A 228,578-nucleotide genomic window follows, 5' to 3' on the forward strand; every position below is an offset into this window, starting at 1 on the left:
CGCGAGCATCCCGGCTGCGTCAGTGTGCTGATGCCGGAGATCGCCACGGGGCTGGAGCTCAGCCGCTATGCGGAAAAGCCCTGGATCGCGCTGCTGACGGTCACTGCCGACAAGGCCTATCTGCGCAAGCAGGCGGGCAGCAGCGCGAGCAAACGACCCTATATCGTCAAGGGCGATGTAGTGGGCGTGCTGGCGTTCAAGGACGGCTGGGCCAAAGTCGAGTTCATCAACCAGGACGACCGCTCGTTCACGGGTTGGATCAGTCAGGATCAGTACAGCCGACTCGTTGCACCCAAGGGCTGAAGCTGTGCGCGGGTGACGGGCCGAGCCCGCCGTACCTGCATTTATCGGCAAACAGGCTTATGATGCGCCTCTCGCAGCCCACCCATTTCTGAGAGAGGCCATCAGCATGGATCAGGTTGACGATCTGACCCGCCAGCGCATCCGCGACTGGCAAGCGCGCCGCCTGGAGATCAAGGACCAGATGGCCTCGCACCCCGAGCGCACCCTTGAGCTTTCGAAAGTACTCGACCAGATGGAAGAGGAACACGAGCGCATCCTTGGCGAAGCCACGCCCGCAGCCGACACCATAGCAGCAGTCGATCAGGCACCGGGGCTGGATTTTCGCCTGAGCGTTTCGGCGCGCAATGCCCAGGACCTGCGCAAGCTGCTGGAAATGGCGCTGCACGAACTCGATAGCGCGCTGGCTGCCGAAGCCCGCTGCGAGAATGACGCGCGGCGTGTCTATCCGGGCGGCATGTCCGGCTCGCTGGGTGCCTACGCCTATGAACTTGAAGCCAATCCCGACACCAGCGAATGACCTGCGCGCATGCAACCTGAACATTACGACTTCGCCGACACCGTGTATCTTCCCGTCGCCCTGGAGGTGTGCCAGGGCCTGCTCGAGGACGCCTCCGGGCTTGATGGGTTGAGCGATCCGGAGCTGGCGGCGGTGCTGGTGATCCAGAACCTGTCCCAGGCGCGCGAGCAGGTGCTCGACCCTGCGGCAGCGGAAAAGGTGCTGGCCAAGTTGCTGCAGTGGTCGGTGCAGGGTCCGCATTCGCCGGGCGTGGGGCTGGGGTCCGAGGCGCGCCGGCTGTTCGATGCGCGCAAGCTGTATTTCGGCCTGGAGGTCATCAAGGGCTCGCGCTTGCAACTGCTGGGGGCCGAGGAGGTGGCGCAGCGCGAATACTTGTTGGAAGACGGCACCTGGGACATGCGCTTCAGGTCGCTTCGCCACCCGCGCCACAATCCGTTCAGCCAGCAAGCCATCACAGGCTTCGATAAAGAGCGCTGGCTGACCCGCGAACAAGACAAGTTGCTGCGAGTGCTGCGCGCCAACCCTGACGAGGACCTGCATGTGCAGGGCTATGCGGGCATCGGCAAGAGCTACCTGCTGGGAGCGCTTATCGATTGCCTGCCCAGGGGGCGGGTGCTGGCACTGGCGCGCACGCCCGGCAAGCTCGACGCCCTGCGGCGGCGTATTGGAAAAGGCTCCAAGGCTGGCAAGACGTTCGCCGAGTTTGCCCAAGCCCTGCTGAGCGTGCCTGGGCGGCCTGCCGCACGCGCATCGGCACGCCTGCCGGGCAAGCGTGCGGTGGCCGAAACCTTGAACATCCTGGGCTTTCGCCAGTACGACGGCGAGAAGACCCTGGATATCTGCCTGGAGCTGCTGAAGAACTACTGCGAGTCACGCGATCACAGCCTCGCCGCGCGCCACCTGCCGCACTTCGCTCAGGCGCTTTCGCGGCTGGACAGCCAGGTGCTGCTCGAATACGCCAGCCGCCTGTGGGCCTACCTGCAGGACAACCCTGCCTGGGATCGCCAGACCGGCTTCCCCACGTTGCTGCTGCTCAAGCGCGCCAGCCTCGCTGGCCACAGTGTGCCGAACCGCTACAGCCATGTAATCGTCGACGAGAGCCAGGACATGCCTGGCCCGTTGTTGCAGATCATCGAGCGGGGCCGCCAGGTGTTGATCACGCTGGGTGACGAATACCAGCGTGCCGACGGGCCCGGACTGCGCCGCGCGCGTCAGGTGCGCCAGCGCGATATCGCCTTCTCGGTGCGTTGCGGGCCGAAAGTGGAGCGGCTGATCAACCCGCTGATCGGTGTGCATTCGCAAAAATCCAAGCTCGCCTTCGAAGGCGCCGGCAGCGTGGATGTCGGCATCGAGTACTACCCCCTCGATTTCGTGCCACCGCAAGGCTGTGTGGTGCTCACCGCGTCGCCCTGGGATTCGATGAAGTGGGCCATGCAACTGGCCGACAACCAGTGCCGGGTGGGCTTCTCCGATAACGTTGGGATGCAGCGTTTCATGTCCAGCGCCGTGCAGTTGTTCCGTGCCGACCTTTATGGCGCGGGCAGCGATGGCCAGGACACGCACGCCTATTTCGCCCACGCGCTGAACTGGCGACAAGTGCATGAGGACAATCGCTTCGACGAGTCATTCCTGTGGGTCGAGGCGCGGCTGCAGGACGGTTTTCGGATTGCCGAACTCAACGCCTTGTCGGCACGCTTCTCCAATCAGCCGGGCAGCCTGTTGCTGATGCCGGCGCAGGAGGCCGGAGGGCAGGAGTTCGACCACGTGCTGCTGACCCAGGAGCTGATGGCGCTGAACCCGTTCAAGGATGCCTACGCCTTCGACAACCGGGTCTGTGCGGTGTATATCGCGCTGTCGCGTGCCCGGCGCCATCTCTATCTGCCCTACGATGTGGACGAGTGGGTGGCCTACCACAAGGGCCAAAAATTCCGCGAGTCGCACGGCTACTGATCGACCGACAGCGCCTCCTGCACCCGGGTGTAGCGTTCGATGATCCGTTCGATCTCGCCGGACTGCTTGAGGCGCACCAAGGCGCGCAGCACCTGCTGAGCCGGAATGGCCGGGTCGTTGCGCACCATGCAGCCCAGGTCCTGCGCTTCCAGCAAGGCCAGCGGGCGCAGGCGCTGCTCCCGGGGTTGCTGGCGGTTGAACCATTGCAGCGACAATTGGTTGCTCACCGCATAACGATAACGGCTGGCTTGCAGTTTCTGCAGGGCCAGGTCCTGGTTGCGGCTGTCTTCGCGCTTCAGTAGACGCTGCGCGAACAGCGGGTCCAGGGCCGGGTAGGTGTAGCCCAGCACCGTACCGATGGCTTGTGTGGGCAGTTGCGCCAGGCCGCCGGGCAGGCTGTCGCCGGCACGCCCGACCAGCAGGTCGCGTTGATGGATCAGCGGTACGCTCCAGATGAACTCACCGGGCCGTTCGTTGAGCCAGTTGCTGGCCACGTAGCAGCGCACGTCGATGTCGCCATCGGCCATGGCCTGCTCCAGGCGCAGGCGTGCCATTACGTGGTATTGCGGGCGCACCCCGGCTTCACGGGCCAGGGCCTGGATCAGGTCGAAGAGAATGCCTTCCACCGGCACATCGCCCTCGGTGCGCATCAACGGCATGCTCCAGCTCTCCGCGACGGAGAAGCGCAGCACAGGCTGCTCGGCAAGGCCGGTGGAGCACCATAGCAACAGGATGGCGAGAAGTCGCCGCACGTCTATCCTCCTTGGACTTTCTATGTTCACCGGCAGCGTCCAAAGTCTAGACGAGCCTGGCAGGGTGCAATTTTGCCCCCGCTCCGCTAGCATTAGCGATCTTCCGCTCGATCAGGCTGCGATGGTTTTTTGATGAGTTATCAGGTTCTTGCACGTAAATGGCGCCCGCGCTCGTTCCGCGAGATGGTAGGCCAGACCCATGTGCTCAAGGCATTGATCAACGCCCTGGACAACCAGCGGCTGCATCACGCCTACCTGTTCACCGGCACCCGCGGGGTCGGCAAGACCACCATCGCGCGGATCATCGCCAAGTGCCTGAACTGCGAGACCGGTATCACCTCCACACCTTGCGGCACCTGTTCGGTATGCCGGGAAATCGACGAAGGCCGCTTCGTCGACCTGATCGAGATCGACGCCGCCAGCCGCACCAAGGTCGAGGACACCCGTGAACTGCTCGACAACGTGCAGTACGCGCCCAGCCGCGGACGCTTCAAGGTCTACCTGATCGACGAAGTGCACATGCTTTCCACCCACTCCTTCAACGCCTTGCTCAAGACGCTGGAAGAGCCGCCACCGTACGTCAAATTCATCCTCGCCACCACCGATCCGCAGAAGTTGCCGGCCACCATTCTTTCGCGCTGCCTGCAGTTCTCGCTGAAGAACATGAGCCCGGAGCGGGTAGTCGAGCACCTCACGCACGTGCTCGGTGCCGAGAACGTGCCATTCGAGGAAGATGCCCTGTGGCTGCTTGGCCGCGCCGCCGACGGCTCGATGCGTGATGCCATGAGCCTGACCGACCAGGCCATCGCCTTCGGCGAGGGCAAGGTACTGGCCGCCGATGTGCGGGCGATGCTCGGCACGCTCGATCATGGCCAGGTGTACGGCGTGCTGCAGGCCTTGCTCGAAGGTGATGCCCGGGCGCTGCTCGAGGCGGTGCGCGCCTTGGCCGAGCAGGGGCCTGACTGGAACGGCGTGCTGTCCGAGATGCTCAACGTGCTGCACCGGGTCGCCATCGCCCAGGCGTTGCCCGAAGCGGTGGACAACGGCCAGGGCGATCGCGACAAGGTGCTGGCCCTGGCGGGCGCGTTGCCGGCCGAGGATGTGCAGTTCTACTACCAGATGGGCCTGATCGGTCGGCGCGACCTGCCGCTGGCGCCGGATCCGCGCGGTGGCTTCGAGATGGTCTTGCTGCGTATGCTCGCGTTCCGTCCGGCCGATACCGATGACGCGCCGAAACCTGCGCTAAAGCCGGTGGGGATCAGCCAGGCCACAGCTGATCCAGCCAAACCGGTGGCAACTGCGGCCGTGGTTGCCGAGCCTTCCGTGGTTGCCGCTGCGCCTGAGCCTGTTGCGCCGCCCGCACCAGTGGTCGAGGAAGCGCCCGCCGCCGAGCCGGTCGCTGCTGTTGCGCCCGCTGTGGCGCCGGAGCCGGCCCCTGCGATCGAACCTGAACCCGAGCCCGAGCCAGCCGTTGCGCCGCCAGAGGCAGTGGTCGACCTGCCATGGGAAGAACCTTCCCCGCCCGTCGCAGCCCCGGCGCCGGTCACCCCGGCCGTTGTCGCGCAGCCTGCTGGCGAGCAACCGGACTACGACGAGCCGCCCTTCGATCCGTCGGCCTATGCGTCGGTCGGCATGGAGCGTGACGACGACGGCCCGGATGACGACTATTACGCACCGCAAGCCGATCCGGCAGGTTTCAGCTACCTGGACGAGCTCGCCGAGCATATCCAGGAAGACGCCCCTGCGGCGGCGCCCGAGCCTCTGCCCGCGGCGCAACCGGCCACGGGCCTGGCCTTGCAATGGCTGGAATTATTCCCACAGTTGCCTGTCTCCGGTATGACAGGCAACATCGCCGCGAACTGTACGCTGATCAGCGCCGATGGCGATGACTGGCTGCTGCACCTGGACCCAGGCCAGGGTGCGTTGTTCAACAGCACCCAGCAACGCCGGCTCAACGAGGCGCTCAACCAGCATCTGGGGCGTACGCTGCGCCTGCAGATCGAGCTGGTTCGCCCCGAGCAGGAAACCCCGGCCCAGGCCGCCGCGCGCAAGCGCGCCGAGCGCCAGCACGATGCGGAGCTGTCGATCGAGCAGGACCCGCTCATCCAGCAGATGATCAAGCAGTTCGGCGCCCGGGTGCGGCACGATACAATCGAACCTGTAGACGCGGCCCTGGCAAACCCTGGGCAGTGAAGCGAACCCCTTGCGCCCGGCCTCGTGCCGGCCGCACATACGACCCAATCGAGGATTCTCCCATGATGAAAGGTGGCATGGCCGGCCTGATGAAGCAGGCTCAGCAGATGCAGGAAAAAATGGCCAAGATGCAGGAAGAGCTGGCCAACGCAGAAGTCACCGGCCAGTCCGGTGCAGGTCTGGTCAGCGTGGTGATGACCGGTCGTCACGACGTCAAGCGCGTCAACATCGACGCCAGCCTGATGACCACCGATCCGGACGACAAGGAAGTCCTCGAGGACCTGATCGCCGCCGCACTCAACGACGCCGTGCGCAAGGTCGAGCAGAACAGCCAGGACAAGATGGGCAGCATGACCGCCGGCATGCAACTGCCGCCTGGTTTCAAGATGCCGTTCTGATCGACGGTTTGCAGCACATGGGGAGCACGATCGGCTGATCGCTGCTCCCTTCTTCATTCTGTACCACTGACAGGCCTGCCTACATGAGCTTCAGCCCCCTGATCCGCCAACTGATCGATGCCCTGCGTGTGCTCCCGGGTGTCGGCCAGAAAACCGCCCAGCGCATGGCCCTGCAGTTGCTCGAGCGCGACCGCAGCGGCGGCACGCGCCTGGCCCAGGCCCTGAGCCAGGCCATGGAGGGTGTTGGCCATTGCCGCCAGTGCCGCACCCTGACCGAGCAGGAATTGTGCCCGCAGTGCGCCGATCCTCGCCGCGATGACACCCAGCTGTGCGTGGTTGAGGGGCCGATGGATGTGTATGCGGTAGAGCAGACCGGCTACCGTGGTCGGTACTTCGTGCTCAAGGGGCACCTATCGCCGCTCGACGGCCTGGGCCCGGAGGCGATTGGAATTCCGCAACTGATGGCGCGGATCGAGGAGCAGGGCACCTTCAGCGAGGTGATCCTGGCGACCAACCCCACGGTGGAAGGCGAGGCGACGGCGCATTACATCGCCCAGTTGCTGGCCGAGAAGGGCCTGACTGCCTCGCGGATCGCCCATGGCGTACCGCTGGGCGGAGAGCTGGAGCTGGTGGACGGTGGCACGCTTGCGCATGCCTTTGCCGGGCGCCGTCCTATCTCGCTGTAAGTGTTGGGGCGCAGCGCGCCCCAAGCCAGTTACTTGTTGGTGTAGATCTGGTCGAACACGCCACCGTCGTTGAAGTGGGTCTTCTGTACGGTGCGCCAGTCACCAAAGGTCTTCTCCACCGAGAGGAAGTCGACTTTCGGGAAGCGGTCGGTGTATTTGGCCAGGACCGTGGCATCACGCGGGCGCAGATAGTTCTGTGCGGCGATTTCCTGGGCTGCCGGCGACCACAGGTACTTGAGGTATTCCTCGGCCACCGCGCGGGTCTGCTTCTTCTCGACGACCTTGTCGACCACGCTCACCGGCGGCTCGGCTTCCGCCGACACGCTTGGGTAGACCACCTCGAACTGATCACGACCGAACTCGCGGGCGATCATCTCGGCTTCGTTCTCGAAGGTGACCAGCACGTCGCCTATCTGGTTGGTCATGAAGGTCGTTGTGGCAGCGCGGCCGCCAGTGTCGAGCACCGGTGCCTGCTTGAACAGCTTGCCGACGAAATCGCGGGCCTTGGCTTCGTCGCCGCCTTGCTTGAGGACGTAGCCCCAGGCCGAGAGGTAGGTGTAGCGGCCGTTACCCGAGGTCTTGGGGTTGGGCACGATCACCTGTACGCCATCCTTGAGCAGGTCCGGCCAGTCTTTCAGCGCCTTCGGGTTGCCCTTGCGCACGATGAACACGGTAGCCGAGGTGAACGGCGCGCTGTTGTTCGGCAGGCGGGTAACCCAGTTGTCCGGCACCAGCTTGCCGTTGTCGACCAGGGCATTGATGTCAGTGGCCATGTTCATGGTGATGACATCGGCCGGCAGGCCGTCGATCACCGCCCGCGCCTGTTTGCTCGAACCGCCGAAGGACATCTGCACATTGACCTTCTCCTTGTGCTCTTCTTCCCAGTGCTTCTGGAACGCCGGGTTGTAGTCCTTGTAGAAGTCGCGCATCACGTCGTAGGAGACGTTCAGCAGGGTCGGCGCGGCCTGGGCCAGGTTGCCGAGAGCCAGGCCTGCGGCGAGCAGCGAGGCGCTGAAGAGTTTTTTCACAGGGGCGTTCCTTGTTGTGAGTGAAAGTTTGGCAATGTGCCAGCAACTATAACCTTTGGTTCTTGAGCCATTAAAGATCAAAACAGACTTTGCTTATGCCTGCTCGGTCACTGTCTTGGGGAACAACGCATTGCCACAGCGCGAACAGAATGCCGCCGTCGGCTCATGGGTTTTCTTGGCACAGGTCGGGCAATCGTGGCGCAGCTGTTCGCCGCGCATGGCGTTGGCCAGCTCGGCGGTGAAGATCCCGGTGGGCACTGCGATGATCGAGTAGCCGATGATCATCACCAGCGAGGACAGTACCTGGCCCAGCGGCGTCTTGGGCACGATGTCGCCGAAGCCGACCGTGGTCAGGGTGACGATGGCCCAGTAGATGCCCTTGGGAATGCTGGTAAAGCCGTGCTCGGGCCCTTCGATCACGTACATCAGCGTGCCGAACACGGTCACCAGGGTCGAAACGCTGACCAGGAACACGATGATCTTCTGTTTGCTGCCGCGCAACGCCTCGAGCAGATAGTGCGCCTGCTTGAGGTAGGGGCTGAGCTTGAGCACGCGGAAGATCCGCAGCATGCGGATCACCCGAATGATCAGCAGGTACTGGGCGTCGCTGTAGTACAGGGCGATGATCCCCGGCACGATGGCCAGCAGGTCGACCAGGCCGTAGAAGCTGAACGCGTAGCGCAGCGGCTTGGGCGAGCAGTACAGGCGGGTGAGGTACTCGGCGAGGAAGATCGCCGTGAAGCCCCACTCGATGCCGGCCAGCAGGCCGGAATAATTGCGGTGCACATCGTCGATGCTGTCGAGGATGACGGTGACCAGGCTGGCCAGGATGATCAGCAGAAGGATCTTGTCGAAGCGTCTTCCAGCGACGGTGTCGGTCTGGAAGACGATCACATAGAGCCGCTCACGCAGGCTCGCAGGGGTGTTCATGGGCTCGTTCCGTTATGCGTTGCGGGTGAGCCTAGGGCCTGCTTCTCAGCCGTGCAAGCGCTGCGCGCTGCGCCGCCGCCCCTGTTGCACAAGGCGGCTGCCCAGGTGCATCAGCCAGCAGGCGATGACGAACGGGGCGGTGAGCGCCGGCAGCGGCCACAGGCTGGACAATGCTTGCAGCAACAGCGCCAAGGCGATGGCCAGCAGGGGGATCCAGGGGCGCTCGCCCTGGCGGCTGAACGCCAGGGCGGCCAGCGCCGCATTGAAGCCATACAGCCCCATCCAGGCCACCGCAGGTTGGTCGGCCAGCAATGCCGCACCGCCGCCGATGGTCGAGCCGAGCAGGGCCCAGAGCGCCGCATAGGGGTTGGCGACCAGCATCCCTAACACGATCAGCAGGCCTGCCAGGGGCTCGTCCAGCAGGAATATCTGGCCCAGGCCGCGCAATACGCCGTGCAACGGGTCGGGCGCGGCCTGCGGGATGGCCAAGGGTTCGGCCGCCAGCAGGATGATCCAGCCGAGCAGCACGAAGGGCGCGGTGTAGGCGACCAGCAAGGTGCCGCCGCGCTTGCGCCACTGGTGGGTGAGGATGCTCGACAGGCCACCGGCGGCGAGGATCAGTGGCGGCAGGATCGCTGACCAGGGCAGCACCGCGCAGATCAGCACGCCGATCAGCACGCCGTTGTAGCAATACAATCCGGCCTGGCGGTCGGCGCGTTCATAGCCGCGCCGTTGCGCGGTCAGCAGGCCGGCCAGTGCGCCGAGCAGCGCGCCGCCGACCAGGTCGGGCGCAGTGAGGAGGATGGCCAGCAGGCAGCACAGGCCGCACAAGGGACTGCGCAGCAGCAGCACCTGGCTGAAGCCATTGAGCAGTGCCGTGGCCCAGTCGGGGCACGGGTTGACGAAATTCTTGGTGTACATGGGCAGTCGGCAAGGTGAGTGAAAGGCGCTGGGCCTCTTCGGGCCTCGGTTGTGCGCCATCGGATTGTTTTTTGTAGGAGCGGGCTCGCCCGCGAACATGGGCGCAGCCCGTGCCATTCACCGCGGTGCCCTTTTCGCGGGCAAGTCGCAGCGGCGAACCGCCGCTCCTACAAAAGTGCAGAGCCGGTCTTCAGATCAAAGTCTCGATCCGCAGGGTATTGGTGCTCCCCGGCTGGCCGAATGGCACCCCAGCGGTAATCAGCAGGGTGTCGCCGCGGCTGGCCATACCTTGCGCCTGGGCGATCTCCAGTGCAGTCGAGCAGATCTCATCGACCTGGCGCAGACGGTCGTTGACCACCGAATGCACACCCCAGGTGACGCTGAGTCGGCGCGCGGTCTTGAGGTTCGGCGTCAGGTTGAGGATAGGCGCACGCGGTCGCTCGCGGGCGGCGCGCAGGGTCGAGGCCCCTGACTCGCTGTAGTTGACCAGCACCGCCACCGGCAGGATGCCGCTGATGCGTCGAATCGCGCAGCTGATGGCATCCGAAACCGTGGCCTCGGCCTTGGGGCGGCCGACGTCGAGCTGCGCCTGGTAGTCCGGGCCGTTCTCCACCTGGCGGATGATCTTGCTCATCATCTGCACCGCTTCCAGTGGATAGTCGCCGGAGGCGGTTTCGGCCGACAGCATCACCGCGTCGGCGCCTTCGGCCACGGCATTGGCCACGTCGGTGACCTCGGCGCGGGTCGGTGCGGGCGAGAAACGCATCGATTCGAGCATCTGCGTCGCTACCACCACCGGCTTGCCCAGTTGGCGGCAGGTATTGATGATGCGCTTCTGGATCTGCGGCACGCTCTCGGCCGGCACTTCCACGCCCAGGTCGCCCCGGGCGACCATGATCGCATCGGACAGCTCGGCGATGGCCTGCAGTTGCTCGACCGCCGAGGGCTTCTCGACCTTGGCCATCAGGTAGGCACGTTCGCCGATCAACTGGCGCGCCTCGACGATGTCTTCGGGGCGCTGGACGAACGACAGCGCCACCCAGTCCACGCCCAGTTCCAGGCCGAAGGCCAGGTCGCGGCGGTCTTTCTCGGTGAGCGGCGAGAGGTCCAGCACCGCCTGGGGGACGTTGACGCCCTTGCGGTCGGACAGCTCGCCGCCAGCCAGCACTTCGGTGTCGATGGCGTCGGCGTGCTTGGCGGTGACCCGCAGGCGTAGCTTGCCATCGTCGAGCAGCAGGTCCATGCCGGGCTCCAGCGCGGCGATGATTTCCGGGTGGGGCAGATTGACCCGGCGGCTGTCGCCCGGGGCCTTGTCCAGGTCCAGGCGCAGGGCCTGGCCACGCTGCAACTGCACCTTGCCTTCGGCGAAGCGGCCGACACGCAGTTTCGGCCCCTGCAGGTCCATGAGGATGCCCAGCGGGTAGTTCAGTTGCTGCTCGACCTCGCGGATCCACTGGTAGCGCAGGGCGTGGTCGGCGTGTTCGCCGTGGCTGAAGTTGAGGCGGAAGATATTCACCCCGGCCTCGACCAGTTGGCGGATGTCATCGATGCCGTTGATCGCCGGCCCCAGGGTGGCGAGGATTTTCACTTTTTTATCGGGCGTCATGATTGCGAGGTCTCGAGGATCAGGATGGCGCGGAAGTCGTTGACGTTGGTGCGGGTCGGCTCGGTGACGATCAACGCATCGAGCGCAGCGAAGTAGCCATAGCCGTTGTTGTTGTCCAGCTCATCGCTGGCCGACAGGCCCAGGGCCTGTGCGCGGCCGAAGCTGTCCGGGGTCATCAGGGCGCCGGCGTTTTCTTCGGAGCCGTCGATGCCGTCGGTGTCGCCGGCCAGTGCGTACACGCCAGGCAGGCCCTTGAGGCTTTCGGTGAGGCTGAGCAGGAATTCGGCGTTGCGCCCGCCACGGCCATTGCCGCGCACGGTGACGGTGGTCTCGCCGCCGGACAGGATCACGCAGGGGGCCTTCAGCGGCTGGCCATGCAGGACGATCTGCCGGGTGATACCGGCGTGCACCTTGGCCACTTCGCGCGATTCACCTTCCAGATCCCCCAGGATCAGTGGGCTGAAACCGGCCTGGCGGGCTTTCACTGCGGCAGCCTCGAGTGATTGCTGGGGTTTGGCGATCAGGGTGAAGTGGCTGCGCGCCAGGGCTGGGTCATCGGCCTTGACGGTTTCCGATGCCGGGTTGTTCAGCCAGTCGATGACCGCTTTGGGCGCCTCGATGTCGTAGCGCTTGAGGATCGCCAGGGCATCGGCCGAGGTGCTGGGGTCGGCCACGGTGGGGCCGGAGGCGATGACGGTGGCCAGATCGCCCGGTACGTCGGAAATGGCGTAGGTATAGACGGTGGCGGGCCAGCAGGCCTTGGCCAGGCGTCCGCCCTTGATCGCCGAGAGGTGCTTGCGCACGCAGTTCATCTCGCCGATGGTGGCGCCGGACTTGAGCAGCGCCTTGTTGATCTGCTGCTTGTCGGCCAGCGTGAGGCCGTCGGCGGGCAGTGCCAGCAGGGCCGAGCCGCCGCCGGAGAGCAGGAAGATGACGCGGTCGTCTTCATCGAGGTTGCTGACCAGTTGCAGCACGCGCTTGGCGACCGCAAGGCCGGCGGCGTCGGGGACCGGGTGGGCGGCTTCGACCACCTCGATCTTCTGGCAATTGGCGCCATGGCCATAGCGGGTCACGACCAGGCCGGAGACTTCGCCCTGCCAGCTCTTCTCGACCACTTCAGCCATGGCGGCGGCGGCCTTGCCGGCACCGATGACGATGACCCGGCCGCTGCGGTCGGCGGGCAGGTGAGGTTCGAGGACCTGACGGGGGTGGGCGGCGGCGATGGCTGTGTCGAACAGCTCGCGCAGGAGTTTCTGTGGATCGACCGACATGGCAGGCTCCCAAAATTCTTGTTGTTCTGCGAAATCGAAAACGCCCCTGGAACTGCCTCCGTGCAGGCCGAACCAGGGGCGGGTGTTGCTCGGGGTCACCGCTGGGCCTGTGGTCGCAGGTTCAGCGGTGTTGGCTTCTTCGCTCCTAGGAGCGGGCTTGCCCGCGAAGAGGCCGGTATGGCTTACAAATTACTGGTCGTCACGAATCGAGAAGTTGGCCATGTGCTCCAGCCCCTTGATCAGCGCCGAGTGGTCCCAGTTGCTGCCACCCAGTGCTGCACAGGTGTTGAATACCTGCTGCGCATTGGAGGTGTTGGGCAGGTTGATACCCAGCTCCTTGGCGCCCTGCAGCGCCAGGTTGAGGTCTTTCTGGTGCAGGCTGATACGGAAGCCCGGGTCGAAGGTGCCCTTGATCATACGTTCGGCGTGCACTTCGAGAATCTTCGAGGAGGCGAAACCGCCCATCAGCGCCTCACGCACCTTGGCCGGGTCTGCGCCGTTCTTGGCGGCGAACAGCAGCGCTTCGCTGACGGCCTGGATGTTCAGGGCGACGATGATCTGGTTGGCCACCTTGGCGGTCTGGCCATCGCCATTGCCACCGACGCGCGTGATGTTCTTGCCCATGGCTTCGAACAGCGGCAGGGCGCGCTCGAAGGCTTTCGGGCAGCCGCCGACCATGATGCTCAGGGTTGCGGCCTTGGCGCCGACTTCACCGCCGGACACCGGGGCGTCCAGGTAGGCGGCGCCGGTGGCCTTGATTTTCTCGGCGAAGGCCTTGGTGGCGGTGGGGGAGATCGAGCTCATGTCGATCACCACCTTGTTCGGGCCGACACCTTCACCGACGCCATTCTCACCGAACAGCACGCTCTCGACCTGCGGGGTGTCGGGCACCATCACGATGATGAACTCGGCTTCCTGCGCCACCTCTTTAGGGTTGGCCAGGGCCACGGCGCCTGCGGCGATCAGGTCGGCGGGGGCGGCATCGTGGTGGGTGGAAACGAACAGGCTGTGACCTGCCTTTTGCAGGTTCTGGGCCATGGGCTTGCCCATGATGCCGGTGCCGATGAAACCGATTTTAGCCATGAGAATGTGCCTCTCTTGTTATAGGACGCGCGGATCCTGTGGGAGCGGGCTTGTCCCGCGATGGCGGTGGTGGGCTCACCGCCGCCATCGCGGGACAAGCCCTACTCCCCCAGGGAGCGACTGTGTTCGTTAGATCGCGTTATGGGTTTTCAGCCAGGCGAGCCCGGCCTCGGTGGTGGTCTTGGGCTTGTACTCCGCGCCCACCCAGCCCTGGTAGCCGATGCGGTCCAGGTGCTCGAACAGGAAGCGGTAGTTGATCTCGCCAGTGCCTGGCTCGTGACGACCAGGGTTGTCGGCGAGCTGGATGTGATTGATCTGCTTGATGTGGGTTTCCATGGTCCGGGCCAGGTCACCTTCCATGATCTGCATGTGATAGATGTCGTACTGCAGGAACAGGTTGGCACTGCCCACCTCGGCCTGGATCTCCAGGGCCTGGGCGGTGGTGTTCAGGTAGAAACCGGGGATGTCGCGAGTGTTGATCATTTCCATGACCAGGCGGATCCCGGCGGCTTCGAGCTTGTCGGCGGCGTACTTGAGATTGTCGACGAAGGTCTTGCGCACATCGGCGCACTGCAGGCCTTGCGGACGGATACCGGCCAGGGCATTGACCTGTTTGTTGCCCAGCACCTTGGCGTATTCGATGGCCTTGTCGACGCCGGCGCGGAACTCTTCGACGCGGTCGGGGTGGCAGGTGATGCCGCGTTCACCTTTGGCCCAGTCGCCTGCAGGCAGATTGAACAGCACCTGGGTGAGGCCGTGGGCATCGAGCTGCTGTTTGATGTCGCTGGCGCTGAAATCGTACGGGAAGAGGTATTCGACACCGCTGAAGCCCGCGTCGGCGGCGGCCTTGAAGCGGGCCAGGAAATCCTGTTCGGTGAACAGCATGGACAGGTTGGCAGCGAAGCGAGGCATGGTTGTCTCCTTGCAGATGAAAGCCCCCGGCAGCCTGCGCGGGGGCGTCGGCAATCAGTCGAGCAGCGAGATGGCGGTCGGCGCGTCGTTGCCGACCAGTGCGAGGTCTTCGAACTCGTTGACCGCGTTGATCTCGGTACCCATGGAAATGTTGGTGACGCGCTCGAGAATCACCTCGACCACCACTGGCACGCGGAACTCTTCGGCCATTTTCTGCGCCTTGAGCAGGGCAGGGGCGATCTCGCCCGGCTCGAACACGCGCAGCGCCTTGCAACCCAGGCCTTCGACCACGGCGACGTGATCCACGCCGTAGCTGCCGGCTTCGCTGGAGTTGATGTTCTCGAACGCCAGTTGTACACAGTAATCCATGTCGAAGCCACGCTGGGCCTGGCGGATCAGGCCGAGGTAGGCGTTGTTCACCAGCACATGGACGTAGGGCAGGTTGAACTGCGCACCGACCGCCAGTTCCTCGATCATGAACTGGAAGTCGTAGTCACCCGACAGCGCGACCACCTTGCGTTTCGGGTCGGCCTTGACCACGCCCAGCGCTGCCGGGATGGTCCAACCCAGCGGGCCGGCCTGGCCACAGTTGATCCAGTGGCGCGGCTTGTACACGTGCAGGAACTGCGCGCCGGCAATCTGCGACAGGCCGATGGTGCTGACGTAGCAGGTGTCCTTGCCGAACACCTGGTTCATCTCTTCGTACACGCGCTGCGGCTTGACCGGCACGTTGTCGAAGTGGGTCTTGCGCTGCAGGCTCGACTTGCGCTCCTGGCAGTCTTCCAGCCAGGCCTTGCGGCACTTGAGCTTGCCGGCGGCTTTCCATTCGCGGGCCACTTCCAGGAAGGCGTCCAGCGCGGCACCGGCGTCGGAGACGATGCCCAGGTCCGGGGTGAACACACGACCGATCTGGGTCGGTTCGATGTCGACGTGTACGAACTTGCGGCCTTCGGTGTAGACATCGACCGAGCCGGTGTGACGGTTGGCCCAGCGGTTGCCGATGCCGAACACCAGGTCGGACTTGAGTAGCGTGGCGTTGCCATAGCGGTGCGAAGTCTGCAGGCCGACCATGCCGACCATCAGTTCGTGGTCGTCAGGGATGGTGCCCCAGCCCATCAGGGTCGGGATCACTGGCACGCCGGTCAGTTCAGCGAACTCGACCAGCTTGTCGCTGGCGTCGGCGTTGATGATGCCGCCACCTGCGACCAGCAGCGGACGTTCGGCGTCATTGAGCAGGGCCAGGGCTTTCTCGGCCTGGATGCGCGTGGCCGAAGGCTTGTGTACCGGCAGTGGCGCGTAGGCGTCGATGTCGAATTCGATCTCGGCCATCTGTACGTCGAACGGCAGGTCGATCAGTACTGGGCCTGGGCGGCCGGTGCGCATTTCGTAGAAGGCTTTCTGGAAGGCATAGGGCACCTGGCCCGGCTCCAGCACGGTGGTGGCCCACTTGGTCACCGGCTTGACGATGCTGGTGATGTCGACGGCCTGGAAGTCTTCCTTGTGCAGACGGGCGCGGGGGGCCTGGCCGGTGATGCACAGGATCGGGATGGAGTCGGCCGAGGCGCTGTACAGGCCGGTGACCATGTCGGTGCCGGCTGGCCCGGAGGTGCCGATGCACACACCGATGTTGCCCGGGTTGGCGCGGGTGTAGCCCTCGGCCATGTGCGAGGCACCTTCGACGTGGCGAGCGAGGACGTGATCGATGCCGCCGACTTTCTTCAGGGCCGAGTACAGCGGGTTGATGGCAGCCCCGGGAATGCCGAATGCCGTCTCTACGCCTTCACGGCGCATGACCAGAACGGCTGCATCGATTGCTCTCATTTTGCTCATGATTTGTGCCTCATCGATTTTGTAATTGTATACAACCTACTTTGCTCCAAAGTGTATTCACGCTCTGAGCTTCAGGTCAATGTATTTTCATCGGGTAGATTGGCTTTCGCTGGAAACCCCACAGAAAAGGCGCTCTATCTGATTGAGTACGATCGTTCAAAAATATTGTATACAAAAAATCTTTCTGTTGTGTTCTATTTGCTTATCGGTTTTCAACTGCCCCTCAGGGCTTCTCACAACAAGAAGAGGACCTTTCCATGAACGCAATGACGCTCAACGTCGCCAACACCTTGGTCGCCGCTGCCCTTGCCGCCGGGCGCAAGATCGACGCCGCACCGCTGACGGTGGCGGTGCTGGATGCCGGCGGCCATCTGCTGGCCTTGCAACGCGAGGACGGCGCCAGTCTGTTACGTCCGCAGGTGGCCATGGGCAAGGCCTGGGGGGCTGTGGCCCTGGGCAAGGGGTCACGCCTGCTGGCGCTGGATGCGCAGCAGCGACCGGCGTTTTTCGCGGCGTTGAACGGCTTGGGCGAGCGGTCGGTGGTACCCGCGCCAGGTGGGGTGCTGATCCGGGATCAGGCGGGAAAAGTGCTGGGTGCGGTGGGGGTCAGCGGGGACACGTCGGACATCGACGAGCAGTGCGCAATCACTGCCATCGAGGCGCTGGGGCTTACGGCTGATGCTGGCGTGGCTGTCTGATACAGCGTTGGCCTGCGCTCCCGCCAGGGCCAGTCGGCCACGGGTGGGAGCGGTGTACGCCGACCGTCAGGCCGCCTCGGGCTCACACCCCTTGAGCACCAGGCGGATGATGGTTTCGGCGGCGGCGTCGTAATCGCTGTCGGCGAGCTTTGCCTTGCCGGTCACCACCGCAATCTGCCAATCGAAGTCGGCGTAGGTTTGCGTGGCCGCCCAGATGCTGAACATCAGGTGATGCGGATCGACCGGGGCGATCTGGCCGCGCTCGATCCAGCGCTGGATGCACTCGATGTTGTGTCGTGCCTGCTCGTTGAGCTGCTCGACCTGCCCAGGCGACAGGTGCGGGGCGCCGTGCATGATCTCGCTGGCGAACACCTTGGAGGCATGTGGCAGGTCGCGGGAGATGCGGATCTTCGAGCGGATGTAGCCGCTGAGCACCTCTTTGGGATCGCCGTCGGCGTTGAACGGCGTGGACGCCTGCATGATCGGCGCGATGATGCTCTCGAGCACCTCGCGGTAGAGGTTTTCCTTCGACTTGAAGTAGTAGTAGACGTTCGGCTTGGGCAGCCCAGCCTTGGCAGCGATATCGCTGGTCTTGGTGGCGGCGAAGCCTTTGTCGGCGAATTCCTCGCTGGCCGCGCGCAGGATCAGTTCCTTGTTGCGCTCGCGAATCGTGCTCATGGTGTCTGAATCTTCCTGTGACTGGCCGCCTCTAATAGCGATCGGGCATGGTAGCACCGGCCCGGAGAACGGCTCAAGGCGACGGCATTGGGCTAGAATCGGTCCTTTGCAATCATTGGAAACACAACGACATGGCAGGAAGCAGCTTACTGGTGTTGATCGACGACATCGCCACGGTGCTGGACGATGTTTCGCTGATGACCAAGGTCGCGGCGAAGAAGACCGCAGGTGTGCTGGGCGATGACCTGGCGCTCAACGCCCAGCAGGTCACCGGGGTACGGGCCGAACGGGAGATTCCGGTGGTCTGGGCGGTGGCCAAGGGTTCGCTGCTGAACAAGGCGATCCTGGTGCCGGCGGCCCTGCTCATCAGCGCTTTCATCCCCTGGGCGGTCACGCCGCTGCTGATGCTGGGGGGAGCCTACCTGTGCTTCGAGGGCTTCGAGAAGCTGGCGCACAAGTTCCTGCACAGCCAGGAGGAGGATCAGGCGCAGCACATGGCGCGCAAGGAAGCCGTGGCCGATGTGAATGTCGACCTGGTGGCCTTCGAGAAGGACAAGATCAAGGGCGCGGTGCGCACTGACTTCATCCTCTCCGCCGAAATCATCGCCATCACCCTCGGTACAGTGGCCGATGCGCCGCTGAGCCAGCAGATCATCGTGCTATCAGGCATCGCCGTGGTCATGACGCTGGGTGTGTACGGGCTGGTGGCCGGAATCGTCAAGCTCGATGACCTGGGGCTGTGGCTGACTCGCAAGGGCTCGAGCCTGGCGCAAGCGGTCGGTAATGGCATCCTGCGTGCGGCCCCCTACATGATGAAGGGCCTGTCGGTGATCGGCACTGCGGCCATGTTCCTGGTCGGTGGCGGCATTCTCGTGCACGGCATCGCGCCGTTGCACCACGCCATCGAGGCCTTTGCCGACGGCCGTGGCGGGGCACTGACCGGAGCGTTGATCAATGGCGTGCTGGGGGTAGTGGCCGGGGCAGTGGTGCTGGCGGTGGTGAGCGTGGTTGGCAAGTTGTGGCGGGTGGTGCGGCCAGCAGCGTGATCGTCGGTGGGTCTGCTTCGCGGTTTTACCCGCGAAGCAGACCCACCGCTCAGATCAGAAGTGCACCTTGACCAGGAAGCTCATGGTGTTCTGGTCGGTGGTGAAGGCATCGCTGTCCTTGATCCCGTACTTGTCGCTCCAGTAGTCATACTCGATACCGACGTACAGTTGCTTCTCGCCCAGGTGCAAGGCCTTGCCCAGGTCATATTTGACCTGCGGGTTGAAGTGCAGGTTGGCGTGGTAGCTGCCACGGCTGTTCTCGTCGTTGTCCACCACCCAGTCCATGAAACCGTCGATCAGCACATCCGATGAGCCCACGGGAATGGTGTAGGACCACACCGGAGTGATCTGCCAGACATGATCACCCGGACGGCTGCCATCGGTGGTGCGGTGGTAGAAGTTCAGCTGGAAATAGTCGAAGCCGGGAATCGCCAGGTCGAAGCCAGGGCCGATCAGGTACGCCTCGGTATCACCCTCGCCGAACTCGTAGGTCATGGCCAGCAGCACATCCTTGACCGGGCCGAACTCCAGCTTCTGGTCGAAGATCTTGCCGAACGACAGGCGTGGGCTGATCTCGCCGTAGTAGGTGTTCGGGCCGTTGTTGGCGTCCTTCTTGCCCTGGTAGAAGATCTTGTCGACGAAGATGAAGTTATCGCCGTACTTCCAGGCATCGGCGTGCTCGAAGGTGACGGTCTGCTGGGTCTCGGGGTTGACCTTGAAGTTCTTGCCCCAGAGGTAGGTCAGGCTGTTGGTCTGCCACTGCAGCAGGTCTTCGGCGAAGCTGGTGCCGCAGGCGAGCAGGCCGCCGGCGAGGATCAGGCTGTTGATGATGCGCATTGCGTGTGTCGCTCCCTTGATTGGATATTGCTGTCAGCGCTCGTGTCGGCGCCTTTCTTGTCTTTCGGGTCAGTTTTTTCGGGTTGGCCACAGCTCTCTGGCAAGTGCTGCGCCAACTTTCCGGGTTGGTCACAACCATCCTGCTCGACGTCGTTCTGAACGGATGAAAAGGGTGTTTCTGGCTGGCAAAACATCGACCAACCGCCCGAATTCATTGACTGAGCGGTCAGTAAACGCGGGCAGGATCCGGCCTGCCCTGAGCGAGGGGGCGCGCAGATTACTGGCTTGCGCGCCGGTCCTCAAGTGCTCCGTCCTGGAGCGCGGTGATACAAAATTGGGCGTTCGGTCAGGTTCTTAGAAATGCACCTTGACCAGCGCACTGGCCACGCTCTGGTTGCTCTGTAGATTGCCGCGGCTGTCGATGCCGTACTTGTCCTTCCAATAGCTGTACTCGAAGCCCACATACAACTGCTTGGCGCCCAGGTTGAGGGCCTTGCCCAGGTCGTACTTGACCTGTGGGTTGAAGTGCAGGTTGGCGTGGTAGGTGCCGCGGCGGGTCTGGTCGTTGTCGGTCACCCAGTCCATGTAGCCGTCGATCAGAAGGTCGGAGCGGCCCAGGGGAATGGTGTACGACCAGCCGGGGGTGAACTGCCAGACGTTGTCGCCGGGGCGACTGCCCTCGGTGTTGCGCAGGTAGATGTTGAGGTAGAAATAGTTGAAGCCGGGGATGTCCAGGTCGAACCCTGGGCCGATCAGGTAGGCCGCGTTCAACCCTTCGCCACGCTCGTAGGTCATGGCCAGCAGCACGTCCTTGACCGGGCCGAAGGCCAGCTTGCGGTCGAGGATCTTGCCGAACGACAGGCGCGGGCTGAATTCACCGTAGTAGGTGTTCACACCTTTGCTGGCGTCGGTCTTGCCGTTGTAGAAGATCTTGTCGATGAACAGGAAGGTGTCACCGTACTTCCACTTGTTGGCGTGCTCGAAGGTGATGGTCTGCTGGATGTCCGGGTTGACCTTGAAATCCTTGCCGTAGAGGTAGGTCAGGCTTTCGCCGTGCCATTGCAGCCAGTCGCCCGCGAACGCGGGGAGGGTGGCCAGCAGGCTGCTGCCCAGCAGCAGGGACGAGGTGGTGCGCTTCATGTGCGAATTCCCGTGTTCTTGTTGTTGTTCGAGGTGTCTTCGGCGCGCAGGCGCCCCGGACGGCCCGCTCCCGTGGGCCGCCGGTACTGCATTTCACTGCTTGGATGAGACGGGCGACCAGGGCGCCGCCCGCTGACTCAGTGCGGGTGACAGGCCTCGTTGTGGGCCGCGCGTTCGGCGCCCCCGAGGATGTTGAACAGCACGTTCAGCACCAGGGCGCTGAGCGTGGCCATGGCGATGCCGCTGTGGGTGATGGGCTCCATCCACTGGGGCATCTGCGCAAAGAACTCCGGACGCACCACGGGGATCAGACCGAAGCCCACGCTGACTGCGACCAGCAACTGATTGCGCCGATCACTGATGTCGGCCTCCTGGAGGATCTTGATGCCGGTGGCGGTGACCATGCCGAACATGGCAATGGAGGCGCCGCCCAGTACCGCAGGCGGGATCGAGGCGATCAGGAAGGCCGCCTTGGGCAGCAGGCTGAGCAGGATCAACAGTGCGCCTGCAACCACCGTGACATAGCGGCAGCGCACGCCGGTCATCTGCACCAGGCCGATGTTCTGGGCGAAGGAGGAATGGGTGAAGGTATTGAAGAAACCGGCTACGAACGAGGCGCCGGCATCGCACAGCAGGCCGCGACGCAGCATGCCGGGTGTCACTTCGCGGTCGGTCACCTTGCCCAGGGCCAGGAACATGCCGGTGGACTCGACGAAGATGATCACCACCACCAGGCACATCGACAGGATCGGCGCGAGGCTGAAGGTCGGCATGCCGAAGTGCAGCGGTGTGACCACCTGCAGCCACGGCGCTTCGTTCAGGCCCGACAGGTCGACCATGCCGATGGAACCGGCCAGCACATACCCCAGGCCCATGCCCACCAGCACCGACACGTTGACCCAGAAGCCACGCATGAAGCGATTGATCAGCAGGATCACGGCCAGCACCAGGCCTGCGACCATCAGGTAGATCGGCGAGCCGAAGGTTTCCGCCTGCTGCCCGCCGCCAGCCCAGTTGACCGCGACCGGGAACAGCGACAGACCGATGGAGGTGATCACGGTGCCTGTGACCAATGGCGGGAAGAAGCGCACCACCTTGGACATGAACGGCGCGATCAGCATGCCGAAGAACCCGGCAGCGATGGTCGCGCCGAAGATCCCCTGCAAGCCCACGCCGGGCATGCCGGCCATGGCCACCATGCTGCCGACGGCGGCGAAGCTTGCGCCCATCATCACCGGCATGCGAATGCCCACCGGGCCGATGCCGAACGACTGGATGATGGTGGCGACGCCGGCCACGAGCAGGTCGGCGTTGATCAGGAAAGCGACTTCTTCACGGGACAGCCCGGCGGCCTGGCCGATGATCAGCGGTACGGCGATGGCGCCGCCGTACATCAGCAGGACATGTTGCAGGCCCACCAGGATCAGTTGGAACAGGGGCAGGGGCTGTCGTGGCGGCGCAACGGGGATGTACGCCTTGGGTGACTCGGACATGCAGCACCTCGAGTTTTGTTTTTATTCTCGGATCCAAGCGGGCGGCCTCGGGCGGCAGGCCCTTTGTTCAAAGGGCCTGGGGTTCCCGCCAGAGGTCGAACGCTCGATGCTTGCTTGTTGCGGTGTTTCATTGGAAGCGAGGCCGGCAGCACCGGCCTCTATGCGGGCAAGCCCGCTCCCACAAACAGGAAGTGGGGTGTCAGTTGACCGGGGCGCCCTTGGCGATCCAGTCACCGACCAGCTTGCGTTCCTCGACGGTCATCTGGGTGATGTTGCCCAGCGGCATGATCTGGCTGGCCACGGCCTGCGCCTGGATGCGCGCGGCCTGGGCCTGGATCTGCTGCGGGGTGTCGAACATCACGCCGCCCGGGGCGGTGCTGAACAATGGGCTGGTCGGTTTCGACGAGTGGCACACGGTGCAGCGTTCCTGGATGACGTTGTGGATCTTCTCGAAGTTGCCGGGCGCAGCCTGGGCGGTGGCCTGGGCCGGAGCTTCGGCAGGTGCCTGGGCAGCCTTGGCCGCTTCCTCGGCGCGCAGCTCGGCAGCGGTCTTGCCGCCGACCGCGGTGGCTGGCAACGGCTGGTACTCGATCTTCGCGGCAGCCTGCTCGGGCGAGGTCGGCAGCGGCTTGGGACCGGTCACATAGGCCAGGCAGATCATCGCCAGGGCACCCACGGGCAGGGTCCAGGCGTACTTGTTGCTGTCGTGGCGAGTGTTGAAATAGTGACGGATCAGTACCGCAGCCACTGCGATCCCGGCCAGGATCAGCCAGTTGTACTGGCTGCCGTAGGTGCTCGGGAAGTGGTTGCTGATCATGATGAACAGCACCGGCAGGGTGAAGTAGTTGTTGTGTCGCGAGCGCAGCAGGCCCTTGGCCGGCAGTACCGGATCAGGGGTCTGGTTGTTCTCGATCGCCGCCACCAGCTGGCGCTGGGCCGGCATGATGATGCGGAACACGTTGCCGACCATGATGGTGCCGATGATCGCGCCGGTGTGCAGGTACGCGCCACGACCGCTGAACACCAGGCTGAAGCCCCAGCACGCGGCGATGATCAGCACGAACAGCACGGCGCCAAGCAGGGCAGGGCGCTTGCCCAGCGGTGAGTCGCAGAGGAAGTCGTAGACGAACCAGCCGACGATCAGCGAACCGATGCCGATGGCCACGCCTTCTGCGCCGCTCAGGGTGCTGCCCGGTGCCAGCAGGTACAGGGTTGGGTTCCAGTAGAACACCACGCACAGCAAGGCGATCCCGGACATCCAGGTGAAGTAGGCTTCCCATTTGAACCAGTGCAGGTTCTCGGGCATTTTCGGTGGTGCGAGCTTGTATTTCTCCAGGTGGTAGATACCACCGCCATGGATGGCCCAGAGGTCACCTGACAACCCATCGCGCGGGTTGCTTCGATTCAGGTGGTTCTCCAGCCAGACGAAGTAGAACGATGCACCGATCCAGGCCACGCCGGTGATCATGTGAACCCAGCGAATGCTCAGGTTCAGCCATTCGTGAAGGTGTGCTTCCACAGTATGTACCTCTGCCGATCACCGACGGGCCGAGACCCGGGATGACCGACCTTTTCTTATTGGTGGGGATTGAGGATCAACATCTGTTCCTCGGTGAAGTAATGCTCGTCGCAGTTGTTGCCGGAACCACTGCGATCAACCACCAGGAAGTCATCCCGCTTTTCGATCGTCAGCACCGGGTGGTGCCAGACGCCGCGATGGTAATTAACGCCCTGCCTGCCGTTGCTGCGGAAGGCTCGGACCAAACCTGATACAGGTGCATCGCCAACTGGCGCGACCACGATCAGAAAGGGGTTGCCGAGCAGCGGGATGAAAGCCTGGCTGCCCAGCGGATGGCGCTCCAGCATGCGTACGGTCAGCGGCATCTCCAGCGCGTCGGCGCGGAAGATGCTGATGATCGCCTTATCTTCCGGCTCGGCGGTCTCGACCGTGGCGAGCTTGTGGAAGCGCATGGTCGAGCCGTTGTTGATCATGAAGTGGTCGCTGCCATCGGTTTCGATCACGTCACCGAACGGGGCGAAGGCTTCTTTGGTCAGGGGCTCGATCATCAGGGTACGCATGCGGTTATCTCTTCTGTATTCGTTATCGGTATGTAGGGCGGACCTCGTTCGGGCAGGCCCTGGGTGCGGTCGCGTCACGCACTCGGGCCAGTCCCGGGGTTGGTCCTCAAAGCTGCAGCAGGCGGAACAGGGCGATCAGGTTGATCTGCGCCAGGGCTTCCTTGAACTCGGCATCGATGTCGTTGTGGATGCGCTTTTCGAAGGAGGCCAGGATCTGGTGCCGGTTGCTGCCCTTGACCGCCATGATGAACGGAAACTGGAATTTTGCCTTGTAGGCGTCGTTGAGTTCGGTGAAACGTGCGAACTCTTCGGCAGTGCACTGGTGAATGCCGGCGCCGGCCTGTTCGTTGGTGCTCGATTCGGTCAGTTCGCCCTGCACCGCCGCCTTGCCGGCCAGGTCCGGGTGAGCGTTGATCAGCGCCAGTTGCTCGGCGTGGCTGGCGCTGAGCAGGATGTCGCTCATGCGCTGGTGCAGCACCTCGATCTCGTCCAGCTCGCTCAGGTTGCCCAGTGCGTAGGCTTTTTCGGCGACCCACGGCGAGTGCTCGTAGATGTCGGCGAAGGCCGCGACGAAGGCGTCGCGGTCAAGGGCCGAGGGCTTGAGGGTATTGAAAGCGGTCATCAGGCGTTCTCTTTCTTGTACGGATGGGTGGCGTGCCAATGGCGGGCGATATCCACGCGACGGGCGAACCAGACCTGCTCGTGGCTCTTGGCGTATTCGACGAAGCGCTTGAGCGCGGCCAGGCGCGCGGGGCGACCGACCAGGCGGCAGTGCAGGCCGATGGAGAGCATCTTCGGCGCTTCGGCGCCTTCTTCGTAGAGCACGTCGAAGGCGTCCTTGAGGTACTGGAAGAACTGCTCGCCGCAGTTGAAACCCTGCACCTGGGTGAAGCGCATGTCGTTGGTGTCCAGGGTGTAGGGGATCACCAGGTGCGGCTTGTCGGTGGGGTTGTTCGGTTCCCAGTAGGGCAGGTCGTCGTCGTAGGTGTCGCTGTCATAGAGGAAGCCACCTTCCTCCATCACCAGGCGCCGGGTGTTCGGGCCGGTGCGGCCGGTGTACCAGCCCAGCGGGCGCTCGCCGGTCAGCTCGGTGAGGATGCGGATGGCTTCGAGCATGTGCTCGCGCTCCTGCGCTTCGTCCATGTACTGGTAGTCGATCCAGCGGTAGCCGTGGCTGCAGATCTCATGGCCGGCCTCGACCATGGCGCGGATCACGTCCGGGTGGCGCTGGGCGGCCATGGCCACGGCAAAGATGGTCAGCGGTACGCCAGTGTCCTTGAACAGCTTGAGCAGGCGCCACACCCCGGCGCGGCTGCCGTATTCGTAGAGCGACTCCATGCTCATGTTGCGCACGCCCTGCAGCGGCTGGGCAGCCACCATTTCAGAGAGGAAGGCTTCGGACTCCTTGTCACCGTGCAGGATGTTGCGCTCGCCACCTTCTTCGTAGTTGAGCACGAAAGACAGGGCAATGCGGGCGTTGCCCGGCCATTGCGGGTGAGGTGGGTTGTTGCCGTAACCGATCAGGTCGCGAGGGTAGTCAGCGCTCACTGCAGTCTTCCTTATGTTCGTAGGTGCGGGTGGTGGGCGGACCGCGGCGGGTTGTCGCACGCACCGGATGGGGTGATTGTATACAACTTATTTGTCCATTTGTAAGCCCGTTTTTCCGCATTTCTTCCCACTTGTCGCCTCAAACCCAGGCTGGAAAAGCACTGCAAGAAACCTGCCTGATCGGTCAGATAATATCTCGGCCTGCTGCACAGGCCCTGTATTTGCGACTGATGTCCATGCTCGGAAGGCCTGCCATGAGCGGTGCGCAGGGAAGTTCAAAAAATTGTGTACAATCTGAATCGAAAGTGTCTTAATGAGCCCATTCCGGCATTTCGCCAGCCTCGTGTTGGTGCATGCCGTGTATTTTCTGCCCATGCAAACGACAAGAGGCGACAAGCAAATGGGACGTTTGACCACACACGTACTGGATGCCGCTCACGGCTGCCCGGGCAGCTCGATCAAGGTCGAGCTGTACCGTGTCGAAGGCCAGCAACTGGAGCTGGTGAACAGTGCACTGACCAACAGCGATGGCCGCGTCGATGCGCCTTTGTTGCAGGGCGATGACTACCGTACCGGTGTCTACCAGTTGCAGTTCGGTGCCGGGGACTACTACCGGGCCAAGGGTGTTGCACTGCCTGACCAGGCGTTTCTCGATGTCGTGGTGCTGCGCTTCGGCATCGATGAAGGGCAGGAGCACTACCACGTGCCGCTGCTGATCTCGCCGTACAGTTATTCGACCTATCGCGGGAGCTAGTTGGTCGCTAGAAGAATCTTCGTAGGTCCTTGCCCGCTATCACACTGGCGGGCTTTTTTCATTCTGTAGCAATTGTCCGAAACCCCGCCCGATCCCCCAGTCCCGCATCCCTTCGCTATTCCAGGCACGAAAACGTATCAGCGTTCGTCGCAAAGCACTGAGTGGCGCATTGATGGCGTGGTTCTGCTCTTGTATCCTGCGCACCCTTTCGCAGTGATGCGATCAGTTCTCAAGTGACGGATTACTTGCATGTCCCTCTTCCTCCGTGCGCTGGCAACCGGCTTTGCGCTCCTGCCGCTGCTTGCCAGTGCCGCCCCCTTCCAGTCTCCCGGCGACCGCGACCTGATTCGTGACCGTCAGGAAAACCTTCTGCAAGAGCAGCGCAAGCGCCTTGAGGAGCTGCAGCAATTGCCCGGCAAGCAGGCCCCTCAGGCTCCTGTGGCGCCCTCGGAGCAAGGGCGCTGCTTCCAGATCCGCAGCGTCGAGCTGCAAGGTGCGACCCTGCTCAGCGAGCGGCAGCGCCAGGCACTGGTGGAGGGCTATGAAGGCAAGTGCCTGCAGGTCGGCGAGCTCAACGGCCTGCTCAAGCGCATCACCGACCACTACATCGACCGCGGCTACCTGACCACCCGTGCCTACCTGCCGCAGCAGGACCTGGGTTCGGGCATCCTGCAGATCATCATCGTCGAAGGGCGCCTGGAAGGCCTGGACAGCTCGGCGCTCGCCAGCCCACGGGAAATGGCCATGACCTTCCCCGGCCAGGTCTCCGGAGTGCTCAACCTGCGCGACATGGAGCAGATGGTCGACCAGCTTGGTCGCTTGCCGTCGCGTCAGGTCGAAGTCGAGCTGGTGCCAGGCCAGGAAGTCGGCGGTAGCCGCGTGCAGCTCAAGGGCCAGCGTGACAAGCCCTGGCGGGTCTCGGCCAGCCGCCACAACAATGGTGATGCCAGCAGCGGCGAGCAACAGATGAACCTGGGCCTGGAGTGGGACAGCCCGTTGGGCCTGGCCGATCAGCTGAGCCTCAGGGGCGGGCGTGATGTGGTCAGCGACCACTGGCGCCATTCCGACAGCCATGGCCTGAACTACAGCCTGCCGTGGGGCTGGTGGACCTTCAACTACAGCTACAACCACAACTACTACCGCACCCGCGACACCTCCAGCGGCTTTCCCTTCAAGCTCGACGGCGACAACAGCGTGCACCAGTTCCAGGCCGAACGGGTGATCCACCGCGACAGCCTGAGCAAGACGGCGGTGAACATCGGTGTGAGCCATTTGCGCGCGCGCAACTACCTTGACGACACCCTGATCGATGTCTCCAGCACCCGCATCACCGAGCGTCAGCTTGGCGTCAACCACGGCCGACGCATCGGCAACGCCTTCGTCAACCTCGATGCCGGCTGGCAGCAGGGCATCGGCGCGCTCGACGCCCAGGGCGCAGGCGACCCCCACGGCAACGAACCGGTGTCGCGCTACAACAAGTACACCCTGACCCTGAGCTACCTGCAGCCGTTCCAGCTGTGGGGCGAACAGTTCAGCTTCGACAGCCTGGCCACCGGCCAGCGCAGCGAGGACGCGCTCTACAGTGCGCAGCGCATCAGTGTCGGCGGGCTGACCTCGGTGCGTGGCTTCAAGGATCAGACTCTCACCGGCGACAGCGGCGGCTACTGGCGCAACCAGTTGCGCTGGCGTCGGCCGGTCACCTGGGCAGCGCTGCAGCCCTGGTTGCGCGAATACGGCATGGCGTTCGCCTACGATGCCGGTGTGATCAAGGGCCAGCATGGCAACGGCAAGGACCATGGGCGCCTGAGTGGCAATGCCCTGGAATTCAACGTCCGTGGCCAGTACTTCGCCGCCAGCGCAACCTTTGCCCGTTCGCTGGAGCGGCCCGATGCGGTGGCCCGCCGCGAGCACCCGATCTATTTCCGCGTCGACGCCTTCTTCTGAGCGTCGGCCCTACCCATTACCCGTGACATCGCTGCCCCTTGCGGGGCAGGCCGGCAACTGGCCTGAGCTGCGACTGGAGTTTGTTCGACATGGATATCCGCACCCCACTGAACCAGTGCATCGCCCTGATCGTCGCTGGCGTGATGTTTCTCAACCCCATCGTCAGCACGGCTGCACAGCTGACCGTCGATGCAGCGGCCAATGCCAACACCAGCATCAACCAGGCCGGCAACGGGGTGCCGATCGTCAATATCGCCACCCCCAACGGCAGCGGCCTGTCGAGCAACACCTTCCGCGACTACAACGTCGGCAGCAACGGGTTGATCCTCAACAACGCCACCGGCAAGACCCAGTCGACTCAACTGGGCGGCATCATCGTCGGCAACCCCAACCTCAGGGGGCAGGCGGCCCAGGTGATCCTCAACCAGGTCACTGGCGGCAACCGCAGTAACCTGCAGGGCTACACCGAGGTGGCCGGGCAGTCGGCACGGGTCATCGTCGCCAACCCCCACGGCATCACCTGCAATGGCTGCGGCTTCATCAACACGCCACGGGCGACCCTCACCACCGGCAAGCCGATCATGGACGGCGAGCGCCTGGACCGCTTCCAGGTCGATGGCGGCGACATCGCCATCGAGGGCGATGCCCTCAACGCCACCAATCTCGACCAGTTCGACCTGATCACCCGCAGTGCCAAGCTCAATACCGAGCTGCATGCCAAGCAACTGAACATCGTCACCGGGCGCAACGACGTCCAGGCCGACACCCTGCAAGCCACCCCGCGTGCCGACGACGGCAGCGAAAAGCCCCTGCTGGCCATCGACAGCTCGGCGCTGGGCGGCATGTACGCCAACACCATCCGCCTGGTCGGCACCGAGCAGGGCGTGGGCGTCAAGCTGGCCGGCAACATGGCCGCCACCACCGGCGATATCCAGGTGGATGCCAACGGCAAGGTGACGCTTGCGCAGACCTCCAGCGCCGGCGACCTGAAGATTGCCGCACAAAGCGCCGAGCTGACCGGCAAGACCTACACCGCCGGCAGCGCCACCGTACGTGTGCGCGACGATGTGAGCGTCGGCCAGAGCCTCGCCGCCAAGGGCAGCATCAGCGTGCAGGGCGCGCGGATCGACAACCAGGGCATCATCGAAGCCGGCGTGGAGCCAGACAACAGCCGCAGCGCCCAGGGCGACGTGACCCTCAAGGGCCAGACCCTGCACAACCGCGGTAGCGTGGTCGCCAACCGCAACCTCGAGATCGACAGCAGCGCCAAGCTCGACAACCAGGGTGGCAGCCTCAAGGGCCGCAACACCACGCTGACCGCAGGCCTGCTGGACAACCGCAAAGGCCAGGTGCTGGCCGACGACACCCTGAAAGCCAAGGGCGGTGCGATCGACAACCGTGAGCAAGGCCTGCTGCAAGGCAAGGGCCAGGCCGTGGTGGATATCACCGGCAACCTCGACAACCGTGGCGGCCGCGTGGTCGGCCAGGGGGATCTGCAGGTCAGCGCCGCCCAGGTGGACAACCGCGCCAACGGTCTGATCGGCAGTGACCAGCAGGCCAGGCTGACCACCCGCGCGCTGCTGGACAACCAGGACGGCGGCAAGCTCAAGGCCGATCGCCTCGACATCACCACCGCCGGGCTGCTCAACAGCGGCGGGCAGTTGCTGGGCGGCGACGTGCTGATCGCCGCCAGCGCCGACATCGATAACCGCCTCGGCCTGATCTCGGCCAAGCGTCTGCTCGATCTCAAAGCCGTGGGCCTGGACAACAGCGGCAAGGGCAACCTGCTCAGCGACGGCACCCTGGCCGTCAAAGTGGCCACCCTGAACAACCGCGACAACGGCATGCTGTCGAGCGTCGGCGACCTCGCCTTGCACGGCGAACGCCTCGACAACCGTGGCGGTCTGGTGCTTGCCGACCGCTCGCTGACCGTCACCGGCGGGGACTTCGACAACCGCGACAAGGGCGTAGCCACCACCAAGGGCAAGGCCCACATCGAAGTTGCCAGCCTCGCCAACAGCGATGCCGGTCACCTGCAGAGCGATGGCCGCCTCGAGCTGATCGCCGCTAAGGTCGACAATCAACGCCTGGGCAACATCACCGCCAAAGGTGACCTCGAAGCCCACCTGGGCACCTTGAACCAGCAGGGCGGCAGGCTGACCAGTCTGGGTAGCTTGCTGCTCACCGCCAATACCATCGACAACCAGAACGGCGGCGGGATCGGCGCGACCAGCCTGGTCGACATCCGCGCGGCGCGCGTGCTCAACCAGCAGGGTGAGATCTCCAGCGCAGGCAAGGTCGTGCTCGACGCCAGCGAGCTGCTGGACAACCAGGCGGGCAAGGTCATTGGCGACCGTGGCCTGACCCTGACCGTCCAGCGCCTGCTGAACCAGAACAAGGGCCTGCTCAGCGGCTACGACAGCCTGAGCCTGAAAGGCACCGAACTGCTCAACAACGGCGGCCGGTTGAGCAGCCACAAGCATATCGAGCTGGCCCTGGACGGCCAGTTGGACAACAGCGACGCCGGGCTCATCGTCAGTGACGGCACCCTCACGCTGAACGCCGGCACGTTGCGTAACCGCCAGGGCGGCAAGGTCTCGGCAATCGCTGCCATGGGCCTGACCAGCCAAGGGCTGCTGGATAACCAGGGCGGCATTCTGGTGACCGATGCCGGGCTGGTGCTTGACGCCGCCCGCCTGGACAACAGCCAGGGCGGCGCCATCAGTGCAGCTGGCCATGCCCAGTTGCGCAGCGGCGCCATCGACAACAGCGCCAAGGGCAACATCGGTGCCGGCAGCCTGCTGCTGGTCGCCACCCAGCTCGACAACAGCGCCCGTGGCCGCATCAGTGCCTCCGGCCAGATCGATGCGACGCTGACCGGCCTCGACCAGCATGACCACGGGCAACTGGTCAGCGGGACCGGCATCGATCTCGACCTGCAGCACGGCCAGTTGGTGAACCGCGACGGTGGCTTGCTGCGCTCGCCAGGCAGCCTGCTGTTGCGCCAGATCGGCGCGGTGGACAACCGCAACGGAGCAGAGATTTCCAGCGACCACGGCTTCAGCCTGATCGCCGACCGCCTCGACAACCGTGGCGGACGCATGATCAGCGCCCAGGACCTGACCCTGCGCATTGCCGGTGTTCTGGACAACAGCCTCAAGGGCGTGTTGTCGGCTAGCCACGATCTCGACGTCGAGGCTGCCAGCCTCGATAACTTCAGTGGCGGCACCCTGGCCAGCGGCAAGGCCCTCAAGGCCGTGATCGACGGCCAACTCGACAACCACGACCAGGGCATCCTTTCCGCCGCCGCAGCGCTGACCGTCACCAGTGCAGGGGTGCTCAACAGCGAGCGTGGCGTGATGTCGGGCAACACCGGCCTGACCGTCACGACCGGACAACTGGACAACCACCAGGGCGGCCAGCTCATCAGCCAGGCGGCGCTGACCGTCACCAGCGACGGCCTCGACAACCGGGGCGGAGCCTTGAGCAGCAAGCAGGCCATGACCCTGACCACGGGCGACGTGCGCAACGGCGCCGATGCCCTTCAGCGCGGCGGTCGCATCCACAGCGATGCCGAGTTGACGCTGGTGGCCGGGCAGGTCGATTCCAGCGAGGGTGGCGAGATCTCCGCCAAGGGCGATCTGCTGCTGCGGGTGAGTGCGTTGATCCAGCGCCAGGGGCGTCTGATCGGTGAGCAGAAACTCGACCTCGACCTCAACGGCGGCGACCTGACCAACCAGGGCGGCCTGATCAGTGCCAATGGCCCGCTGATCATCCAGCGCCTGGGCACGCTCGACAACAGCGCTGGCGAAGTCACCAGCCAGCAATCCTTCAGCCTGCTGGCCAAGCGCATCGACAACCAGCAGGGCCGCATCCTCAGCGACGGCCGGCTGACCGTAGAGGCGGCACAGCTGGACAACAGCACCAAAGGCCTGATGTCCGGCGTTCAAGGCTTGCAGGTCACCGGCAGCGACCTGAACAACAGCGGCGAAGGCACGTTGTCGAGCAAGGACGGCGATCTTGCCGTGACCCTGACCGGCGCTCTCGACAACCGTGACCAGGGTGCTTTGGTCAGCAAGGGCCACCAGCAGATCACGGCGGCCAGCCTGGACAACCGCAAGGGCATCGTCTCCTCGGAGCAGGCGATCACCCTCAGTGTCAGCGACCGGCTCGACAACAGCGGCGGCCTCATTTCCGCCACAGGTGACCTGACGCTCGACCAGGACAGCACCGTCATCGACAACCAGGGCGGGCAGATCAACGGCCAGGCGATCAGCGTCGCCGGCAAGCGTCTGGAAAACGCCAAGGGCCAGCTCATCAGCCGCGCGGCGCTCGACCTGACCTTGACCGATGCACTGCTCAATACCGACGGCGCGCGCCTGGTCAGTGGCGCCGACCTGCTGCTCAAGGCCGCGCGTGTCGACAACCAAGGCGGCAAGCTGATCAGCCATGGGTTGCTGCATGTCGATTCGGGCACGCTGGACAACAGCCACGGCGGCAACCTCGCCAGCCAGCAGAACCTGGTGCTGCGCCTGAGCGGCGATCTGCTCAACGGCAACGATGGCCTGCTGTTCAGTGAGCACGGCAAGCTCGATATCCATGCCGTAGCCCTCGACAACCAGGCCGGCACGCTCAAGAGCCAGGGCGATATCGACGTGCGCCTGGACAAGCGCCTGGATAACCGCGGCGGTCGCCTGGAGAGCCAGGCGGGCAACCTCGAACTGCACGCGGCGAGCCTCGACAACAGCGGCAACGGCATGCTCAGCGCGGCCAAAGGCCTGTTCAAGGGCGTCTTCAGCGACCTGTTCGACAACGCTGGCGGTACCACCCAGGCGCAGTCCGTGGACATCGCAGCCGATGCCAAGGTGAACAACCAGGGCGGCTACCTTTCGGCGCAGGGCGGTGATGGCAAGATCGTCACCGCCGATCTCGACAACCGCGACGGCGGGCTGTACGCCGCCGGATTGCTGCAGGTGCAGGGCCAGCAACTGTTCAACCAGAGCGGCAAGATCGGCGCCGGACGCATCGACTTTGGCCTGAGCGGCGCGCTCTACAACAGCCTCGGCCAGCTGGAAAGCGAGAGCGACCTGCAACTGCGCGCCAGCGAACTCGACAACCGCAGCGGCAACCTGCGCGCCCTTGGCAAGACCGGCACCAGTCGATTGATCGTCGCGGGCAACCTGCTCAACGACAACGGCGTGCTGGCCACCGCCAACCAGGACCTCGACCTGCAGATCGGTGGCCTGAGCAACAGCGGCGGGCAACTGCTGCACACCGGCCAGGGTAGCTTCGGCCTGGCCTCCGACAAGGTCACCCAGGCTGGCGGCGTGCTGCATACCGATGGCCTGCTGAGCATCGCCGCTGCCAGCTGGACCAACAGCAGCGTGCTGCAAGCCCGGCGCCTGGAACTGGACATCGGTCGCTTCGTCCAGACCGCCAGCGGCAAGCTGCTGGCGGTCGAGAGCCTCAAGGGTCGAGGCGGCGACTGGACCAACCATGGCCTGCTGGCCAGCGATGGCAGCCTGCAACTGGATCTGACCGGCAACTATGACGGCAATGGCCGCCTGAGCAGCCTTGGCGCACTGACGCTGGTCGCCAACGATATCCGCCTGTCCAGTACCGCCAGCCTGGCCGGTGGCGCCGACACCGTGGTGACCGCGCGCAACCTGCTGAGCAACGACGGTCGCCTGACCGCCCTGGGCGGCCTGACGGTGACGGCCGCCAGCCTCGAAAACCGCGGCACCCTGGGTGGCGCTGCGGCGGTGAAGCTGGCCGCCAACAGCCTGAGCAACCAGCGCGGCCTGGTGTTCAGCGGCAACGACATGACCTTGCGCGTCGGCAGCCTGAGCAACTACTACGGCGATATCTACAGCCTTGGTGGCCTCGACCTTGCCGGCAACGCCGCTGCCCGCGCGGTGCTGCTGGACAATATCTCCGGCAGCGTGGAAAGCGCCGGCAACATGACCCTGGCGGTGGACACGCTGCTCAACCGCAAGGAATTCCTGAGTTCGACCAAGAAACTGGTCGCCGGCAACGTCAACGTCTATTCCGACGACCGCTGCAAGGGCAAGGGCTGCGAGCTGTACTTCTCGGCAACGGAAAGCTGGGAAGACGTCATCGACCGCGATACCCCCACCGCCTTCATCACCACCGGCAGCAAGCTGACCTTCGCCGGTGACGCATTCCGCAACCACTACAGCAGCGTTTCGGCGGCGGGTGACATCGCCATCAACACAGCGGTGTTCGAGAACAAGGGCGCCGGTGGTGGCGAGCAGCGCAACCTCACCGCGAGCATGTATACCCGTGATCGCGGCCAGTACAACGCGTTCATCCAGGCCAAGAACCAGTTCAACCAGAACCCTGGCTCGCTGACCCTCGACCAGGTCATGGCCGCTGCGGGGTATCCGCAGTACAGCATCTACGACGTCATCGACAACAGGACGCCGATCGCTGGCGCCGTGGTTGCCCCGGCGGTCGTGCAGTCGGCTGGTGCCGTGACCATCAACGCCACCCAGCGCATCGACAACAGCGTGGTGCGCGTCAATCAGGCTGGAGCCGGTGCCATCGGGGCCCGTGGCGATGCCACGGCTGATCCGCGCCAGGTCCAGACCCAGGTGCGCGCGCTCAACCCGCAGTTGCCGCCTGACCTTGCCCAGCGCCAGGTCAATCCGGTCACGCTGCCCAGCTTCAGCCTGCCGCAAGGCAGCAACGGCCTGTTCCGCATCAGCACCCAGACCGGCCAGGCCGCGATCAGCGGCGATGCCCTGGGCGCCACCGCCGACCATACCCAAGCAGGCAGCGGCACCTTCATCTCGCCGCTGGCCAGCACCACCAATGCCGACAACCGTGCGGCGCAGACGCTGTCCGCCCAAGGCTCGGCTGCGGCACAAGGCGCCGTCAGCGGCGCCGGTGTGGCACTGGATGGCCTGGCAGCGGGTGTTCGACTGGTCCAGGGCGTACCTGAGCGCAGCGTGCCGAGTACCTCGCACAAGTACCTGGTGGAGACCAACCCGGCCCTGACCGACCTCAAGCAGTTCCTGAGCTCCGACTACCTGCTTGGCCAGCTCAACGTCAATCCGGACCAGGCCATCAAGCGCCTGGGCGACGGCCTCTACGAACAACGCCTGATCCGCGAAGCCGTGGTGGCCCGCACCGGCCAGCGCTACATCGATGGCATGAGCAGCGACGAGACGCTGTTCCGCTACCTGATGGACAACGCCATCGCCAGCAAGGACAAGCTGTCGCTGAGCGTGGGCGTGTCGCTCAGCGCCGAGCAGGTCGCCGCCCTGACCCACGACATCGTCTGGATGGAGCAGGTCGAGGTCAACGGCGAGAAGGTGCTGGCCCCGGTACTGTACCTGGCCCACGCCAACGGTCGCGTCGCCCCCAACGGCGCGCTGATCCAGGGCCGTGACGTCAACCTGATCAGCGGCGGCGACCTGGTCAACGTCGGCACCCTGCGTGCTACCAACAACCTCGCCGCCAGCGCCACCAACATCAGCAACAGCGGGCTGATCGAAGCAGGCGGACGCCTGGACATGCTCGCCACCGACTCGATCCGCAACGCCCAGGGCGGGATCATCGCCGGTCGTGAAGTGAGCCTGACCGCGCTGACCGGCGACGTGATCAACGAACGCAGCGTCACCCGCCTGGAAGGCCGGGCCGGTGGCGAGCATGTGACCAAGGACCTGGTCGACACTGCAGCACGCATCGAGGCGGCGAACGACCTGACCATCACCGCCGGGCGCGATATCGGCAACGTGGGTGGGGTGGTCAAGGCGGGTGGGAACCTTGATATGGAGGCCTCTCGCAACCTCAGTCTGACCAGCCAGCAGTCTCTCGAAAGTCACGAGTATCAGCGTCGTCGAGTCAGTGGCTACGACACAACCATCACTCAATACGGAGGCGAGGTAACTGCCGGTGGAAGCATCACCGCGACAGCAGGTCAGGATCTTTCGGTCATCGCTAGTGATATTGAAGCTCGGCGCAACCTGACATTGAGTGCAGGTAACGACATTCTCCTGAGTTCGGCGGCCAATGAGGAGCATGACTACGCCAAGGGTAAGAAAGGCCAGACCAAGACGACAACGCAGTTGGATGACGTTCGTCAAGTAGGTGCCAGTCTGAACGCCGGAGGGGACATACAGGTCGAGGCTGGAAACGATCTGAAGATGGTTGCCAGTAAAGTCAGTGCGGGTGAAGACGCCTATCTGGTCGCGGGTGACAAGCTTGAGCTATTGGCTGAGTACGATAGCCATTACTCACTCTATGACATGAGCAAGAAGGGTAACTGGGGTAGCAGCAAGACCCAGCGTGATGAAGTTACAGATGTAAAAGCAGTTGGCAGTGAGGTCAGCAGCGGTGGCAGCACCTCTCTGGTTAGTGGTGGCGATCAGCTCTATCAAGGCGCCAAAGTCGAAGCTGGAAGTGATCTTGCAATTATCAGTGGCGGTGCAGTGACCTTTGAAGCCGTCAAAGACATGCATCAGGAAAGCCATGAGAAGTCCAAGGGCGATCTTGCATGGAACAGTGCGAAAGGCCGTGGCACGACTGACGAGACTCTTCGACAGAATCAGCTGGTTGCGCAAGGTGTCTTGACAATCAAGGCTGTCGACGGATTGAAGATCGATATCAAGCATATCGATCAGGCAACTGTCAGCCAGAGTATCGACGCCATGATCGTGGCTGACCCCAAGCTTGCGTGGCTCAAGGAAGCAGAGCTTCGGGGTGATGTGGACTGGCGTCGAGTCAAGGAGGTTCACGATAGCTTCAAGTACGATCAGTCAGGTTTGGGCGCGGGAGCTTCACTCGTCATTGCAATCATCGTGACCTATCTGACTTGGGGAGCTGGAGCCTCTGCGGTCGGAGCCGCAAGTAACTCAACGCTCGGTTTTGCCGCCAACTCGGTGGTCAGTGCTGCCGCTACCAACGCTGCCACCAGTGCGGTAAACAACCGCGGGAATCTCGGTGCGGTGGTCAAGGATGTGACCTCCAGTGATGCCATGAAAGGTTATGTGATGTCGGCGCTTGCACCGGGCGGTGACAGCATCGTGTCTCGCATTGCACTCAAAGCAGCGCTGAGTACGGTGGTCTACGGTGGCAGCCTGAAGGACAACGCTGTCCAGGCCGGCCTGGAGATTGCTGCGGACGCATTGAGCGGAGCGATCTTCAATGAGGTCGGAGATCGTCTGATGGGCAGCGGGTTGCCCAAGCGCGTCGCAGTGCATGCCATCGTCGGTGGTCTGATTGCTGAGGCGGCGGGCGGTGACTTCCGCACGGCGGCTTTGGCGGCAGGCGCGAATGAGGCTTTGGTGCAACTGGTCGGGGACAAGATCTTTCCCGGTGAAGCTCACGACCGTGTATTGGGCATGACCTCACAATTGGTCGGTATGACAGTTGCTGCTGGCCTAGGTGCTGACGCCAAAGATCAACAAGTGGCTGCTTGGGTCGCACAGCAGGCTACTCAGAACAATTTCCTTCGACATAAAGAGGTCGAGGCGTTTCTCGCCGAGCTCAAGACGTGTGAGGCGAACAATTCATGCGCTGATGTACGCAAGCGGTATGGCGACCTGAATATCGAAAACCAGGAGCGACTAGAGCGGCTGTGTGCCCGTGACATGGACGCCTGCCGTAGCGAGTACAAGTTGTTCTCGGATGACTACCAGAAAACTCATGCGCTGTTGGCTGGCAGCATGAAGGAAGTCGGATGGAAAGAGCAGTACGCGCTCGGCGCAACGATACTCAGTAACTACCAGGCCATGCAGACACTCGTCGGAACCGCCATGACCAAGGCGATGACCGATGCAGCCCAAGAGGCTGCGGGGCAGGCAGGGATTGGGGTCGATGCAGAGGATGTCGGCACCTTTGGGATGTGGCTGCGAACTGTCGTCAAGGCCGTCACAAGTCGCAAGGGTGCAGTTGGCGGAACTGAGCGTGGCCCTTGCTGCTTCGCAGCAGGAACCTTGGTTGCGACTCCGGGGGGCGACCGAGCGATTGAAACCCTCAAGGTTGGGGATATAGTCTGGACCAAGCCTGAGCACGGGGGTGAACCCTTCGCCGCAGCGATCACTGCGACGCACATCCGTAACGATCAGCCGATCTATCGGTTGACCCTGGAAAGCACGCGCGCAGATGGTCAGGTCAAGACTGAGACTTTGTTCGTGACCCCCAGTCACCCATTCTATGTACCAGCCAGACATCATTTTGTGCCGATGGGGGAGTTGAGGACAGGAGACTTGCTACAGTCCTTGGCTGATGGAGCTGGAAATGACACGTCGAGTCGCGTTGCTTCGGTGACGCTGCACGAGATGGTGGGCGAGACGTTCAACCTCACGGTGGACGTTGGGCATACGTTCTATGTGGGTCAACTTAAAACGTGGGTCCATAATACAGGTCCGTGCGATGTTAAATTTATACCCAATGCAGGAAGCGTTGGCAACATGGGAGAGTTCTTCAAGTTGCCGGGGTTTGGTGGGAAGGTCTATGAAAGCTCTACGAAAACCAAACAAATATACGATGGTCAAAGCGTTTATGTGGCCACTGCACGTATTGGTGAGTATATTGACAGGGGCGACAAGTTCTACCTCGATGGGAGTCACATGAATCACATTGAAGTATTTGATAGTCGAAACAAAGCAAAGTTAGTCCTAAATCTCGATGGCTCGATTAACGAGGCGAAAACGAAAGTTGCTCTTAAACAAAAAAGGAAATTGCCGCGATGAATGATTTTTCTGAGATTGATGAGGTAAGGAAGTTGTTTGCTGCGATCGTTCGGGAAAAGTTGCCGGAGGTGGAGCTGGAAAACCTGAAGGTTAGTTATCATGAGGATCTTTCTCTGTTGCTTGAAAAAAGTATGGGTCAACTTACGAAAAATATATGCAGACTTGCGTCGAGTGGAGGAGATGCGCTAGCCACTCAGTCGGCTCTAATTCATCTTCGAGCTCATGCCATGAGTTTGTGTAGTTTTTTTGACAATATTGCCGAGGATGCCGAGTATTTGTTGCTTGAGCCTGAGTGGCCAGATATTCCTGAGGACTATATAGCGCCCTCGCAAAGTTAGGGGGTAAGGTGCGGGGCGTTGCTGAGAATGGCTTTTTAGCATCTTTTTAAAATAACGGGCGTTCCTAAGATAGAATGAACTGCTCTTTTTTGTGCGCAGGTTTCGTCCTCAGTCCACCGGCGAAGTAAACTAAGGTGTATGAAAATTTTTGAGACGAAGGTCAGGCAAGGCGAAACAGACGAGGAAGCGGAGTTTATGGGTTGTAAATGAGCATTCCAAGATTGTTTTCAACGCGGCATCACCGAGTATCAGAGCTTTTTGTACAGAGCCTAGGCTCTGTCTGAAATCCCAAGAAACTGAAATGTGGCCTCGGAACAGCCTGGGTTCTGTACAGTCGCCGGCCATCTACGGAAAGGAATTCTGTGATGGCAAAGCGTTATGAACTCTCGGATGAAGCATGGGCAGTGGTCGCCGACCTCTTTACGGCGGCCCACGTCAGGGGCAGGCCCCGCAGCAGTGATCGCTTGATGCTCGATGGTGTGCTCTGGGTGCTCTGCTCAGGAGCAGCCTGGCGAGATATGCCCGAGCGCTTCGGATCTTGGGCGACGGTCTATCACCGCTTCCGACTCTGGCGAAACCGCGGAACATTCGATCAGATGCTCAGACGATTGCACCTCAGACTCAATGACAAAGGTTTGATCGATCCCCACACCTGGATGATTGATTCGACCGCTGTTCGAGCAACCCGTGCTTCATCTGGAGCGCGGAAAAAAGGGGGGCTGACGAGCCTGCCGATCACGCTCTAGGCCGCAGTCGCGGCGGCCTGACAACCAAAATCCATATGCTCTGCGACGCCAACGGGATAGGCGTGTCGCTCAGCGCCGAGCAGGTCGCCGCGCTGACCCACGACATCGTCTGGATGGAGCAGGTCGAGGTCAACGGCGAGAAGGTGCTGGCCCCGGTGCTGTACCTGGCCCACGCCAACGGTCGCGTCGCTCCTAACGGCGCGCTGATCCAGGGCCGTGACGTCAACCTGATCAGCGGCGGCGACCTGGTCAACGTCGGCACCCTGCGTGCTACCAACAACCTCGCCGCCAGCGCCACCAACATCAGCAACACCGGGCTAATCGAAGCAGGCGGGCGCCTGGACATGCTCGCCACCGACTCGATCCGCAACGCCCAGGGCGGGATCATCGCCGGTCGTGAAGTGAGCCTGACCGCGCTGACCGGCGGTGTGATCAACGAACGCAGCGTCACCCGCCTGGAAGGCCGGGCCGGTGGCGAGCATGTGACCAAGGACCTGGTCGACAGCGCTGCGCGCATCGAGGCGGCGAACGACCTGACCATCACCGCTGGGCGGGATATCGGCAACGTGGGCGGGGTGCTCAAGGCGGGTGGCGATATCAGGCTGGATGCCGGTCGCGACCTGTCCATCGTCAGCCAGGAAGGCGTCGACAGCCACGAATATCAACGCCGCCGTGTCAGCGGCCACGACACCAGCATCACCCAGTACGGCAGCGAGATCAGCGCAGGCGGCAACCTCACCGCCACGGCAGGCCAGGACCTGAGCATCGTCGCCAGCGAAGTCGAGGCACGCCGCGACCTGGCCCTGCAGGCCGGCCGCGACGTGACCCTGGCTGCTGCGGCGAACGAGGAACACAGCTACGCCAAGGGCAAAAAGGGCAAGACCAAGTACGAGCGGCAAGAGGATGACGTCGAGCAGCAGTCTGCCGTGGTGAAGGCCGGCGGCGACCTGGCCATCGACGCCGGACGTGACCTGCGCCTGGTGGCGAGCAAAGTCAGCGCCGGCGAGGAAGCCTACCTGGTGGCGGGTGACAAGCTGGAACTGCTGGCGGCCAACGACAGCCAGTATTCGCTGTACGACATGAGCAAGAAAGGCGGCTGGGGCAGCAAGCAGACCCAGCGCGACGAAGTCACCGACGTCAAGGCGGTGGGTAGCGAAGTCAGCAGCGGTGGTGATCTGACGCTCAAGAGCGGCGGCGATCAGTTGTACCAGGGGGCGAAGCTCGCCTCGGGTAATGACCTGACCATCGACAGCGGCGGCGCGGTGACGTTCGAGGCGGTCAAGGACCTGCATCAGGAGAGTCACGAGAAGAGCAAGGGTGATCTGGCCTGGACCAGCATGAAGGGCAAGGGCAACACCGACGAGACCGTGCGCCAGAGCCAGTTGACGGCCAATGGTGACGTGCTGATCAAGGCGGTGGATGGCTTGAAGGTCGACGTCAAGCATATCGATCAGGCCAGCATCAGCCAGAGCATCGATGCCATGGTGGCGGCCGATCCGCAGTTGGCGTGGTTGAAGGAGGTCGAAAAGCGCGGAGATGTGGACTGGCGGCAAGTGAAGGAAATTCATGACTCCTTCAAGTACAGCCAGTCTGGATTAGGTGCCGCGCCATCGTTGGTGATCGCTATCGTAGCTGCAGCCTATCTGGGACCACTGACAGGAGCATTGGCCAGCAATCTTGCTGTGGGCACTATCAACAACGGCGGCGATATCGGTCAAGGCGTCAAATTTGCACTGAACAAGGACAACCTCAAAAGCTATGCGATAGCCGCTGCAGCGGCTTATGTCATTACACCTCAGCTTGACAAGGCCTTTGGTGTCTCCACTGACAATATCAACAAGATCACCAAAGGGTTCGATTTAGGAAGTATTTCGGGTATTACACAGTTCGGCCTGTATTCCACCACACAAGGGGTGCTGCTGGCGGGGGCGGAAACAGCAGTCAAAGGCGGCAGCTTCGGCGAGAACCTGAAAGGTAACCTCGTCGCGCAAGCTGGTAATTTTGGCATGGCCATCGGTTTCAACCTGATTGGGGACTGGGCGCTCGGGAAATACCCGGACGGCAGCCCTCAGAAGGTATTGGCGCATGCATTGTTAGGCGGCTTGGTAGCGAAAGCGACCGGAAGTGATTTCGCAAGCGGTGCCGTCGCAGCGGGTGCTAATGAAGCGTTGAGCAAGGCGCTTTCGAGCATGGTGGGTGGCGATGAAAACCTGGAGTTGATGGCAGCTCAGATCACTGGGCTGCTCGCCGTAGCGGCAATAGACGGTGACTTCGCTAAAGGGGCTGAGATTGCCAAATACGCGACAGCCTATAATCAACAGGTTCACCGCCAGGCCAAGGAGCGGTTGGAGCGGGGCTTGACGGAGCTTCGCGCCCAAGGGAAGTATCTTGACGTAGAGGTAGTGCTGAGCGATTTGCGCAGGATCGCAGATGGCGAGGCGACAAAGGTTGCTGACCTTGATCCCAAGGTTGCAAAATTCCTCGGTGCCGAGTTCTCACCTGCTAGCATGAGGGAGACGTTGTTCGAACCCGAGGACTGGGAACGCTACGTAGGTTTTGCGATTGATCTACTGTTCCCTTCTCCGTAAGGTAAGGCGGCAGCGGTTCAGCGAGTAGCCCCGAAGATTTCGAAGGAAGCGCTGGCAGCGCTTGAGGCGAAGTTTGGGCCGGACTTGGTTAAGGGGGCCGCCAGCTCTGGTGCAAAAGCGACAGGCCAGATTGTACCTGACGTAATTAGTTCTACTTATCGATAGCTTCAGGGATTAAATAAAGGATTTCAGGCGCATCACACCTTGCCTCAATATTTGGGGAAGATGCTGGGGTATACGAAAAATGACATGCTGGATCATCCTGCGACTTTAATTACCCAGTACTCTCATACGGGAAAGATGAATCCTGATGCTATGCATAAAGCTATTAGTAAGTATTTGCCTCCAATGGTAGGTGGTAAGCCGGCTAGGTATACTGCTGGGCAAATAAGCTCGGGGTTGCAGAAAGCCTATGGCGATATAGGGCGCCCCGAATTGTTTGACTCAATCAAGCACTTTATTAAATAGGTATGCAGGCATGAATGATAAGCAAATATATGAATTGGATGTTAATGATCTCACTTGTTTTGGTGTTTGGTACTTTCCTATGGATGAGTCTGCTGAAGATGAGCTGACAATTCGTCCTCTCCTTGATAAGGAAACTTGTGCCGACGCTCAAGTAATCGTTCGTGCTAGTTTTGTCGAGAGGGATGGTTCTAGTTACTTAGGCTATCTGTACTGGGATGGCGGCGGGGGAGTGGATTGCTTGAAGCCTGTCATTCTTCTTGGAGATGGCTCCTTTGTTACATTCTGGAATGGGGTGGTTGAGCCGTCTTGGGCAGACTACTCTGCAAGAGCTCAAGAGCTCAGGGACGGACTTCCTTTTTCATATGTTTCAGAATGTCTTCTCGAGCTGCCTGAAATTTCAGGAACGCTTGAGGGGCTATATTATTTAAATGAGGATAAAATTTCCTGGGTAAGTTGATGGTGCAGAAGGGGCTGGAGCAGCGGGGCGGCAGATGGTGCGATCAGACCTTTGCCAGGGCCAAGATAAATAGAAATATCTTGGAGTGCGAACGCTTACAGTAAAGGCGGCTTGATGATTGATATTGATTTCGTGTTCTACCGTCATGGGCCAAGCTCAGGCTTCTAAAACGTTGGTAAGTTTTCTCAGAGAACATCTATTAAGGATGTTTCCAGCTATGTAGGCTGCGCGCTGAGATATGTGGAGATTTCTCAAAATGGTCCAGGCGGTTATGTTGTCGAGTACAACGCAGGAAAGGCGGTAGGTGCCTCCGTGGCATCCCAGACGTCCGAGGTCGTAGGCGGTAGGTTAGGGGGAATGGGAGATGATGAGTGATAAGGCCTAAGTCGAGGTTTCAAGCTTATGTACTACTTTTTATATATTTAGTTGCTTTGTTTTTCTTTACAGGTGTTATGGCAAAGTTTTTAGGGGCCATAATTATTTATTATGAGCATAATGTGTGGGATTTTGGCTGGTCTGATATTTCCGGATTATTTCCTGGTTTTTTAGCTTATGCAGTACCTGTGTGGTTTGGGATATGTGTTGCCTCATATTTCAAATGGGGTGATGGGAAGTAAATTTTGAAATGATTCTCGAGCACGGATTGCTTGAGCCAAAAAGGGTCCGAGCTTGAGTGAAGCATGCCTCCCTACATCGACCCTGTGAGAGCAATTTAATGCGTCACAGAACTACATAGCCCATTGTTAACTGCACGGACTAAAGTAGGTTGATCCTAAGCCATTGCCACCTCTGCCTAAATTGTGAGGGCTCAAGTGTGGGAAATTTGTTGTCAGATTGGTGTGCTTTTTGTAAAGGGGAGAGTGGGTTTGATAAGTCCCATTTCCTTGGGTTGCTGAAAGCTCACAATTCCAATGAAGATCTTCGAACAATATTTGGATATTTTCCATTTGCAGAGAACTTGATGGGTAGGGCTGCAAGTGTCATTGAGTCGGGGAGAAGCGAGGGTTCTCTATATCTTTTACCTAAAATTGAGGCCGATCAGTACACGCTTGTTCGGTTAGGGGGGGCGAATGGCTTAAGGCTCAAGAAAAGATATGTGAAGCTTTGGGTGTTTCCGAAATCACTGAAATTTGTCGTAGTGCTGAGGTCTTATTCGTTGATCAGCAAAGGCTGGAAAGTGCGCTTGAACAAAATATTCCCCATTATTGGTTGTTTGACGAGGTTGGGGATGCTATTCGGGCTAGCAAGATTTCCGATTCGGATCAGATCTATGCCTTGTTCGAGTCTCTCTACGGGCTGGCTGCAGATTATTATCTTGCTTGGTATATTGCGCAGCCTTTGTTTGCGTTTGATATTGATTTGGAGTCGTATTATAGGTTTTGGCGCGCAGGGGGGGAAGTGTGCCCTTACTGAGAATGGATTTTTAGTGTCTACTTGAAATCGGGACTGTTTTCCCGTGGATTATACGTCCCTTGATAACGTCAAGGGAGGGTACTGGTTCACTTCCATTTCGGAAAGGGTGCTTGTGGAATCGTGTTTGGCTCTTATGGGGCGGGGCAATCAAGGCATGTGTTCAAATGAAAAAATGCAGCGCGTAGTACGGGGCTTGAATCGTAGTGGCTCTGTTCTTGAACGTGAGCTGGTCGAGATTGCTAATTCAGGGTTTTTGCTGTCGGAAGGATGCGTATTTCTAAATGCTTTGAAGGCTTCGTGTTCTAGCGCTACGGCCTCGAATTTTCAGGATTGCACGGGGTTTGAGTGCTTTGTTAACTCTCTGCATATAGATGACTATGTGTCTGGGGATTATCTGGTGCAGGCGCTTTTGTTTGTCTCTGAAGTCTTCTCGTTGTGGCGAGACTTCAAGTTTTTATCCGGTGATTTTGCCGCGATTGTTTTGCTGGATGAGCTTGGAGTGGTTGTAAAGTTTCATCTTGTAAGAGGCGGCGAGTCGTGGCTAGCAAGTGATTTGGAGAGGTATGAAGAGGCTGTGTTGTACATGTTGTCGTCTGACGCGCCAACAAAATTCGATTTTAACGCGCACGGCAGTTGAGAGGTTTCGATTTATCTTTTTGGAAAGAAGCCAGCAGGTTGACGCCAAGATGATGGCGAATTAATATTGCCGCCGCTATTCCGCCCCTACCACCCTTTCGTTAGCAAGGAAGCCGTTGTGATCAAGACCCTCCTCAAAGCCACCGCCGTACTCTCCATTGCGCTGCTTTACGGCTGCGCCTCCACCCCCTCGGCGGACAAGATGCAGGCGGAGGTCGCCAACTACTCGCTGCCCAAGGCTGCGGTAGCCGACAAGGCCCTGGTCTACGTCGTTCGCCCGAGCAACGCCGGGATGATGGTGCGTTTCAACGTCTTCCTCGATAACAAGGAAGCCGAGTCGGAAATGGGCTACAACCGTGGCAATCAATACATCTACTTCTACGTGACCCCGGGCACCCACGTGATCAGCTCCAAGGCCGAGAACTGGGCCGAGATGACCGTGAATGCGAAGGCCGGTGAGGTCATCTACCTCAAGCAGGAAGTCGAAGTCGGCGTGCTGATGGCGCGCAACAGCCTCAAGGTGCTGAGCGACCTTGAAGGCCGCTACCTGGTCAAGGATGCATCGCTGGGCACCCTCGCGAAGGAAAGCAAGTAAGCGCTGTCGATCCATGCGCTGATCGGCAAGTACACAAAGGCGACCCTTGAGTCGCCTTTGTTGTGTGCATTGTCGATGCGTCTTCGACCTCTGCGCAGGCAAGCCCGCAAAGGGGCCTCCACCTCAGATCTCGGAAACGAACGTCCCCGTTCCCTCGAGAATATTGCGCAGCGTCAGCGCCACTTCCTCCAGATCGCTACCGGCCGACGTGAGCAGGATCTCCAACGATTCATCACCCCTGAGTGCATCCCGATCCCCCGGGGAGACCTCGATCAGCAGGCGCTCGGCACTCAAGGTCACTTTCAGCCCGTCCAGCGTCGAAGGCTCGTCATCGAGCGTCAGGTCGACGGTGTCTTCGTCCGGATAGCGGGTGAGCAGGAACATCTGGCCCTTGTCGCTGTGGCAGCACAGGGTCGCCATGTTGTCTTCCTCGTCATCGCAGGGGGTGGCGAAGAGCAGGGCGGTTTTCAGTTGCATGGGCAGCTCGGTTCAAGGAAATGAAATGCGATTGTGCCAGTCTGGGCCTTGCGCATAAACGCAATGTTACCGCCCTTTGACCGAATATGTCGCAGCGCTGCAAGCCGGGATGACCGCTCAGTCGTTAAGCTGCCCAGTTGATGGACAACCGTAAAGACACAGCCACCGGCAGTCGTCTTTGCAGCTGCCCATCCCTGGAACATGGACGCGAAGGAAGCGTCCTACGCCTTGGTTTTACCGTCTTCCTGCTACGGGTTGGCTATCGTTGATCCGTACATGGCGCACGTACACGACGCTTCACCTATAACAAAGCCCAAGCGGAGTACCACAGATGGCGTTTTTCACCGCAGCCAGCAAAGCCGACTTCCAGCATCAACTGCAGGCGGCCCTGGCGCAGCACATCAGCGAGCAGTCCCTGCCACAAGTGGCGCTGTTCGCCGAACAGTTCTTCGGCATCATCTCTCTGGACGAACTCACCCAGCGTCGGCTGTCCGACCTGGCCGGCTGCACCCTCTCTGCCTGGCGCACCATCGAGCGCTTCGACCCGAGCACTGCGCAGGTGCGGGTCTACAACCCTGACTACGAACGCCACGGCTGGCAGTCCACGCACACCGTGGTCGAAGTCCTGCACCATGACCTGCCGTTCCTGGTCGACTCGGTACGCACTGAACTCAACCGCCGCGGCTACAGCATCCACACCCTGCAGACCACCGTGCTCAGCGCCCGCCGCGGGCCGAAGGGCGAGTTGCTCGAATTGCTGCCCAAGGGCACCCAGGGTGAAGGCGTCAGCCACGAGTCGCTGATGTACCTGGAGATCGACCGCTGCGCCAATGCCGCCGAGCTGACCAGCCTGACCCGCGAGCTGGAGCTGGTACTGGCCGATGTGCGCGTCGTCGTTGCCGACTTCGACCCGATGAAGGCCAAGGTCCGCGACCTGCTGGCGCTGGTTGGCGAAAACGCCTTCGGCCCGGCGCAGAACGACAAGGCCGAGGTGCAGAGCTTCCTCACCTGGCTGCTGGACAACCACTTCACCTTCCTCGGCTACGAAGAGTTCGTGGTCGAGTCCGACGCTGCCGGTGGCAGCCTGGTCTACGACGAATCGTCCTTCCTCGGCCTGCCGCGCGTGCTGCGCAGCGGCCTGAGCAATGAAGACCTGCGCATCGAGGACTACGCCGTCAGCTACCTGCGCGAGCCGCGCCTGCTGTCGTTCGCCAAGGCTTCGCAACCAAGCCGCGTGCACCGTCCGGCCTACCCGGACTACGTGTCGATCCGCCAGATCGATGCCGATGGCAAGGTCATCAAGGAATGCCGCTTCATGGGCCTGTACACCTCGACGGTGTACGGCGAAAGCGTGTACACCATCCCGTACATCCGCGGGAAAGTCGCCGAGATCGAGCGCCGCTCGCACTTCGACCCCAAGGCGCACCTGGGCAAGGAACTCACGCAGGTGCTCGAAGTGCTGCCGCGCGACGACCTGTTCCAGACCCCGATCGACGAGCTGTTCAACACCGCCATGTCGATCGTGCAGATCCAGGAACGCAACAAGATCCGTGTGTTCCTGCGCAAGGACCCGTACGGCCGCTTCTGCTACTGCCTGGCCTACGTGCCGCGTGAAATCTACTCCACCGAAGTGCGCCAGAAGATCCAGCAGGTCTTGATGGAGCGCCTGAAGGCTACCGACTGTGAGTTCTGGACCTTCTTCTCCGAGTCGGTGCTGGCACGTGTGCAGTTGATCCTGCGGGTCGACCCGAAGAACCGCATCGACATCGACCCGCAGCAGCTGGAAAACGAAGTGATCCAGGCCTGCCGTTCGTGGCAGGACGACTTCTCCGCGCTGGTGGTGGAGAACTTCGGCGAAGCCCAGGGCACCAACATCCTCGCCGACTTCCCCAAGGGCTTCCCGGCTGGTTACCGCGAGCGCTTCGCCGCGCATTCTGCGGTGGTGGACATGCAGCACGTGCTGGCGTTGTCCGAAGCCAAGCCGCTGGCCATGAGCTTCTACCAGCCACTCACCCAACTGGGCGAGCGCCAGCTGCACTGCAAGCTGTATCACGCCGACACGCCGCTGGCGCTGTCCGACGTGCTGCCTATCCTGGAGAACCTCGGTCTGCGTGTGCTGGGTGAATTCCCCTACCGCCTGCGCCATGCCAACGGCCGCGAGTTCTGGATTCACGACTTCGCCTTCACCTACAGCGAAGGCCTGAGCCTGGACCTGCAGCAGCTCAACGACACGCTGCAGGACGCCTTCATCCACATCGTCAAGGGCGACGCCGAGAACGACGCCTTCAACCGCCTGGTGCTCACCGCCGGCCTGCCATGGCGCGATGTGGCGTTGCTGCGCGCCTACGCCCGCTACATGAAGCAGATTCGCCTGGGCTTCGATCTGGGCTATATCGCCAGCACCCTGAACAACCACACCGACATCGCCCGCGAGCTGACCCGGTTGTTCAAGACCCGCTTCTACCTCGCGCGCAAGCTCGGCCAGGATGACCTGGACGACAAGCAGCAGCGCCTGGAGCAGGCAATCCTCACCGCCCTGGACGATGTCCAGGTGCTCAACGAGGACCGCATCCTGCGTCGTTACCTGGACCTGATCAAGGCCACGCTGCGTACCAACTTCTACCAGCCCGACGCCGCTGGCCAGAACAAGTCGTACTTCAGCTTCAAGTTCAACCCGCGCCTGATTCCCGAGCTGCCCAAGCCCGTACCGAAATTCGAGATCTTCGTCTATTCGCCACGGGTCGAGGGCGTGCACCTGCGCTTCGGCAACGTCGCCCGTGGCGGCCTGCGCTGGTCGGACCGCGAGGAAGACTTCCGTACCGAGGTGCTGGGCCTGGTCAAGGCGCAGCAGGTGAAGAACTCGGTAATCGTGCCGGTCGGCGCCAAGGGCGGCTTCCTGCCGCGTCGCCTGCCGCTGGGTGGCGGCCGCGACGAGATCGCCGCCGAGGGTATCGCCTGCTACCGCATCTTCATCAGTGGCCTGCTCGACATCACCGACAACCTCAAGGACGGCGGCGTGGTGCCGCCGGCCAACGTGGTGCGTCATGACGACGACGACCCCTACCTGGTGGTGGCCGCAGACAAAGGTACCGCGACCTTCTCCGACATCGCCAACGGCATCGCCAACGACTATGGCTTCTGGCTCGGCGATGCCTTCGCCTCCGGTGGTTCGGCTGGCTACGACCACAAAGGCATGGGCATCACCGCTCGTGGTGCCTGGGTGGGCGTGCAGCGCCACTTCCGTGAGCGCGGCATCAACGTGCAGGAAGACCCGATCACCGTGGTTGGCATCGGCGACATGGCCGGCGACGTGTTCGGCAACGGTCTGCTGATGTCCGACAAGCTGCAACTGGTGGCCGCGTTCAACCACCTGCACATCTTCGTCGATCCGAATCCGGACCCGGCAACCAGCTTTGCCGAACGCAAGCGCCTGTTCGAGCTGCCGCGCTCGGCCTGGACCGACTACAACAGCGCGATCATGTCCGAAGGCGGCGGGATTTTCCCGCGTAGCGCCAAGAGCATCGCCATCAGTCCGCAGATGAAGGAACGCTTCGCCATCGAAGCTGATCGCCTGACCCCGACCGAACTGCTGCACGCACTGCTGCAGGCGCCGGTCGACCTGCTGTGGAATGGCGGTATCGGCACCTACGTCAAGGCCAGCAGCGAGAGCCATGCCGACGTCGGCGACAAGGCCAACGACGCCCTGCGCGTCAACGGCAACGAGCTGCGCTGCAAGGTGGTGGGCGAGGGCGGCAACCTGGGCATGACCCAGCTCGGTCGTGTCGAGTTCGGCCTGCATGGCGGCGCCACCAACACCGACTTCATCGACAACGCCGGTGGCGTGGACTGCTCCGACCACGAGGTCAACATCAAGATCCTGCTCAACGAAGTGGTGCAGGCTGGTGACATGACCGAGAAGCAGCGCAACCAGCTGCTGGGCAGCATGACCGAGGAAGTCTCCTCGCTGGTGCTGGGTAACAACTACAAGCAGACCCAGGCCCTGTCGCTGGCGGCCCGTCGCGCCCGCGAGCGGATCGCCGAGTACAAGCGCCTGATGGCCGACCTTGAGTCGCGGGGCAAGCTGGACCGCGCCATCGAGTTCCTGCCGACCGAAGAGCAACTGGCCGAACGTCTTGCCGCCGGCCAGGGCCTGACCCGTGCCGAGCTGTCGGTGCTGATCTCGTACAGCAAGATCGATCTCAAGGAGCAACTGCTCAAGTCGCTGGTGCCGGACGACGACTACCTGACCCGTGACATGGAGACGGCGTTCCCGCCGTCGCTGGTCAGCAAGTTCGCCGAGGCCATGCGCCGTCACCGCCTCAAGCGCGAGATCGTCAGCAACCAGATCGCCAACGACCTGGTCAACAACATGGGCATCACCTTCGTGCAGCGCCTGAAGGAGTCCACCGGCATGAGCCCGGCCAACGTTGCCGGTGCCTACGTGATCGTGCGCGACATCTTCCACCTGCCGCATTGGTTCCGCCAGATCGAGGCCCTGGACTACCAGGTGCCGGCCGAGATCCAGCTGACCCTGATGGACGAGCTGATGCGCCTTGGGCGGCGTGCCACCCGCTGGTTCCTGCGCAGCCGTCGCAACGAGCAGGATGCTGGTCGTGACACCGCTCATTTCGGGCCGAAGATCGCGCAACTGGGGCTCAAGCTCGACGAACTGCTGGAAGGGCCGACCCGCGAACGCTGGCAGGTGCGCTACCAGGGCTTCGTCGAAGCCGGGGTGCCGGAGTTGCTGGCACGCATGGTGGCAGGTACCACTCACCTGTACACCCTGTTGCCGATCATCGAGGCCTCGGATGTGACCGGCCACGATCCGGCGCAGGTGGCCAAGGCGTTCTTCGCCGTGGGCAGTGCGCTGGACCTGACCTGGTACCTGCAGGAAATCAGCAACCTGCCGGTGGAGAACAACTGGCAGGCCCTGGCCCGCGAGGCGTTCCGCGACGACATCGACCTGCAGCAGCGCGCGATCACCATTTCCGTGTTGCAGATGGCTGATGCACCGGACGACATGGATGCCCGTGTGGCCCTGTGGGCCGAGCAGCACCGGGTAATGGTCGAGCGCTGGCGCGCCATGCTCGACGACCTGCGCAACGCCACGGGCACCGACTATGCGATGTACGCGGTGGCCAACCGCGAGCTGGTCGACCTGGCGCTGAGTGGGCAGTCGGTGGTGATTCCGTCCTGACCTTGGCACTGAAATGAAAAACCCCCGGCAGTGATGCCGGGGGTTTTTTGTTCGTCTTCAGCGGCCCTACTTGAACCGCCGCTCCACGCCTTTCTCCACGAGGATCTTCGCCGAAATCTCCTCCACCGAAAAATGCGTGGAGTTGATGTTGGGAATGTTTTCCCGGCGGAACAGGTTCTCCACCTCGCGCACCTCGAACTCGCACTGGGCAAAGCTCGAATAGCGGCTGTTGGGTTTGCGTTCGTGGCGAATGGCGGTCAGGCGGTCGGGGTCGATGGTCAGGCCGAACAGCTTGTTATGGTGCTTTTTCAGCACGGCCGGCAACTGCAGGCGCTCCATGTCGTCTTCGGTCAGCGGGTAGTTGGCGGCGCGGATACCGAACTGCATGGCCATGTACAGGCAGGTCGGCGTCTTGCCGCAGCGCGACACGCCCACCAGGATCAGGTCGGCCTTGTCGTAGTAATGGGTGCGCGCACCATCGTCGTTGTCCAGGGCGAAGTTGACCGCCTCGATGCGCTCCATGTAGTTGGAGTTGCCGCCGATCGAGTGCGATTTGCCCACGGAATACGACGAATGGGCAGTCAATTCCTGCTCGAGTGGGGATAAAAACGTCGAAAAGATGTCGATCATGAAGCCATTGGACGTGGCCATGACCTCGCGGATGTCCTGGTTGACGATGGTATCGAAGATAATGGGGCGCACACCGTCGCGCTCGGCCGCGGCATTGATCTGCTGGACCATGGCACGCGCCTTGTCGAGCGTATCGATGTAGGGGCGGGTGAATTTGGCGAAGGGAATGCTTTCGAACTGCGCCAGCAGGCTTTGGCCCAGTGTTTCGGCCGTGATGCCGGTACCGTCGGAGATGAAGAACGCGGATCGTTTCATTTGCACCTGAGGCCTTAAGCTGCCGAATGTTTCTGGATATGATAGGTTCGGTTTGCCGAACGCGGTCGTTCGGCATTCTCACTTATTTTCCAGGTCCAGGCCACAAGCGTCCCGGCCCAGCCGCAGAGTCGACAGGCGGGCGCCCTTGAGCTTTTCCAATACAGTTAGTGGAGAGATCACCTTGGTAGAGTACGTAGTTTCCCTCGATAAGCTCGGCGTCCATGATGTGGAGCATGTGGGGGGCAAGAACGCATCCCTGGGCGAGATGATCAGTAATCTTGCCGGTGCCGGCGTATCGGTGCCGGGCGGCTTTGCCACTACGGCTCAGGCGTATCGCGACTTTCTCGAACAAAGTGGTTTGAACGACCGCATCCACGCCGCGCTCGATGCGCTGGACGTCGATGACGTCAACGCCCTGGCCAAGACCGGCGCACAGATTCGCCAGTGGGTGATGGAGGCCGATTTCCCGGCGCGCCTGGACGCCGAAATCCGCACCGCCTTCGCCGAAATGGCTGCCGGCAACGACAACATGGCCGTGGCCGTGCGTTCTTCGGCGACCGCCGAAGACTTGCCGGATGCCTCGTTCGCCGGCCAGCAGGAAACTTTCCTCAATATCCGTGGCGTCGACAACGTGATCCGCGCGGCCAAGGAAGTGTTCGCCTCGCTGTTCAACGACCGCGCCATTTCCTACCGCGTGCACCAGGGCTTCGACCACAAGCTGGTCGCCCTGTCGGCCGGCGTGCAGCGCATGGTGCGTTCGGAAACCGGCACCGCTGGCGTCATGTTCACCCTGGACACCGAGTCGGGCTTCCGCGACGTGGTGTTCATCACCGGCGCCTACGGCCTGGGCGAAACCGTGGTGCAGGGTGCGGTCAACCCTGACGAATTCTACGTGCACAAGAACACCCTGCAGGCAGGCCGCCCGGCCATCCTGCGCCGCAACCTGGGCAGCAAGGCGATCAAGATGGTCTACGGCGACGAAGCCAAGGCCGGTCGTTCGGTCAAGACCGTCGAGGTCGACCGTGCCGAGCGTGCGCGCTTCTGCCTCAGCGACGCCGAGGTCAACGAACTGGCCAAGCAGGCGATGATCATCGAGCAGCACTATCAGCGCCCGATGGACATCGAATGGGCCAAGGACGGTGACGACGGCAAGCTGTACATCGTGCAGGCTCGCCCCGAGACCGTGAAGAGCCGCGCCAGCGCCAATGTCATGGAGCGCTATCTGCTCAAAGAGAAGGGCACCGTACTGGTCGAAGGTCGCGCCATTGGCCAGCGTATCGGCGCTGGCAAGGTCCGCGTGATCCACGATGTGTCCGAAATGGACAAGGTGCAGCCAGGCGACGTACTGGTTTCCGACATGACCGACCCGGACTGGGAACCGGTCATGAAGCGCGCCAGCGCCATCGTCACCAACCGCGGTGGCCGTACCTGCCACGCCGCGATCATCGCCCGTGAGCTGGGTATCCCGGCCGTGGTCGGTTGCGGCAACGCGACGCAAGTGCTCAAGGATGGCCAGGGCGTGACTGTTTCCTGTGCCGAAGGCGACACCGGCTTCATCTTCGAGGGCGAGCTGGGCTTCGACGTCAAGCAGAACTCGGTGGATGCCATGCCGGAGCTGCCGTTCAAGATCATGATGAACGTCGGCAACCCCGACCGCGCCTTCGACTTCGCCCAACTGCCCAACGCGGGTGTGGGCCTGGCGCGCCTTGAGTTCATCATCAACCGCATGATCGGCGTGCACCCCAAGGCACTGCTCAACTACGCGGGCCTGCCGCCTGAGCTGAAAGAGAGCGTCGACAAGCGCATCGCTGGCTACAGCGACCCGGTGGGCTTCTATGTCGAGAAGCTGGTCGAGGGCATCAGCACCCTGGCCGCAGCCTTCTACCCGAAAAAGGTGATCGTGCGCCTGTCGGACTTCAAGTCCAACGAGTACGCCAACCTGATCGGTGGCAAGCTCTACGAGCCGGAAGAAGAAAACCCGATGCTGGGCTTCCGCGGTGCCTCGCGCTATATCAGCGAGTCGTTCCGTGACTGCTTCGAGCTCGAGTGCCGCGCCCTCAAGCGCGTGCGCAACGAGATGGGCCTGACCAACGTCGAGATCATGGTGCCGTTCGTGCGCACCCTGGGCGAAGCCAGCCAGGTCGTCGACCTGCTCGCCGAGAACGGCCTGGCCCGTGGCGACAATGGCCTTCGCGTGATCATGATGTGCGAACTGCCGTCCAACGCCATCCTCGCCGAAGAGTTCCTGGAGTACTTCGATGGCTTCTCGATCGGCTCCAACGACCTGACCCAGCTCACCCTGGGCCTGGACCGCGACTCGGGGATCATCGCCCACCTGTTCGACGAGCGAAATCCTGCGGTCAAGAAGCTGCTGGCCAATGCCATCGCCGCGTGCAACAAGGCGGGCAAGTACATCGGCATCTGCGGCCAGGGCCCTTCGGACCACCCTGACCTCGCCAAGTGGTTGATGGAGCAGGGCATCGAGAGCGTGTCGCTGAACCCGGACTCGGTACTCGAAACCTGGTTCTTCCTGGCCGAAGGTCAGGGCGCAGCCTGATGCATCACGCGCGGGGCGCGTCCTGACGCGCTCCGTGCATCTGCCTCTTCGCGGGCAAACCCGCTGCCACCGAGTTCGGTGGCAGCGGGTTTGCCCGCGAATGCGCTGAAGCCCCAAATTCAGCGTGGCAGTTTCCCCATCCTGTTTCCCCTTTTCATTTTGTGAATCCATGCAAAGCAGCAGCACCCTTTTTCCCGTGGCCCTGCTCAGTGCCGAGCGCCGTGGCGACCTCAGCGAAGATGTCTACCGAATCAAGGCCGGCAACAGCCCCGACGCCAGTGTCGAGCTGGCGCTGACCCGCCTCGGGCTGGCCGATCAGCCTTCCACTCCAGGCGTGCCGGTGATCCTCCTGCATGGCAGTTTCTCCAACCGCCGCTTCTGGTATTCGCCCAAGGGCATTGGCCTGGGGGCGTTCCTGGCGCGTGCCGGTTTCGATGTGTGGATCCCGGAAATGCGTGGCCACGGGCTGTCGCCGCGCAACCGCCAGTGGCGGCAGAACACCGTGGCGGACTATGCGCGTTTCGATCTGCCGGTGATCGGGGCCTTTGTCCAGGAAATGGCAGGGCAGGCACCGCACTGGATTGGCCATTCACTGGGTGGCACCACACTGGTGGCGGCGCTCGGCGGCGGCTACCTGGACAGTGTCGGTGTGGCCAGCGTGGCCTTGTTCGGCACTCAGGTCAGTCGTGTGTACTGGCCGCTGAAAGTGCCACCGGTTGCCTGGGGCGCACGTCTGCTGGTCAAGCGCTTCGCACAGCTCTCCGGGCCGCGCCTCAAGCGTGGGCCGGAAGACGAACCGATCGGGCTGGCGCTGGAAAGCCTGCGCTGGCATGGGCTGTTCGGGCGTTTCGGGGTCAAGGGCCAGGATTGGTGGGCTGGGCTGTCGCAGGTCGAGGCGCCGCTGCTGGCAGTGGCTGGCGCGGCAGATTTCCAGGATCCGGTATGGGCCTGTCGCAAACTGTTCGAACAGTGGGGCGGCGAGTGCAAGCAGTTCCTGCGCCTGGGCCGTGAAGAAGGCTTCGAGGCCTTTGGGCATGTCGACATGCTGGTGAGCAAGGCCGCGCAGGCGCAGGTCTGGCCGCTGGTGGCGCGCTGGTTGAGCGATCCCCAGGCGCCCGTCCAAGAAGGTTGAATGAGCGACCATTCGCGGGCAAGCCCGCTCCCACATGCTGTCAGTGGCCGGTTCTCCAGGGTTGTGGGAGGCCTGTAGGAGCGGGCTTGCCCGCGAATGCCGCACCACCGAACTCGCGGATGACTGCAATGGCCTTCAGGGTGTAGCCTTGCCCGATACCCGCTTTCGTTGTGACTGACAGGAGCTTCCCATGCAGCATTACGTAACGCCCGACCTGTGCGACGCCTACCCGGACCTGGTCCAGGTGCTGGAGCCGATGTTCAGCAATTTCGGCGGCCGCGACTCTTTCGGCGGCCAGATCGTCACCATCAAGTGCTTCGAAGACAATTCCCTGGTCAAGGAGCAGGTCGAGCTCGACGGCAAGGGCAAGGTCCTGGTGGTCGATGGCGGCGGATCGCTGCGCCGTGCGCTGCTGGGCGACATGCTCGCCGAGAAAGCAGCGAAGAATGGCTGGGAAGGCCTGGTGATCTACGGCTGTGTGCGTGACGTGGATGTGCTGGTGCAGACCGATGTCGGCGTGCAGGCCCTGGCCAGTCATCCGATGAAGACCGACAAGCGCGGCATTGGCGACCTCGATGTGGTGGTCAGCTTTGCCGGCGTCACTTTCCGTCCCGGCGAATACATCTACGCCGACAACAATGGCGTGATCGTCTCGCCGAGCCCCCTGAAGATGCCGGAGTGATGCGCCGCGCGCGCTGATGGAGCATTGATGTTCGAGGAAGACAACGCGCAGTGGGGGCTGGTCCATGCCCTGGTGCTCGACGGCAAGGGCGGCGCGCGCGCCATTGCCCGTACCGAGTTGGACAACCTGCAATTGCAGGCGCAAGAGAGCCTCTGGCTGCACTGGGATCGCAGTCATCCGCAAACCCGCACCTGGCTGCTGCACGACAGCGGCCTGAGCGAGTTCGCCTGCGATCTGCTGCTCGAGGAGAACACTCGCCCACGCCTGCTGCCGCTGGCCAACGAGCAGTTGCTGCTGTTTTTGCGCGGGGTCAACCTCAACCCTGGCGCAGAGCCGGAAGACATGGTTTCGGTGCGCATCTTCGCCGAAGCGCGTCGCGTCATTTCGCTGCGCCTGAGGCCTTTGCGCGCGAGCGACGAGATCCTGCAGCAACTGGATGAGGGCAGGGGGCCGAAATCGGCCTCCGAATTGCTGTTGCTGATGGGTGAACTGTTGACCGAAAAGGTCCAGGCACTGGTCAGCGACCTGTCCGAAGCGGTCGATCTCGAGGAAGAGAAGGTAGAATCCGACGAACGGTATAGTCCGGCCCAGGGCAATCTGCAGCAGATCCGCCGTCGTGCCGCCGGGCTGCGTCGCTTCCTGGCGCCACAGCGTGATATCTATGCCCAGCTTTCGCGCAACAAGTGGAGCTGGTTCGCCGACGCCGACGCCGATTACTGGAACGAGCTGAACAACAGCCTGATCCGTTATCTCGAGGAGCTGGAACTGGCGCGAGAGCGCGCTGCGCTGGTGCTGGAAGGCGAGGACCGGCGGCGCAGCGAGCGGATGAACCGGACCATGTACCGCTTCGGCATCATCACCTGCATCTTCCTGCCGATGAGCTTCATCACCGGCCTGCTCGGCATCAATGTCGGTGGTATTCCGGGGGCCGAGAACCCCTATGGCTTCCTGTTCGCCTGCCTGGTGGTGTTGGGCCTGGCCGCAGGGCAATGGTGGTTGTTGCGCAAGTTGCGCTGGGTCTGAGCGACGATCACGTATGTATTTTGAAACATTCGTCCCATATCCCTGTGTGACCCGTCGGCCAGAGCCCTCGTCTTTGACTGACATCACGCGAGGTGCCCATGCACGATCCGTTTGAAGAATCCCTGCGCGACCTGCTCAAGGCGTCGCCGTCCGGCCATGACCGAGACGACGACGCCTGCCTGGGTCGCGTGCTCAAAACCGCCAACCGTCAGGTTGGCGCGGGCGATCTGTTCAGCCTGCTGGGCCGCTGGAGCCAGGCGCTGCTGATCGCTGTCAACAATGGCTCGGCGCATGTCGCGCCGGTGCGCCGTACCCCTGCCGCAGGCAGACAGAAAGCTGATAAGGCCGATTGAATATGGAACTCGATCTCTGGACCCAGAGCCTGGTCACCGCCATGACTGCCCTTTGGACCAAGGTGGCGAACTTCATCCCCAACCTGTTCGGCGCGCTGGTCGTGGTGCTGCTCGGTTTCGTGGTGGCCAAGCTGCTCGACACACTGCTGTCCAAGCTGCTCGCCAAGTTCGGCCTCGACCGCCTGATGAGCGGGACCGGGCTGACCAAGATGCTCGGCCGGGTCGGTATCCAGGTACCGATCTCGACGCTGATCGGCAAGATCGTCTACTGGTTCATCCTGCTGATCTTCCTGGTTTCGGCCGCAGAATCGCTGGGCCTGGAGCGGGTCTCCGCCACCCTCGACATGCTTGCCCTGTACCTGCCCAAGGTGTTTGGCGCGGCGCTGGTACTGCTGGCCGGCGTATTGCTGGCACAGCTGGTCAACGGCCTGGTGCGCGGCGCTGCCGAAGGCATCGGCCTGGAGTACGCAGCGGGCGTCGGGCGCATCGCCCAGGGGCTGGTCATCATCATCGCGATCTCGGTGGCGATCAGCCAGCTCGAGGTCAAGACCGACCTGCTCAACCATGTGATCGTCATCGGGCTGATTACCGTTGGTCTGGCCGTGGCCCTGGCAATGGGCCTGGGCAGCCGGGAAATCGCCGGGCAGATCCTTGCCGGGATCTACGTGCGCGAGTTGTATCAGGTCGGCCAGCAGGTGCGGATTGGAGAGGTCGAAGGGCATATCGAAGAGATCGGAACGGTCAAGACGACGCTGCTGACCGATGATGGCGAACTGGTATCGCTGTCTAATCGAGTGCTGCTTGAGCAGCGTGTCAATAGCCGCTAACCGCACAAAAGCTGTTAATGTATGCCGCCGCAAAAATCGGCCCCAGGGGCTGAGCGGCGACATTGACCTGACTGTCGGCCAGATCCGTTTTGAATAAAGTCTATTCGCCGCCCATGCGTTACGACCCCCGCGAGCTCACCGACGAGGAGTTGGTGGCGCGTTCGCATGAGGAGCTGTTTCATGTTACCCGCGCCTATGAGGAGCTCATGCGGCGCTACCAACGGACCCTGTTCAACGTCTGTGCACGTTATCTGGGGAACGATCGGGATGCTGACGATGTCTGTCAGGAGGTCATGCTGAAAGTGTTGTACGGCCTGAAGAATTTCGAGGGCAAATCGAAGTTCAAGACCTGGCTCTACAGCATCACCTACAACGAATGTATCACCCAGTACCGCAAGGAGCGTCGCAAGAGAAGGTTGATGGATGCCCTGAGCCTGGACCCCGTCGAAGAGGCGTCCGAGGACAAGGCTCCGAAACCGGAAGAAAAAGGCGGGCTGGATAAATGGCTGGTGTATGTGAACCCGATCGACCGGGAAATTCTGGTGCTACGTTTTGTCGCAGAGCTGGAGTTTCAGGAGATCGCCGACATCATGCACATGGGCCTGAGCGCCACGAAAATGCGTTACAAGCGTGCGCTCGACAAGCTTCGTGAGAAATTTGCGGACTCGGCTGAAACTTAGTCCTACGCAAATGGCTCAAACGAATCGGCAAGGTCTGCTAGACTTGCCGTCGAGTTGTCCCCCGGTTTTTGGTGGGGCGGCTTAACTATCACCAGATGGGGATTTAACGGATGAAATTGAAAAACACCTTGGGCTTGGCCATTGGTTCGCTCGTAGCCGCCACCTCGATTGGCGCTATGGCACAAGGCCAAGGCGCCGTCGAAACCGAGATCTTCTACAAGAAGGAGTTCTTCGACAGCCAGCGCGACTTCAAGAACGACGGCAACCTGTTCGGCGGCTCGATCGGTTACTTCCTGACCGACGACGTTGAACTGCGTCTGGGCTACGACGAAGTTCACAACGCTCGTGGCGACGACGGCAAGAACATCAAGGGCTCGAACACTGCCCTGGATGCCGTTTACCACTTCAACAACCCATACGACGCTATCCGTCCGTACGTTTCGGCTGGTTTCTCCCACCAGTCGCTGGGCCAGACCGGCCGTGGCGGTCGTGACCACTCCACCTTCGCCAACGTTGGCGCTGGCGCCAAGTGGTACATCACCGACATGTTCTACGCCCGTGCCGGCGTTGAAGCCCAGTACAACATCGACAAAGGTGACACCGAGTGGGCACCGAGCGTCGGCGTTGGCCTGAACTTCGGCGGTAGCCCGAAGCAGTCCGCAGCTCCTGCTCCTGCTCCGGTTGCCGAAGTCTGCACCGACAGCGACAACGACGGCGTCTGCGACAACGTCGACAAGTGCCCTGACACCCCGGCCAACGTCACCGTTGACGCCGACGGCTGCCCGGCTGCCGCTGAAAACGTCCGCGTTGAGCTGGACGTGAAGTTCGACTTCGACAAGTCGGTCGTCAAGCCTAACAGCTACGGCGACATCAAGAACCTGGCTGACTTCATGAAGCAGTACCCACAAACCACCACCGTGGTTGAAGGTCACACTGACTCCGTAGGTCCAGACGCTTACAACCAGAAGCTGTCCGAGCGTCGTGCCAATGCTGTCAAGCAGGTTCTGACCCAGCAGTACGGCATCGAATCCAACCGTGTTGACTCGGTTGGCTACGGTGAGACCCGTCCAGTTGCTGACAACGCCACCGAAGCTGGCCGCGCCGTTAACCGTCGCGTAGAAGCTCAGGTAGAAGCCCAGGCCAAGTAATTGGTTTGATGCTTCACGAAAAACCCGGCCTCGGCCGGGTTTTTCTTTGCCTGGAATTTGGGTATGCCAAACGGGCCTGCATCTCGGTGCCCTGCATTTGCAGGAGCGGGCTTGCCCGCGAAGAATCCCGCCCAGGCTTACCCTTTAAGCACGATGTACAGCAGCACCAGGTTCAACACCATCGACAGCAGCGCCAAGGTTCGCCAGACTTTCAGCGGCTCGCGCTCCAGCAGGGGGCGAGGGCGCATGGCCAACTCCTGGCGGTCACCGCGTTCGAGCAGCAGCAACCATTGTTCGGCGGTCTCGAAACGTTGTGCAGGGTCCACCGAGACAGCCTTTTCCAGGCTACGCTGCAACCATTCAGGCAGGTCGGGGCGATAGCGCGCAGCATTGACCGGCGTACTGAAGCGTGGGCGCTGGAACGCCTCGATTTCACCGTAGGGGTAGTGCCCGGTCAGCAGGTAGTACAACGTCACGCCAGCGGCGTAGAGATCCTGGCGGGCTGTCGGCGGCTCGCCATCGAAGGCTTCCGGGGCAATGAACGAGGGGGTGCCGGGCAGATCGTGCGGCTGATCCTCTGACAGGCCCGGGCAGTACGCCAGGCCGAAATCCAGCACGCGTAGTTGGCCATCCGCCCCTAGATGCAGGTTTTCCGGCTTGATGTCGCGGTGCAGCAGGTTGCGCCGGTGCAGCACGCCCACTGCCTGCAGCAGTTGGCGTGTCAGCTCCAGCCATTGGGGCAGTGGCAAGGGCCCATGTTCGGCGAACAGGCTGGCAAGCGTCTGGCCCGGATACTGGCGCATGAGGTAGTACAGGTGCTGGCGCTGGCTGGCGGCATGCACCTCAGGGAAGTGTCGGCCAGCGACCCGGCGCAGAAACCACTCTTCGAGCAGCAGCCGCTGAGCAGCGCCCTGATCGGTTTCGCGCGCCGGTGGAAGGGTCTTGAGCAGCCATGCCTGGCCCTGGGTATCCTTGACCCGGTAGAGCAGTGATTGCCGGCTCTGGGCGAGCAGCCCTTCGACACACCAGCCATCGATGCGCTGGCCCGTACGCAGGGCGTTCGGTATCGGCCATTCCTGCAACTGCGCAAGGGTATCGCCCAGATTCGCCGAGCCCGGCTGTTCGACCCTGACCAGCAACGCGCTGGCGTTGTCCTGGCTGCCGCAAAGGTGCGCGCTGGCGACCAGGGTATCGGCGGCCACCTGCAGGTCAGGCTGCTCGCGCAGGATCGACTGGATCTGCTGATCGCTCAGGCTCGACCAGACACCATCGCTGAGCAGCACGAAGCACTCGCCCGGCTGCAGTTCGCCTTCCCGGTAATCGACCAACAGGTGCTGGTCCAGACCCAAGGCGCGCTTGAGCACATGATGCATTCCTGGCTGGTCCCAGACATGGTCATCGCTCAGGCACGACAGGCGACCGTCGTGCCAGCGGTAGGCGCGGCAGTCGCCGACATGGGCGAGGGTGAACCGCTTGCCGCGCAGCACCAGGGCGGTCAGCGTGGTCATCAGCGGCTGGCCGTTGCCCTGGGCGCGCAGCCAGCGGTTCTGCGCCAGCAGCAGGCGATCCAGGGCCTGGGCCACACCCCAGGTGGCGGGAGTGGAATAGTAGTCCAGTGCCAAGGCCTGCAGGCTGGCCCTGGCCGCCAGGCCACCATCGGCGCACTGGCTGACGCCGTCGGCGAGGGCGAACAGGTAGCCCTTGCTGGCGGCCAGCTCTGCAGCCGGGGTGACCAGGCGCAGAGCGTCCTGGTTTTCCGGGCGCGGGCCGGTGGCGCTGGCCTGGGCGAACGCCAGTTGCAAGCTCATGGGGTCAGACCCGCGCGGCCGTCACGGCAGCCGAACCCCAGGTGGTGCGCCAGCGACGCTTGACCCCATACAGGCCGAACCAGGCCAGCAACCCCAGGCTGGCGAACAGCCACAGGCCAAGTTGATAGTCGCCGGTGTGCTGCTTGATTGCACCCAGGCCTGCCGCCAGCAGGAAGCCGCCGATGCCACCGGCCATGCCGATCAGGCCGGTCATGACACCGATTTCCTGGCGGAAGCGTTGCGGCACCAACTGGAACACCGCGCCATTGCCAGCGCCCAGGCCAAGCATGGCGCTGACGAACAGGGCCAGGGCTGCTGCGGCGCTGGGCAGGTTGAAGCCGACTGCAGCGATGCACACCGCTGCCACACTGTACATCCCGAGCAAGGTGCGGATGCCACCGAAACGGTCGGCGAGGGCACCACCCAGCGGACGCATGAGGCTGCCGGCGAACACGCAGGCTGCCGTGTAGTAGCCTGCGGTGATCGGGCTCAGGCCATACTGGTCGCTGAAGTAGCCCGGCAGGGCGCTGGCCAGGCCGATGAATCCACCGAAGGTGACACTGTAGAAAAACATGAACCACCAGCTGTCACGGTCGCCCAAGGCCTTGAAATAGTCGGCCATGGCCTTGGGCTTGGGGCGCTGCGGGGCATTGCGTGCCAGCAGTGCAAAGGCCACGAGGGTGATCACCAGCGGGATGACGGCGAAACCGAACACGTTGTTCCAGCCAAAGCTTGCGGCCAGCACCGGGGCGAGCAGGGCGGCGAACACCGTCCCGGAGTTGCCCGCACCGGCGATGCCCATGGCCTTGCCTTGGTGCTGGGGCGGGTACCACTGCGACGCCAACGGCAGCGACACGGCGAACGAGGCGCCTGCAACGCCGAGGAACACGCCCAGCAGCAACGCTTGTTCGTAACTGTGAACGCCCATGAACCAGGCACAGGCCAGGGCGACGATCACGACCACCTGCCCAATCAGGCCGGCAGTCTTGGGTGACAGGCGGTCGACCAGCATGCCCATGATAAAGCGCAATACGGCACCGGCCAGAATGGGCGTTGCGACCATCAGGCCCCGTTGCTGCGCACTCAGTTGCAGGTCGGCGGAGATCTGCACCGCCAAGGGACCCAGCAGGTACCAGACCATGAAGCTCAGGTCGAAGTAGAGGAAGGCGGCAAACAGCGTAGGCACATGCCCGGATTTCCAGAAGCTCGTATTCATTGAACACCTCGCGCAGCTTGCAACGGTTGTCATGCCCTGCCTGCGCAGGGCGGAAACGAAAAAGACGTCGCTACCCGATCCACCAGGGTGGAGGGGAGAGCGACGTCTTTGTCGGGATGATGTGGCAACCGCCGTTGGCTACCTGTGGTATTGGCTGAGCAAGAGCCGGGCCAACATCGACTCAGCCAAGCATTTCGGACATGGCGATGATCTGCTCTGCCACCTGAATCAACTTCTGCTGGCGGCTCATGGCCTGGCGACGCATCAGGGTGTAGGCCTGCTCTTCATTGCAGTCTTTCATCTTCATCAGCAGGCCCTTGGCCTGTTCGATGCGCTTGCGTTCGGCCAGTTGCTGGTCGCGAGCCAGCAGTTGCGCCTTGAGCGCCTGGTCGCTCTCGAAGCGAGCCATGGCCACGTCGAGAATCGGCTGCAGGCGCGCCGCATGGATGCCTTCGACGATGTAGGCGCTGACGCCGGCCTGGATCGCCTGGCGCATCACCCCCGGATCATGCTCGTCGGTAAACAGTACGATTGGCCGTGGCTGATCCCGGCTGACCAGCACCACCTGCTCCATCACATCGCGACCCGGTGACTCGGTATCGATCAGCACAACATCCGGACGCACCGTTTCGACGCAGCTGGGCAGGTCGATGGTCAGCCCCGGCGCCTCGATCACATCGAAGCCAGATTCGATCAAGGCAGCCTTGAGGCGGCCAACCTTCTTCTCGGTATCATCGATCAGCAGAACACGCAGCATGGTGGCCACCTTCACGAACCAACCCGCACGTGCGGGGCATCATCCAGAGCGTGCAGGCGGAAACTGCGGGCATAGGCATGGGGATCGCTGCCGTCCCAGCGGATGCCGTCGATCAGCAGGCTGCTGCGCATCGGTGCGTCGGCGCAGGACACGCCCACGGCCTGGGCTGCTTCGCGGTACAGCGTCAGTTGCTGTACGCGAGAGGCCACTGCCAGGTAGTCCGGGTCCTCGCGCAGCAGGCCCCAGCGGCGGAATTGGGTCATGAACCACATGCCGTCGGACAGATAGGGCAGGTTCGCCCGACCTTGGTCATGCACGCGCAGGGCGTGACGATCCTGCCATCGATTGCCCAGCCCGTCGTGGTAGTCGCCGAGCAGGCGTGGCTCGATGTTGCTGGCTGGCGTATCCAGGTAGGCCCTGCCGCTGAGCAGTTGCGCCGTGCCCCGGCGATTTTCCGGGCTTTGCTCGATGAAGCGGCTGGCGGCGAGTATCGCCTTGACCAGCGCGCGGGCGCTGTTGGGGTAGTGCTCGACGAAGGCGCGGGTGCTGGCCAGGACCTTTTCCGGATGGTCCGGCCAGATCGATTGACTGGTGGCCAGGGTGAAGCCCTGGTCCTGTGCCACGGCGTCTGCCGACCAGGGTTCGCCAGCACAGAAGCCGTCAATGCGCCCGGCCTGCAGGTGCGCGACCATCTGTGCCGGTGGCACCACCACGCTGTCGACATCGTGCAGCGGGTGGATGCCCTGGCTGGCCAGCCAGTAGTACAGCCACATGGCATGGGTGCCAGTGGGAAACGTCTGGGCGAAGGTCAGGCGTGCGCCATGCTGGTGCACCAGTCGCGCCAGTGCTTCAGGGCTGGTCACGCCCTTGCGCTGCAACGCGGGGGAAAGGTTGATCGCCTGGGCATTCTGGTTCAGGCCCATGAGCACCGCCATATCGTTGGCCGCGACACCGCCCATGCCCAGGTGCATGGCGTAGACCAGCCCATACAGGCAGTGGGCAGCATCCAGTTCGCCGCTGGCGAGTTTGTCTCGGGTGCCGGCCCAGGAAGCCTGACGCTGCAGATTGAGGGTCAGACCCTGGAGTTGTGCGAAGCCCTGCGTGGCCGCGACCACCACCGAGGCGCAGTCGGTCAGGGCCATGAAACCGATGTTCAGGCTGGGTTTCTCGGGTGCATCGCTGCCGTTGACCCAGGCCAAGGGTGTTGTCGGAGGGGCTGTGTTCACGAAATATCCTCACCCGTACCGATCGGGTTGCCAGCGCTTCGAAGCAACCCATGTGCCAAGGCCCTGTCGCGCGGACGGCGCGCTGGCTATAATCGCATCCCTCACTCACCCCCGAGTCCTGCCTGCCCATGTATACCCTGGCCCGCCAGCTGCTGTTCAAGCTCTCCCCGGAAACCTCCCACGACCTGTCGCTCGACCTCATCGGCGCCGGTGGCCGCCTTGGTCTCAATGGCCTGCTGTGCAAGCGTCCGGCCTCGGTGCCGGTGACCGTCATGGGCTTGAACTTTGCCAACCCCGTGGGCCTTGCCGCAGGCCTGGACAAGAACGGCGCGGCCATCGATGGCTTCGCCCAGCTGGGCTTCGGCTTCGTCGAGATCGGCACTGTCACCCCGCGACCACAGCCTGGCAATCCGAAGCCACGGTTGTTCCGCCTGCCGGAAGCGACTGCGATCATCAACCGCATGGGCTTCAACAACCTGGGTGTGGATCACCTGCTGGAACGGGTGCGCGCGGCGCGTTATGGCGGGGTGCTGGGCATCAACATCGGTAAGAATTTCGACACGCCGGTCGAGCGTGCCCAGGACGACTACCTGATCTGCCTGGAAAAAGTCTACACCCAGGCCAGCTACATCACGGTCAACGTCAGCTCGCCCAACACTCCCGGCCTGCGCAGCCTGCAATTTGGTGATTCGCTCAAGCAACTGCTCGACGCGTTGGCCGAGCGTCGCGAACAGCTGGCGAGCGAGCACGGCAAACGCGTGCCGCTGGCGATCAAGATTGCACCGGACATGAGCGATGAGGAAACCGCGCTGGTGGCGGCAGCCCTGGTCGAGTCGGGCATGGATGCGGTAATCGCGACCAATACCACTTTGGGGCGCGAAGGGGTCGAGGGGCTGCCGTTCGGGGGCGAGGCGGGTGGGCTTTCCGGAGCGCCGGTGCTGGAGAAGAGCACTCACATCGTCAAGGTGCTGGCTGCTGAACTGGGCGGCAAGTTGCCGATCATCGCGGCGGGCGGGATCACCGAAGGGCGCCATGCTGCGGAGAAGATCGCAGCCGGTGCGAGCCTGGTGCAGATCTATTCGGGCTTCATCTACAAAGGCCCGGCACTGATCCGCGAGGCAGTCGATGCGATTGCCGCGCTGCCCCGCTAACAAAGACGCGGCCCAATAAAAAGGGCCCCTTGAAGGGGCCCCTGGGCCTTAGCCCGCCGCCCGGATGGGGCGTGCATGGTGACTCGAATTCAGTGTCCTCGTTCAGCCAACGGCGTGATTTTCGTTGAGTCTCTGGATGCCAGCGGTGCCGGTCATGCCGTCCCAGTTGTCGCCGCGACCTTCACGCCAACCGTTGATCCATGCCTGGCGAACGGATGGCAGATTGAAGGGGCAAAGTTCGCGGGATTTGCCGGTTACCCCGTATTGGTAGCCACGTGAATATGCTCTTTCCAACGGATCACGCTTAAGTCTTCTCATAGGGTGTTGCCCTCACTTGTTGACTGTAATGTCCCGTCGGCCTCTCCGAGGCCGGGCAGAATCTTTCTGCCGGTTTGCGCTCGCTGCCGGCGTGGCGAGCTGAAAGTGCCGTCCCGTTGCGAGGCGGCCTGAGGTCAGTTCTAACCAATGCGAGTCACAGTGTGAATGATCAATTTGTCATAAGGACGTAACCTTTCCAGGGGTGAGGGGATAAGTAAATAAATGCGACTCAACCTTGTTTAGGTTTTGTCCCGCTATGATGAGGGTTTGCTGGTGGTTGAAATCATTTGGCCATTGGCGCCATCGAACTGACGCAACATCTGGTAATGCGACGAAGGGTCACACCGATGCCTTCGTTAGACGAAATTTTCACACTGCCCGACGATCAAACCCTTTTGCGCCACCCGGCGTCGGTTGTCGATCGGGTGGCCGGGTTTGCCGAATGATCGGCACGCCACCCGGATACCTGCTGGAAGGGTATCCGGCAAACTCAGGCAACAGCGATGCGTCGCGTTGCCAGCACACAGCCCAGAGGCTCTGGAATCTACATGTCGGACTCATTCGAACTCTATCTCACCTGCCCCAAAGGCCTGGAAGGGCTGCTGGCGGAAGAAGCCCGCGGCCTGGGCCTGGCCGATGTGCGCGAGCATACCTCGGCAATCCGCGGCGCGGCCGACATGGAAACCGCCTACCGGCTGTGTCTCTGGTCACGCTTGGCCAACCGCGTGCTGTTGGTGGTCAAGCGCTTTGCCATGAAGAACGCCGATGATCTCTATGATGGCGTGCACGGTGTCGACTGGCAGGACCACCTGGCCGCCGACGGCACCCTGGCGGTCGAGTTCAGTGGCCATGGATCGGGTATCGACAACACTCACTTTGGCGCGCTCAAGGTCAAGGACGCGATTGTCGACAAGCTGCGCAACCGTGAAGGCCAGCGCCCGTCGGTGGACAAGATCGACCCCGACCTGCGTGTGCACCTGCGCCTGGACCGTGGCGAGGCCATCCTGTCCATCGACCTTTCCGGCCACAGCCTGCACCAGCGCGGCTATCGCCTGCAGCAAGGTGCTGCGCCGCTCAAGGAAAACCTGGCTGCTGCGGTGCTGATTCGCGCCGGTTGGCCGCGTATTGCCGCCGAGGGCGGCGCGTTGGCAGACCCTATGTGCGGTGTCGGGACCTTCCTCGTCGAAGCTGCAATGATTGCCGCCGATATTGCACCGAATCTCAAGCGCGAGCGTTGGGGCTTCAGTGCCTGGCAGGGCCATGTCCCGGCGCTGTGGCGCAAGGTGCACGGCGAGGCCCAGGCCCGTGCTCAGGCGGGCCTGGCCAAGCCGCCGTTGTGGATTCGCGGCTATGAGGCTGACCCGCGGTTGATTCAGCCCGGACGCAACAACGTCGAGCGCGCAGGCCTGGGGGACTGGGTGAAGATCTACCAGGGCGAAGTCGCCAGCTTCGAGCCGCGCCCGGACCAGAACCAGAAAGGCCTGGTCATCAGCAACCCGCCCTATGGCGAGCGCCTGGGAGACGAGGCGAGCCTGCTGTACCTCTACCAGAACCTCGGCGAACGCCTGCGCCAGGCCTGCATGGGCTGGGAGGCGGCGGTGTTCACCGGCGCACCCGAGCTGGGCAAGCGCATGGGCATCCGCAGCCACAAGCAATATGCGTTCTGGAACGGCGCGCTGCCGTGCAAGCTGTTGCTGTTCAAGGTCCAGCCCGACCAGTTCGTGACCGGCGAGCGTCGCCCGGCCGATGATCAAGCCGGCGACTCGCGTGCGGCACCGGCCGTGGCCCATGAACCGGCACGTCTTTCCGAAGGCGCGCAGATGTTCGCCAACCGGCTGCAGAAGAACCTCAAGCAACTGGGCAAGTGGGCTCGCCGCGAGCAGATTGACTGCTACCGTCTGTATGATGCCGACATGCCCGAGTATGCCCTGGCGGTCGACCTCTATCAGGATTGGGTACATGTCCAGGAGTATGCGGCGCCGCGTTCGGTCGATCCGGACAAGGCCCAGGCCCGCCTGCTCGACGCTCTGGCGGCGATTCCCCAGGCCCTGGGTGTCGATCCTCAGCGCGTGGTGCTCAAGCGCCGCGAGCGCCAGGGCGGTACGCGCCAGTATGAGCGTCAGGCCACGGAAGGGCGCTTCCAGGAAGTCAGTGAAGGTGGCGTCAAGCTGCTGGTCAACCTGACTGACTACCTGGACACCGGCCTGTTCCTCGATCACCGCCCGATTCGCCTGCGTATCCAGCGCGAAGCGGCCGGCAAGCGCTTCCTCAACCTGTTCTGCTACACCGCAACCGCCACCGTGCATGCGGCCAAGGGCGGCGCGCGCAGTACCACCAGCGTCGACCTGTCGAAAACCTACCTGGACTGGGCGCGGCGCAACCTGTCGCTCAATGGCTTCTCCGAGCGCAACCGCCTGGAGCAGAGCGATGTGATGGCCTGGCTGGAAAATGCCCAGGACAGCTACGACCTGATCTTCATCGACCCACCGACTTTCTCCAACTCCAAACGCATGGAGGGGGTGTTCGACGTGCAGCGTGACCATGTGCGTCTTCTCGATCTGGCCATGGCGCGTCTGGCACCGGGGGGCGTGCTGTACTTCTCCAACAACTTCCGCAAGTTCCAGCTCGACGAGCACTTGGTCGAGCGCTATGCGGTGGAAGAGATCAGCGCACAGACCCTGGATCCGGATTTCGCCCGCAACAACCGTATCCACCGGGCCTGGCGCCTGCAGCTACGCTGAAGAGACGAAGTGCATTGCAGTGCTGATGGCTAATGGCTATAAATCAGCTCAGGGCCGAACAATTCGCAGGACGCTGACGTGATGAGAATGCTCTATGTCGAGGGTGCGTGCGAAGATGTTCGGCCTGATCAGCGAGGCGCTCTCGGCCTGGGCTGTCGCGCTGTTCGCGCTGGTGGCCGGCGGGTTGCTCACTGCTGCACTGGCCTTCGCCGCCCACGCCTTCTACAAGCAGCAGTTGCGTCAGCGCTTCGAACTACTGGCCAGTGAGCGCTACAGCCGTATCGCCGAACGTTTCGAGGATCAGGAGCAGCGCCTGGATGGTCTGAGGCGCTTCTTCAGCTACTCCAGTGAAATTCTTCCCGAGGAGTTCGACGGATACGCCCGCCCCTTGTTGCACCGTACCCAGGCATACTCCTGGGCTCCGCGGGTCGAGGCCGGTGAGCGCGATGTCTTCGAGCGCCGCGCCAGTGCCTGGCTGGGGCGCCCCTACCAGATCCGTGATCACGATGCCCAAGGCCTCTGGCACCCATCGCCGCCACGGGCGTTCTACTACCCGGTGCTGTACACCCAGGCCACTCACCAGCACGACCAACCTTACGGGCTCGACCTGCGTAGCCAGCCCCAGCGCCAGGATGCGCTGAACCGCGCTACCACGCCCGGCAGCCTGGCGGTTTCCTCTCCACTGGACATGATCAACGTGGATCCGGCCTACACCCGCGGCCTGTTGATCGTCGCACCGGTGTTCGCCGAGTCGGCGCCGAGCGGGCCACCTGCTGGCTATGTCATGGCTTTGTTGAGCATGCGCCAGTTGATCAGCGAGGGGCTGCCGACCGCCACGGACGACAATCTGGTGGTGCGCATCCTCGATCTGTCGGGCAGCCAGGGCCATGAGACGTTGTACGATTCGGGCAACCACAGCGCGCCGTTGCCGTTGACCAGCAGTCAACTGCTGCACCTGGCCGACCATCACTATCAGCTCGATATCCGCCCCAGCGAAGCCTTCCTCCGGGCCAACCGCTCGTCAGCGGTGTTCACCGTGACCCTGCTCGGTGGCCTGTTGAGCCTTTTGCTCAGCGCCTTGCTCTACAGCCTGTTCAGCCAGCGTCAGCGCGCCCTGATCCTGGTCGAGCAGCGCACGGCGGCATTGCGCGTGAGCGAGCAGTCGCTGCGCGAAACTCACAACCAGCTACGCAGCGTGCTGGATGCCGCGACCCAGGTGGCGATCATTGCCACCAGCCTGCGGGGCGTGATCAGCACCTTCAATGCGGGGGCGCAGCGCATGCTTGGGTATTCGGCCGACGAAGCGCTGGGGCACCTGGCGCTGGAGAATCTGGTCCAACCCGACGAACTGCGCCAGCGTGCCCATGCCTTGAGCCTGCGCTATGGGCGGGAGATCACGGCAGGCCAGGCGATGTTTGCCGAGACGGTGCAGGAGGGCACAGGGGAGCCCGGAGAGTGGACGTTGGTGCGCAAGGACGGCAGCCATTTGCTGGCCAACATGCTCGTCACTGCGGTGCTCGACGAGCAAGGCTTGTGGGTGGGTTACCTGGCCATCTGCATCGATGTCACCGAGCGTCGTCGTGTTCACGAAGCGTTGGCCGCCCGTGACCGGCTGCTGGAGAAGCTCAGTGCCGAGGTCCCGGGCGGCATCTACCAGTATCGTCTGGATGCCGACGGCCATTCGTGTTTTCCCTACGCCAGCGCCGGGCTGCTGGATATCTATGAAGTGGACCTGCAGTTGCTGCGCCATGACGCATCGACGGTGTTCGAGCGCATTCATCCGGACGACCTCGAGCGAGTGCGTCGCTCGGTGCGCGAGTCGGCCGAGCGCATGACGCCCTGGCGCGAGGAGTATCGCGTCTGCCTGCCCCGCGCCGGCCTGCGCTGGGTGCGTGGGGAGGCAACGCCGGAAATCGGGGAGGAGGGCTGCACCCTTTGGCATGGCTATCTGACGGACATCTCCGATCTCAAGCGGGTAGAGGAGGAGTTGCGTGCGCTGTCGGTCACCGATGTCCTTACCGGCATCCACAACCGGCGTTACTTCCAGGAGCGGCTCAAGGTCGAACTGGAGCGGGCCCAGCGAGATGAACTGGACCTGGCGGTGATCATGCTCGATATCGACCACTTCAAGTGCATCAACGATCAGTTTGGCCATGCCGTTGGCGATCACGTGTTGCGTAGCCTCTGCCAGCGCATTGGTCATCGGCTGCGGCGTACCGATGTGTTCTGTCGGCTGGGAGGCGAGGAGTTCATGGTGCTGTGCCCGGGCAGCAATGCCGAGCAGGCCCACAAGCTTGCGCTGGAGTTGTGGCAGGGCGTGCGCGGTGTGCCGGTCGAGGGGGTAGGCAGGGTGACGGCCAGTTTCGGCGTGGCGGGATGGCGTGTCGGTGAAGGGGCCGATGCCTTGTTGTTGCGAGCGGATGCGGGGGTCTATGTGGCCAAGCAGGCCGGGCGCGATCGCGTGGAGGCAGAGTTGCCCTGAGGTGGCCGGGGCTGCGTCACAGCCCCGGTTTGTCCGTTTCTGTCAGGGCACCACGCCGACAGTCCCGGTGCCGACCTTGGGTTGGCGGTAGAGCTCCAGCAACACCTGATCCAGCACCTGGGAGGCGCCCCAAGGTTTCGGATCATTGAGAATCGCCGACACGGCCCAGGTATGGCCGTTGCTGTCGCGACTGAAGCCTGCGATCGCGCGCACGGTGTTGAGGGTGCCGGTCTTGATGTGCGCCTCGCCGGTCATGGCGGTGCGCTTCAGGCGCTTGCGCATGGTGCCATCCATGCCCACCAATGGCATCGAACTGATGAACTCGGCCGCATAGGGGCTCTTCCAGGCGGCTTGCAGCAAGGCCGCCATTTCACGTGTGCTGACACGCTCGGCGCGTGACAGGCCAGAGCCGTTCTCCATCACCAGGTGCGGTGCGGTGATACCTTTCTTGGCCAGCCACTGGCGCACTACACGCTGTGCCGCGCGGGCATCGTCACCGTCGGCATCGGTGCGAAATTGCGCGCCCAGGCTGAGGAACAGTTGCTGGGCCATGGTGTTGTTGCTGTATTTGTTGATATCGCGAATCACCTCGACCAGGTCGGGCGAGAAGGCCCGGGCCAACAGGCGCGCGCTCTTGGGTACGTTTTCGATGCGGTCACGGCCCTGGATGCTGCCGCCGAGCTCGTTCCAGATCGCCCTGACCGCACCGGCCGCATAGGCGGGGTGATCGAGCAGGGCCAGATAGGTTTGCGAGTTGCAGCCGTCGCCGAGCTGGCCACTGACCGTGACGCTCACGCCATCGGGTTGCACCACGGGGTTGTAGCGCACATCGCCGGTACATTGCTTCGAGGCCACGGCCTTGACCTGATTGTCGATGCGGATGCTGGCGATGGGCGGCTCGACCGAAACCACGACTTTGCCACCATCGTTGCGGGCGACGAAACGCAGGGCTTTGAGGTTGACCAGCAGCGAGTCCGGCTTGACCAGGAAGGGCTTGTTGACATCGCCGCCATCATCGTCGAAGTGTGGCAGGGTGGGTTGAACGAAATGACTGCGGTCCAGCACCAGGTCGCCGGTGACGGTGCGCACACCGTTGGCACGTAGATCACGCATCAGCAACCAGAGCTTTTCCATGTTCAGTTTCGGATCACCGCCACCCTTGAGGTAGAGGTTGCCGTTGAGCACGCCGTTGTTCAGGGTGCCATCGGTGTAGAACTCGGTCTTCCACTGAAAGGTCGGGCCAAGCAATTCGAGGGCGGCGTAGGTGGTCACCAGCTTCATGGTCGAGGCCGGGTTGACCGAGACGTCGGCATTGAAGATCGTCGGCGTGCCTGGTCCATCGAGTGGCAGCATCACCAGCGACAGGGCGTTGTCCTGCAGCTTGTTGGTCTTGAGGGCCTGCTGCACCTTCGGTGGCAGGCTGGTGTTGACGGCGGCAGCCTGGCTGGGCAAGGCGATGGGAAGGAGCAGGCCGGCGAAAAGCAGTGGGCGAAGCGTCTTGATCATGAGTGCTGTAACCCTGCGGGCGAGGGAAAAGGACGATGGGGCTGTAAGAGATGATGGCCCCTTGGCGAAATATAGTGCGCATTATGCCCCAAGCGTGCTGTTTGTGGGCAGGTTCGACACAAAAGCGCCGCTCTGGCGCGGAAACTGGTAAAGTGCCGCGCGTAATTACTCAAGAGGATTGTTTCAATGGCTACCAACCGTTCCCGTCGTCTGCGCAAGAAGCTGTGCGTGGATGAATTCCAGGAATTGGGTTTCGAACTGAACCTGGACTTCAAGGAAGACCTGTCCGACGAAGCCATCGATGCCTTCCTCGACGCCTTCCTGGCAGAGGCCATGGACGCCAACGGCCTGGACTATGTCGGTGGTGATGACTTCGGACTGGTCTGCCTGGCCAAGCGTGGTTCGGTCAGCGAAGAGCAGCGCGCCACTGTCGAAGCGTGGCTCAAGGGCCGCAGCGAGCTCACCAAGATCGAGGTCAGCCCGCTGCTGGATGCCTGGTATCCGGACAAGCCGATCAACTCGGCTTCCTGATCCCGCGTCACTGTGTCTTGGCTGGTTGGCAACGCTGACCGGCCAAGGCCTTCTCTACGCGGCGCATCTGCCGCGCCAGCGCCTGGCGGCGCAATTTCAGTTGCGTCGACGACATCCCCTCTGTTTCCAGCGCCTGACAAGCCTCCATCAATCCCTTTGCATCCAGCATGCGCGCCACGCCAAGAATCTTGTGCGCCTGCTCGGCGATGGCTTGTGCGTCCTGCTCGGGGTCCAGGGTCATCAGCAGGGTCAGGTCCTGTTCCAGGCTCAGTTGCAGCGTGGTCAGCATTCGTGCGTGGTCTTCACGGCGGTCACCGATGATGTTCGTCAGCCCGTCGAGGTCGAAGGGCCCTTGTGAGCGCCGCCGACACGAGGGGCTCACACTGGCCAGATGTAATCCGAGGGTTTGCAGGCTGATGGGTTTGAGTAGGCAGTCGTCCATGCCGGCGTTCAGGCAGCGCTGGCGTACTTCCGGTTGGGCGTTGGCGGTGTAGCCGAGGATGGTGCAAGCTGCCTTGCCCCGTTGGCGTTCTTCGCTGCGCAGGACTTCTGCCAGTTGGTAGCCATTCATGCGTGGCATGTTGCAGTCGAGGATCAGTACGTCGAAGTCTCCGTGCCGCCATTTTTCCAGCCCTTCCTGACCGTCGCGGGCACTGTCGTGCCAGAGCCCCAGATACGTCAGCTGCTGGGCCATCAATAGCAGGTTGGCGGGATGGTCGTCGATCACCAGAACCCTGAGTCGCGTGTCGGGTGCCTCTATGTGTGGCGGCTGCACGACGCTGTCCGGGGGTGGTGCCACGCGCTGCAGCGGCATCAGCAGGCGCACCTGGGTGCCCACGCCCTGCAGGCTCTTGAGCGCCAGTTGGCCACCCATCATCTCGCACAGGGTACGACAGATCGCCAGGCCCAGCCCGGTACCGGCGCGGGCGCTTTCACTCTGTGGATTGATCTGTACGAAGGGGTTGAACAACCGTCGCAGGTCGTCATCGTGAATGCCGATTCCGCTGTCGCGCACTTCCAGTTCGAGCATGTCGCGTTCGTTGCCCTGTACCGAGGCTTTGATGCGTACATGGCCCTCGTCGGTGAATTTGATCGAGTTGCTGACCAGGTTGGAGAGCACCTGCTTGAAACGCAGTGGATCGAGCAGAGCGTAGCAGCGCGCCGAGGGTTCTATGAGCACCTCCAGCAGTAGGCCTTTTTCCCGGGCCTGGCCTTCGAACACCCGTCGCACCGATTCGATCAGGGCCGCCAGATCGATCGGCTCAGGGGTCAGGGACAAATGCCCGGACTCTATTCTGACGATGTCGAGAATATCGCCGATCAGTCCGAGCAGGTCCCTGGCCGAATGATAGGCGACCTCGATCGACGCGTTGTCCAACTGCCCCTGATCGGCGCGCCTGACAGCGAGTTCGAGCATGCCTATCACGGCGTTCATCGGTGTGCGGATCTCATGGCTGATGGTCGCCAGGAAGGAGCTCTTGGCCCGGTTGGCATCGTCGGCCTGCTGTTTGGCGAGGCGTAGGTCCTGGATTAGCTTGCGGCGATCACTGATGTCGATCCAGCCACCGATGATGCCCTGTACTTCGCCCAGCGAGTCGCGGTAGGGAAGGATCCAGTGGTAGATGGTCAACTCGCGGTCTTTCAGGCGCAGCGGGCGGTCGATGATCAGCGGTGTGCCTGCTTCCATCACCTGCAGATAGTCGGTGTGGATCTGCCGGGTGTAATCGCAGTTGCTGAACAGACTTTCCTGGAGCAGTTTGCCCATGACGGCATCGGCACTTGCATCGACAGCCTCCAGGTAGCTGTCGTTACAACTTTGCAGCCGTCCTTCGCGGTCGCGTACGTACATCGGGTGAGGGGTCCCGTTGAGCAGGGCGCGCATGAATTCGAGCTGATCGTTCAGGGCGCGTTCTGCCTGGCGACGGTGCCTTATCTGGCGTCGCAGGTAGGCGTTCCAGGCCAGCGCCAGCAACAGCAGAACGCCGATCCCCAAGACGACCTGCAGCACCAGGCGCTGGTACTCGCGCCATTGGCCACCATCGTGCAACGCATAGCCGCGCCAGCGACTGTTTATGACTCCCAGCTCTTCTGGCGTGATGCTCAGCAAGGCCTTGTCGAGAATCGAAGCCAGGAGGCTGGCATCCTTGGCGCTGGCCATGGAGAAGGAGGCCGGGTCGTTGCCGATCGTGGTGCGGATCACCAGATCGTTGTTGGCGGCGGTGGCATGGTTGGCGTCCAGCAGCGTGGTGATGGTCGCATCCACCGCACCGCTGCTGAGCAGGGCCATGGAGTAGAAGGTGCTTTCGGTCTCGATCAGACGGATCTGCGGGTGCGTAGTCGCCAGCAGCATCGCAGGCGGGGTGTGCCGTGTGATGGCGACTCGGCGGCCATTCAGTTGCTCCAGTGACGTGAAGGGGCGGCCGCTGCGGGTAACCAGTACATAGGGGCTTTCGAGGTAGGGGCGACTGAGTTGCAGGGCTGCCTGGGCGGGTGCTGCGACGCTCAGCGCGGCAATCAGGTCGGCACTGCCCTGCGCGATCGACTGGATCATCTCTTCGATTCCGTTGGCGCGTTGGATTTCGAACTGCAAGCCGGTGCGCAAGCGGATCAGTTCCAGCAGGTCGGCGGTGATGCCGCGGAAATGGCCGTTGCCGTCGAAGAATGACAGGGGGGCGGAGGTATCGCTCACCACCACGCGCATGCTGGGGTGCTCGCGCAACCATTGCTGTTCGCGCGAGGTCAGTTGCAGGCGGCGATCGGTGAGCAGCAGGTCGCTGCCTGCACTCCAGCGCTTGAAGATCGCACTCGACACGTTGGCTGGCTGGCTGTCGAGGATGGTGTTGATCAGGCTCATCAACAAGTGATCCTGGGCGCGCACAGCGAAGCTGAAGCCCACGGCTTCGTGCTTGCCAAAATTGGCCATGCGCAGGCGCGGCAGATGACCGCGGGTAAGCTGGAAGTGAGTCGAAATGGTATCGCCAAGAAATACGTCGGCTTGGCCAAACGCGACAGCGTTCAACGCTTCGGAGGTGGAACTGAAGGTTTTCAGCTGAGCTTGCGGGTAAAGCGTATGCACATCCTCGATTGGCAGGTAATGGTAGAGCGTGCTCAGGCGCAGGTCGGCGAGCCCCACGTCGAGGGGGCGTGTCTCGTCCTCGCGGGTGACCAGAACGGGGCGGTCTACCGCGTAGGGTCTTGACAGTGCCAAGCCCTCGACCGCGGCTTCATAGCTGTTTGCACTGCCAAGTAGATCGATGCGTCCGGCCTTGAGTGCCTCCACCGCGTCCTGGCGATGAGTAAATCGCAGGACTTTTATTTCGAGCCCCAGTGCGCTGCCGATCAGGGCGGCATACTCTGCTGTCAGGCCTTGGTACTCGTTGCCACTGGTGACGTCGAAGGGGGGGTTGTTGGGCGCGGAGGTTCCCAGTGTCAGGCTGGTACGGTCGTGCAGCCACTGCCGCTGAGCGGCCGAGAAGGCTGGCACGGTTGCTTCGGCGGTGGAGCGGACCAGCAGTTCCAGCTTCTGGGGGGCGACCTCCTGCTTCGTTTGAGCATGGCAACCCAGACTGAGCAGGGTCAGCAGCACGCAGACGATGTACCTCGGCATGATTCACCTCAGACCAGCGCGTTGCGCTTGGCCACTTCGATCAGGTCGACCAAGGTATCGACCCTTAGCTTTTGCATCAGGCGCTTTTTGTAGGTGCTGACAGTCTTGTTGCTGAGGAACATGCCTTTGGCGATTTCCTTGTTGCTGCGCCCCTGTGCGAAGAGTTGAAGGACCATCAACTCTCTGTCGTTAACTTGTCGGAAAAGCTCTATGTCGTGATCGGATATTTCTTGATTGGGGTTTATTGCCTGGCTGGGGAAGTAGTTGTAACCGGAAAGTACTGCCTTGACTGCGCTGAGCAACTCGCTCAGGTCTTCCTGCTTGCACACAAAACCCGCAGCGCCCGAGTGCATGCAGCGGATCGCGAACAGCGTTGGCGACTGTGCCGTCAGCACCAGCACTTTCAGGGGCAGTCCCATGGTCTGGAAGCGCGCCAGGACCTCCAGGCCATCGAGCTTGGGGATGCTGATGTCGAGGATGACCAGGTCGGGAGGGGTTTCACGGATCATCTGCATGGCATCGACGCCATTGTCAGACTCGCCAATGACCTTGTAATTCTGATTTTCCAGCAACATGCGAATGGCCAGGCGAATCACAGGGTGGTCATCAACAATAAATATGGAGCTCATATCAACTTCCCAGTCGGCGAGTGTCAGATGCAAACAAAACCTTATCGCAGTTGACCGTCTTCGGGCATGAGAGGTTAGACGTAATGCCATATATGGGAAAAGACCTACATCCAAGTACTACGTGTGCCCTGGGTTTGTGTAGGCTCTGTAAGGAGTCAAGACGAGGGTGTGCTAATTCCAGAATTATTTTTTCTGGGTATTTAATGTTTCTGTGAGCATGTAGGAAGTTTCTCTCAAGAGGGACGGCAAGCTGCGGCTGACCGTCCCTCGTTGTCTGTCAGTGAGGGCTGGAGCGTCCTGTCATTTCTCCCGCCATTTCACTGGCGTAGCTGTCGGTCATGCCAGCGATGAAGTCGATCATGCGCAGGAAAGCGTTGTGCAGGGAGCCGTGTGGATCGGGGGCGTGGTTGCCGATCAGGTCCAGCACACGCCGACTCTTGAAGGATGGCGTGCGCCCACCGTGTTGTTCCAGCGCTGCCCCGCAGAACGCGTTGAGAAGAATCTCCAGCGTGGTATAGGCGCCGATTTCATGCAGCGTCTTGCGCTTGTCCTGGAAGATCTTCTTGCGCGCGATATCCTTGGCCTGCAGCACACAATGCTGGGCTGGGCCATGCATGTGTTCGACCAGGTCGCCTGCCAGATGCCCGGCCAGCAGCGCCTGTTGCTGCTCGACGAAGGCCTGGGCGGCGGCGTTGGTCAGATGCTCGATGGCCTTGCCGCGCAGAATGGCCAGCTTGCGCCGACGAGAGTCCGACGGACCCAGTTGTCGATAGGTGTCGGGCAGGTCGTCACCGACCAGGTCCAGCAGCAGCGCCTCGACCTCGGCATACTGCAGCAGCTCCATCTCCAGTCCGTCCTCCAGGTCGATCAGCGCGTAGCAGATGTCGTCCGCGGCCTCCATCAGGTACACCAGCGGGTGACGAGCCCAACGTTGTTCCTCGAGCTGCGGCAGGCCCAGTTTGTGGGCGATCTGCTGCAGCAGTGGCAGCTCGCTCTGGTAGCAGCCGAACTTGTGTTTCTTGTACCCCAGCGCGTCGGCATGACGGGCGCTCCATGGGTACTTGAGATAGGTGCCGAGGGTGGCGTAGGTCAGGCGGGTGCCGCCGTCGAACTGGTGGTATTCGAGCTGGGTGAGCACGCGAAAACCCTGGGCGTTACCTTCGAAGTTGAGGAAGTCGGCACGTTGGTCGTCGTTCATGTCGTCGAGCCAACCGCGTCCCGCTGCCTGCTGAAACCAGTGGCGGATGGCGTCTTCGCCGGAGTGGCCGAACGGCGGGTTGCCGATGTCGTGGGCCAGGCAGGCCGACTGCACGATCATGCCCAGGTCGCTTGGTGCACACCAGTCGGGCAGGCTGGCGCGTAGGGTCTCGCCAACCCTCATGCCCAGCGAGCGGCCCACGCAACTGACTTCGAGGGAGTGGGTGAGGCGGGTATGGATGTGGTCGTTGCTCGAAACCGGATGGACCTGGGTCTTGCGCCCCAGGCGGCGGAAGGCGCCGGAGAAGATGATGCGGTCATGGTCCTTGTGGAAGGGGCTGCGCCCCAGTTCTTCAGGGCTGTACAAGGCTTTGCCGAGGCGTTCGCGGTTGAGCAGGGTATGCCAGTCCAAGGCTCGATCTCCGTCAGATGATGGCCATAGCTTCCCGTGTCATGGGCACCCGCGCAAGCCACGGGCGCTTCGTTTCAGCGATGACGGCCATTCTGCAGGAACAGGCGCACCAGGGGCGCCAGGCTGCCACCCAGGCGCAGCAGGCGCGCCAGGTTGCCGCTGCGCACCCCCTTGCCGGTCAGGAAACCCAGGGCGACCACGACGCCCAGGCCCCACAGCGGAGCGTGCTTGATGCCAAGGCCGTCCTGGACCGATGCACCCATGCCGCGCAGGCGCTGAACCGGCTGGAGCAGTTGACCGGACTCGTGGCGAATTTCCTGGCGATGCATTTCCAGGCGCAGGCGCAGCAGTGCCTTGCGCAGCTCGCGGGGGTTACGGGTATTAGGCAGTTCAGGCAGGCTCATGGCAACAGGCGCTCCCGGTCCTTGGCGAGTTCTTCGAGGGTACTGCTGAACGGTGAGGATTCATCGAACACGGCGGCCTTCAGGCGCAGGCCGCAAAAGAGTGCGGCGACGCTGTAGAACACGCAAAGGCCGACGATGCCGGCCAATCGGTAGCTGTCCCACAGCAACACCAGGATCAACCCGGACAGCGCGGTCAACAGGAGCAGGGCAAAAACCAGTGCCAACCCTGCGAATAGCAGCAGGCGCAGGGTACGGCCTTTCTGCTCCTGCAATTCGATGCCGAACAGCTCGATGTGACTGTGCAGCAGCCCCAGGATGGCCGCGCCGAGGCGTTTGCCGGAAGCGCCGGCGCCGATGGCGTCGTTGTCCATGCGTCCTCCTCAGCGGCGGCTGGCGAGCAGGCCGACCAGTAGCCCGACACCGGCTGCGATGCCGATGGCCTGCCATGGGTTTTCCTGGACGTATTCTTCGGCACTGCCCAGCGCAGCCTGGCCACGCTCGCGTACGGACTCCTGGGTCAGTTGCAGGCTTTCGCGGGCTTGCTGCAGGCGGTCGTGGATCTGGCCACGCAGTTCGTCGGCCTGATCGCCCGCCAGATTGGCGGTGTCGGCGAGCAGTTTCTCGGTGTCGCGTACCAGTGCCTGGAAGTCAGCCATCAAGATCTCTTGTGCAGTCTTTGCCGATTTGCTGGCCATGGAGTCTCTCCCTGTCGATGTGTGTGGCTATTTCGAGTAATGAGTGTGGCGGAAGGTTCACCGCTTGTCGCTGGTACGGCGTTTGCTTTGTTCTGCCGTGTCACGGGGCGTCGATGCCAGGCGCTGCCCCGAATGCGTGCGAGACCCTGGCGGACACCGATAAACCTTAACCCAATCCACGACAAACCCAAGAAAAAACCACGCCCTGCGTAGTCGGCCTCCCAAAATGGGGCGCACGGCAGGCACCGATCAGGTGCGCGAGCAAGGTTTATGAACTGTCCTGGTGCATTTTTCAGCAGGTCTGCCCACTCCATGGAAAACATGCATAGCGCGATGGACTCCCTCGTCCATGGCTCCAACACCCTGTTCATCCTCATGGGGGCCATTCTGGTCCTGGCCATGCACGCCGGTTTTGCCTTTCTCGAGGTCGGAACCGTGCGGCACAAGAACCAAGTCAATGCCCTGTGCAAGATTCTCAGCGACTTCGCCGTCTCGGCGCTGGTGTATTTCTTCATCGGCTACTGGATCGCCTACGGCGTCAGCTTCTTCCAGCCGGCGGCGGAGCTGGCCAGCGATCATGGCTATGCCTTGGTCAAGTGCTTCTTCCTGCTGACCTTTGCCGCGGCGATCCCGGCAATCATCTCCGGGGGTATCGCCGAGCGCGCGCGCTTTGCCCCGCAGTTGTGCGCCACCGCGCTGATCGTGGCGTTCGTCTACCCGTTTTTCGAAGGGATTGTGTGGAACGGCAACCTGGGCATCCAGGCCTGGTTACAAGCTCGGTTCGGCGCACCCTTCCATGACTTTGCCGGTTCGGTGGTGGTGCATGCCATGGGCGGCTGGCTGGCGCTGGCGGCCGTCATCCTGCTCGGTGCCCGTCGCGGGCGGTACCGTGATGGACGGCTGGTGGCTTTCGCACCTTCCAGTATCCCGTTCCTGGCGTTGGGCTCTTGGATCCTGATCATCGGCTGGTTCGGCTTCAACGTCATGAGCGCACAGACCCTGGAGGGTGTCAGCGGGCTGGTGGCGATCAATTCGCTGATGGCGATGGTGGGCGGCACGCTGTCGGCCTTGCTGGTCGGGCGCAATGACCCAGGCTTCCTGCACAATGGCCCGCTGGCCGGATTGGTGGCGGTGTGTGCCGGTTCCGATCTCATGCACCCGGTTGGCGCGCTGATGACCGGGTTGGTGGCGGGAGCGCTGTTCGTGTGGTGCTTCACTGCCTCGCAGAATCGCTGGAAAGTCGACGATGTGCTGGGCGTGTGGCCGTTGCACGGTGTGTGTGGCGTATGGGGCGGTCTGGCGTGCGGCATCTTCGGGCAGACGACGCTCGGGGGGCTGGGCGGTATCAGCCTGCTGAGCCAGTTGCTCGGCAGCCTGGCCGGCTTGCTAGTGGCCTTGGCCGGTGGCTTTGCCGTGTACGGCTTGGTCAGGGCGGTACACGGGTTGCGCTTGAGCCATGAGCAGGAGTTCCAGGGCGCGGACCTTTCTGTGCACCGTATCGGCGCCACCAGCCAGGATTGAGCGGCAGATGCAGGCTGTTCCCGGCGAGCCTAGAATGAGCGTTTATTCAGTGGACCCGGGAACTGACCATGCTGCCTGAATGCCAACTGTTCGGCACCTTGGGGTGTCATTTGTGTGAAGTGGCGGAAGCCGTGCTGATGCCGTTCGTCGAGCACGGTTTGTTGGTCGAACTGGTGGATATCGCCGACGACGAAGCCACGGTCGAGCGTTACGGCTTGATCATTCCTGTCTTGCGTCGCTGCGACAGTGGCACTGAACTGCCCTGGCCGTTCGATGCGCAGCAGGTGGTGGCCTTCCTCAAGTGACAGTGCGCAGGGGAGTGCTTCCTTCATCCCGTTCCTGTGGCCCTGGTCGATGATGTCGGCTCGACAAAGCCGAGCACCAGGGAGGCATCATGTTCCTTACGCCGCACTTCACGCTCAAAGAGATGACGTTTTCGCAGGCCGCTGTCCGCAACGCCGTACCCAACGATCCCGATCCCGAGGCCTTGGCCAATCTGCGCTTGTTGTGCGAGGTGCTTGAACAAGTGCGGGCCTTGGTAGGCTCCCCGATCCTGATCACCAGCGCCTTTCGCAATGAAGCCGTGAACCAGCTTGTGGGCGGCGTGCATAACAGTGCGCACCGCACGGGCCTTGCTGCCGACATCTGTGCGAAAGCGATGACCGCCCGGCAACTGGCCGAATGCATCCGCGACAGCTCCATTGCGTTCGATCAACTGATCCTGGAGTTCGACAGCTGGGTTCACCTGGCCATTTCACTCGACAACCCAAGGCGCCAGGTAATGACCGTTCGCAAGGGAACCGGCTACCTGCCGGGTTTGCAATGAGTCGTTGCGCATTGACGGCAGGGATATCACATTCGTATGCTGTATAAAGATACAGTAAATGGGGTGAGGCGATGCACAATGTCGAGCAACTGAAGTACAGCGTCAACCGCATGCCCCCGGAAGCGGTGTGCGATGCGGTGCTCGAGCTGCGCATGGAGGGCTTGGTGACCGACGACCGTACCCCGTTCGGCAAGGTCCATTTCAATACCTGCTTTGCCGAGATCGAGGCGCTGTTCCAGCGTGCAGGTTTTCATCGCCCGCTGGATGTCGTCGGTTACGAGGGGGTGGTCTACGCCCTCTATGATGCCGGACGCTGGGAGGCGGTACAGGTGTTGCGTTGGCTCAAGTCACGCTGTGAGCAAGTTGGCGAGGCTGGTTGAGTGAGCGGGCATTGGCGATAATGCCCGCTCATTGATTACCGAGCCTGCCATGTCCACGCCGTTTGACCCTGCTCACCAGCAAGCCAGTACCGTTTGTCTGCCACCTGGCCATTGGGCCACGGTACTCGATTGCCTGTGCGATCACTTCAAGGGCATTGGCCGTGACCAATGGCTCGATCGCTTCAGTCGAGGGCGAGTGCTCGACGCCGAGGGCAGGGCAGTGGCAGCCGATCTGCCGTATCGGCGTGGCATGCGTCTGCACTACTTTCGTGAAGTCCCCAATGAAAAGCCCATTCCGTTCCAGGAAACGATCCTGCATTGCGATGAGCACCTGGTGGTGGCGGACAAACCGCATTTCCTGCCGGTCACGCCCACGGGCGAATATGTCGAGCATACCCTTCTGCGGCGCCTGATCCGTCGTCTGGACAATCCCCACCTGGTGCCGTTGCACCGCATCGACCGCCATACAGCGGGGCTGGTGCTGTTCTCGTCCAACCCGCAGTCGCGCAGCGCCTATCAGCGGCTGTTTCCCGAGCGGCGCATCGACAAACGCTACCAGGCCATCGCTGCACCGCTGCCGACGCAGGCATTTCCGTTGGTGCACCGTAGTCGGCTGGAGCATGGTGAGCCGTTCTTTCGCATGCGTGAGGTCGAAGGGATGGCCAACAGCGAGACCCTGGCCGAGGTCCTGGAGAAGAACGGTAACCTGTGGCGCTACGGACTCTCGCCCGTGACCGGCAAGACCCATCAGTTGAGGGTGCACATGGCGGCGCTGGGGGCCGGGATCAGCAACGACCCGTTCTACCCGACATTGCTCGAGGGTGAGGACGATTACGAGCGGCCGTTGAAGCTGCTGGCGCAAAGTCTGCGCTTCGAGGACCCGCTGACGGGTGAAATGCGGTATTTCCAGAGCCGATTGAGCCTGGACTGGTAAAAAAAGGGCTGCCCGAGGCAGCCCTTTTTTTGTCGCTTAGCGGTTGAACCGCTCCACCAGCGAGTATTGCGTTCCCGCCGTACTGGTCAGCTCTTCACTGAGCAGTGCCGAATGCTGCGCCTGCTCTGCGGTCTGGTCGGCCAGGTCGGCAATGGTGCTGATGTTGCGGCTGATCTCGTCCGCCACTGCGGTCTGCTCCTCGGTGGCAGCAGCGATCTGGGTCGCCATGTCGGTGATGTTGGCCACCGCTTCGCTGATCCCCACCAGCGCCTGGTCGGCCTGCATCACCCGCTCCACGCCTTCCTCGGCCTGACGGTGGCCGGTCTCCATGGTTTGCACAGCGTTGCTGGCTGTCTGCTGGAGCTTGGCGATCAGGCCGTGGATCTGGCCGGTGGATTCGGCGGTACGTTGCGCCAACTGGCGCACTTCGTCGGCAACCACGGCGAAGCCCCGGCCCATTTCACCCGCGCGAGCCGCTTCGATGGCGGCATTGAGCGCCAGCAGGTTGGTCTGGTCGGCGATGCCCTTGATCACATCGACCACACCACCGATCTCGTCGCTGTCCTTGGCCAGCTGGGTGACGGTCTGGCCGGTTTCACCCACTGCTGCCGAGAGGCGTTCGATGGCTTCGCGGGTTTCCCCGGCGATCTGGCGCCCCTGGCTGGTCAGCCGATTGGCTTCCTGGGTGGCATCGGCGGTGCGCTGCACGTGGTTGGCCACTTCTTGCGTCGTGGCGGCCATCTGGTTGACGGCAGCGGCGACCTGCTCGGTCTCCACACGCTGGCGCTCCAGCCCCGACGAACTCTTGTGCGCCAGCACATCGGATTGGCGCGCCTGGTCGCTCAGGTGCTCGGCGCTGTCCTGCAGGCGGGTGAGGCAGGTCTTGAGGCGCGACTCCTGGCTGAGCATGGCCATTTCCAGGCGCGCCTGCACGCCACGGCTGTCGGTGAACATCTGCGCGATCAGCGGGTCGGAGGTGGTCTGTTCGGCCAGGCGCAACAGGCGCTTGAGGCCGCGCTGCTGCCAGGTCAGGCCAAGCAGGCCGAGAGGGACGGAAACGGCCGCGGCCAGGGCAAAGCCCCAGGAGTGGCCGAGCCAGTTGCCGATGAGGAAGCCGATCTGGCTGATGAGAATGAACGGCAGCCAGTCCTGCAGCACCGGCAACCACTTGTCACGGCGCGGCACCGCCGACTTGCCCTGGTTCAGGCGTTGGTACAGTGCTTCGGCACGGCGGATCTGCTCGGCGGTCGGCTTGATCCGAACGGATTCGAAGCCGACCACCTGGTTGTTCTCGAAGATCGGTGTGACGTAGGCGTTGACCCAGTAATGGTCGCCTGACTTGCAGCGGTTCTTGACGATCCCCATCCACGGCAGGCCCTGCTTGAGGGTCTGCCACATGTGGGCGAACACCGCCGAGGGCACGTCAGGGTGGCGTACCAGATTGTGTGGCGCACCCGTGAGTTCTTCGCGTGAGAAACCGCTGATTTCGATGAAGGCATCGTTGCAGTAGGTGATCACGCCTTTGGCGTTGGTGGTGGAAATCAACCGCTGCTGGGCAGGGAAAGTCCGTTCTCTCTGGGTAATCGGCTGGTTGTTACGCATTGGCTGTTCAATCCGCAAGGCTTTCCACAGGTATCGGCAAGCCCATGGTTTTATTGAATGATTATTTAACTTACTTGACCTGGGACAGTGGGTGGCTACGAGCCATCAGCTAGGGAGTCGGCTTGTTGCTTGCAGTTGCACCCAAGATGTCAGCATTTTTAACGATTTATGACGTTATGGTCCGATCATGACCCATTGCTCAGGCCGGGGCCAGCATCGGATAGGTAAACAGTGCGAAGTGGGTCAGGTTGACGGCGAAATGGCACAGCACCGCAGCGGGCAAGCCGCCGAGTCGATACGCCAGGCCGTAGCCGACGCCTGCAAGGCTTGCCAGGTAGAACCACTGCCAGCCGCTGGCCAGATGCGCCAGGCCGAACAACAGTGCGGCCGCGATCAGTGCAAGCCCCTGATGCCTGAACAGGCGTTGCAGCCCACCCTGGATATAGCCGCGGAACAGCAGCTCTTCGGTCAGGCTGACCAGCAACAGGTTGTTCAGGGCCCATATCCAGGTTTGTTCCGGCCATTTCGGCGCCCACCCCACCATTCCAAGCGACCAGGCGCCACCCAGGCAGGCCATCAGGGTCAGCGGCAGTACCAGCCCGACACTGGAAAGCACGCCGCGTCCGCGCAGGGTCAGGACCCATGGGCAGGCCAGCAGAAGCCAGAAGCCGATCAGTGGCTTGTCCAGGTTCAGGTACATGGAAAACGGTAGCGCGCCTTCGCTGAATACCACCCTGTCGATGACCTTCGCACTTGCGAAACCGGGCAACCAGTGCGACGCCAGGGCGCCGACCAGAATGATGAACAAGGTGTGCCCAAGGGCCCGCTGCCAGCCCGAGCGCTGTCGCACCAGCAGTGCGGTGCAACACAGGGCGAGCAAGGCGGGCAGGGCGGCCAGGCCCAAATGACCATGGAGCAGGGCCACGGCATAACCGAGACCAAGCAGGGCGAGGGCGATCCAGTGGGCAGGCGACATCTGTAATCCGGTTAGCGGCAAATCGATATGATGGTTTGACTCACCCCGAGGACGCCAGGACACGTCGCAGAGGCATCGCGAGCGAACCCGCGATGCCTTCCCTTCAACCGGCGATCAGTTGCCGCAGCACGTAGTGCAGAATCCCGCCCGACTTGAAGTACTCGACTTCATTGAGCGTGTCGATCCGGCACAGCACCTCGATCTCCTGCGGCTGGCCATCCTCGCGCAGGATGCGCAACTGCAGGGTCATGCCCGGGCGGATCTGCGCGCCGGTCAGCCCTAGTACGTCGATGCGCTCCTTGCCGGTCAGGCCCAGGCGCTTGCGATCATCCCCGGCCTTGAACTGCAAGGGCAGTACACCCATGCCCACCAGGTTGGAGCGGTGGATGCGCTCGAAGCTTTCGGCCAGCACGGCCTTGACCCCCAGCAGGTTAGTGCCCTTGGCAGCCCAGTCGCGGCTGGAGCCGGTGCCGTATTCCTGCCCGGCGATCACCACCAGCGGCGTGCCTTCTGCCTGGTAGCGCATGGCTGCATCGTAGATCGACAGTTTTTCGCCGCTGGGCACATGCAGTGTATTGCCGCCTTCCTCGCCGCCGAGCATTTCGTTGCGGATGCGGATGTTGGCAAAGGTGCCGCGCATCATCACTTCGTGGTTGCCGCGACGTGAGCCGTAGGAGTTGAAGTCACGCGGCTCTACGCCCTTGTCGCGCAGGTAGCGGCCGGCCGGGCTGTCGGCCTTGATGTTGCCTGCCGGGGAAATATGGTCGGTGGTCACCGAATCGCCGAGCAGCGCGAGGATGCGCGCCCCGTGCACGTCGCCGATGTCCGGCAGCGGGCCGCCGATATCGTCGAAGAAGGGCGGGTGCTGGATGTAGGTGGAGTCGTCCTGCCAGACGTAGGTGGCGGCCTGGGGCACTTCGATGGCCTGCCACTGGGCGTCACCGGCGAACACCTCGGCATACTCCTTGTGGAACATGGCGGTATCGACCTTGGCCACCGCGTCGGCAATTTCCTGCTGGCTGGGCCAGATATCGCGCAGGTACACCGGCTGGCCGTCCTTGCCAGTGCCCAGGGCATCCTGAGTGAGATCCACGCGCACGCTGCCGGCCAGGGCATAGGCGACCACCAGCGGTGGTGAGGCCAGCCAGTTGGTCTTGACCAGTGGGTGCACCCGGCCTTCGAAGTTACGGTTGCCCGACAGCACCGAGGCCACGGTCAGGTCAGCGCTGCCGATGGCTTTCTCGATGGCGTCGTCCAGTGGACCGGAGTTGCCGATGCAGGTGGTGCAGCCATAGCCGACCAGGTCGAAGCCCAACTGGTCCAGGTAGGGGGTAAGGCCGGCCGCCTTGAAGTAGTCGGTGACCACTTTCGAGCCTGGCGCCAGCGAACTCTTGACCCAGGGTTTGCGTGCCAGGCCTTTCTCGATGGCTTTCTTGGCGACCAGCCCGGCGGCCATCATCACGCTGGGGTTGGAGGTGTTGGTACAGGAGGTGATGGCTGCGATTACCACCGCGCCGTCGCGCAGTTTGTGGGTCTGGCCATTGTGCGTGTAGTCGATCTCGCCGGCTTGGTCGGCATTGCCCACGGCAACACCGCCACCTCCTTCGCTTTCCAGGCGTCCGACCTCTTTGGCCAGGGGTTTGGGTTGCAGTTCGATGAAGCCGTCGAAGGCCTGGCTGACCTTGGACAGCGCCACTCGGTCCTGCGGGCGCTTGGGCCCGGCGAGGCTGGCTTCGACCTCGTGCATGTCCAGCGCCAGGCTGTCGCTGAACAGCGGTTCCTGGCCCGGCTGGCGCCATAGGCCCTGGGCTTTGCAGTAGGCTTCGACCAGTTGCACGGTCTCGTCAGGGCGACCGGACAGGCGCAGGTAGTCGAGGGTGACGTCATCGACCGGGAAGAAGCCGCAGGTGGCGCCGTATTCCGGCGCCATGTTGGCGATGGTGGCGCGGTCGGCCAGGGGCAGGTCGGCCAGGCCGTCGCCATAGAATTCGACGAACTTTCCGACCACGCCCTTCTTGCGCAGCATCTGCGTGACCGTCAGCACCAGGTCGGTGGCGGTGATGCCTTCGCGCAGTTTGCCGGTGAGCTTGAAACCGATCACCTCGGGTATCAGCATCGACACCGGCTGGCCGAGCATCGCCGCCTCCGCCTCGATGCCGCCGACACCCCAGCCGAGCACGCCCAGGCCGTTGATCATGGTGGTGTGCGAGTCGGTGCCGACCAGGGTGTCGGGGAAGGCGTAGGTGCGCCCGTCTTCCTCGCGGGTCCACACGGTGCGGCCGAGGTACTCCAGGTTGACCTGATGGCAGATACCCGTGCCCGGCGGCACCACGCGGAAGTTATCGAAGGCACTCTGGCCCCAGCGCAGGAAGGCGTAGCGTTCGCCGTTGCGCTGCATCTCGATGTCGACGTTTTGTTCGAAAGCTTCGGCGGTGGCGTAGCGGTCGACCATCACCGAGTGGTCGATCACCAGGTCCACCGGCGACAGCGGGTTGATCCGCTGCGGATCGCCGCCAGCCTTGGCCATGGCCGCACGCATGGCGGCCAGGTCGACCACGGCGGGCACGCCGGTGAAGTCCTGCATCAGTACCCGCGCGGGGCGATACTGGATCTCGCGGTCGGAGCGCCGCTCTTTCAGCCAGCCGGCCAGCGCTCGCAAGTCGTCGCCGGTGACGGTTTTACCGTCTTCCCAGCGCAGCAGGTTTTCCAGCAGGACCTTGAGCGACATGGGCAGGCGTTGCAGGTCGCCCAACTGGCTGGCGGCCTCGGTGAGGCTGAAATAGTGGTAGGCGCGGTCGGCCACCTGGAGGGTCTTGAGGGTTTTCAGGCTATCGAGCGAGGGCATTGCCAACTCCTTGTGCTCCGGTGCCCGGCAGTCGTGGTTGCCGGTGTCACCGCTCTGTATCGGCCCGCACGGCACGGGCCAGGCTGAACAATCAGGTTAGACCGCTTTGGCGGGCCTGACGTTGTTCTGGACCTGCGGGGCGTGTCGCAGGTTCCGAACTTCCTTTATCATTCGCCGCCCTGACGCTGTCTGCGCCAGAGATGTGGAGTAAGAGATGAATACCCTGTTCATGCATTGCCGGCCCGGCTTCGAGGGCGAGGTCTGCGCCGAAATCAGCGAACACGCCGCGCACCTGGGTGTGGCCGGCTATGCCAAGGGCAAGCCGCAGAGCGCCAGCGCCGAGTTCGTTTGCCTCGACGAGGGCGGCGCCGAACGTCTGATGCGTGAGCTGCGCTTCGACCGGCTGATCTTTCCGCGCCAATGGGCGCGCGGCGACTTCGTCGAACTGCCGGAAACCGACCGGATCAGCGTGCTGCTCGAACACCTGGCGGGCCTGCCGGTGTGTGGCAGCCTGTGGCTGGAGGTGCTCGACAGCAACGATGGCAAGGAGCTGTCGACCTTCTGCCGCAAGTTCGAAGTGCCGCTGCGCAAGGCGCTGGAGAAAGCCGGGCGCCTGGTCGATGACGCCAGCAAACCACGTCTGCTGCTGACCTTCATCAGCGGTCGGCGGGTGTTTCTCGGCTTGGCCGAGGCGGGCAATTCGGCGCTTTGGCCGATGGGCATCCCACGCCTGAAGTTCCCGCGCGAGGCGCCGAGCCGCTCGACCCTCAAGCTTGAAGAAGCCTGGCATCAGTTCATTCCGCGCGATCAATGGGACCAACGCCTGAACGACGACATGACCGGCGTCGACCTGGGCGCCTCGCCGGGCGGTTGGACCTACCAACTGGTCAAGCGCGGCATGCTGGTCACCGCCATCGACAACGGTCCGATGGCCGAAAGCCTGATGGACACCGGGCTGGTGCAGCACCTGATGGCCGACGGCTTTACCTGGAAGCCCAAGCAGACCGTTGACTGGATGGTCTGCGACATCGTCGAAAAGCCCGCACGCACGGCCTCGCTGATCGAAACCTGGCTGGGCGAGGGGTTGTGCCGCGAGGCCGTGGTCAACCTCAAACTGCCAATGAAGCAGCGTCACGCCGAAGTGCGCAAGTTGCTCGATCGCATCGAGGCGTCGTTCAAGGCGCGCAAGGTCAAGGTGTCGATCGCCTGCAAGCAGCTGTACCACGACCGTGAAGAGGTCACTTGCCACCTTCGCCGGCTCGACCTCAAGCCGCGCTGAAGCGATCGGGGCCGTGCTGCGGCCCCTGTTTGACCTGCACGCGGTTTGCGCGACAATACCCCTCAATTTGCGGAGCCCACCATGACCGACTTCACCCCAGACGCGACCCTCGACGCCACCGGCCTGAACTGTCCGGAGCCGGTGATGATGCTGCATCAGCACGTGCGCAACCTCGCTGCCGGCGGCCTGCTCAAGGTCATCGCCACCGACCCCTCGACCCGCCGCGACATCCCCAAGTTCTGCACCTTCCTCGGCCATGAACTGGTGCAACAGCAGGAAGACGCCGGCACCTACCTGTACTGGATACGCAAGAAGGCCGACTGAGCTGGATCGCGTCGGCCACAGCGCCTACACTGCGCTCCCCTGACAGGAGAGCACCCATGCTGATCGTTGCCGACGAAAATATCCCGCTGCTCGATGCCTTCTTCGCTGGATTCGGCGAAATCCGCCGTTACCCCGGCCGGGCCATCGATGCCGCCTGCGTCAGGGATGCCGATCTGCTGCTGGTGCGCTCGGTCACCCGCGTCGACCGGCAACTGCTCGAAGGCAGCAAGGTGCGCTTCGTCGGCACTTGCACCATCGGCACCGACCACCTCGATCTCGACTACTTCGCCCTGGCCGGTATCCACTGGAGCAGCGCGCCTGGCTGCAACGCCCGCGGCGTGGTGGACTACGTGCTGGGCAGCCTGCTGACCCTGGCCGAGCTCGATGGCGTGGAGCTGCCCAAGCGGGTGTATGGCGTGGTCGGAGCCGGTGAGGTGGGCGGGCGTCTGGTCCGTGTACTGCGGGGCCTGGGCTGGCGGGTGCTGGTGTGCGATCCCCTGCGCGCAGCCAGCGAAGAGGGCGATTTCGTCAGCCTGGACACGTTGCTTGAGCAGTGTGACACCATCAGCCTGCATACCCCGCTGCAACGCTGCGGCGAACATCCGACCTGGCATCTGCTCGGTGCGCAGCAACTGGCCCGCCTGCGCCCAGGGGCCTGGCTGATCAATGCCAGCCGCGGGCCGGTGGTGGACAACGACGCCCTGCGCGAGCTGCTGCTGCACCGCGAGGATGTCCACGCGGTGCTGGATGTTTGGGAGGGCGAGCCACAGGTCGACCTGGCGCTGGCCGACCTGTGCACCCTGGCCACGCCGCATATCGCTGGCTACAGCCTCGATGGCAAGCAACGCGGGACCGCGCAGATCTACCAGGCTTTCTGCCGTTCGCAAGGTTTGCCGGAGCAGGTGCAACTGGCCGACCTGCTGCCGTCGCCAGCTCTGGCACGCCTGGACTTCGATGCCAGCGCCGACCCGGCCTGGGCGCTGGCAACCCTGTGCCGTGCGGTCTACGACCCGCGTCGCGACGATGCGGATTTTCGTCGCAGCCTGAGCGAGGATCCCACCGAGCAACGTGCGGCATTCGACCTGCTGCGCAAGCAGTATCCGGTCCGTCGCGAGATCGAAGGGCTGGCGGTACGGGTACAGGGTGACGCGCCACAGCTGGTGCAGGCCATCAATGCTTTGGGCGCGGTGCTGGTCTAGCCCGCCTCGGGTACGGGTGTCTGCCAGGCGGGTTTACGGGCAATCTGTAAATTTCGTAAATAAGATTTAAACCTATTTGAGAATCGTTATATTCACCATCCCTGACGGACCCGCCTTTTGCCGGGCCGGTGGGCGAGGGGCCCGCCGACCGGGGCGTGGCTTGCTTCTCGCACACGATTTCAGGAGATGTACCGATGCACACCCGATCTTCCCCGCACCGCCTGGCCCTGGCCATCGTCGCCCTGGCCGCGCCTGTGGCAGCGACTTCAGCATTCGCCGAGCAGGCGCTGGTAATCGAGGATACGCTGGTGACCGCCGAGCGCGAAGCGCGCCAGGCGCTGGGATCGTCGGTCATCACCGAAGAGGACATCAAGCGCCGCCCGCCGGCCAATGACCTGTCCGACATCATCCGCCGCGAACCGGGGGTCAACCTCACCGGTAACAGTGCCAGTGGCGCCCGTGGCAACAACCGGCAGATCGACCTGCGCGGCATGGGCCCGGAAAACACCCTGATCCTGATCGATGGCAAGCCATCGAGTGCACGCAACTCGGTGCGCTATGGCTGGAACGGCGACCGCGATACCCGCGGCGAAACCAACTGGGTGCCAGCCGAAGCGGTCGAGCGCATCGAGATCTTGCGTGGCCCTGCGGCGGCTCGCTATGGCTCGGGTGCGATGGGCGGGGTGGTCAACATCATCACCAAGCGCCCCAGCGAAGCACTCAAGGGCAATGTCAGCCTGTACACCCTGATGCCGGAGGACAGCGCCGAGGGCGCCAGCCGCCGGGCCAACTTCAACCTCGGTGGCGGCCTGACCGACACGCTTGGTTTTCGTCTCTACGGCGGCCTGGCCAAGACCGACGCCGACGATCTGGACATCAACGCCGCACACGCCGGCAGCTCGACCGTGGCGGGGCGCGAGGGTGTGCGCAACAAGGATATCAACGGCCTGCTGAGCTGGAAGCTCAACGACGAGCATCGCCTGGAAATGAGCGCAGGCTACAGCCGCCAGGGCAATATCTACGCTGGCGACACCATGAACAGCAACGGCGGTGGCAACCCGGAACTGATCTCCAGCCTGTATGGCCACGAGACCAACGTGATGCAGCGCAACACCTACGACCTGACGCATCTGGGTGATTTCACCTGGGGCACCAGCAAGACCGTGCTGGCCTATGAATACGTGCGCAACTGGCGCTTGAATGAGGGCATGGCCGGGCGTACCGAAGGGGCGATCAACGGCAACGATGCGGCATTCTCGCGCTTGCGCAACACGCGCCTGTCGAGCGAGGTCAACCTGCCGTTCGCAATGGGTGCCACGGAGCACGTGCTGACCGTCGGCGGCGAGTACCTCTATGAAACCCTCAACGACCAGGGCTCGCTCCGTCCGCAAAGCTCCGACCCAACAGGTACTGGCAACAACGCGATCGAAGGCTTCGACCGCAGCGATTCGAAGATGCAGGCACGCAGCCATGCCTTGTTCGTCGAGGACAACATCATCATCGGCGCAACCACCGTCACTCCTGGCCTGCGTTTCGATCACCACGAGACGTTCGGCGACAACTTCAGCCCCAGCTTGAACCTGTCGCACAAGATCACCGACGAACTGACCTTCAAGGGCGGCATCGCCCGTGCCTACAAGACGCCGAACCTGTACCAGTCCAACCCCAACTACCTGCTCTACAGCCGCGGCAATGGCTGCAGCGTGCGGCAGACCAACTCCGGCGGCTGTTACCTGCAGGGCAACGCCGACCTCAAGCCTGAGATCAGCGTCAACAAGGAGATCGGCCTGCTGTATGACCGCGGCACCTGGCGCACCAGCGCGACCTATTTCCGCAACGACTACCAGAACAAGATCATCGGCGGCACCGATGTGGTCTACGCGATCAATGGCGGCAGTCGTGTGACCCAGTGGGAAAACGCCGGCAAGGCGCGGGTGGAAGGTCTCGAGGGCAACCTGTTCATCGAGCTGACCCCGAGCCTGGACTGGAACACCAACCTGACCTGGATGCTCGACAACGACAACCGTGAAACTGGCGAGCCGCTGTCGGTGATCCCCGAGTACACGCTCAACTCCACCCTGGACTGGCGCGCGACCGACAAGCTGTCGCTGCAGTTGGCGGGCACCTGGTTCGGCAAGCAGAAGTCGCCGACCTGGAACTATCGCACCCAGGAGCGCTATGACGATGCGGCGCAGAAGGACGTCGAGGCCTATGGGCTGGTGGATGTCAGTGCCGGGTACAGGTTCAACGCCAACTACGATGTACGGGTGGGGGTGAACAACCTGTTCGACAAGCAGATCCTGCGCGGCGGCAATGCCAGCAGCGCAGGTGCCAACACCTACAACCAGCCGGGCAGGGCGCTGTTTGCGGCGTTGAATATTTCGTTCTGATATGTGTAGGAGCGGGCTCGTCCCGCGATCGGGCGCGTAGCGGCCGTAAAGCCGGGCTTCGAGGTGTTTCAGGAATACCCCGGTTGCCTGATCTACGCCCGCTTCGCGCCCGATCGCTGGACGAGCCCGCTCCTACAGGGTATGTGACGTTTTTCAGGTCGATCAACGGTGGCGCTTAGCATTCAATTGCCTGCAACAACACCGCGCGCTGCTCCAGCCAGCGCTCGAAGCAGGTGAAGGTAGCGACTGCCGCAGCCACGGTGCGGGCCTGATTTTCGGGTGGCAGGGGGTGCCGATCCAGGCGTTCGAGAAAGCCGCGCCACTGGCTGGCGGTGGCGCTGCCATACACATCGAGAAAACCACCGCCGCTGTCGGCGTCGATACCCAGGCGCTGCGCCATGGCACGCTTGAGCACCTGGCCACCGAGGGTGGAGCCCTCCAGTACGTACATCACACCCAGCGCGCTGGCCTCATCGGTGATGGCGGGCAAGTGCCGGCACAGCGGCAGCGTGTCGATCTGCTCGGCACTCAGGTTGAGTGCCTGCAGGTCGCGGCACAGTGCCGGCGCCTTGTTTCGCCCACTGTCCTGGTGCGTCGCCAACAATGCTTCGAGCGGTGCGTGAAAGCCGTAGTACGCCTCGATCAGGCGGCGATAGGCATCGTGGTCGAAACCTTCGCTGAAAAATGGCAGGCGTGCCTCCAGTGTCTTGTGGCAGGCCTGCGTACCTTCACGCAGCGCGAGCAGAACAGGACCGGGAGGAGGGCGGGAGGTGATGGTCATCGAATCGACTCTGATGGCTAATTGCCTGGGTTAGACTGGCGATCCTAGCGCAGCGTTCCTCAATGCCCTAATCCTCATTGCCAGAGAGCTCCAAGGTGAAAGCCGTCCGTCTGACCCTGATCAGCCATGCCCTGACCCGCGCCCAGAAAACCGGGCGATTTCCGTTGAGCGACGATCCCGTGCTGGGTGATGCCCCGTTGTTGAAGGCTGTGCCCGAAGGCGTGCAGGTGCTCAGCGCGCCCGAACTGCGCGCCCGTGAAACCGCCGCCTGGCTCGCTCCCGAAGTGCGTATCGAGACGGCGCTGGCCGACTGTGACATGGGGCATTGGCAGGGCGTTGCGCTCAAGCAGTTGCAGCGCGAGCAGCGCGAAGCCCTGGCGTGGTGGCAGGTCGATGTGGACGCGGCGCCCCATGGTGGAGAGTCCTTCGCCGCGCTGCACAAGCGCGTGGCGCACTGGCTGGAGGCGTTCGACACGCCCGGTGACTGGTGGGCCGTCACGCATCCGATGGTGATGCGTGCCGCGATGGTCGAAGTGCTCGGCAGTTCGCTCGGGGCCTACCAGTGTATCGACGTCCCGCCGTGCTCACGGCTCGAACTCAGCCGCACACAGATCTGGCGCCTGCGTCTTGCGCCGGCCTGAGGCGCCGGAGTATCAGAAGGCCAGCTTGTAGCCGATCAACAGCAGCATGCCCGCCAGGCAGGGACGCAACACACGATCGGAGATGCGGCCGGTGAGGTGGCTGCCGAGGTAGATGCCCGGCAGCGAGCCGAGCAGCAGGTAGCCGAGCAGCGACCAGTCCATGTTGCCCATACCCGCGTGGCCCAGGCCTGCGACCAGGGTCAGGGGGACGGCATGGGCGATCTCGGTGCCGACCAGGCGCCGGGTCACCAGGAAGGGGTAGAGCAGGAACAGCGCCACGGTGCCCAGGGCGCCGGCACCGATCGAGGTCAGGGTGACCATGACCCCGAGCACCACACCGGTGATCACGGTGAGGAGGTTCAGGCTGCGGTCGCTGAGGTGGTAGTGATCGCCTGCATGCTTGCTGGCGAAGGCCTGCAGGCGCGACTTGAACAGGATCGCCAGGGCGGTAAGGATCAGCACCACCGCCAGGCCCTGCTTGATGATGGCGTTGAGTGCCGAGGTGTCGGCATGCAGGGTGCTGAGGAACCACAGGGTCAGCGCTGCCGCGGGCACGCTGCCCAGGCTCAGCCAGCCGGTGATCTTCCAGTCGATGTTCTTGTTGCGCGCATGCACCCAGACGCCACTGGCCTTGGTGATTGCCGCGTAGAGCAGGTCGGTGCCCACGGCGGTGGCAGGGTTGATACCGAACCACAGCAGGATCGGGGTCATCAGCGAGCCGCCGCCGACGCCGGTCATGCCGACGATGAAACCCACGACCAGCCCGGCAATGGTGAAACCGAAAGAACCTACATCCATACGTTACTCAATCTGCCCGCTAGCCCGTTGTCGGATGGGAGCAGGATATAGATTGTTCTTTATAGCCAAATAGAATTGTTCGTTATTAGGTTATAACGCGGCAGCTTCACTGTTCCCCTGTAGGAGCGGGCTTGCCCGCGAACACGGGCGTAGCCCGTGCCAGGCACCGCGCTGTCTTTTTCGCGGGCAAGCCCGCTCCTACAGGGGGAACAGTGAAGCCGTTTCAGATCCTGAAACTGCCTACCAACTGCTTCAAGCGTCCCGCCTGCTGGCTCAGGGCATCGCAGTGGCGCAGGGTTTCGTTGAGATTCTGCACCCCTTGCTGGTTGAGGGCGTTGATCTGGGTGATATCCAGGTTCAGGCTCTCGACCACTGCGCTCTGTTCCTCGGTCGCCGTGGCCACCGACTGGTTCATGCCATCGATCTCGCCGATGCGCAGGGTCACGCTGGCCAGTCGCTCACCTGCCTGGTTGGCCACCTGCACGGTCTGCTCGCTGGAGACCTGGCTGGCGTTCATGGTGTGCACCGCCTCGCGCGAGCCAACCTGCAGGCTGGTGATCATGCGGTGGATCTCTTCGGCCGACTCCTGGGTGCGGTGTGCCAGGTTGCGCACCTCATCGGCGACCACGGCAAAGCCTCGCCCGGCTTCCCCGGCGCGAGCGGCTTCGATGGCGGCGTTGAGCGCCAGCAGGTTGGTCTGCTGGGAGATGCCCTTGATCACGTCGAGGATCTTGCCGATCTCGTCGGTGCTGGCGTTGAGGGTTTCGATCTGCTCGCACGACTCGCTGATCTTGTGCGACAGCGCGGTCATGGCGCTGATCGCATCCTCCACCACCTGGCGCCCGTCGTTGGCTTGATCGCTGGCGCCGCTGGCGTGCTGCGAGGCATCGGCGGCGTTGCGCGCAATCTCCTGGGTGGCGGCGCCGAGCTGATTGATCGCCGCTGCCACGCTGTTGGTGCGCAGGCTCTGTTCCTCGGACCCGTTGATCGAGGCGTTGGAAGCGCTCATCACCTGTTCGGACAGGTCGTGCACCTGTCGGGTGGCCGAGGCCACTTCGCTGATCGAGGCGTGGATACGCTCGACGAAGCGGTTGAAGGCTGCGGCCAGTTCGCCGAACTCGTCCTTGTGCTGCACCTGCAGGCGACGGGTGAGGTCGCCTTCGCCTTCGGCGATATCGTGCATGGCGCGGCCCATGGTGGTCAGCGGGCGCATCAGCAGTGGGATCAGCAGGCCGAGCACGGCTGCGATGGCGGCCACCGCGATGATCATGGCAATGATGGCCGAACTGCGGAACTGGCCGAGGGCGGCGTAGGCTTTGTCCTTGTCGATGGACAGGCCGATGTACCACTGCGCCGAAGGCAGCCCCTTGACCTGGGTGAAGGAGACGATCCGCTCTTCGCCGCCGAGGGTCACGTCCTGCATGCCCGGCTCGACCCGCAGGGAGCTGCCGGGGTAGATGTCCTTGAGGTTCTTCATCAGCTGGTCCTTGTCGGGGCTGACGATCACCTGGCCTTCGCGGTCGACCAGGAAGGCGTGGCCGATACCGCCGAAATCCACGGCGTTGATGATGTCGACCAGGCTGTCCAGGCTCAGGTCACCCCCGACCACTCCGAGCAGCTCGCCATTGCTGCGGGCCTTGACCGGAATGGCGATGGTCACCACCAGCCCGCCGACCGATGCCTGGTAGGGCGGTGTCAGCAGGGTCTGGTTGGCGCTCGCGGCGGCGGTGTACCAAGGGCGTTTGCGCGGGTCGTAGCCTTCGGGCATCTGTGCGTCGGGGCGCTGGGTGAAGAGTCCGGTGTTCTGGCCGAAGTAGGTGAACTGGAAGTTGCTGGTGTAGGAGGGTTGGTCGACCAGCCCGGCGACCTGACTGCCGGTGCCTTGCTGGGCGATATCCTGGGCGAGGTTCTCCAGGATCAGGATGCGTCCGCTCATCCAGTTCTGCACGCTGCTGGCCGTCAGTGCGCCGGCCTGCTGCACAGAGGATTCGATGTTCTGGCGGATGGTGTTGCGTTGCAGGTAGTCGTTGTAGAGGGTGAACAATGCGAATGCCAATACCACGACACCGCAGGCGCTGAGGAGAATCTTGTGGCGGAACTTCAGGTTCATGTTTCGAGACCTTGAGCCGATGCTGGGGAGGCCGCCGTGCACTCGTGGCGCGTGGCGGTGCCTGTCGGAATCGGTATCGGCCTGCGGGCCAAATGGTTGAGTTAGACGTCGTTCTGGCCGACGGGTGGTCATGGACGGATCAGCCGGCAGCCAGCAACTCCACCAGCGCCCGAGCAGCCTGCCCCAGTGGCTGCTCCTTGAGCCACAGCACATGCACGGGTAGCTGCAGCTCGTTGCGGGTGTTGCGAAACGCCAGGCGCACCAGCCGGCCGGCCTCTACCCGTGGCATGACCCTGGCCACAGGCAGGTCGCCCCAACCCAGCCCTGCTTCGACCATCTGCAGGGCCAGGTCGACGCTGTCGGTGCGCCAGTGCGCGGTGCCGATCAGTGAGCGGGTGTCGCGCAGTGGCAGGTCACGGCTATGCACCAGGATCTGGCGGATGTTCACCAGGTCTTCCAGGTCGCGGATACGCCCTTGGCGCAGGGCTGGATGGTGAGGCGACAAGGTGGCCACCAGCGACTCGGTGCCCAGGTGCTGGAAACTGCGGCGCGGATCGACCTGCAACCCGGCAAAGGCCAGGCACAACCCGACGCGGCCGCTGTCGAGCAGTTGCAGGGCGTCCTCCTGCGGGGCACTGAGCAGTTCGATGTCGAGCAGCGGGTAGCGCTCGCCCAGCCGGGCGATGGCTGTCAGCAGTGGACGGGGGTCGATGTCCGGCACCACGGCGATGGCCAGGCTGCTTTCCAGCCCTCGCGACAGTTCGAGCGCATGCACTTGCAGCAACCCCAGTTGCTCGGCGATCAGCCGCGCGTGCGGCTCCAGGGCGCGGGCGCGGTCGGTGGCGCGCACCTCGCGGGCACCGCGCTCGAACAGGGCGTAGCCCAGTTCTGCCTCCAGATTGCCGATTGCCATGCTGACCGCCGACGGCACCCGCCCCAGTACCCGTGCGGCGGCAGAGAACGAGCCGCGGTCGAGCACGGCGAGGAACAGTTGGATGTTGTCGCTGGAAAAGTTCATGCAAGTCTCCTTTCAGTCAATCTGAAAGGTGCTGACTTTTTCTGTCAAGATTATTGATTCATTCTCCGCGCCTTCATTCACTGTATCCCGAGGTCGTCACGGTGCAAGGCGTCAAACGCAAACTGGTCTACGTGACCTTCTATGAACTCATTGGCTTGTGCATGTCCACGCTGGGCCTGGCCTACCTGTCCGAAACCCCGGCCTCGCACACCGGGCCACTGGCGGTGATGATCACCACCATCGCCATGCTCTGGAACCTGGTCTACAACAGCCTGTTCGAGCGCTGGGAAAGCCGCCAGGCCAAGCGCGGTCGCAGCGTGGCGCGGCGTGTGGCGCACGCGGTGGGCTTCCAGCTGACGCTGGTGCTGTACCTGATTCCGCTGATTGCCTGGTGGCTGGACATGAGCCTGGTCGAGGCGTTCGTGGTGGACCTGGCGTTCATCGTGCTGGTGCCGGTCTACACCTTCGTCTACAACTGGGCGTTCGACCGCATCTTCGGCCTGCCGACCTCGGCCATGGCCGTGGCCTGAGGCGTCAGGGCCGGCCTGCGCCCGACAGCAGGCCATCCTCGACCTGCCCCGACAGGTAGTACACCCCCGAGAGGGCGCCACTCTGGCGGTTCTCCATGAGCTCGCGCCATTCCTCGTTCAGCGCCACGTTGAGGATCACTCGCAGTTGCTCGACCATCTGTGGATGATCGCGATCGTGGGTCATCATGCCGAAACCGGCCACCGCCACCGAGATCATCGCCCCGGCGGCCTTGCCTACTGCCGCCGCCACCGCGCTGGCGATGCCGCGCGGGGCGAGGGTGGCGCCGAGTTTTTCGCTGGCCCGGGTGGCCACCGACGACAGCCCCACCTCGGTTTGCCCGGGTGCCTTGGCGGCCTGGTCGTGCAGGTGCTGGCGCAGCGCCTGCCAGGCGGGCTGCTGGTCCAGTGACTGGGCGCGCAGCAGTTGGTAGAGCGTCGCGTCCCTGGCCGCAGGTGGGCCCAGGGCGATGGCTGCAAGGTGATTCAGGCGTTGGCTGACCTGATCAGGCGGGGCGTTGTAGCGCTGGATGATCGTCGGCAACTGCTGGGCGAACAGTTGCAGGTACAGCTCGCTGGCACGGTCGCGGATGCCTTCGGGGTTGATCTGCTCGGCGACCGGTTCGATCACCCGCTCGTGGTACTGCTCCTGCAGGTAGAGCGCCAAACGTTTTTCGGGCGGGTCGCTGCCGTTGCCGCTGTTCATCTTGAACCAGGCAACCTTGAGGGTCAGCCATTGCTGGGTCCAGTAGCCGGTGAACCAGGGGATGAAGTCGCTTTCGGTACGTTGCTGCACCTGTTCGCGCCAGACCCTCATCGAGCGACGGGCATAGTCGCTGGCCGAGCCGGTGGCGGCAACCGAGGCGCCAATCAGGTCCTGGTCGATCTGTTGCCAGAGGGCGGGGGTGAGCGTGGCCGGGGGCGGGGCTGGTGGGGAGCGTTTGCCGGCGCAGCCAGCCAGGGTCAGCAGCAGGCACAGCAGCAACAGGGGGATGCGCGGGTTCACGCTGGTAGCCTCCCTGGGTAGAGGCTGGATGAGGTCTTCTGATTATAGAAGCGGGAAGGGCCGCAGAGCGGCCCCCTTTTGCAGTTCGAAAGCCATGTTCAGCCCTCGCGTTTCAGATGCAGCAGCGGATACGGATCGCCCTGCCCATCGACTTCGCTGCGTCCGGTCTGGACGAAGCCCTGGTTGAGGTAGAAGCCCACGGCCTGCGGGTTCTGTTCGTTGACATCGACCTCGCGCACGCCCATTTCGGCGACGACCTGGGCCAACAGGGCCTTGCCGATGCCCTGGCCGCGGTAGGTCGGGTCGACGAAAAGCATCTCTAACTTGCCCTCGTGTACCCCGGCAAAGCCACGGATCCGGCCCTGTTGATCGTACTCGGCGCGCAGTTGGACGAAGCCCAGGTACTGGTCGCGCACCAGCGGGCGCAAGCGTTCGATGTAGCCTTCGGTAAGAAAATCGTGCGTCGCCCGCACCGACGCTTCCCACAGTTCGGTCAGGCGCTCGAACTGTTCTGCGCCGACTGGCGCGATGGTGTGTTGCATAAGGCCTCCTGGCGTGTGATTTGCCGGGCGCATGGTAAGGCGCCCGGCAAGCCTTGGCCAGCGAGGCCTCAGCTTGGCCAGCAGGACTGGCGGATCACGCTGCAGAAGTTGCCGGGATGAAAGCCCGGTTCCTTGTCGGCGATGACATCGCCCTTGACGTTGCCGAAGGTGGTCTGCGGCTTGTGGCGGATGCCATCGTAGAAGGCCTGGATGATCGCTTCCTTGAACTGCTCGCCACGGGGATGGGCCTGGACTACGGCGTCGCGCTCGGCGGTGCTCAGCCCTTCATGGTGCAGGCCAAGGACGTCGGTTTCGACGCCGGCGGTAACCAGCGCGATCAGCGGGTGCATGAACTCGGGAATACCCGGTGTGGTGTGCAGGGCGATGGCGGTCCAGACCCGCTCGATGTCGCGTTCGGCGATGCCGTGGCCCTTGAGGAAGTCGCGGGCGGCGTTGGCGCCGTCGACCTCGAAGCGGCAGCAGTCGCTGCTGTGCTGATGGGTCAGGCCCATGTCGTGGAACATGCAGCCGCAGTACAGCAGTTCGCTGTCGAACTTCAGGCCCAGGCGCTTGCCGGCCAGGGCGGCGAAGTAGAACACCCGGCTGGAATGGTGGAACAGCAATGGCGAGGCGGTGTCGCGGACCAGTTCGGTGATCTCGCGGGCCATGGCGCTGTCGGGTACCTGGATACCGGCGATGGAGGTGGACATGGGTGACTCCTTGGGGGGGTTGGTGGTGGAGTCAGTGTGGCGGTGAGGGGGTATGTCCTCAATTGACGTTATGCGCCAGATCCTGCCATTGTCGGTTTGCGACGGACATGGCCTGCGCGGTGGGCAGGCTGGGGTCTTATGCTGTCGCTGTCAGCCTTTTCGCGCTCCTACAGGATCTCCAGATGCCCTCACTGACCCTCGCCATCCTGGCCATGCCCGGTGTCCAGTTGCTCGACGCCAGCGGCCCGCTCGATGTCTTCGCCGAGGCCAACCGCCAGGCCGGTCGCGAGGTCTATCGCCTGCGCCTGCTGGCCTGCGAGCCCGGCCCGCTGGTCAGTTCGTCCGGCGCGCGCCTGCTGCCCGATGGCTGGATCGGCGACACCATTGAGCCCATCGACACCCTGCTGATCGCCGGTACGCCACAGGCGGCCAGCCAGCACCTGCGCAGCGGCATCCTCGACTGGTTGCGTGGGCGTGCCGCCAGTTGCCGGCGCTACGGATCGGTCTGCACCGGGGCCTTCGCCCTGGCTGCTGCCGGCCTGCTCGATGGCCGACGCATCACCACGCACTGGGCGGTCGCCGAGGCCTTGGCCGAGCGCTATCCCGAGGTGCAGGTGGAGGCCGATGCGATCCAGGTCCATGACGGCAAGGTGCGCACTGCGGCGGGTGTGACGTCCGGGCTGGACCTGGCGTTGAGCCTGGTGGAGGAAGACCTGGGGCGAGAACTCGCCAAGCAGGTGGCAGGGCAGTTGGTGATGTACTTCAAGCGTCCGGGTGGGCAATTGCAGTTCAGTCGCCAGGGTGGCTCTTCGCCGGTCGGTCGCTCGGTGCTTCAGGGGTTGCAGCGCTATGTGGCGGCCAATCCGGCCGAGGATCACAGCATCGCCAGCCTGGCGCAGCGGGCGGGCCTCAGCCCGCGGCACTTCGCCCGGCTGTTCCAGGCCGATGTCGGCATGACCCCTGCGGCCTGGGTGGAACTGGCACGGGTCAATGCCGCGCGCGAACGCCTTGAGGGCGGACGCGAGCCGCCCAAGCAGGTGGCGGCCTTGTGTGGCTTCGCCAATGTCGACACCCTGCGCCGCGCTTTCGTGCGGCATGTCGGAGTTACCCCGGCGGACTACCGCAAACGTTACGCGCGCACGCTCTGATCGAGGTCGAGCTTGGCTTCGAGGCGGTCCAGGTGCTGGTGCATCAGCTCAAGCGCCGCGGTGCTGTCGCCGTCTTCCACCGCGTCGATGATTGCCGCGTGCTCTTCCCAGGCGCAGTGCTCGCAGCAGGGCGACTCGTAGCGGGCGATGATCAGCGAGGTCATCGGCACCAGGCCGTTGAGAAAGCGCGCCAGCGGCGCGTTGTTGGCCATCTGCGCAAGCTTGAGGTGGAATTCGCCGCCCAGGCGGATGGCCGTGCAGCGCTCGCCACGCTCGTAGTGCAGGCGTTCGCGCTCCACCAATTGGCGCAGTTGACGGATCTGCCCCGGGCGCGCGCGCTGGGTGGCCAGGCCGATCAGCGTGGTTTCGGCCAGGCGCCGGGCACTGAGCACCTGGCGCGCCTGCTGTGGATCGGGTGCGGCCAGGTGTGCGGTGTGGCTGGGGCGCTGCACCACCACCTGCTGGTCGGCCAGACGCCCGAGCACCCGGCGGATCACGGTGCGGCTGACGCCGAAAGCATTGCCCAGCGCCTGCTCGGGCAGGGCGCTGCCAGGGGGCAGGCGCTGTTCGAGGATGGCGTCGAACAGGCGTGGGTAGATCTGTTCGGCGCCCAGGCGGCCTTCGCCGGTCTTGATCAGCTGGGGCAGGCGCGGGTCGGCGTGGGCGAAGGCGGTCATGGTCGCTCTCCTGACGTCAAAGATGCGGGTCCGGTTGGTCGTCCGGGATGTTCAGTTCGATGCCCATGCGCTGGCCTTCGGCGAGGATGTGCCGGCGCATCTGGGCGCTGGCCTGGGCGCTGTTGCGTGCACGGATGGCGCGCACCACGGCCTCGTTCTCTTCGAGCCGTGCGGCCAGGTGTTCGGGGGAGTCGCGCAGCATCGCCGCGCTCTGCTTGAGCGCGTTGCTGGTCTGCTGCACCACGCTCTGGAAGATCGGGTTGGTGGTCAGCGCGAACAGCGCTTCGTGGAAGGCGATGTAGGCGGCCACGCCTGCCTCGCTGTCGTTGGCGTCAACGGCTTCGCGCAGGTCCATCAGGGTCAGGCGCAACTGGCCGATGTCCTGGTTGCCCGCCGATTGCGCGACCAGCCCGGCGATGAAGGGCTCGAGGGTGTAGCGCAGCTCCAGCACATCGGCCAGGCTGGCGGCGCCGACACCCTCGGTGCCTGGTGTCAGGGCGGCGTCGGCCTCCAGCACCAGCACACCTTTGCCGGGCATCGAGCGTACCAGCCCGAGGGTTTCCAGAACGGTCACCGCTTCGCGCAGGCTGGGGCGGCTGATGCCCAGTTGTTCGGCCAGCTCGCGCTGGCCGGGCAGCATTTCGCCGCTGCGCCACTGGCCGCGGGCCAGGGCCTTGCGCAGCTTTTCCACCACGGAGTTGACGACGGTCGATGAGCTGATCACGGTTCGCTCCCTGATTGAAACCTGAGTCTTGTCGCCTGTGGGCCGGCGCTGAACGTCGGCCCTGGCACGGTCAGAATTCCTGCTGATGGGCCTGGCCCTGCTTGCGCGCTACCGGTTCGAAGCCAGGCTTGCCGGCCAGCACGTTGTTGGCGCGCTCCATGTCGATATCCTTCTCCCAGCGGGCGATGGCCACGGTGGCGACACAGTTGCCGATCAGGTTGGTCAGTGCCCGGCCGATGCCCATGAACCAGTCCACGGCCAGCACCAGCACCAGGCCGACCACCGGGATCGCCGGAACCGCGGTCAGGGTGGCGGCCAGGATCACCAGCGCCGAGCCCGGGATGCCGTGGGCGCCCTTGGAGGTGACCAGCGACACCAGCAGGATGGTCAGCAGGTCGGTCATGGCCAGTGGCGTGCCGGTGGCGTTGGCGATGAACACGATGGCCAGGGTGAGGTAGATCGAGAAACCGTCCAGGTTGAACGAATAGCCGGTCGGAATCACCAGCCCCACGGTGGAACTGCCGATCCCCAGGTGTTCGAGCTTGCGCATCACCTGTGGCAGTACGGCGTCGGAGGAGGCGGTGCCGAGGACGATGGTCAGTTCCTCGCGCAGGTACTTGATGAACGGGATCAATTTCAGCCCCGACACCCGCATCACCGTGCCCAGGATCAGCAGCACGAAGCCTGCACAGGTGATGTAGAACAGCGCCACCAGCCCGCCCAGGTGCTGCAGCGACTCCAGGCCGTACTTGCTGGTGGTGAAGGCGATGGCGCCGAACACGCCGATCGGCGCCAGGCGCACGATCATGCCCATGATGCGGAAGATCACATGGCTCAGTTCGTTGATCAGGCGCGAGATGCCCGAGGCCGACTCGCCGACCAGGTTCAGCGCACTGCCGAACAGCACGGCGAACAGCAGGACCTGGAGGATGTTGTTGTCGGCGAAGGCACCGATCACCGAGGTCGGGATCAGATCCATGAAGAACGCCGTGGCGCCGTGGATGTGCGCACCGCGATCGGCCAGGGCACCGGCGTCGGCGCTGGAGAGCTGGTCGAGGTGGATGTTGGCACCTTGGCCGATGCCGGTAGAGAAGGCCAGCACCAGGCCGATGATCAGGGCGATGGTGGTGAGGATTTCGAAGTAGATCACCGACTTCAGGCCAATGCGCCCGACCTTCTTCAGGTCGCCCGCGCCGGAGATGCCACTGACCACCACGCAGAACACGATGATGCCGATGAGCATCTTGATCAGCTTGATGAAGCCGTCACCGAGGGGTTTGAGCTGCAGGGATACTTCAGGAAAGCTGAGACCGCAGATAACGCCCAGGGCAAGGCCCAGGACAACTTGGAGGAAGATCGAACGCGAGCACCATTTGAGCATGGGAGGGATCTCTGATTCGGTGTCCCTGCTTCGATGCACGCCAGGGGCTGGCGGGCGAAAGAGCGCAGGACTTAATTATTGTGGTCTTACCGGTTTGTCCAGTGCGGGGTAAATGTAAGCGCGAATTTCGGCGCTTGGCAAGGCTTTTTGGACTTACCGGTCTGACCAGTTGGCGATCAGTCGAGCTCGGAGGCTCTGGTGTGCCGGTTAGCGCAGGGAAGGGGTGTGAAGCGCGGGTGGGTGAGGTGAAGGGGGCGCCAGGCGGCCCCCAAGGATGTTTCAGGCTTGTGGTGCGAGGCTCTTGACCGCCGCCAGCTCCGGGTGGGCGACCAGCTTGTCGATGTGCAGTTCGTCGTCGTTCATCCAGGCCTCGGTCAGCACCCGGTAGTGCTCCATGTCGCGGCAGCGCATGCGCAGGCTGTAGTCGAAATGGCCGCTGATCAGCTGGCATTCAAAGACCTGCGGGCAGGCCCGCACGGTGGCCTCGAAGGCACGCTGGGCGGAACGCCCGCTCTGGTTGGACAAGGCCACCAGCACCAACAGCGACAGGCCGGGCGACACCTGCTGCAGGTCGATGATCGCACCGTAGCCGCGGATCACACCTCGTCGCTCCAGCTTGCGCACCCGCTCAAGACAAGGCCTGGGCGTCAGGTGCACGAGGGTCGAGAGCTTCTCGTAGGTGATCCTGCCGTGGTGGCGCAGCACATCGATGATCGCTTCATCGATGCGGTCCAGCGGCGGGTTGGCAGGGGAACGGGTGGCCTTGCTATCCATACGGCGTGACTTCACTTCAAGCGGTTTGAGAGAAACTGTTGCAGGCGTGGGCTCTGCGGGTGGTCGAGGATGTCGGCACTGCCGTGTTCCTCCACCAGTCCCTGGTGCAGGAACAGCACCTGGCTGGACACCTGACGGGCAAAGCCCATCTCGTGGGTGACCATGAGCATGGTACGTCCTTCCTCGGCGAGCGTCTGTATCACCTTGAGCACCTCGCCGACCAGCTCGGGGTCGAGCGCCGAGGTCGGTTCGTCGAACAGGATGATCTCCGGTTCCATGGCCAGTGCGCGGGCGATCGCCACCCGCTGCTGCTGGCCGCCGGAGAGGAAGGCAGGGTACTGCTCGGCGGCGCGCGCGGGCAGGCCGACCTTGTCCAGGTAGGTGCGTGCCCGTGCCTGGGCTTCGGCGGCACTGATGCCCAGCACCTTGCGCGGTGCCAGGCAAATGTTTTCCAGCACGGTCAGGTGGCTCCACAGGTTGAAATGCTGGAACACCATCGCCAGGCGCGTGCGCAGGTTCTGCAGTTGCGCAGGTGGCGGCGTGCGGGTGCCGGGGCGGATCTGCAGGGTCTGGCCGTCGAGGGTGATGCTGCCGGCATCGGGCTGTTCGAGGAAGTTGATGCAGCGCAGGAAGGTGCTCTTGCCCGAGCCACTGGCGCCGATCAGGCTGATCACGTCGCCCTTGCGGGCCTGCAGCGATACGCCCTTGAGCACCTGGTGCTCGCCGTAGTGCTTGTGCAGGGCGTCGACGCTGAGCTTGATCGCGCTCGCATGGGCCTGGGTGGAGGGCGCGTGTTCGAAGTTCAAAGGCAGTGCGGTGGCGGTCATGGGATCAGCCTCGTACGGGATCAAGGAAGCGCATCCAGCGGCGCTCGGCGAGTCGGAACAGGCCGACCAGGGCGAAGGACAGCAACATGTACAGCAGCGCGGCCACACCGAAGGCCTGGAAGGTCAGGAAGGTCGCAGCGTTGGCATCGCGCGCCACCTTGAGGATGTCGGCGACGGTGGCGGTGAAGGCCAGCGAGGTGGCATGCAGCATGAGGATCAGCTCGTTGCTGTAGGCCGGCAGCGAGCGGCGCAGGGCCGCGGGCAGTACCAGGAAAAGGTTCAGCTTCCAGCCGCGCAAGCCATAGGCCTGGGCCGCCTCCAGCTCACCGGCAGGCAGGTTGCGAATCGCCCCGGCGAAGATCTCCACGGTGTAGGCGCAGGTGTTGAGCACGAACGCCAGCAGGGTGCAGTTGAGTGCGTTGCGCAAGAACTGGTCGAGTAGCGCGTGTTCGCGCACCACCTCCAGGCTGTAGAGGCCTGTGTAGCAGATCAGCAACTGGATATAGAGCGGTGTGCCGCGGAACACGAAGGTGTACACCTGCACCGGCACGCGCAGCCAGCTGTGGCGCGATACCCGCGCCAGCGCCAGGGGTAGCGAAAGGACGAAACCCAGGACCATGCTTGCCAGGAACAACCACAGCGTCATGGCCAGGCCCGACAGACCACTGCCATCGTTGTACAGATAGGCGATGCCGTATTGCTGAAGGAGTTCGATCATCGTGCCAGTCCCCGCACGCCGGTGTTGTAGCGCCGCTCAAGGTGCTTGAACAGGCGGTTGGAAAGGGTGGTGATCAGCAGGTAGACCAACCCGGCCAGGCACAGGAAGGACAGCATGTCGTTGGTGGTCTTGCCGGCGTTCTGCGCGGCCTTGACCAGGTCGGCCAGGCCGATGATCGACACCAGTGCGGTGGACTTGAGCAACACCAGCCAGTTGTTGCCAAGCCCTGGCAGGGCGAAACGCATCAGTTGCGGGAACAGCACCAGGCGAAAGCGCTGGGCACGGCTCAGGCCGTAGGCGGTGGCTGCCTCCAGTTGGCCGACGGGCACGCTGAGGATGGCGCCGCGGAAGTTCTCGGTGAAGTAGGCGCCGTAGATGAAGCCCAGGGTCAGCACGCCGGCGCCGAAGGGGTCGATTTCAACGTAGTCCCAACCCAGTGCTTCGGTGAGGTCGTTGAGCCAGATCTGCATGCTGTAGAACAACAGCAGGATCAGCACCAGGTCCGGGACGCTGCGGATCAGTGTGGTGTAGAGGGTGGCCGGGATACGCAGCAGCTTGGAGTGCGACAGCTTGGCGCTGGCGCCGACCAGGCCGAGCAGCAGGCTGAGCAGCAACGACAGGAATGCCAGCTTCAGGGTCATCCAGGTGCCTTGGGCCAGCAACGGGCCGAAGCCTTGCAGAGAAAGCAAGTCGTTCATGAGAGGGTCTCGTGCGACGGGATGGCTTGGGGATCGACGATGTCGGCAGCTGGCTGCGTCGCGGGCAGGTCGGGGCCAGCGCCGGCAGCGACGATCACTCGTTGTAGATGTCCAGGTCGCCCACGTACCTCTTCTGGATTTCGGCATAGGTGCCATCGGCGTGGATCGCCGCGATGCCCTTGTCGAGCAGCGCCTTGAGCTCCGGGTCGGTCTTGCGCAGGCCCATGGCAATGTCCAGTGGCAGGCTTGGGTCCTTGATCGCCGGGCCGCTCTTGAAGTCGGCGCCTTCGGGTTTGGAGAGGAAGTTCAGTTGCGCCTCGAGGCGGTCGGTCACGGTGGCGTCGAGGCGGCCGTTCTGCAGGTCGGCATAGTTCTGGTCCTGGGACTGGTAGGCCCTGACCTGCACGCCCAGCGGGGTCAGCACGGCGCGGGCATAGGCTTCCTGCAGCGAGCCCTGCAGTACGCCGACCTGCTTGCCCTTGAGCGATTCGGGGGTATCACCGAAGTCGGCGGACGCGCGCACCACCACCGAGGTGGGGCTGAGGAACAGGCGGTCGGTGAAGTCGATCTGCCTCAGGCGCGCTGGGGTGACGGCCATCGACGACATGATGGCGTCGAACTTGCGCGCACGTAGCGCCGGGATCATGCCGTCGAATTCGTTATGCACCCAGGTGCACTTGACCTGCAGCTTGGCGCAGATGGCGTTGCCCAGCTCGATGTCGAAGCCTTGCAGGCTGCCATCGGCGGCGACGGATTCGAAGGGTGGGTATTCGGGGAAGACGCCGAAGCGGATTTCGGTCCATTCCTTGGCCTGGACGGCAGTGGCACACAGCGAGAACAGCAGGACGCCGAAGCGTTTTCGCATGGAGAGCATAGGTGTGGTCCCTGGGTGTTGTTATTGGTTGTAGGGCGGTGTAGTGCGTAGGTCTGTCCGTGACTCGGGAGTCGGGCTCAGGATGCGCGAGGCAGAGGGTTTTTTTGTGTCGTTTGTACAGGTGCAGGGGACCGGATTCGGTCGTTAACGGCGGGGTGGCGGCGGAATCGGCTGTCATGACATCGATTTACAGATGTGCGACAGCGTTTTTGGTGTGTGAGCCCGGGAATACAGCGGGTGCGATAGCGGTCGATGCTACTCCAGGGTGCGTCCGGCCCGCCAATAGCCCATCAGCGTCAGGCTGTCGCGCGCCAGGCCACGCTCCTTGATCAGGTAGCGACGGATCTCCATCACCGTCGCCGACTCCCCGGCGATCCAGGCATGAAAGGCCGCGGCCTTGTCGCTGGCCAGTTCCCAGAGGATGCGCTGGTCGATGTCGACCTCCTCGAGTTCGGCGTTGCGGGTCGCTGTCGGGTTCGGCAGCGTGGCCAGTTCGCGCACCGCGTGCAGCATGCCTTGGCCGTGATCGCAGGCCAGCACGTCGCGGGGCAGCCAGTGCACCCGGGTGGCCGGGCCGTGGCGCAGGTCAAGGCAGTCCAGCTCCAGGGGAACCTCGATGAAGGCTTCGACCGCCAGGTGCGGGCGGGTGTCGGCCAACTGTTCGAGCGCCCCGGCAATCGCCGGCAGTGCGGTCTCGTCGCCCACCAGCAGAATCTGCCGTGCCTCGCTTGGGGGCTTCCACTCATAACCGCCGGGGTCGCCGTCATAGGCAAGGTTCGGTGCAACCATCTGCAGCCGATCACCGGGGCGCGCATGGGTCGCCCAGGCCGAGGCGGGGCCATTGACCCCATGCAGGACGAAATCCACCTCCACCTCATGCTGCGCGCGCCGCAGGGCGCGCAACGTGTAGGTGCGCATGGGGGGCGTCTGCGCCGCCGGGAGGTCGCGCCGTGCCTGCTGCCATTTCTCGTGCAGGGGGAGTCGTGGTGGCTGGCCGTCGGGGGAGGGGAAGAACAGCTTGATGCGCTGGTCCGGCGCCAGGGTGGTCATTTGCCCGATGTCTTCGCCGGTGAAGACGAAACGACACAGCGAAGGGCTCAGGGGCACGATGGTCTTGAGCTCGACATCGAAGATCCGGTAAGCGCTGGCCCGGTTCGGGCGAATCAGGCGCGAGAGGAAGGAGGTCATCGGCAGCCTCTGCTGGCAAGGAGTCTTCTGAAGGAACGAGCGCCAGCCGTGGTGAATTAGCCCCGGTAAATTTTGCCCGCCAGCGTACGTTCTAGCTTGGATAGAAGCCGCAGCATGGCTGGAACGGATAGAGGCGCAATGACCATTTCCCGACGAGGATTCATCGCAGGCCTGGCAGTGGCGGGGGCCGCGGGTACCGCCGCCTACTATGCGCACAAGGAGCTGACCCACGACCCTGAAGACGACATCGTCACCCCGGGTGAGGCCAGCGTCGAGCTTGCCGACCTTGCCGGGCAACTGCTGGCCGATCACTTGCGGGGTGTCTGGGATATCCGTTTCGATGGCGCCGATGGCGGCCTCGAGGGCTTGCCGCGCGAGGGCGTCGAGGTGTTCTTCGACGTCGCCACCAAAGGCCGTGGGCTGCGTGGTTTCGTTGATACCGGCGAGCGCCTGCGAGCTGATGGTCCGGCCGCCTACCGGGTGCTGGGCGATCTGGTCGGAGCCTCGTCTGCCCAGGTGCGCTGGCGCCTGCTCAGTCAGGACGGTGGGCCGAGCTATGAGTGCGTGGCCAGCCTCGACGAGGTGTGGGGCGAGTTCGCCAACGCCGGCAGCGGCACCCTCAGCGGCCGCTTGCAGCGCCTTGATCGGCCCCTTACCTTGCCGGTGGCGGACAGCCGCTTCGTTGCCGTCAAGCGCCTGTTCCCAGAGGCGCGTGAGCGCCTGCCCTATACCCCGGCCATGCAGGCCTGGGTCATCAGCCCCGAGCATCGTTTGTTCCACCAGCTCTGGCATGCGACCCGCGATCAGTGGCACAAGATTCCCGAAGACAAGCGTAATGCGTTGCGCGGCCTGGGCTGGCAGCCAGGGCCGCGCGACCACGAGCGCGACGCCCGTGGGCCGCGCAAGCACCGCAATGGTTCGGGCGTGGACTTTCTGTTCATGCACCGGCACATGCTCGATACCGCACGCGCCCTGCAGGACCTGCCCTCCTGGCAGCGCTTTCCGCTGCCACAGCCCAATGTCGAGTTCGACCGGCAGGGTTTTGCCCGCTATTACGACAACCACGACGGCTGCTGCGTGCCGCCGCCCTGGCAAGCGCCGGGCGACGACGAGTATGGCCAGTGGGTGTCGGCGATCAAGGCCGGGGAGACGTTCTGCAGCAACTTCCAGGTCTGGGAATCGCAATACCAGGATCCGCAGTACCTGTCGAAGCTGAGCCTGGGCACCTTTGGTTCGGAAGTGGAGATGAACCTGCACGACTGGCTGCACATGTGCTGGGCCTCGGTGCCCCGGGACCCGTCCAACAGTGCGCCGGTGCCCTTTGCGCGCGACCCGTCGGATTTCGCCGGGCGCTGGTTCGGCCGTGAGAACGACTTCCTGGGCGATCCGTTTTCTTCCCATGTACACCCGGTGTTCTGGGGGTTCCATGGTTGGATCGACGACCGGATCGAAGACTGGTATCGCGCCCATGAACGCTATCACCCCGGCCAGGTGCGGCGCCTGGAGGTCAATGGCGTGAAGTGGTTCGCGCCGGGTCCTTGGGTGGAAGTCGGCGACCCCTGGCTGGGGCCGGACACTCATGGGTGCAGTACCACACCGGGTATTCGTCCGGGCAAGACAGTGGAGATGGATGTGGAGGTGATGAAGCTTGCGCTGCGTATCACCTTCGGCGAAGAGGACGGCATCGCCGACCTGCTGCGGCGGGTGCCGCGTCGGCCTTGGTACGCGCGTAACCTGTCGATGAAGAACATTCTTTCGTGATTAACGCCGAGTCGTGCTTTTCGCGGGCAAGTCGCAGCGGCGAACCGCCGCTCCCACAGGTCAGGCGCAGCCTTCAGGGTTGGCGGGGATCCTGTGGGAGCGGCGGTTCGCCGCTGCGACTTGCCCGCGAAAAAGACACCCCGCGCTGACGGACTTTCCTCAGAGCCTCCATCCCCCGCCCAGCGCCTTGTACAGCGCCACGCTCCCCTGCAACCTGGCCAGGCGCAACTGCGCCTGCTGGTCTTCGGCCAGGTACAGGGTGCGCTGCGTTTCCAGTACCGTCAGCAGCGTCTCTGCCCCTGATGCATAGCGCTGTTCGGCCAGGCTGAAGGCGATGCGCGCCTGTTCCACTTCCTGATCCTGCCACTGGCGTTGCCGGTCGACGCCGTTGATCGCATTGAGCGCCTTTTCCACGTCGGCGAAGCCCGCGATGATCTGCGCGCGGTAATCCTCCAGCAACTCTTCCTGGCGCGCCTTGGCCTGGTCACGCTCGGCGCTGCGTCGGCCGCGGTCGAAGATGGGGGCGGTGAGGGCGGTGGTGAGGGTGTAGAAGGGGCTGTCGAGCACGTTGGCGAAGGTCCTGGCGCCACTGCCCAGGTCGGCACCGAGCACCACTCGTGGCAGCATGGCGGCCCTGGCTACCTGCACGTCGGCGCTGGCTGCCGCCAGGCGTGCCTCGGCGGCGGCGATGTCCGGGCGGCGACTGAGCAGTGCACTGGGGACGCCGCTGCCGATGCCTGGCCAGTTCAAGGCGCTGATCGACTCCTGGCCGGTATTCAGGCTCTGCACCGGATCACCGAGCAGGGTGGCAAGGGTGACGCGATTGTCCTGCCACTGTTGCTCCAGCAACGGCACCTGGCGCTCCTGGGCGGCGACCAGGCTGCGTTGCTGGGCCAGCTCCAGGCGGGTCGCCGAGCCCGAGCGTTCGCGGGCTTCGACCAGGCGCAGGACATCGTGCGCGTTATCGAGGTTGAGCCGGGCGATACGCAGTTGTTCCTCCAGTGTCAGCCCTTGCAGATAGCTGTCGGCAACGGCGCTGAACAGCGTGAGCTCGACCGTCTGGCGGTCGAAGCGGCTGGCGTCGAGTTTGCGCAATGCACTGTCACGGGCAGCGCGCCGGCCGCCCCAGAAATCGATTTCGTAGCTGGCGCTCAGGCGCGTGGCGAAGGCGGTGCTGGTGCGCTCGCTGCTGGTGGCGTCGAGCTGGTCGTTGCCGTCGCCGCGCAGCAGGCGCTGGCGGCTGCCATCCACCCCCAGTTGCAGTTCGGGTAGCAATGGCGCCCCGGCGATCACGGCGCGGGCCTGTGCCTGGCGCACCCGTGCTGCAGCGGCCGCCAGGTCGTGGCTGTTGCTGCGGGCGCGTTCGATCAGGCGATCCAGTTCGCGGCTGGAGAATGCCTGCCACCATGTGCTGTCCGGCAGCGCCTGGTGGGAGTCGGTGGCGCCTTGCCAGGTGGGCGGTGGCGTGATGTCGGCCTGCGGCGCTGGTGTGCTGTTGCAGGCGGCGAGGCAGAGGCTCAGGGTCAGCAGGCTGATGCGGCTTGGCAATGTCATGGGCTACACGCTGGTAAGGGCTTTGACCGGGTCGAGTCGGGCGGCTTTGCGCGCCGGCATGAAGCCGAACACGACACCGGTGATCACGGCGCAGGCAAAGGCGCCGAGGATGGCAGGCAGGGCGAAGGCCACGGCGATATCGGCCAGCAGCAGGGCGCCTCCGATGGTCAGGGCCAGGGCGATACCGGTCACGCCGCCGACCATCGACAGCATCACCGCCTCGGTGAGGAACTGGCGCAGGATGTCGCGCTGACGAGCACCCGTGGCCATGCGGATACCGATCTCGCGGGTACGTTCACGCACGGTCATGAGCATGATGTTCATCACCCCGATACCGCCGACCAGCAGCGAGATGGCGGCAATCGCGCCGAGCATCAGCGACAGGCTGTTCTGCGTGCGCGCCTCGGCCTGGATCAGCGCTGCGTCGTTGGTCAGGTCGAAATCCTGCTTGCCCTGGTGACGCTTGCGCATCAGGTGGGCGATGGCCGCTTCGGTCTCCGACACTCGGCTTGAGTCGGCGGCGGTGATGATCACGTATTCGGGATCGTGCTTGCCGAACAGGCGCATGGAGGCTGCCGAGTAGGGCACCACGATGCGCTCGTCGCTGTCCTGGTTGCCGGAGCTTGCGCCTTTGGCGGCGAGCACGCCGACGATCTGGAAGGGCACGTTCTCGATCAGCAGGTACTGGCCCAGCGGGTTGCTGCCGGGAGGCAGGAGCTTTTCCTTGACCTTCTGGCCAATCACCGCCACGGCGGCACCGCTGCGCTCGTCGGCGTCGGTGAACAGGCTGCCTTCGACCACCGGCCAGTTGAGGATGTGCGGGAATTCGGTGTTGTTGCCCCCCACGTAGAACGACTGGTTGTTGTTGCCGTGGCGAACCATCAGCTCGCCGCCGATCACCGGCATGATGCGCTGCACCTGGGGCAGGCCGGCGATGGCGGCGACGTCGTCGAGGGAAACAAGGCCCGCCGCTTCGCGGGAGGTGGCGTGCTTGCCGCTCAGATAGAGGATGTTGGAGCCGAAGGCGGCCATCTGCGCCATCACCTGGCGCTTGCTGCCTTCGCCGACGGCGAGCATCACCACCACCGAGGCCACGCCGATGACGATGCCGAGCAGGGTCAGGGCGGTGCGGAAGCGGTTGATCCACATGACCCGCCAGGCCGCCTGCAGCGATTCGACCAGCTCGCCTTTCCAGGCGCCGCGCAGGCTGGCGCCGCGGTCCAGGCGCTGGCGCAGATCATCGGCCTGCAAGCCGGGAGTGGGCGCAGCGGGCGGGCGTTCGGCGGCCGAGTCGCTGATGATCGCACCGTCGCGGATCTCGATGATCCGCCGCGCCCGCGCCGCCACCTCACGGTCGTGGGTGATGAGGATGATCACATGACCTTGGCTGGCCAGTTCGTCCAGCAGGGTCATGACCTCGGCGCCGCTGTGGCTGTCGAGGGCGCCGGTGGGCTCGTCGGCGAGAATGATGTGGCCGCCATTCATCAGGGCGCGGGCGATCGACACCCGTTGCTGCTGGCCTCCGGACAGCTGGTGGGGGCGGTTGCCGGTGCGGCTGGCCAGGCCCAGGCGTTCGAGCAGCGCGGCGGCGCGGGCATGGCGTTCGGTTGCAGGTGTACCGGCGTAGATCGCCGGCATCTCGACGTTCTCCTGGGCCGAGCCTGAGGGTATCAGGTGATAGCCCTGGAACACGAAGCCGAAGGCCTCGCGGCGCAGCCAGGCCAGTTCGTCGCTGTCGAGTTCGGCGACGTCACGGCCAGCGAAGCGATAGCTGCCACGGGAGGGGCGGTCGAGGCAGCCCAGGATATTCATCAGGGTGGATTTGCCGGAGCCGGAGGCACCCACGATGGCGACGAACTCGCCCGGCTGGATGCTCAGGCTGATGCCACGCAGCACCTGGACCTCGGGCGAGTCGATGCCGCCGTAGACCTTGTGGATGTCATCGAGCTCGATCAGCGGTGCGTTCATTCAGCCTCCGCTGGCGCGTGGTGCGCCGATGACCAGTTGCTCGCCTTCACTGAGGCCGTCGAGGATCTGCACCCGCAGGCGATCGCTCAAGCCGGTGCGTACCTGGCGCTGTACGACCTTGCCGTTACGGGTCAGGACCTGTGCCAGGCGCATGCCCTCGGTGGGTGCATCGTCCAGCGCCGCCAGCGGTGCGGTGAGCACCTGGCTGGCCTGGCCTGCGACGAAGAACACCTGGGTGGTCATCTCGGCCATCAGGGCGCCGTCAGGGTTGTCCACGTCCAGCAGTACGGTGTACTGCACCACCTTGCTGCCGGTGGTGCCACTGCTGGCGCTGGCCGGGCTGCCGCCGCCCTGGCTGGTCTGGTCGAGCGGCTTGGGCGGGATCGGCAGGATCTGGCGCACGGTGCTGGTCCAGCGGCGTTTGCCACCGGCCAGTGTCGTGAAGTAGGCCGTCATGCCAGGCTTGACCTGGCCGATGTCGGCCTCCGAAACCTGGGCCCAGACGGTCATCGGCGACAGCCGGGCAATGCGCAGGATCAGCGGGGTCTGCTGCTGGGCGTTGAGGGTCTGGCCCTCGCGTGCGTCCACCGCCACCACGGTGCCGTCCATCGGTGCGTAGATCCGTGTGTAGCCCAGTTCAGCCTCGTCGCTGCGCAGGCTGGCCTGGGCCTGGCGGATCTGCGCCTGGTACATGTCGATGCGTGCCTGGGTCACCTTGAGCTGCGCCTGGGCCTGCTGGACATCCTCCTGACGCGTGGCGCCGGCACTGGCCAGCTCGTGCTGGCGCTGAAACTGCTGCTGGGCCAGCAGGTATTGGGCGCGCTGTTCGGCAAGCTGGGCCTTGAGGTTCTCGATCGAGTAGCGCCCGGCGTCCAGGCGTGCCTGTTGAGTGGAGGGGTCGATCTCCACCAGCAGTTGGCCCTTGCGCACTTCATCGCCAACTTCCACGTGCAGTTTGCGGATCTGCCCGGACGCCTGGGCGCCGACATCCACGTAGCGACGGGGTTGCAGGGTGCCAAGGGCGGTGACGCTGCTTTCGATGTCGCCGCGGGTGACCTGTACGGTGCTGACCGGCAGAGTGCCCAAGGGCAGGGCTTTCCAGGCCAGCAGACTGCCCAGCGCGATCAGGCCCAGGCCGCCGAGAACGAGGCGGCGACGGAGTGTGGATGTACGTCTCATGCAGACTTCCAGCCAGGGATGAGGGGCGTGTCGCGCCTTTCAGGGCACGCACGGAGGTCACAGTTAGACGAACGCTGGGGAAATGGATTTAGCCGCAGGCGAGGGGTGTGTTGCTGAGAATGGTTGTAATTTGTAAGATGACACGCTGATATCACTGATGCGTATTTTCAATCGCATTGACGTTGCCCAACGGGAGAGGCAAGGGCCGTGGTGGAACATTACTATCGCGAACTGGTGAGTTTCCTCTCCTCGCGTCTGGGCAGCCGGCACGCGGCAGAGGATGTCGCCCATGACGCCTGCCTGCGCCTGCTCGAGCGCGGCGGTCACCCGCCGATCGAGCGACCCCGTTCCTTCCTCTACCGCACGGCGCTGAACCTGGTGATCGACCGGCACCGGCGTCAGACGGTGCGCCAGTCCGAGCCGCTGGAAGTGCTGGACAACGACGAGCGCTGGCATAGCCCGGCACCGCCCCATCTGCTGCACCTCGATGAGCGCCTGGAGCTGGTTCAGCGTGCACTGGACGAGTTGAGCGCACCGTGCCGCGAGAGTTTCCTGCTGCGCAAGCTCGAGTGCCTGTCGCATCCGCAGATCGCCGAGCGCCTCGGGGTTTCGCAGAGCGTGGTGGAAAAGCACATCGTCAATGCCATGAAGCACTGTCGATTGCGCATGCGTCAGTGGGAGCAGTGAAAAGCCCGTGGAACAGGGGTGAAAAATCCCTGTGCAGCGCCTTGATTTATCGTCTGTTCCCGACAACTATCTAGAGAGAGACCCGTCATTGCCCGCACAGGCGCAGCAAGGCCTGGCAGTGTCTCTGACCACCTTGCCGCCAGGGTCCGGACCATGCCGAACAAGTCCATGCGCATCCTCATCGCCGACGAGCATCCCGGCCAGCGCTTGCAACTGGAGCGCATGCTCAATGGCCTGGGCTACTACCGGATCGCCCCGGTGGAAAGCTTCGAAGACCTGCAGCGCCTGGTGCAGAGTGCATTGCACCCGTTCCAGCTATTGGTGGGCAACATCGAGCTGGGCAGCCATGCAGGCGTCGACCTGGCCCGTTTCTGCCGCGTCAGCCCGCAGATCCAGCATGTGCTGCTGTACCACTCCCAGCATCTGAAAGTGCCGAGCATCGCGCAGAGCGAACGCCGGGCGGTCAGTGTCAGCCTGCCCAAGGTGCCCGATAGCGAGGCACTGGAATCGTTCATGGCGATCATCGATACCCCGCAGGTGCTGGGGCAGGTTGCACTGCCGTCCGGGCTTGCCGGCGGCGCGGGCTATTCCTGGCGGCGGATGAACTTCTCGCACAACGCTTTCAGCCGTTCCAGCTGAGACGCATCGGCATTTGCTATCCTCTTGCCCTTTGCCGATCTGTGGAACCCAGAAATGACTGCCATCGATACCGCCCGCGCGCCTCGCTTCAGCCGCGGCGATCACCGTACCCTGGGCTTGGCCGCCCTCGGCGGCGCGCTGGAAATCTACGATTTCATCATCTTCGTGTTCTTCGCCCTGACCCTGAGCCAGCTGTTCTTCCCGCCACAGATGCCGGAATGGCTGCGCCTGCTGCAGAGCTTCGGGATCTTCGTCACCGGTTACCTGGCACGCCCTCTGGGCGGCATCCTCATGGCGCACTTCGCCGACCATCTCGGGCGCAAGCGCGTATTCAGCCTGAGCATCCTGATGATGGCCCTGCCGTGCCTGTTGATCGGGGTGATGCCGACCTACGCCGACATCGGCTACGCCGCGCCTCTGCTGCTGCTGGCCCTGCGCATCCTGCAGGGCGCCGCGGTCGGCGGTGAGGTCCCCAGCGCCTGGACCTTCGTTGCCGAGCACGCGCCTCCGGGGCGTCGCGGCTACGCCCTGGGCTTCCTGCAGGCGGGGCTGACCTTCGGTTACCTGCTTGGAGCGCTGGTCGCCACCTTGCTGGCGCGGCTCTACACCCCGCAGGAAGTTCTCGACTTCGCCTGGCGTTATCCCTTCCTGCTGGGTGGGGTGTTCGGCGTGTTCGGTGTCTGGCTGCGCCGTTGGCTGAGCGAGACGCCGGTGTTTCTTGCCCTGCGTGAGCGCCAGACGCCGCCCGTGGCATTTCCGCTGCGCACTGTTCTCACTGGCCACCGCGCTTCGCTGATCCCGGCTGCGCTGTTGACGTGCGTGCTGACCTCTGCGGTGGTGGTGCTGGTGGTGATCACCCCGACGGTCATGCAGCAGCGTTTCGGGATCGATGCCGGGCATACCTTTGCGCTCAGCAGCGTAGGCATCGTCTTTCTCAATATCGGCTGTGTACTGGCGGGGCTTCTGGTCGATCGCATCGGTGCCTGGCGTGCGGTGATGATCTACAGCCTGTTGCTGCCGCTGGGGATCGGCGTGTTGTACGCCAGCCTGGTGGGGCAGTGGGGCTTGACCTGGGCGGCCTATGCGCTGGCCGGGTTGTCCTGTGGCGTGGTGGGGGTGGTGCCTTCGGTGATGGTCGGGCTGTTCCCGGCACAGATCCGCGTGTCAGGCATCTCCTTCACTTACAACCTGGCCTATGCGCTGTGGGCCAGTACAACGCCCCTGGCGCTGATTGCCCTGATGCCGTGGAGCCCCTGGGTGTGCGTGGGGTTCTGTCTGATCATGGGCGTGGTCGGGGCCTTGACCAGCGTCTTCTACGCCCAGACCACGCCCCTGTGTGCCGAGGAGCGAGCGGTCGGTTGCTGAGTGTGCAGGAGCGGGGCAAGTCGGGGCGCCGAACCGACGCCCCACAAGGAGGGTCAGGACTTGAAGCGTCCGACCAGCCCGTTCAACTCTTCCGATAGCTGCGACAGTCTGCCCGAGTCCGACTGCGCCGAGCTGGCCAGGCCTTCCACCAGCCTTGCCTCGTCGTAGATCTGCTGGATGTGCCGGTTGATCTCTTCGGCCACGCTGTGCTGCTCTTCGGCAGCTGCCGAGATCTGCAGGTTCTGATCGCGGATCTCGTTCACCGACAGCTGGATACCCTCGAAGCTGTCCCGCGCGCGTGCGATCGACGACACGCTGGCCCGCGACAAGTCCAGGCAGCTTTCCATCTTCTGCGACACTTCCTGGGTCTTGTTGCCCAGGGTGTTGAGCAGTTGGTCGATCTCGCCGGTGGAGTCGGCGGTACGCTTGGCCAGGGCCCGTACTTCGTCGGCGACCACGGCGAAACCGCGGCCTTGATCGCCCGCGCGGGCGGCCTCGATCGCTGCGTTCAGTGCCAGCAGGTTGGTCTGCTCGGCGATGGCGCGGATGGTGCCGAGGATCTGGTTGATGTTGCGGCTGCCTTCCTCGAGCTCGACCATCGCCTGCGACGATTCGCTCAGGCGGCTACCCAGGCGATTGACGTTGTCGGTGGTCAGCTCGATCTGCTGCTTGCCCTCGGCGACGCGGTGATGGCCGTTTTCTGCGGCGTCGGCCGCGCTGCTGCAGGAGCGTGCGACTTCGTTGGCGGTGGCGACCATCTCGTTGAAGGCAGTGGACACCAGTTCCACGGCTTCACGCTGGCGCCCTGCGGCTTCGTTCATGTTGCCGGCCAGTTCGCTGTTGGCCCGCGATGCTTCGTGCAGGTTGCCCGAAGCGGCACCGATGCGCTGGATGAGTTGGCGGATCGCCGCGAGGAACTTGTTGAACCAGCCGGCCAGCTCGGCGGTTTCATCCTTGCCCTGGATCACCAGGTCCTGGCGCAGGTCGCCTTCGCCCTGGGCGATCTGCTGCAAGCCGGCGCTGACTTGGCCGATGGGCTTGACGATGACCCGCGAGAACGCGGCTGCAACCAGGGCGAAGACCAGTGCCAGCACCAGTACGATGATGGCGGTGAGGTAGGTCATGTGGGTGGCGGCGCCCATCACTTCGCTGTACTCGATCAGGCCGACGAAGCGCCAGCCCAGGTCAGGCGAGGTCCAGACATTGGCCATGTAGCGCACCCCCTCGATCACCACCTCGGTGGATCCTTGTTCGGTGGCTGCCAGTTGTGCATACGGCTCGCCAAGGTCCTTCAGTTGCTTGAAGCCATGGCTGGCATCGCGTGGATCAACCAGCACGGTGCCGTTCTCGATCAGCATCACATATCCGCTCTTGCCCAGCTTGATGCTCTTGACCAGTTCGGTGAGGTTCTTCAGCGACACGCTGACCACAAACACGCCCTTGGGCTTGCCGCTGGCATCGTTGAGCGTGCGCGCGGTGCCGACCAGGGCGACGTCGTCCTTGTCGTAGTAGTAGGCGGCGGTGCGCACGGTCTTGCCCGGAGTAGCCATGGCGGCCTTGTACCAAGGGCGCGCGCGTGGATCGTAGCTGGCCAATTTCGGGTCATCCGGCCACTTGGCGTAGGTGCCGTCCTCAAGGCCGATGGAGATGATGGCTGCCGCCGGATGGGTAGCGCCATAGCGGGCAAAGGCGTCGATGACCTGCTGGGTGGCTGCAGGCAGGGGGTGGCTGGCCGCGTCGGCGGAGGTGTAATCCTTGAGTGTACTCACTGATGTGTATACAGGATCTGTCGCCATTTGTTCTACGTTTTGTAGCGTGCCATCGAAGAACTGACGCATGTTGCCGTCGATCTGGCGAATTTCACGGGTGCTGCCGTCGAGGAACTGATCCACCGCCTCGGCGCGGATGTTAACCACAGAAATCACGCCGACCAGGGCTACCGGGATGAAAGCCACCAATACGAACGCAAGCACCAGCTTGTTTTTTATCTTCATCGGGACGAACCATTCGTGGGAGTGAAAAGCAGGAGGGCCATTTCGCATGCGTAGTGGCTATCTGCTATTTATCCTGTTTCGGCGCGTCACGGGAAAATCTTTAGTGCATATTTCGTGTACAAAAAAATAAATGATTGTTCTGGTTCTGCGAGGCGGCCCAGGGCGCAGAAACGAAAAACCCGGCGCAAGCGCCGGGTTGTAAGGGATTCATTGGCTTTCAAGCCTTGCGGACTTTCTCCACCCGGCTGTCCTCGAGCTCCTTGCAGGCCTTCTGGATCATCTGCTCGGTGATCGGGACCTCACGGCCCTGGGCATCGATGATCGAGCCACACACCTGGGGCTTCGGGGGCTGGGCGCTTTTTACGGTGTCGCTGCTATGTTGCAAGCTCATTTCCTGTCTCCTCATCAGGTTGCAAGCTCAGGGTAACCACTCGCCGTGACTGACCTGTGACAGCTCCTTCGGCATCACGACAGGCACAGTGCAACAGAAAGTGCGGTAAAGCTCCAGTGACAGGTTAGACCGATAAGCTATAGCCACTGGCCCTACCGAACTGCGACCCCTCGGCAGCTGCAGGCGTTCCACCCAGGCAGATGAATGGTAGTCTGCAGGTTTCCCGCTCACCGGTCCGTGCCATGTCCGATCCGCTTTCCTCCCGCCAGCGCCGCGCCTGGGGCCTGGCCTGGCAATTCGTGCGTCCCTACCGCCGGCAGGCCATGCTTGCCTTGCTTGCACTGATCGTCACGGCAGCCATCACCCTGTCCATGGGCCAGGGCATTCGCCTGCTGGTGGACCAGGGGTTCATGACCGGTTCTGCGCACCAGCTCAACCAGACGATTGCGCTGTTCATGGTGCTGGTGCTGGCCCTGGCGGTTGGAACCTTCAGCCGCTTCTACCTGGTGTCGTGGATTGGCGAGCGCTGCGTCGCCGACATTCGCCGTGCCGTGTTCGATCACTTGATCGGGCTGCATCCGGGGTTTTTCGAGGATAACCGCAGCTCGGAGATCCAGTCGCGCCTGACCGCCGACACGACGTTGCTGCAATCGGTGATCGGCTCGTCGCTGTCGATGTTCCTGCGTAATGCGCTGATGGTGCTGGGCGGGGTGGTGTTGCTGTTCGTCACCAATCCCAAGTTGACCAGTATCGTGGTGCTGGCCTTGCCGCTGGTGCTGTCGCCGATCCTGCTGTTCGGCCGGCGGGTGCGCAGCCTGTCACGCCAGAGCCAGGACAGGGTCGCTGACGTCGGCAGCTACGTCGCCGAAACACTGGGGCAGATCAAGACGGTGCAGGCCTACAACCATCAGGCTCACGATCGCCAGTTGTTCACCGACACCGTCGAGGCGGCTTTCGATGTGGCGCGCCAGCGCATTGCCCAGCGGGCCTGGTTGATCACCGTGGTGATCGTTCTGGTCCTGGGCGCCGTGGCAGTGATGCTCTGGGTGGGCGGCATGGATGTGATTGCCGGGCGCATCTCCGGGGGCGAGCTGGCCGCGTTCGTGTTCTACAGCCTGATCGTCGGCAGTGCCGTGGGCACCTTGAGCGAAGTGATTGGCGAGTTGCAGCGGGCTGCCGGGGCCGCCGAGCGTATTGCCGAATTGCTCGCGGCAAGCAGCGCGATCGTACCGCCGTCGCAGCCTTCGACACTGCCGGGCGCGCGGGCCAACGGGCAGATCGAGTTGCGCGATGTGCACTTCGCCTATCCATCACGTCCGTCGGTGGCGGCCATCGATGGCCTTAGCCTGGTCATCGCACCTGGGCAGACAGTGGCGTTGGTGGGGCCGTCTGGGGCGGGCAAGTCGACGCTGTTCGACCTGCTACTGCGTTTTCACGACCCGCAGACGGGCAGTATTCTGCTCGACGGACAGCCGATAGCAGCGCTCGACCCCGACGACCTGCGTCGCCAGTTCGCCCTTGTGGCGCAGAATCCTGCGCTGTTTCGCGGCACGGTCGAGGCGAATATCCGCTACGGAAGGCCGCAGGCGAGTGCCGCCCAGGTCGAGGCCGCGGCGCGCAGTGCCCATGCTCACGAATTCATCCAGCAATTGCCCCAGGGCTACCAGACGCTGCTGGGCGAGGGTGGCATCGGTCTGTCGGGTGGGCAGCGCCAGCGCCTGGCGATTGCCCGGGCGCTGCTGGTGGATGCACCGGTGCTGTTGCTCGATGAGGCCACCAGCGCGCTCGACGCGCAGAGCGAGCACCTGATCCAGCAGGCCTTGCCGCAGTTGATGGCCGGGCGTACCACCTTGGTGATCGCCCACAGGTTGGCGACCGTGCAGCATGCCGATCGCATTGCGGTGATCGACAAGGGCAAGGTGGTTGCTGTCGGCAGTCATCGCCAGCTGGTCGAGGAGAACCCGCTCTATGCCAGGTTGGCGGCGCTGCAGTTCGCTGCAGGCAGCGCCTGAATCGCGATCAGGCAGGCACGAAAAAGCCCGCACTGAGGCGGGCTTTTTCGAAGGATCTGGTCGGAGAGACAGGATTCGAACCTGCGGCCTTCTCGTCCCGAACGAGACGCGCTACCTGGCTGCGCTACACTCCGATTTCGAAAATCCTACTGCATCGTATTTTTGAACGCAAGCCCTTGTTGTTAAAAGGCCGTTAGCTCAAAACGAGGTGCAGATCAGAGCTCCTTGACGGTGCGAATCTGATCCTTGTTGATGCGTGTACGCTTGCCATCGAGTTGTTCGAATTCGTAGAAGCCGGAGTCTTCGTCGTAGGAAGGTTTGTCCACGGCCTGAATCTCGCGGCCGTCGTTCAAGGTGATGACGGTTGGCGAAGCGCAACCGGCGAGGGTGGCCAGGCCCAGGGCGAGCAGGAAGGCGGGAATTGTCCGTTGGATCATCGTGTTTCTCCAGTGCGATGGTGCTTGATGACGTTATGACGCGAGGCGTCCTTGCAAAGTTCCTCGCACAGTCGAGCATAGCGGCAATCAGTGGGCATTGACCAAGAACAAGGCTGCCTTGTGATATAACTGGCGCATTCTTTCCCCCTGCGACGGACCCCCATGAAAGCCAAGGCAGATACCCCCTTCGTGCCGTTGAACATTGCCGTGCTGACGGTCAGCGACACCCGTACCTTCGACACCGACACTTCCGGGCAGATGTTCGTCGATCGCCTCAGCGCCGCAGGCCACCGCCTGGCCGAACGGGTGCTGCTCAAGGATGACCTCTACAAGATCCGCGCCCAGGTCGCCACCTGGATCGCCGACGACCTGGTACAGGTGGTGCTGATCACCGGCGGCACTGGCTTCACTGGCCGCGACAGCACCCCCGAGGCCGTCGCTTGCCTGTTGGACAAGCAGGTCGATGGCTTCGGCGAGCTGTTCCGGCAGATCTCGGTGCCGGACATCGGCACCTCCACCGTGCAGTCGCGTGCCCTTGCGGGCCTGGCCAACGGCACCCTGGTGTGCTGCCTGCCCGGCTCGACCAATGCGGTGCGCACTGGCTGGGACGGCATCCTCGCCGAGCAGCTCGATGCCCGCCATCGCCCCTGCAATTTCGTCGCGCACCTGAAGCAGTCGCAGGCCTGTGAAAGCCGTGGCTGAGGCGGCGCCGAGCCGGCCGTTGATGCCGGTGGAAGAGGCCCTCGAGCGCCTGTTGGCACTGGCCGAGGCGGCGCCGATCGACGAAGTCGAGGTGGTCGCGCTGGCCGATGCCGAAGGGCGGGTGCTGGCCAACGATCTGTTCGCCACGCTCGACCTGCCGCCTTGGCCCAACAGTGCCATGGACGGCTACGCCCTGCGCCTGGCTGACTGGCAGGGCGAGCCCCTGGCGGTCAGCCAGCGCATCTTCGCAGGGCATGCGCCGCAGCGGTTGCAGCCAGGCACCTGTGCACGCATCTTTACCGGCGCCCCCCTGCCCGAAGGCGCCGACTGTGTCGAAATGCAGGAAAACGCCGAAGTGCTGGACGATGGCCGCGTACGTTTTCTCGAGGCGCTGGCGCCGCAACAGAACGTGCGCCCCAAGGGCCAGGAAACCCGCGCTGGCGAGCAGGTGATGGCTGCCGGCACATTGTTGGGCCCGATCGAACTGGGCCTTGCCGCCACCTTGGGCCACGGCCAGCTTCAGGTGCGGCGCCGGGTGCGGGTCGCGGTGTTGTCGACCGGTGACGAGTTGGTCGAGCCGGGGTTGCCGCTGGGCCCCGGGCAGATCTACAACAGCAACCGCCGACTGCTGGTCAGTTGGCTGCAGCGTATGGGCTGCGAAGTCATCGATGCGGGCATCCTCGCCGATGACCTGGTGTTGACCCGCCAGTGCCTGGCCAACCTGGGCGATGTCGACCTGATCCTGTCTACCGGCGGTGTGTCGGTGGGGGAAGCCGACTATCTGGGAATGGCTCTGCGCGAAGCTGGCGAGCTGGCACTGTGGAAGCTGGCGATCAAGCCGGGCAAGCCGCTGACCTTCGGCCACTTCCGCGGCGTGCCGGTGATCGGCCTGCCGGGTAACCCGGCGTCCACCTTGGTCACCTTCGCCTTGCTGACACGTCCCTACTTGCTGCGTCGCCTGGGTGTCCAGCAGGTCACGCCGCTGCGCTTCGATGTGCCGGCTGGTTTCGACTGGCCCAAGCCAGGCAATCGCCGCGAGTACCTGCGCGCGCGGATCGAGGGTGGGCAGGTACGCATCTACTCGAACCAGAGCTCGGGCGTACTGCGCAGCGCAGCCTGGGCAGAAGGGCTGGTCGAGGTGCGCGAGGGCAGTACGGTGAGCCCGGGCGATAGCGTGGCATTCATCCCGTTCAGCGAGCTACTTGGCTAGCATCCCGCCGAGCGGCGTGGTCTGCGCCGGGGCCAGTTGAGTCAGGCGCATGTGCACGTTCTCCAGTTGCTGGGCGGCAACGCTCCAGTCATGGCGCTGCCGGGCGAACTGTCGCCCGGCTTCCCCCAGTTGGGTCATGCGCCACGGCTGGTTGAGCAATTGGGTCAGCAGCAGCGCCAGCTGGCTGCCGTCGTCACTGCCCAGGTAGTGTTCGCCATTGTTCACCGCCAGGCCCGAAGCGCCCTTGCCGGTGGTGATCACCGGCAGCCCGGCAGCCATCGCTTCGAGAATCTTCACCTTCGACCCTCCGGCATAGCGCAGCGGCGCGAAGAACAGTGCCGAGCGCCGTTGCACTTCGCGAAGGTCGGGGCGGTAGCCAAGCCATTCGATGCGTGGGTCGTTCCAGTGCAGTTTCCAGTGCGCGGGCAGGGCATGCCCGGCGATGGCCAGGCGCACTGCAGGATTGCTCTGCCAGACCTGGGGCAGGATGTCTTCCAGTGCCCACTCGATGGCTTCCAGGTTCGCGCCGTATTCGAAATTGCCCACGAACAACAGGCGCTGACTGTGCAGGGCCGGTTGCACATGCTGGTAGTGATCGCAATCGACGCCGTTGACCACCACGTTCACCGCCCGCCCGCTGATCTGCCCGATCAGCTCGGCGTCGTGCGGGCTGACCGCCACGACTTCGTTGGGCTGGCGCAGCACGCGCTGCTCCCAGCGCCGGTAGCGCCAGCGATCGAACGCGTTGAGCGGGCGTAACCACAAGGGCAGGCGATCGTGGCAGGCTGCGCCCATCACTGACTCGAGGGTGTGTTCGCTGAGCAGGTAGGGCAAGCCGCGCCGTTGCAGGGCCTTCTCGAAGGGCTGAAAGGCATAGCTGTGTTCGATCTGGATGACATCCCACGGCTCGTCCAGCAATTGCTCGAAGCGGTGCCGAAGGCAGGGCGCCAGGCCATTGATGATGGCGCGCATGGGGTAGTCGATGATGGGCGAGGCGAGCAGGTTGAGCGGGCTCTGCACGGGGCGCCGGGGCAACACGATCAGGCGTTCGAGCAGTGGTTCGAGGGCCTGTCGCGCAGGATCGGACAGTGGCACCTTGGACTGCACCAGCAAGGTGATGCGATGGCCGTGATGTGCCAGTTCGCGCAGCAGGTGGTACTGGCGGGTCTTGCTGCCGCTGGTAGTGGGCCAGGGCAGATAGGGCAATGTCCAGAGAATACGCATGACCGCTCCTGTCAGGTGAGGGCTGCACAAGGGTCAATAATCTGACTGTGTGGCGGGGCTCTCTTAAGCGTAGCCAAGTATTTGTCGAATGATGGCCTGGGTTGAATTTTGCGCCGCCGTGCAGCAATTGCCGGTTGCCTGTGGTCGAGATTGGAGTTGGCGTCTTATACGGAGAATCTCGGATGCGCGGGCACAAGGCGATGTTGATCCTGCATGGCAAGCAGGCCATGAACGAAGAGGTGCGCAGCGCCGTGGGCGTGCGACGCGAGCGTGGGCAGGTACTGGATGTGCGTCTGACCTGGGAAGCAGGGGATGCCCGGCGCCTGGTCGAAGAAGCCCTGGCGGCCGGTTACACGCAGGTGGTGGCCGGCGGTGGCGACGGCACCCTGCGCGATATCGCCGAGGCCATGGCCCAGGCGCAGGCCAACGCCAGCCTGGCCCTGTTGCCGCTGGGCACTGCCAACGATTTTGCCCGCGCCGCCGGGGTGCCATTGGAGCCGGCCGCCGCCTTGGCCTTGCTGGATGTGCCGGCCCGGCCCATCGACCTGGGGCGGGTAGGTGAGCAGATGTTCCTCAACATGGCCACCGGTGGCTTTGGCAGCCAGGTGACGGCCCATACGTCCGAAGACTTGAAGAAGGTACTGGGTGGGGCGGCCTACCTGTTCACCGGGCTGTCGCGCTTCAGTGAGTTGCAGGCCGCATCGGCGGCCCTGCACGGGCCGGATTTCCACTGGCAGGGGCAGTTGCTGGCGTTGGCCATCGGCAACGGTCGCCAGGCGGGCGGCGGCCACGTGCTGTGCCCCGAGGCGCTGGCCGATGACGGCTTGCTGGAGGTCGCGATTCTGCCTGCACCCGAGGCGATGGTGGGCGCATTGCGCGACTTGCTGACGGGCGAAGAACTGTTCGTGCGGGCGCGCCTGCCGTGGGTCGAGATCGGCCAGGCCGAGGGCTTGGATATCAACCTGGACGGAGAGCCGTTGCAGGCCGGTAGCCTGCGTTTCGAGGCGGCGCCGGGTGCCCTGCGCGTGCACCTGCCCGCAGACTCGCCGCTGCTCAGTCGTCCAGGCTGATGATCTTCTCGCGTACGGCGAACAGCACCAGGCCTGCGACATCGTAGATCTGCAGGCGCTTCATGATCTGCGAGCGATGGGTTTCAACGGTCTTGATCGACAGCCCCAAGCCTGCGGCGATCTCGCGGGTGGATTTGCCACGCACGATCAGGCGCAGGATTTCCAGTTGCCGGGCGGTGAGATTGTGGCGATCGCTGCTTGGCTGTTTGTTCGCCTGAGCGCGCAGCAGGGCCTGGTTGATCACCGTGTGGGCGATGGCCGGGCTGAGGTAGCGCTCGCCGTTGCGCAAGGCGGCCAGGGCGTGCTCCAGCTCGTTGGCGGTGGTGTCCTTGAGCAGGTAGCCGTGGGCGCCGCTTTCGAGGGCTCGCATGATCAGGTCGGGGTCGGTGTGCATCGACAGGATCAGCACCTTGCAGGTGCAACCGTTTGCGCGCAACTGCGTCAGGGCGTCGAGGCCGTTGGTCGAGCGCATCGAGATGTCCAGCAGGACGATGTCGGGGGCCAGGCGCTGGACCATCTCCAGCAGGTGCTGGCCGTCATCGGCTTCACCGACCACGGTGTAGCCGGGAATATCCGACACCAGCGCGCGGACGCCGGCACGAATCAGCGAATGGTCGTCGATCAGCAGCAGTCTAATCATCGGTGGCGGGTGTCCTGGCACGTTCCTGGCTGCGTGCAGGCCAGGGGAACAGTGCTTCTATCCGGGTGCCGGCACCGGGCTGGCTGGTCACGCTCAGGGTGCCTTGCAGGGCGGTGGCCCGTTCCTGCATGCCGGCCATGCCGCGTTGCCCGGCCTCGCCCGGTTTGCTGTTCGGCACGAAGCCTTGGCCGTCATCGATGATCGACAGCAGCAACCCGGCTGGGGTGCGTTGCAGGCTGATCAGCAAATTGCGCGCCTGGGCATGGCGCAGCACGTTAGTGACCGCTTCCTGGGTGATGCGAAAGGCAGCCATGGTCACTTCGTCGGAGATGCCGCCCAGGCGCTGGTTGCACTCCAGGCTCCAGTGCACCTCGCTGTTCTCGAGGGCGCGCAGCAGGTGCGCGCGCAGGCTGGCTTCCAGGCCCAGGCTGGCGAGCTGCCGTGGGTTGAGCAACGCCGAGACGTCACGCACGTTGCCCAGGGTGTCGTCGAGGGTCTTGCGCAGGGTATCGCACTGCGCCTGCAGCGGTGCAGGCACCCGACGTTGCAACCAGTCGAGCTGAAGCTTGGCGGCGGTGAGCAATTGGCCGATGTCATCGTGCAGCTCGCGGCTCAGGTGCTGACGCTCGCTTTCCTGGACCTTGAGCATGCGGTCGGCCAGCTCTGCCGGCAGCAGGTTGATCGACCTGGCACGACGGCGCAGGTGCCAGCCGGCCCCGAGCAGGGCAGCCAGCTGCAGCGCCAGGGCACCGGCCGACAAAGGTTGCCCGTTGCTGTAGAGCACCAGGTTGGTGACCAGCGATGCCACGCACAACACGGCGGTCGCCCCACGCAGCAAGGCGGTGCGAGAGCGACAACACAGGGAAATCTTCAAGCGTGGGAGCATAGATAGGAAAGCCACTGAATTATTGCCGGCGCAGGTCGCCAATCTCTCTGGAGAATCGTGAGTGTCCTGCCTTTCAACCAAAAACGAGCCCTGTTGTAATCGTTGAAGAGCCGTTGGGCGTTCGTTCATTTGCGCGCATGGTATCACTTCGAGTTGGTTTGGTCCCGGCTGGTTAGTTGCCTGGAATCAAGGTAATTCCGAGGCATGACAGTGGGGGGCAGCGCTCGGTAAGTGGCAATAAGCCATTATCGTTTGAAAAGGCAGGAACTTCCAAATTCAACTAACGGGGCGAGGCTGCAGGAACTAGACAGAACTTGTACAACTTGCCAGCTAGTTGTGTGTTTGAGGCTGGCCAGTTAGACGAGTTACGCAGGGCCACATCGCTAATCTTTGCGAGTTGATGTGGCGTAGGTGTGCTTGGGCTCGATGTGAATGTTGAGCAGTTGGGCATGCACGCAGTGGCGCTCGTTCTCCTCGCACAGGGCACAGGCGTGGGGGAGTGGTTGATCCAGCACGTCGGCCAGGGTGACCAGCAGCAGGTGCTGCTCGCTGCTGTCCAGGTTCAGGTGTCCGGTGCGGGCATCGACCAGTTCCAGTTGCCAGGCCAGCAGTGTCAGGCAGTCGGCCAGTGCCGGTAGCGCGCCCAGCGGCAGGTTGCGACTGGTGCAGCCAGGCGCCAGCAAGCGGTGCAGGGTTGAGGCGTAATGGGCGATCTCGAGCACGCCCGAGGCGTCGGCTCGACGGGCGAGGGTGTCGAGGGCTTCGCTCAGGCAATGGCAGGCGTCAGCGTCGTTGCTGATCAGCTCCAGGTGTTGCAGGCACTCCTGGGACTCGTTCAGCAGGACCTGCGCATCCAGCAGGAAATCCTGAAGGATCGCGGTATTCAAGAGCGCCCGTTCCATCATGAAACTCCAACACGCTGGGTTGGAGCAGGGGTTGGCCACACCGAGATGTTCGCTGACAAGAGCCTGACTCCGTTCATGCAGTGAGAATGGCGTCACATTAATGGCTAATGGATATTGCGAATATCAGGTTGCTCCCGATTGCTCCTAGGGGTTTCCCTGATGATGTCTCAGTGGCGGTGATACGTCCGCAGCGCGGCGGATGGGGAGGGATGTGGCAGCAGTAAAGCATGATGGTAAAGTGATATCAATCGCCGCCCGGGCATTTTTCTGCAGGGGTCAAGCTCCGGCAGATTGTGCCGATACAGGGCGGATGTATCCACTTTTTCCGGCTCAGAGCCAGGGGGTTGCGCAATGGCTGGCATTCTCGACACGGTAGATCAACGCACGCAATTGGTAGGCGAGAACCGCCTGGAAATCCTCATGTTCCGCCTGGCGGGGCGACAGCTGTTCGCGATCAACGTGTTCAAGGTGCAGGAGGTGCTGCAACTGCCCAAGCTGACCCTGATGCCGCAGCGCCACACCTTCGTCTGTGGCGTGGTCAACCTGCGCGGCCAGACCCTGCCGGTGATTGACCTGTCCCAGGCGATCGGCATGCGGCCGCTGCAGCCAGGGCCGGACAGCACCATCATCGTCACCGAGTACAATCGCTCGGTACAGGCTTTCCTGGTCGGCGGGGTCGATCGCATCGTCAACATGAACTGGGAAGCTATCATGCCGCCGCCCACCAGCGCCGGCCGCCAGCATTACCTGACCGCGATCACCAAGGTCGACGAGAAACTGGTGGAGATCATCGACGTGGAGAAGGTGCTGGCCGAGATCGTGCCCTACAGCGCCAAGGTCTCCCGCGACAAGCTCGAAGACCCGGTACTGGCCCGTGCCCGCGGTCGTGAAGTGCTGCTGGTGGACGACTCCAGCGTGGCCCTGGCCCAGCTGCGTGACACCTTGTCGCAGCTGGGTGTGAAGCTGCACATCGCCAGTGATGGCCTGAAGGCGCTGCGCATGCTCAAGGGCTGGGCCGATGCCGGCGAAGACGTCTGCGAAAAGCTGCTGATGATCTTCACCGATGCCGAAATGCCAGAGATGGACGGTTACCGCCTGACCACCGAGATCCGCAACGACCCACGTCTGCGCGGGCTGTACGTAGTGCTGCACACGTCGCTGTCGGGCAGCTTCAACGAGTCGATGGTGAAGAAGGTCGGCTGCGACAACTTCCTCTCCAAGTTCCAGCCGGACCGCCTGGTGGATGTGGTGCGCGAGCGCCTGTCGCTCGATCACGTGGCAGTCTGATACCTGCACACGCCGCGTGGTGGGTATAAGCTTGGCTTTTCGACTGGCACGAGGCGGGCGGGGATGTTTCTGAGTGCGTTGTACCGGTATCCGGTGAAGTCTTGTCAGGCGCAGAGCCTGGGCGAGTCGAAGGTGGATGCCATGGGGCTGTCGGGCGACCGGCGCTGGATGGTGGTCGAGCAGGACACCGGGCGCTTCCTTACCCAGCGCGCCTGGCCGCAATTGGGGCGGCTCACGGCCACCTGTGGCGATGGGGAGAGCCTGCTGCTGGAAACCCCCGGGCAGGCGCCGCTGAGGGTCAAGGTGCCGGGTGCCGATGACGACCTGCGCGGCGTGACCATCTGGCGCGACACCTTGCGCGTGCCCGACGCCGGCGACGAGGCCGCGGCGTGGCTCAGCCAGATGCTCGGCAAGGCGGTACGTCTGGTGCACTGCCCGCAGCAGCGGGCACGCTATCTGCCCAGCGGCTATGGGCTCAACAGTGACCGCGCGGCCTTCCCCGACGGCTTTCCTTTATTGCTGATCGGCCAGGGCTCGCTCGATGAGCTCAATCGGCGCATCGGCCGGCCAATGCAGATGCTGCGTTTTCGCCCCAACCTGGTGGTCGAGGGTGCCGAGGCGTTTGCCGAAGATGGCTGGAAGCGCATCCGTATCGGCGACATGACCCTGCGGGTGCTCAAGCCCAGCGTACGCTGCATCCTCACCACCCTCGATCCGCAGACGGGTGAGCGCAGTGGCGACCGGGAGCCGTTGACCACCCTCAAGACCTTCCGCGAGCGGGAAGGGGATGTGCTGTTCGGGCAGAACCTGGCGGTCGATGGCAGCGGGCGACTTGAAGTCGGCATGCCGGTCGAGGTACTCGAGTAACCGACGGCTGGCGCAGGCGACGAAACGCGGGGTGAGGTTCATAATCGGCGCTTAATCCCGTTTTGTTGCACTGCGCATCCACTTACCCGGAGATTTCCCATGCACGTACTGCTCTGCGAGGACGACGACCTGATCGCCAGCGGCATCTGCGCCGGCCTCACGGCCCAGGGCCTGACAGTCGATCGGGTCGCCAGCGCCTCGGCGGCACGTGCACTGCTCCAGGCAGCCCAGTTCGATGTGATGATCCTCGACCTGGGGTTGCCCGACGAAGACGGCCTCAAGCTGCTGCGTCGCCTGCGCCAGCAAGGCGAGGTGCTGCCCGTGCTGGTGCTCACGGCCCGTGATGCGGTCACCGACCGGGTCGATGGCCTGCAGGCCGGCGCCGACGACTACCTGCTAAAACCTTTCGACCTGCGTGAGCTGGCGGCGCGCCTGCACACGCTCCTGCGCCGGGTGGCCGGGCGCGCGGTGAATGTCATCGAGCACGGCCCCTTGGTCTATAACCCCAGCAGTTGCGAGGCGACCCTGGCCGGTCGTCCGGTCGATCTGTCCCGGCGCGAACAGGCCTTGCTTCAGGCCTTGCTGCAGAACCCCGGGCGCGTGCTGTCCAGCGAACAGCTCAAGGATTGCGTGTATGGCTTCAGCGATGAAGTCGAGAGCAATGCCCTCAACGTTCATATCCACCACCTGCGGCGCAAGCTTGGCAACAGTATCGTCGAGACGGTGCGCGGGCTGGGTTATCGCCTGGGTGCGGCGCAGGCCCCGCAGGAGACCGCACCATGAGCCTGCGGGTTCGTCTGTCGCTGATCCTGGGCAGTGCCTTCATCCTGATCTGGATCCTGGCGGCGGCCTGGATGTTGCGCGACCTGCGCCAGCAGATGATGTTCTCCCTCGACCAGCGCCTGGTGGCCTCGGCGCGGATGGTCGCGGGCCTGGTCGACCAGTTGCCGCAGCCGCTGGGGGCCAAGGGCCGGGATGCGCACTTCGCCGCCGACCAGTTCAGCGTGCCGGACGGTATGGCCTGCCAGGTCAGCTCCCTGCGCGGCGAGATCCTCGCCAGCAACCACAAGCATGATGGCAGCATGGACGATCAGCGCAGCGGCTTCCGTGACCAGACGATCGACGGCAGTTCATGGCGCACCTTCACCTACAACCATGGCGATGTGCGGATCACCACGGCCGATCGCCATCAGGAACGCGAGGCGCTCAACCAGTCGATCCTGCTGGCCGCTTCGGCACCGGTGCTGATGGCCTTGCTCGGCAGCCTGGGGTTGCTGTGGATTGGTCTGGGCAAGGGGCTGGAGCCGCTCAACCGCATGCGTGACGCCCTGCGCAAGCGTCGCGCCGACAGCGTCGAACCCTTGCAGGTGGCGGGCATGCCCAGCGAACTGCAACCCTTGCTGGAAACCCAGAACCAGCTGTTCCTGCGTATCGCCCAGACCATCGAGCGCGAGCGACGCCTGACCGATGATGCCGCTCACGAACTGCGCAGTCCGCTGACGGCCATCAAGACCCACCTGCAAGTGGCGCGCATGACCGACGGTAGTGTGCGCGAGCAGGCCCTGGAGCACGCCGAGCAGGGCGCCGACCGCATGCACCGGACCTTGGAGCAGTTGCTGATGCTGGCGAGGGTCGAGGGCAGCCTGTCGTTCGAAGATGGCGTGCTGTGCAGTGCCGAACAAGTCGCGCGCCAGGCGGTGCAGGATGCCGGTGGCGGTGACAACCGGCGAATCGTCGTGCGTCTGCCTGAAGAGGCCACCCGCATCTATCTGGGTATGCCCGCACCCTTGGCGGTGGCGGCGCTGCGCAACCTGCTGGACAACGCCCTGCGCCATGGCGGCAACGAGGCGGTGGAGCTGGAGGTGCAGATGGCCGATGGGCAGGTGGGCTTCCTGGTTCGCGATCATGGCCCGGGTATCGCCGACGAGGACCTCAAGCACCTGACCGAGCGTTTCTGGCGCAACAGCAAGAGTGTCGGCAGCGGGCTGGGCTTGGCGATTGTCCAGGCGATCGTCCAGCGCTGCGCGGGCAGCTTGCGTTTCGACAGCCGCAGTGACGGGCTGCGGGTCTGGCTGCAGGTGCCGACGCGGGAGGCTCGGGCCTGATCATCGGCCAATGTGGCATTTCGCGGGTGCGCCTGTGAAATGCCACATTGGCCCCCGAATCTGCTAAATCCACACCCCACTCAAGCGTCTCCCAAGCGATGACTTCCCGACACACATCCGGTTACAGGGACGTGGCGGGCATTCCTACTTGCTTGCGAGGGTTCGCCGATGTCTACCGCTTCCAGCCTTGCCCAGGCACTGCCGGCCGTTGCGCCGGAATCTCTGTACCACTTCGAGGATTCAGCCTTGCTGTTGCGTCAGCAGCAACAGGAATCCAATGCCCGCAGCTACCCGCGTCGCATTCCGCTGGCGCTCAAGCGTGCCCGTGGTATCCATGTCGAGGACGTCGAAGGCCGCCAGTTCATCGACTGCCTCGCCGGTGCCGGCACCCTGGCGCTGGGGCACAACCACCCGGTTGTGGTCGAAGCGATCCAGCGCGTACTGGCCGATGAGCTGCCGCTGCACACCCTCGACCTGACCACGCCGGTCAAGGATCGATTCGTTCAGGACCTGTTCGCGGTGCTGCCCGAGGCACTGCGTCGCGAGGCGAAGATCCAGTTCTGTGGGCCAACCGGCACCGACGCGGTGGAAGCCGCATTGAAGCTGGTGCGTACCGCCACCGGACGCAGCACGGTGCTGGCCTTCCAGGGGGCCTACCACGGCATGACTCAGGGTGCGCTGAGCCTGATGGGCAGCCTGGGGCCGAAACAGCCCTTGGGCGCGCTGCTCAACAGCGGCGTGCAGTTCATGCCCTATCCCTACGACTACCGCTGCCCGTTCGGCCTGGGCGGCGAGGCGGGGGTACGTGCCAACCTGCATTACCTGGAAAACCTGCTGCTCGACCCGGAGGCCGGGGTGCAGCTGCCAGCGGCAGTGATTCTTGAGGTGGTCCAGGGCGAGGGCGGTGTGATTCCGGCCGATATCGAGTGGCTGCGCGGCGTGCGCCGTATCACCGAGCAGGCTGGGGTAGCGCTGATCGTCGACGAGATCCAGAGCGGCTTCGCCCGCACCGGGCGCATGTTCGCTTTCGAGCACGCGGGTATCGTGCCGGACGTGGTGACCCTGTCCAAAGCCATTGGTGGCAGCCTGCCGCTGGCGGTAGTGGTCTACCGCGACTGGCTCGACACCTGGGCGCCTGGCGCTCACGCCGGGACCTTCCGTGGCAACCAGATGGCCATGGCCGCCGGGTCCGCAGTGATCAATTACCTGGTGGAGCATCGCCTGGACGAACACGCCGCCGCCATGGGCCAGCGCCTGCGCGGCCACCTGCAACACCTGCAGCGTGACTATCCGCACCTGGGTGATATTCGCGGCCGAGGCTTGATGCTGGGGGTCGAGTTGATCGATCCGGACGGTGCGCTGGATGCCCTCGGTCACCCAGCCGCGTCACGCACCCTGGCACCGAAGGTTCAGCGCGAGTGCCTCAAGCGTGGCCTGATTCTCGAGCTGGGCGGCCGGCATGGCGCAGTGGTGCGTTTCCTGCCGCCACTGATCATCAGCGCCGAACAGGTCGATGAAGTGGCTGACCGCTTCGCCCGTGCCGTCCAGGCGGCAGTGGCAAGCGACTGATCGAAGCCTGCGGGGGCTGTGCACCACAGCCCCCGCAGTGTTCATGCTGCGCTGGCCTTGCGCGCCGCGGTTTGTGGTTGCAGCAGAGCGAACAGGTCCTTCGGGTTCTCAAGCTCGGGGACCAGCGCAATGTCCTGGCCGATATCCAGCGCCTTGGCCACATCCAGCACATAGCGCAGCGCCGAATAATCCTCCAGGGCAAAGCCTACCGAGTCGAACAGGGTCACCTGCGCGGCGTTCTCGCGACCGGCAGCTATCCCTTCGACCACTTGCCAGAATTCGGTGGTCGGCGAATCCGCCGGCATCTGCTGGATTTCACCCTCGATGCGGCTCTGCGGTTCGTACTCGACGATCACCCGTGCGCGCTCGACGATCTCGCGGTGCAGTTCGGTCTTGCCTGGGCAGTCGCCGCCCACGGCGTTGAGATGCATGCCCGGCTCGATCATTTCGGGGGTGAGAATGGTGGCATAGGCCTTGTCGGCGGTGACCGTGGTGACGATGTCTGCACCGCGTACCGCATCGGCCACGGACGCTGCGATGATCAGCTTGAGCTTGGGGTAGCCGGCCAGGTTAGCCGCCAGTTTCTGCGAGGCGGCGCGGTCGATGTCGAACAGGCGAATCTCTTCGATGCCGAGCAGGGTGTGGAAGGCGATGGCCTGAAACTCGCTTTGCGAACCGTTGCCGATCAGCGCCATGCTGCGGCTGTCCTTGCGTGCCAGGTAGCCTGCGGCCAGGGCCGAGGTGGCGGCGGTGCGAATAGCGGTGGTCAGGGTCATTTCGCTGAGCAGCACCGGGGCGCCGGTGTCGACATCGCCCAGCGCACCGAACGCCATCACGGTGAGCAAGCCATTGTGGGTGTTCTTGGGGTGACCGTTGACGTACTTGAAGGCGTACAGGCTGGCGTCGGACACCGGCATCAGCTCGATCACGCCATCGGGCGAGTGGTTGGCCAGGCGCGGGCACTTCTCGAAATCGTGCCAGCGCAGGTAGTCGTCACGAATGTATTCGGCCATTTCGGCCAGGCAGGTGGGCAGGCCCTTGCGGTTGACCAGGCGGGCGAGGTCTTGCACGTCGATATAGCGGGTCATGGAGTGCTCCTTTGGGGCTCAGTGGCGCGAGGGAAGGTGGACTTCGGCGAGCATGCAGCGTGCGCTGCCACCGCCAATGCGTTCGATGTGGTCGATGTCGACCACCAGCGGATGACTGTGACGCTCGACCTGGCGGCGTTGGCCGGCGTCCAGCGAGCGCCAGGCGTTGCGCGACATCACCAGCAGCGAGCGGCCGCTGCGGTCGTGCACTTCGAGCATGTTGCCGGCGAAGCCCTCCAACTGGTCGAAACCTAGTGCCAGCACCTCCTTGCCGGTGTCGCGCAGGGAATGTTCGAGGGTGCGGCGTTCGTCGGCGTGGGGCAGGGCGTCTAAGCAGGCGACGGCCAGGGTGCGACCGACGTTCATCATCACGTTGCTGTGATAGATCGGTGCCTGCTGGCGATCGAGGGCGTGGAACAGGCACAGGCGGTAGCCGAGGCGTTCGGCGAACTGGCGCAGCGCCTGTTCGTGGGTGCGACCGGAATGGCAGGCGTAGCTGATACGGTGTTCGCGATCCAGCACCATGCTGCCGGTGCCTTCGAGGAACAGATTCTGCTGCTCCAGTGGGCTCAGGTCGATGGTGCGCTCGATGGCGAAACGCTCTTCGATCACCTGCAGCACACCCTTCTCACGCTCCAGGCGACGGTTGTGACCTTCCATCGGGTAGAGCACCAGGCTGCCATCGGCATGGCTGCTCCACCAGTTGTTGGGGAAGATCGAGTCTGGGGTGTGCGGTTCGGGCGTGTCCTGCACCACCAGCACCTCGACGCCGTGCTGGCGCAAGGTCTGCACGTAGCCGTCGAACTCTTCGAGGGCTTTGCTGCTGGCCGCGTCAGGGTCCAGGGGGGCATTCTGGAAACGGTTGTTCAGGGCGGTGTCGGGGTTGAAGGCGAACCGCGCCGGGCGAATCATGAGGACGGTATTTGTTGTTTGCATTGGGCACGCATCCACAGGTGGGCTGTGTGTCCATTTTCCGGTGCGGCAGTGGGAAAAGCCTGCTGAACGGCAGGTAGTCGGCAGCGGCTCCAGCTGAAATGGTGGATGTGGCAGCGGAATCGGCTGTGGAGCCCTAGCTCAGGCCCGCTCAGCCTGCGGCCGTCGAGCGCAGCCGCTTGTACAGCGTCGTGCGGCTGATCCCCAGCGCCCGCGCCACCGATGAAAGATTACCGTTGGCTTCGTGCAGCAGGGCGTTGAGGTCTTGCCCGGTGTCGGACCGTTCAGGTGTGGGCAGGGGCGTCGCAGCTTCCGCCAGGAACGCCGCTGGCAGGTGCTCCTCGCCGATGGCATCAGGCCCGGCCAACGCCAGGGCAACCTGCATCACGGTCACCAGCTCGCGCAGGTTTCCCGGCCAGGGATGCTGTTCGAGCAGCGCCAGTATCCGCGGCGACAAGCGTTGTACCTGCCCGGGTTCGCGGTAACGCGCATGCACCTGCTCGATCAGCGCCCGCCGATCGCTGCGCTCGCGTAGCGGGGGCAGTGCCAGTGCCAGCCCGGCGATGCGGTAGTAGAGGTCTTGGCGAAAACGCCCGGCCCGGACTTCGGCAGCCAGGTCCAGGTTGCTCGCCGAGACCACGCGAATGTCCACCGCCACCGGCTCACCGCTGCCCAGCGGCTGGATGCAGCGCGACTGCAGTACGCGCAACAGGCGGGCTTGGGTTGGCAGGGGCATGTCGCCAATTTCGTCGAGAAACAGAATGCCGCCGTCAGCCTTGCGGATCAGCCCGGTGTTGCCTTTGTGGTGGGCACCGGTGAAGGCGCCTTTCTCGTAGCCGAACAATTCCGACTCCACCAGTTCTGCCGGGATCGCCGCGCAGTTCACCGCGATCAGTGGCTGGTCGGCGCGGCTGCTGGCCTGGTGCAGGGCATTGACGAAGACTTCCTTGCCAACGCCTGTCTCGCCCTGGATCAGCACTGGAATATCCTTTTCCAGCAGCAGGCCGGCCTGGGCCAGCGCCTTGCTCACGCGAGGGTCGCTGCTCGGGGGTGTGCTGCGCACAGGTTGATGCGGTGCGCGCCACTGGCAGTGGAAACGGTGGCGACCGGCGACCTGCAGGGCGAAGGCGCTTTCCTGAGGGTGGGCGAGAATCTGTTTCAGCGAGGTCTGGAACAGCTGTTCGAGCGTGCACTGCCGCGGATCCTGGCCCAGCAGGCTGTCGGCGCGATGATTGGCGGCCAGCACTCGCCCATGCTCGTCGAACAGCAGCAAGCCGGCCCAGGGGCTGTCGAGGTTGTCGGGTGCGGTATTGAACAGCAGTTGCCCGTGCCGGTCGCTGTGGGCGGCGAGAATCAGGCGATTCTCCAGGCTCTGGCCCATCATGCGCACCAGGCCGAGGGTCTGGGCGACGGGCAGGTAGCCATCGCTTGAGACATCCAGTACGCCCACCAGCCGACGCTCGGCATCGAACAAGGGCGCGGCGGCGCTGGCCATGTAGCGGTTCTGGCGCAGGAAATGTTCGTCCTGGCCGACGTGGATGGCCTCACCGCAGGCCAATGCCGTGCCCAGCGCATTGGTGCCCACGCCGCGTTCCTGCCAGTGCGCGCCTGGGGTGAAACCGTGCTGCTGGCGCGGCTCGACGAAGCGCCGCGTCCCCCAGGCATCGAGCAGGCAGCCGCCGGCATCGGCGAGCATCACCAGGTAGCTGGAGTTGCCCAGCAGGTGTGTGTACTGCGGCAGTACTGCGTCGCGGGTCAGTTGCAGCAGGGCCTGACGATGCTCGAGCAGTTCGTTCAGTTGTGCGCCGGTCAGGCAGTCGAAATCCGGCGCGCTGTGCGGTTGCAGGCCGTATTCGCGGCAGCGGGCCCAGGAGGCCTGGATCAGGTGGGCGTGGGTCGGGGTGTCAGCGGCCATGGGCCTGTCCCTGTGTGATTGTTGTTGTCGGCGACCGCCCTTGAGTGTCGTTCACAACTGTTCATTGTCAATGCCGTGATTGTTCAACTGTCCAGCGAAACTGTTCATTTGTGTTCGCAGGCGAACAGGGTGCTGCTGCGTAGAGCCGGTGCCAGAGCGTTCGGCGGTTTCTGGCACGGTTCTGGCTCCGTTCGGCGGACAACAATCACAAGAAGGCTACGCCATGACCCTGGTGCTGGAGCAGGTCAGCCGCCACGTCGATAACCAGGCCTGGATCGCCGAGGCCAGTCTGCGTTTCGAGCCGGGCTCGTTCAACGTGCTGCTTGGCCGTACCCTGTCTGGCAAGACCAGCCTGATGCGTCTGATGGCCGGCCTGGATCGCCCGGACAGCGGGCGGGTGCTGATGGATGGCGAGGACGTCACCGGGCGCCCGGTGCGTGAACGCAATGTGTCGATGGTCTATCAGCAGTTCATCAATTACCCCACCCTCAGCGTGTTCGAAAACATCGCCTCACCGCTGCGCCAGGCGCGCCTGCCGGAAGCGCAGATTCGCCAGCGGGTGCACCAGACGGCCGAGATGCTGCGCATCGAAGCCTATCTGCAGCGCTTGCCGCTGGAGCTTTCCGGGGGACAGCAGCAGCGCACGGCGATGGCCCGCGCGTTGGTCAAGGACGCTTCGCTGATCCTCTTCGACGAGCCGCTGGTCAACCTCGACTACAAGCTGCGTGAAGGGCTGCGCCAGGAGCTGCGCGCGCTGTTCGCCGAGCGCAACTGCATCGCTGTGTATGCCACCACCGAGCCGAACGAAGCCTTGGCCCTGGGCGGCACCACCACCATCCTTCATGAAGGGCGGCTGCTGCAAAGCGGCCCCACCGCCGAGGTCTACCACAAGCCTTGCAACGTGCTGGCCGCCGAGTTGTTCTCGGAGCCGCCGATCAACCTGGTCAGCGGGCGGGTCGCGGGCAACGAGGTGAGCTTGGCCGGCGCTGTGCACTTCGCCCGTACCGACGATCTGCGCGCCCTGGCCGATGGCGACTACCGCTTCGGTGTGCGCCCCAGCCACATCACCCTGGTGCCGTCCCATGACGACGACCTCGAGCTGACCGTGCTGGTCGAGTTGGCTGAGATCAGCGGCTCGGAGACCTTCCTGCATGTGCGCAACGAGCACTGGCGGATGATCCTGCACCTGCCGGGTGTGCACGAATATCAGGTGGACACCCAGGTCCCGGTGTTCATCCCCACCCACAAGCTGTTCGTCTTCGACAGCACCGGTCAATTGGTACAGGCCCCTGGCCTGCGCCAGGGGAGGCGCCGCTGATGGCCGAGATCCGCTTGCATCGCCTGGCCCATAGCTACAGCCGCCAGCCCGCCAGCGCTGCCGACTATGCCTTGCACGAGCTCGAGCACGTCTGGGAGCAGGGCGGGGCCTACGCCTTGCTCGGGCCTTCCGGCTGCGGCAAGTCGACCTTGCTCAACATCATTTCCGGCCTGCTCAGTCCGTCCCAGGGAGAGGTGCAGTTCGACGGTCAGCCGGTCAATGCGCTGTCGCCGCAGCAGCGCAACATTGCCCAGGTGTTCCAGTTCCCGGTGGTGTACGACACCATGAGCGTGTTCGACAACCTGGCCTTCCCCCTGCGTAACCAGGGCCTGGACGAGCTGCGGGTGAAGGCGCGTGTCGAAGAGATCGCCGAGGTGCTCGACCTGGGGGCGGTGCTGAAGAAAAAGGCGCGCAACCTGAGCGCCGACGAAAAGCAGAAGGTCTCGATGGGCCGCGGCCTGGTGCGCGACGATGTGTCGGCGATCCTTTTCGACGAGCCGCTGACGGTGATCGATCCGCACTTGAAATGGAAGCTGCGGCGCAAGCTCAAGCAGATTCACGAGCAGTTCAACATCACCATGATCTATGTCACCCACGATCAGCTGGAGGCCTCGACCTTCGCCGACAAGATCGCGGTGATGCACGGTGGGCGCATTGTCCAGTTCGGCACCCCGCGCGAATTGTTCGAGCGCCCGCGCCACACCTTCGTGGGCTACTTCATCGGCAGCCCCGGGATGAACCTGATCGATGTGCGTGCCGAAGCCGATGGCGTGAGTTTCGGCGGCCTGCACCTACCATTGCCGGATGGCCTGCGCGAGCGCCTGGCCGAGCAAGCGGGCGAGCGCTTGCAGGTGGGGATTCGTCCAGAGTTCGTGCAGGTCTGGGACCGCCCGATCGATGATGCCTTCGAGGCCCAGGTCCTGGATGTAGAAGACCTGGGCACCTACCGCATCCTCACCCTGGAGTTGGCGGGCGTCACCCTCAAGGCTCGCATGGGTGAGGACCGTCCCCTGCCTGAAGGGCGCGCATGGGTCAGCCTGCCGGCGCAGTGGCTGATGCTCTACGTCGATGACCTGCTGCTGGAGGCCGCGCCATGAACAAGGTGCCGAACAACAAGGCATGGTGGCTGGTGCTGCCGGTGTTCCTGCTGGTGGCCTTCAGCGCCGTGGTGCCGATGATGACGGTGGTCAACTATTCGGTGCAGGACATCTTCGACGCCTCCAACCGCTACTTCGTCGGTGCCGACTGGTACCGCCAGGTGTTGCGAGACCCCGCATTGCACGATGCGCTGTTGCGTCAGTTCATCTATTCGGGCTGCGTGCTGCTGATCGAGATCCCGCTGGGCATCGCTATCGCCCTGACCATGCCGACCAAGGGGCGCATGGCCTCGGTGTGCCTGATCATCATGGCCATTCCACTGCTGATCCCGTGGAACGTGGTCGGCACCATCTGGCAGATCTTCGGCCGCGCCGATATCGGGCTGCTTGGGGCTACCTTGGCCAAGCTTGGGGTCAGCTACAACTATGCGGGCGATCCGCTGGATGCCTGGGTCACGGTGCTGGTGATGGATGTCTGGCACTGGACCTCGCTGGTAGCGCTGCTGTGCTACTCGGGGTTGCGCGCCATTCCCGACGTGTACTACCAGGCTGCGCGCATCGACCGCGCCTCGGGTTGGGCGGTGTTTCGCCATATCCAGCTGCCGAAGCTCAAGAGCGTGCTGCTGATCGCGGTGATGCTGCGCTTCATGGACAGCTTCATGATCTATACCGAGCCTTTCGTGCTCACGGGCGGCGGGCCGGGCAATGCCACCACGTTCCTCAGCCAGACCCTCACGCGCATGGCGGTCGGGCAGTTCGACCTGGGGCCGGCGGCGGCGTTCTCGCTGGTGTACTTCCTGATCATCCTGCTGGTGTCGTGGCTGTTCTATACCGCCATGACCCACGCCGACAAGGAGTAGGCCATGACCTTGCGCAAAGCGGTGCCTTTGCTGCTGTACTTCTTCTTCCTGCTGGTGCCGATCTACTGGCTGTTGAACATGTCGTTCAAGAGCAATACCGAGATCCTTGGCGGGCTGACCCTGTGGCCGCAGGCGTTCACCTTCGACAACTATCGGGTCATTTTCACCGACCCGAGCTGGTACAGCGGCTACCTCAACTCGTTGTACTACGTGTGCCTGAACACGGTGATCTCTCTGGCGGTGGCCTTGCCGGCGGCGTATGCGTTCTCGCGTTATCGTTTTCTCGGTGATCGCCACCTGTTCTTCTGGCTGCTGACCAACCGCATGGCGCCACCGGCGGTGTTCCTGCTGCCGTTCTTCCAGCTGTATTCGTCCATCGGCCTGTTCGACACGCACATTGCCGTGGCCCTGGCCCACTGCTTGTTCAATGTGCCGCTGGCGGTGTGGATCCTGGAGGGGTTCATGTCGGGGGTGCCAAAAGAGATCGACGAAACCGCCTACATCGATGGTTACAGCTTCCCGCGTTTCTTCGTGAAGATCTTCGTGCCGCTGATCGGCTCCGGGATCGGCGTGACAGCCTTCTTCTGCTTCATGTTCTCGTGGGTCGAGTTGCTGCTGGCGCGAACCTTGACCTCGGTGAGCGCCAAGCCGATTGCGGCGGTGATGACCCGCACCGTGTCGGCCTCGGGTATCGACTGGGGAGTGCTGGCGGCCGCCGGGGTGCTGACCATCCTGCCTGGCATGCTGGTGATCTGGTTTGTCCGCAACCATGTGGCCAAGGGCTTTGCCCTGGGCCGGGTATAGGAGGGCGCAACGATGGAGTGGATGGCCTGGACCTTGCCCACGGCGCTGTTCTTTGTCGCCGTCGGCGTGCTGCTGTCGTGCATGACTGTGTTCGAGCTGCGTCGCCCCTGTGTGGAGCGGCGCGGTTTTCTGCCGCTCGTCACCAGTCGTGGCGACCGGTTGTTCATCGGCCTGCTGGCCAGTGCCTACCTGCACCTTGCGGTGATCGGCGCCAGCGACTGGCCGCTGTGGATGGCCTCGCTGCTGTCGCTGGCCTGGCTCGTGGTGGTGCTGCGCTGGGGTTAGCCCGGGGCGGCGGATCATTTCAATCGGGAGATCACAATGTTCGATAACGACAACAAGCGGCGACATTTGACTCTGGCCGCGGCGCTGCTGCTCGGCGGCCTGCAGGGCACGGCGTGGGCCGATCAGTACGAGGACGCGGCGAAAAAATGGATCGGCAGCGAGTTCAAGCCTTCCACCCTGAGTGCCGAGCAGCAGATGGCGGAACTCAAGTGGTTCATCAAGGCCGCCGAGCCGTTTCGTGGGATGAAGATCAACGTGGTGTCGGAAACCCTCACCACTCATGAGTATGAGTCCAAGGTACTGGCCAAGGCATTCAGCGAGATCACAGGCATCCAGCTCACCCACGACCTGTTGCAGGAAGGCGATGTGGTGGAGAAGCTGCAGACGCAGATGCAGTCGGACAAGAACATCTACGACGGCTGGGTCAACGACTCCGACCTGATCGGCACGCACTTTCGCTATGGCAAGGTGCAGTCGATCACTGACCTGATGGCCAACGAAGGCAAGGACTACACCTCGCCTACGCTCGACCTGAAAGACTTTATCGGTATTTCCTTCACCACCGCGCCAGACGGCAAGGTCTACCAGTTGCCTGACCAGCAGTTCGCCAACCTTTATTGGTTCCGCGCCGACTGGTTCGAGCGCCCTGATCTGAAGGCCAAGTTCAAGGAAAAGTACGGCTACGAGCTGGGTGTGCCAGTGAACTGGTCGGCCTATGAAGACATTGCCAAGTTCTTCACCGAAGACGTCAAGGAGATCGATGGCAAGCGTGTCTACGGCCATATGGACTACGGCAAGAAGGACCCTTCGCTCGGCTGGCGTTTCACCGATGCCTGGTTCTCCATGGCCGGTGGCGGCGACAAAGGCCTGCCCAATGGCTTGCCGGTGGACGAGTGGGGCATTCGCGTTGAGGACTGCCACCCGGTTGGCTCCAGTGTCACCCGTGGTGGCGACACCAACGGCCCGGCAGCGGTGTTCGCGACTCAGAAGTACGTGGACTGGCTGCGCGCCTATGCGCCGAAGGAAGCGCAGGGCATGACCTTCTCCGAGTCCGGCCCGGTGCCGGCCCAGGGCAATATCGCCCAGCAGATCTTCTGGTACACCGCCTTCACCGCCGATATGGTCAAGCCCGGGCTGCCAGTGGTCAACGCCGATGGCACGCCGAAGTGGCGCATGGCGCCGTCGCCGAAAGGGCCGTATTGGGAAGAGGGCATGAAACTGGGTTACCAGGACACCGGTTCCTGGACCTTCTTCAAGTCCACCCCCGAAAAGCAACGCCTCGCGGCATGGCTGTACGCACAGTTCGTGACCTCGAAAACCGTGTCGTTGAAGAAGACCATCGTCGGCCTTACGCCGATCCGCGAGTCGGACATCAACTCCCAGGCCATGACCGAGATGGCGCCCAAGCTGGGTGGGCTGGTGGAGTTCTATCGCAGCCCGGCCCGGGTGCAGTGGACCCCGACCGGCACCAACGTGCCTGACTACCCGCGCCTGGCGCAGCTGTGGTGGAGTCATATCGCCGAGGTGGCAAGTGGCGAGAAGACCCCGCAGGAAGCCCTCGACGGCCTGGCCCGTGACCAGGACCGCATGATGGAGCGGTTGCAGCGTTCCAACGCCCAGGCCACCTGTGCACCCAAGCTCAACCCAGAGCGTGATGCGCAGTACTGGTTCGACCAGCCGGGCGCGCCGAAACCCAAGCTGGCCAACGAGAAGCCGAAGGGCGAGACAGTCAGCTACAACGAGCTGCTCAAGTCGTGGGAAGAGGCGCGCAAGTGATCAGTTGCCGAACCGCTTAATGAAAAACGGCACCCTTGGGGTGCCGTTTTTCATTGCTGCGCCGCTGGAAACTAAATCCAGTGTGCCGAGAACGATTACTTGTGCAGCTCTTCAGCCGCGTACAAGGTGTTCTCCAGCAGGCACGCGCGGGTCATCGGCCCGACACCACCCGGTACCGGCGTGATCCAGCCGGCGCGGGGCAGGGCGGTCTCGTAGACCACATCGCCCACCAGCTTGCCGTCGTCCTGGCGGTTGATGCCCACGTCGATGACGATGGCGCCTTCCTTGACCCACTCGCCCTTGACCAGCCCCGGCTTGCCGGCCGCTACCACCAGCAGGTCGGCGCGACCGACGTGGCCGGCCAGGTCCTTGGTGAAGCGATGGCAGACGGTGACGGTACAGCCGGCCAGCAGCAGTTCCATGGCCATCGGGCGACCGACGATGTTGGAGGCGCCGACGATAACGGCGTTCATGCCGTACAGGTCTTGCCCGGTGCTTTCCAGCAGGGTGACGATGCCCTTCGGGGTGCATGGGCGCAGCAGCGGGATACGCTGGGCCAGGCGACCGATGTTGTAGGGGTGGAAACCATCGACGTCCTTGTCCGGACGAATGCGCTCGAGCAGCAGCGAAGCGTCCAGATGCGCTGGCAGCGGCAATTGCAGCAGGATGCCATCGACGGCCGGGTCGTCGTTGAGACGGTCGATCAGATCGGTCAGGGCTTGCTGCGTGGTGTCGCTGGGCAGGTCGAACGCCTGGGAGATGAAGCCGACTTCCTCACAGTCCTTGCGCTTGTGCGAAACGTAGACTTGGGAGGCCGGGTCGGTGCCGACCAGGATCACCGCCAGGCCTGGCGTGCGCAGGCCTTGCTGGCGGCGCTCGGCGACACGTTGGGCGATCTGCTTGCGCAGGTTGGCGGCGATCGCCTTGCCATCTATAAGGTGTGCAGTCATAGACGCGTGATTAACCATCGAGAAGGGAACAATAAAGAGGGCGCATTCTCGCACGAGCCGGGCCGAGGGCAAAGGCGCGTGGTCGGGCAAATCCCCTAACCCCTTAAATAATTTAAATTTTTTTGAAAAAAGTGTTGACGACCTTTCGGCTCGTCTATAACATTCGTCGCACTTGTCGGGCACAACCTAGCACTGGTTAGCAAAGTCAGGCAGAATGAGTGGATTTGCTAGCTCGTTCGGTAAGGCTGAAAATTGATTTGCAATCGTAACGGAAAGCAGATTGAATATGCGCCCGTAGCTCAGCTGGATAGAGCATCCGCCTTCTAAGCGGATGGTCGCAGGTTCGAGTCCTGCCGGGTGCGCCATAAGGCAGCTTAGGCAAGCAAGTAGGTAACGTAACACCGCAATATGGTGGGCGTAGCTCAGTTGGTAGAGCGCTGGATTGTGATTCCAGTTGTCGTGGGTTCGATTCCCATCGTCCACCCCATATTCTTCAAAGGCGCCTTGATTGTATAATCAGGCGCCTTTGTTTTAAGTGCATCACGCGGACGTGGTGAAATTGGTAGACACACTGGATTTAGGTTCCAGCGGCGCAAGCTGTAAGAGTTCGAGTCTCTTCGTCCGCACCATCTAAGCTACTGTTTTTAAAGGGTTTCACCATGTCGCGCCCTCTTTTCGGGAGCGCGGTGGGAACAAACTGGGAACAGCGGCACAAAAAAGGCAGCCTTTCAGGCTGCCTTTTTTCGTTGGTGCGTGTCGAGCATCCAGAGCACTGGCCGGAACAGGCCACTGCCGGGATGGACGCCGAGAATGGCCAGCCGCTTGGTGGTCAGCCCTTCGAATTCAGCGACCGCCAGTTCAGCAATGCGCGACACGAGCTGGACGGTACCTCCAGCGACTGGGGCAGGTAACGGGTGTAGTTGTTGAGCACCTGGTCATCACCGGTCAGATGTTCGCCGCGGTGGCGCAACAGGAAGGCCACCGCCGCTTGCTGCATCGCCGCGCGATAGTCAGTTTCGGGGTTGCTGTGCAGGGCTGTGACGTTCATGCGGTGACGGCCTCATCCAGTTGGTCGAGCAGATCGGGTTGATCGGTGTTGCACTTCATGGTCTGGCGGCGCATGGCTACAGGCGCGACGGGTAGTTGCACTGCGGGGGCCGGCGCCGCCGCCACCGCAGAAGAAGTCGACCACGATTTCGTCGTCTTGCGGATCGAAGCCAAGGCCGTACTGGGTTTTGAAGTGGAGCGGGTTCTTTTTCTGAAACGCAGACATGGGCGGTCCCCGCCTGGGCGGCGTGATTCTGAGAATTAGGGGGGGCGGGATGGATCGAGGCCCCGCTGAGCAGGGCCTCTGATTGCATTACTTCGCGTCGAAGGTGCCCAGAGCCAGCTTGGCCGAGGCCTGGATGCTCTTTGCCAGGTAGTCCTTGAACTCCTGGGCGATCGCCTCTCGCTGTGTTTCCTCGCCGACCCAGCGCAGTTTCAGCACCGGTGCCGACCCGCCGGTGATCACCGAGACGCGCAGCTTGATTTCGTGGGTGCTCAGGCCTTCATACGGGGTGAGCTGAACCAGCAGCCAGGCCGGCAGGGTTTCCTTGCTGCTGGCCTCGATCGCGTCGAAGGCGCTGCGGCTGGCGCTGGTCTCGGAGGCCGAGTGATCGCTTTCCGAGCGCGCCTTGACGGTGATGGTGCGCACCGCTGCGATGGCCTTGGCCAGCGACATGTTTTCGCCTTCATCGCTCACTGCGGCCAGGTGTTGGCTCCAGTCCTCGATCCAGTTGCTGAGCTGCTCCTGGCTGAGGTTGGTGTCGGTCACCATCTGGAGCGCTCTGTAGGCTGCGGTCGCCTTCAGAGCGAGTACCGCGCGGTCGTCGGCATGGCCAGGGGTTGCCGGTGTGCCGATGTTGAACAGCACAACGCAGCGCATGGCGTCTTGCTCGATGAAGCCGCGGGCGTCCGGCGCTGCGCGCTCGACAACATAGGCGCCGAAGTCGGCCAGGGAGCGGGTGGCGTAGGTGCCACGGAAGCGGCTGCGACCGGCTTGGTACTTCTCCAGGTCGATGAGGGTGGAACTGTCCGGTGCCAGGGCGACCGGGGTATTGGTTGCGAGGCTCTTGCCAGCGCCAGCCAGGGCCAGGTCACCGATGTACTGCAGGGCTTCTTTGCTGATGGTCATGCGTTATTTCCTTGTCGATCGCTGGGGTTGCGGGGTGGGATAGGGGATCAGGAGCGCGGGTGCACCGGCGCTTCATCGCAAGTAAAGAGTTGGCGTGCTTTTCGGGGAACAGGGAGAGCTTGCCATCGGCGTTGACGTGCATCGGCGTGTCAAGGCTGGTGTTCTCGCTGCGGTCGCCGCGCTTGGTCGGCGCCTTGAAGGCCAGCTTGTGCTTGATCTTGGCCTGAGTCGACTCGCCGATCTGGCTGTAGTCGAGGGTGATGGCTTTCTGGTAGTTGGTCATGGCCGCACTCGAATGGCGATGCGACGACCTTTCATGGTCACGCCGAGGCTGCGCGTCAGGCGGTCAAACGCATGAAAATCTCCTGAAAATGCCGCCTTGTGCGGCACTTTTCATTTCTGCGGCAAATTCCCAGGGCAGCGGAATTCTGGCGCATCCCTGTCATTTCGCTGGCGGGATTTTTTGTGTTCATCATTCGGCATCACCTCCCAGTCCAGTGTTAATGCGGGTTGGGCCTCGGTGTTGGCGGCTGGTCGGATTCTTGCTTGGCGTTTGGCGTTGATGCGATTCCGCGAATAAAAGGAACGAACATGAAAGTCTGCAGCACGCATAGGGATAGTCTGTATTACGTGGTTGGCGCGGTTTTCAATGCGCTGGAAAAGCGCCCGGTGGTTGTCGAGCTCGGTGTGCTGCGTGGCGAGAACGCCCTCAAGCTGCGCGCAGCACTGACGCCAGAGCGCATGGTGCTGGCCGACAGTTGGAGCAAGGAGGCGAACAAGGCTTACAGTCCATTCGATCAGTTGCCGCCTTGGGTCTCTCCGGTGGACGACTACGAGTACTACTATGGTGGCTCGCTGCACGACGATGCGACCTGGGACCGCTTGTACCAGGAGTGTGTATCAAAGTTCGTCGACATGCCCGAGGTCACGGTGATTCGCTCCGAAACCATCGGTGCGATCGACAAGATCCGCGAGCAGACCGGCATCGAGCAGTTCGATTTCGTCTACGTGGATGCCAACCACCAGTACGAGTACGTCCTGCGCGACATGATGTACTACCAGGAGCTGCTCGGCCCGGACGGCATCATGATGCTCAACGACTGCTGCTTCAGTGCCAATGGCACCAAGCAGAACCTGGGCGTGCTGGAGGCGCTGGGCAGCTTCATGAAGCGTTCGGACTTCATTCCGGTGGCCATGACCAACACCGATTGGTCTGATGTGATCCTGGTGCGCCGCAATTCCGTGCTGGTGCAATTGTTCGACATGGCGCTGAGCAACTCCGACGTCCCTTACGTCGAGATCCCTCACCAGCTGATTACCGCCGCGCGCGTGGTATATGGTGCCCAGCGTCACAACCTCAGCTTCGTCTGATTTCGATGTGGGGAAGGGGTGTACTGGCTGTTGTGGGTGCTCTTGTGCTCGCAGCATGCCAGTCGCCGCGCGAAGCGCTGGAGCACAGGGCTGCCGAGTACGGTCGTGAGGTACAGGTGCTGGCGCTGGAAAGCTTTCCGTTGCTGGTCGTGGCGCCCGCGCGGATGCCCGCAGCCAACGTGCTACGGCTTTATCTGGAGGGTGACGGCCATGCCTGGGTCACGCCCTCGCAGCCGAGTCTGGACCCTACGCCGCGGCAGACTCTGGTGGTCGACCTGGCCATGCAGGATCCGACACCTTCCTTATATATAGCGCGGCCTTGCCAGTTCGTTCAGGCGTCCGGTTGCACGCCGACGCTGTGGGCGGGGCGGCGGTTTTCCCCCGAAGTGCTGGACAGTCTTGGTCAGGCGCTCGACCAACTGAGGGCACGTTATGGCAATCAAGGCTTCGAGTTGGTGGGCTATTCCGGTGGTGGCGCGCTTGCCTTGTTGCTGGCGGGGCGGCGTGAGGATGTGTGGCAGGTCCAGACTCTGGCCGGCAATCTGAGTCCGGCTGAATGGGTGCGAATGCGTGAGCTGACGCCGCTGGAAGGGTCGCTCGAACCTTTGCAGTATCGGGAGCGTCTGGCGCGTATTCCCCAGCGCCATCTGCTGGGTGCAGAGGATCGTCAGGTGCCTGCTGGCGTTGCAGCGTTTTATGCGCGGCAATTGGGAGTGGCACGTTGTCTTGAGCTGGTTTCCCTGCCAGGCGTGACCCATGAGCAGGGCTGGCAGCAGGCCTGGTCGAGCTGGCGGCAGCGGCCGCTGGCGTGTGCGCCTGTCGGCCTGAAGGATTGAGGGGCTTGCCCTCTGGTGGCAACGCTATAAAAGCTGATAGATTTCAGCCGGTTGAAACACCGGTCGGTGACCGGCAGGGGAAATACCGATGATTGCCAAAGAAGCGCGCCAGGCGTTGGCGCTGCAGCGATTTCGCGAGGCCAACCCGCAATTGCTCGAGGAGATCCACGAGCTTGACGCGCGCGAGCAGGCTCAGCAAGTCGAGTGGGCGTTCGAGGATGCGGCGCAAGAGCAGGGTGTCGAGCCCTGGGAACTGGCCCTGCAGTTGATCGCCGAAAGCCCGGAGCAATTGCAGGCCATGCGCCTGGAGACTCACCGCGAGGTGGCCGAGGCGCTGGGCATGTCGTGGGAAGAGTATTGCCAGTTCAATGAAATCGACCCGCAGTAACGGGCCGGCTCTGCAGCTGTAACTGTTTGACAAGTTTTTTCGGCGTGCGCCCTCCAAAGTGGTGCGCAGCCCTTGAGTAACGAGGCCTGACGCATTTTTGCGCCGGCCTGTAAACGAAATCGACCGGCGTGGTTGTCCGTCGTCCCGAGTGGGGTGACTTCTGGTGCGTGAGTCACTAGAATATTCGCCCTTGATTCTGGAGTCGGGCTATCGCCGGCTAACGTCTGTGCAACGAGGAATATCCATGCAAGTTTCTGTTGAAAACACTTCCGCTCTCGAGCGCCGCATGACCATCGCCGTTCCGGCCGAGCGCGTCGAGAACGAAGTCAACAAGCGTCTGCAACAGACTGCCCGTCGCGCCAAGGTCCCGGGCTTCCGTCCAGGCAAGGTGCCAATGAGCGTTATTCGTCAGCGTTACGAAGACGCTGCCCGCCAGGAAGCCTTCGGTGACCTGGTCCAGGCCTCCTTCTATGAAGCTGTGGTCGAGCAGAAGCTGAACCCGGCTGGCGCCCCGGCTGTGGAGCCCAAGTCGTTCGAGAAAGGCAAGGACCTCGAGTTCGTCGCCATCTTCGAAGTCTTCCCTGAATTCACCGTTGCCGGCTTCGAGTCGATCAACGTCGAGCGCCTGAGCGCCGACGTCGCTGACGCCGACCTGGACAACATGCTGGAAGTGCTGCGCAAGCAGAACGTCCGTTTCGAAGCCGTCGAGCGTGCCGCCGAGAAAGACGACCAGGTCAACATCGACTTCGTCGGCAAGATCGACGGTGAGGCCTTCGCCGGTGGTTCGGCCAAGGGCACCCAGCTGGTGCTGGGTTCCGGCCGCATGATCCCAGGCTTCGAAGATGGCCTGGTTGGCGCCAAGGCCGGCGAAGAGCGCGTTGTCAACGTGACCTTCCCCGAGGACTACCAGAACCTGGACCTGGCCAACAAGGCCGCCGAGTTCACCATCACCGTCAACAGCGTTTCCGCACCTGTGCTGCCAGAACTGAACGAAGCCTTCTTCGCCCAGTTCGGCATCAAGGAAACCACCCTGGAAGGCTTCCGCACCGAAGTTCGCAAGAACATGGAGCGTGAACTGCGCCAGGCCATCAAGGCCAAGGTCAAGAACCAGGTCATGGACGGTCTGCTGGCCGCCAACCCGGTCGACGTGCCGAAAGCCCTGCTGGAAAACGAGGTCAACCGTCTGCGCGTGCAGGCTGTCCAGCAGTTCGGTGGCAACATCAAGCCTGAGCAACTGCCGGCCGAGCTGTTCGAAGAGCAAGCCAAGCGCCGCGTGGTTCTGGGCCTGATCGTCGCCGAGGTGGTCAAGCAGTTCGAACTGAAGCCGGACGACGCCAAGGTTCGCGAGATGATCGAGGAAATGGCTTCCGCTTACCAGGAGCCTGAGCAGGTCATCAACTGGTACTACAAGAACGACCAGCAACTGAACGAAGTCCGTTCGGTTGTGCTGGAAGAGCAAGTTGTAGATACTGTCCTGCAGAAAGCGACTGTGACCGACAAGTCGGTCTCGTACGAAGAGGCTGTCAAGCCAGCACAGGCTCCTGCCGAAGCTGAGTGATTTGCTACTCTCGTAGGAAACCCCACAAGCCAGCCTTCGGGCTGGCTTGTGCGTTATTAAAGCCATGACTATTTGGGAGTGAGTGCAGGACATGTCCCGCAATTCTTATATTCAGCAGAGCTCTGACATCCAGGCCGCAGGCGGTCTGGTCCCGATGGTTATCGAGCAGTCCGCCCGTGGCGAACGTGCCTACGACATCTACTCGCGCCTGTTGAAGGAGCGTGTGATCTTCCTGGTGGGTCCTGTAGAGGACTACATGGCCAACCTGGTTGTGGCGCAGCTGCTGTTCCTTGAAGCGGAAAACCCGGACAAGGATATCCATCTGTACATCAACTCGCCGGGTGGCTCGGTCACCGCAGGCATGTCGATCTACGACACCATGCAGTTCATCAAGCCGGACGTCTCCACGATCTGCATCGGCCAGGCCTGCAGCATGGGCGCCTTCCTGCTGGCCGCTGGTGCGGCAGGCAAGCGTCACTGCCTGCCGAACTCGCGCGTGATGATTCACCAGCCGCTGGGCGGCTTCCAGGGCCAGGCGACCGACATCGAGATCCACGCCCAGGAAATCCTCAGCATCAAGGCGCGCCTGAACGAGCTGCTGGCCTTCCACACCGGCCAGGACCTCGAGACCATCAAGCGCGACACCGAGCGTGACAACTTCATGAGCGCCTCGCGCGCGGCCGAGTACGGCCTGGTCGACTCGGTCTACGACAAGCGGCAACTGGTATCCTGAGCCCAGGCGCCAGAGCGGGCGGGCGCCGAAAGGGCCCGCCTGCGGACTTGAAAAAGCCCGCAATTGCCTTCATCTTGTGTTGCAAGCCTACCGGATTGGATCGATCGAATGACTGACACCCGTAACGGCGAGGACAACGGCAAATTGCTCTATTGCTCCTTCTGCGGCAAAAGCCAGCACGAAGTGCGCAAATTGATTGCCGGGCCCTCGGTATTTATCTGCGACGAGTGCGTCGACCTGTGCAACGACATCATCCGAGAGGAGGTGCAGGAAGCCCAGGCCGAGAGCAACGCGCACAAACTACCTTCGCCGAAAGAAATCAGCGGCATCCTGGACCAGTACGTCATTGGTCAGGAGCGCGCCAAGAAGGTGCTTGCCGTAGCGGTGTACAACCACTACAAGCGCCTGAACCAGCGTGACAAGAAGGGCGACGAGGTCGAACTCGGCAAGAGCAACATCCTCCTGATCGGGCCTACCGGCTCGGGCAAGACCCTGCTCGCCGAAACCCTTGCGCGCCTGTTGAACGTGCCGTTCACCATTGCCGACGCCACCACCCTGACCGAAGCCGGTTATGTGGGTGAGGACGTAGAGAACATCATCCAGAAGCTGTTGCAGAAGTGCGACTACGATGTGGAAAAGGCCCAGATGGGCATCGTCTACATCGACGAGATCGACAAGATCTCGCGCAAGTCGGACAACCCGTCCATCACCCGTGACGTTTCGGGCGAAGGCGTGCAGCAGGCATTGCTGAAGCTGATCGAGGGCACCGTGGCCTCCGTGCCGCCCCAGGGTGGCCGCAAGCACCCGCAGCAGGAGTTCCTGCAGGTCGACACGCGTAACATCCTGTTCATCTGCGGTGGCGCATTCTCGGGTCTCGAGAAGGTCATCCAGAACCGCTCCACCAAAGGTGGTATCGGATTCGGCGCGCAAGTGCGCAGCAAGCAGGAAGGCAAGAAGGTGGGTGAGTCGCTGCGCGAAGTCGAGCCGGACGATCTGGTCAAGTTTGGCCTGATTCCGGAATTCGTCGGTCGCTTGCCGGTTCTGGCCACGCTCGACGAGCTGGACGAAGCTGCCTTGATGCAGATTCTCACCGAGCCGAAGAACGCCCTGACCAAGCAATACGCCAAGCTGTTCGAGATGGAAAGCGTGGACCTCGAGTTCCGCAGCGACGCCCTCAAGGCCGTTGCTCGCAAGGCTCTGGAGCGCAAGACCGGCGCCCGTGGCCTGCGTTCGATCCTCGAAGGCGTGCTGCTCGACACCATGTACGAGATTCCTTCGCAGAAGGATGTCAGCAAGGTGGTGATCGACGAGAGCGTTATCGACGGTACTTCGCAGCCGCTGCTGATCTACGAGAACAGCGAGCCGCAAGCCAAGGCCGTGCCTGACGCCTGAGTCGCACGCCTGACACGCTGAAACAGAAAGGGGCCCATGGGCCCCTTTCTGCTTTTCTGGCGCCAGCGGCTTGTATTTTTGCGGACCTGCCCCCACATTAGCTCCAAGCACTATTTCCACCGGTTTCCGGCCCCAAGGCCGCTGTAGAGGCGAAATCATGAAGACCACCCTCGACTTGCCTCTTTTGCCATTGCGCGATGTCGTCGTTTATCCGCACATGGTTATCCCGCTGTTCGTGGGACGCGAGAAGTCCATCGAAGCCCTAGAGGCCGCGATGACGGGCGAAAAGCAGATCCTCCTGCTGGCCCAGAAGAACCCGGCCGACGACGATCCGGGCGAAGATGCCCTGTATCGCGTCGGCACCATTGCTACCGTCCTGCAACTGCTCAAGCTGCCTGATGGCACCGTCAAGGTGCTGGTCGAAGGCGAGCAGCGCGGTGCGGTCGAGCGCTTCACCGAGGTCGAAGGCCACGTTCGCGCCGAAGTCAGCCTGATCGACGAGGTCGAGGCGGCTGAGCGCGAGTCCGAAGTGTTCGTGCGCAGCCTGCTGTCGCAGTTCGAACAGTACGTTCAGCTGGGCAAGAAAGTGCCTGCCGAAGTGCTGTCCTCGCTCAACAGCATCGAAGAGCCGGGGCGCCTGGTCGATACCATGGCCGCGCACATGGCGCTGAAGATCGAACAGAAGCAGGAAATCCTCGAGATCATCGACCTGTCGGCCCGTGTCGAGCACGTGCTGGCGCTGCTGGACGCCGAAATCGACCTGCTGCAGGTCGAGAAACGCATCCGTGGCCGGGTCAAGAAGCAGATGGAGCGCAGCCAGCGCGAGTACTACCTGAATGAGCAGATGAAGGCCATTCAGAAGGAGCTCGGTGATGGTGATGAAGGCCACAACGAAGTCGAAGAGCTGAAAAAGCGTATCGATGCCGCTGGCCTGCCCAAGGATGCCCTCACCAAGGCCCAGGCCGAGCTGAACAAGCTCAAGCAGATGTCGCCGATGTCCGCCGAGGCCACGGTGGTACGCTCTTACCTCGACTGGCTGGTGCAGGTGCCCTGGAAAGCCCAGAGCAAGGTGCGTCTGGACCTGGCCAAGGCCGAGGAGATCCTCGATTCCGACCACTACGGCCTGGAAGAGGTGAAGGAGCGTATCCTCGAGTACCTCGCAGTCCAGAAGCGCGTGAAGAAGATCCGCGGCCCCGTGCTGTGCCTGGTCGGTCCGCCCGGCGTGGGCAAGACGTCGCTGGCCGAGTCGATCGCCTCCGCCACCAACCGCAAGTTCGTGCGCATGGCATTGGGCGGTGTGCGTGACGAGGCCGAGATCCGTGGCCACCGCCGTACCTACATCGGCTCGATGCCGGGGCGTCTGATCCAGAAGATGACCAAGGTCGGGGTGCGCAACCCGCTGTTCCTGCTCGACGAAATCGACAAGATGGGCAGTGACATGCGCGGCGATCCCGCCTCGGCACTGCTGGAAGTGCTCGACCCCGAGCAGAACCACAACTTCAACGATCACTACCTGGAAGTCGACTACGACCTCTCGGACGTGATGTTCCTGTGCACCTCCAACTCGATGAACATCCCGCCAGCGTTGCTGGACCGGATGGAGATCATTCGTCTGCCAGGCTACACCGAGGACGAGAAGGTCAACATTGCGGTCAAGTACCTGGTGCCCAAGCAGGTCAAGGCCAACGGCCTTAAGAAGGAAGAGCTGGAAGTCGATGTCGCCGCGATCCGCGACATCATCCGCTATTACACTCGAGAGGCCGGTGTGCGTGGCCTGGAGCGCCAGATTGCCAAGGTCTGCCGCAAGGTGGTCAAGGAGCATGCCGGCAACAAGCAGGTGAAGGTCAAGGTCACCGGCGAGCAGCTCGAACACCTGCTGGGTGTGCGCAAGTTCCGTTATGGTCTGGCCGAAACCCAGGACCAGATCGGCCAGGTCACAGGCCTTGCCTGGACCCAGGTCGGCGGTGAGCTGCTGACCATCGAGGCGGTGGTGATTCCGGGCAAGGGGCAGTTGATCAAGACCGGCTCGCTCGGCGATGTCATGGTCGAATCGATCACCGCCGCGCAGACCGTGGTACGCAGCCGCGCCCGCAGCCTGGGCATCGCTGCCGATTTCCACGAGAAGCACGACGTGCACATCCACATGCCTGAGGGCGCTACGCCCAAGGATGGCCCGAGTGCCGGTATCGGCATGTGCACTGCACTGGTCTCGGCGCTGACCCAGATTCCGGTGCGTGCCGACGTGGCGATGACCGGTGAAATCACCCTGCGCGGCCAGGTGCTTGCCATCGGTGGGCTGAAGGAAAAACTGCTTGCGGCGCACCGCGGCGGGATCAAGACAGTCATCATTCCCGAGGAAAATGTGCGTGATCTGAAGGAGATTCCTGAAAATATAAAACAGGATCTGCAAATCAAACCGGTTAAATGGATTGACGAGGTCCTGCAAATTGCGCTGCAATACGCCCCGGAGCCCTTGCCAGATGTGGCTCCGGAGATTGTCGCGAAAGAAGAGAAGCGCGACAGCGATGCTAAGGAAAGAATTAGCACGCACTAGTTCGTATCTCATTGGGGCCTTTGGTTGACAGCTTTTTCGGGGCCTTGCTATAAAGCGGCACGCCAGTGTCAACAGGCCACCCAATGATCGTTTCATAAGCTTTTCATTACATACTTAGAAACAAACTCAATAGAGAAATAAGGGGACTTAGAGTGAACAAGTCGGAACTGATTGACGCTATCGCCGCTTCTGCTGACATCCCGAAAGCTGTAGCCGGCCGCGCGCTGGACGCAGTAATTGACTCCGTAACCGGTGCCCTGAAAGCAGGCGACGACGTCGTTCTGGTTGGCTTTGGTACCTTCTCCGTCAAGGAGCGCGCTGAGCGCACCGGCCGTAACCCACAAACCGGCAAGGCGATCAAGATCGCTGCTGCCAAGGTTCCAGGCTTCAAAGCTGGCAAAGGCCTGAAAGACGCCGTCAACTAAGTCGTCTCTTTCAGCCGGACCCGGCCTGGCCAGGTCCGAGCACGTAGCGGCGGGGGCCGCAAACGTTCCCGCCTGCCACGTTTGCTAAGAAAAGGCGCATCCTCGGATGCGCCTTTCTTTTATCAGGATTCTACCCACTCTCCGCGGTTGTCGATGCAGTGGTACGACCGTTTCTGGGGGACGCATGCTGCAGAATATCAGGGACAATTCACAGGGTTGGATTGCCAAGACCATCATTGGCCTCATCGTCGTGCTGATGGCACTGACCGGTTTCGAGGCCATCTTCCAGGCCGCCAGCCACAGCCAGGATGCCGCCAAGGTCAATGGCCAGACCATCAGCCAGAACGAGCTGAGCCAGGCCGTCGACATGCAGCGCCGCCAGCTGATGCAACAGTTGGGCAAGGATTTCGATCCGGCGATGCTGGACGAGAAGATGCTGCGTGAAGCCGCGCTCAAGGGGCTGATCGATCGCAAGCTGCTGTTGCAGGGCGCCGAAGACGCCAAGTTCGCTTTCTCCGAAGCTGCACTGGATCAGTTGATCCTGCAGACGCCTGAGTTCCAGGTCGATGGCAAGTTCAGCGCCGAGCGCTTTGACGCCGTCATCCGCCAGATGGGCTACGGTCGCATGCAGTTCCGTGAAATGCTCGCCCAGGAAATGCTCATCGGCCAGCTGCGTACCGGCCTGGCAGGCAGCAGCTTCGTTACCGACAAGCAAGTCGACGCCTTCGCCCGTCTGGAGAACCAGACCCGCGATTTCGCTTCGCTGACCTTCAAGGCCAACCCGGCTGCGGTCAAGGTGAGCGATGAAGAGGTCAAGGCCCATTACGACCAGCACGCCAAGGAATTCATGACCCCTGATCAGGTGGTCATCGATTACATCGAGCTGAAGAAGGCTGCGTTCTTCGACCAGGTTTCGGTCAACGAAGACGAGCTCAAGGCGCTGTACGAAAAGGAAATCGCCAACCTCGCGGAGCAGCGCCGCGCTGCGCACATCCTGATCGAAGTCAACGGCAAGACCGACGACGCCCAGGCCAAGGCCCGCATCGAAGAAATTCAGCAGCGCCTGTCCAAGGGCGAGGACTTCGCCAAGTTGGCCAAGGAGTTCTCCCAAGACCCGGGCTCGGCGGCCAATGGCGGTGACCTCGGCTTTGCAGGTCCGGGTGTCTATGACCCGGCCTTCGAGGATGCCCTGTACAAGTTGAACAAGGACCAGGTGTCGGCACCGGTTCGCACCGAGTACGGCTACCACCTGATCAAGCTGCTGGGTGTCGAGGCACCTGAAGTACCGACCTTCGCCAGCCTGAAGGACAAGCTGACCCACGAGCTGAAAACCCAGCAGGTCGAGCAGAAGTTCGTCGAAGTCACCAAGCAACTGGAAGACTCGGCCTTCGAAGCCTCCGACCTGGCGCAACCTGCGCAGGAGCTGGGCTTGAAGGTACAGACTTCGGCACCGTTCGGCCGTGAAGGCGGCGAGGGCATCACCGCCAACCGTTCGGTGATCCAGGCGGCGTTCAGTGAAGAGGTGATGGACGAAGGCGCCAACAGCACTGCCCTGGAGCTGGACCCTGAAACCGTGGTGGTACTGCGTGTGAAAGAGCACCGCAAGCCGGAGCAACTGGCCCTGGAAGCCGTGTCGAAGAACATCAGCGAACACTTGGCCAAGGAGAAGGCGACCGCCGAGCTCAAGGCCAAGGCGGACAAGCTGATTGCCGGCCTGCGTGATGGGTCGATCGCCAAGGGCGCCGACTACGAAGGGCAGAAGTGGAAGGTGCAGGAGGCGGTGACCCGCAGCCAGGAAGGCATCGACCCGGCCGAACTGCAGGCCGCGTTCCGCATGGCCAAGCCTGAGTCCAAGGACAAGCCGGTCTACGGCAGTGTCGTCCTGGGTGACGGCAGCCTGGTCGTACTGCAGCTCAAGGGTGTCAACGAAGGTGCTGCCGCCTCTGACGAGGAGAAGGTGCAGATTCGTCGCTACCTCGCTTCGCGCGCCGGCCAGCAGGACTTTGCAGCCTTCCGCAAGCAACTGGAAGCCAGCGCCGACATCACCCGTTACTGAGTGCTGTCGTCGTAACGAAACAGGCCGCTTATGCGGCCTGTTTCGTTTCCGGCATCTACTCTGCAGGAGCAACTGTCTTGTTCAAAATCTAGAGGCCAGCCCACCCCCTGTGGGAGCGGGCTTGCCCGCGAACACGAGCGTAGCCCGTGCCAGGCAGCGCGGTGTCTTTTTCGCGGGCAAGTCGCAGCGGCAGTTCGGCGCCCCGACTTGCCCGCGAAAAGATTACCGCCTACAGGAGCGCTATCGCCGCTCCCCCTCATGACTGTCCAGCGTATCCCGGGCAATCTCACGCCCCAGTGCGATCAGCTCCGGCGCCTTGTAGAACTCGAAGAACCGGCACACCCGCTTCGGTACATTGATCAGTACATCCGGTGGATACCCTGCGATCTTGTACTGTGCCAGCGAAGTCTGCATCACCTCGAAGCTTTGGTTGATCAGGTCGAGTAGCGAGGCAGGCCCGACGTTATCGATGATGAACGAACCGGTCGCCGACTTCGGGGCGCCTTCGCGCTCCGGTGCCGCTGCCGGTTGCTGGCTTTCCGGGTCGGCGGATTCACTCAGCCACGGGTTTGTCTGGCTCATGCGTTCGGCGACGATTTCCTGTTCGATACGCATCAGCTGCTCGGCCGGCTTGCGGCGAAACGGCATGCGTGCCCCCAGCGAACTGATCACCGATTCGAAACGCATCCTGAACGCCGCCGGGCGTTCGATCACCGGCAACTGGTACTGTTTCTGATTGGTGGCGTTGAGGTTGACCGCGATGATCAGGTCGCAGTGGCTGGACACCACTGGGACGATCGGCAGTGGATTGAGAATGCCGCCATCGACCAGCATGCGGTTGCCCTGCATGACGGGCGTGAACAGGCTGGGGATCGCCGCCGAGGCGCGCATGGCCTGGTGCAGGCAGCCTTCCTGGAACCAGATCTCCTGCTGGTTGGTCAGGTCGGTGGCAACGGCGGTATAGGGGATTCGCAATTGTTCGATGTTGATCTCGCCGACGATCTTGCGGATTTGCCCAAATACCTTGTCGCCGCGGATGGCGCCCAGGCGAAAGCTCACATCCACCAGGCGCAGCACGTCGAGATAATCCAGGCTTTCGATCCAGCGGCGATACTCGTCGAGCTTGCCGGCGGCATAGATGCCACCAATCACAGCACCCATCGAGCAGCCAGCGATGCAGGCGATTTCGTAGCCGCGACGCTCGATCTCCTCGATCACGCCGATGTGCGCATATCCCCGGGCACCGCCCGAACCGAGCACCAGTGCGACACGCTTGCTCATACTTTTTCCCCCAAGGCATTTCGCGCGTGTTCCCACAATGCACCCATTGCTGCCCGTGCTTCAATGTCGTTGCGCGCTGGGCTACGCTGAGCATGGCACTTTTCACGTTGCCGGCCGTCGAACAGCGACTGTTTTGTCCTTCCTGAGGTAATACTTGATGAAAGCCTGGATCTGCCTTCCCCTGATTGCCCTGGCCCTTGCTGGCTGTGCGGGCAAGACGGCCTATCGCGACAGTTGCGCGACCCAGTTGGATGCCGCCTGGAAGGAGCTCGACCTCGCCAAGGCCGAAGGGTTTGCGGGTACCGTGAGTTACTCCAAGGCGTTGTCGCTGCTGACCGGCGCCAAGACCCAGCAGCAGTTCGAGGCGTTCGAGGGGTGCAGCAGCAAAGCCGAGCGAGCGCGGTTCTATATCCGTGAGTCCCGTGCAGGCCGTTGACGGAGGAGGCTGACATGCCCGCCATGCTCGACCATGTAGTCGTTCAGATCCTGGCCCTGCAGGTGCGCCTGTTGGCCTGCCGGGAACGCCTGGCCGCCGATACCGACAGCGAAGCCTTGCACGACCTGCGCACTACCGTCAGGCGCCTGCGCAGCCTGCTGCGACCCTTGCGCGAGCTGCCGGGTGTCGAGCAGTTGGAGGATGCCGCGAAATCGCTGGGCACGCTCACCACGCCCTTGCGCGACCGCGAGGTGCTGGCCGCGCAGTTGATCTCTGCGGGGTATGCGCAGGCCGGGCAGCGGCGCCTGCAGGGCAGGGCGGCGACGTTCGCCAGTGTGGCTGCCAGCCCGCAGTTGACCCGGCTGCTGGCGATACTGGATTCGTTCCCGCTGTTCCTGCGTGCTTCGCAACGCGAAGGCCTTGCGAATGACTTGGGCACGCGCATCGACAAACGCCTGCGCAAGCAATGGCGCAAGCTGGAAGCGGCCATCGACGATCCGGCCCACGACCGGCATCGCTTGCGTCTGTTGATCAAGCGGGTGCGCTACGGCGATGAAGCCTACCCGCAGTTGCGCCACGCGGCGAAGAAGCTTCAGAAGCTGCTCAAGCAGGCGCAAGGGGACCTGGGCGATTGGCATGATCGTGTTCAATGGTTGCTGCAGTTGCGCGAGCATCCCGACCTGGCGCCGTGCAAGGCGGCCTGGGAAACCGAGTTGCAGGAGGTCGAGCGCACCTGCGATGCCACCTTGGAGTCGTTGCGCAAGGCTCTGTCGCGTCGATAACCCCAGTAAATGACCGATATGCGGGCTGCCCTGCGCCAGCCCGCTGGTTACCATGCGCCTTGACCCCCGTTGTCGATAGAGGCCAAGGACTTCCATGAATTTCGATGAACTGCTAAAGGCTGTGCGCCGCAATCCTGCGGCGGTCAGTATCCCTGCAGACTGGGCCCAGGGCCGCGCTTCGTTTGGCGGGTTGATGGCGGCGCTGGTCTATGAGGCGATGTGCCAGAAGATCAGCGACGGACGTCCGGTGCGTTCGTTGGCCATCAGTTTCGTCGGCCCGGCGGCACCGGACGTGCCGATTCGTTTCGAAGCCGAGGTGCTGCGTGAGGGCAAGGCAGTGAGCACGCTGCTGGGGCGCGCGATTCAGGATGGGCAGGTGGTGACGCTGGTGCAGGGCAACTTCGGTGCTGGGCGCTCGTCGGTGGTTGAGGTGCCGGCTGAGCCAGCGCCACCGTTCAAGGCTCTGGAGGACTCGGCGCCGGAGCTGCCCTACATCAAGGGCGTCATGCCTGAGTTCATGCGCAAGGTAGCACTGCGCTGGGCGATTGGGGGGCTACCGTTCTCCGGCAACGCATCGCGCCAGATGGGTGGCTGGGTGCGCCTGCGCGACCTGCCGAAGGCGCCGCTCGAAGTGTCGCACCTGCTGGCGCTGGTCGATGCCTGGCCGCCGAGCCTGATGCCTTATCTAAAGCAGCCTGCCGCAGGCAGCACCCTGACCTGGACCATCGAGTTCGTCCAGCCATTGCCTGAGCTGACCACACAGGACTGGTACCAGTACTGTGTAGAGACCGAGCACGCCCGTGATGGTTATGGGCATGCCGCAGCCCGCTTGTGGTCGGCGGACGGCCGCTTGTTGGCCTTGAGCCGGCAGACGGTGACGGTGTTCGCCTGAGCCCTGTCGCGTGTTCAGGGCCGATGCTTGTGGCGCTCGCGCCAGGCACGCCACCAGCCACCGCTCAGGACGAAACGTGGGAAGGTGATGAACTGTTCGGTTAGCAGACGTTTCAAGGCGTCCTGCCGATCGCTGAACGGCTCGGGGTGCTCGGCCTCCAGGCGATGGCCCTGGCGCTGCATGCCAAGCCCTGCGATCAGGGCGATCACGCCTACGGCAAGCTGGGTGATGTCGAGCGAGAACAGGCCTGAAAGCACCAGCAAGGCACCAAGGATGAAGAGCGGTACGGCAATCAGGTGCAGCACCAGGTTGGTCGGGTGCCGGTGATTATGGTGGTAGCCGCGCCATTGCCAGGCGGGCAGATTCGGCAGACGTTTGCTCATGGACGATTCCCCTTGGTCATGTCCAAAGCTTAGTGCGGCCCCCCGCAGGGGGCCAATCGAGGCTGTTTATTGGGACTATAGCTTGAGCTGGCCAATGGCTTTGTTCAGCTCGCCGGCGAGGGTCGCCAGCGCGTTGCTGGTAGTGGCCGATCCGACGGTCTGCTGTACGGTTTCTTCGGTGACGTCGCGGATGCTCACCACTGCCCGATTCATCTCCTCGGCGACCTGGCTCTGCTGCTCGGCGGCCACGGCGATCTGTGTATTGCTCTCGCGCATCTGCGCCACCGCGCGGGTGATCTCGGCCAGTGCGTCCCCGGCTTCGCGGGCCTGTTTGACGCAATCGTCGGCTTTATAGGAGCTCTCCTGCATGTACTCCACGGCATCACGGGTGCCTGCCTGAAGTGCGGACACCATGGTGGTGATTTCGTTGGTGGAGTTCTGCACGCGCTTGGCCAGGTTGCGTACTTCGTCGGCCACCACCGCGAAGCCGCGGCCCAGGTCGCCGGCGCGTGCCGCCTCGATGGCGGCATTGAGGGCCAGCAGGTTGGTCTGTTCGGCGATGCTGTGGATCACGCTGACCACGCTGTTGATCTTCTGGCTGTCGTCCGCCAGTTGGCGAATCATTTCGGCCGTCTGCTGCACGCCGCTGGACAGCCCGGCGATCGAGTCCTGTACCCGGCTGACCACCTCCTGGCCGCTGCCGGCGAGGCTGTCGGCGCTTTGCGACAGGTCGCGGGTAGCGCCGGCATGCTGGGCGATATGGTGCACGGTGGCGGACATTTCGTTGATCGCCGTCGCCGCCTGGTCGGTTTCGCTCTGCTGGCCGATCATGCCGTGGCGCACATCATCCATGCTCGCCGCCAGGCGCGCCGCGCCCGAGTCCAGTTGGGCAGCAGTGTCGGCCACGGTGCTGACCACGCGGTGGTAGGTCGTCTGCATGGCGTTGAAGGCCCCGGCCATCTGGCCCACTTCGTCGCCGCAGGCCAGCGGCACGCGAGCCGACAGGTCGCCGGTTCTTTCCACGTGCAGCATCACGTCCTTGAGGGTGTTGAGCTGGCTGAGCAGGAAACGGATCAGCAGCTGCGAAGCGCAAAGCATCGCCAGCATGAGAATCAGCACGCACACCGCGTAGTTGCTGAAGCGGTCGATGAATACCTGACGCAGGCTTGGCGATGCTGCCAGCACGGCAATGTGCTGACTGCTCTGGCGCAGCACCTGGGCACCGCGCAACGGATTGTCGCCAAGCAGCCACGCGGCGGGCAACGCGACCCAGCCTTGGCCGTCACGCAGGGCCTCGAGGGGCTCGCCGGCAAAGCTCGGGGTCTGGCCATCCTGCCAACGGATCATTTGTGGCAGTTGGGGAAGGGGTTGTGCAGCTGGCCAGGCGGCCAGCAGTTCGGCCTGGGCGACGGCTTGCGCCTGGGCCGACTCGGCGCGAGCCTGCTGCTCCAGGTACACCGCGTAGAGCACCAGCAGCAAGGTGGTTACGAAGGCCACTGCATTGACGGCCCAGAACTTGTACTTCAGGGAAATATTGCTAAGCCAGGCACCCATGGTAGGTCTTCTCTGAGTTGAGCGGAAACATTATTGGCAAGGTGCCATCATTGTGTCCGCTCGCGCGCGAAGCCTTCATGACATGCGTCAAGGGAGCTTGAAGAAATCCTTGGCTGTCGCCGTGGTGTGCCGGGCACAGTGTTCGAGGCTTTCGCCCCGATGCAAGGCGACTTCACGCAGTACTTCAGGCAGGAACGCCGGTTCGTTGCGTCCGCTCTTCGGTTTTGGCCGCAGGCTGCGCGGCAGCAGGTAGGGCGCATCGCTTTCGAGCATCAGCCGGCCTTCGGGAATATTGCCTACCAGCGGATGCAGGTGCGTCCCACGTCGCTCGTCGCAGATCCAGCCGGTGATGCCGATGTGCAGGTCCAGGTCGAGGTAGGCGAACAGCGCCTGGCGCTCGCCGGTGAAGCAGTGCACCACGGCCGCTGGCAACTGGTCGCGGTAGTGCTTGAGGATTGCCAATAACCGCTCGCTGGCATCGCGCTCATGCAGGAAGACCGGCAACTGCAGTTCGACAGCCAGGGCCAGTTGCGCCTCCAGGGCTTGTTCCTGCTGTGGGCGCGGGGAGAAGTCTCGGTTGAAGTCCAGCCCGCATTCACCTACGGCGAGCACCCGCGGCTGGGCCAGCAGATCGCGCAGTGTGCGTTCGCTGGCACTTTCCCAATGGCTGGCATCGTGAGGGTGGACACCGGCTGTGCTGAACAGGTGTTTGCCGGCCTCATCCAGGCGCTGGCACAGCGCCAGGGCCTCTTCGCTGACGGCTAGGCTGGTGCCGGTCACCACCATCTGCGCCACGCCGGCGGCCAGGGCGCGTTCGACGATCGCCGCCTGCTGGTCGTGAAAGCTGCTGTTGGTCAGGTTGACGCCGATATCGATCAGTTGCATGGTGCTACCTCGTGCCGCGGGGCGGCCAGCATAGCAAAATCTGCAAGTTCGCAAAAAATCCAAGAACTTCAAACGTTTGCCATGGTCTCTTGCCGTCATTTGTCATGCGCAGCGCTCGGCGCATGGTTTCCGCCAACCGCTCCTGGACCCTTTTCATGCTGCGAACCCTGCTGACGACCTTGCTGTTGCTCGGGCTGATCGCCGCTGAGCCTGCCATCGCCCGCGAAGCCGGCCCATTGCAGCATGTGCCGAGCAGCCAGAGTCGTGACCTTGCGCAGATTCGTGCGAGCAAGGTGTTGCGGGTGCTGGTCAACCAGAGTCGCAACAGCTCAGGCGAGGTCAAGGGCGAACCGGTAGGTATCGAATACTATCGCCTGCGCGCGCTGGAGCATTTTCTCAATGCGCGGGTCGCGGATGGTCAGGAAATCACGCTGCAGATCATCCCGCGCGCCAAGGAACAACTGATAGGTGCCCTGCAGCGCGGTGAAGGCGACCTTGCCGCGCCCGGCGAATTGCTTGATGCGGGGCTGGTGCAGGGTGTCGGTGTCAGTGCACCGGTGCTTGACCAGGTGCCGTTGCTGCTGGTCGGGCGCAAGGGCGAACGGGCCTTCAGCCGGGTCGAGCAACTGTCCGGGCGCACCATCGCGCTGACTACCGCCAGCGCTGCCGGTGCGGTGATCGAGCAGATCAACCAGCAGCTGGCCCTGCGCAAGCGCCCGCTGGTGAAGATCGAGTGGGTCGACCCCACCCTGGCCGTCGAGGATGTACTGGAGATGGTCCAGGCCGGCATCTATCACCTGACCGTGGTGGAGCGCCCCATCGCCCAACGCTGGGCGCGGGTGATGCCCAAGCTGCGCCTGGACACCCAGTTGCGCCTGAGCCAGCCTCAGGCCATGCGCTGGTATGTGCGCAGGGATGCCGAGCAGTTGCTGGCCAGCGTGGACCGCTTCCTCGCCGTTTACCGTGCGCCGGACAACCAGGATGCAGCCTTCGAGCGCATCTATCGACGCCAGTACCGCGTGCACAATCCGTTGGCTCGCCAGGACCGCCAGCGCCTGGAGTCGCTGCGCGCGGTGTTGCAGAAGCACGGCGCCGACCAGCAGATCGACTGGCTCAATCTGGCGGCCTTGGCGTTCAAGGAGTCGACGTTCGATCCCAAGGCTCGCGGCACAGGGGGCGCCCATGGGCTGATGCAGATCACCCCGGCCGCCGCGCAACGGGTGGGCGTGAGCAATACCGCCACGGTCGATGGCAATGTTCAGGCCAGCGCGCGCTACCTCGCGTTGATCCGGCGCAAGTTCTTTTCCAGCCCGCAGCTCAATGAGCGTGAGCGCATGGCCTTCATTCTCGCCGCCTACAACCTCGGTCCGGAGCGTGTCCAGGCCATGCGCGCCGAGGCCCGTCGCCGCGGCCTCAACGGCAACCAGTGGTTTTTCCAGACCGAGCGCATCGCCATGGAGCAGGTGGGGATGGGGCCGGTGAACTTCGTCAACAGCGTCAACAAGTACTTCCTGGCATTCAACCGTGAGCGCAGCGCCTTGGAGCGGGTTGCGAAACGCTGATAAATCGACTTTTTCGATTTGTTTGTTGGGTTTTTTGCGGTTTTCTTATTCGTTGGTTTGATTAAGATGGCGGCCATTCCAACCTGACATTTCAAGGAAGCTCACCCGATGAATCCCTCCCTCAACGCCCTGTTCGTCACCCGCGCCGGTTTCGGCCTCAGCATCATCCGCATCCTGGTCGGCATCATCTTCATGGCGCATGGCTCACAGAAGCTGTTCGGCCTGTTCGGTGGCCATGGCCTGGAAGGCACCGGTCAATGGATGGAAAGCATTGGCCTGGCCCCTGGCTATCTGATGGCCCTGCTTTCGGGCAGCGCGGAGTTCTTCGGCGGCCTGGCACTGCTGCTCGGCCTGCTGGCCCGCCCGGCGGCGCTGGCGCTGAGCGTGACGCTGGTGGTGGCGATCTTCTCGGTGCACATCGGCAATGGTCTGTTCATGTCCAACAACGGCTACGAGTTCGCCCTGGCACTGTTGGGCGGCACGCTGGCGGTGCTGGTCGAAGGGGCGGGGCGCCTGTCTCTGGATCGTCTGATCGCCCGCTGACATCTCGTTGCAACCACCCTGCGGCAAGCTGCAAGTGAATGCCCTCTTGCAGCTTGCCGTCCGACGCTCTACGATACCGCTTGCGCCGATTTAAACAGCTACTTGCGGGGCGCAGGAGAGGCCCCCGGGCGATCCGAAATACCGCTAAAGCGCTGGTTCGGTGACGCCTCCCACCGCTGCCCAGCGGGATTTGCGAGGCGAAGAGATACCACCATGAGTTGCCCACGTACCAGTGTCTGCCTGACCCCACTGCCTGTTGACCAGGCCTCCCGCACTCCGCGCATCCTGCTCGGTGGCCAGCATCAACCCACGCTCCTGCGTAACCTCGACGGCTTCTCGCGCCGCAAGGGCCAGGCCCGCGCCTTCCTCATCCAGTTCGCCGAAGCGGCTTGCAACCTTGCCCATTACGCCAACGATCGCTTTGACCTGGCCGTAATCCAGGCCCCGATCGGCGAGGATGCCGGCGAGATCATCGGCCAGTTGACCCGCATCGCGCGCCAGGGCCTGATCACCCGTCGCTGAGCGGGGTGTGGCGGCTTCTGTTTTTGGTTAAGCTCGGTAACCCGGCAGGCCCAAGGCGCCTGCTGTGGCTGTGCCGAGGAGAGCAAGCGGTTTGAGTACCAACATCATCACCACCGAAGGTCATGACGCCCTCAAGAAGGAGCTGGACCACCTGTGGCGCGTCTACCGCCCCGAGATCACCCAGAAGGTGACCTGGGCCGCGTCGCTGGGGGATCGCAGCGAGAACGCCGATTACCAGTACAACAAGAAATTGCTGCGCGAGATCGATCGGCGGGTCCGCTACCTGCGCAAGCGCCTCGAGGATGTGAAAGTCGTCGCCTATTCCCCGGAGCAGGAAGGCAAGGTGTTCTTCGGTGCCTGGGTCGAGATCGAGAACGACGACGGCGAAACCCTGACGTTTCGCATCGTCGGTTACGACGAAATCTACGGTCGCAACGACTACATCTCCATCGACTCACCCATGGCCCGCGCGTTGCTGAAGAAAGAAGAGGGCGACGAAGTGCTGGTGCATACGCCCACGGGCGAAGCGACCTGGTACATCAATCGCATCCACTACGGCGCCCAGTGAGCGCATCCCGGTACAGCCGCCCCAGCGAGTCCCCGGCCAGCGCAATCTGCGCCTCGGTCAACGAGGCGTAGCCCACCAGTACGCCTGGAGGCCAGGCATGTTCACGGGTGAACAGTCCGAGCGGCTGAAGCATCAGGCCCTGCTCGCGGGCCTGTTGGCAGAATTGCTGTTCGTTGCAGCCTTCGGGCAACCAGAGGATGAAATGCAGCCCTGACTGCTCGCCGGCAATTCGCACGTCAGTGTGCCGGCGCAGCCTGTCGATGAGCAGGTCGCGGCGTTGCTGGTAGGTCTGCCGGGCAATGCGCAGGTGGCGCGCGTACTGGCCGTTGCCGAGCATCTGCTCCAGGGCTCGCTGGCCGAGGGCGCCAGGCGCTTGCCCGGAGATCGTCAGAGTGTCCAGCATTTCGGCGTGCAGGCGGCGGGGCACCACGGCGAAGCCCAGGCGCAGGTTGCTGAACAAGGTCTTGTTGAAACTGCCGCAGAACAGCACTCGGTCATGGTGGTCGATCGCCTTGATCGCCGGCAGCGGTGCACTCGCATAGTTGTACTCGCTGTCGTAATCGTCCTCGATGACTATCGCGTCCTGTGCCTGCGCCCAGTCGAGCAAGGCCTGGCGGCGTTCGACGCTCATGCAGATGCCCAATGGCGCTTGATGGGCGGGCGTCACGTGCACCGCCCCGAGCGTTTCATGGTCGGCAAGGGTATCGACGCGCAGGCCCTGTTCGTCGAGTGGCGTGCTGAACAGCCTGTGCCCCGAGCGTTCGAAAATCCGCCTGGCCCAGGCATAGCCTGGGTCCTCGAGGGCGAGCGCCCGGTGCCTGGGCAGCACGCGGCTGAACAGGTCGAGGGTGTGGCGAATACCGTGGGTGACCAGGATGTCATCCGCCTCGCAGTCGATACCTCGATAGAGTCTCAGATGGGCTGCAATGGCCTGGCGCAGGCGTGGGTCACCCTGCGCAGGCAAGCGTTCAAGCAGGCCGGGGGCCTCCAGGCGTGCCGGGAAAAGATTCTGCTCCAGCAAGTTCGGGTCGGGCAGGCGCGCGACGAAGGGGACGCGCGCCTGGACCTGCGCTTGCAACAACTGTGGATCGGGCATCGGCCGCGCTGGTGGCGCGTGGCCGGTCGGGTTGCCGGATGCGATCAGGGCATCGGGCAGTTGCAGGGTGACCTGCGAGCCCGCGCCCTGGCGACGCTCGATGAAGCCTTCCAGCTTGAGTTGCTCGAACACCGCCTCCAGCGTGCCGCGCGCTACGCCCCAGCGCTGTGCCAGCGTGCGTGTTGAGGGCAGCAGGGTGCCGGGTGGCAGATGGCCGCTGACCATCAGTTCCTGGAGAAAGCCATGCAGCAGCCGGTGCTTGCCGGTGGCGCTGCCGGCAGACAGTTCGAACGGCAGGGCGAGGTCGAGGGCAATGGCTTGCTTGCCTCTGGCCATAGTGGTCCATACCCGGGAAGGCCTAATGGGCCTTCATCTTATGCAGCGCCGCCCCTAACCTCAATCGCCTGACGCAGAGCCTTTGCGTCGTGCCCTTCAGGCGTCCCGAACCTTCATTCAAGGAACATCGAATCATGTGTAGAGCGGTGGGGCTGCGTTCGCCCGTCCGATTGTCTTTTGCGTTGCGGGTGCGGCCATGAACCGGCCCGGATTGTCAGTGGCCTTGCTGAGTGCGGTGGTGGTACCGCAGGTCGGCCTCGGCATCATGGTGCCAGCCTCGGTACAACTGGCCGAGCAGCTGCAGTCTGGCCTTGGTCAGGTACAGAGCACTTTGGTGATGTATATGGTCGGCTATGCGCTGTCGATGATGCTGGCCGGGCTTTTGAGCGATCGCTACGGGCCGCGCGCAGTGCAGTTGGGCGGGCTGTTGCTGGCTGTGCTCGGCACAGGGCTTGCGGCCAGTGCGACGTCTTTCGTTCCGTTCATGATTGGCCGTCTGCTGCAGGCCCTGGGCGGCTGCGTTGGCACGGTAACGACACGCATGGTGGTGCGCGAGGTGTTCGCCGAGCACGAGCGCATGGGCATTCTCACTACGCTGGCTTCGGCCATCGCTATCACGCCGTGCCTTGCGCCGCTGCTGGGCGGGGCGCTGCTGCCGCAAGTGGGGTGGCGCGGGATACTGGGGCTAGTGGGGGTGTTCAACCTGCTGGTGCTGCTCGTGTTCTGGCGCCTTGTGCCTCGCCTGCCGGGCACGGGGCAGGGTGTTGCGGTGGGCACGATCCTGCGCGTGTACAGGCGCAATCTGGGCACGGGAGCGTTCGTCTTTCACGCGTGTTGTATCAGCCTGGTCTGGATGAGCTACTTTGCGTTCCTGTCCTCGTCGTCCTACGCCTTCCAGAGATTGCTGGGGTTCAGTGCGTTCGAGTACGGCACCCTCATTGCGATCTGTGCACTGGGTTATGTCACCGGCAGTTTCCTGGCCCGGCGCCTGAGTCGCAGGCATGACCTGACGCAGATCCTGGCTGTGGGGGCCGGCATCGGCACTGTCGGCTGGGGCGGCCTGTGGCTGGCGGTCCATTGGATCGGGCCGACGGCGGGCGCCTTCGTCGTGCCGATGATGGCGATCCTGCTGAGTACTGGCATGGTGATCCCGGCCACCCAGGCTGGGTTGCTGCGCTGTGTGCAGCAGGACATCGGGCTGTCCACCGGGCAGTTCTTTTTCCTGCAGATGGCCAGCGGTGCGGCCTATGGGCTGGTTGCCAGCCACTGGCCGGATCTGGACGTGAGGCAACTGGCCTTGCTGGTGGGGACGCCAATGGTGCTGCTCACCGTGCTGGTGGGCACGGCGAGCTGGCGCCATCGGCTCAAGTCTCGCGCAGTACGCTCAGTGGTGTCGCATTGAGTGCGCGGCGGGTGCCGAACACACCGGCACCGCCTACCAGGATCGCGCCCAACAGTGGCAGCACCAACAGCCAGGGGTGGGGCGCCCAGTGCAGGTCGAAGGCGTAGCGATACAGGGCCCAGGTGATCAGTTCGCAGCCCAGGGCTGCGAGCAGGCCGCTGGCGGCGCCAAGCAGGCCGAACTCGATGCGCCGGGCCTTGACCAGTAGTGCACGACCGGCGCCCAGGGCGCGCAGTAGCGCGCCTTGGCGGATACGCTCGTCCAGGGTGGCCTGCAGGCCGGCGAACAACACCGCAAGGCCTGCCGCGAGCACGAACAGCAGTACGTACTCCACCGCCAACGTGACCTGGGCGAGGATGCTGCGCAGTTGCCCCAGCAGCGCATCGACCTGGAGGATGGTCACCGCCGGAAACGCCCGCGACAGGGCGACCACGTCGGTATCGTGCCCCGGTGCGAGGTAGAAGCTGGTCAGGTAGGTGGCGGGCAGGCCTTGCAAGGTGCCTGGCTGGAAGATCATGTAGAAGTTCGGCTGGAAGCTGTCCCAGTGCACCGTACGCAGGCTGCTGACCCGTGCCTGGCGGTGCTCGCCGCCAATGTCGAAGGTCAGCAGATCGCCCAGCTTGAGCTTGAGGCTTGCGGCCAGCTCCGCCTCGACCGATACCGCGGGTGGTCCGTCGGCCGGCGGTGGTGTCTGCCACCAGTCGCCTTCGCTCAAGGCATTACCCTGGGGCAGTTCGGCAGCCCAGGTCAGGCTCAGGTCACGCTGCACGGCACGGTCGCCGGTGGACTCCTTGCTCACCAACTGTTGTACCGGCTGATCGTTGATATGGGTGAGACGGCCGGGGATCACCGGGTACAGCGGCGCCGAGGTGGCATTGACCTCGCGCAGGCGCTGGGCAAAGGGTTCGCGCTCGTCTGGCAGGATGTTCAGGGCGAAGTGGTTGGGGGCATCCTTGGGTAGCTGCGCCTGCCAGTTGTCCAGCAACTCGGCGCGCAATAGCGCGACCAGGGCCATGGCCAGCAGGATCAGGCCGAAGGCCAGCGCCTGGCCGGCGGCTGCCAGCGGATGGCGCAGCAACTGGCCCAGCCCCAGGCGCCAGGGCAGCGGCGAACCGATCAGCAACCGGCGCAGGCTGCGCAAGCCGAGCAGTAGCAGGCCGCCGAGCAGCAGCGCAGCGATCATGCCGCCGCCGAGCAGGGCGAAGGTCAGCAGCAGGTCGAGGCTCAGACGCCACATGATCAGGCCCAGGGCGAACAATGCGGCGCCATAGACCAGCCAACTGCTGGGCGGAACTGGCAGCAGGTCGCGGCGCAGCACACGCAGAGGCGGCACTCGGCCCAGTGCGGCGAGCGGTGGCAGGGCGAAGCCGGCCAGCGCCACCAGGCCGGTGCCGATGCCGGCCAGTGCCGGGGCGATGCCGCCCGGTGGCACGGTGCTGGGCAGCAGCCCCTGCAGGAGGGCGAACAGCCCCAGTTGCGCGAGCCAGCCAAGCAGGGCGCCGGCCAGTGCCGCCACCAGCCCCAGCATTGCCAGTTGCAGCGAGTACAGGCCCAACGCCTGGTGTCGTGACAGCCCCAGGCAGCGCAGCAGGGCGCTGGCGTCCAGGCGGCGGGCGGCGTAGCGGCTGGCCGAAAGCGCCACGGCCACGCCGGCCAGCAGTACCGCCACCAGGCTGGCCATGTTCAGGTAGCGTTCGGCGCGACCCAGCGCGCCGCCAATCTGGCGGTTGCCATCACGGGTGTCGAGCAGCCGCTGGTTGGCAGCAAGATCCTTCTCCACCGCCTGGCGATACTGCACGAGGATGTCCGGCTCGCCGCGCCACAGGTCGCGATAGGTGACCCGGCTTCCTGGCTGGATTACGCCGGTGGCGTCCAGGTCGGCGATGTTCATCAGCACTCGCGGGGTGAGGCTGTAGAAGTTGCCGGCGCGATCTGGTTCGTAGGTCAGCACCCGGGTCATGCGCAGGGTCTTCATGCCCACGTCGATGCTGTCGCCCAGTGACAGCCCCAGTGCCGCCAGCAGGCGTGCCTCGACCCAGGCTTCGCCGGGCGCCGGCCCGCCGCCGGGCGTTTCGCTGCCATAGGGCGTGGCGGCGCTGCGCAGTTGGCCGCGCAGCGGGTAGGACGGGTCGATGGCCTTGATGCTCGACAACTGGATGCCAGCATCGGCGGCTACCACGCTGGTGAACTCCACTACGCGAGCGTGGGTCAGGCCGCGCGAAGTGCCGGCGTCGATCTGCGCCGCCTGGGCAGCGGAGGAACCCTGCAGTACCAGGTCGGCAGCGAGGAATTCGCTGGCCCGCAATTGCATGGCACCGTTGAGGCGGGCGCCGAAGTAACCGATGGCGGTGCTGGCGGCGACGGCCACCAGGAGTGCGAAGAACAGTACCCGTACTTCACTGGCGCGAGCGTCACGCAGCAGTTGGCGCAGGGCCAGGGCGCACAGGCGCATGAACGGCAGGCGGGTCATCATGGCTCCAGGGGCGCCACCAGGCGTCCGGCGTCCAGGCGGATCAGGCGACGGCAGCGCTTGGCCAGCCGTTCGTCATGGGTCACCAGCACCAAGGTAGTGCCGCGTTCCTTGTTGAGCTCGAACAGCAGGTCGCTGATGCGCTCGCCGGTATGGCTGTCGAGATTGCCGGTGGGTTCGTCGGCGAACAGCACTGCCGGGTGCGCCGCGAAGGCGCGGGCGATCGCCACCCGTTGCTGCTCGCCGCCGGACAGTTGGCGTGGGGTGTGGCTCAGGCGCTGGCCCAGGCCGACCCGTTCGAGCAGGGTGCGGGCCTGTTCGCGGGCGTCGCGGCGACCGTCCAGCTCCAGGGGCAACATGACGTTTTCCAGGGCATTGAGGCTGTCGAGCAACTGGAACGACTGGAACACGAAACCGACGTGTTCGGCACGCACCCGTGCCCGCTGGTCTTCGTCGAGGGGGCCGAGGTCGTGACCGGCGAGCACGACACTGCCATCGCTGGGGCGGTCAAGGCCTGCGAGCAGGCCGAGCAGGGTCGACTTGCCGGAGCCGGATGCACCGACGATGGCCAGGCTGTCGCCTTGGTCAAGGTCGAGGGAAAGCGGGTGAAGGATGGTGAGGTCGCCTTCCGCGCTGGGGACCACTTTGCTAAGGTTCTGCGCAACGAGAATGCTGGGGCCCATGGAGAATCCGATGCGAATGTGGTGGTTGAGTGCCGGTCTGGCCCTGTGTTGCCTGGCCCAGGGCGCGACGGCGGGAACGGTGCTGGTTGTCGGCGATAGTATCAGCGCCGGTTTTGGCCTGGATACCCGCCAGGGATGGGTCACGCTCCTGGAAAAGCGCCTGAAGGACGAGGGTTTTACCGACCGCGTGGTCAATGCCTCGATCAGTGGCGACACCAGCGCAGGTGGCCAGGCGCGGCTGCCGGCGCTGCTTGCAGCGCACAAGCCTGATCTGGTGGTGCTGGAGCTGGGCGGGAACGACGGGCTGCGTGGGCAACCTCCACAACAATTGCAACAAAATCTTGCCTCGATGATCGATCGCTCCCGTGAGGCCGGCGCCAAGGTGGTGTTGCTCGGGATGCGGCTGCCGCCGAATTATGGCGCGCGCTATACCACCGCGTTCGCCCAGGTCTATGAGCAGTTGGCGAACGAAAAGAAGGTGGCCTTGGTGCCGTTCTTTCTGGAGGGCATAGGTGGGGTAGCGGAGATGATGCAGGCCGACGGCATCCATCCGGCCCAAGGCGCCCAGCAGCGCCTGCTGGAGAATGCCTGGCCGACGATAAAACCCTTGCTCTGACGCTTTTATCGGGGGCCGCTTTCGGCTAATGTTGCGCCCCCCGTTTCGAGTGCCCCCGATGCCACGCCCCGCCTGGTCCCTGTATGCCTATCAACTGATCGAGCCCGACGAGCAGCTCGACCTGTTCGCCTGCCAGGAAGTCCGTGTCCATCTCGCCGCTCGCCAGCTCGAACTGGGTGCTCCGGTCGACCGCACCTTGTGTGGCGGCTTGCTGCCGGCGCAGCCGCGCTGGTCGTCGGTCGAGCGCGTGGTCTATCGCGACGAACGCCTGTGCCCGCTGTGCCGGGCCATCCTCGATGCCCAGCGCCGGGGTACACGCCCGGTGTGGCCGGAGCTCTGAGCTCACCTTTCATCATTTGTAACCCTTGCAACGCCTGCCGATGCCTCCCGCTTGAATCCGGGCGGGTGTACAATCGAATGTCTTGAACCCTCTTTCGAAGGATTTACCGGATGTTGCCGCGCTTTCCCGCCGTCACCCGTTGCCTGTCCCTGGCCGCCTTGCTGCTGACCGGTCCTGCCGTCGCGCTGGAGCTGCCATTGCCACCGCCCGGCGAAGACGTCGTCGGCCAGGTCCGGACGATCAAGGCCAAGTACGAAGACACCTTCGCCGACATCGGTACGGCCAACGACCTGGGCTACCTGGAGATGATCGCCGCGAACCCGGGCGTCGATCCCTGGTTGCCGGGGGCTGGCACCGAGATCATCCTGCCGACCCGTTACGTCCTGCCACCCGGGCCGCGCGAGGGGATCGTCATCAACCTGGCCGAGTACCGCCTGTACTACTACCCGAAAGGCGAGAACGTGGTGCACACCTTCCCGCTGGGGATCGGCCGTGAAGGCTGGGGCTCACCGATCGCGATCACCAAGATCACCGCCAAGACACCGAACCCGACCTGGACGCCGCCGGCCTCGATTCGCGCTGAACACGCCGCTGACGGCGATATCCTGCCTGCTGTCGTGCCGGCCGGCCCGGACAACCCGCTGGGTCCGTTCAAGTTCACCCTGGGCCTGCCGGGCTACCTGATCCACGGTTCGAACAAGAAGTTCGGCATCGGCATGCGCACCAGCCACGGCTGCTTCCGCATGCTCAACAACAACGTGGTGGCGCTCTCCAAGATGGTGCCGGTGGGCACCCCGGTGCGGATCATCAACGAGCCTTACAAGTTCGGCGTGAGTGGTGGCAAGGTCTATCTCGAGGCACACACGCCGTTGGACGACCATGGCAACCCGTCGGTGGTCGACAAGCACACGGCCGTCATCAATGCACTGCTCAAGCGTGAAGACTTGACCAACAACCTGCGTATGAACTGGGACATGGTTCGTGACGTGGTGGCCGCCGAGGACGGCATGCCGGTCGAGATCGCCGTGCCTGTCAATGGGCAAGGCGCTGCGCCGATGGTATCGAGCATCCCGCCAGAGCTGCAGTAAGCCCTTGCCTGCTTGAACCGAAAGGCCTGCCATCGTGCAGGCCTTTTCGTTTTTTGGGAGGCGGGAGGCGAGGTGAGAGAGGTCTTTTTTCGGGCAATAAAAAAGCCGGCCCACAAGTGGGCCGGCTCCATAACAATCCGTGAGGATTATTACTTGCGGCTGGCTTTGTCCAGCATACGCAGAGCGCGCTCGTTGGCTTCGTCAGCGGTCTGCTGAGCCTTCTGAGCGGCTGCCAGAGCGTCGTCAGCCTTACGGTAGGCTTCGTCGGCACGGGCTTGAGCGCGAGCTGCTGCGTCTTCAGTCGCAGTCAGACGAGCTTCGGTTTCTTTGGATACGCTGCTGCAACCGGTAGCCAGAACTGCGGCCAGAGCCAGAGCAGAGAATTTCAGAACGTTGTTCATCGTGTTCCCCTTCAAGGACTTTCTATTAAATAGCCATCTCTCGGAAAAGAGAAACTGGCCGGCGTACATAGTACCCATTACTTGTAGTAAGTAAACTGACAGAGCGCAAGAACTGCAAAAAAAATGTTGCCACGGGCCGCGTGTGACGGGGTTTGTAAAGAAAGTGTGAAGACCCCGCAAATCGGACGCAAGCGGTTGTACCAAGGAAACTTTTTGTTGAACTAAGGGTGACTTTCACGGTCCTCAAACGTCTTACCCCGTAGAACATCCGGCTGGCTGTTTGGTGTCGACCGGCACCGGCGGCCCAACCCGCTTGCATGGAATTTTTAGCCATGTGCACCTTGAGCAATCCCGCGTTGCACGCCTACTATTTGGGTGTCCCGGGCGTCGAACGATTGCTGATGGACCACGGTCCAAGGGGCATGAGTGGCGTTGAGGTTCCTCCGCCGGATAAACCATCGGTCAAGGCAAAGGTCTGCCAAAAGACCTGCGAGGAGTAGTGATGAGTGACGCGCTGACCATCCACCATGACCAGGCCGGTCATCAGTTCGAGACCAACGTGGACGGTCATCGTGCCTACCTGACATACATGGATCTGGGCAAGCAGACGCTGGACATCTATCGCACCTTCGTCCCCAACGCCCTGCGTGGTCGTGGCATCGCCGCCGCCTTGACTGAAAAGGCCCTGGAGTACGCCGAACAAATGGGTTACACCGTGATTCCATCATGCTCTTACGTCGAGCGTTACATGGAGCGCCAGCAGCGCCACTCGACCAAGGCCTGAATCGACACCGCACCAACGAAAACGCCGGGCAATTGCCCGGCGTTTTCGTTTGCGTGCGTATCAGCCGCGCTGGCGCTTGGGCAGCACATCCTTGAGCTTGGCGTGCATGCTGCGCAGGCTCTTCTCGGTGGCGGCCCAATCGATGCAGGCGTCGGTCACCGAAACACCGTATTGCAGGTCTTCAAGGTTTTTCGGAATGGCCTGGCAGCCCCAGTTCAGGTGGCTTTCGACCATCAGGCCGATAATCGACTGGTTGCCTTCCAGAATCTGGTTGGCGACGTTCTCCATCACCAGCGGCTGCAACGCCGGGTCCTTGTTGGAGTTGGCGTGGCTGCAGTCGACCATGATGTTGGCCTTGATCTTGGCCTTGGCCAGGTCCTGTTCGCACAGGGCAACGCTGACCGAATCGTAGTTGGGTTTGCCGTTGCCGCCACGCAGCACCACGTGGCCGTAGGCGTTGCCTTTGGTGGTGACGATCGACACGCCGCCTTCCTGGTTGATACCCAGGAAGCGGTGGGGCTTGGACACCGACTGCAGGGCGTTGATCGCCACGGTCAGGCCGCCGTCGGTGCCGTTCTTGAAGCCGACCGCCGAAGACAGGCCCGAGGCCATTTCACGGTGGGTTTGGGATTCGGTGGTACGGGCACCGATGGCCGACCAGCTGATCAGGTCCTGCAGGTATTGCGGGGAGATCGGGTCGAGGGCTTCGGTCGCGGTCGGCAGGCCCTTCTCGGCCAGGTCCAGCAGCAATTGGCGACCAATGTGCAGGCCGTCCTGGATCTTGAACGAGTCATCCAGGTAGGGGTCGTTGATCAAGCCTTTCCAGCCTACGGTGGTACGAGGCTTCTCGAAATACACGCGCATGACCAGATAGAGAGTGTCGGAGACTTCTTCGGCCAGTACCTTGAGACGGTCGGCGTACTCGTGGGCAGCCTTGATGTCGTGGATCGAGCAGGGGCCGATCACGACGAACAGGCGATGGTCCTTGCCGTCGAGGATGTTGCGCACCACTTCACGGCCGGCAGTCACGGTCTGCAGGGCCTTGGCGCTGAGGGGAATCTCTTTCTTCAGCTGATCGGGGGTGATCAGGGTCTCGTTGGAGGCAACGTTGAGGTCATCGATCGGTAAATCAGCCATCGTGTTACTCGTCAGGTCACGGGTGCCGGCCGCCAGCAAACCCCGTGCGGCCCAGCAGCAGATTGTTCGCAGCGGGGAGCCGAACCTTAGCGCGTTACATCGGGCGCGACAATGGGCAGGGGGCTGTCAGCGCTGAAAAGGTGACTTGCCCGTGCGCGAGCTGCCTTGCAGGCCGATCGCGATACAAGGATCGCGCAGTGGGCTCGCCGAGGGCGGCGACATCAGGGGGTGTTCGCCCAGCAGCGCTGCTTCGGAGAATTCGGCGCCGTGCTGGGCGATCCACTGCTGTGCCAACGCCTGCGCCTGTTCGCCCTGCAGGTCATGTTGCTGGTGCAGTTGGCAGTAATGATGAATATGGCAAACCTGCTCACCCATGCGTGCGCCGAACAGCGCCTGGTCGTCGGTGAAGGCGATGCCCACGCGGTAGCCAGCATCCAGCCGCTGGCACCAGGCAACATAGCCGGCATAGCGTGCCTGTGCGCCCAATGAAGGAATGACCACTTCCACTGCAGTGCCGCGACGGTAGGCACGCGGATGGTTGCAAGCGATGCCGCCAAGCCCCAGGGTATGCAGGTGCCGACGGAACAGGCTGGGAGACGGGCGAAGATTCAGCTCGACCGGAATCCCGTCAGGGTGAGGCAGAAATCCACACATCGTCGACTCCGTGTCGATTATTTGACCTTCATGGCCTGAGTATAGTGAAGGATCGCAAACAGGCTGATTCACTGTAAGAAAATCGGACAGACAGTCATCGCTTCGACAGGAGAGCGGTATGGATCCTCGTAACAAACGCATCGGCATCATCGGTAGCGGTGCCATCGGTGGCTTCTATGGGCTGATGCTGGCGCGTGCCGGTTTTGACGTGCACTTTCTGCTGCGCAGCGAATATGGCGTGGTGCATGAGCAGGGGCTGACCCTGAACAGCGCCGTGCACGGAGAGCTGCAGATGAAGGTCCAGGCCTATGCCTCGGCCAGTGACATGCCGCAGTGCGACTGGTTGCTGATCGGCACCAAGGCCACCAGTAACGCCGAGTTGGCGCCGCTGATCGTCCAGGCGGGAGCGCCCGGTGCCAAGGTGGTGTTGCTGCAGAATGGCCTGGGCGTCGAGGAGCAGTTGCGTGGCGCGTTGCGCGACGACATGCACCTGCTCGGGGGGCTGTGCTTTATCTGTGTGAACCGCGTAGCGCCCGGGGTGATCCGCCACCAGGCACTGGGCGCGGTCAACCTGGGTTACCACAGCGGTCCCAGCGACGACCGCGGTGCAGCCATTGTCGCCGAGGGCGCCGAATTGTTCCGCGCTGCGGGGGTCGACTCGCAGCCGATGGACAACCTCGTTCAGGCGCGCTGGCAGAAGCTGGTGTGGAACGTGCCGTACAACGGCCTGTCGGTGTTGCTGCAGGCCAGCACGACGCCTCTGATGGGCGACCCCGACAGCCGCGCGCTGATTCGCGGGCTGATGGCCGAAGTGGTCGAGGGCGCACGGGCCTGCGGGCATCCACTGCCGGAAGGCTATGCCGAGCACCTGTTCCGGGTCACCGAGCAGATGCCTGACTACTGGCCGAGCATGTACCACGATCATGCTCAGCAGCGGCCGCTGGAGTTGCAGGTGATCTACGGTGAACCCCTGGCCCGTGCCCGCGAGGCCGGTTGCCACTTGCCGAAGATGGAAGCGCTGTACCAGGCGCTGGCGTTCATCGACCGGCGCAACTGCGCGGGCTGAAGCGTATGGCTGGCCGCTGCGCCGGACGGCGAAGCGGCTCTCCACGGCACTGCTAAGCTGTAGCTTGCTCTGCCCCCGTGGCAGTGGAGGAGGCCGAATGATCCGTTCCATGCTGTACGCCACCGATCTCGGCGTCTACGCGCCCTTCGTCATGCAACACGCCTTGGCCCTGGCGCGGACCTTCAACGCAGAGTTGTACGTGATCCACGCCGTCGAACCCATGGGCCAGTTCGCCGAGTCGTTACTGCAAAGTTATCTCGATGAGCAGACCCTCGACCGCCTGCACTCCCAGGGGGTCAACACGGTGATGGCCAACATCGAGCAGCGGGTGCTGGAAAATTTTCGCGAGGAATTGGGCGAGGCGGCCGATCTGGCGGTGATCAAGGCCGTGCGGGTGCGCCAGGGGGATCCTGCGCAAGTGATTCTGGAGCAGGCCCAGCGTCTGGCGGTCGACCTGTTGATCTTCGGCAGCCATGCCGAGGGCGCGGGTGTCGATGTGCCGATTGGCCGCACAGCGGTACGGCTGCTGCAACTGTCACCGGTGCCGGTGTACATGGTGCCGTTGGCACAGCATTTGGGGCGTAGGAAAGTCTGAAGCTGGCGGTAGGTCTTTTCCTTGGGGTGTAACAAAATAGTTCTAGATTTATTTCTCTTACCACTAATATAGTTATAAATCGTCGCTGCCAGCAGCCGGTGACCTACCGCTGATTCGAGGGGAATCTATGAAGCTTCAACAACTGCGCTATATCTGGGAAGTAGCGCACCATGACCTCAACGTCTCCGCGACCGCGCAGAGCCTGTACACGTCTCAGCCCGGGATCAGCAAGCAGATCCGTCTCCTCGAGGACGAACTGGGCGTCGAAGTCTTCGCCCGCAGCGGCAAGCACCTGACCCGCGTCACCCCGGCGGGCGAGCGCATCATCACCACTGCTGGCGAGATCCTGCGCAAGGTCGAAAGCATCAAGCAGATCGCCCAGGAGTTCTCCAACGAGAAGAAGGGCACGCTGTCCATCGCGACCACCCACACCCAGGCCCGCTATGCCCTGCCTCCTGTGATCAGCAACTTCATCAAGCAGTACCCTGAAGTATCCCTGCACATGCACCAGGGCTCGCCGATGCAGATCGCCGAGATGGCCGCTGACGGTACTGTCGATTTCGCCATCGCCACCGAGGCGCTGGAGCTGTTCGGTGATCTGATCATGATGCCGTGCTACAAATGGAATCGTTGCGTGGTGGTGCCCCAGGGGCACCCGCTGACCAAGTTGCCGAAGCTGACCCTCGAAGCGGTGGCCGAGTACCCCATCGTCACCTACGTGTTCGGTTTCACGGGCCGTTCCAAGCTCGACGAAGCGTTCAACCATCGCGGCCTGACCCCGAAGGTGGTGTTCACCGCCGCAGACGCCGATGTGATCAAGACTTATGTACGCCTGGGCCTGGGTGTGGGCATCGTCGCGAAGATGGCGGTCGATCCGAAGCTCGACAGCGACCTGGTGTGCCTGGATGCGAGCGAGCTGTTCGAAGCCAGTATCACCAAGATCGGCTTCCGCCGTGGCACTTTCCTGCGTGGCTTCATGTGCGATTTCATCGAGAAGTTCGCGCCGCACCTGACCCGCGAAGTGATGGCCAAGGCGATCCAGTGCCACAACAAGCAGGAGCTGGAAGAACTGTTCGAAGGGGTTGAGCTGCCCGTGCACTGAGTTGGCATGAGGCAGGGGCCGCGTCGCGGCCCATCGCGGGGCAAGCCCGCTCCTACAGGTTTTGTGTAGGTGCGGGCTTGCCCCGTTTGTTTTCAGGCCTTGCTGATCAGGTTGCCGGCGTGCAGCCCGCATTCCTTTTGAGTCGACTCTTCCCACCACCAGCGTCCTTCACGCTCGTGCTGGTTCGGCAGCACCGGGCGGGTGCAGGGTTCGCAGCCGATGCTGATGAAGCCGCGTTCGTGCAGGCTGTTGTACGGCAGCTCGAGCATGCGGATATAACCCCAGACTTCCGCGCTGCTCATCTGCGCCAGGGGGTTGAACTTGTACAGGGTGCGTTCGGGCGTGGAGAACGCCGAATCGATCTCCAGTGCCGCGACCTGGCTGCGGGTGCCAGGGCTCTGATCGCGGCGCTGGCCGGTGGCCCAGGCGCTGACGGTGGCCAGCTTGCGACGCAGCGGCTCGATCTTGCGGATGCCACAGCATTCGCCATGGCCATCCTTGTAGAAGCTGAACAGGCCCTTTTCCTTGACGAAAGGATCGAGCTTGGTGCGATCCGGGCTGAGGATTTCGATCGGCAGGTTGTACTGCTCGCGAACCTGGTCGATGAAGCGATAGGTTTCCGGGTGCAGGCGACCGGTGTCGAGGCTGAACACCTTGACTTGCTTGTTCAGCTTCCAGGCCATGTCTACCAGCACCACGTCCTCGGCACCGCTGAAAGAGATCCACAGGTCGTCGCCGAAGTGTTCGAAGGCGAGCTTGAGAATGTCCTGCGGGGACTTGCTGGCATAGGTTGCGGCCAGGGCGGCGACGTCGAAGGGTTGGCTCATCAGGCGGTTTCCATCGTGTGTATGGCGCTGTGCGCTCGTAATGGGGCGATGGTAACAAAAAATGGCGGGGTAGACGGGCTCGAATAGAGGGTGCCTGCTTCGCGGGCAAGTCGGGGCGCCGAACCGCCGCTCCTACAGGCGAATCATCGGCTATAGGCCCTGCAAGGTCTCCATCAACACCCGCACCTTGGCGATCGACTCCTCGTATTCGGCCTCCCACGCCGAATCAGCCACCACGGCGCCACCGCCCCAGCAACTGACCTGGCCATCCTTGATCAGCAGGCTGCGGATGGCGATCGAGCTGTCCATCTCGCCGCGCACGTCAATGTATAGCAGCGACCCGCAGTACAGCGCCCGGCGTGTCGGCTCCAGTTCATCGATGATCTGCATGGCGCGGATCTTCGGAGCCCCGGTGATCGAGCCGCCGGGGAAACTGCCGGCGATCAGGTCCAATGCATCCTTGCCGACGGCCAGGCGTCCGGTGACGCTGCTGACCAGGTGGTGGACGTTGGGGTAGCTCTCCAGGCTGAACAATTCCGGCACCTTCACCGAACCGATCTCGCAGGTACGGCCGATGTCGTTGCGCAGCAGGTCGACGATCATCAGGTTCTCCGAGCGATCCTTGGTGCTGGCTTGCAACTCGCGAGCGTTGCGCAGGTCTTGCTCCGGGTCTGGCGAGCGTGGGCGGGTGCCTTTGATTGGGCGAGTCTCGACGTCGCCCTGATTGACTCGGATGAAGCGCTCTGGCGAAAAACTCAGCAGTGCGCTGTCTGGGCTCAACTGCTGGAAGCCGGAGAAGGGCGTCGGGCAGGCGCTGCGCAGCGCTTGGTACGCCTGCCACGGGTCGCCCTGGCAGGGGGCGCGAAAGCGCTGCGTGAGGTTGATCTGGTAGCAGTCTCCGGCGTGGATGTAGCGTTGTACCTGATCGAAGGCCGCGTGGTACTGCTCGGCACGAAGGTCGCCCTGCATGGGCGCGAGCAGCTTGAAGGTTCCGTTGGGTGACCTGTCATCGCCCTCGAACAGGCGGATCAGGCGCTCGCGTTCGCTGCTGGGCAAGGCGGGATGGAACACCAGTTGGCTGGTGCGCAGCTGGTGGTCGGTGATGGCAGCCCAGGCGTACAGGCCCAGTTGCGCATCGGGCAGGCCGAGGTCGTCTGTCGCCAGGTGCGGTAGATGCTCCAGGCGCCGGCCGAAGTCATAGCTCAGGTAGCCGATCAGTCCGCCGGCGAACGGCAGTTTGCTGCCCTCGGGCAGCGTAGCCTCGCCAAGCCCCGCCAGCGCCTGGCGCAACCGCTGCAGATAGCTTTCGCCGCTTTCGCCGTTCTGTGCTTGCAGTTGTTGCAGCGGCCAGGCACTGAACAGGTCGAAGCGCCCGCGCTCGGCGACCGGACGGGCGCTGTCGAGCAGGATGGCGCCGGGGGCCAGGCGCAAGCGGCTGAAGTAATGCGCAGGATCGGGCTGGTAGGGCAGGGGGTGCAGCGTACAGGTCGGCATCGGAATGGACGGCGATGAAAATCAAGGAGGGGGATTGTAGGCCGCTGTAGGAAAAGTGCCTAGCACCAGTTGGAGCAGGCCGCCCCTGCAGGGACGGCCTGTGCTGGAGTCATTGCTGGACGACGTGGCCGAACAGCCCCTGTGCCACCCGCACGCGAGTCTCGGCATCTTCGCTGATGCCGTCCTTGGCCAGCGCCTCGATATGCGCCTCGATGGCGTGGGTGCGCTGGGTCAGGCCGCAGTCGTTGGCGATCTGGATGTTCAGGCCGGGGCGGGCGTTGAGCTCCAGGATCAGCGGGCCCTTGTCCTGGTCCAGCACCATGTCCACGCCGATGTAGCCCAGCCCGCACAGCTCGTAGCAACTGGCAGCCAGCTTCATGAAGCCGTCCCAGTTCGGCAGCTGCACGCCGTCCACTGCGTTGGTGGTGTCCGGGTGTTTGCTGATGATCCGGTTCAGCCAGGTGCCGCGCAGGGTGACGCCAGTGGCGAGGTCCACGCCGACGCCGATCGCACCCTGGTGCAGGTTGGCCTTGCCGCCGGACTGGCGGGTCGGCAGGCGCAGCATGGCCATCACGGGGTAGCCCATCAGCACGATGATGCGGATGTCAGGCACGCCTTCGTAGCTGATGCTCTTGAAGATCTGGTCGGGGGTGACGCGGTACTCGATCAGGGCTCGGTCGCGGTGTCCACCCAGCGAATACAGCCCGGTGAGAATGCTCGAGATCTGGTGCTCGATTTCCTCATGGCTGATGATCTTGCCAGAGACCGTGCGATAACGGTCCTCGAAGCGGTCGGCGACTACCAGGATGCCATCGCCGCCAGCGCCCTGCGCTGGCTTGATCACGAAGTCGCTACGCCCGCCGATGATCTCGTCGAGCTTTTCGATCTCTTTTTCGGTTTCGATGATGCCGTACATCTCCGGCACATGGATACCGGCCGCCAGTGCGCGCTCCTTGGTGATGATCTTGTCGTCGACGATCGGGTACAGGTGGCGTTTGTTGTACTTCAGAACATAGTCCGCGTTGCGCCGGTTGATACCCATGATGCCCCGGGCCTCCAGGGCTTTCCACGTCTTGATCAGTCCGAACATCAGGCGTCAGCCTTCTTCAGGAATGCCTTGAAGCGAACGAGCTCGGTCAGGCGGTAGCCGCGATAGCGACCCATCGCCAGCATGAAGCCCACCAGGATCAGCAGCACGGCCGGGAAGGTGAAGACGAAGTACACGGCTTCCGGCACGGTCATCAGCAGGTGCGCCAGCGAGGCTGCGAACAGGGTGCCGACGGCGACTTTCATCGCATGGCCGCCGCCACGTTCTTCCCAGGTGATCGACAGGCGCTCGATGGTCATGGTCAGGATCACCATCGGGAACAGCGCCACCGACAGCCCGCGCTCCAGGCCCAGCTTGTGGCTGAACAGGCTGATCGCAGCGATCAGCACCACGACGAAGGTCAGCACCACCGACAGGCGGGGCAGCATCTGCAGCTTCAGGTGTTCAAGATAGGAGCGCAGCGAAAGGCCCAGGGCGGTGATCACCGTGAACAGCACGATGCCGAAGCCTAGCTGCGTTTCGCGGAAGGCCAGGGCAATCAGCACCGGGGTGAAGGTGCCAAGGGTCTGAATGCCGATCAGGTTGCGCAGTACGAGGATGACCAGCACGCCGATCGGGATCATCACCATGATCATGAAGGTCTGCTGGGTTTGCAGCGGCAGGCCGTACAGGGAGTATTCGAGGAAGTCGGCGTCGGTGTTCTCGTCGGTCAGCTTGGCCAGGCGGATGGCGTTCATCTCGCTGTTGTTCATGCTGAAGGTGACGGTGGCCTTCTTGCCGCCATCGACGGTAATCAGGTTTTCATCGCCGGTCCACCACAGCAGGCGGTCACTGGGCAGGCCTTGCTCGCCGGTTTCCGGGTTGAAGTACAGCCAGGCGTTGCCGTTGAAGCTGCGCAGCCACAGCTCAGGGCTCTGCGGGGTGTCGGCAACCAGGCGGATGGTATGGACCTTTTCCATCGGCACGTGGGCGATCGACAGCAGCAGGTCGATGACCTGGGCTTTCTTCATGGGGGAGTTGTCGCCGGCCAGCAGCAGCTTGGCGTTGTCGTCGTTGGCGTTGTTGACACGCTTGATGGTTTCGCTGACGAAGGTCTCGACGTCGGCAGAGTGTTGGCGAATCGGTGCCATCAGTGCTTCGGCGGCGATCTTTTCGGGGCCTTCGACCGCCAGGCTGTCACGGAAGGTCGGACCCTTGATCTTGGCTTTCTCGGTGCTGTAGCGCTTGGTCAGGACCAGGCGGTAGTACAGGGTCTGGTTGCCACTGGCGCGGCGAGCCGACCAGGTGACCTTGCGATTGCCGTCGGTGCGATTGACGCTGACCCCGTAGTTGTTGGAGATGAAGCTCTCGTTGAGGCTCACGTAGTCGCGGTTCAGTGGCGGCACGAACATCTGGATCTTCACCGGGTCCTTGGGACTGGCGACGAACTCGACCTTGGCGTCGATGTTCCACAGATCGTCGGTCTCGTCTTCGGTCACCGGGATGCCCAGGATGAAGATCTGGTAGCAGGTGACCGTCACGCCCAGCAGCACCAGGATGGTGATCAGGACTTTCAGGTGCAGGGTAAGAGAGCGCATCGGAATTACTCTACTTTGGGAGCTTCGGTGGCACAGGCAGGTTTGCCGGCGGCGTATTTGAGGCTGGGGTCGACCAGCGCGTCGAAGTGCTTGAGTGCCTCGGAGCCAATCAGCAGCGGGAACTGGAAGGCGCTGCGGTCGGTGAGGTTGACTTCGATGGTGCGCAGGGCCTGGCCCATGCAGATGTTCAGTTCGATCACCGGGCGGGCGGTGTAGGCCTTGCCTTCGTCCGGGTCGTAGTCACCGGCACGCCGCTTGATCTTGCTGACGCGGGCCAGTGGGCGTTCGATGGGGTGCTTGTGGGCGGCGTCGATGGCCAGGTAGAAGCGCACCCAGCTTTCGCCATCGCGCTTGAAGCGCTTGATGTCGCGTGCGCTGAGCGAGGCGGTCTTGGCGCCGGTGTCGAGCTTGGCGGCCACTTCAAGGTCAAGATCGCCCAGGCGGGCGTATTCGTTCAGGCCGTACACGGTCTTTTCGGCCGCATGGCCAAGCGCCGGCAGCAAGGCGAGGCTGAACAACAGTGAATAAAACGTGGGTCTCATAGTCCTGGCGCGGTGCTGTCTGTGTTCGGGGCAGGGCGCAAGCGCCTCGTTCATCTGTCAACAGCATGAAATGATGACAGGCACACTATCCGTAATCCTTGGGAAGCGCGGCATTCTATCACGCCGACGTCTTGACGCCAGCGCGCTGCGATGAGACCGCGACAGTGCGCGGTAAGTTCGTTATTAGACAATTGTCGACAATGTTGTTTTTGTCTTTGACTATGCGCCTTCATTTGGCTAGTTTTGGCGCTATCAATTTACAAGGTGTCGACAATCATGCTTGAAGCCCCTCAGGCCCTCGCACCGGTTGCAGATGAGTCCGAAACGCTTTCAGAGAATGTCTTTCGGCGCATCCAGGCGGCCATCGTGAAGGGGGATATCGCCCCGGGCAGCAAGATTTCCGAGCCGGAGCTGGCCCGCACCTACGGTATCAGCCGCGGCCCGCTGCGCGAGGCCATTCATCGCCTCGAGGGTCAGCGCCTGCTGGTGCGTGTGCCGCATGTCGGTGCGCGGGTGGTATCGCTCAACCATGCCGAGCTGATAGAGCTGTACGAAATCCGCGAATCGCTCGAAGGCATGGCCTGCAGGCTGGCCGCTGAGCGCATGACAGTGGCCCAGATCGACGAACTGCGCCAGGTGCTCGACACCCACGAGCGCGATGCGGCATTCCAGGCTGGGCTTGGCTACTACCAGCAGGAAGGCGATTTCGACTTCCACTATCGAATCATCCAGGGCAGCGGCAACCAGACCCTGGTCAAGATGCTCTGCGGCGAGCTGTACCAGTTGGTGCGCATGTATCGCATCCAGTTCTCGGCCACCCCCAACCGTCCGCGCCAGGCTTTCGCCGAACACCACCGCATACTCGATGCCATCGCCGACCGTGACGGCGAGCTGGCCGAACTCCTGATGCGCCGCCATATCGGTGCGTCCAAGCGCAATATCGAGCGTCACTACCAGGACGCCCACAACAACAGCCCACGAGGTGAGTCATGACTGTGAAGAGCACCCCCGGTCAGCGTTTTCGCGACGCCGTAGCCGCCGAGCATCCGCTGCAGGTAGTCGGAGCCATCAACGCCAACCATGCGCTGCTGGCCAAGCGCGCCGGGTTCAAGGCCATCTACCTGTCCGGTGGCGGTGTCGCTGCCGGCTCCCTGGGCCTGCCGGACCTGGGCATCAGTGGGCTGGACGACGTGCTGACCGATGTCCGCCGGATCACCGATGTGTGCGATCTGCCGCTGCTGGTGGATGTCGACACCGGCTTTGGTGCCTCGGCGTTCAACGTCGCCCGCACGGTGCGCTCGATGAGCAAGTTCGGCGCTGCGGCCATTCACATCGAGGATCAGGTCGGTGCCAAGCGCTGTGGTCATCGGCCGAACAAAGAGATCGTCTCGCAGCAGGAGATGGTCGACCGTATCAAGGCGGCAGTGGATGCGCGTACTGACGACAGCTTCGTGATCATGGCGCGTACCGACGCCCTGGCGGTGGAAGGCTTGAATGCGGCATTGGACCGTGCCCAGGCGTGCGTCGAGGCCGGCGCCGACATGATCTTCCCCGAAGCCATCACCGAGCTGCAGATGTACAAGACCTTCGCCGACCGGGTGAAGGCGCCGATCCTGGCCAATATCACCGAGTTCGGTGCCACGCCGCTGTACACCACCGACGAGCTGGCGTCGGTCGATGTATCGCTGGTGCTGTATCCACTGTCGGCGTTCCGCGCCATGAACAAGGCTGCCGAGAACGTCTACGCCGCCCTGCGCCGCGACGGTACTCAAAAGAATGTGATCGACACCATGCAGACTCGCATGGAGCTCTACGATGCCATTGGTTATCACGCGTTCGAGCAGAGCCTCGATGCGCTGTTTGCGCAGAAGAAAGGGTAAGCCATGCCGGCGGTGTCGGCCCCATCGCGGGGCAAGCCCGCTCCCACAAGGATCACGCAGTCCTCTGTAGGAGCGGGCTTGTCCCGCGATAGGGCCGATGCGATCGCTGCAGATTAGCCAGAACGACTTCATAACAAATTCAAGAAAGGAGAAACACCATGGCCGAAGCAAAAGTACTCAGTGGTGCCGGCCTGCGTGGCCAGGTGGCCGGGCAGACCGCGCTGTCGACCGTCGGCCAGGCCGGTGCCGGCCTGACCTATCGTGGCTACGATGTGCGCGACCTGGCCGCTGGCGCCGAGTTCGAGGAAGTCGCCTACCTGCTGCTCTATGGTGAACTGCCGAGCAAGTCCGAGCTGGCCGACTACAAGCACAAGCTCAAGGGCCTGCGCGACCTGCCACAAGCGCTCAAGGAAGTGCTCGAGCGTATTCCGCGCGACGCCCATCCAATGGATGTGATGCGCACCGGTTGCTCGGTGCTCGGTACCCTGGAGCCGGAGCTGACCTTCGACGCCCAGCGCGACAAGACCGATCGCCTGCTGGCGCTGTTCCCGGCGGTGATGTGCTACTGGTACCGCTTCACCCACCACGGTGTGCGCATCGACTGCAGCAGTGACGAGGACACCCTCGGTGGCCACTTCCTGCACCTGCTGCATGGCAAGAAGCCCAGCGACCTGCACGTGAAGGTGATGAACGTCTCGCTGATCCTCTACGCCGAGCACGAATTCAACGCCTCGACCTTCACCGCACGGGTCTGTGCCTCGACCCTGTCGGACCTGTACTCCTGCGTCACGGCAGCCATCGGCTCGCTGCGCGGCCCGCTGCACGGCGGCGCCAACGAGGCGGCGATGGAGCTGATCGAGCGCTTCCAGAGCCCGCAGGAGGCCGCTGCCGAACTGCTGCGCATGCTTGAGCGCAAGGACAAGATCATGGGCTTCGGCCACGCCATCTACAAAGAGTCCGACCCGCGCAACGAGGTGATCAAGGGTTGGTCGAAGCAGTTGGCCGACGAAGTGGGCGACAAGGTGCTGTACCCGGTGTCCGAGGCCATCGACAAGACCATGTGGGAGCAGAAGCGCTTGTTCCCCAACGCCGATTTCTACCATGCCTCGGCATATCACTTCATGGGCATCCCGACCAAGCTGTTCACCCCGATCTTCGTCTGCTCGCGCCTGGCCGGCTGGGCGGCGCACGTGTTCGAACAGCGTGCCAACAACCGCATTATCCGCCCGAGCGCCGAGTACACCGGCGTCGAGCAGCGCCAGTTCGTGCCGATCGACAAGCGCTGAATAGATATAGAGAGGCAACCCGTTTCCCCTGTGGGTGCGGGCTTGCCTGCGAATGCGTCCGTTCGGGCAACCGCTTCGCACCTGCTGACGCATTCGCGGGCAAGCCCGCTCCCACAGGGGCGGTGAAACCTTCCGAATCCTGTGAACGAGCCTGATTCCATGATGAACACCGCATACCGCAAGAACCTGCCAGGCACCACCCTGGACTATTTCGACACCCGCGCGGCGGTCGAGGCGATCAAGCCCGGCGCCTACGACGGGCTTCCCTATACTTCCCGCGTGCTCGCCGAAAACCTTGTGCGCCGCTGCGATCCGGCCACCCTCGACGCCTCGCTCGGGCAATTGATCGAACGCAAGCGCGACCTCGACTTCCCCTGGTTCCCGGCGCGCGTGGTGTGTCACGACATTCTCGGCCAGACCGCCCTGGTCGACCTGGCCGGCCTGCGCGATGCCATCGCCGACAAGGGCGGCGATCCGGCCCAGGTCAATCCGGTGGTGCCGGTGCAATTGATCGTCGACCACTCGCTGGCCGTGGAGTGCGGCGGTTTCGATCCGCAGGCATTCGAGAAGAACCGCGCCATCGAAGACCGACGCAACGAAGACCGTTTCCACTTCATCAACTGGACCAAGCAGGCGTTCAAGAACGTTGATGTGATCCAGCCGGGCAACGGCATCATGCACCAGATCAACCTGGAGAAGATGTCGCCGGTGATCCACAGCGATCGCGGCGTGGCCTACCCGGACACCTGCGTCGGCACCGACAGCCACACACCGCATGTGGACGCCCTGGGCGTGATCGCCATCGGCGTGGGTGGCCTTGAGGCCGAGAACGTCATGCTGGGTCGCGCCTCGTGGATGCGTCTGCCGGAAATCGTTGGCGTCGAGCTGACCGGCCGACTGGCACCGAACATCACCGCCACCGACCTGGTGTTGGCCCTGACCGAGTTCCTGCGCAAGCAGAAAGTGGTTGGCGCCTACCTCGAATTCCATGGCGAGGGTGCCCGGGCGCTGACCCTGGGCGACCGCGCCACCATTTCCAACATGGCACCTGAATACGGCGCCACCGCGGCGATGTTCGCCATCGACCAGCAGACCATCGACTACCTGCGCCTGACCGGTCGTGACGACCAGCAGGTGCAACTGGTCGAGACCTACGCCAAGGTCGCAGGCCTCTGGGCCGACAGCCTGGCCAAGGCCGAGTACGAGCGCACGCTGACTTTCGACCTGTCGAGTGTAGTGCGCAACATGGCCGGCCCGTCCAACCCCCACGCCCGCGTGGCCACCAGCGATCTGGCGGCAAAGGGCATTGCAGGGGCTTGGGAAGAAGTGCCAGGACAGATGCCTGACGGTGCAGTGATCATCGCCGCCATCACCAGTTGCACCAACACCAGCAACCCGCGCAACGTCATCGCCGCCGGCCTGCTGGCGCGCAACGCCAACCGGCTCGGCCTGGTGCGCAAGCCCTGGGTCAAGTCGTCGCTGGCGCCGGGCTCGAAGGCTGTGCAGCTGTATCTGAAAGAGGCGGGCCTGGAGCAGGAGCTCGAGCAGTTGGGCTTCGGTATCGTTGCCTTCGCCTGCACCACCTGCAACGGTATGTCTGGCGCACTGGACCCGGTGATCCAGCAGGAGATCATCGACCGTGATCTCTATGCCACTGCAGTGCTCTCGGGCAACCGTAACTTCGACGGGCGCATTCATCCCTACGCCAAGCAGGCGTTCCTGGCGTCGCCGCCGCTGGTGGTGGCTTACGCCATCGCCGGCACCATCCGCTTCGATATCGAGAAGGATGTGCTCGGTGTGGTCGACGGCAAGGAAATCCGCCTGAAGGATATCTGGCCAAGCGACGAAGAGATCGACGCAGTGGTGCGTGCCTCGGTCAAGCCCGAGCAGTTCCGCCAGGTGTATATCCCGATGTTCACCATCGAGGAAGACAAGGGGCCGAAGGTTGCGCCGCTGTACGAATGGCGCCCGATGAGCACCTACATCCGTCGCCCCCCTTACTGGGAAGGCGCCCTGGCCGGTGAGCGCACCCTGCGCGGCATGCGTCCGCTGGCGGTATTGCCGGACAACATCACCACCGACCACCTGTCGCCGTCGAACGCCATCATGCTCGACAGCGCTGCTGGCGAGTACCTGGCGAAGATGGGCCTGCCGGAGGAGGACTTCAACTCCTACGCCACCCACCGCGGCGACCACCTCACCGCGCAGCGGGCGACCTTCGCCAACCCCAAGCTGTTCAACGAAATGGTGCGCAAGGAAGACGGCAGCGTGAAGCAGGGGTCGCTGGCGCGCATCGAGCCGGAAGGCAAGGTGACGCGCATGTGGGAAGCGATCGAGACCTACATGGCGCGTAAGCAGCCGCTGATCATCGTCGCCGGTGCCGACTACGGGCAGGGCTCGTCGCGGGACTGGGCGGCCAAGGGCGTGCGTTTGGCGGGCGTCGAGGCGATCGTCGCCGAAGGCTTCGAGCGCATCCACCGTACCAACCTGATCGGCATGGGCGTGTTGCCGCTGGAGTTTCAGCCGGGCACCACGCGCGTGACCCTGGGCCTGGACGGCAGCGAGACCTACGATGTGGTCGGTGCGCGCACGCCGCGCGCAACCCTGACGCTGGTGGTGACCCGCCGCGATGGCGAGCGTGTCGAAGTGCCGGTGACCTGCCGTCTGGACACCGCTGAAGAAGTGTCGATCTACGAGGCGGGCGGGGTGCTGCAGCGCTTTGCCCAGGACTTCCTCGAAGCGACGGCCTAATGACCTGAACCCCGCCTTCACCCTGTAGGAGCGGGCTTGTCCCGCGATTGCGTCAGCAGGAGCAATATCGCTGTCTGTTCTTACGCCATCGCGGGGCAAGCCCGCTCCCACAGGGGACGTGTGGGGCCTTGAAGGATGAGTGCTCATGGCATCTGTAGCGCAAGTGAAAATCCCCGCCACCTACATCCGTGGTGGCACCAGCAAGGGCGTGTTCTTCCGCCTGCAAGACCTCCCCGAGCGTGCCCAGGTGCCAGGCCCTGCGCGCGATGCCCTGCTGTTGCGGGTGATCGGCAGCCCCGACCCCTATGGCAAGCAGATCGACGGCATGGGCGGTGCGACTTCCAGCACCAGCAAGACCGTGATTCTTTCGCCAAGCATCAAGGCCGATCACGATGTCGACTATCTGTTCGGCCAGGTCGCCATCGACAAGGCCTTCGTCGACTGGAGCGGCAACTGCGGCAACCTGTCGGCGGCCGTCGGTTCGTTCGCCATCGCCAGTGGCCTGGTGGATCCGGCACGCATTCCGCGTAACGGCATGGCGACCGTGCGCATCTGGCAGGCCAATATCGGCAAGACCATCGTTGCCCACGTGCCGATCACCGAGGGTGAGGTGCAGGAAACCGGCGACTTCGAGCTCGATGGCGTGACCTTCCCGGCAGCGGAAGTGCAACTGGAGTTCCTCGACCCTGCAGCCGATGAAGACGGCGAGGGCGGTGGGGCGATGTTCCCTACCGGCAACCTGGTTGACGACCTCGAGGTGCCGGGTGTCGGCACGTTCAAGGCGACGCTGATCAATGCCGGCATCCCGACCATCTTCGTCAATGCCGCCGACATCGGTTACACCGGTACCGAGCTTCAGGATGCGATCAATGGCGATGCCGCCGCGCTGGCGCGTTTCGAGACCATTCGCGCCCATGGTGCGGTGCGCATGGGGCTGATCGAGCACATCGATCAGGCCGCTGGCCGCCAGCACACGCCAAAGGTCGCTTTCGTCGCGCCCGCTACGTCTTACACCGCTTCCAGCGGCAAGGCGGTGGCGGCTGGCGATATCGACCTGGTGGTGCGGGCGCTGTCGATGGGCAAGCTGCATCACGCCATGATGGGGACGGCGGCGGTGGCTATCGGCACGGCTGCAGCGATTCCGGGTACGTTGGTCAATCTTGCCGCAGGTGGCGGCGAACGCAGTGCGGTGCGTTTCGGTCACCCGTCCGGCACCCTGCGGGTGGGCGCCGAGGCGCAGCAGATAGACGGACAGTGGACGGTGACCAAGGCCATCATGAGCCGCAGTGCGCGGGTGTTGATGGAAGGGTGGGTGAGGGTGCCTGGCGACGCCTTCTAACCCTGGGTTTGGCGATAGGGCCTCCACTCACTCCACAATCGCCCAGCCACGAAAAAGCCCCGGTATTTCTACCGGGGCTTTTCATTTACAACCGACTGCTCGGCTTACGCCTGAACCACCGGGATCTTGGCGTTGGCCGCCGCTTCACGGAACTCGGCGATCTGGTCGAAGCTCAGGTAGCGGTAGACGTCGGCAGCCATGCTGTCGATATCCTTGGCGTACTGCAGGTACTCTTCGACGGTCGGCAGCTTGCCGAGGATCGATGCGACTGCAGCCAGCTCCGCCGACGCCAGGTAGACGTTGGTGGCATCGCCCAGACGGTTCGGGAAGTTACGGGTCGAGGTGGAGACCACGGTCGAACCGGTCTGCACACGTGCCTGGTTACCCATGCACAGCGAACAGCCTGGCATTTCCATGCGCGCGCCAGCCTTGCCGTAGATGCCGTAGTAGCCTTCCTCGGTCAGCTGGTGGGCGTCCATCTTGGTTGGCGGCGCCAGCCACAGACGGGTCGGGATACCGCCCTTGACCTTGTCCAGCAGCTTGCCGGCAGCGCGGAAGTGACCGATGTTGGTCATGCACGAACCGATGAACACTTCGTCGATCTTCTCGCCTTGTACCTGCGACAGCAGGCGGGCGTCGTCCGGGTCGTTCGGCGCGCAGAGCACAGGCTCCTTGACGTCGGCCAGGTCGATTTCGATGATCTCGGCGTATTCGGCATCGGCGTCGGCCGACAGCAGCTCAGGGTTGGCCAGCCAGGCTTCCATCGCTTGTGCACGGCGCTCCATGGTGCGAGCGTCGCCGTAGCCTTCGCTGATCATCCAGCGCAGCAGGGTGATGTTCGACTGCAGGTACTCGGCGATGGCCTTTTCCGGCAGCTTGATGGTGCAACCGGCAGCCGAACGCTCGGCCGAGGCGTCGGACAGCTCGAACGCCTGCTCGACGGTCAGCTCGTCCAGGCCTTCGATTTCCAGGATGCGGCCGGAGAAGGCGTTCTTCTTGCCTTTCTTCTCGACGGTCAGCAGGCCCTTCTGGATGGCGTAGTAAGGGATGGCGTGGACCAGGTCACGCAGGGTGATGCCCGGTTGCAGCTTGCCCTTGAAGCGCACCAGTACCGACTCCGGCATGTCCAGCGGCATGACGCCGGTGGCAGCGGCGAAGGCGACCAGGCCGGAACCGGCCGGGAACGAGATGCCGATCGGGAAGCGGGTGTGCGAGTCGCCGCCGGTGCCGACGGTGTCAGGCAGCAGCATGCGGTTCAGCCAGCTGTGGATGATGCCGTCGCCTGGACGCAGGGACACGCCGCCACGGGTGCGGATGAAATCCGGCAGGGTGTGGTGGGTGTTGACGTCGATCGGTTTCGGGTAGGCCGCGGTGTGGCAGAACGACTGCATGACCAGGTCGGCGGAGAAGCCCAGGCATGCCAGGTCCTTCAGCTCGTCACGGGTCATCGGGCCGGTGGTGTCCTGGGAACCGACGGTGGTCATCTTCGGTTCACAGTAGGCACCCGGGCGTACGCCTTGGCCTTCCGGCAGGCCGCAAGCGCGACCGACCATCTTCTGTGCCAGGGTGAAGCCCTTGCCGGTGTCGGCAGGCTGTTCTGGCTTCTTGAACAGGTCCGAAGCACCCAGGCCCAGTTCGGCACGGGCTTTTTCGGTCAGGCCACGGCCGACGATCAGTGGGATACGGCCGCCAGCGCGGACTTCGTCCAGCAGCACTTCGGTTTTCAGTTCGAAGGTGGTGACCAGCTCGCCGCTGTCGTGACGCTTGACTTCACCTTTGAACGGGTAGACGTCGATGACATCGCCCATGGCCAGGTTGGTGCAGTCGAATTCGATCGGCAAGGCGCCGGCGTCTTCCATGGTGTTGTAGAAGATCGGGGCGATCTTGGTGCCGAAGCAGAAACCACCGGCGCGCTTGTTCGGCACGTACGGGATGTCGTCGCCGAAGAACCACAGCACCGAGTTGGTGGCGGATTTACGCGAGGAGCCGGTGCCGACCACGTCACCGACGTAGGCAACCGGGAAGCCCTTGGCCTTGACCGCTTCGATCTGGGCCAGTGGGCCGACCGAACCTGGCTGCGAAGGCTCGATGCCGTCGCGGGCCATCTTCAGCATGGCCAGGGCGTGCAGTGGGATGTCAGGGCGCGACCAGGCGTCCGGGGCAGGGGACAGGTCATCGGTGTTGGTTTCGCCTGGCACCTTGAATACGGTCAGGGTGTACTTGTCGGCGATGGCTGGGCGCGAGGTGAACCACTCGCCGGCAGCCCAGGACTCCAGGACGGCCTTGGCGTGTACGTTGCCGGCCTTGGCTTTTTCGGCCACGTCGTGGAAGGCATCGAACATCAGCAGGGTGTGCTTGAGCTGTTCGCCCGCGACGGCGCCCAGTTCGGCGTCGTCCAGCAGCGCGACCAGCGTCTCGATGTTGTAGCCGCCCTGCATGGTGCCCAGCAGTTCAACGGCGTGCTTGCGGTCGATCAGTGGCGACTTGGCTTCGCCCTTGGCGACAGCGGAGAGGAACGCGGCCTTGACGTAGGCAGCTTCGTCTACTCCTGGCGGAACGCGGTTGGTGATCAGGTCTACGAGGAAGGCTTCTTCGCCGGCCGGCGGGTTTTTCAGCAGCTCGACCAGGCCTGCAGTTTGTTCGGCGTTCAGCGGCTGGGGCACGATACCCAGGGCGGCACGCTCTTCGATGTGTTTGCGGTAGGCTTCAAGCACAGTTATTACCCTCATCAGTGGTCCCTAAAGGGAGTCCGGGACGCTCATCCAGCATTCCCTGCACCCATGCGCGGATCACGGCTTTTTGAGCCGTCCAGCCAGGGTCGCAGAGAATCCTTACAGAAGCTGCTTTCAAAGTTTTACGCCTGTAGAACGGAGCGTTGATGAGGGGTTGGCGCGGGTCATGCGAGGGGGCATGACCTGGGCCAACACCGTTCTACCGGATGAACTGTGCTCGTGACGCTTTGAAAACAGCTTCCAACGGACATTGTTGCCTTGAAAAGGCGGGGTGATTCTACGGCAAAAAAGCACGGAAGGTAAGTTGCCGACGATGACTTTAACGAGTGACCCCGGTTAGACAAAGGGCTAACATGAAGCCGTGTTCCACCGCCAAGCCGTTGTTTTTCCATGTCCAATCAGTCCATCAAGACCCCTTGCGTCGGCCTTTGCTCAACTGTCTACGGAGACACCGTCTGCCGTGGCTGCAAGCGCTTTCACCATGAAGTGATCAATTGGAACGGTTATGACGAGGAGCAGAAGCGAGCAGTCTGGCTGCGCCTGGAGCAGTTGCTGGTGCAGGTGATGATGGCCAAGCTTGAAGTGTTCGACAAAGACCGTTTGCGCGAGCAGCTCGAACAGCGCTCGATCCGCTTTCTTGCACACCAGTCCGAATACTGCTGGGCCTACCAGTTGATCGCCCGCGGTGCCCGTATGATCCGTGACCTGGAAGCCTACGGCATGGCCCTGCTGCCGGAGTTCCGCGATTGGGAGCTGCCGCAGTTGCGCGATGCCATCGACCGGGAGTTCTTCCTGTTGTCGGAGGCGCACTACCAGCGCTACATCGCCCCGAGCTTTCTACGCGATGCCATCGGTTAGCACCTGTGCGGGAGCAGCACAAGGCTGCTCTCGCACGGGCAGACGCTGGCAGGTTCAGTCGCCGGTGTATTCGCAACCGCTGGTGCAGGTCTCGTGGATACGCACTTTCGACAGCTCCGGCAGCAGCGGCTTGACCTGTTCCCAGATCCACTTGGCGATGACTTCGCTGGTGGGGTTTTCCAGGCCGGGAATGTCGTTCAGGTAGTTGTGGTCGAGCCGTTCGTAGATCGGCTTGAAGATCGCCTTGACCTCGGCGAAGTCACGGATCCAGCCGGTGTGCGGGTCGAGCGGGCCGGTCAGGTGCAGGGCGACCTTGAACGAATGGCCGTGCAGGCGACCGCATTTGTGTCCTTCGGGGACGTGGGGCAGGCGGTGAGCGGACTCGAAGGTGAACTCTTTGAAAATTTCCACTAGTGGACCTGTAAAGCTTGTGGGGTAAGGGCTTGAGCTTGATCTTGCGTCTGGGTGTACTGATCAGTGTACTGATTGGTCGCTGCTGGGGTTCAGCGAGGCCATCCATTCGTTGATTCAGACTGGCGCCAAGCAACGGATTTCGGCCCTATCTTAACCTGTTTTGGGAAGGTGCCTTCCTTTATTCGTGTGTACACCGTGTTGCGGCCCATGCCAGTGATCCGGAGTACGTCCGGCAGGCGAAGCAGACGATCAATTCCTTCTGTGTGTGCCATTTGAGCCTCCTCAGGCCAAAAAATGATGCCGGACCTAGCTTCTTCGGTGCGAGCCATGAGCCGGGCCTTTTTGGCTTTTCCATATGCCTGGTACTCAGCTTCGACCCGCCAGCCGCCAGTTGGTAGCGCTGCGCAGGGTCGATATGCCCACGGCATCCGCAGCAGGCGTAGCGCTGCCTGACCACCGGTTCGGTCGTGGTCTGAATATCAGACATGCAAGCAGACATGCTTCGTCATCGCGCCCTGGGCAGCGCTGGCGGTTAGCTCAGGGGCATCGAAGCCTTTACTCTCAACGTGCCATCCGTGCATCACGGCAATGAATCGGCTCACCTAGGTGCCTAACAGATCAGGTAGACCATGTACATCAGGGGCAGGATCTTGGCGCCACCTGCTTGCGGTAGCCTGCATCGTGAAGCTTTAAACCCATACTGTTCAGATTCATGCCTGGCATCCAGGCACATTTGTCGCGCAGCCCGCGACGCTCTTCAGCTGCTGCTCTTGGCTCAAAGCATGATCTGGACGCCGTCGCAGAACCGGTGCGCAAAGCTGCTGTCTTACGATGCTTAAACGTTTCTTCGCGTGATTGACAGCGCTATCTCGTGGAATTCTCGTTTTTTTGGAGTTTAAGATCCTTCTTATGTTGCCTAAGGGCCATCTTGCTTAGGCTATCCACTAGCCATTCAGTTTTGCCGCGCGCTCCTCATTTTCAGGCCTCCAGCCAGGTAAAGCGTCAGTCACGCTTTCCTTGCCGCTTACCCCGCACAAGCATGGTCCTGCTTCCCTCGGTGCAGGGCAGGTTTCCACTCAGGACAACAGGCATCGCGACTTTCTGATGGATGTCTTGAACTACTGGATGACGTGCTCGGACACTTGAGAGTTACCAATGAACGCTAAAGATGACCTCGCTCCACGAATTCTTATCGCAGAAGGCGATCCTTCGGTGCGAGATATGCTGCGGCAAATGCTGCTTAGCATTCGCGGCGATGCTCATCTGGAGATTTGTGAGGATGGCGCTCAAGCCCTTGCGGCATTTTCGACGGATCCAGATGTGATCATCGCAGGGCGAGAGCTGGCGGGTATCAGCGGCCTGGATCTGCTGCGGAATGTGCGCGGTAATAGTGACAAACCGCAGTTGCCGTTCATTCTCATGAGCGAGCATGTTGATGTTGCCAGCGTGCGCGAAGCGCTGCCGTACAGTCCCACCGCTTACCTGGGTAAACCCCTTAACCTGGACAGCTTGCGCATACGCCTCGAGGGGCTTTTGCTTGAAGTCGGCCGGCAGATTGGCTGCTCGACACCTGCGGTGCAGCCCGGCGTCAGCCTATCGGTCTTTCTGGACCAGCGCCGCGCAAGTACCGATGGTGGTCCGCTGTTTGCCGATGTGAGTAGGCTCGTGCTCAATACGTCAGATGCCCAGGAGCTGGACTTGGGCAGGCTCGAGCAGCAGTTGTGCCAGGACCCGCAGCTAACTGCAGTGCTCATCGCCGCCGCCAACAGTGCGGAAGCACACTGTGATGGCTCTGTGCAGACCTTGCCGCAGGCATTGAACAGACTGGGCAGTGCCCAGAGTCTGAGCCTGATCATGGGGCTGGAACTGAAACGTAGCGCGCGCCTGAGCGATCCGCTGTTGGCGCGGCACGCTGAGCATTTTCTGAACCTGTCGCTGCAGGTTGCCGAGTTCGCCCACACCCTGGCGGGCATGTTGAACGTAGACCAAGCGCGTTGCTATTACGCAGGTCTGCTGCATTGCTTGGGTGATCTTGCGGTGATTCGAAGCTTGCAGCAATGGCGCACACTGGGTGGCGAACTGGACGACGACATGGTGCAGGTGTCGCTAAACCGTTATGGCGCGCCATTCGGCTCGGCCTTGCGCGCTCGCTGGCGCCTGCCTTTTCGACTGCGGGGGCTGGTTGCTGCAATTTATCATTTGTGGGGGGGCGTATACGCTCGCGACTGTCTGGTGATGAACCTGGCGGGCCAACTCGCATACGCTTCACCCACCCAGACCAACGCGACGATCGCCGGCAGTACCGCTGCGCGCCTGCTCAAAGTGGATCTGCCGACGCTCGACATGCTGCGAGAACCTTCAGCAGTACCCATCCAGAAGCGCACAGGCGTCGCGCGCAAAGAAAGCCCAGCCAGTCATCCGGCGGCAGCGATGTGCGGGCCGTGGGCGGACAGTCGTGTTCGACAAGCCAGAACGGCGTGACTTCGTCATGGATGGTCACAGGGAGGGCGCGCGAGCGCCCTCTAAAAGCCTTTTCACACACCATCATGAAGCCAGCTTTTGGAAATGTTCTCGCTGTGCTGGGGGTACTGTATGTTGATGGATGCTAGTTCTGATGTGATGTATCGGCTGCTGGTGCAAAGTGTGGTGGACTACGCGATCTATTTGCTCTTGCCCAACGGAGTGGTCGCTAACTGGAACCCCGGCGCGCAGCGTGCAAAGGGTTATGAAGCCAGTGAGGTGGTCGGAAAGCATTATTCGATGTTCTTCACCGAGGCGGATCGCACTGATGGCGTGCCGGCAGCCAATCTTGAACATGCCCGTCTTTTTGGCAGATTCGAGGATAATTGCTGGCGTTTACGCAAAGATGGCAGCTTTCTGCGCGCACATGTCGTGATCGAAGCAGTACGGGACGATGATGGGGTACTGGTGGGGTTTGCGAAGATCACCCGGGATATCTCCGAGCGCTATCGTAGTGAGTTGGAAGTGCTGCAGGCCAAGCAGTTAGCCGAGCAGTACAGTCAAGAAATGGGCAACCTCTCGCAGTTTCTCGACTCTGTGATCGCTAATATCCCCGCCTGCGTCATCGTCCAGGACCTCGCTAGCCGACGTGTGCTGTTGGCCAACAAGCATGCAGATCGGCTTTTCAGCGGGGTAAATGCGCAACTTGTGGGTCGGTTGCCACAGGAGTGTGCATTGCCGGGCGCGGCTGAGTTTCTAGAAGAGCAATTGACGCGGGGGGCCTGCACGGTCAAGGGCTACGCCGCCGAGACCCGCGTACAGACGGCCATCGGTTGGCGCACATTGAGAAGCCGCGCGCTCCTGAGTCAGAACATGGGCAAGCAGGCAGACTACGTCCTTTTCATTGCCGAGGATGCAACCGACGAGCTTGCCGCGCACGCGCAGATACACCACATGGCTCACCATGATGCGCTCACTGGACTGCCCAACCGCACATTGTTCAACGAGCGCCTCGAGAAGGCGCTCGCTCAGGGGGCAGGGAGCGGCAGGCTCACAGCGATACTGTGCCTGGACCTCGATAACTTCAAGAATATCAACGACTCGTTTGGTCATGGCTTCGGCGACAAGCTGCTGCGAGCCTTGGGCAAGCGCTTGCGCGATGAGCTGCGCGATGCGGACACGCTGGCCCGGCTGGGCGGAGATGAGTTTGCGGTGGTCCTTGCGGAACTGGATTCCTCAGAGTCAGCCCGCGCTGCGGCACAGCGTCTGATCGAAGTGATCGAGCCGCCTTTCCATATCGAAGGTCATCAGTTCTCTGTCGGCATGAGCATTGGTATTGCTTGCGCGCCTGAGGATCATGGTAGCGCTGAGCAGCTGCTCAGTTACGCTGACATGGCCCTCTACGAAGCCAAACGAAATGGCCGTAACCGCTATGAATGCTTCAACGTTGGACTTTATGACGCCGCGCACAAGCGCCGCCTGGTCGAAACCGACCTGCGTAAGGCGTTGCACCAGGGGCAGTTGCAGTTGCACTACCAACCGATCATGGATCTGCAGAGCAACACAATTTCTGGCTATGAGGCGCTGATGCGCTGGGAACACCCGAGCCGCGGCATGATCATGCCAATGGATTTCATTCCGGTAGCCGAGGAGACCGGGCTCATCCACGAGCTTGGTGCCCGGGCCTTGAACCTTGCCTGTCAGGAGGCTGTTACCTGGGAGGGGCAGGAGAGTGTCTCGGTTAACTTGTCCCCTGTGCAATTCAAGAATGCCGGGCTTATACGCACTGTAGCTCTGGCACTGTCGGACTCCGGGCTGGCCCCGCAGCGGCTGGAACTGGAAATTACCGAGTCGGTACTGCTGGGCCAGACTGACGAAAATGCGCGGGTTCTGCGCGAGCTGAAAGACCTTGGGGTAGGGATTGCCCTCGACGATTTTGGCACTGGCTACTCGTCGCTGGGTTACCTGCGTGCTTTCCCGTTCGACCGGATCAAGATTGACAAGTCGTTCGTTAACGATATGTGTGAAAGTGCCGAGGCCCTGTCGATCATCCGCGCGATCACCGAGCTTGCCAGAAGCCTGATGATCAATATCACTGCCGAGGGGGTAGAGTCTGCAGAGCAACTGGAAAGGCTGGTGGCCGAAGGGTGTTCGCATGTGCAGGGGTACTTCTGTGGGCGCCCGGCACCGGCCAGCGAGCGCATGAAGCAGGTGACGGGAGTGGCGAAAGGCTAATCAGGGCAGTCCTGAATACGCTGAGCTTGGCGGCGTAAAGCGTTGCCAGCGGAGGCTCCTGAGCGTCGTGCTTGGGATCGACGTTGTTGGAGGCGTGGATCATGTTCTCGTCTTCGAAGCAGCGCACTACGTGGGCGATGGCGTCGTTCTCGCGAATGTTGGCGAGGAACTTGTGCCATGGGGGGGGCAGCGCCGGCCGCAGAGTGCAGCGCAGCGGCCCTGGCTACCTCACGTTGTCGCGGTCATGGGGTTTTACTCCTGGATCGTGTCCTGGGAGAGATCGGTGCTTACTCCCAGGCGATTGGCCTCCATTTTCAATATGAGTTTTCCAGCGGCGCGATCGCCGCCATGAAGACGATCAAAGAGGAATGCGAAAATAACGAGCATCAAGTATTCGGCATTGGCGGGCGAGTGATGATCGAATCGTATATTCTCGGCTTTGAATTTGGCATTGGCGGCTGACTCAGCGTCATGGATTGATGTCATGACGCGCTTGATTAATTCTTGCTCAGCATCGTGAAGTGTTTTAACGATAAACGCATGTTGTGATTTAGTGTGCGTGCCACTCATAAAGGTGCCTTTTCAAGGAAGGGAATCGATCGTCGCTAGTGGAGGGTGGAGAACGTGTGCCCGTTAAGTCATAGGCTGAGGGCGGGCCGGGCGCTATAAGACGCATCTTAAATGTGGAGGTTTTTGGATGTCGCTCCAGGGTTGATGGGGGCAAGCAGTTGCTAGGCGCAGTAAGAAAACCGTGATACTCGGTGATGCTGCGTTGAAAACAGCCTGGTGTGCCAGCCCGGTCGGAATGCTCTTTTCAACCCGTAAAGTCGAGCGCGAATACGACCGTTCCTCGGCAGTTTTCGCCTTGCCTGACCTTCGTCTCAAGGCTTTTCATACAGACCCTAGCCTCGCCGATTTCTGGAGGAGGGTATGTGCGCAAAGATTGTTTCCGCATCTCTCGCGCTAGCGTCCTGAGCGCTTAATTCATTAGCTTATTTTTGATCACGCTCAGCTTTGGCATATGTACCGAGCTGATGGTGGTCGCTGCGTTTTTTGTCCATTTGAACGACTTGGCTGAATGTTCGTTATGAGCAGTGATGAACTGGCGGATCGCGACTTTCAGATCAGTGCACTGGTGAAGACACCTCGATACAGCGCGCGTCTCTCCAGCCGTGAAAACCAGCCTTCCACCGCGTTCAGCCAGGACGCACTGGTCGGCGTGAAGTGCAGCTTGAAACGTGGATGTTTTTCCAGCCAGGCCCTGTTCGCTGCGGTTTTGTGGGTTGAACCGTTGTCCTGGATCACATGGAGATCCAACTCGGCAGGCTCGCCGTGCCATGGCGCTTGTAATCATGGGGTCGTCGCTCGGCCTGCCCAGCCCGAAGTTGCAGCATTGGCTGGGTAGAATCCAGTGCTTGGAACTAAGTTTTTTCGTCAACACACAGCACCATGGCGTTGTCCGGAGGGCTCAGGTAGAGCCCGTCCACATCAATCACCTTCTCAGCGCCCAGCTTCAAAGGCTGGCCGCTGCGCGGCAGGTCGCTCAGGCTCTCCGTGCCCGTCTCCAGATAGCGCTTTGGCCACTGAACACGGTCGGTGTCGTGATCTGCAACTGCCCCCAGATGGCAATGGACGTCCCCCATCATTGAGCAAAAGCAATATCTGCAGCCCGCTGCGCAAGGCTCTGCGCCAGCGTATTCATTCGCAGCCAACCTTGAAGCGTAACAACGTCGGCGGGTTGCAGTGCGAAGGGCGCGATCGGACGAGGCATGCCGGAACCATCTCTGGGCGAGGGGCGCACAACCCCGGCGAGGTGTAGTGCGCTGGGTGACCTGGTCCTGCTGAGCATCGACCAGTGGCCGGAAGGGGCTGGTGGCGGCCCAGGTGCCGACGGCGATACCCAGCTGGATCAGCAGAACGGCGCCGGCGAGGCGGCCAGGTGTTCATGCCAGCACGCGCAGCCAGGTCATAACACGTTTTGTGCTCAGTTGCGCCATGCGGGCGCCTAACTGCTGTCGTGACTTGTCGGTTTTTGGCGGGAGCCCATCGTGGAATCTTTGAAAATTTCCACGCTGGCAGAACTCTGTGTGAATCAAGAATGCGCGCAGTCTACCAGCATGCTTGCTACAAGGCTTGCAACCGTTCATGCAGCCGCCCGGTGGCGACCAGTTCCAGCAGTTCGTCGCCCAGGCGCTGGCTTTCGGCGATGGCCTTGTACCAATAGCGCTTGCGTGTCGGCGCATCCCCCATGAAACGCTTGAAGTCGTTGCGGTCCGGCAGCTTGCCATAGGGCAGGGCGGCCAGGTAATGCGGCGATGGGGTCATCAGCAGCACATTGTGCAGGCGTGTGGCATCGCCGCGACGCCAGGGCAGGGCCTTGTCGAACCAGCCGGGCACGACCTTGTCGGTGAAGTGCGGATAGAGCACCAGGTCGTCGCCTCGATAGGGCAGGTCGAGGTGGTAGTCCAGCAGGCCGCCGTCACGGTAGGTGCCGTTGCCAGCGCCGGGAATATCGCGCACGCCCTCCATCACCATCGGGATCGAGCCCGACGCGAGCAGCGCCTGGCGCAGGTTGCCCAGGTCCAGGGGCAGGCAGCGCGAGGGAAAGTCGGTCAGTGCGTCCAGCGGGGGTGCGCTACGGCTGTCATGCAGGATGATGCGTTCGAAGTGGCGGCCCAGCCGCGAGCGCCCGAGCAGATTGCTGGCAATCACCGAGGACAGGCCCATGCCCAGCCGCGCGGGGTGATCATGGGCAAGCTGGCCATGGCTCTTCACCACCAGGATATTCAGGCGATAGTGCGCATTGGCCAGGATCTGGTCGTCACGGCCCTGCAGCAGATCGTCGAGCATGCGCTGGCAGCTCTGGCTGATCTGCGCAGGGGTCACGCCCTTGGCGAAATCCTGCTCGGTGTACAGTTCGCCCAGGCGCCGCAGACCGGCCACGGGGTCGTCCAGGCAGGCGCTGGCAAAGCGCCAGGAGCCGATCGAGGCGCCGATCAGCGAGCGCTGCCGCGGTGCCGACGGCAGCAACTGGCCGAACAATGCCAGGTCCAGGCCCTGTATACCCAGCGGCTTGGGGCCGCCGGCCGCGCCCGGCAGCACCCCGACATCGACAGCCCGCAGGCCGCGCTCGCGGATCTGTGCCAGGGCGCGTCGGCCGGCCTTGAAGGTCAGGGTGGGGTACTTGATGTGGATGGCGCTCATGGCTGTCTCTTGAAGGGCAGGTGCGCATTATAGGCAAATGGGGTTCGACAGGCGCTCGGAGGCTGCGAACGGCGCTATCATGTCGCCAGCTGTTTTCAGGTTGAGTTAAGGACCGGTGGTTAATCTTAACCCCGTAGACAACATACGCACCTCGATGGAGAGACACTATGAAAACGTTGACTGCCCTGTTCACCGCCGCCGCCCTGACCTTCGGTGCCACTGCCGCCTTCGCCAAGGACGTGCAGCCCGACGAAGTGGTCAAACTGGTGAATGCCAAGACCATCAAGTCGCTGGATGAACTCAAGGCCGCCGCCGTGGCCAAGCATCCCGGCTCGACCGTCACCGACTCGGAGCTTGAAGACGAATACGGCCGCTACATCTACAAGGTCGAACTGCGCGATGCGCAGAACGTCGAATGGGACGTGGCCCTGGATGCCAAGACCGGTGAAGTGCTGAAGGACGAACGAGACAACTGATGAACACGCTGCCGCGAGCGGTGCCCTGCCTGGCACTGGCATTATGGGTCGCCTGCTCGCCGGCGACCGCCCGCGATTTGGACCAGGACGAAGCTCTGGAACTGCGTCAGCAGGGCATCATCCTCCCGCTTGAGCAACTGCTCGAGGCAGCCCTGGGGCGTTACCCCGGGGCCCGCCTGCTGGAGGCCGAGCTGGAAGAGAAGCACGGCCGTTACGAGTACGAGGTCGAGCTGCTGACCCCGGCCGGTGTGGTGCGTGAAATCAAGTACGACGCCCGTAGCGGCGTTTTGATCAAGGACGAGGAAGACGACTGAATGCGCCTGTTGCTTGTCGAGGACAATGTGCCTCTGGCCGACGAATTGATCGCCAGCCTGCAACGCCAGGGCTATGCCGTGGACTGGCTGACCGACGGTCGTGATGCTGTCTACCAGGGGCAGAGTGAGCCCTATGACCTGATCATCCTCGACCTCGGTCTGCCCGGTCTGCCGGGGTTGGAGGTACTGACGCAATGGCGTGCCGCTGCGTTGTCCATCCCCGTGCTCATCCTCACCGCTCGCGGTTCCTGGGCCGAGCGCATCGAAGGACTGAAGGCCGGAGCCGACGACTATCTCACCAAACCCTTCCACCCCGAAGAACTGCAACTGCGCATCCAGGCCCTGCTGCGCCGTGCCCGTGGCCTGGCCAACCAGCCGCGCCTGGAGGCGGCGGGCCTGCACCTGGACGAAGGGCGCCAGTGCGTCGTGCGCGAGGGGGTGGATGTGCAGCTGACCGCCGCCGAGTTTCGCCTGCTGCGCTATTTCATGCTGCACCCGCAGCAGGTCCTGTCCAAGAGCCACCTGGCCGAGCATCTTTACGACGGGGAAACCGAGCGCGACTCCAACGTGCTCGAGGTGCACGTCAATCACCTGCGGCGCAAGCTGGGGCGCAGCGTGATCGAGACCCGTCGCGGCCAGGGCTATGTCTACGCCGGGAGCAGCAACGGGTGAAGTCGATCCAGGCACGCCTGAGCCTCGGCCTGGTGGCCGTGCTGGTGGTGGTCGGCGTGGCGGTGGCGCAGGTGACCCTGTGGTTGTTCGAGGCCGGGTTGCAGCGCTATCTCGAAGCCGGGTTGCGCAAGGAGAGCGAGAACCTGCTGGTGGCGCTGGTCCGGGGCCCCAGCGGTCTGCAACTGGACGAGCGGCGTATCTCGGCGGCCTATCAACGGCCGTTTTCAGGGTATTACTTTCGCATCGATTTCGACCAGGGCACCTGGCGCTCCCGCTCGCTGTGGGACCTGGACATGCCCAAGCTCGCGCGCCCGGGGCTTGAAGATGGCCATGAGCTGGGCCCGGAAGGCCAGCAACTGTTGGCCTATCGGGGTGATTACCGGCGCCTTGGCCAGGATATCTCGATCAGCGTCGCTCAGGATTACTCGCCCGTGCGCGAGGGCTTCAGGCGCTTGCAGCAGATCGGTCTGGGCATGGGTGTGCTGGCGCTGCTGTTGATCCTGATCCTGCAGCGCATCACCGTGACCCGCTCTCTGCGGCCGCTGGAGCGCGCTCGCCAGCAGATCGCCCAGTTGCAACAGGGGCAGCGCTCCCAGCTCGATGCCCAAGTGCCCAGCGAACTGCAACCGCTGGTGGATCAGGTCAACCACCTGCTGGTGCACACTGAAGACAGCCTGCGTCGTTCACGCAATGCGCTGGGTAACCTCGGCCACGCCCTGAAGACCCCGCTGGCGGTGCTGCTGAGCCTGGCGTCGAGCGAACGCCTGCGCGATCTGCCCGAGGTGCAGGCGCAACTGCGCGAGCAACTGGAGCAGATCCAGCAGCGCCTGGCCCGCGAATTGAACCGTGCGCGGCTGGCGGGTGATGCCTTGCCGGGCGCGCAGTTCGACTGCGACGCGGAGCTCCCCGGGCTGCTCTGCACACTTGGCATGATCCATGGCGAGGGGCTGCTGCTGGCGCGTGATGTACCACCGGGGTTGCTGTTGCCCTGGGATCGCGAGGACTTGCTGGAGCTGCTGGGCAACCTGCTGGACAACGCCTGCAAATGGGCTGACAGCGAAGTGCGCCTGGGTATCGAGGCAACTGCCGAGGGTTACTGGCTATGGGTCGACGACGACGGGCCAGGGATTCCCGGTGAGGCACGGGAGCAGGTACTGGAGCGCGGGTTGCGGCTCGACGAGCAGGTGGACGGGCATGGCCTGGGGTTGGGGATCGTGCGGGATATCGTCGAGGCCTGGGAGGGGCGGATCACCTTGCTCGAGAGCCCGCTGGGCGGGCTGCGCGTCAGCATCGAGTTACCACGCAAGGGGCGCTGACAGGTTTCGCGGCCCCTTGAGTGATCGATCAAGGAGCAGATCCTGCAAAAAAATTGCAGTCCAGGCGCATTTTTTTGAATTGGCACCAAAACGGTGCGCTCGGCACAATCCCCACCACGGAACCCTCCGGTTTCCATCTCTCCACGGACGGAGCCAATTGTCATTGCCTTGGTAATGCAGGGCCCAGACCCTCTCGGCTGGGCTTTCTTTTTAAATCACCCAGTACGATTGCACCTGATTCGATGCCTGCCTCGCGTCCTGAAAACCGTCTGCAGCGCCTGTTGCCGGCGCCTTTGAATACTTCTCCACGGGAATGGCTGCGTGCCGCTGTCGGCGCGCTGCTGGGCTTGTTCCTCGCCGGATGGCTGTGCAGCATGGCCTACGGCCCCTCCATCGCCTTGCACCTGCTTGGCCCGCTGGCCGCCTCGGCGGTACTGGTGTTCGCCGTGCATTCCGGCCCACTGGCGCAGCCCTGGCCGGTACTCGGCAGCTATGCCCTGGCCGGGATCCTCGGGCTGGCGATGCGCCAGGGCCTGGGCAGCGAGCTCTGGGTAGCCGCAGCGGCCCTGGGGGGCTCGCTGCTGTTGATGTGCTGGTTGCGTTGCCTGCATCCTCCGGGCGGCGGCGTGGCGGCCAGCGTGGTGCTGGCTGACCCTGGGCTGGTAGCAATGGGCGACCATTTGCTCGAGCCGGTGCTGCTCAACGCGTTGATCCTGGTGGCGGTGGCGGTGCTCTACAATCGCCTGACCGGCGTGCGTTACCCCAAGGGCGCAGTACCGCGCAAAGACCCGCATCACACCCATGATCCACTGCCCAGTGCACGCGTCGGCATCAGTGGAGAAGACCTGGATCTGGCACTGGAGGAGCTGGGCGAGTTCGTCGACGTCACCCGCGATGAGCTCGAACGTATCATCCTGGCCACCGAGCAGCACGCCCTGCAGCGCAGCCTGGGCGGGATCACGGCGGCTGCGGTGATGTCCCGCGACGTACAGTTCGCATCGCCGGACACCACCCTGGAACAGGCCTGGAAGATGCTCGCCAGCCATCACCTGAAGACGCTTCCGGTGCTGGAGCACGGGCGTCTGGTCGGTATCGTCAGCCTCAGCGACCTGGTCGGCCCGGCGATGGCACAGGGGCGCTTCAGTTGGCGAGCCCCGTTCCATCGCCCGTCGACACGCATGGCACAGGTCATGAGCCGCCAAGTGGTCAGCGTAGGTAGCGAACATCCATTGGAGCGACTGCTGCCGCTGCTCAGCGAGCACGGGTTGCATTGCTTGCCGGTGCTGGACGGCGAGCAACTGGTAGGAGTGATCACCCAGACCGACCTTATCGCCGGCCTGAAACGTCATCTGCTCAACGCGGCAACGCAGCGCTCAGACCAGCGGGTCCCAGCGTTGTGACCAGTCGCTGGCGCCGTCGGCCACCTGACGGCGCAGCACCGCGAGCGCCTGCTGCAGCGCTTCGCTGTCACGCTCGCGGGCATAGACCAGGAATGTCGGGTAGGTGAACTCCGGCGCCTGTGGCACGCGCTCCAGCACGCCACTATCCAGATAGGCCTGCACCACACGGGTACGGAAATAGCCGCTGCCGCCCTGGTCGAGGATGAACTGCAGCGCCAGGGGGCCTAGGTTGAAGCTCAGCGCCGGCCGCGCGCAGTGGGGCAGGGCCGCGTCGTGCTGGCGTCGGAAGGCTTCGCCCCAGTCGATATAGATGTACGGCTCGGGCAGATCGACGCGACGGATGCGAATCAGCTTTTCTTCCATCAACTGTTCGATCTGCAACCCTGGGCCGTAGGTCGGTTGATAGACCAGCGCCGCATCCAGCAAGCCCATCTCTACCTTGCGCAACAACGCCTCGCCCTCGCTCACTTCGCTGCGGATCGCCTGGTCGGGCAGGGCCCGATGCAGTGCGCTGACCCAATCGAGCATCAGTGGATTGCCCAGGCTCACCTCGCCCCCCAGGTGCAGCACCTTCTGGCAGCCTTGTGGCAGCGGCAGGCCACGGCGTGCCGCTTCCCAGGTCTGTACCAGTTGGTTGGCGTAGGTGACGAAGGCCTCGCCGTCGCCGGTCAAGCTGGCGCCGTTGCGGCTGCGCACGAACAGCTGACAGCCGAGTTGTTGTTCCAGGCGCTGCACCCGCGCCGAAATGGCGGTCTGTGAGACGAACAGGCGCTCGGCGGCGGCCACCAGGCTGCCGCAGCGCACGATTTCCAGGAAAGTACGGGCCTGATCGATGTCCATTGAGTGCTCGGCTGTGGGGGTAGTGAGCCATTCTAGGGGCTGTGCACTGGATTGGGGCGGGTAAATGGTCCAGGGGGGTTGGGCGCCCCAGCGTACCCTCAATGCCTGTGCAGCGCCTCGAGCACCTGTGCGAACGCCGGGCGTCGCTGTACATCCGCTTGCTGGCAGTGCTCGGCCAGGGCGCGCAGTCGAGCCTCGTCTTCTTCGCAGCGGTCCAGCAGTTCGTCGATGAGAATGCCGAAGGCGCGAACCTCCAGGCGCTCGATGGCCTCGCCAGCCGCGCCTGCAGCCAGCGAGTGGAACGACGCCGCGCCGAAGTCCCCGAGCAGGCAGTCACCGTCCGCTGCGCAGAGGATGTTGTGGGCATACAGGTCGCCGTGGTTCAGGCCCCGTGCATGCAGGTGCGCGGCCACCGAAGCGATACCGGCCAGCAGATGCTGCACGGCGTTCAGGCTGAAATGGCGCTCTGCCGGGTAGCGGTCACGGGTGCAACTGTCCAGGCTCGGTGGGCCGGCAAGGTTGAACCAGCTTGGGTCTATCCGTTGCATCACCAGTGCAGGGCGTTGCTGAGGGTGGTTGTCGATGCGCCCGAGCAGCCGCACCAGTTGCGGGTGGTCCCCGGCTGCCAGGCAGGCGCTCATCTCTGCCAGGGGCGAGCCATCGCTGGTGATCTCGCCTTTGTACAGCTTGACCGCTACCGACGCCTGCTGGGCGGGCCAATGCGCCAGGTGAATCACGCCCGAGGCGCCACGCCCGAGTTCTTCACCCAGTGTGAGGTCCGCCCAGTCGATACGCTGGCCGCTGGATTCTGCCATGGGCGTGCGCAGCGCCTGGGGCAGCGGGTTGTCGGCATAGGCCAGCCACGCCAACCGCGGCATGCGCAGCAGCCAGTCGGGCAGGGCCGTCAGGCGGTTGCTGGCGACGCGCAGCAGTTCCAGGCGTTCGCAGCGGGCGAGGCTGGCAGGCAGATCGGTCAGGCGATTGCCTGCGAGCATCAGCTTCTGCAGGTGGGGGCAGTCGCCAATCTGCTGCGGCAGGGTTTCGAGCAGGTTGTCGGTCAGTACCAGCGAGCGCAGGCTGGCGGGTAGCGCCTGCGCATCGACCTGGCTGATGCGGTTGCTCTTGAATCCCACGGTTTCCAGGCGCGCGCAGCGGCCGATGCCGTGGGGCAGGTGGGTGAAGCGGTTTTCCGAGCAGAACAGCACTTTCAGCCGGGTCAGTCGGTGCAGGTCATCGGGCAAAGCGCTTAGGGCGTTGCCGGTCAGGTTGAGCACCTCGAGTGTGTCGGCGAGGGTGAAGATCTCTGGCGGGAAGTTGGTCAGGCCTTCGCACAGGTCAAGGCGGGTGATGCCTTGGAGTCGGCCGGCTTTGAGGTCTTCGAGGCTGTGCATGGTGCGCGCTTATGGCTTGGAAAGACCGCCATTCTAGAGGTGCGCCAGGCCATTGCAAATCTGCACAAGGGTTGCGACTTAAGTCCGATGGCAGGGCTGCAATGCCGGTCCATACTCAAGGCTCGCCCTTCAATAACAACAAGTACTGGGTTGCGAACCAATGACCTATCAGCACAGCTATGCGCATTCCATCACCGACCCCGCCAGCTTCTGGCAAGCCCAGGCCGAGCAGCTTGCCTGGCACCGCAAACCCACCCTCACCCTGCAGGAAAACCAGGACGGCACCCACCGCTGGTTCGCTGACGGGCGCCTGAACAGCAGCTACCTGGCCCTGGACCATCAGATCGAGCAAGGCCGCGGCGAGCAGTTGGCGCTGATCTATGATTCGCCCGTGACCGGCGCCGCGCAGACCTTCACCTACCTTCAGTTGCGCGACGAAGTCGCGCGCCTGGCCGGTCTGCTGCGCGCGCTCGGCGTGGGCAAGGGCGATGGGGTGATCATCTACATGCCCATGGTGCCGCAGGCCGCCATGGCCATGCTGGCCTGCGCGCGGATCGGCGCGGTGCACTCGGTGGTGTTCGGCGGTTTTGCCGCCAACGAATTGGCCCTGCGTATCGACGATGCGCGTCCGACCCTGCTGCTCACCGCGTCCTGTGGCCTGGAGTTCGACCGGGTGATCGAATACAAACCGCTGGTCGATCGCGCCCTGCAGTTGGCCCGGCACCAACCCCGGCATGTGCTGGTGCTGCAACGTCCCCAGGCCCGCGCGCAGTTGCAGCCTGGGCGCGACCTGGATTGGCAGAAGGCGGTGGCCGACGCCGAGCCGGTGGCACCGGTCGAGCTGGACGCAGGCGACCCGCTGTACATCATGTACACCTCCGGCACCACCGGAAAACCCAAGGGTATCGTGCGTGAGAATGGCGGCAATGCGGTCGCGCTGTGCTACGCCATGCGTCACGTCTATGGCATGCAGGCGGGCGATGTGTGGTGGGGGATTTCCGACGTGGGCTGGGTGGTCGGCCATTCGCTGATCGTCTACGGGCCGCTGATGAGCGGCTGCACCACGGTGTTCTACGAAGGCAAGCCGATTCGCACCCCGGATGCCTCGGCGTACTGGCGGGTGGTCGAACAGTACAAGGTCAATGCACTGTTCTGCGCACCGACCGCCATGCGTGCGATCCGCAAGGAAGATCCGGAGGGCGAGCTGATCCGCCGTCATGACCTGGGCTCGCTGCGACAGTTGTTCCTTGCCGGCGAGAAACTCGACTCCAGCACCCACCAGTGGCTGGAGCGGGTCAGTGGCAAACCTGTGCACGATCACTGGTGGCAGACCGAGACCGGTTGGCCGGTGACCGCGCCGTGCGTGGGGCTCGAGGGCAGCGCTGCACGCCCGGGATCGAGCAATCGCGCAGTGCCGGGCTATCACGTGCAGGTGCTGGACGATGAGGGGCGACCCCTGGGGCCGAACCAGCAGGGCGCCATCGTGATCGCCTTGCCGTTACCGCCAGGTTGCAGCCAGACGCTCTGGGGCGACCACCCACGCTACCTGCAGGCCTACCTGCACAGCTATCCGGGCTATTACCACACCGGTGACGGCGGCTACCTGGACGATGATGGCTTCGTCTACATCATGGGGCGCACCGATGATGTGATCAACGTCTCCGGGCATCGGCTGTCTACCGGTGAAATGGAGGACCTGGTGGCGCAGCATCCGGCGGTGGCCGAATGCGCGGTGATCGGCGTGCACGACGAGATCAAGGGCCAGGTGCCGCTGGCGCTGGTGGTACTCAAGGACGGGCAGGGCATTGCCGAGCAGCAGTTGCAGGCCGAACTGGTGGCCAGGGTACGCGAGCAGATCGGGGCGCTGGCCTGTTTCAATCGAGTGCGTCTGGTCAAGCGCCTGCCCAAGACGCGGTCGGGCAAGATCCTGCGCGCGGTGCTGCGCAAGATTGCCGATGGCGTGGACTACGTGGCACCGTCCACGCTGGATGACCCGGCGGTCCTGGGTGAGATAGAGGGCGTGCTGGCGGACTTGCCGCGGGTGGGCTAAGGCTGTGCTGTCAACGGCAGGCGCGCGCCCTCAGGCCGCAGGCCCCATCTGCTGCAGTTGCCCTAGCCGGCTGCGGGTGCGCATCAGGTCGTTGATCGCCCCGCCCAGGCTTTGCTCCAGGCTGCGCCTGCCCAGCACCAGCAGCGACTTGTCCTGGTCGTACAGCACATCGATCAGGTTGACGAAGCGCTGCTGCGCGGCCAGTGAACAGGCTGACAGGTCATCCAGGCCATCGATGATCCATTGGTCGAAACGTTCGGCCAGGGCCAGATAGTCGATGACCGCAGTGGGCTGCTCGCACAGGTCGTCGAAGGCGAACATCACCTGTCGCCCATGGCTGTGCAGCGCACGCAGCGGGCGGCGATTGACCTCCAGCGTGATGGCCTGGGCGGCAGGCACGGCAAGGATCTGGCGCTGCGTGGTGTCGGCCGGCCAGACATAGTGCCCTTGGGTAAAGCGCTGCTGCTCGCGATTGGCCGGCAGGCTGCGAAAATCGGTTTCACCGCCCACTTCCAGCACCTGCATGCGGTCATTGATCAGGCGGATCACCGGCAGGAAGCGCTCGTGATACAGCGGGTTGGGCAGCAGCCCTTCAGGAGCGTAGTTGGACGTTACCAGCAAGAACACACCACGCTCGAACAGTGCACCGAACAAGCGGGTGAGCAGCATTGCATCGCCAATGTCATGGACGTGGAATTCGTCGAAGCACAACACCTGGCAATCGCCTAGCAATGCATCCAGGGTGGCCCCCAGTGCATCGTCCAGGGCGCGGTGGCGGTGCATGCCTTCGTGCAGGCGGGCGAAGAAATCATGGAAGTGCAGGCGGCGTTTTGCGGTGGTCGGCACGGCCTGGAAGAACCCGTCGAGCAGCCAGCTCTTGCCTCGACCGACCGAGCCATGGAGGTACAGGCTGCGCGCCTGCCCCTGGTCGAGGGCGGCGAGTTGCGTGGCCATGGCCTCGATCACCCGGTGTTGGCCTTCGCTCAGGGTATAACCGCGTTCGTGGGCCTTGCCCTGGAAGTGCGTCAGCAGCGTGGCGTCGGCCGGAGTCGAGGCACGCAGGCGCTGGCCGAGGTGGCGCAGAGAGTTTTGAATCCAGGCGGACAAGGCGACAGCTCCGAATGACGAGGGCAGACGCAGCTTGCGCGAGCCTGCGTCGTTTGACCAGTCGAGAATGTGCGCCGCCGTTATCGCATGACGCGATAGGTCGTGCCGATCAGGCTTTGCGCTCCAACTGCCGTTCGATCATGAACTTGACGGCCAGGCGCTTTTCCTTGAGATGGCGCAGGTCTTCATCCATGAAGTTGCCCGCCGAAATCGATTCGGCCGCCAGCACCTGGTTGTCGAGGTCCATGTAGTCGTCCAGCAGGCGGTCCAGCGTCTTGTCCTGCTGACGCCGTTGTTGAACGATTTCGCGTGGGTAGTGCAGGTCCTGATACAGGTCGTGTGAGACTGGCATGGCGCCCTCCTTGTGATGCGCAAGCGGTGGTTAATTGCTTGGAATGGGCAAAGGCGCATGTGTTGAAGCGAGGCGGAAAAAAACCGACGGATGGTTATCGGTGCCGAGGCTTTCAGGGGCGAGCAGTGTCCCTGGCAACGGGTGTGAAGGCATCATCTCGTGGGCGTGGGCACTAACTTGCTGTTTTCCGGCAATTTTTTTCAACTCGGGGGTTCCCAGTCGAAAAGAATGTTGGTAAAGTGCGGCCCATTCCAGCACAGCAACACACGTAGCTGTCAGTGAATTCGATACAGGGGCGTCGCCAAGCGGTAAGGCAGCAGGTTTTGATCCTGCCATGCGTTGGTTCGAATCCAGCCGCCCCTGCCATTACTTCCAAGCATTCTCAAGCGTCCAGCCTGCAAGCCAGCCTGGCGATTTCTTGTGTCTGCTGGTTAGATGAAGCGCGCACGGCGCGCCATCCTGGCTTATCCCGCGTCCCCCAGCAAATCGTTCAGTGCCCGGGTCAGATCCTCGGCTTGCACGGGCTTCTGTATGACCAGGCTGCCAGGCAAATCCAGCCCTTCCAGTTCGGCGTAGCCCGTGAGAAACACCACGGGCAGGCGAGGGTAGCGCTCGCGCGCGGCGTGGGCCAACTGGGCGCCGTTGAACTCGGGCATGGCAAAGTCGGAGAGCAGCAGATCGATGCGCTCGTCGAGCAAGGCCAGGGCCTGTTCGCCACTGTGGGCCTGGCGTACCTGGTAGCCATGCAGGCGCAGCACGTCTCCGATCATGTCACGGACCAGGTGATCGTCATCCACCAGCAGCACCACTCGGTCATGGCCGTTGAGCGATGTACCCTGCGACTGTGCGAGATTCTGCGGTTCGTCGAGGTCGGTTCGCTTGACCGCCGGCAGGTAGACGCTGACTTGGGTGCCGAGCCCGGGCGCCGTGTCGATGCGTACGCCCCCGCCTGACTGCTTGGCGAAGCCGAACACCTGGGCCAGGCCCAGGCCCGAGCCCTTGCCGATATCCTTGGTGGTGAAGAAGGGTTCGAAGACCCGGGCCACCACCTCTTCGCTCATGCCGCAACCGGTGTCGCGAATCGACAGCATCACGTACTCGCCAGGCTCGGGGTCTTCCGGGCGCTGGGCGAGGGTATCGATTTGCATGTTGCGAGTCGACAGGGTCAACTGGCCGCCGGCCGGCATGGCGTCGCGGGCGTTGATCGCCAGGTTGAGGATGATCATCTCGGTCTGGGTCGGGTCGGTCAGTGCCTGCCAGAGGCTGCTGTCCAGATCCAGGCGCACCGAGATATTGCCGCCCAGGGTGCGACTCAGCAGTTCCTCGAGGCCGCCCAGGGTGCGGTTGAGGTTCAATGGCACCGGCTCCAGGCGCTGGCGGCGCGAGAAGGCCAATAACTGCGAGGTAAGCTTGGCCCCGCGTTCACCGGCTTCGCGCACATGCTTCAGGCGGCTGCGCGCCCTGACCAGGTCGCCTTTGTCGAGGTCTCGCTCGACGAAGCTGGCGCCGGTGAGGATCACGGTCAGCAGGTTGTTGAAGTCGTGGGCCACGCCTGCGGTGAGTTGGCCCACCGCTTCCAGGCGTTGCATCTGTTGCAGGGCTGCCTCGATGCGCTCGCGCTCGACGATCTGGTCACGCAGGCGGCTGTTGGCCTCGGCCAGCCCCAGCGCCGCTTCGCGCTCGCTGGTGATATCGCGGGCGACCACGTACAACAGCGTATCTTCCGGGACCACCGCCCAGGACAGCCAGCGCTGCTGCCCGCCGGCATGCTGGATACGGCCGATGAAACGGGCGCTGGTGCGCCCGTGGGCGAGGGCGGCCAGCTCTTCGAGAAAGGCTTCCTGCTCGACTTCGGGTAGCAGGTGCAGCAGCGACGTCTGGCTCAGGCGTTCGCGGCTGATGCCCAGTACCGCTTCCCAGGCCGGGTTCAGCGCTACTGGCGTGAGGTCTTTGTTCAACACCGCGAGCAGGTCTTGCGACAGCTCCCAGGCCCGGTCGCGCTCGCGGGTGCGGCGCTCGACCCGTTCGCCGAGCATTTCATTGAGCTGCTTGAGCGCCTGGGTGGCCAGGCGTTGCTGGTGGATGTCCTGCAGCACGCCGGAAAAGCGCACGCAGCGGCCATCGACAAACTGCGTCTGTCCGGTGGACAGCAGCCAGTGCGGTTCCAGGTTGCCGGGTGCGGTAATGCGGAATTCGGCGCGGTAGTGGCCGTCGCTGTCCGGCCGCATCGCCAGCTCCACGGCCTGGCTGACATGGGGCTGGTCCTCGGGATGGATGCCGGCGTAGAACACCTCCAGGCTCATCTCGGTGTCGACCGGCAGGCCGAACAGGGTCTTGCAGCGGTCGTCCCAGAGCAGCAGGTCTTCCTGCGGGCGGTAGTCCCAGGTGCCCATGCCGGCGGCGTCGATGGCAATGCGTGCACGTGCTTCGACATCGGCCAGCGCCTCTTCGGCACGGCGCCGCCGCTGGCGCTCCTGCACCTCGGTCAGTGCCCGGCGCACGGCCTTGGGCAGCAGCGGCAGGTTTTTCTTCAACACATAGTCGGTGGCGCCCAGGCGGATCATCTCCACGGCGTGCTCTTCGCCGTAGATGCCGGAAAGGAAGATGAAGGGCACGTCTGGTGCCAGGCGCTGGGCGATGGCCAGCACTTCGGTGCCGGAGGAGCCGGGCAGGACGCAGTCGCACAGGATCAGGTCGTAGCGGCCCTCGAGCAGAGCGTGTTCGACTCCGGCATGGTCGAACACCAGGCGCGACTGGACTTGAAAACCACTGCGCTCAAGGCGCAACAGACTCAGCTCGGCGTCCATCGAACTGTCTTCGACCATCAGCAGTTTCAGCGCGGTAGTTTGCATCGTCGACGCCTTCAGTTGCCGCCACGCCGGTTCAGGCGCAGCGAGCCGGGCGGAGGTTCGTTGAGCACGGCCCAGAACACCCCGAGGTCGGAAATGGCGGCAACGAACTCCTTGAACTCCACCGGCTTGACCACGTAGGCGTTGACGCCCAGCTCATAGGCGCGCAGCAGGTCGGGTTCCTCGCGCGACGAGGTCAGCATGACGGTGGGGATGCTGCGCAGCTCTGGCGTGGAGCGTACTTCCTTGAGCACTTCCAGGCCGTCTACCTTGGGCAGCTTGAGGTCGAGCAGCAGCACCGCCGGGTTGCCGTCGTCGCGTTCGGCGTAGGCGTTGCGCCGCAGCAGGTAGTCGAGGGCATCGGCGCCATCGCGCAGGACAATGACTTCGTTGGCCAACTGGCTGCGTTCCAGGGCCAGGAGCGTCAGTTCCAGGTCCCGGGGGTTGTCTTCGACCAGCAGGATCGGTTTGAGCATGATGTGTACGGTTACCTCAGGTATTCAACGGATGACAGGCAGGGCGAAATGGAAGGTGGCGCCCTTGTCGACTTCCCCCTCGGCCCAGACTTCGCCGTCGTGCCGCTCGATGATGCGGCGCACGCTGGCCAGCCCGATGCCGGTGCCTTCGAAGTCTTCCATCCGGTGCAGGCGCTGGAAGACGCCGAACAGCTTGCTGGCGTAGGTCATGTCGAAGCCCACGCCATTGTCGCGCACGAAGACCTCGATCCGGTCTGCGTGCTCGTGTGCACCGATCTCGATGCGTGCAGGCTCGCGCCCGCGGGTGTATTTGATCGCATTGGCGATCAGGTTCTGCAGCACCAGGTTGATGAAGGCAGGATCGGCGATCACCTTGGGCAGGCGCGCGATCTCCCAGACAATCTCGCGGCCGCTGTAATCCGGGGCGAATTCCAGGCGGATGTTGTCGACCAGCGCATTGAGGTCGACATCCGAAAGACGCAGGGCCGAGCGGCCCATCTGCGAGAAATTGAGCAGGTTGTCCACCAGTGTGCCGGCGAAATGCGCGGCCTCGCCGATGTGCTTGAGGAAACGCTGGCCGCGTTCGGACAGACCTTCGCCCTCGACCTCGCTGAGCAGTTCGGAGTAGCCGGCAATGTGCCGCAGTGGGGCGCGCAGATCGTGGGAGACGCTGTAGGAGAAGGCCTCGAGTTCCTTGTTCGAGCGCTGCAGTTCACCGCTCAGTTGCGCCAGCTCCTCGGCTTTGCGCAACACGATAACCAGCACGGCGGAGCGCAGCTCGGCCACGCCATCGATGACCAACGGGTTCCAGGCGGCGCAGAAGCCGCGGACCTCTTCCTGCCAACTGTCGAAACTGTGTCGTGGGCTGAGGCTGCCCTGGGCGCTGACCTCCTTGAGCGGTTGGCCAGCCCAGTTGACCGTGCGCACCTGCTCGGGACGGAACCACAGCAAATAGTGCGAATGGATCTGGGAGATGGCCACCGCCAACAGCCCCCCCGCATGTTCGGCCAATGCCGGCAGCTCAGGGATGTCGCGGCCCAGGTTGTCGCTGCTGAACACGCCATCGTCCCCGCGGCTGGACAGCCATTGCACCAGTTCATTGACCAGTGTTTCGGGCGGTGCGTTGCCGATCAGGTCGCAACGTTCGGCGCTGATGATCGCGGCACCGCTGGCGCCGACGAAATCCAGCAGCACGTCGGGCAGGCTGAGCAGCCCTTCGCTGACGCTGTCGTAGTCGGCCATGGCTGACAGCATGTGGACGATACGCTGGCGCAAGTCGAGCAGGGTGCGGGTTGCGCTGTGTGCCTCGTGGGACTCGATCTGCAGCGACAGCACGCTGCCCAGCAGTTCGCAGGCGGCGCGGGTGCGAAAATCCAGGGCACGCGGCTGTTGGTGGTGGCATGACACCAGGCCCCAGAGCTGGCCATCGACCATGATCGACAACGACATCGACGCCAGCGTGCCCATGTTACGCATGTATTGCAGGTGCACGGGCGAGACGCTGCGCAGCGCCGCGAAGCTCATGTCCAGCGGCTTGCCGGTGCGAGGGTTGTGGCTGGGAATCAAGGGTGAGGCCTGGTAGTTGGCATCCTCGATCAGGCGGATACGGTTGATCCTGTACAGCTCGCGAGCCTGGCGCGGAATGTCCGAGGCCGGGAAGCACAGCCCCAGGTAGCTTGGATAGCCGGGGTCGGCAGCTTCGGCGAGTACCTGGCCGTTGCCCTCGGCATCGAAGCGATACGCCTTGACCCGACCGAAACCGGTGATGCGCTTGATCTGCAGCACCGACTGCTGGAGCAGTTCCTCGATGCTCGTGGCCTGGTGCAGGCTGCTGACGAAGGCGCGCACCAGGGGATAGTAGTCGTCGTGTTCACTCAGGGAGTCGGCCGGGCCACAGGGCTCGAATTCGGCGATCAATACCTGGTCGTGGCGGTGTACCAGCAGGCGCAGATGCTCGGCGCAGGGCGCACCTTCACGCAGTTTCACGTCGCCGATGTGGAAGGGAAAGATTTCGTCCTGGGGCAGGCGCGCAAACTGGCGACGGGCATCGAAGCCTTGATCCATCAGCTCGGGCAGGGTGCAGCCGATCAGTGCCGGGGTGGGGATGCCAAGCCAGCGCTCGGCGTTCTCGCTGCCCTGCAGGATGCGCAGATCCTGTTCGTCGAGTACCAGCAGAAAGCCGTGGGGCCGGATGCTGCCTGGAATCTGGATGGGCTCCTGGGCGCAGCGTTCCACGGCTTGATCGAAGGCGTTCTGGGCGGTGGTCAAGAAAAGCTCTCCCGTCGTGGCCGCAAGCGGTGGCCATAGGCGTCTGGCACAAAGTGTGTACTGTGCAAGGTATCAGAAAGTCAGCATGTTCGCCGGGGTCATGGCCATTTGAGGGCTATTGCTCGGGGAGGTTCTATGTGACGCTGAAATTTGTATAAGTTTCCCGTTGCAGGCCCTAGGGCAAGGCTTAGCCGAGGGCTGCCAATCCTGGAAAATTCCCGCGCGCTAGCAGGATCCAATCCTACTGCTAAGCTCAAGACAGCACAGGGAACACTGGAAGGGAGATTCGGTGACGGAGCGCTTGCTGGCCTCGCTGTTGGGCCTGTTGTTGAGTGGTGGTGCCGTAGCGGCGGATTTTCTCGTCGAAGTGCGGGTCCAGGTGCAGCGAGGCTGCATGCTGGTGAACCAACCGCGCGACGCGGGTGCACAGGCCCTGGGTCGAATCGACCTGGGCAGTGCCGCGCGCCTGGACGGCCCTGATGCGCCACTGAGTGGCATACTGCTTGCCCAACGCCCGCCTCGCCTGGAGTGTAATCCCGATACGCCGTATCAAGTCAAGGTCGATGGCGGCCAGCATGGCGGCGTGGGCGAGTTGCGTTATCTGGGCGACGCTGATCGGCAGGCGCGCCCCATTCCCTATCGCCTCTATCGCGACGC

Annotated in this window: 191 protein-coding genes, 5 tRNA genes and 7 pseudogenes (2 of these 203 cut by a window edge); 105 read left to right on the forward strand and 98 right to left on the reverse strand. The window is 63.2% G+C overall.

Annotated elements, in window-relative coordinates; all coding sequences use genetic code 11:
- The 3 genes from AC2CGW_RS14850 to AC2CGW_RS14860 form a co-directional block, all read left to right on the forward strand.
- Window positions 1–303: the end of an SH3 domain-containing protein gene (locus tag AC2CGW_RS14850; protein ID WP_484574233.1), read on the forward strand. The gene continues 318 nt to the left of window position 1, outside the view; only the last 303 of its 621 coding nucleotides appear in the window; its start codon lies beyond the left edge, outside the window; the stop codon is at window positions 301–303.
- A 106-nt stretch (window positions 304–409) separates the two neighbouring features.
- Complete coding sequence (locus tag AC2CGW_RS14855) at window positions 410–820, forward strand: hypothetical protein (RefSeq protein WP_186666740.1); 411 nt, start codon at window positions 410–412, stop codon at window positions 818–820.
- A gap of 9 nt (window positions 821–829) precedes the next feature.
- Window positions 830–2,770: a hypothetical protein gene (locus AC2CGW_RS14860; RefSeq protein ID WP_186719770.1), complete on the forward strand. Its 1,941-nt coding sequence runs from the start codon at window positions 830–832 to the stop codon at window positions 2,768–2,770.
- On the opposite strand, the gene AC2CGW_RS14865 is transcribed toward AC2CGW_RS14860, so the two are convergent.
- Window positions 2,764–3,522, reverse strand: coding sequence for a substrate-binding periplasmic protein (locus AC2CGW_RS14865; RefSeq protein ID WP_186666738.1), 759 nt, complete (start codon window positions 3,520–3,522; stop codon window positions 2,764–2,766). The genes AC2CGW_RS14860 and AC2CGW_RS14865 overlap by 7 nt on opposite strands.
- A gap of 132 nt (window positions 3,523–3,654) precedes the next feature.
- On the opposite strand from AC2CGW_RS14865, the gene dnaX reads away from it, so the two are divergent.
- From dnaX to recR, 3 genes are all read left to right on the forward strand, one after another.
- Window positions 3,655–5,715, forward strand: coding sequence for a DNA polymerase III subunit gamma/tau (gene dnaX, locus AC2CGW_RS14870; RefSeq protein WP_484574234.1), 2,061 nt, complete (start codon window positions 3,655–3,657; stop codon window positions 5,713–5,715).
- Window positions 5,716–5,777: 62 nt separating this feature from the next.
- A complete protein-coding gene (locus AC2CGW_RS14875) occupies window positions 5,778–6,113 on the forward strand; it encodes a YbaB/EbfC family nucleoid-associated protein (RefSeq protein WP_186666736.1) in 336 nt (111 codons plus the stop codon).
- Between the two features lie 83 nt (window positions 6,114–6,196).
- Complete coding sequence (gene recR, locus AC2CGW_RS14880; protein ID WP_054893641.1) at window positions 6,197–6,799, forward strand: recombination mediator RecR; 603 nt, start codon at window positions 6,197–6,199, stop codon at window positions 6,797–6,799.
- 29 nt (window positions 6,800–6,828) lie between these two features.
- Here the strand turns inward: recR and AC2CGW_RS14885 are convergent, their stop codons facing one another.
- The 8 genes from AC2CGW_RS14885 to gcl all read right to left on the reverse strand — a co-directional run bounded on the left by AC2CGW_RS14885 (window position 6,829) and on the right by gcl (window position 16,380).
- Window positions 6,829–7,827 carry a sulfate ABC transporter substrate-binding protein gene (locus AC2CGW_RS14885; protein ID WP_054893642.1) on the reverse strand — a complete coding sequence of 333 codons (999 nt, stop codon included), beginning with the start codon at window positions 7,825–7,827 and terminating at the stop codon, window positions 6,829–6,831.
- A gap of 93 nt (window positions 7,828–7,920) precedes the next feature.
- On the reverse strand, window positions 7,921–8,757 hold the full coding sequence (locus AC2CGW_RS14890) for an ion transporter (protein WP_186666735.1): 837 nt from the start codon (window positions 8,755–8,757) through the stop codon (window positions 7,921–7,923).
- A 45-nt stretch (window positions 8,758–8,802) separates the two neighbouring features.
- Complete coding sequence (locus tag AC2CGW_RS14895; protein ID WP_484574235.1) at window positions 8,803–9,678, reverse strand: urea transporter; 876 nt, start codon at window positions 9,676–9,678, stop codon at window positions 8,803–8,805.
- A 190-nt stretch (window positions 9,679–9,868) separates the two neighbouring features.
- Entirely contained in the window at window positions 9,869–11,284 is a 1,416-nt protein-coding gene (gene pyk, locus AC2CGW_RS14900; protein ID WP_186666733.1) for a pyruvate kinase, read from the reverse strand.
- The gene (locus AC2CGW_RS14905; RefSeq protein ID WP_186666732.1) at window positions 11,281–12,555 is read right to left on the reverse strand and encodes a glycerate kinase type-2 family protein; all 1,275 of its coding nucleotides are present in this window, start codon (window positions 12,553–12,555) and stop codon (window positions 11,281–11,283) included. The genes pyk and AC2CGW_RS14905 overlap by 4 nt, the downstream gene beginning before the upstream one ends.
- 189 nt (window positions 12,556–12,744) lie before the next feature.
- Window positions 12,745–13,638 (reverse strand): 2-hydroxy-3-oxopropionate reductase, encoded by an 894-nt coding sequence (locus AC2CGW_RS14910; protein ID WP_186666731.1) that lies wholly within the window; start codon window positions 13,636–13,638, stop codon window positions 12,745–12,747.
- 129 nt (window positions 13,639–13,767) lie between these two features.
- Window positions 13,768–14,550, reverse strand: a complete 783-nt coding sequence (gene hyi / locus AC2CGW_RS14915; RefSeq protein ID WP_484574236.1) for a hydroxypyruvate isomerase — start codon at window positions 14,548–14,550, stop codon at window positions 13,768–13,770.
- 54 nt (window positions 14,551–14,604) lie between these two features.
- Entirely contained in the window at window positions 14,605–16,380 is a 1,776-nt protein-coding gene (gcl, locus tag AC2CGW_RS14920; RefSeq protein WP_151924134.1) for a glyoxylate carboligase, read from the reverse strand.
- 257 nt (window positions 16,381–16,637) lie between these two features.
- Here gcl and AC2CGW_RS14925 point away from each other — a divergent pair, with 257 nt between their 5' ends.
- Window positions 16,638–17,078 (forward strand): GlcG/HbpS family heme-binding protein, encoded by a 441-nt coding sequence (locus AC2CGW_RS14925; protein WP_186666729.1) that lies wholly within the window; start codon window positions 16,638–16,640, stop codon window positions 17,076–17,078.
- Window positions 17,079–17,144: 66 nt separating this feature from the next.
- On the opposite strand, the gene AC2CGW_RS14930 is transcribed toward AC2CGW_RS14925, so the two are convergent.
- Window positions 17,145–17,756: a TetR/AcrR family transcriptional regulator gene (locus AC2CGW_RS14930; protein ID WP_054893651.1), complete on the reverse strand. Its 612-nt coding sequence runs from the start codon at window positions 17,754–17,756 to the stop codon at window positions 17,145–17,147.
- Between the two features lie 131 nt (window positions 17,757–17,887).
- On the opposite strand from AC2CGW_RS14930, the gene AC2CGW_RS14935 reads away from it, so the two are divergent.
- Window positions 17,888–18,802 carry a DUF808 domain-containing protein gene (locus tag AC2CGW_RS14935; RefSeq protein WP_186666728.1) on the forward strand — a complete coding sequence of 305 codons (915 nt, stop codon included), beginning with the start codon at window positions 17,888–17,890 and terminating at the stop codon, window positions 18,800–18,802.
- A gap of 54 nt (window positions 18,803–18,856) precedes the next feature.
- Here the strand turns inward: AC2CGW_RS14935 and AC2CGW_RS14940 are convergent, their stop codons facing one another.
- From AC2CGW_RS14940 to puuE, 7 genes are all read right to left on the reverse strand, one after another.
- Entirely contained in the window at window positions 18,857–19,639 is a 783-nt protein-coding gene (locus tag AC2CGW_RS14940) for an outer membrane protein OmpK (protein WP_288375290.1), read from the reverse strand.
- A gap of 354 nt (window positions 19,640–19,993) precedes the next feature.
- Window positions 19,994–20,779, reverse strand: a complete 786-nt coding sequence (locus AC2CGW_RS14945; RefSeq protein ID WP_063543971.1) for an outer membrane protein OmpK — start codon at window positions 20,777–20,779, stop codon at window positions 19,994–19,996.
- 137 nt (window positions 20,780–20,916) lie between these two features.
- The gene (locus tag AC2CGW_RS14950; RefSeq protein ID WP_065861332.1) at window positions 20,917–22,272 is read right to left on the reverse strand and encodes a nucleobase:cation symporter-2 family protein; all 1,356 of its coding nucleotides are present in this window, start codon (window positions 22,270–22,272) and stop codon (window positions 20,917–20,919) included.
- 199 nt (window positions 22,273–22,471) lie between these two features.
- On the reverse strand, window positions 22,472–23,791 hold the full coding sequence (locus AC2CGW_RS14955; protein ID WP_186666725.1) for a urate hydroxylase PuuD: 1,320 nt from the start codon (window positions 23,789–23,791) through the stop codon (window positions 22,472–22,474).
- Between the two features lie 56 nt (window positions 23,792–23,847).
- Entirely contained in the window at window positions 23,848–24,351 is a 504-nt protein-coding gene (locus AC2CGW_RS14960) for an ureidoglycolate lyase (protein ID WP_133331566.1), read from the reverse strand.
- Between the two features lie 106 nt (window positions 24,352–24,457).
- On the reverse strand, window positions 24,458–24,973 hold the full coding sequence (uraD, locus tag AC2CGW_RS14965; RefSeq protein ID WP_186709333.1) for a 2-oxo-4-hydroxy-4-carboxy-5-ureidoimidazoline decarboxylase: 516 nt from the start codon (window positions 24,971–24,973) through the stop codon (window positions 24,458–24,460).
- On the reverse strand, window positions 24,973–25,899 hold the full coding sequence (gene puuE / locus AC2CGW_RS14970; protein ID WP_484574237.1) for an allantoinase PuuE: 927 nt from the start codon (window positions 25,897–25,899) through the stop codon (window positions 24,973–24,975). The genes uraD and puuE overlap by 1 nt, the downstream gene beginning before the upstream one ends.
- Window positions 25,900–26,299: 400 nt before the next feature.
- On the opposite strand from puuE, the gene uraH reads away from it, so the two are divergent.
- From uraH to AC2CGW_RS15020, 10 genes and pseudogenes are all read left to right on the forward strand, one after another.
- Window positions 26,300–26,653: a hydroxyisourate hydrolase gene (gene uraH / locus AC2CGW_RS14975; protein ID WP_186666722.1), complete on the forward strand. Its 354-nt coding sequence runs from the start codon at window positions 26,300–26,302 to the stop codon at window positions 26,651–26,653.
- Window positions 26,654–26,902: 249 nt separating this feature from the next.
- Window positions 26,903–28,597, forward strand: a complete 1,695-nt coding sequence (locus AC2CGW_RS14980; protein ID WP_484574238.1) for a ShlB/FhaC/HecB family hemolysin secretion/activation protein — start codon at window positions 26,903–26,905, stop codon at window positions 28,595–28,597.
- 89 nt (window positions 28,598–28,686) lie between these two features.
- Window positions 28,687–39,318 (forward strand): two-partner secretion domain-containing protein, encoded by a 10,632-nt coding sequence (locus AC2CGW_RS14985; RefSeq protein ID WP_484574239.1) that lies wholly within the window; start codon window positions 28,687–28,689, stop codon window positions 39,316–39,318.
- Window positions 39,315–39,656, forward strand: coding sequence for a hypothetical protein (locus tag AC2CGW_RS14990; RefSeq protein ID WP_484574240.1), 342 nt, complete (start codon window positions 39,315–39,317; stop codon window positions 39,654–39,656). The genes AC2CGW_RS14985 and AC2CGW_RS14990 overlap by 4 nt, the downstream gene beginning before the upstream one ends.
- Before the next feature lie 365 nt (window positions 39,657–40,021).
- A pseudogene (locus AC2CGW_RS14995) lies at window positions 40,022–40,465 on the forward strand (IS5 family transposase); the annotation flags it as partial.
- Window positions 40,459–43,458 (forward strand): annotated as a pseudogene (locus AC2CGW_RS15000) (DUF637 domain-containing protein); the annotation flags it as partial. The pseudogenes AC2CGW_RS14995 and AC2CGW_RS15000, both read left to right, overlap by 7 nt.
- Window positions 43,459–43,468: 10 nt before the next feature.
- The gene (locus AC2CGW_RS15005; protein ID WP_484574241.1) at window positions 43,469–43,915 is read left to right on the forward strand and encodes a hypothetical protein; all 447 of its coding nucleotides are present in this window, start codon (window positions 43,469–43,471) and stop codon (window positions 43,913–43,915) included.
- 1,104 nt (window positions 43,916–45,019) lie between these two features.
- Window positions 45,020–45,328: a hypothetical protein gene (locus AC2CGW_RS15010; RefSeq protein ID WP_484574242.1), complete on the forward strand. Its 309-nt coding sequence runs from the start codon at window positions 45,020–45,022 to the stop codon at window positions 45,326–45,328.
- A 43-nt stretch (window positions 45,329–45,371) separates the two neighbouring features.
- Entirely contained in the window at window positions 45,372–45,965 is a 594-nt protein-coding gene (locus AC2CGW_RS15015; protein ID WP_484574243.1) for a hypothetical protein, read from the forward strand.
- Window positions 45,966–46,166: 201 nt separating this feature from the next.
- Window positions 46,167–46,559 carry a DUF2846 domain-containing protein gene (locus AC2CGW_RS15020; protein WP_186667000.1) on the forward strand — a complete coding sequence of 131 codons (393 nt, stop codon included), beginning with the start codon at window positions 46,167–46,169 and terminating at the stop codon, window positions 46,557–46,559.
- A 123-nt stretch (window positions 46,560–46,682) separates the two neighbouring features.
- On the opposite strand, the gene AC2CGW_RS15025 is transcribed toward AC2CGW_RS15020, so the two are convergent.
- Complete coding sequence (locus tag AC2CGW_RS15025; RefSeq protein ID WP_063543983.1) at window positions 46,683–47,036, reverse strand: hypothetical protein; 354 nt, start codon at window positions 47,034–47,036, stop codon at window positions 46,683–46,685.
- Window positions 47,037–47,367: 331 nt separating this feature from the next.
- On the opposite strand from AC2CGW_RS15025, the gene AC2CGW_RS15030 reads away from it, so the two are divergent.
- The gene (locus AC2CGW_RS15030; protein WP_186666715.1) at window positions 47,368–52,233 is read left to right on the forward strand and encodes an NAD-glutamate dehydrogenase; all 4,866 of its coding nucleotides are present in this window, start codon (window positions 47,368–47,370) and stop codon (window positions 52,231–52,233) included.
- A gap of 66 nt (window positions 52,234–52,299) precedes the next feature.
- Here AC2CGW_RS15030 and ppsR read toward each other — a convergent pair whose 3' ends face one another.
- The gene (gene ppsR / locus AC2CGW_RS15035) at window positions 52,300–53,118 is read right to left on the reverse strand and encodes a posphoenolpyruvate synthetase regulatory kinase/phosphorylase PpsR (RefSeq protein WP_054892475.1); all 819 of its coding nucleotides are present in this window, start codon (window positions 53,116–53,118) and stop codon (window positions 52,300–52,302) included.
- A gap of 181 nt (window positions 53,119–53,299) precedes the next feature.
- Here ppsR and ppsA point away from each other — a divergent pair, with 181 nt between their 5' ends.
- The 8 genes from ppsA (at window position 53,300) to AC2CGW_RS15075 (ending at window position 61,520) form a co-directional block, all read left to right on the forward strand.
- Complete coding sequence (gene ppsA, locus AC2CGW_RS15040; protein ID WP_054892474.1) at window positions 53,300–55,675, forward strand: phosphoenolpyruvate synthase; 2,376 nt, start codon at window positions 53,300–53,302, stop codon at window positions 55,673–55,675.
- A 169-nt stretch (window positions 55,676–55,844) separates the two neighbouring features.
- Window positions 55,845–56,807 carry an alpha/beta fold hydrolase gene (locus AC2CGW_RS15045; protein WP_186709920.1) on the forward strand — a complete coding sequence of 321 codons (963 nt, stop codon included), beginning with the start codon at window positions 55,845–55,847 and terminating at the stop codon, window positions 56,805–56,807.
- 190 nt (window positions 56,808–56,997) lie between these two features.
- Complete coding sequence (rraA, locus tag AC2CGW_RS15050) at window positions 56,998–57,489, forward strand: ribonuclease E activity regulator RraA (protein WP_054892472.1); 492 nt, start codon at window positions 56,998–57,000, stop codon at window positions 57,487–57,489.
- A gap of 27 nt (window positions 57,490–57,516) precedes the next feature.
- Window positions 57,517–58,512 (forward strand): zinc transporter ZntB, encoded by a 996-nt coding sequence (locus AC2CGW_RS15055; protein ID WP_186666713.1) that lies wholly within the window; start codon window positions 57,517–57,519, stop codon window positions 58,510–58,512.
- Window positions 58,513–58,610: 98 nt separating this feature from the next.
- On the forward strand, window positions 58,611–58,865 hold the full coding sequence (locus AC2CGW_RS15060) for a hypothetical protein (protein WP_054892470.1): 255 nt from the start codon (window positions 58,611–58,613) through the stop codon (window positions 58,863–58,865).
- 2 nt (window positions 58,866–58,867) lie between these two features.
- Window positions 58,868–59,692: a mechanosensitive ion channel family protein gene (locus AC2CGW_RS15065; protein WP_054892469.1), complete on the forward strand. Its 825-nt coding sequence runs from the start codon at window positions 58,868–58,870 to the stop codon at window positions 59,690–59,692.
- 113 nt (window positions 59,693–59,805) lie between these two features.
- Window positions 59,806–60,372, forward strand: coding sequence for an RNA polymerase sigma factor SigX (gene sigX / locus AC2CGW_RS15070; RefSeq protein WP_054892468.1), 567 nt, complete (start codon window positions 59,806–59,808; stop codon window positions 60,370–60,372).
- A gap of 110 nt (window positions 60,373–60,482) precedes the next feature.
- Window positions 60,483–61,520 carry an OmpA family protein gene (locus tag AC2CGW_RS15075; RefSeq protein ID WP_186666711.1) on the forward strand — a complete coding sequence of 346 codons (1,038 nt, stop codon included), beginning with the start codon at window positions 60,483–60,485 and terminating at the stop codon, window positions 61,518–61,520.
- 137 nt (window positions 61,521–61,657) lie between these two features.
- Here AC2CGW_RS15075 and AC2CGW_RS15080 read toward each other — a convergent pair whose 3' ends face one another.
- From AC2CGW_RS15080 to AC2CGW_RS15095, 4 genes are all read right to left on the reverse strand, one after another.
- Window positions 61,658–63,328, reverse strand: coding sequence for a bifunctional protein-serine/threonine kinase/phosphatase (locus AC2CGW_RS15080; RefSeq protein WP_411384117.1), 1,671 nt, complete (start codon window positions 63,326–63,328; stop codon window positions 61,658–61,660).
- A 4-nt stretch (window positions 63,329–63,332) separates the two neighbouring features.
- The gene (locus AC2CGW_RS15085; RefSeq protein WP_186666709.1) at window positions 63,333–64,544 is read right to left on the reverse strand and encodes a nitrate/nitrite transporter; all 1,212 of its coding nucleotides are present in this window, start codon (window positions 64,542–64,544) and stop codon (window positions 63,333–63,335) included.
- Between the two features lie 181 nt (window positions 64,545–64,725).
- Entirely contained in the window at window positions 64,726–65,301 is a 576-nt protein-coding gene (locus tag AC2CGW_RS15090; RefSeq protein WP_186666708.1) for an ANTAR domain-containing response regulator, read from the reverse strand.
- Between the two features lie 11 nt (window positions 65,302–65,312).
- Entirely contained in the window at window positions 65,313–66,527 is a 1,215-nt protein-coding gene (locus AC2CGW_RS15095) for a CmpA/NrtA family ABC transporter substrate-binding protein (RefSeq protein ID WP_186666707.1), read from the reverse strand.
- A gap of 128 nt (window positions 66,528–66,655) precedes the next feature.
- Between AC2CGW_RS15095 and AC2CGW_RS15100 the strand changes: the two genes are divergently transcribed.
- Window positions 66,656–67,678 carry a quinone-dependent dihydroorotate dehydrogenase gene (locus AC2CGW_RS15100; protein WP_484574244.1) on the forward strand — a complete coding sequence of 341 codons (1,023 nt, stop codon included), beginning with the start codon at window positions 66,656–66,658 and terminating at the stop codon, window positions 67,676–67,678.
- A 102-nt stretch (window positions 67,679–67,780) separates the two neighbouring features.
- Here AC2CGW_RS15100 and rmf read toward each other — a convergent pair whose 3' ends face one another.
- The gene (gene rmf / locus AC2CGW_RS15105; protein WP_080642046.1) at window positions 67,781–67,996 is read right to left on the reverse strand and encodes a ribosome modulation factor; all 216 of its coding nucleotides are present in this window, start codon (window positions 67,994–67,996) and stop codon (window positions 67,781–67,783) included.
- A 548-nt stretch (window positions 67,997–68,544) separates the two neighbouring features.
- On the opposite strand from rmf, the gene rlmKL reads away from it, so the two are divergent.
- Both rlmKL and AC2CGW_RS15115 read left to right on the forward strand, forming a co-directional pair.
- Complete coding sequence (gene rlmKL / locus AC2CGW_RS15110) at window positions 68,545–70,737, forward strand: bifunctional 23S rRNA (guanine(2069)-N(7))-methyltransferase RlmK/23S rRNA (guanine(2445)-N(2))-methyltransferase RlmL (protein ID WP_484574245.1); 2,193 nt, start codon at window positions 68,545–68,547, stop codon at window positions 70,735–70,737.
- A gap of 94 nt (window positions 70,738–70,831) precedes the next feature.
- Window positions 70,832–73,219, forward strand: a complete 2,388-nt coding sequence (locus AC2CGW_RS15115; protein ID WP_484574246.1) for a sensor domain-containing diguanylate cyclase — start codon at window positions 70,832–70,834, stop codon at window positions 73,217–73,219.
- Window positions 73,220–73,261: 42 nt separating this feature from the next.
- Here the strand turns inward: AC2CGW_RS15115 and dacB are convergent, their stop codons facing one another.
- On the reverse strand, window positions 73,262–74,725 hold the full coding sequence (dacB, locus tag AC2CGW_RS15120; protein ID WP_054892460.1) for a D-alanyl-D-alanine carboxypeptidase/D-alanyl-D-alanine endopeptidase: 1,464 nt from the start codon (window positions 74,723–74,725) through the stop codon (window positions 73,262–73,264).
- A 186-nt stretch (window positions 74,726–74,911) separates the two neighbouring features.
- On the opposite strand from dacB, the gene AC2CGW_RS15125 reads away from it, so the two are divergent.
- Window positions 74,912–75,256 (forward strand): YggL family protein, encoded by a 345-nt coding sequence (locus tag AC2CGW_RS15125; protein WP_054892459.1) that lies wholly within the window; start codon window positions 74,912–74,914, stop codon window positions 75,254–75,256.
- 7 nt (window positions 75,257–75,263) lie between these two features.
- On the opposite strand, the gene AC2CGW_RS15130 is transcribed toward AC2CGW_RS15125, so the two are convergent.
- The 6 genes from AC2CGW_RS15130 to AC2CGW_RS15155 all read right to left on the reverse strand — a co-directional run bounded on the left by AC2CGW_RS15130 (window position 75,264) and on the right by AC2CGW_RS15155 (window position 82,200).
- Window positions 75,264–78,863, reverse strand: coding sequence for a transporter substrate-binding domain-containing protein (locus AC2CGW_RS15130; protein ID WP_484574247.1), 3,600 nt, complete (start codon window positions 78,861–78,863; stop codon window positions 75,264–75,266).
- Between the two features lie 8 nt (window positions 78,864–78,871).
- On the reverse strand, window positions 78,872–79,492 hold the full coding sequence (locus AC2CGW_RS15135) for a response regulator transcription factor (protein WP_288374875.1): 621 nt from the start codon (window positions 79,490–79,492) through the stop codon (window positions 78,872–78,874).
- Between the two features lie 277 nt (window positions 79,493–79,769).
- Window positions 79,770–81,101, reverse strand: coding sequence for a deoxyguanosinetriphosphate triphosphohydrolase (locus AC2CGW_RS15140; RefSeq protein ID WP_186666703.1), 1,332 nt, complete (start codon window positions 81,099–81,101; stop codon window positions 79,770–79,772).
- A 74-nt stretch (window positions 81,102–81,175) separates the two neighbouring features.
- Complete coding sequence (locus AC2CGW_RS15145; protein ID WP_186666702.1) at window positions 81,176–81,505, reverse strand: hypothetical protein; 330 nt, start codon at window positions 81,503–81,505, stop codon at window positions 81,176–81,178.
- Window positions 81,502–81,876 carry a phage holin family protein gene (locus AC2CGW_RS15150; protein ID WP_186719739.1) on the reverse strand — a complete coding sequence of 125 codons (375 nt, stop codon included), beginning with the start codon at window positions 81,874–81,876 and terminating at the stop codon, window positions 81,502–81,504. Before AC2CGW_RS15150 ends, AC2CGW_RS15145 begins: the two co-directional genes overlap by 4 nt.
- 9 nt (window positions 81,877–81,885) lie before the next feature.
- Window positions 81,886–82,200, reverse strand: coding sequence for an ElaB/YgaM/YqjD family protein (locus AC2CGW_RS15155; RefSeq protein WP_186666700.1), 315 nt, complete (start codon window positions 82,198–82,200; stop codon window positions 81,886–81,888).
- A gap of 312 nt (window positions 82,201–82,512) precedes the next feature.
- Here AC2CGW_RS15155 and AC2CGW_RS15160 point away from each other — a divergent pair, with 312 nt between their 5' ends.
- From AC2CGW_RS15160 to AC2CGW_RS15180, 5 genes are all read left to right on the forward strand, one after another.
- The gene (locus AC2CGW_RS15160; RefSeq protein WP_186666699.1) at window positions 82,513–83,721 is read left to right on the forward strand and encodes an ammonium transporter; all 1,209 of its coding nucleotides are present in this window, start codon (window positions 82,513–82,515) and stop codon (window positions 83,719–83,721) included.
- 68 nt (window positions 83,722–83,789) lie between these two features.
- Window positions 83,790–84,026, forward strand: coding sequence for a glutaredoxin family protein (locus AC2CGW_RS15165; protein WP_186666698.1), 237 nt, complete (start codon window positions 83,790–83,792; stop codon window positions 84,024–84,026).
- A gap of 89 nt (window positions 84,027–84,115) precedes the next feature.
- Complete coding sequence (locus AC2CGW_RS15170; RefSeq protein WP_186666697.1) at window positions 84,116–84,547, forward strand: D-Ala-D-Ala carboxypeptidase family metallohydrolase; 432 nt, start codon at window positions 84,116–84,118, stop codon at window positions 84,545–84,547.
- A 71-nt stretch (window positions 84,548–84,618) separates the two neighbouring features.
- On the forward strand, window positions 84,619–84,927 hold the full coding sequence (locus AC2CGW_RS15175; RefSeq protein WP_054892451.1) for a hypothetical protein: 309 nt from the start codon (window positions 84,619–84,621) through the stop codon (window positions 84,925–84,927).
- Between the two features lie 49 nt (window positions 84,928–84,976).
- Window positions 84,977–85,861, forward strand: coding sequence for a pseudouridine synthase (locus tag AC2CGW_RS15180; protein ID WP_186666696.1), 885 nt, complete (start codon window positions 84,977–84,979; stop codon window positions 85,859–85,861).
- A gap of 36 nt (window positions 85,862–85,897) precedes the next feature.
- On the opposite strand, the gene AC2CGW_RS15185 is transcribed toward AC2CGW_RS15180, so the two are convergent.
- The 3 genes from AC2CGW_RS15185 to acnA form a co-directional block, all read right to left on the reverse strand.
- A complete protein-coding gene (locus AC2CGW_RS15185) occupies window positions 85,898–87,463 on the reverse strand; it encodes a methyl-accepting chemotaxis protein (protein WP_186666695.1) in 1,566 nt (521 codons plus the stop codon).
- Between the two features lie 199 nt (window positions 87,464–87,662).
- The gene (locus tag AC2CGW_RS15190) at window positions 87,663–88,439 is read right to left on the reverse strand and encodes a CPBP family intramembrane glutamic endopeptidase (RefSeq protein ID WP_186709936.1); all 777 of its coding nucleotides are present in this window, start codon (window positions 88,437–88,439) and stop codon (window positions 87,663–87,665) included.
- 103 nt (window positions 88,440–88,542) lie between these two features.
- Complete coding sequence (gene acnA / locus AC2CGW_RS15195) at window positions 88,543–91,284, reverse strand: aconitate hydratase AcnA (RefSeq protein ID WP_186709937.1); 2,742 nt, start codon at window positions 91,282–91,284, stop codon at window positions 88,543–88,545.
- 214 nt (window positions 91,285–91,498) lie between these two features.
- Here acnA and rlmM point away from each other — a divergent pair, with 214 nt between their 5' ends.
- From rlmM to AC2CGW_RS15215, 4 genes are all read left to right on the forward strand, one after another.
- Complete coding sequence (gene rlmM, locus AC2CGW_RS15200; protein WP_186709939.1) at window positions 91,499–92,563, forward strand: 23S rRNA (cytidine(2498)-2'-O)-methyltransferase RlmM; 1,065 nt, start codon at window positions 91,499–91,501, stop codon at window positions 92,561–92,563.
- 81 nt (window positions 92,564–92,644) lie between these two features.
- Window positions 92,645–92,887 (forward strand): sulfurtransferase TusA, encoded by a 243-nt coding sequence (tusA, locus tag AC2CGW_RS15205; protein ID WP_054892445.1) that lies wholly within the window; start codon window positions 92,645–92,647, stop codon window positions 92,885–92,887.
- 56 nt (window positions 92,888–92,943) lie between these two features.
- The gene (gene pdxB / locus AC2CGW_RS15210; RefSeq protein ID WP_484574248.1) at window positions 92,944–94,086 is read left to right on the forward strand and encodes a 4-phosphoerythronate dehydrogenase PdxB; all 1,143 of its coding nucleotides are present in this window, start codon (window positions 92,944–92,946) and stop codon (window positions 94,084–94,086) included.
- A gap of 194 nt (window positions 94,087–94,280) precedes the next feature.
- Window positions 94,281–96,476, forward strand: coding sequence for a TonB-dependent siderophore receptor (locus AC2CGW_RS15215; protein ID WP_484574249.1), 2,196 nt, complete (start codon window positions 94,281–94,283; stop codon window positions 96,474–96,476).
- Between the two features lie 175 nt (window positions 96,477–96,651).
- Here the strand turns inward: AC2CGW_RS15215 and AC2CGW_RS15220 are convergent, their stop codons facing one another.
- The gene (locus AC2CGW_RS15220) at window positions 96,652–97,257 is read right to left on the reverse strand and encodes a biliverdin-producing heme oxygenase (protein ID WP_288375555.1); all 606 of its coding nucleotides are present in this window, start codon (window positions 97,255–97,257) and stop codon (window positions 96,652–96,654) included.
- A 95-nt stretch (window positions 97,258–97,352) separates the two neighbouring features.
- Between AC2CGW_RS15220 and AC2CGW_RS15225 the strand changes: the two genes are divergently transcribed.
- Complete coding sequence (locus tag AC2CGW_RS15225) at window positions 97,353–97,898, forward strand: histidine phosphatase family protein (RefSeq protein WP_186711802.1); 546 nt, start codon at window positions 97,353–97,355, stop codon at window positions 97,896–97,898.
- A gap of 12 nt (window positions 97,899–97,910) precedes the next feature.
- Here the strand turns inward: AC2CGW_RS15225 and AC2CGW_RS15230 are convergent, their stop codons facing one another.
- From AC2CGW_RS15230 to AC2CGW_RS15245, 4 genes and pseudogenes are all read right to left on the reverse strand, one after another.
- Window positions 97,911–98,696 (reverse strand): sulfite exporter TauE/SafE family protein, encoded by a 786-nt coding sequence (locus AC2CGW_RS15230; protein WP_054892440.1) that lies wholly within the window; start codon window positions 98,694–98,696, stop codon window positions 97,911–97,913.
- Window positions 98,697–98,919: 223 nt separating this feature from the next.
- Complete coding sequence (locus AC2CGW_RS15235) at window positions 98,920–99,705, reverse strand: methyl-accepting chemotaxis protein (protein ID WP_411384458.1); 786 nt, start codon at window positions 99,703–99,705, stop codon at window positions 98,920–98,922.
- 69 nt (window positions 99,706–99,774) lie between these two features.
- A pseudogene (locus tag AC2CGW_RS15240) lies at window positions 99,775–101,019 on the reverse strand (HAMP domain-containing protein); the annotation flags it as partial.
- Window positions 100,946–101,824, reverse strand: coding sequence for a LysR family transcriptional regulator (locus AC2CGW_RS15245; RefSeq protein WP_484574250.1), 879 nt, complete (start codon window positions 101,822–101,824; stop codon window positions 100,946–100,948). The gene AC2CGW_RS15245 and the pseudogene AC2CGW_RS15240, both read right to left, overlap by 74 nt.
- A gap of 101 nt (window positions 101,825–101,925) precedes the next feature.
- Here AC2CGW_RS15245 and AC2CGW_RS15250 point away from each other — a divergent pair, with 101 nt between their 5' ends.
- Entirely contained in the window at window positions 101,926–102,354 is a 429-nt protein-coding gene (locus AC2CGW_RS15250; RefSeq protein WP_186666685.1) for a PACE efflux transporter, read from the forward strand.
- Window positions 102,355–102,358: 4 nt separating this feature from the next.
- On the opposite strand, the gene AC2CGW_RS15255 is transcribed toward AC2CGW_RS15250, so the two are convergent.
- The 3 genes from AC2CGW_RS15255 to AC2CGW_RS15265 form a co-directional block, all read right to left on the reverse strand.
- Window positions 102,359–103,357, reverse strand: a complete 999-nt coding sequence (locus AC2CGW_RS15255; protein WP_411384123.1) for a hypothetical protein — start codon at window positions 103,355–103,357, stop codon at window positions 102,359–102,361.
- A 98-nt stretch (window positions 103,358–103,455) separates the two neighbouring features.
- Window positions 103,456–103,899: a GNAT family N-acetyltransferase gene (locus AC2CGW_RS15260; RefSeq protein WP_426351531.1), complete on the reverse strand. Its 444-nt coding sequence runs from the start codon at window positions 103,897–103,899 to the stop codon at window positions 103,456–103,458.
- Between the two features lie 68 nt (window positions 103,900–103,967).
- Window positions 103,968–104,609: an HD domain-containing protein gene (locus AC2CGW_RS15265; protein WP_186669653.1), complete on the reverse strand. Its 642-nt coding sequence runs from the start codon at window positions 104,607–104,609 to the stop codon at window positions 103,968–103,970.
- A gap of 182 nt (window positions 104,610–104,791) precedes the next feature.
- On the opposite strand from AC2CGW_RS15265, the gene AC2CGW_RS15270 reads away from it, so the two are divergent.
- Window positions 104,792–105,757, forward strand: a complete 966-nt coding sequence (locus AC2CGW_RS15270; RefSeq protein ID WP_186719720.1) for a GlxA family transcriptional regulator — start codon at window positions 104,792–104,794, stop codon at window positions 105,755–105,757.
- Here AC2CGW_RS15270 and AC2CGW_RS15275 read toward each other — a convergent pair.
- The 9 genes from AC2CGW_RS15275 to AC2CGW_RS15315 all read right to left on the reverse strand — a co-directional run bounded on the left by AC2CGW_RS15275 (window position 105,739) and on the right by AC2CGW_RS15315 (window position 113,618).
- Window positions 105,739–106,434, reverse strand: a complete 696-nt coding sequence (locus AC2CGW_RS15275) for a GntR family transcriptional regulator (RefSeq protein ID WP_186711658.1) — start codon at window positions 106,432–106,434, stop codon at window positions 105,739–105,741. The two genes, AC2CGW_RS15270 and AC2CGW_RS15275, sit on opposite strands and share 19 nt — an antisense overlap.
- 16 nt (window positions 106,435–106,450) lie before the next feature.
- Complete coding sequence (locus tag AC2CGW_RS15280) at window positions 106,451–107,158, reverse strand: FadR/GntR family transcriptional regulator (protein ID WP_426351532.1); 708 nt, start codon at window positions 107,156–107,158, stop codon at window positions 106,451–106,453.
- Window positions 107,159–107,228: 70 nt separating this feature from the next.
- Window positions 107,229–108,539, reverse strand: coding sequence for a C4-dicarboxylate transporter DctA (locus AC2CGW_RS15285; protein ID WP_186669645.1), 1,311 nt, complete (start codon window positions 108,537–108,539; stop codon window positions 107,229–107,231).
- A gap of 279 nt (window positions 108,540–108,818) precedes the next feature.
- A complete protein-coding gene (locus AC2CGW_RS15290) occupies window positions 108,819–109,313 on the reverse strand; it encodes an Lrp/AsnC family transcriptional regulator (protein ID WP_186711661.1) in 495 nt (164 codons plus the stop codon).
- 11 nt (window positions 109,314–109,324) lie between these two features.
- The gene (locus AC2CGW_RS15295) at window positions 109,325–110,140 is read right to left on the reverse strand and encodes an ABC transporter ATP-binding protein (protein WP_238343293.1); all 816 of its coding nucleotides are present in this window, start codon (window positions 110,138–110,140) and stop codon (window positions 109,325–109,327) included.
- A gap of 4 nt (window positions 110,141–110,144) precedes the next feature.
- Window positions 110,145–110,858 (reverse strand): ABC transporter permease, encoded by a 714-nt coding sequence (locus AC2CGW_RS15300; RefSeq protein WP_054892428.1) that lies wholly within the window; start codon window positions 110,856–110,858, stop codon window positions 110,145–110,147.
- Window positions 110,855–111,556, reverse strand: coding sequence for an ABC transporter permease (locus AC2CGW_RS15305; protein WP_426351533.1), 702 nt, complete (start codon window positions 111,554–111,556; stop codon window positions 110,855–110,857). The genes AC2CGW_RS15300 and AC2CGW_RS15305 overlap by 4 nt, the downstream gene beginning before the upstream one ends.
- Before the next feature lie 94 nt (window positions 111,557–111,650).
- Entirely contained in the window at window positions 111,651–112,430 is a 780-nt protein-coding gene (locus AC2CGW_RS15310; protein WP_484574251.1) for an ABC transporter substrate-binding protein, read from the reverse strand.
- A 255-nt stretch (window positions 112,431–112,685) separates the two neighbouring features.
- Window positions 112,686–113,618: a siderophore-interacting protein gene (locus AC2CGW_RS15315; protein WP_484574252.1), complete on the reverse strand. Its 933-nt coding sequence runs from the start codon at window positions 113,616–113,618 to the stop codon at window positions 112,686–112,688.
- Window positions 113,619–113,756: 138 nt separating this feature from the next.
- Here AC2CGW_RS15315 and pvdP point away from each other — a divergent pair, with 138 nt between their 5' ends.
- Window positions 113,757–115,379, forward strand: coding sequence for a pyoverdine maturation tyrosinase PvdP (gene pvdP, locus AC2CGW_RS15320; protein WP_484574253.1), 1,623 nt, complete (start codon window positions 113,757–113,759; stop codon window positions 115,377–115,379).
- Between the two features lie 159 nt (window positions 115,380–115,538).
- Here the strand turns inward: pvdP and AC2CGW_RS15325 are convergent, their stop codons facing one another.
- From AC2CGW_RS15325 to AC2CGW_RS15335, 3 genes are read right to left on the reverse strand one after another with little or no spacing between them, the layout of a single operon-like run.
- Entirely contained in the window at window positions 115,539–116,933 is a 1,395-nt protein-coding gene (locus tag AC2CGW_RS15325; protein WP_186710480.1) for an efflux transporter outer membrane subunit, read from the reverse strand.
- 3 nt (window positions 116,934–116,936) lie between these two features.
- Window positions 116,937–118,901 (reverse strand): MacB family efflux pump subunit, encoded by a 1,965-nt coding sequence (locus tag AC2CGW_RS15330; protein WP_186710479.1) that lies wholly within the window; start codon window positions 118,899–118,901, stop codon window positions 116,937–116,939.
- A complete protein-coding gene (locus tag AC2CGW_RS15335) occupies window positions 118,902–120,080 on the reverse strand; it encodes an efflux RND transporter periplasmic adaptor subunit (protein WP_186669636.1) in 1,179 nt (392 codons plus the stop codon).
- A 210-nt stretch (window positions 120,081–120,290) separates the two neighbouring features.
- On the opposite strand from AC2CGW_RS15335, the gene AC2CGW_RS15340 reads away from it, so the two are divergent.
- The 3 genes from AC2CGW_RS15340 (at window position 120,291) to AC2CGW_RS15350 (ending at window position 122,771) form a co-directional block, all read left to right on the forward strand.
- Window positions 120,291–120,767, forward strand: a complete 477-nt coding sequence (locus AC2CGW_RS15340; RefSeq protein WP_484574308.1) for a sigma-70 family RNA polymerase sigma factor — start codon at window positions 120,291–120,293, stop codon at window positions 120,765–120,767.
- Window positions 120,768–120,920: 153 nt separating this feature from the next.
- Window positions 120,921–121,406 (forward strand): ANTAR domain-containing protein, encoded by a 486-nt coding sequence (locus AC2CGW_RS15345; protein ID WP_186669635.1) that lies wholly within the window; start codon window positions 120,921–120,923, stop codon window positions 121,404–121,406.
- 54 nt (window positions 121,407–121,460) lie between these two features.
- Complete coding sequence (locus AC2CGW_RS15350) at window positions 121,461–122,771, forward strand: MFS transporter (protein ID WP_484574254.1); 1,311 nt, start codon at window positions 121,461–121,463, stop codon at window positions 122,769–122,771.
- Between the two features lie 53 nt (window positions 122,772–122,824).
- Here AC2CGW_RS15350 and AC2CGW_RS15355 read toward each other — a convergent pair whose 3' ends face one another.
- Both AC2CGW_RS15355 and AC2CGW_RS15360 read right to left on the reverse strand, forming a co-directional pair.
- Window positions 122,825–124,765: a methyl-accepting chemotaxis protein gene (locus AC2CGW_RS15355; RefSeq protein WP_411384133.1), complete on the reverse strand. Its 1,941-nt coding sequence runs from the start codon at window positions 124,763–124,765 to the stop codon at window positions 122,825–122,827.
- Between the two features lie 217 nt (window positions 124,766–124,982).
- Window positions 124,983–125,156, reverse strand: a complete 174-nt coding sequence (locus tag AC2CGW_RS15360) for a PA1571 family protein (protein ID WP_484574255.1) — start codon at window positions 125,154–125,156, stop codon at window positions 124,983–124,985.
- Window positions 125,157–125,398: 242 nt separating this feature from the next.
- Between AC2CGW_RS15360 and AC2CGW_RS15365 the strand changes: the two genes are divergently transcribed.
- Window positions 125,399–127,168: an ABC transporter transmembrane domain-containing protein gene (locus AC2CGW_RS15365; protein WP_484574256.1), complete on the forward strand. Its 1,770-nt coding sequence runs from the start codon at window positions 125,399–125,401 to the stop codon at window positions 127,166–127,168.
- Between the two features lie 57 nt (window positions 127,169–127,225).
- Here AC2CGW_RS15365 and AC2CGW_RS15370 read toward each other — a convergent pair.
- Both AC2CGW_RS15370 and AC2CGW_RS15375 read right to left on the reverse strand, forming a co-directional pair.
- Window positions 127,226–127,302: transfer RNA gene (locus tag AC2CGW_RS15370), tRNA-Pro, on the reverse strand.
- Window positions 127,303–127,383: 81 nt separating this feature from the next.
- Window positions 127,384–127,605 carry a YgdI/YgdR family lipoprotein gene (locus AC2CGW_RS15375; protein WP_186669630.1) on the reverse strand — a complete coding sequence of 74 codons (222 nt, stop codon included), beginning with the start codon at window positions 127,603–127,605 and terminating at the stop codon, window positions 127,384–127,386.
- A 162-nt stretch (window positions 127,606–127,767) separates the two neighbouring features.
- Here AC2CGW_RS15375 and moaB point away from each other — a divergent pair, with 162 nt between their 5' ends.
- The gene (gene moaB / locus AC2CGW_RS15380) at window positions 127,768–128,307 is read left to right on the forward strand and encodes a molybdenum cofactor biosynthesis protein B (protein WP_484574257.1); all 540 of its coding nucleotides are present in this window, start codon (window positions 127,768–127,770) and stop codon (window positions 128,305–128,307) included.
- A 22-nt stretch (window positions 128,308–128,329) separates the two neighbouring features.
- Complete coding sequence (locus AC2CGW_RS15385; protein WP_186669662.1) at window positions 128,330–129,517, forward strand: molybdopterin molybdotransferase MoeA; 1,188 nt, start codon at window positions 128,330–128,332, stop codon at window positions 129,515–129,517.
- Here AC2CGW_RS15385 and AC2CGW_RS15390 read toward each other — a convergent pair.
- Window positions 129,506–130,741: a glycosyltransferase family 4 protein gene (locus AC2CGW_RS15390; RefSeq protein ID WP_186710469.1), complete on the reverse strand. Its 1,236-nt coding sequence runs from the start codon at window positions 130,739–130,741 to the stop codon at window positions 129,506–129,508. The two genes, AC2CGW_RS15385 and AC2CGW_RS15390, sit on opposite strands and share 12 nt — an antisense overlap.
- Before the next feature lie 182 nt (window positions 130,742–130,923).
- Here AC2CGW_RS15390 and yegS point away from each other — a divergent pair, with 182 nt between their 5' ends.
- Entirely contained in the window at window positions 130,924–131,811 is an 888-nt protein-coding gene (gene yegS / locus AC2CGW_RS15395) for a lipid kinase YegS (RefSeq protein WP_288375526.1), read from the forward strand.
- On the opposite strand, the gene AC2CGW_RS15400 is transcribed toward yegS, so the two are convergent.
- The 3 genes from AC2CGW_RS15400 to AC2CGW_RS15410 form a co-directional block, all read right to left on the reverse strand.
- Entirely contained in the window at window positions 131,795–132,451 is a 657-nt protein-coding gene (locus tag AC2CGW_RS15400) for a response regulator (RefSeq protein ID WP_411384135.1), read from the reverse strand. The two genes, yegS and AC2CGW_RS15400, sit on opposite strands and share 17 nt — an antisense overlap.
- Window positions 132,444–133,337: a sensor histidine kinase gene (locus AC2CGW_RS15405; protein ID WP_186710456.1), complete on the reverse strand. Its 894-nt coding sequence runs from the start codon at window positions 133,335–133,337 to the stop codon at window positions 132,444–132,446. The genes AC2CGW_RS15400 and AC2CGW_RS15405 overlap by 8 nt, the downstream gene beginning before the upstream one ends.
- 383 nt (window positions 133,338–133,720) lie before the next feature.
- On the reverse strand, window positions 133,721–134,242 hold the full coding sequence (locus AC2CGW_RS15410; protein ID WP_238343292.1) for a histidine kinase: 522 nt from the start codon (window positions 134,240–134,242) through the stop codon (window positions 133,721–133,723).
- Between the two features lie 351 nt (window positions 134,243–134,593).
- On the opposite strand from AC2CGW_RS15410, the gene AC2CGW_RS15415 reads away from it, so the two are divergent.
- The 5 genes from AC2CGW_RS15415 to AC2CGW_RS15435 all read left to right on the forward strand — a co-directional run bounded on the left by AC2CGW_RS15415 (window position 134,594) and on the right by AC2CGW_RS15435 (window position 140,070).
- The gene (locus AC2CGW_RS15415; RefSeq protein ID WP_186669622.1) at window positions 134,594–135,529 is read left to right on the forward strand and encodes a chemotaxis protein CheV; all 936 of its coding nucleotides are present in this window, start codon (window positions 134,594–134,596) and stop codon (window positions 135,527–135,529) included.
- A gap of 63 nt (window positions 135,530–135,592) precedes the next feature.
- Entirely contained in the window at window positions 135,593–136,396 is an 804-nt protein-coding gene (locus tag AC2CGW_RS15420) for an MOSC domain-containing protein (protein WP_186669621.1), read from the forward strand.
- A 99-nt stretch (window positions 136,397–136,495) separates the two neighbouring features.
- Window positions 136,496–137,179, forward strand: a complete 684-nt coding sequence (locus tag AC2CGW_RS15425; protein WP_186669619.1) for a response regulator — start codon at window positions 136,496–136,498, stop codon at window positions 137,177–137,179.
- Window positions 137,176–138,501, forward strand: a complete 1,326-nt coding sequence (locus AC2CGW_RS15430) for an ATP-binding protein (protein WP_186669617.1) — start codon at window positions 137,176–137,178, stop codon at window positions 138,499–138,501. Before AC2CGW_RS15425 ends, AC2CGW_RS15430 begins: the two co-directional genes overlap by 4 nt.
- 168 nt (window positions 138,502–138,669) lie before the next feature.
- The gene (locus tag AC2CGW_RS15435; protein ID WP_484574258.1) at window positions 138,670–140,070 is read left to right on the forward strand and encodes a diaminobutyrate--2-oxoglutarate transaminase; all 1,401 of its coding nucleotides are present in this window, start codon (window positions 138,670–138,672) and stop codon (window positions 140,068–140,070) included.
- A gap of 41 nt (window positions 140,071–140,111) precedes the next feature.
- On the opposite strand, the gene AC2CGW_RS15440 is transcribed toward AC2CGW_RS15435, so the two are convergent.
- From AC2CGW_RS15440 to AC2CGW_RS15450, 3 genes are all read right to left on the reverse strand, one after another.
- A complete protein-coding gene (locus AC2CGW_RS15440) occupies window positions 140,112–141,158 on the reverse strand; it encodes an ornithine cyclodeaminase (RefSeq protein WP_484574259.1) in 1,047 nt (348 codons plus the stop codon).
- An 18-nt stretch (window positions 141,159–141,176) separates the two neighbouring features.
- A complete protein-coding gene (gene ctlX / locus AC2CGW_RS15445; RefSeq protein ID WP_186669611.1) occupies window positions 141,177–142,094 on the reverse strand; it encodes a citrulline utilization hydrolase CtlX in 918 nt (305 codons plus the stop codon).
- A 148-nt stretch (window positions 142,095–142,242) separates the two neighbouring features.
- The gene (locus tag AC2CGW_RS15450; RefSeq protein WP_186710445.1) at window positions 142,243–144,006 is read right to left on the reverse strand and encodes a sigma-54-dependent Fis family transcriptional regulator; all 1,764 of its coding nucleotides are present in this window, start codon (window positions 144,004–144,006) and stop codon (window positions 142,243–142,245) included.
- A gap of 223 nt (window positions 144,007–144,229) precedes the next feature.
- Here AC2CGW_RS15450 and AC2CGW_RS15455 point away from each other — a divergent pair, with 223 nt between their 5' ends.
- From AC2CGW_RS15455 to AC2CGW_RS15480, 6 genes are read left to right on the forward strand one after another with little or no spacing between them, the layout of a single operon-like run.
- Window positions 144,230–145,324: an ABC transporter ATP-binding protein gene (locus AC2CGW_RS15455; protein ID WP_186669607.1), complete on the forward strand. Its 1,095-nt coding sequence runs from the start codon at window positions 144,230–144,232 to the stop codon at window positions 145,322–145,324.
- Entirely contained in the window at window positions 145,324–146,421 is a 1,098-nt protein-coding gene (locus AC2CGW_RS15460; RefSeq protein WP_484574260.1) for an ABC transporter ATP-binding protein, read from the forward strand. Before AC2CGW_RS15455 ends, AC2CGW_RS15460 begins: the two co-directional genes overlap by 1 nt.
- On the forward strand, window positions 146,418–147,281 hold the full coding sequence (locus AC2CGW_RS15465; protein WP_186669603.1) for a carbohydrate ABC transporter permease: 864 nt from the start codon (window positions 146,418–146,420) through the stop codon (window positions 147,279–147,281). The genes AC2CGW_RS15460 and AC2CGW_RS15465 overlap by 4 nt, the downstream gene beginning before the upstream one ends.
- A 3-nt stretch (window positions 147,282–147,284) precedes the next feature.
- The gene (locus AC2CGW_RS15470; protein ID WP_186710442.1) at window positions 147,285–148,085 is read left to right on the forward strand and encodes a carbohydrate ABC transporter permease; all 801 of its coding nucleotides are present in this window, start codon (window positions 147,285–147,287) and stop codon (window positions 148,083–148,085) included.
- A 12-nt stretch (window positions 148,086–148,097) separates the two neighbouring features.
- Complete coding sequence (locus AC2CGW_RS15475) at window positions 148,098–148,370, forward strand: DUF2160 domain-containing protein (protein WP_186719687.1); 273 nt, start codon at window positions 148,098–148,100, stop codon at window positions 148,368–148,370.
- A gap of 36 nt (window positions 148,371–148,406) precedes the next feature.
- Window positions 148,407–150,146, forward strand: coding sequence for an ABC transporter substrate-binding protein (locus AC2CGW_RS15480; RefSeq protein ID WP_186669598.1), 1,740 nt, complete (start codon window positions 148,407–148,409; stop codon window positions 150,144–150,146).
- A 95-nt stretch (window positions 150,147–150,241) separates the two neighbouring features.
- Here the strand turns inward: AC2CGW_RS15480 and folD are convergent, their stop codons facing one another.
- Window positions 150,242–151,096 carry a bifunctional methylenetetrahydrofolate dehydrogenase/methenyltetrahydrofolate cyclohydrolase FolD gene (folD, locus tag AC2CGW_RS15485; protein WP_186669596.1) on the reverse strand — a complete coding sequence of 285 codons (855 nt, stop codon included), beginning with the start codon at window positions 151,094–151,096 and terminating at the stop codon, window positions 150,242–150,244.
- Window positions 151,097–151,384: 288 nt separating this feature from the next.
- Between folD and AC2CGW_RS15490 the strand changes: the two genes are divergently transcribed.
- From AC2CGW_RS15490 to AC2CGW_RS15500, 3 genes are all read left to right on the forward strand, one after another.
- Window positions 151,385–151,461, forward strand: a tRNA-Arg gene (locus AC2CGW_RS15490).
- 46 nt (window positions 151,462–151,507) lie between these two features.
- A tRNA-His gene (locus AC2CGW_RS15495) sits at window positions 151,508–151,583 on the forward strand.
- A 57-nt stretch (window positions 151,584–151,640) separates the two neighbouring features.
- Window positions 151,641–151,725: transfer RNA gene (locus AC2CGW_RS15500), tRNA-Leu, on the forward strand.
- 200 nt (window positions 151,726–151,925) lie between these two features.
- Here AC2CGW_RS15500 and AC2CGW_RS15505 read toward each other — a convergent pair.
- The 3 genes and pseudogenes from AC2CGW_RS15505 to AC2CGW_RS15515 form a co-directional block, all read right to left on the reverse strand.
- Window positions 151,926–152,144 carry a hypothetical protein gene (locus tag AC2CGW_RS15505; RefSeq protein WP_484574261.1) on the reverse strand — a complete coding sequence of 73 codons (219 nt, stop codon included), beginning with the start codon at window positions 152,142–152,144 and terminating at the stop codon, window positions 151,926–151,928.
- 312 nt (window positions 152,145–152,456) lie between these two features.
- Window positions 152,457–153,272 carry a DUF2303 family protein gene (locus tag AC2CGW_RS15510; protein WP_426353157.1) on the reverse strand — a complete coding sequence of 272 codons (816 nt, stop codon included), beginning with the start codon at window positions 153,270–153,272 and terminating at the stop codon, window positions 152,457–152,459.
- 47 nt (window positions 153,273–153,319) lie between these two features.
- Window positions 153,320–153,534: pseudogene (locus AC2CGW_RS15515) on the reverse strand (hypothetical protein); the annotation flags it as partial.
- Between the two features lie 329 nt (window positions 153,535–153,863).
- Here AC2CGW_RS15515 and AC2CGW_RS15520 point away from each other — a divergent pair.
- From AC2CGW_RS15520 to AC2CGW_RS15560, 9 genes are all read left to right on the forward strand, one after another.
- Complete coding sequence (locus AC2CGW_RS15520; protein ID WP_484574262.1) at window positions 153,864–154,643, forward strand: class I SAM-dependent methyltransferase; 780 nt, start codon at window positions 153,864–153,866, stop codon at window positions 154,641–154,643.
- A 44-nt stretch (window positions 154,644–154,687) separates the two neighbouring features.
- Window positions 154,688–155,479: an alpha/beta hydrolase gene (locus tag AC2CGW_RS15525; protein WP_346655315.1), complete on the forward strand. Its 792-nt coding sequence runs from the start codon at window positions 154,688–154,690 to the stop codon at window positions 155,477–155,479.
- An 88-nt stretch (window positions 155,480–155,567) separates the two neighbouring features.
- Entirely contained in the window at window positions 155,568–155,867 is a 300-nt protein-coding gene (locus tag AC2CGW_RS15530; protein WP_186669590.1) for a DUF6388 family protein, read from the forward strand.
- Window positions 155,868–156,111: 244 nt separating this feature from the next.
- On the forward strand, window positions 156,112–157,425 hold the full coding sequence (gene tig / locus AC2CGW_RS15535; protein ID WP_186669588.1) for a trigger factor: 1,314 nt from the start codon (window positions 156,112–156,114) through the stop codon (window positions 157,423–157,425).
- Between the two features lie 91 nt (window positions 157,426–157,516).
- The gene (gene clpP / locus AC2CGW_RS15540) at window positions 157,517–158,158 is read left to right on the forward strand and encodes an ATP-dependent Clp endopeptidase proteolytic subunit ClpP (protein ID WP_029613529.1); all 642 of its coding nucleotides are present in this window, start codon (window positions 157,517–157,519) and stop codon (window positions 158,156–158,158) included.
- 108 nt (window positions 158,159–158,266) lie between these two features.
- Window positions 158,267–159,550, forward strand: coding sequence for an ATP-dependent Clp protease ATP-binding subunit ClpX (gene clpX, locus AC2CGW_RS15545; protein WP_186669587.1), 1,284 nt, complete (start codon window positions 158,267–158,269; stop codon window positions 159,548–159,550).
- Window positions 159,551–159,707: 157 nt separating this feature from the next.
- Window positions 159,708–162,104 carry an endopeptidase La gene (lon, locus tag AC2CGW_RS15550; protein ID WP_426353159.1) on the forward strand — a complete coding sequence of 799 codons (2,397 nt, stop codon included), beginning with the start codon at window positions 159,708–159,710 and terminating at the stop codon, window positions 162,102–162,104.
- 152 nt (window positions 162,105–162,256) lie between these two features.
- Complete coding sequence (hupB, locus tag AC2CGW_RS15555) at window positions 162,257–162,529, forward strand: nucleoid-associated protein HU-beta (RefSeq protein WP_054892387.1); 273 nt, start codon at window positions 162,257–162,259, stop codon at window positions 162,527–162,529.
- A 184-nt stretch (window positions 162,530–162,713) separates the two neighbouring features.
- Window positions 162,714–164,585, forward strand: a complete 1,872-nt coding sequence (locus tag AC2CGW_RS15560; protein ID WP_186669585.1) for a SurA N-terminal domain-containing protein — start codon at window positions 162,714–162,716, stop codon at window positions 164,583–164,585.
- Between the two features lie 240 nt (window positions 164,586–164,825).
- Here AC2CGW_RS15560 and AC2CGW_RS15565 read toward each other — a convergent pair whose 3' ends face one another.
- A complete protein-coding gene (locus AC2CGW_RS15565) occupies window positions 164,826–165,866 on the reverse strand; it encodes a patatin-like phospholipase family protein (protein ID WP_411384151.1) in 1,041 nt (346 codons plus the stop codon).
- A 157-nt stretch (window positions 165,867–166,023) separates the two neighbouring features.
- Here AC2CGW_RS15565 and AC2CGW_RS15570 point away from each other — a divergent pair, with 157 nt between their 5' ends.
- The 3 genes from AC2CGW_RS15570 (at window position 166,024) to AC2CGW_RS15580 (ending at window position 167,976) form a co-directional block, all read left to right on the forward strand.
- Entirely contained in the window at window positions 166,024–166,302 is a 279-nt protein-coding gene (locus tag AC2CGW_RS15570) for a hypothetical protein (protein ID WP_054892384.1), read from the forward strand.
- A 14-nt stretch (window positions 166,303–166,316) separates the two neighbouring features.
- A complete protein-coding gene (locus tag AC2CGW_RS15575; protein WP_186669583.1) occupies window positions 166,317–167,084 on the forward strand; it encodes a CHAD domain-containing protein in 768 nt (255 codons plus the stop codon).
- 94 nt (window positions 167,085–167,178) lie between these two features.
- Window positions 167,179–167,976, forward strand: a complete 798-nt coding sequence (locus AC2CGW_RS15580; protein ID WP_411384153.1) for an acyl-CoA thioesterase — start codon at window positions 167,179–167,181, stop codon at window positions 167,974–167,976.
- Window positions 167,977–167,990: 14 nt separating this feature from the next.
- Here AC2CGW_RS15580 and AC2CGW_RS15585 read toward each other — a convergent pair whose 3' ends face one another.
- The 3 genes from AC2CGW_RS15585 to AC2CGW_RS15595 all read right to left on the reverse strand — a co-directional run bounded on the left by AC2CGW_RS15585 (window position 167,991) and on the right by AC2CGW_RS15595 (window position 170,798).
- Window positions 167,991–168,359, reverse strand: coding sequence for an Mpo1-like protein (locus AC2CGW_RS15585; RefSeq protein WP_484574263.1), 369 nt, complete (start codon window positions 168,357–168,359; stop codon window positions 167,991–167,993).
- Between the two features lie 75 nt (window positions 168,360–168,434).
- Window positions 168,435–169,913: a methyl-accepting chemotaxis protein gene (locus AC2CGW_RS15590; RefSeq protein ID WP_426353163.1), complete on the reverse strand. Its 1,479-nt coding sequence runs from the start codon at window positions 169,911–169,913 to the stop codon at window positions 168,435–168,437.
- A gap of 87 nt (window positions 169,914–170,000) precedes the next feature.
- The gene (locus AC2CGW_RS15595; protein ID WP_186669578.1) at window positions 170,001–170,798 is read right to left on the reverse strand and encodes a TatD family hydrolase; all 798 of its coding nucleotides are present in this window, start codon (window positions 170,796–170,798) and stop codon (window positions 170,001–170,003) included.
- 155 nt (window positions 170,799–170,953) lie between these two features.
- Here AC2CGW_RS15595 and AC2CGW_RS15600 point away from each other — a divergent pair, with 155 nt between their 5' ends.
- From AC2CGW_RS15600 to greB, 4 genes are all read left to right on the forward strand, one after another.
- Window positions 170,954–172,360 (forward strand): MltF family protein, encoded by a 1,407-nt coding sequence (locus AC2CGW_RS15600; protein ID WP_484574264.1) that lies wholly within the window; start codon window positions 170,954–170,956, stop codon window positions 172,358–172,360.
- 108 nt (window positions 172,361–172,468) lie between these two features.
- Window positions 172,469–172,903, forward strand: a complete 435-nt coding sequence (locus AC2CGW_RS15605; RefSeq protein ID WP_186669576.1) for a DoxX family protein — start codon at window positions 172,469–172,471, stop codon at window positions 172,901–172,903.
- Window positions 172,904–173,116: 213 nt separating this feature from the next.
- Window positions 173,117–173,425, forward strand: coding sequence for a hypothetical protein (locus tag AC2CGW_RS15610; RefSeq protein ID WP_186669575.1), 309 nt, complete (start codon window positions 173,117–173,119; stop codon window positions 173,423–173,425).
- 91 nt (window positions 173,426–173,516) lie between these two features.
- On the forward strand, window positions 173,517–173,993 hold the full coding sequence (gene greB / locus AC2CGW_RS15615; protein ID WP_186669574.1) for a transcription elongation factor GreB: 477 nt from the start codon (window positions 173,517–173,519) through the stop codon (window positions 173,991–173,993).
- Here greB and pdxR read toward each other — a convergent pair.
- On the reverse strand, window positions 173,965–175,425 hold the full coding sequence (gene pdxR / locus AC2CGW_RS15620; protein ID WP_484574265.1) for a MocR-like pyridoxine biosynthesis transcription factor PdxR: 1,461 nt from the start codon (window positions 175,423–175,425) through the stop codon (window positions 173,965–173,967). The genes greB and pdxR overlap by 29 nt on opposite strands.
- Before the next feature lie 196 nt (window positions 175,426–175,621).
- Between pdxR and AC2CGW_RS15625 the strand changes: the two genes are divergently transcribed.
- Entirely contained in the window at window positions 175,622–176,827 is a 1,206-nt protein-coding gene (locus tag AC2CGW_RS15625; RefSeq protein WP_484574266.1) for an MFS transporter, read from the forward strand.
- On the opposite strand, the gene AC2CGW_RS15630 is transcribed toward AC2CGW_RS15625, so the two are convergent.
- Together AC2CGW_RS15630 and AC2CGW_RS15635 are read right to left on the reverse strand one after the other, a co-directional pair.
- A complete protein-coding gene (locus AC2CGW_RS15630; protein WP_186719669.1) occupies window positions 176,790–179,297 on the reverse strand; it encodes an ABC transporter permease in 2,508 nt (835 codons plus the stop codon). The genes AC2CGW_RS15625 and AC2CGW_RS15630 overlap by 38 nt on opposite strands.
- Window positions 179,297–179,980 (reverse strand): ABC transporter ATP-binding protein, encoded by a 684-nt coding sequence (locus AC2CGW_RS15635; protein ID WP_063544135.1) that lies wholly within the window; start codon window positions 179,978–179,980, stop codon window positions 179,297–179,299. The genes AC2CGW_RS15630 and AC2CGW_RS15635 overlap by 1 nt, the downstream gene beginning before the upstream one ends.
- A 10-nt stretch (window positions 179,981–179,990) precedes the next feature.
- On the opposite strand from AC2CGW_RS15635, the gene AC2CGW_RS15640 reads away from it, so the two are divergent.
- The 3 genes from AC2CGW_RS15640 to AC2CGW_RS15650 all read left to right on the forward strand — a co-directional run bounded on the left by AC2CGW_RS15640 (window position 179,991) and on the right by AC2CGW_RS15650 (window position 182,024).
- Window positions 179,991–180,596: an arylesterase gene (locus AC2CGW_RS15640; RefSeq protein ID WP_484574267.1), complete on the forward strand. Its 606-nt coding sequence runs from the start codon at window positions 179,991–179,993 to the stop codon at window positions 180,594–180,596.
- A gap of 58 nt (window positions 180,597–180,654) precedes the next feature.
- Window positions 180,655–180,936 (forward strand): hypothetical protein, encoded by a 282-nt coding sequence (locus AC2CGW_RS15645; protein WP_186711412.1) that lies wholly within the window; start codon window positions 180,655–180,657, stop codon window positions 180,934–180,936.
- Between the two features lie 110 nt (window positions 180,937–181,046).
- A complete protein-coding gene (locus tag AC2CGW_RS15650) occupies window positions 181,047–182,024 on the forward strand; it encodes a L,D-transpeptidase family protein (protein WP_186669565.1) in 978 nt (325 codons plus the stop codon).
- 149 nt (window positions 182,025–182,173) lie between these two features.
- On the opposite strand, the gene oprI is transcribed toward AC2CGW_RS15650, so the two are convergent.
- On the reverse strand, window positions 182,174–182,425 hold the full coding sequence (gene oprI, locus AC2CGW_RS15655; RefSeq protein WP_003259780.1) for an outer membrane lipoprotei OprI: 252 nt from the start codon (window positions 182,423–182,425) through the stop codon (window positions 182,174–182,176).
- A 502-nt stretch (window positions 182,426–182,927) separates the two neighbouring features.
- Between oprI and AC2CGW_RS15660 the strand changes: the two genes are divergently transcribed.
- The gene (locus AC2CGW_RS15660) at window positions 182,928–183,209 is read left to right on the forward strand and encodes a GNAT family N-acetyltransferase (protein ID WP_186669564.1); all 282 of its coding nucleotides are present in this window, start codon (window positions 182,928–182,930) and stop codon (window positions 183,207–183,209) included.
- Between the two features lie 60 nt (window positions 183,210–183,269).
- On the opposite strand, the gene AC2CGW_RS15665 is transcribed toward AC2CGW_RS15660, so the two are convergent.
- Together AC2CGW_RS15665 and AC2CGW_RS15670 are read right to left on the reverse strand one after the other, a co-directional pair.
- Window positions 183,270–184,346, reverse strand: a complete 1,077-nt coding sequence (locus tag AC2CGW_RS15665; protein WP_054895443.1) for a 3-deoxy-7-phosphoheptulonate synthase — start codon at window positions 184,344–184,346, stop codon at window positions 183,270–183,272.
- 243 nt (window positions 184,347–184,589) lie between these two features.
- A pseudogene (locus tag AC2CGW_RS15670) lies at window positions 184,590–185,000 on the reverse strand (PilZ domain-containing protein); the annotation flags it as partial.
- 118 nt (window positions 185,001–185,118) lie between these two features.
- On the opposite strand from AC2CGW_RS15670, the gene AC2CGW_RS15675 reads away from it, so the two are divergent.
- The 3 genes from AC2CGW_RS15675 to cysB all read left to right on the forward strand — a co-directional run bounded on the left by AC2CGW_RS15675 (window position 185,119) and on the right by cysB (window position 187,763).
- Window positions 185,119–186,066, forward strand: coding sequence for a putative 2-dehydropantoate 2-reductase (locus AC2CGW_RS15675; protein WP_484574268.1), 948 nt, complete (start codon window positions 185,119–185,121; stop codon window positions 186,064–186,066).
- A 97-nt stretch (window positions 186,067–186,163) separates the two neighbouring features.
- Window positions 186,164–186,661, forward strand: coding sequence for a universal stress protein (locus tag AC2CGW_RS15680; protein WP_151924055.1), 498 nt, complete (start codon window positions 186,164–186,166; stop codon window positions 186,659–186,661).
- A gap of 127 nt (window positions 186,662–186,788) precedes the next feature.
- The gene (cysB, locus tag AC2CGW_RS15685) at window positions 186,789–187,763 is read left to right on the forward strand and encodes an HTH-type transcriptional regulator CysB (RefSeq protein WP_054895446.1); all 975 of its coding nucleotides are present in this window, start codon (window positions 186,789–186,791) and stop codon (window positions 187,761–187,763) included.
- 92 nt (window positions 187,764–187,855) lie between these two features.
- Here cysB and AC2CGW_RS15690 read toward each other — a convergent pair whose 3' ends face one another.
- The 5 genes from AC2CGW_RS15690 to rloA form a co-directional block, all read right to left on the reverse strand.
- Entirely contained in the window at window positions 187,856–188,590 is a 735-nt protein-coding gene (locus AC2CGW_RS15690) for a phosphoadenylyl-sulfate reductase (RefSeq protein WP_186669561.1), read from the reverse strand.
- A gap of 150 nt (window positions 188,591–188,740) precedes the next feature.
- Window positions 188,741–190,084 carry an aminodeoxychorismate synthase component I gene (gene pabB / locus AC2CGW_RS15695; protein ID WP_288375489.1) on the reverse strand — a complete coding sequence of 448 codons (1,344 nt, stop codon included), beginning with the start codon at window positions 190,082–190,084 and terminating at the stop codon, window positions 188,741–188,743.
- Between the two features lie 109 nt (window positions 190,085–190,193).
- Window positions 190,194–191,174 carry an alpha-L-glutamate ligase-like protein gene (locus AC2CGW_RS15700; RefSeq protein ID WP_063544141.1) on the reverse strand — a complete coding sequence of 327 codons (981 nt, stop codon included), beginning with the start codon at window positions 191,172–191,174 and terminating at the stop codon, window positions 190,194–190,196.
- Window positions 191,174–192,709 carry an osmotic stress tolerance membrane protein RloB gene (gene rloB / locus AC2CGW_RS15705; RefSeq protein WP_186669555.1) on the reverse strand — a complete coding sequence of 512 codons (1,536 nt, stop codon included), beginning with the start codon at window positions 192,707–192,709 and terminating at the stop codon, window positions 191,174–191,176. The genes AC2CGW_RS15700 and rloB overlap by 1 nt, the downstream gene beginning before the upstream one ends.
- 5 nt (window positions 192,710–192,714) lie before the next feature.
- Window positions 192,715–193,251 carry a retropepsin-like aspartic peptidase RloA gene (gene rloA, locus AC2CGW_RS15710; protein WP_186669553.1) on the reverse strand — a complete coding sequence of 179 codons (537 nt, stop codon included), beginning with the start codon at window positions 193,249–193,251 and terminating at the stop codon, window positions 192,715–192,717.
- A 276-nt stretch (window positions 193,252–193,527) separates the two neighbouring features.
- On the opposite strand from rloA, the gene AC2CGW_RS15715 reads away from it, so the two are divergent.
- From AC2CGW_RS15715 to prpF, 5 genes are all read left to right on the forward strand, one after another.
- Window positions 193,528–194,244, forward strand: a complete 717-nt coding sequence (locus tag AC2CGW_RS15715; RefSeq protein WP_186669550.1) for a GntR family transcriptional regulator — start codon at window positions 193,528–193,530, stop codon at window positions 194,242–194,244.
- Entirely contained in the window at window positions 194,241–195,131 is an 891-nt protein-coding gene (prpB, locus tag AC2CGW_RS15720) for a methylisocitrate lyase (RefSeq protein WP_186669548.1), read from the forward strand. The genes AC2CGW_RS15715 and prpB overlap by 4 nt, the downstream gene beginning before the upstream one ends.
- Before the next feature lie 158 nt (window positions 195,132–195,289).
- Entirely contained in the window at window positions 195,290–196,417 is a 1,128-nt protein-coding gene (gene prpC / locus AC2CGW_RS15725) for a bifunctional 2-methylcitrate synthase/citrate synthase (RefSeq protein WP_484574269.1), read from the forward strand.
- A gap of 162 nt (window positions 196,418–196,579) precedes the next feature.
- Window positions 196,580–199,168: a Fe/S-dependent 2-methylisocitrate dehydratase AcnD gene (gene acnD, locus AC2CGW_RS15730; protein WP_288375581.1), complete on the forward strand. Its 2,589-nt coding sequence runs from the start codon at window positions 196,580–196,582 to the stop codon at window positions 199,166–199,168.
- Window positions 199,169–199,313: 145 nt separating this feature from the next.
- Window positions 199,314–200,507 carry a 2-methylaconitate cis-trans isomerase PrpF gene (gene prpF, locus AC2CGW_RS15735; RefSeq protein ID WP_426353168.1) on the forward strand — a complete coding sequence of 398 codons (1,194 nt, stop codon included), beginning with the start codon at window positions 199,314–199,316 and terminating at the stop codon, window positions 200,505–200,507.
- 104 nt (window positions 200,508–200,611) lie between these two features.
- Here prpF and acnB read toward each other — a convergent pair whose 3' ends face one another.
- Window positions 200,612–203,221, reverse strand: coding sequence for a bifunctional aconitate hydratase 2/2-methylisocitrate dehydratase (gene acnB / locus AC2CGW_RS15740; protein WP_186719815.1), 2,610 nt, complete (start codon window positions 203,219–203,221; stop codon window positions 200,612–200,614).
- A 408-nt stretch (window positions 203,222–203,629) separates the two neighbouring features.
- On the opposite strand from acnB, the gene AC2CGW_RS15745 reads away from it, so the two are divergent.
- Entirely contained in the window at window positions 203,630–204,097 is a 468-nt protein-coding gene (locus AC2CGW_RS15745) for a DUF1289 domain-containing protein (RefSeq protein ID WP_186669542.1), read from the forward strand.
- A 54-nt stretch (window positions 204,098–204,151) separates the two neighbouring features.
- Here the strand turns inward: AC2CGW_RS15745 and queD are convergent, their stop codons facing one another.
- Together queD and AC2CGW_RS15755 are read right to left on the reverse strand one after the other, a co-directional pair.
- Window positions 204,152–204,508 carry a 6-carboxytetrahydropterin synthase QueD gene (queD, locus tag AC2CGW_RS15750; protein WP_065864423.1) on the reverse strand — a complete coding sequence of 119 codons (357 nt, stop codon included), beginning with the start codon at window positions 204,506–204,508 and terminating at the stop codon, window positions 204,152–204,154.
- 92 nt (window positions 204,509–204,600) lie between these two features.
- On the reverse strand, window positions 204,601–204,939 hold the full coding sequence (locus AC2CGW_RS15755; protein ID WP_484574270.1) for a helix-turn-helix transcriptional regulator: 339 nt from the start codon (window positions 204,937–204,939) through the stop codon (window positions 204,601–204,603).
- Window positions 204,940–205,666: 727 nt separating this feature from the next.
- Between AC2CGW_RS15755 and AC2CGW_RS15760 the strand changes: the two genes are divergently transcribed.
- The gene (locus AC2CGW_RS15760; RefSeq protein ID WP_484574271.1) at window positions 205,667–206,992 is read left to right on the forward strand and encodes an HDOD domain-containing protein; all 1,326 of its coding nucleotides are present in this window, start codon (window positions 205,667–205,669) and stop codon (window positions 206,990–206,992) included.
- A 111-nt stretch (window positions 206,993–207,103) separates the two neighbouring features.
- On the forward strand, window positions 207,104–209,206 hold the full coding sequence (locus AC2CGW_RS15765; RefSeq protein ID WP_186669536.1) for a putative bifunctional diguanylate cyclase/phosphodiesterase: 2,103 nt from the start codon (window positions 207,104–207,106) through the stop codon (window positions 209,204–209,206).
- Window positions 209,207–209,237: 31 nt separating this feature from the next.
- Here AC2CGW_RS15765 and ychF read toward each other — a convergent pair.
- The 4 genes and pseudogenes from ychF to AC2CGW_RS15785 form a co-directional block, all read right to left on the reverse strand.
- Window positions 209,238–209,381 (reverse strand): annotated as a pseudogene (gene ychF / locus AC2CGW_RS15770) (redox-regulated ATPase YchF); the annotation flags it as partial.
- Between the two features lie 77 nt (window positions 209,382–209,458).
- Window positions 209,459–209,776, reverse strand: coding sequence for a hypothetical protein (locus tag AC2CGW_RS15775; RefSeq protein WP_186709259.1), 318 nt, complete (start codon window positions 209,774–209,776; stop codon window positions 209,459–209,461).
- Between the two features lie 409 nt (window positions 209,777–210,185).
- Window positions 210,186–210,977 (reverse strand): annotated as a pseudogene (locus AC2CGW_RS15780) (transposase).
- 353 nt (window positions 210,978–211,330) lie between these two features.
- The gene (locus AC2CGW_RS15785; RefSeq protein ID WP_484574272.1) at window positions 211,331–212,410 is read right to left on the reverse strand and encodes a patatin-like phospholipase domain-containing protein; all 1,080 of its coding nucleotides are present in this window, start codon (window positions 212,408–212,410) and stop codon (window positions 211,331–211,333) included.
- Between the two features lie 167 nt (window positions 212,411–212,577).
- On the opposite strand from AC2CGW_RS15785, the gene AC2CGW_RS15790 reads away from it, so the two are divergent.
- The 5 genes from AC2CGW_RS15790 (at window position 212,578) to AC2CGW_RS15810 (ending at window position 216,588) form a co-directional block, all read left to right on the forward strand.
- Window positions 212,578–212,886, forward strand: a complete 309-nt coding sequence (locus AC2CGW_RS15790) for a PepSY domain-containing protein (protein ID WP_186709248.1) — start codon at window positions 212,578–212,580, stop codon at window positions 212,884–212,886.
- Window positions 212,886–213,200 carry a PepSY domain-containing protein gene (locus AC2CGW_RS15795; protein ID WP_186669530.1) on the forward strand — a complete coding sequence of 105 codons (315 nt, stop codon included), beginning with the start codon at window positions 212,886–212,888 and terminating at the stop codon, window positions 213,198–213,200. Before AC2CGW_RS15790 ends, AC2CGW_RS15795 begins: the two co-directional genes overlap by 1 nt.
- Complete coding sequence (locus AC2CGW_RS15800) at window positions 213,201–213,872, forward strand: response regulator transcription factor (RefSeq protein ID WP_186669528.1); 672 nt, start codon at window positions 213,201–213,203, stop codon at window positions 213,870–213,872.
- Window positions 213,869–215,188, forward strand: a complete 1,320-nt coding sequence (locus tag AC2CGW_RS15805) for a sensor histidine kinase (protein ID WP_484574273.1) — start codon at window positions 213,869–213,871, stop codon at window positions 215,186–215,188. Before AC2CGW_RS15800 ends, AC2CGW_RS15805 begins: the two co-directional genes overlap by 4 nt.
- A 242-nt stretch (window positions 215,189–215,430) precedes the next feature.
- Window positions 215,431–216,588, forward strand: a complete 1,158-nt coding sequence (locus AC2CGW_RS15810) for an HPP family protein (RefSeq protein ID WP_484574274.1) — start codon at window positions 215,431–215,433, stop codon at window positions 216,586–216,588.
- On the opposite strand, the gene AC2CGW_RS15815 is transcribed toward AC2CGW_RS15810, so the two are convergent.
- Together AC2CGW_RS15815 and AC2CGW_RS15820 are read right to left on the reverse strand one after the other, a co-directional pair.
- Window positions 216,562–217,428, reverse strand: coding sequence for a LysR family transcriptional regulator (locus AC2CGW_RS15815; RefSeq protein WP_288375476.1), 867 nt, complete (start codon window positions 217,426–217,428; stop codon window positions 216,562–216,564). The genes AC2CGW_RS15810 and AC2CGW_RS15815 overlap by 27 nt on opposite strands.
- 98 nt (window positions 217,429–217,526) lie before the next feature.
- Window positions 217,527–218,819 (reverse strand): leucine-rich repeat-containing protein kinase family protein, encoded by a 1,293-nt coding sequence (locus AC2CGW_RS15820; RefSeq protein ID WP_484574275.1) that lies wholly within the window; start codon window positions 218,817–218,819, stop codon window positions 217,527–217,529.
- A gap of 160 nt (window positions 218,820–218,979) precedes the next feature.
- Here AC2CGW_RS15820 and AC2CGW_RS15825 point away from each other — a divergent pair, with 160 nt between their 5' ends.
- Window positions 218,980–220,869, forward strand: a complete 1,890-nt coding sequence (locus AC2CGW_RS15825; protein ID WP_186719642.1) for a propionyl-CoA synthetase — start codon at window positions 218,980–218,982, stop codon at window positions 220,867–220,869.
- A gap of 30 nt (window positions 220,870–220,899) precedes the next feature.
- Here AC2CGW_RS15825 and zapE read toward each other — a convergent pair whose 3' ends face one another.
- Both zapE and AC2CGW_RS15835 read right to left on the reverse strand, forming a co-directional pair.
- Window positions 220,900–221,976 (reverse strand): cell division protein ZapE, encoded by a 1,077-nt coding sequence (gene zapE / locus AC2CGW_RS15830; RefSeq protein WP_484574276.1) that lies wholly within the window; start codon window positions 221,974–221,976, stop codon window positions 220,900–220,902.
- A gap of 109 nt (window positions 221,977–222,085) precedes the next feature.
- Window positions 222,086–222,328 (reverse strand): hypothetical protein, encoded by a 243-nt coding sequence (locus AC2CGW_RS15835; RefSeq protein WP_186709228.1) that lies wholly within the window; start codon window positions 222,326–222,328, stop codon window positions 222,086–222,088.
- Between the two features lie 291 nt (window positions 222,329–222,619).
- Here AC2CGW_RS15835 and AC2CGW_RS15840 point away from each other — a divergent pair.
- A tRNA-Gln gene (locus AC2CGW_RS15840) sits at window positions 222,620–222,694 on the forward strand.
- 98 nt (window positions 222,695–222,792) lie between these two features.
- Here AC2CGW_RS15840 and AC2CGW_RS15845 read toward each other — a convergent pair.
- From AC2CGW_RS15845 to AC2CGW_RS15855, 3 genes are read right to left on the reverse strand one after another with little or no spacing between them, the layout of a single operon-like run.
- Window positions 222,793–225,180: a response regulator gene (locus AC2CGW_RS15845; RefSeq protein WP_484574277.1), complete on the reverse strand. Its 2,388-nt coding sequence runs from the start codon at window positions 225,178–225,180 to the stop codon at window positions 222,793–222,795.
- Between the two features lie 11 nt (window positions 225,181–225,191).
- Window positions 225,192–225,653: a response regulator gene (locus tag AC2CGW_RS15850; protein ID WP_186669516.1), complete on the reverse strand. Its 462-nt coding sequence runs from the start codon at window positions 225,651–225,653 to the stop codon at window positions 225,192–225,194.
- Window positions 225,654–225,677: 24 nt separating this feature from the next.
- Entirely contained in the window at window positions 225,678–227,921 is a 2,244-nt protein-coding gene (locus tag AC2CGW_RS15855; protein WP_484574278.1) for an ATP-binding protein, read from the reverse strand.
- Window positions 227,922–228,210: 289 nt separating this feature from the next.
- On the opposite strand from AC2CGW_RS15855, the gene AC2CGW_RS15860 reads away from it, so the two are divergent.
- Window positions 228,211–228,578, forward strand: partial view of a Csu type fimbrial protein gene (locus AC2CGW_RS15860; protein WP_186669513.1) — the 5' portion only. The gene runs 160 nt beyond the window's last position; 368 of the gene's 528 nt are visible here — the first part of the coding sequence; the start codon lies at window positions 228,211–228,213; its stop codon lies off the right edge, out of view.

The organism is Pseudomonas sp. SYWMCR5 (genome assembly GCF_057197165.1).

Bases quoted from the DNA above. Each gene is read 5' to 3' on its own strand.
- AC2CGW_RS14855 (WP_186666740.1), top strand. From the start codon at position 410: ATGGATCAGGTTGACGATCTGACCCGCCAGCGCATCCGCGACTGGCAA.
- AC2CGW_RS14860 (WP_186719770.1), top strand. From the start codon at position 830: ATGCAACCTGAACATTACGACTTCGCCGACACCGTGTATCTTCCCGTC.
- dnaX (WP_484574234.1), top strand. From the start codon at position 3,655: ATGAGTTATCAGGTTCTTGCACGTAAATGGCGCCCGCGCTCGTTCCGC.
- AC2CGW_RS14875 (WP_186666736.1), top strand. From the start codon at position 5,778: ATGATGAAAGGTGGCATGGCCGGCCTGATGAAGCAGGCTCAGCAGATG.
- recR (WP_054893641.1), top strand. From the start codon at position 6,197: ATGAGCTTCAGCCCCCTGATCCGCCAACTGATCGATGCCCTGCGTGTG.
- AC2CGW_RS14890 (WP_186666735.1), bottom strand. From the start codon at position 8,757: ATGAACACCCCTGCGAGCCTGCGTGAGCGGCTCTATGTGATCGTCTTC.
- AC2CGW_RS14895 (WP_484574235.1), bottom strand. From the start codon at position 9,678: ATGTACACCAAGAATTTCGTCAACCCGTGCCCCGACTGGGCCACGGCA.
- pyk (WP_186666733.1), bottom strand. From the start codon at position 11,284: ATGACGCCCGATAAAAAAGTGAAAATCCTCGCCACCCTGGGGCCGGCG.
- AC2CGW_RS14905 (WP_186666732.1), bottom strand. From the start codon at position 12,555: ATGTCGGTCGATCCACAGAAACTCCTGCGCGAGCTGTTCGACACAGCC.
- AC2CGW_RS14910 (WP_186666731.1), bottom strand. From the start codon at position 13,638: ATGGCTAAAATCGGTTTCATCGGCACCGGCATCATGGGCAAGCCCATG.
- hyi (WP_484574236.1), bottom strand. From the start codon at position 14,550: ATGCCTCGCTTCGCTGCCAACCTGTCCATGCTGTTCACCGAACAGGAT.
- gcl (WP_151924134.1), bottom strand. From the start codon at position 16,380: ATGAGCAAAATGAGAGCAATCGATGCAGCCGTTCTGGTCATGCGCCGT.
- AC2CGW_RS14925 (WP_186666729.1), top strand. From the start codon at position 16,638: ATGAACGCAATGACGCTCAACGTCGCCAACACCTTGGTCGCCGCTGCC.
- AC2CGW_RS14930 (WP_054893651.1), bottom strand. From the start codon at position 17,756: ATGAGCACGATTCGCGAGCGCAACAAGGAACTGATCCTGCGCGCGGCC.
- AC2CGW_RS14935 (WP_186666728.1), top strand. From the start codon at position 17,888: ATGGCAGGAAGCAGCTTACTGGTGTTGATCGACGACATCGCCACGGTG.
- AC2CGW_RS14940 (WP_288375290.1), bottom strand. From the start codon at position 19,639: ATGCGCATCATCAACAGCCTGATCCTCGCCGGCGGCCTGCTCGCCTGC.
- AC2CGW_RS14945 (WP_063543971.1), bottom strand. From the start codon at position 20,779: ATGAAGCGCACCACCTCGTCCCTGCTGCTGGGCAGCAGCCTGCTGGCC.
- AC2CGW_RS14950 (WP_065861332.1), bottom strand. From the start codon at position 22,272: ATGTCCGAGTCACCCAAGGCGTACATCCCCGTTGCGCCGCCACGACAG.
- AC2CGW_RS14960 (WP_133331566.1), bottom strand. From the start codon at position 24,351: ATGCGTACCCTGATGATCGAGCCCCTGACCAAAGAAGCCTTCGCCCCG.
- uraD (WP_186709333.1), bottom strand. From the start codon at position 24,973: ATGACCGCTTTCAATACCCTCAAGCCCTCGGCCCTTGACCGCGACGCC.
- uraH (WP_186666722.1), top strand. From the start codon at position 26,300: ATGGGACGTTTGACCACACACGTACTGGATGCCGCTCACGGCTGCCCG.
- AC2CGW_RS14980 (WP_484574238.1), top strand. From the start codon at position 26,903: ATGTCCCTCTTCCTCCGTGCGCTGGCAACCGGCTTTGCGCTCCTGCCG.
- AC2CGW_RS14985 (WP_484574239.1), top strand. From the start codon at position 28,687: ATGGATATCCGCACCCCACTGAACCAGTGCATCGCCCTGATCGTCGCT.
- AC2CGW_RS14990 (WP_484574240.1), top strand. From the start codon at position 39,315: ATGAATGATTTTTCTGAGATTGATGAGGTAAGGAAGTTGTTTGCTGCG.
- AC2CGW_RS15005 (WP_484574241.1), top strand. From the start codon at position 43,469: ATGAATGATAAGCAAATATATGAATTGGATGTTAATGATCTCACTTGT.
- AC2CGW_RS15020 (WP_186667000.1), top strand. From the start codon at position 46,167: ATGCAGGCGGAGGTCGCCAACTACTCGCTGCCCAAGGCTGCGGTAGCC.
- AC2CGW_RS15025 (WP_063543983.1), bottom strand. From the start codon at position 47,036: ATGCAACTGAAAACCGCCCTGCTCTTCGCCACCCCCTGCGATGACGAG.
- AC2CGW_RS15030 (WP_186666715.1), top strand. From the start codon at position 47,368: ATGGCGTTTTTCACCGCAGCCAGCAAAGCCGACTTCCAGCATCAACTG.
- ppsR (WP_054892475.1), bottom strand. From the start codon at position 53,118: ATGAAACGATCCGCGTTCTTCATCTCCGACGGTACCGGCATCACGGCC.
- AC2CGW_RS15045 (WP_186709920.1), top strand. From the start codon at position 55,845: ATGCAAAGCAGCAGCACCCTTTTTCCCGTGGCCCTGCTCAGTGCCGAG.
- rraA (WP_054892472.1), top strand. From the start codon at position 56,998: ATGCAGCATTACGTAACGCCCGACCTGTGCGACGCCTACCCGGACCTG.
- AC2CGW_RS15055 (WP_186666713.1), top strand. From the start codon at position 57,517: ATGTTCGAGGAAGACAACGCGCAGTGGGGGCTGGTCCATGCCCTGGTG.
- AC2CGW_RS15060 (WP_054892470.1), top strand. From the start codon at position 58,611: ATGCACGATCCGTTTGAAGAATCCCTGCGCGACCTGCTCAAGGCGTCG.
- AC2CGW_RS15065 (WP_054892469.1), top strand. From the start codon at position 58,868: ATGGAACTCGATCTCTGGACCCAGAGCCTGGTCACCGCCATGACTGCC.
- sigX (WP_054892468.1), top strand. From the start codon at position 59,806: ATGCGTTACGACCCCCGCGAGCTCACCGACGAGGAGTTGGTGGCGCGT.
- AC2CGW_RS15075 (WP_186666711.1), top strand. From the start codon at position 60,483: ATGAAATTGAAAAACACCTTGGGCTTGGCCATTGGTTCGCTCGTAGCC.
- AC2CGW_RS15080 (WP_411384117.1), bottom strand. From the start codon at position 63,328: ATGAGCTTGCAACTGGCGTTCGCCCAGGCCAGCGCCACCGGCCCGCGC.
- AC2CGW_RS15085 (WP_186666709.1), bottom strand. From the start codon at position 64,544: ATGAATACGAGCTTCTGGAAATCCGGGCATGTGCCTACGCTGTTTGCC.
- AC2CGW_RS15090 (WP_186666708.1), bottom strand. From the start codon at position 65,301: ATGCTGCGTGTTCTGCTGATCGATGATACCGAGAAGAAGGTTGGCCGC.
- AC2CGW_RS15100 (WP_484574244.1), top strand. From the start codon at position 66,656: ATGTATACCCTGGCCCGCCAGCTGCTGTTCAAGCTCTCCCCGGAAACC.
- rmf (WP_080642046.1), bottom strand. From the start codon at position 67,996: ATGAGAAGACTTAAGCGTGATCCGTTGGAAAGAGCATATTCACGTGGC.
- rlmKL (WP_484574245.1), top strand. From the start codon at position 68,545: ATGTCGGACTCATTCGAACTCTATCTCACCTGCCCCAAAGGCCTGGAA.
- AC2CGW_RS15115 (WP_484574246.1), top strand. From the start codon at position 70,832: ATGTCGAGGGTGCGTGCGAAGATGTTCGGCCTGATCAGCGAGGCGCTC.
- dacB (WP_054892460.1), bottom strand. From the start codon at position 74,725: ATGATCAAGACGCTTCGCCCACTGCTTTTCGCCGGCCTGCTCCTTCCC.
- AC2CGW_RS15125 (WP_054892459.1), top strand. From the start codon at position 74,912: ATGGCTACCAACCGTTCCCGTCGTCTGCGCAAGAAGCTGTGCGTGGAT.
- AC2CGW_RS15130 (WP_484574247.1), bottom strand. From the start codon at position 78,863: ATGCCGAGGTACATCGTCTGCGTGCTGCTGACCCTGCTCAGTCTGGGT.
- AC2CGW_RS15135 (WP_288374875.1), bottom strand. From the start codon at position 79,492: ATGAGCTCCATATTTATTGTTGATGACCACCCTGTGATTCGCCTGGCC.
- AC2CGW_RS15145 (WP_186666702.1), bottom strand. From the start codon at position 81,505: ATGAGCCTGCCTGAACTGCCTAATACCCGTAACCCCCGCGAGCTGCGC.
- AC2CGW_RS15150 (WP_186719739.1), bottom strand. From the start codon at position 81,876: ATGGACAACGACGCCATCGGCGCCGGCGCTTCCGGCAAACGCCTCGGC.
- AC2CGW_RS15155 (WP_186666700.1), bottom strand. From the start codon at position 82,200: ATGGCCAGCAAATCGGCAAAGACTGCACAAGAGATCTTGATGGCTGAC.
- AC2CGW_RS15160 (WP_186666699.1), top strand. From the start codon at position 82,513: ATGGAAAACATGCATAGCGCGATGGACTCCCTCGTCCATGGCTCCAAC.
- AC2CGW_RS15165 (WP_186666698.1), top strand. From the start codon at position 83,790: ATGCTGCCTGAATGCCAACTGTTCGGCACCTTGGGGTGTCATTTGTGT.
- AC2CGW_RS15170 (WP_186666697.1), top strand. From the start codon at position 84,116: ATGTTCCTTACGCCGCACTTCACGCTCAAAGAGATGACGTTTTCGCAG.
- AC2CGW_RS15175 (WP_054892451.1), top strand. From the start codon at position 84,619: ATGCACAATGTCGAGCAACTGAAGTACAGCGTCAACCGCATGCCCCCG.
- AC2CGW_RS15180 (WP_186666696.1), top strand. From the start codon at position 84,977: ATGTCCACGCCGTTTGACCCTGCTCACCAGCAAGCCAGTACCGTTTGT.
- AC2CGW_RS15185 (WP_186666695.1), bottom strand. From the start codon at position 87,463: ATGCGTAACAACCAGCCGATTACCCAGAGAGAACGGACTTTCCCTGCC.
- AC2CGW_RS15190 (WP_186709936.1), bottom strand. From the start codon at position 88,439: ATGTCGCCTGCCCACTGGATCGCCCTCGCCCTGCTTGGTCTCGGTTAT.
- acnA (WP_186709937.1), bottom strand. From the start codon at position 91,284: ATGCCCTCGCTCGATAGCCTGAAAACCCTCAAGACCCTCCAGGTGGCC.
- rlmM (WP_186709939.1), top strand. From the start codon at position 91,499: ATGAATACCCTGTTCATGCATTGCCGGCCCGGCTTCGAGGGCGAGGTC.
- tusA (WP_054892445.1), top strand. From the start codon at position 92,645: ATGACCGACTTCACCCCAGACGCGACCCTCGACGCCACCGGCCTGAAC.
- pdxB (WP_484574248.1), top strand. From the start codon at position 92,944: ATGCTGATCGTTGCCGACGAAAATATCCCGCTGCTCGATGCCTTCTTC.
- AC2CGW_RS15215 (WP_484574249.1), top strand. From the start codon at position 94,281: ATGCACACCCGATCTTCCCCGCACCGCCTGGCCCTGGCCATCGTCGCC.
- AC2CGW_RS15220 (WP_288375555.1), bottom strand. From the start codon at position 97,257: ATGACCATCACCTCCCGCCCTCCTCCCGGTCCTGTTCTGCTCGCGCTG.
- AC2CGW_RS15230 (WP_054892440.1), bottom strand. From the start codon at position 98,696: ATGGATGTAGGTTCTTTCGGTTTCACCATTGCCGGGCTGGTCGTGGGT.
- AC2CGW_RS15235 (WP_411384458.1), bottom strand. From the start codon at position 99,705: ATGAGCGCTTCCAACGCCTCGATCAACGGGTCCGAGGAACAGAGCCTG.
- AC2CGW_RS15245 (WP_484574250.1), bottom strand. From the start codon at position 101,824: ATGAACTTTTCCAGCGACAACATCCAACTGTTCCTCGCCGTGCTCGAC.
- AC2CGW_RS15260 (WP_426351531.1), bottom strand. From the start codon at position 103,899: ATGCAACACACCATCGCGCCAGTCGGCGCAGAACAGTTCGAGCGCCTG.
- AC2CGW_RS15265 (WP_186669653.1), bottom strand. From the start codon at position 104,609: ATGTCCACCTCCATCGCCGGTATCCAGGTACCCGACAGCGCCATGGCC.
- AC2CGW_RS15270 (WP_186719720.1), top strand. From the start codon at position 104,792: ATGCCCTCACTGACCCTCGCCATCCTGGCCATGCCCGGTGTCCAGTTG.
- AC2CGW_RS15275 (WP_186711658.1), bottom strand. From the start codon at position 106,434: ATGACCGCCTTCGCCCACGCCGACCCGCGCCTGCCCCAGCTGATCAAG.
- AC2CGW_RS15285 (WP_186669645.1), bottom strand. From the start codon at position 108,539: ATGCTCAAATGGTGCTCGCGTTCGATCTTCCTCCAAGTTGTCCTGGGC.
- AC2CGW_RS15290 (WP_186711661.1), bottom strand. From the start codon at position 109,313: ATGGATAGCAAGGCCACCCGTTCCCCTGCCAACCCGCCGCTGGACCGC.
- AC2CGW_RS15295 (WP_238343293.1), bottom strand. From the start codon at position 110,140: ATGACCGCCACCGCACTGCCTTTGAACTTCGAACACGCGCCCTCCACC.
- AC2CGW_RS15300 (WP_054892428.1), bottom strand. From the start codon at position 110,858: ATGATCGAACTCCTTCAGCAATACGGCATCGCCTATCTGTACAACGAT.
- AC2CGW_RS15305 (WP_426351533.1), bottom strand. From the start codon at position 111,556: ATGAACGACTTGCTTTCTCTGCAAGGCTTCGGCCCGTTGCTGGCCCAA.
- AC2CGW_RS15310 (WP_484574251.1), bottom strand. From the start codon at position 112,430: ATGCTCTCCATGCGAAAACGCTTCGGCGTCCTGCTGTTCTCGCTGTGT.
- AC2CGW_RS15315 (WP_484574252.1), bottom strand. From the start codon at position 113,618: ATGACCTCCTTCCTCTCGCGCCTGATTCGCCCGAACCGGGCCAGCGCT.
- pvdP (WP_484574253.1), top strand. From the start codon at position 113,757: ATGACCATTTCCCGACGAGGATTCATCGCAGGCCTGGCAGTGGCGGGG.
- AC2CGW_RS15325 (WP_186710480.1), bottom strand. From the start codon at position 116,933: ATGACATTGCCAAGCCGCATCAGCCTGCTGACCCTGAGCCTCTGCCTC.
- AC2CGW_RS15330 (WP_186710479.1), bottom strand. From the start codon at position 118,901: ATGAACGCACCGCTGATCGAGCTCGATGACATCCACAAGGTCTACGGC.
- AC2CGW_RS15335 (WP_186669636.1), bottom strand. From the start codon at position 120,080: ATGAGACGTACATCCACACTCCGTCGCCGCCTCGTTCTCGGCGGCCTG.
- AC2CGW_RS15345 (WP_186669635.1), top strand. From the start codon at position 120,921: ATGCCGAACAAGTCCATGCGCATCCTCATCGCCGACGAGCATCCCGGC.
- AC2CGW_RS15350 (WP_484574254.1), top strand. From the start codon at position 121,461: ATGACTGCCATCGATACCGCCCGCGCGCCTCGCTTCAGCCGCGGCGAT.
- AC2CGW_RS15355 (WP_411384133.1), bottom strand. From the start codon at position 124,765: ATGAAGATAAAAAACAAGCTGGTGCTTGCGTTCGTATTGGTGGCTTTC.
- AC2CGW_RS15360 (WP_484574255.1), bottom strand. From the start codon at position 125,156: ATGAGCTTGCAACATAGCAGCGACACCGTAAAAAGCGCCCAGCCCCCG.
- AC2CGW_RS15365 (WP_484574256.1), top strand. From the start codon at position 125,399: ATGTCCGATCCGCTTTCCTCCCGCCAGCGCCGCGCCTGGGGCCTGGCC.
- AC2CGW_RS15375 (WP_186669630.1), bottom strand. From the start codon at position 127,605: ATGATCCAACGGACAATTCCCGCCTTCCTGCTCGCCCTGGGCCTGGCC.
- moaB (WP_484574257.1), top strand. From the start codon at position 127,768: ATGAAAGCCAAGGCAGATACCCCCTTCGTGCCGTTGAACATTGCCGTG.
- AC2CGW_RS15385 (WP_186669662.1), top strand. From the start codon at position 128,330: ATGCCGGTGGAAGAGGCCCTCGAGCGCCTGTTGGCACTGGCCGAGGCG.
- AC2CGW_RS15390 (WP_186710469.1), bottom strand. From the start codon at position 130,741: ATGCGTATTCTCTGGACATTGCCCTATCTGCCCTGGCCCACTACCAGC.
- yegS (WP_288375526.1), top strand. From the start codon at position 130,924: ATGCGCGGGCACAAGGCGATGTTGATCCTGCATGGCAAGCAGGCCATG.
- AC2CGW_RS15400 (WP_411384135.1), bottom strand. From the start codon at position 132,451: ATGATTAGACTGCTGCTGATCGACGACCATTCGCTGATTCGTGCCGGC.
- AC2CGW_RS15405 (WP_186710456.1), bottom strand. From the start codon at position 133,337: ATGCTCCCACGCTTGAAGATTTCCCTGTGTTGTCGCTCTCGCACCGCC.
- AC2CGW_RS15410 (WP_238343292.1), bottom strand. From the start codon at position 134,242: ATGATGGAACGGGCGCTCTTGAATACCGCGATCCTTCAGGATTTCCTG.
- AC2CGW_RS15415 (WP_186669622.1), top strand. From the start codon at position 134,594: ATGGCTGGCATTCTCGACACGGTAGATCAACGCACGCAATTGGTAGGC.
- AC2CGW_RS15420 (WP_186669621.1), top strand. From the start codon at position 135,593: ATGTTTCTGAGTGCGTTGTACCGGTATCCGGTGAAGTCTTGTCAGGCG.
- AC2CGW_RS15425 (WP_186669619.1), top strand. From the start codon at position 136,496: ATGCACGTACTGCTCTGCGAGGACGACGACCTGATCGCCAGCGGCATC.
- AC2CGW_RS15430 (WP_186669617.1), top strand. From the start codon at position 137,176: ATGAGCCTGCGGGTTCGTCTGTCGCTGATCCTGGGCAGTGCCTTCATC.
- AC2CGW_RS15435 (WP_484574258.1), top strand. From the start codon at position 138,670: ATGTCTACCGCTTCCAGCCTTGCCCAGGCACTGCCGGCCGTTGCGCCG.
- AC2CGW_RS15440 (WP_484574259.1), bottom strand. From the start codon at position 141,158: ATGACCCGCTATATCGACGTGCAAGACCTCGCCCGCCTGGTCAACCGC.
- ctlX (WP_186669611.1), bottom strand. From the start codon at position 142,094: ATGCAAACAACAAATACCGTCCTCATGATTCGCCCGGCGCGGTTCGCC.
- AC2CGW_RS15450 (WP_186710445.1), bottom strand. From the start codon at position 144,006: ATGGCCGCTGACACCCCGACCCACGCCCACCTGATCCAGGCCTCCTGG.
- AC2CGW_RS15455 (WP_186669607.1), top strand. From the start codon at position 144,230: ATGACCCTGGTGCTGGAGCAGGTCAGCCGCCACGTCGATAACCAGGCC.
- AC2CGW_RS15460 (WP_484574260.1), top strand. From the start codon at position 145,324: ATGGCCGAGATCCGCTTGCATCGCCTGGCCCATAGCTACAGCCGCCAG.
- AC2CGW_RS15465 (WP_186669603.1), top strand. From the start codon at position 146,418: ATGAACAAGGTGCCGAACAACAAGGCATGGTGGCTGGTGCTGCCGGTG.
- AC2CGW_RS15470 (WP_186710442.1), top strand. From the start codon at position 147,285: ATGACCTTGCGCAAAGCGGTGCCTTTGCTGCTGTACTTCTTCTTCCTG.
- AC2CGW_RS15475 (WP_186719687.1), top strand. From the start codon at position 148,098: ATGGAGTGGATGGCCTGGACCTTGCCCACGGCGCTGTTCTTTGTCGCC.
- AC2CGW_RS15480 (WP_186669598.1), top strand. From the start codon at position 148,407: ATGTTCGATAACGACAACAAGCGGCGACATTTGACTCTGGCCGCGGCG.
- folD (WP_186669596.1), bottom strand. From the start codon at position 151,096: ATGACTGCACACCTTATAGATGGCAAGGCGATCGCCGCCAACCTGCGC.
- AC2CGW_RS15505 (WP_484574261.1), bottom strand. From the start codon at position 152,144: ATGAACGTCACAGCCCTGCACAGCAACCCCGAAACTGACTATCGCGCG.
- AC2CGW_RS15510 (WP_426353157.1), bottom strand. From the start codon at position 153,272: ATGACCATCAGCAAAGAAGCCCTGCAGTACATCGGTGACCTGGCCCTG.
- AC2CGW_RS15520 (WP_484574262.1), top strand. From the start codon at position 153,864: ATGAAAGTCTGCAGCACGCATAGGGATAGTCTGTATTACGTGGTTGGC.
- AC2CGW_RS15530 (WP_186669590.1), top strand. From the start codon at position 155,568: ATGATTGCCAAAGAAGCGCGCCAGGCGTTGGCGCTGCAGCGATTTCGC.
- tig (WP_186669588.1), top strand. From the start codon at position 156,112: ATGCAAGTTTCTGTTGAAAACACTTCCGCTCTCGAGCGCCGCATGACC.
- clpP (WP_029613529.1), top strand. From the start codon at position 157,517: ATGTCCCGCAATTCTTATATTCAGCAGAGCTCTGACATCCAGGCCGCA.
- clpX (WP_186669587.1), top strand. From the start codon at position 158,267: ATGACTGACACCCGTAACGGCGAGGACAACGGCAAATTGCTCTATTGC.
- lon (WP_426353159.1), top strand. From the start codon at position 159,708: ATGAAGACCACCCTCGACTTGCCTCTTTTGCCATTGCGCGATGTCGTC.
- AC2CGW_RS15560 (WP_186669585.1), top strand. From the start codon at position 162,714: ATGCTGCAGAATATCAGGGACAATTCACAGGGTTGGATTGCCAAGACC.
- AC2CGW_RS15565 (WP_411384151.1), bottom strand. From the start codon at position 165,866: ATGAGCAAGCGTGTCGCACTGGTGCTCGGTTCGGGCGGTGCCCGGGGA.
- AC2CGW_RS15570 (WP_054892384.1), top strand. From the start codon at position 166,024: ATGAAAGCCTGGATCTGCCTTCCCCTGATTGCCCTGGCCCTTGCTGGC.
- AC2CGW_RS15575 (WP_186669583.1), top strand. From the start codon at position 166,317: ATGCCCGCCATGCTCGACCATGTAGTCGTTCAGATCCTGGCCCTGCAG.
- AC2CGW_RS15580 (WP_411384153.1), top strand. From the start codon at position 167,179: ATGAATTTCGATGAACTGCTAAAGGCTGTGCGCCGCAATCCTGCGGCG.
- AC2CGW_RS15585 (WP_484574263.1), bottom strand. From the start codon at position 168,359: ATGAGCAAACGTCTGCCGAATCTGCCCGCCTGGCAATGGCGCGGCTAC.
- AC2CGW_RS15590 (WP_426353163.1), bottom strand. From the start codon at position 169,913: ATGGGTGCCTGGCTTAGCAATATTTCCCTGAAGTACAAGTTCTGGGCC.
- AC2CGW_RS15595 (WP_186669578.1), bottom strand. From the start codon at position 170,798: ATGCAACTGATCGATATCGGCGTCAACCTGACCAACAGCAGCTTTCAC.
- AC2CGW_RS15600 (WP_484574264.1), top strand. From the start codon at position 170,954: ATGCTGCGAACCCTGCTGACGACCTTGCTGTTGCTCGGGCTGATCGCC.
- AC2CGW_RS15605 (WP_186669576.1), top strand. From the start codon at position 172,469: ATGAATCCCTCCCTCAACGCCCTGTTCGTCACCCGCGCCGGTTTCGGC.
- AC2CGW_RS15610 (WP_186669575.1), top strand. From the start codon at position 173,117: ATGAGTTGCCCACGTACCAGTGTCTGCCTGACCCCACTGCCTGTTGAC.
- pdxR (WP_484574265.1), bottom strand. From the start codon at position 175,425: ATGGCCAGAGGCAAGCAAGCCATTGCCCTCGACCTCGCCCTGCCGTTC.
- AC2CGW_RS15625 (WP_484574266.1), top strand. From the start codon at position 175,622: ATGAACCGGCCCGGATTGTCAGTGGCCTTGCTGAGTGCGGTGGTGGTA.
- AC2CGW_RS15630 (WP_186719669.1), bottom strand. From the start codon at position 179,297: ATGACCCGCCTGCCGTTCATGCGCCTGTGCGCCCTGGCCCTGCGCCAA.
- AC2CGW_RS15635 (WP_063544135.1), bottom strand. From the start codon at position 179,980: ATGGGCCCCAGCATTCTCGTTGCGCAGAACCTTAGCAAAGTGGTCCCC.
- AC2CGW_RS15640 (WP_484574267.1), top strand. From the start codon at position 179,991: ATGCGAATGTGGTGGTTGAGTGCCGGTCTGGCCCTGTGTTGCCTGGCC.
- AC2CGW_RS15645 (WP_186711412.1), top strand. From the start codon at position 180,655: ATGCCACGCCCCGCCTGGTCCCTGTATGCCTATCAACTGATCGAGCCC.
- AC2CGW_RS15650 (WP_186669565.1), top strand. From the start codon at position 181,047: ATGTTGCCGCGCTTTCCCGCCGTCACCCGTTGCCTGTCCCTGGCCGCC.
- oprI (WP_003259780.1), bottom strand. From the start codon at position 182,425: ATGAACAACGTTCTGAAATTCTCTGCTCTGGCTCTGGCCGCAGTTCTG.
- AC2CGW_RS15660 (WP_186669564.1), top strand. From the start codon at position 182,928: ATGAGTGACGCGCTGACCATCCACCATGACCAGGCCGGTCATCAGTTC.
- AC2CGW_RS15665 (WP_054895443.1), bottom strand. From the start codon at position 184,346: ATGGCTGATTTACCGATCGATGACCTCAACGTTGCCTCCAACGAGACC.
- AC2CGW_RS15675 (WP_484574268.1), top strand. From the start codon at position 185,119: ATGGATCCTCGTAACAAACGCATCGGCATCATCGGTAGCGGTGCCATC.
- AC2CGW_RS15680 (WP_151924055.1), top strand. From the start codon at position 186,164: ATGATCCGTTCCATGCTGTACGCCACCGATCTCGGCGTCTACGCGCCC.
- cysB (WP_054895446.1), top strand. From the start codon at position 186,789: ATGAAGCTTCAACAACTGCGCTATATCTGGGAAGTAGCGCACCATGAC.
- AC2CGW_RS15690 (WP_186669561.1), bottom strand. From the start codon at position 188,590: ATGAGCCAACCCTTCGACGTCGCCGCCCTGGCCGCAACCTATGCCAGC.
- pabB (WP_288375489.1), bottom strand. From the start codon at position 190,084: ATGCCGACCTGTACGCTGCACCCCCTGCCCTACCAGCCCGATCCTGCG.
- AC2CGW_RS15700 (WP_063544141.1), bottom strand. From the start codon at position 191,174: ATGTTCGGACTGATCAAGACGTGGAAAGCCCTGGAGGCCCGGGGCATC.
- rloB (WP_186669555.1), bottom strand. From the start codon at position 192,709: ATGCGCTCTCTTACCCTGCACCTGAAAGTCCTGATCACCATCCTGGTG.
- rloA (WP_186669553.1), bottom strand. From the start codon at position 193,251: ATGAGACCCACGTTTTATTCACTGTTGTTCAGCCTCGCCTTGCTGCCG.
- AC2CGW_RS15715 (WP_186669550.1), top strand. From the start codon at position 193,528: ATGCTTGAAGCCCCTCAGGCCCTCGCACCGGTTGCAGATGAGTCCGAA.
- prpB (WP_186669548.1), top strand. From the start codon at position 194,241: ATGACTGTGAAGAGCACCCCCGGTCAGCGTTTTCGCGACGCCGTAGCC.
- prpC (WP_484574269.1), top strand. From the start codon at position 195,290: ATGGCCGAAGCAAAAGTACTCAGTGGTGCCGGCCTGCGTGGCCAGGTG.
- acnD (WP_288375581.1), top strand. From the start codon at position 196,580: ATGAACACCGCATACCGCAAGAACCTGCCAGGCACCACCCTGGACTAT.
- prpF (WP_426353168.1), top strand. From the start codon at position 199,314: ATGGCATCTGTAGCGCAAGTGAAAATCCCCGCCACCTACATCCGTGGT.
- AC2CGW_RS15745 (WP_186669542.1), top strand. From the start codon at position 203,630: ATGTCCAATCAGTCCATCAAGACCCCTTGCGTCGGCCTTTGCTCAACT.
- AC2CGW_RS15755 (WP_484574270.1), bottom strand. From the start codon at position 204,939: ATGCCGTGGGCATATCGACCCTGCGCAGCGCTACCAACTGGCGGCTGG.
- AC2CGW_RS15760 (WP_484574271.1), top strand. From the start codon at position 205,667: ATGAACGCTAAAGATGACCTCGCTCCACGAATTCTTATCGCAGAAGGC.
- AC2CGW_RS15765 (WP_186669536.1), top strand. From the start codon at position 207,104: ATGTTGATGGATGCTAGTTCTGATGTGATGTATCGGCTGCTGGTGCAA.
- AC2CGW_RS15775 (WP_186709259.1), bottom strand. From the start codon at position 209,776: ATGAGTGGCACGCACACTAAATCACAACATGCGTTTATCGTTAAAACA.
- AC2CGW_RS15785 (WP_484574272.1), bottom strand. From the start codon at position 212,410: ATGAGCGCCATCCACATCAAGTACCCCACCCTGACCTTCAAGGCCGGC.
- AC2CGW_RS15790 (WP_186709248.1), top strand. From the start codon at position 212,578: ATGAAAACGTTGACTGCCCTGTTCACCGCCGCCGCCCTGACCTTCGGT.
- AC2CGW_RS15795 (WP_186669530.1), top strand. From the start codon at position 212,886: ATGAACACGCTGCCGCGAGCGGTGCCCTGCCTGGCACTGGCATTATGG.
- AC2CGW_RS15800 (WP_186669528.1), top strand. From the start codon at position 213,201: ATGCGCCTGTTGCTTGTCGAGGACAATGTGCCTCTGGCCGACGAATTG.
- AC2CGW_RS15810 (WP_484574274.1), top strand. From the start codon at position 215,431: ATGCCTGCCTCGCGTCCTGAAAACCGTCTGCAGCGCCTGTTGCCGGCG.
- AC2CGW_RS15815 (WP_288375476.1), bottom strand. From the start codon at position 217,428: ATGGACATCGATCAGGCCCGTACTTTCCTGGAAATCGTGCGCTGCGGC.
- AC2CGW_RS15820 (WP_484574275.1), bottom strand. From the start codon at position 218,819: ATGCACAGCCTCGAAGACCTCAAAGCCGGCCGACTCCAAGGCATCACC.
- AC2CGW_RS15825 (WP_186719642.1), top strand. From the start codon at position 218,980: ATGACCTATCAGCACAGCTATGCGCATTCCATCACCGACCCCGCCAGC.
- AC2CGW_RS15835 (WP_186709228.1), bottom strand. From the start codon at position 222,328: ATGCCAGTCTCACACGACCTGTATCAGGACCTGCACTACCCACGCGAA.
- AC2CGW_RS15845 (WP_484574277.1), bottom strand. From the start codon at position 225,180: ATGCAAACTACCGCGCTGAAACTGCTGATGGTCGAAGACAGTTCGATG.
- AC2CGW_RS15850 (WP_186669516.1), bottom strand. From the start codon at position 225,653: ATGCTCAAACCGATCCTGCTGGTCGAAGACAACCCCCGGGACCTGGAA.